This is a genomic window from Pseudomonas macauensis (genome assembly GCF_047902425.1).
In the GTDB taxonomy this organism is placed as follows: Bacteria; Pseudomonadota; Gammaproteobacteria; order Pseudomonadales; family Pseudomonadaceae; genus Pseudomonas.
Genome location: NZ_CP138377.1, coordinates 841,772 through 1,068,260 on the forward strand (window position 1 = coordinate 841,772; position 226,489 = coordinate 1,068,260).

Consider the following 226,489-nt stretch of genomic DNA (forward strand, 5'->3'; position numbering starts at 1 on the left):
GAATCAGGTCGATCGGGTTGAAATCCATGAGAAGCCTGTTTTGACAGCGGGGTGAACAGCCGGGGTGCGCATTATAGGGACGGTTGCGCGCCGGGAACGCGGTTCATCGCGTCCTGCGACGAACGTCAACTCAGGATATTACAGGTGGAAGGTGAAAATTCGGTTGGGGTGATGGCTGAAATGCCCTGTGACAAATGGGGCGGTCCGCCTCGTTTGGCGATAGGCCAGCGTCAGAGCAGGCTCGCCTGCCAGCTCAGCAGCTCAGGCCTGGGGGCGCCGCCGAAGTGCTGCGCAGGCGCGGTGGCGGGCCTCGGCAACTGTTTGGCGATGGGATGGTCCGCCACTTCCCGGGAGCGCAGGGCGGTTTCCAGGTGCGCCTCGGCGATCAGTTGCTGCAGGCGCCCGCTGCGGCGCAGGGTGCGCAGGCTGCGGTCGAGGCTGGCCGCCAGCTCCTCGCCATCGGCGCGCTTTCTGGGGACCAGGACGTAGAGCGGCTTGATGTCCAGCGGCGGCTCCACGAAGACCAGTTGGTCGCGCAGGGCCGGGGCGTTCTGGGCGAGCAGCTGATAGCCGGTATAGCGGTCCACCACCGCCAGGTCGATGCGTCCGCGCAGGAGTTTTTCCAGGTTCTGCCAGTCGTTGCTGACCACTTCCTTGCTGAGGAAGTCGGCGGCGTCGAAGGCGCTCTGGTTGACGTAGCCGCGCACCACGCCGATGCGATAGGGGCGCAGGCTGTCGAGATCGCCGGGAACGATCGGCAACGCATGGTCGCGGCGGCGGAAGAAGCCGAGCTGGGAGTCCAGCAGTGGCATCGAGGTGTAGAAATCCCGGCTGCGGTCGGCGGAGAGGTAGGCCGGCATCAGCGCGTCGAAACGCCCTTCGCGGGTTTCGTTGAGTGCCCGCTGCCAGGGCAGGAAGATCAGTTCGGCCTGGTCGCCATTGAGCGCCAGGGCCTCGTCGAGGATGCGGGCGGCCAGGCCGTGGCCGGGCAGGTCGGGGCCGACATAGGGGGCCCAGTCCAGCGTGGCGATGCGCAGGGTCTGCGCCTGGCCGGCGGAGCACAGGAGCGCGAGGAGGAGGCTGGCGAGCAGGGGACGACGCATGGCTTCCCTTTGCTGGTGAGGATGGCGAGGCGATGGCCGGTCATCACTCTAGTGCGCCCGGCCCGCCGACGCCAGCGGGCCTCGGGGCCGCCGTCAGGTCAGGTCGTCGCTGATCGGCAGGATGTAGTTCTTGAACTCGGTGTCCTCGTGGAAGCCGATGGACTCGTAGACCTTCTGCGCCACTTCGTTGTTGACGCTGGTGGAGACGCGCATGCGCACTGCCTGGGTCTCGCGGGCCATCTGTCGTGCGGTCTGCAGCAGGTGGTCGGCTACCAGCTGGCGGCGCGCTTCTTCGGCGACGTAGATGTCGTTGAGGATCCATACGCGCTTGAGGGACAGGGAGGAATAGCTCGGGTAGAGCTGGCAGAAGCCCAGCAGCTTGCCGTCATCGTCGTCCGGCAGAGCCAGGTAGATCACCGATTCCTTGCGGCGCAGGCGCTTTTCCAGGAATTTCCGCGAGGATTCGGGGTAGGGCAGCTTGCCGTAGAACTCACGGTATTTGACGAACAGCGGCGCGAGCAGATCGAGGTGGTCGAGCGTGGCTTGCACGATACGCATGGGCGGGCCTCGGCGTGGTGTGAATGGGCTGGTATGGCAATGCAGGGGCTATGCCAGCGGATAGCCAACGTGTCCGATGCTGCACCAGAAATTGTTGAAAGCGCAATCCAAGCAAGCGTTTGATCTAGTCTGGTTGGCAGACCGTTCCCAGCCGTGTGCAGGCGCAAGCTTGCTCACGAAGGTTTGCGGGGTGGTGACAGGGCGTCGATGTGCTGGTGGTGGGCAAGGGCTGTAGGAGCGGGCTTGCTCGCGAACCGCAAGGCACCGAGTTCCCCGGCTGGAGGGTTCGCGAGCAAGCTCGCTCCTACGAAGAGCCGTTCATGTCGGCTGTCGCAGGGCTTCAGGTCAGCAGGAAGTTTGCCCCCGGCCCGGAGCCTTCCAGCGTTGGCAGTTCTGCCTCGTCCTTCAGGTTTACCCCCGACAGTTGCCGGCGGCACGCCTCGCGCATCAGGTAGAGCAGGCGGTGGGCGGCCAGGCCGTAGCTCAAGCCTTCGAGCCGCACGTTGGAGATGCAGTTGCGGTAGGCGTCGTTCAGGCCGACCTTCGGCGCCCAGGTGAAGTACAGGCCGAGGCTGTCGGGTGACGACAGGCCCGGACGCTCGCCGATCAGGATGACCACCATCTTCGCCCGCAGCAGTTCGGCCACTTCGTCGGCCACGGCAACGCGGCCTTGTTGCACCAGTGCCACCGGCGAGAGGCTCCAGCCTTCGTTGCGTGCCTGTTCTTCCAGGCGCTCGAGGAAGGGCAGGCTGTGACGTTGCACCGCCAGCGAGGACAGGCCGTCGGCGATCACCACTGCCAGGTCGTAACCCTGGGGATGGCGGTCGGCATGGCGGCGCAGGATTTCCGCCGACTCTTCGTTCAGCCTGCGGCCCAGGTCGGGGCGTTGCAGGTAGATGTCGCGGTCGGCGGCGGCGCTGTGCAGCTGCAGACACTCGCGGCCGCGTTCGGCCAACTGCCGGGCCAGGCCTTCACGGTCGAAGGGCAGGTGCACGGCATCGCGGGCCTGGGCGTGGGCGAACTGGAAGTCCAGCTGTGCGAGGGTTGGCAGGCTGGTGCCGGCGCGGCCCAGGGCGATCCGCGCGGAGGTCAGGCGGCGCAGTTCCTGCCAGGGGTTGGGGATGTAGCTGTCGCTCATCGAGGCCTCCTCAGGACAACTGCGCCAGCGCGTGGCGGAAGGCGGTGGGCAATTGGCCGGCCATGTGTACCCGGCCGTCGCGCTGGTGGAGGATTTCCATGCGTTCCAGCCAGGCTTCGAACTCCGGCGCGGGCTTCAGGCCCAGCACCTGGCGCGCGTAGAGCGCGTCGTGGAAGGAGGTGGTCTGGTAGTTGAGCATCACGTCGTCGGAACCGGGGATGCCCATGATGAAGTTGATGCCGGCTACGCCCAGCAGGGTCAGGAGCATGTCCATGTCGTCCTGGTCGGCCTCGGCGTGGTTGGTGTAGCAGATGTCGCAACCCATGGGCACACCGAGCAGCTTGGCGCAGAAGTGGTCTTCCAGGCCCGCGCGGATGATCTGCTTGCCGTTGTACAGGTACTCCGGGCCGATGAAGCCGACCACGGTGTTCACCAGGAACGGCTTGAAGTGCCGCGCCACCGCGTAGGCGCGGGTTTCGCAGGTCTGCTGGTCGACGCCGTGGTGGGCGTTGGCCGACAGCGCGCTGCCCTGGCCGGTCTCGAAGTACATGAGGTTGTCGCCCAGGGTGCCGCGCTTCTGCGACAGCCCCGCCTCATAACCTTCCTTGAGGATCGACAGGCTCACGCCGAAGCTGGCGTTGGCCGCCTCGGTGCCGGCGATGGACTGGAACACCAGGTCCAGCGGTGCGCCGCGGTTGATCGCTTCGATGGAACTGGTGACGTGGGTGAGCACGCAGGACTGGGTGGGAATCTCGTAGCGCTGGATGATCGCGTCGAGCATTTCCAGCAGGGTGCAGATCGATTGCAGGCTGTCGGTGGCCGGGTTGATGCCGAGCATGGCGTCGCCGTTGCCGTAGAGCAGGCCGTCGAGCACGCTGGCGGCGATGCCGGCCGGGTCGTCCGTGGGGTGGTTGGGTTGCAGCCGTGTGGACATCCGCCCGCGCAGCCCCATGGTGTTGCGGAAGCGCGTGACCACGCGGATTTTCTGCGCCACCAGCACCAGGTCCTGCACGCGCATGATCTTCGACACGGCCGCCGCCATCTCCGGCGTCAGCCCTGGCGCCAGGGCGCGCAGGCTGGTTTCGTCGGCCTGCTCGCCCAGCAGCCAGTCGCGCAGGCCTCCCACGGTGAGGTGGCTGACCGGCGCGAAGGCCTGACGGTCGTGGGTGTCGATGATCAGCCGGGTGACTTCGTCGCTCTCGTAGGGGATCAGCGCCTCGTCGAGGAAGCGCTTGAGCGGGATGTCGGCCAGCGCCATCTGTGCGGCGACACGCTCGGCGTCGCTGCCGGCGGCGACCCCGGCGAGGCGGTCGCCGGAGCGCGCCGGGCTGGCCTTGGCCATCACCTCGCGCAGGCTGTCGAAGCGCCAGGTCTGGCCTCCGACGCTGTGGACGAATCCGGACATGCAGACCTCTCTCAGCCCTGGCTGGCGAAGGATGCGTCGGTGCCGCGATTGAGGCTGACCACGATGCTGCAGCAGGAGATGCCACCGATCATCAGCACCAGGAACACCGAGGCGATGACGCTGTTGAACCAGAGCATAGCGGCCAGGCACAGCAGCGCCAGAGCGAGGGCGATGCCGGGCACGACCGGGTAGCCGGGGGCGCGGAAGCTGCGCTCCAGGTTCGGCTCGCTGCGGCGCAGCTTGAACAGGCTGAACATGCTCATGATGTACATGACGATGGCGCCGAATACGCTCATGGTGATCATCGCAGCGGTCAGGGTCATGCCCTGCAGGCTGATCAGGCCGTCGCTGAAGATCGCCGCGATGCCCACCGCGCCGCCGGCGAGGATCGCCCGATGCGGGGTCTGGAAGCGCGAGAGTTTCGCCAGGCCGCGGGGCAGGAAGCCGGCGCGGGCGAGGGCGAAGAACTGCCGGGAGTAGCCCAGGATGATGCCGTGGAAGCTGGCCACCAGGCCGAACAGGCCGATCCACACCAGCATGTGCATCCAGGTGGAGTTGTTGCCGACCACGGCCTTCATCGCCTGCGGCAGCGGGTCGTTGATGTTCGACAGGGTGCGCCAGTCGCCCACGCCGCCGGCGAAGATCATCACGCCGATGGCCAGCGCGACCAGGGTGAGGATACCGGCGATGTAGGCGCGCGGGATGGTGCGTTTCGGGTCCTTGGCTTCCTCGGCGGCCATGGCCGCGCCTTCGATGGCGAGGAAGAACCAGATGGCGAAGGGGATCGCGGCGAAGATGCCGGCCATCGCCGGGGCGCCGAACACGTCGGAGCCGGCCCAACCGTTGAGTACGAAGTTGCTGAAGCTGAAGCCCGGTGCAACCACGCCCATGAACACCAGCAGCTCGGCCACCGCCAGCACGGTCACCACCAGCTCGAAGGTGGCGGCGATGCTCACGCCGAGGATGTTAAGGGTCATGAAGATCACGTAGGCGCCGGTGGCCGCCCACTTCGGATCGAGTCCGGGGAACTGCACGTTGAGGTAGGCGCCGATGGCCATGGCGATGGCCGGCGGGGCGAAGACGAATTCGATCAGGGTAGCGACGCCGGCGATCATCCCGCCGGTCTTGCCGAAGGCGCGCAGGCTGTAGGCGAAGGGACCGCCGGCGTGGGGGATGGCGGTAGTCAGCTCGGTGTAGCTGAAGATGAAGCAGGTGTACATCACCGCCACCAGCAGGGTAGTGACGAGGAAGCCCAGGGTACCGGCGGCGGCCCAGCCGTAGCTCCAGCCGAAGTACTCGCCGGAGATCACCAGGCCCACGGCGAGCCCCCAGAGATGCAAGGTTCCAAGCGTCGGTTTTAGTTGTGATGCGCTCATCGTGATTCCTCTTTCCCCCAGGGGGCGTGGACGGATACCTGAGCCTCGATGGTAGTGGCGCAAAGCCTCGCGAGACTTGACCGCTGGAACCGGCTTTCGCCGCGCAGGGTCAACTGGCTGTTACCCATCGCCCCACACAGGGCGTAGCGCCCGATCATGGTGCTGAAATCGTGCCAGGTGCCCCAAGCTGTGGCAGCTGCAGGCCAGGCGTGGCGCTGTGTCCGGCGCTTTGGCCAATGCGCGAGAGGCACGGGATTTGCTTTGTATAAAGGTCCCCGTTTTCAGGGGGGTCGAGTGCCTTGTGTGTTTCATAACAAGATCGGTAACCGTCATGAGCCAGCCCCTGTTCTCCCATCCCGGCCTGAGCGTGCCTCTGGCCAACAACATCGGCGTGCTGTCCGCTGCGGCCAGCGGCCTGGGGCGCTTCATCGGCGACCAGGGTGGCGACATCGATCGGGTCTTCGGTCGCGCGGGCATCGATCCGGAACGCCTGCTGCATCCCACCCTGAGCCTGGCGCTGACCAACTATTGCCAGGTGCTTGAGGAAGCGGCGCGACAGTCCGGTTGCGACAACTTCGGGCTCCGTTACGGCGAGCAGTTCCGGCCCCGAGAACTGGGCCTGCTGGGCTATGTCGGGCTCTGCTCGGAGACGCTGGAGGGCGCGCTGAAGAACTTCGCCGCCGCCTTCCCCTATCACCAGCACGACACCCTGATCCGCCTGGTGGACTGCGGCGAGTGCTATCGCTTTGATTACCAGGTGCGCCATGGCGCCATTCTCGACCGCCGCCAGGATGCCGAGCTGACCCTGGGCATGGTGCTGAACCTGATGCGCCATGTGCTCGGCCCCGAGTGGGCGCCGCGCGCGGTGAGCTTCGAGCATGCGCGCCCCGAAGGCTGGCAGGAGCATGGACGGGTGTTCGACGCGCCGGTGCTGTTCCAGCGCGGCTGCAATTCCATGCTGATTCCCAAACGCGACCTCTACGGCCGGCAGATGCCGGAGCGCGACGCCAACCTGTTGTTCCTGGTGCAGGACGTGATCCGTCGCCTGGGCGAGCAGGGCGGCGCGCCGAACCTGGTGGAGGATGCCGGCACGCAGATTCGCCTGGCGTTGAGTGAGGGCGAGCCGTCGCTGGAGATCATTGCCGAGCAGCTCGAACTGACTACGGCCGGCCTGCAGCGCCGCCTGCGGGAGGCCGGGCTGAGTTTCAGCCAACTGGTGGAAAACACCCGCCGCGAGCTGGCGCTGCATTACCTGCGTCAGCCGCAACGGCCGATTTCCGAACTGGCGCCGCTACTGGGCTATTCCGAGACCAGCGCTTTTTCTCGTGCGTTTCGCCGGTGGTTCGGCGTGAGTCCGCGGCAGTGGCGTAGCGACGCGAGCTGATCGGCCGCGATCCGGTCCTGCGAACCGATCCCTCTCTGTAGGATATTCAAACCAGGTACAGGATCGGACTTCGTTCGCGATGGTCCGAGCCGCCGTAGAACATCGCGGACGAAGTCCGCTACTACGAAAGACATCCCGTCGAACCCTTTTCCCGGGCATAAAAAAGCGCGGCCCGCAGGCCGCGCAAAGATCGATTGGAGAGAATGCCCGGCTCGCGCCGGGCGGGTGGATCAGAAGAAGCCCAGCGGGTTGATGTCGTAGCTCACCAGCAGGTTCTTGGTCTGCTGGTAGTGGTCGAGCATCATCTTGTGAGTCTCGCGGCCCACGCCGGATTTCTTGTAGCCACCGAACGCGGCATGCGCCGGGTACAGGTGGTAGCAGTTGGTCCACACACGGCCGGCCTTGATGCCACGGCCCATGCGATAGGCACGGTTGATGTCGCGGGTCCAGAGGCCGGCGCCCAGGCCGTACTCGGTGTCGTTGGCAATCGCCAGCGCCTCGGCCTCATCCTTGAAGGTGGTGACACCGACGACGGGGCCGAAGATTTCCTCCTGGAACACGCGCATCTTGTTGTTGCCCTTGAGCAGGGTCGGCTGGATGTAATAGCCGCTGGCGAGGTCGCCGCTCAGGCGCTCGACCTGGCCGCCGGTGAGAACCTGCGCGCCTTCCTGCTGGGCGATGTCGAGGTAGGAGAGGATCTTCTCGTACTGCTGCTGCGAAGCCTGGGCGCCGACCATGGTGTCGGTGTCCAGCGGGTCGCCGCGCTTGATCGCCTTGACCTTCTTCATCACCACTTCCATGAACTGCGGGTAGATGGACTCCTGCACCAGCGCGCGGGACGGGCAGGTGCACACCTCGCCCTGGTTGAAGAAGGCCAGCACCAGGCCCTCGGCGGCCTTCTCGATGAAGGTCGGCTCGGCCTGCATGATGTCTTCGAAGTAGATGTTCGGGCTCTTGCCGCCCAGCTCCACGGTGGACGGAATGATGTTCTCGGCGGCGCATTTGAGGATGTGCGAGCCCACCGGGGTCGAGCCGGTGAAGGCGATCTTGGCGATGCGCTTGCTGGTGGCCAGCGCCTCGCCGGCTTCGCGGCCAAAGCCCTGGACGACGTTGAGCACGCCCGGCGGCAGCAGGTCGCCGATCACTTCCATCAGCACGCAGATGCCCAGCGGGGTCTGTTCGGCCGGCTTGAGCACCACGCAGTTGCCGGCGGCCAGGGCCGGGGCGAGTTTCCAGGCGGCCATCAGCAGCGGGAAGTTCCACGGGATGATCTGACCCACCACGCCCAGCGGCTCGTGGATGTGGTAGGCGACGGTGCTGTCGTTGATCTCGGCGGCAGAGCCTTCCTGGGCGCGGATGCAACCGGCGAAGTAGCGGAAGTGGTCGGCGGCCAGCGGGATGTCGGCGTTCAGCGTTTCGCGGATCGGCTTGCCATTGTCCCAGGTCTCGGTGATGGCCAGCAGTTCCAGGTTCTGCTCGATGCGGTCGGCGATCTTCAGCAGGATGTTGGAGCGGTCCTGTACCGAGGTGCGGCCCCAGGCGTCAGCGGCGGCGTGGGCGGCGTCCAGTGCCTTGTCGATGTCGGAGGCGTCAGAGCGGGGGAATTCGGCGATAGCCTGGCCGTTCACCGGCGAGGTGTTGGTGAAGTACTGACCCTTTACCGGCGGGACGAATTCGCCGCCGATGTAGTTGCCGTAGCGCGCCTTGAAGGAAACGATGGCGCCTTCGGTACCGGGGTGGGCATAACGCATGGTCGAATCTCCTGGGTCTTGTGCTTGTTGGGGAGGACGTTGAACAAGCGTAGAGCAAGGGCCGGGCCATGCCAGCGCAAGCCGCGCCGCACAAGGCCTCGGGACTTTCGCCGTGGGTTGCTGAAACGCCCGCTGTGGCAGGCCTGGGACAGTGCGTCGTGACACTTTGTCCCATATTCGTGACAGTCGTGACCTGACGGTCGGACAGGCGTTGCATTGCCCGGGCACGTGGAGGATGCTGTCCGAGGTTCGTGGCCGATTCATGACGGCGACGGACCTTCGGGGCTGCCTCCCCGTCCCCATTGCGGAGAACAACAAGAATGCGTGCCAACGATATGAGCCGCCACGCCCGCCAGGTCATGACCGTCGCCGAGGGCCGTGCTCGTGCCGGCGCTCCCGGCGCCGACCCGTCGATCGCCCGTTCCTGGATGCGCTGCCTGGAGCAGTACCACCTGGACCCGGCGCAGACCATGGCGCCCACCGTGCTGGAACATGCCCGCATGCTGGAGCGCCGCGAGCGCCTGCAGCAGGTGCTGGAGATTGCCAGCGGCGAGATGAACAGCCTGCACCAGCAACTCTCCGGCGCCGGCCATGCCGTGCTCCTCACCGACTCCCGTGGCGTCATCCTCAACTGTGTCAGCGAGGCGGCCGAACGACGCACCTTCGAGCAGGCCGGCCTTTGGCTGGGTGCCGACTGGAGCGAGGCGCGCGAAGGCACCAACGGCATCGGCACCTGCCTGGTCGAGCGCCAGGCGCTGACTATCCACCAGGACGAACATTTCCGCAGCCGCCACACCGGCCTGACCTGCTCGGCGAGCCCGGTCTTCGACCCCCAGGGCGAACTGCTGGCGGTGCTCGATGTGTCCTCCGCCCGTCGCGATGCCTCGCGGCAAAGCCAGTTCCACACCATGGCGCTGGTCAACCTGTCGGCCAAGGCCATCGAGGGCTGTTACTTCCTGCGCCATTTCGAGGACCAATGGCTGCTGCGCTTCCACTTGCAGCCGGATGGCCTGGGCTTGTTCAGCGAAGGCATGCTCGCCTTCGATGGCAACGGCCGCATCCAGGCGGCCAACCAGAGCGCCATCAACCTGCTCGGCAGCCATCGCGAGAGCCTGCTGGGACGCTCGCTGGAACAGTTCTTCGACTGCCGGCTGGACGACCTCTTCAACCGCGCCGATCCGCAGCCCAATGCCAGCTGGCCGCTGCGTACCCATTCCGGCCGCACGCTGTACGCTCTGCTGCGTGGGCAGCGTCCCGTGCCCGCAGCGCCCGTGCTGCCGCGTGCACCGCTGGCCAAAGGGTTGTGCATCGATGATCCGCAACTGGCCCACGATTTCCGCCGGGCGCTGAAGGTCTACGCCCACGACGTGCCGCTGTTGCTGCAGGGCGAGACCGGCACCGGCAAGGAAGCCTTCGCCCGCGCCGTGCATCAGGGCGGCGAGCGCGCCGGCAAGAGCTTCGTCGCGCTGAACTGCGCGGCAATCCCCGAATCCCTGATCGAGAGCGAACTGTTCGGTTATCGCGGCGGCAGCTTCACCGGCGCACGCAAGGAAGGCATGCGCGGCAAGCTGCAACAGGCTGACGGCGGCACCCTGTTCCTCGACGAAATCGGCGACATGCCGCTGGCCCTTCAGACACGCCTGCTGCGCGTGCTGGAGGAGCGCCAGGTGGTGCCCATCGGCGGCGAGCCGCAGGACGTGGATATCCGCCTGATCAGCGCCAGCCACCGCGACCTGGAGGCACTGGTGGCTAGCGGGCAGTTCCGCGAAGACCTCTACTACCGGCTCAACGGCCTGGTAGTGGCTTTGCCGCCGCTGCGCGAGCGGGCAGACCGGGATGCGTTGCTCGACCATCTGCTGGCCGAGGAGAGCAAGGGCCGTGCGGTGCGCCTGGAGGCAGATGTCCGCCGCCACCTGCTCGACTATCCGTGGCCGGGCAACGTGCGTCAGTTGCGCAATGTGCTGCGGACGCTGTGCGCGCTGTGCGAGGGCGGGCGCATCCAGATGGCCGACCTGCCGCCGGACCTGCGCCGCGCGCCGGCCCCCGCTGCCGTCGCTACGCCCGTCGTGGCAAGCGAGGAGGGTGGCGATGCACTGGGCAATGCCGAGCGCCTGGCCCTGCTGGAAGTGCTGGAGGCGCATCACTGGCACGTCAGCCGGGTGGCGCAGCAACTGGGCATCAGCCGCAACACGCTGTACCGCAAGCTCAACCGCCACGGACTGAGTCGCCGAACCTGAACAGGACGGTCCCCGTAGGAGCGGACTCTGTCCGCGATTGGCCCGGTGCCATGCGGTTCGCGAGCAAGCTCGCTCCTACGAAGAGCACGCGCGCGAACCTGTAGGAGCGAGCTTGCTCGCGAACAGATGCCAGGCTTGAGATGGATTCCCCCGGCTGACTTCGCCCCTTCACCGAAGGAGCGTAGGGCGTATAACGTTCGACGTTATACGCCGTTTGACCTTGATCGCAGGGCGCTCCGGGCTCAACCAGGCGCTGGCGGCAAACAACGGTGTAGCGGCGTACAACCGCGAACGGCTGTACGCCCTACGGTTCGCTCCCGTGACGACATTCTCCGCCCACTGGGAACCGCTTTCCCACCTCGTCGTCTGATGCCCCGGCGGCGGGCCGCGCGGGGGCGCGCTGTGCTACTCTGCCGCCCATTCGAAGCGCCTGGAAAGGCTTGATTGCAGGAGTCTGCATGCATATCCACATCCTCGGCATCTGCGGCACCTTCATGGGGTCGCTGGCCGTCCTGGCCAAGGAGCTTGGCCATCGCGTGACCGGTTCCGACGCCAACGTCTACCCGCCGATGAGCACCCAGCTCGAAGCCCAGGGCATCGAGCTCATGCAGGGCTATGACCCGGCGCACCTCGATCCGGCGCCGGACCTGGTGGTGGTCGGCAACGCCCTGTCGCGCGGCAACCCTGCTGTGGAATACGTCCTGAACAAGGGCCTGCCCTACGTTTCCGGCCCGCAGTGGCTGGCCGACCACGTGCTGCAAGGCCGCTGGGTCCTGGCCGCCGCCGGTACCCACGGCAAGACCACCACCAGCAGCATGCTGGCCTGGGTACTGGAACATGCCGGCATGAGCCCGGGCTTCCTGATCGGCGGCGTGCCGCAGAACTTCGGTGTCTCCGCGCGCCTGGGCGGCACGCCGTTCTTCGTGGTCGAGGCCGACGAGTACGACAGCGCCTTCTTCGACAAACGCTCCAAGTTCGTCCACTACCACCCGCGCACGGCGATCCTGAACAACCTGGAATTCGACCACGCGGACATCTTCCCCGACCTCGCCGCCATCGAGCGGCAGTTCCACCACCTGGTGCGGACCATCCCCGGCGAAGGCCTGATTATCCATCCCACCTCTGAAACCGCACTCAAGCGCGTGATCGACATGGGCTGCTGGACCCCGGTGCAGACCACCGGCGAAGGCGGCCAGTGGCAGGCGCGCCTGCTCAGCGAAGACGGCTCGCACTTCGAGGTGCTGTTCGACGGCCAGGTGCAGGGCACCGTGGACTGGGAACTGACCGGCCAGCACAACGTCGCCAACGCCCTGGCGTGCCTCGCGGCGGCCCGCCATGTCGGCGTGGTGCCGGAGCTGGGCTGCGCCGCGCTGTCGGCCTTCAAGAGCGTCAAGCGGCGCATGGAGAAGGTTGCCGAAGTCAACGGCGTGACCATCTATGACGACTTTGCCCACCATCCGACCGCCATCGCCACCACCCTCGACGGTCTGCGCAAGCGCGTCGGCGATGCGCCGGTGATCGCCGTGGTCGAGCCGCGCTCCAACTCCATGAAGCTCGGCGCCCACCGCGACGGCCTGCCGGAGTCCGTGGTGCAGGCCGACAGCGTGTTCTGGTACGCCCCGCCGAACCTCGGCTGGGACCTGGCCGCCACCGTCGCCAGCTCCACCGTGCCGACCCAGGTGTGCGACTCGCTGGACGCCATCATCGCGGGCGTGAAAGCCATCGCCACGCCAGGCACCCAGGTGGTGATCATGAGCAACGGCGGTTTCGGCGGCCTGCATGGCAAGCTCGCCCAGGCGCTGGAGGGCTGATCCATGGCCGGAGCCGAACGCGTCACCCTCGCCATGACCGGCGCCTCGGGCGCCCAGTACGGCCTGCGCCTGCTCGACTGCCTGGTGCAGGAGGACCGCGAGGTGCACTTCCTGATCTCCAAGGCCGCACAACTGGTGGTGGCCACCGAGACCGACGTGACCCTGCCGAGCAAGCCGCAGGCGATGCAGGCTTTCCTGAGCGAATACACCGGCGCCGCTCCCGGGCAGATCCGCGTGTACGGCAAGGAAGACTGGATGGCCCCGGTGGCCTCCGGCTCCGGCGCGCCGAGCGCGATGGTGGTGGTGCCCTGCTCGACGGGGACGCTCTCGGCCATCGCCACAGGTGCCTGCAACAACCTGATCGAACGCGCCGCCGACGTGGCGCTGAAGGAGCGCCGCCAACTGATCCTGGTGCCGCGCGAGGCGCCGTTCTCCAGCATTCACCTGGAGAACATGCTCAAGCTTTCGAACATGGGCGCGGTGATCCTGCCCGCGGCACCGGGCTTCTACCATCAGCCGCAGACGGTGGACGACCTGATCGACTTCGTCGTCGCGCGCATCCTCAATCAACTGGGCATCCCCCAGGACATGTTGCCGCGCTGGGGCGAACACCATCTTGTCAGTGACGAATAAGCTCCTCGCCGCCCTGTTGCTGCTGCAACTGGGCGGTTGCGCCACCGTGAAGACCCTCAACGCCGCCAAGCCCGACGCGCCGCTGATCTATGCCGGCACCCGGCTGGACTGGTATTCGCTCAATGGCGGCTGCTGCCCGATGGACCGCTTCGGCGTCGAGGCTCCGGCCTATCCTGCGCTGGACCTGCCGGGCAGTGCGCTGCTGGATACGCTGTTGCTGCCGTTCTCCATCGCCGCGGAACTGGGTGTCGGCCTGCAGGTGCGCGGCGGGAACTGACGGCCGCAGGGAGGTAGGGCGTATAACGTTCGACGTTATACGCCGTTTGACCTTGATTTCAGGGCACTCCGAGTGTCACCCCGGCGTCGATGATCAGTAACGGCTTATCGGCGTACAACCGCGAACGGTTGTACGCCCTACGTTGGAGCGGATAGGCGATGGCGGGAGTTACTTGCCCAGCCTGCGCAGTTCGTCCGATTCGACGACGCGGGTGCCCTTGCCGGTTTCCAGCGCCAGGCGCCAGAGCGCACGGGCCAGGGCGCAGGCTTCGATGCCGTGCAGCTTGCCTGGCAGGATGCGGGCGAAGGGGGCGGCGAGTAGTTCGGCCAGGCGTACCTCTTCGCGCTGGCCCAGCAGCAGGGAGGGGCGGGCGATGGTCAGCTGCGGCCAGCCTTGCTGGCGCAGGGCGTCTTCCAGCTCGCCCTTGACCCGGCTGTAGAAGATCGACGACTTGCTGTCGGCGCCCAGCGCGCTGATTACCACATAGTGCCGCGCGCCCAGCTCGAGGCCACGGGCGCCCAGCGCCAGGGGCAGGTCGAAATCGATGTTGCGGAAGGCCTCTTCGGAGCCGGCCTCCTTGATCGTGGTGCCCAGGCAGCAGAACACGGTGTCCACCGGCCGGGTCAGGTCCGGGATCAGCTCGGCCAGCGGGCCGATGGGGTTTTCCAGGCGCGGGTGTTCGGCCAGCTTCCGTCGGGTGGGGGCCAGCACGCGCTTCACGGTGGGTTCGTTGAGCATCCGGTCGAGCAGGTGTTCACCCGTGAGGCCGGTTGCTCCGGCAAGCAGGATATTCGTCGGTGTTGAGTACATCTGTGTTTCTCCCTGACACACTGACAAGCTTAGTTGCCGGCCTACTGTTTTGCTTGTACGGCGACGCTCTTCGCATCGAGTGGCATATGGCGCTGCTGGGCACGCAGGGCCTTCCAATGGTTTAGAACCGCCGCTGGCGCCCAAAGTTGCGGCTCGGATGGTTCGAACTGTTCCTCCTTCTCGCGCCGGGCGACCGTGTCGCTGGCCTGCGCGAAGGCTTCCTTGAGGTCGTCCGTCTGTTGGAAGGCCTTGGCGAACAGCGCGTCACCGAAGTAGGTGAAGTCGGCCTCTTCGGAGCAGCCGAAGGATACCCGGTCGCTGCGGGCGGCGGTCATGATCAGGGTCTTGTCGTCCTTGAGCGCGGGGATGAAGCCGCCGCTGTAGCAGGCCGATATCACCAGCACCTTGTAGCGGTCCTTCAACGGCGCAAGCAGGGTGGCCAGTTCGCTGGCCGGCAGGTCGTCGAGCTTCAGGCCCGGCATGTCGAGCACCAGTTGGTGGTCCTGGGAGCCGTGGCTGGTCAGGTAGAGGAAGATCATGTCTTCGGGCCCGCTACGTTCGGCCAGCGTACGCAGGGTGCGGGCCAGGCTTTCGCGGGTGGCCATCGGCCGGTCGGTGAGATGGTCGCGGTGGTTCACCAGCGTCACCACACCCTGGGCGCCGAAGCGCTTGCCCAGCAGGTTGGCGACATAGTCGGCCTCGCGCAGGAAGACGCTCTGCTTGCCGTCGCCGCCCAGACTCAGGCCATAGAGCTCGATGGCTGGCGTGGACGGCGGGATGGCCGCCAGCGCCTTCTGCAGCAGCGGGCCCTGTTCCAGCAGGCCGATTTCCAGCGCGTTGGGCAGTAGTGCGCCGTGCTCGTCGCGTGTGCGCTGGCCGCGGCTCCAGCTGCCGCGCTGAACGCTGCCGTCGCTGCGGGTGAGGGTGCCGTCGCCGGAGTATTCGCCACGGGCGAAGCCGCCGCGGTAGACCTGTCCGTCAGCCTGGCTGAGGGTGCCCTTGCCGTCGAAGCGCCACTGGCGGAACTCGCCCTGGTAGCGGCTGCCGTCGCTGCCGATGAACTCGCCCGTGCCGTCCAGCGAACCTTCCTTGAAGTTGCCGAGCCAGACGTCGCCGGCGAGGTTCTGGAAGCGTCCCTTGCCGTCGAACTGATCGTTGCGGAACTCGCCGCTGTAGTGGTCGCCGGCATCGTCGCGGAAGGTGCCCTTGCCGTTGAGCGTGCCGTTCTTGAATTGTCCGGTGTACTGGTTGCCGAGGCTGTCCACGCGCGCGCCTTCGCCATTGGCTTCGCCGCCTGCGAACCAGCCCTGGTGACGGGTGCCGTCGGGCAGTTCGAGGGTGCCCGCGCCTTCGTAGCGGCCCTTGCGGAAGCCGCCGCTGTAGCGGGTCTGGCCCTGGGTCAGACGACCTTCGCCGTCGAACTCGCCTTGCTTGAACTGGCCGTCATAGGTGCTGCCGTCGGCGAACTGCAGATGCCCCCGACCCTCGAACAGCCCCTCGCGAAAGGCGCCGACGTAGGTCGAGCCGTCACCGCCGTGCCACTTGCCCTGACCGTTCTGCAGGCCCTTGTCGAATTCGCCGTCGTACCAGGCGCCGTTGGGGTAATCCAGGCGGCCTTTTCCCTGTAACTGGCCGTGCACCAGTTCGCCACGGTAGCGCGCACCATCGGGCAGGCGGCCGTCGGGCGGTGTCAGGGGCTCGCCTTCGCCGCAGGCAGCAAGGAGCAGGGCGAGGCCGAGGGGCAGGAGGTGGCGAGGCATGGGAATCTCGAATCGGAGGAGGGACGCGCCTTCAGTGTGGACGCAAAAAAGCCCGCGGGCGCGGGCTATTTTCAGCGAGTCCCGATCAGGTCCACTGGGTGAGCTTGTTGCCCTCTTTGTCCTTGAAGGCGCCGACGATGATCATGATGAAGTCGACCAGCGTCCAGATACCCAGGCCGCCCAGGGTGAGGATCTGCAGGATACCGGTGCCGATCTTGCCCACATAGAAGCGATGGGCGCCGAAGGTGCCGAGGAAGAAGCACAGCAGGAAGGCGGGGAGAATGCGTTTTTCGGTCATGGGACTGTCCTTGTGAATGGCCGGGGCCGCCCTGACTGGCGACCGCCGACATTCTAGTCCATTACCGTCAGGAAATATTTCAGACGAAGCACAGGCTCAGGGATTCGGCGATGTAGGCGGGTTTGGCCTGGCCGTCGATTTCCAGGGTACAGCGGGCCTTGATCAGCCACTGGCCGGGGTTCTTCTCGGTGATGTCGCTGATGGTCACTTGCAGGCGCACGCGGGAATTGACCGGCACGGGCTGGATGAATCGAACGCTGTCCAGGCCGTAGTTGACCACCATCTTGGGGTTCTCCGGCAGCACCAGCAGGCCTTCGCAGAGCTTGGGGATCAGCGACAGCGAGAGGAAGCCGTGGGCGATGGTGCCGCCGAACGGGGTCTTCTTCGCCTTTTCCGGGTCGACGTGGATGAACTGGTGGTCCTCGGTGCACTCAGCGAACTGGTTGATACGCTCCTGATCGATGGTGATCCATTGCGAGTGGCCCAGGTCCTTGCCGATGTAGTCCTTCAGTGCGCTTACGGGTACGAATGCCATGTTTCCTCCGGGGAGTGCGTTTTTTTCTTCTAGTGCGTCCAGCAGAGCGTAAAGCAGCCCGTAGATCAGCATGGGTACCGGGTGCGGTCAAGCCGGCCCGGCATTCATGCTTTGGGCGAATGCCGTGCCATAGCGGCGCCCGGCTGGGCATAATGGCGCCTCCTTGCGCTGGAGATGTCCCCATGCTGTTACGTGGCCTGACCTGGCTGGTGCTGTTCCAACTGCTCGGCACGGGTCTGAATGCTCTCATCCTGCACATGATTCCCGGCCCCATCATTGGGCTGGTGCTGCTCTTCCTGTACCTGGTGTGGAGCGGGGAAGTGAGTGCGCCGGTGAACGAGGCGGCCGGCTCGCTGCTGCGCTATCTGCCGCTGCTCCTGGTGCCGGCGGCGGTCGGGGTGATGGCTTACGCCAAGCAGATCGCCGCGGACTTCTGGGCCATCGTCGGGGCGCTTGCGCTGTCGCTGCTGGTGTCCTTCGTGTTCGCCGGCTGGCTGATGCAGAAGCTCATCGATCGCCAGCGCAAGCAGAAGGAGAACGCCTGATGTTCGACTGGCAAGGTGCGGTGAGCGCCGTCATTCACCATCCGCTGTTCTGCGTCGGCGTCACCCTGGGTGCCTACCAGCTGGCACTGGCCGCCTACGAGCGTACGCGCTGGGTGTTCCTGCAGCCGGTGCTGGTGTCGATGCTGATCGTCATCGGCGTGCTGCTGGCCTGCGGTATCGACTACGCCGAATACAGCACCAGCGCCAAGGTGCTCACCATTCTTCTCGGTCCCGCCACCGTGGCTCTGGCGGTGCCGCTGTTCCTCAACCTCAAGCGCATCCGCCAGCTGTTCTGGCCGACCCTGATCACCCTGGTGGTGGCCGGGCTGTTCGCCACCGGACTGGGCATCGGCCTGGGCTGGTTGTTCGGCGTCGACCACGAACTGCTGATGAGCCTGGCGCCCAAGTCGGTGACCTCGCCCATCGCCATGCTGGTGGCCAGCCAGATCGGCGGCGTGGCGGCGCTGGCGGCGGTGTTCGTGCTGATCACCGGCGTGCTCGGCGCCATCCTCGGCCCGGAACTGCTGCGCCGCGTCGGTGTGCATCACCCGGCCGCGCAGGGCATGGCGCTGGGCATGACCGCCCACGCCGTGGGCACCTCCCGCGCGCTGCAGGAGGGCGAGGAATGCGGCGCCTTCGCCGCCCTGGCGATGAGCCTGATGGGCGTGGCCACTGCAGTGCTGCTACCGTTGGCGGTAGCGCTGATTGCCTGAATTGCCCAATGGAGTACCCATGAGTTTTCCGCTCTTCCCACTCAATACCGTGCTGTTCCCCGGTTGCCGCCTCGACCTGCAGATATTCGAGGCGCGCTACCTGGACATGATCGGCCGCTGCATGAAGCAGGACGCCGGTTTCGGGGTGGTGGCCATCGTCGAGGGCGAGGAGGTCGGTGATGCGCCGGAGCGCTATAGCCTGGTTGGTTGCGAAGCGCGTATCCGCGACTGGCAACAGCGACCCAATGGGCTGCTGGGCATTCGCGTCGAAGGTGGCCGGCGTTTCCGCGTGCTTTCCGCCAATGTGCAGCCGGATCAACTGACCGTGGCCGAGGTGGAGTGGCTGGACGAACAGCCCGACCAGCCGCTGACCAAGGAACACGACGACCTGGCGGCTCTGCTGGAGGCGCTTTCCATGCACCCGATGGTTTCCGCATTGGAAATGGGCGGTGAGGTCAACGGCCAGCAGGCGCTGGCTTGCCAGCTCGCCTACCTGTTGCCCTTCGAGCGCGACCAGAAGCAGGTGCTGCTGGAGATGGACGACCCGACCGTGCGCCTGGCGCGGATTCAGGTTTTGCTGGAGCAGTTGCAGGGCGATTTTGTTGCCTGATGGGGCTCCTACAGGGATACATCGGCGCGCTGGTTGGCCCTCACCCCGGCCCTCTCCCAAGGGGAGAGGGAGTCCGCGCTTGATAGATCGGGTCTCCAGGGAACGACGCATTTTTCGCCTGCTCCGAACGGCCCCCTCTCCCTCTGGGAGAGGGTTGGGGTGAGGGAAAGCCCGGGCACCATCCTCACCGGAAACGACAAGGCCCGCGAATGCGGGCCTTGTGCTTTCAACGGTAGAGCCTGCGATCAGAACGAATCCCCCGGCACCCGCACCCAGCCTTCCATGAGGATGCGCGAGCTGCGGCTCATGATGGCCTTGGTCACGGTCCACTCGCCGTCCACCTGCCTGGCCTCGGCGCCTACGCGCAGGGTGCCGGAGGGGTGGCCGAAGCGCACCGCAGTACGTTCGCCACCACCGGCGGCGAGGTTCACCAGGGTGCCGGGAATGGCGGCGGCGGTGCCGATGGCGACGGCGGCGGTGCCCATCATGGCGTGGTGCAGCTTGCCCATGGACAGCGCGCGCACCAGCAGGTCGACGTCGCCGGCCTTCACCGGCTTGCCGCTGGAGGACAGGTAGTCCTTGGGCGGGGAGACGAAGGCGATCTTCGGCGTGTGCTGGCGGGTCGCGGCCTCTTCCGGGGTCTTGATCAGGCCCATGCGCAGTGCGCCGGCGATACGGATCTTCTCGAAGCGCGCCAGCTGCTCGGGGTCGCCATTGATCGCTTCGCGCAGCTCGGTGCCCTGGTAGCCGATCTCCTCGGCGTTGACGAAGATGGTCGGGATGCCAGCGGTGATCATGGTCGCCTTGAAGGTGCCGATGCCGGGGACTTCCAGGTCGTCCACCAGGTTGCCGGTGGGGAACATGGCGCCGCCGTCTTCACCGTCGTCGGACGGGTCGAGGAATTCCAGCACGATCTCGGCGGCGGGGAAGGTCACGCCGTCCAGTTCGAAGTCGCCGGTTTCCTGCACCTGGCCATTGGTCACGGGCACGTGGGCGATGATGGTCTTCTGGATGTTGGCCTGCCAGATGCGCACCACGCAGGTGCCGTTGTCCGGAATGCGCGACGGGTCGACCAGGCCGGCGTGGATGGCGAAGGAACCGGCGGCGGTGGAGAGGTTGCCGCAGTTGCCGCTCCAGTCGACGAAGGCCTTGTCGATGGAAATCTGGCCGTAGAGGTAGTCGACGTCGTGATCCGGCTGGCTGCTCCTGGACAGGATCACGCACTTGCTGGTGCTGGAGGTCGCGCCGCCCATGCCGTCGATGTGCGCGCTGTACGGATCGGGGCTGCCGATCACGCGCATGAACAGCTTGTCGCGCGCCGCGCCGGGCACCTGGCAGCGCTCGGGCAGGTCCTGCAGGCGGAAGAACACGCCCTTGCTGGTGCCGCCGCGGATGTAGGTGGCGGGGATCTTCACTTGGGGTACGTGGGGCATTCTCAGGTCCTGTGCGTTACTTGTAGGAGCGAGCTTGCTCGCGAACCCGTCCCCGCTGCGGGGCCGTTCGCGAGCAAGCTCGCTCCTACAGGATTGGGGCCGACCCGCCGTGCAGGCGGGCCGGCTGTTACATCACGCTACCGCGCCTTCCAGGAAGTCCTTGGCGAAGCGCTGCAGTACGCCACCGGCCTTGTACACCTTCACTTCGGCGGCGGTGTCGAGGCGACAGGTGACCGGAACTTCGACGACTTCACCATTCTTGCGATGGATGACCAGGGTCAGGTCGCAACGCGGCGAGACGTCGCCCTTGATGTCGTAGGTCTCGGTGCCGTCCAGGCCCAGGGTCAGGCGGGTGGTGCCCGGCTTGAACTCCACCGGCAGCACGCCCATGCCCACCAGGTTGGTGCGGTGGATGCGCTCGAAGCCTTCGGCCACGATCACTTCCACGCCCGCCAGGCGAACGCCCTTGGCCGCCCAGTCGCGGGACGAGCCCTGGCCGTAGTCGGCGCCGGCCACGATGATCAGGTTCTGCTTGCGGTTCATGTAGGTTTCGATGGCTTCCCACATGCGCATGACCTTGCCTTCCGGCTCGACTCGGGCCAGCGAACCCTTCTTCACCTCACCGTTCACCACGGCCATTTCGTTGACCAGCTGCGGGTTGGCGAAGGTGGCGCGCTGGGCGGTCAGGTGGTCGCCGCGGTGGGTGGCGTAGGAGTTGAAGTCCTCCTCCGGCAGGCCCATTTTCGCCAGGTACTCACCGGCGGCCGAGTCCGCCAGGATGGCGTTGGACGGCGACAGGTGATCGGTGGTGATGTTGTCCGGGAGGATCGCCAGCGGACGCATGCCCTTGAGCGTGCGCTCGCCCGCGAGTGCGCCTTCCCAGTACGGCGGACGGCGGATGTAGGTGGACATCGGGCGCCAGTCGTACAACGGGCTTTCCGCTTCCTGCACGCTGCCCAGGTCGAACATCGGGATGTAGATCTGCTTGAACTGCTCGGGCTTCACGCTGGAGGCGACGATGGCGTCGATCTCTTCGTCGGACGGCCAGAGGTCCTTCAGGGTGACCGGGTTGCCGTTCTTGTCGGTGCCCAGCGGGTCCTGCTCGATGTCGAAGCGCACGGTGCCGGCGATGGCGTAGGCGACCACCAGCGGCGGCGAGGCGAGGAAGGCCTGCTTGGCGTAGGGGTGGATGCGGCCGTCGAAGTTGCGGTTGCCTGAAAGCACGGCGGTGGCGTACAGGTCGCGGTCGATGATCTCTTTCTGGATCGCCGGATCCAGCGCGCCGGACATGCCGTTACAGGTGGTGCAGGCATAGGCGACGATGCCGAAGCCGAGCTTCTCCAGCTCCGGCAGCAGGCCGGCTTCTTCCAGGTACAGCTTGGCGACCTTCGAACCCGGCGCGAAGGAAGTCTTCACCCACGGCTTGCGGATCAGGCCCAGCGCGTTGGCCTTCTTCGCCACCAGGCCGGCGGCGATGACGTTGCGCGGGTTGGAAGTGTTGGTGCAGCTGGTGATGGCGGCGATGATCACCGCGCCGTCGGGCATCAGGCCCTGGGCTTCTTCACTCTTGCCGGCTGCCAGCTTGGCTTCGTCGGCGATGCCGCGCTCGGCCAGTGCCGAGGTCGGCAGGCGGCGGTGCGGGTTGGACGGGCCGGCCATGTTGCGCACGACGCTGCCCAGGTCGAACTCCAGCACGCGCTCGTACTCGGCGGTTTCCAGCGCGGTGCTCCACAGGCCGAGGGTCTTGGCGTAGTTCTCCACCAGCGCTACCTGCTCGGGCTCGCGGCCGGTGAGCTTGAGGTAGTCGATGGTCTGGCCGTCGATGTAGAACATCGAGGCGGTGGCGCCGTATTCCGGACACATGTTGGAGATGGTCGCGCGGTCGCCGATGGTCAGGCTGTCCGCTCCCTCGCCGAAGAACTCGACGTAGGCGCCGACCACGCGTTCCTTGCGCAGGAACTCGGTCAGGGCCAGGACGATGTCGGTGGCGGTGATGCCCGGCTTGCGCTTGCCGGTCAGCTTGACGCCGACGATGTCGGGCAGGCGCATCATCGACGGATGACCCAGCATCACGGTCTCGGCTTCGAGGCCGCCGACGCCGATGGCGATCACGCCCAGGGCGTCCACGTGCGGGGTGTGCGAGTCGGTGCCGACGCAGGTGTCGGGGAAGGCCACGCCGCCACGCGCCTGGATCACCGGGCTCATTTTCTCCAGGTTGATCTGGTGCATGATGCCGTTGCCGGCCGGGATCACGTCGACGTTCTTGAACGCGGTCTTGGTCCAGTCGATGAAGTGGAAGCGATCCTCGTTGCGGCGGTCCTCGATGGCGCGGTTCTTCTCGAACGCATCCGGGTCGAAGCCCGCGGCTTCCACGGCCAGCGAGTGGTCGACGATCAGCTGGGTCGGCACCACCGGGTTGACCTTGGACGGGTCGCCACCCTGTTCGGCGATGGCGTCACGCAGGCCGGCGAGGTCGACCAGCGCGGTCTGGCCGAGGATGTCGTGGCAGACCACGCGCGCCGGGTACCAGGGGAAGTCCAGGTCGCGCTTGCGGTAGACCAGCTGCTCCAGCGACGCGGTCAGGTCGGCGGGCTCGCAGCGGCGCACCAGCTGCTCGGCCAGCACGCGGGAGGTGTAGGGCAGTTTGTCCCAGGCGCCGGCCTGGATCGCATCGACCGCCTCGCGGGCGTCGAAGTAATCCAGCGCGGTGCCGGGCAGGCGTTTGCGGAATTGAGTGTTCATCATTTGCGGTCCTTGAGCGGCACGAACTGCAGATCTTCCGGGCCAACGTAGTTGGCGCTCGGGCGGATGATCTTGCCGTCGATGCGCTGCTCGATGACGTGGGCGGACCAGCCGGCGGTACGGGCGATCACGAACAGCGGGGTGAACATGGCGGTGGGCACGCCCATCATGTGGTAGCTGACGGCGCTGAACCAGTCGAGGTTGGGGAACATCTTCTTGATTTCCCACATCACGCTTTCCAGGCGCTCGGCGATGTCATACATCTTGGTGTTGGACTGCTCGACGGACAGCTGGTGAGCGACTTCCTTGATCACCTTGTTGCGCGGGTCGGACACGGTATAGACCGGGTGGCCGAAGCCGATCACCACTTCCTTGCGCTCGACGCGGGCACGGATGTCGGCCTCGGCTTCGTTCGGGTTGTCGTAGCGCTTCTGGATCTCGAAGGCCACTTCGTTGGCGCCGCCGTGTTTCGGGCCGCGCAGCGCGCCGATGGCGCCGGCGATGCAGGAGTACATGTCCGAGCCAGTGCCGGCGATCACGCGGGAGGTGAAGGTGGAGGCGTTGAACTCGTGCTCGGCGTACAGGTTCAGCGACGTGTGCATGGCGCGCACCCAGGACTCGCGCGGCTTCTGCCCGTGCAGCAGGTGCAGGAAGTGGCCGCCGATGGAGTCGTCGTCGGTCTCGACGTCGATGCGCTTGCCGTTGTGGCTGAAGTGGTACCAGTAGAGCAGGGCGGAACCCAGGGAGGCCATCAGCTTGTCGGCGATGTCGCGGGCGCCCGGATGGTTGTGGTCGTCCTTCTCCGGCGACAGGCAGCCGAGCACGGACACGGCGGTACGCATCACGTCCATCGGGTGGGCGGACGGCGGCAGGGTTTCCAGGGCAGCCTTGACGCCGGCCGGCAGGCCGCGCAGGGCTTTCAGCTTGGCCTTGTAGCCGGCCAGTTCGGCGGCGTTGGGCAGCTTGCCGTGGACCAGCAGGTGGGCGATTTCCTCGAATTCGCAGCGGTTGGCGAAGTCCAGGACGTCATAGCCACGGTAGTGCAGGTCGTTGCCGGTGCGGCCGACGGTGCACAGGGCAGTGTTGCCAGCGGCGGTGCCACTCAGGGCCACGGACTTCTTGGGTTTGAAGGCGGTGGTGGTTTCTGCGGTAGCGCTCATCGCGTGTCTCCTCATCAAATCCGGTTGCTTGTTCTTGTTCCGCCGGCACAGGCCGTGCGGTCGGTTCGAATCTGGTTGGCGAAAGCCGCTCGGGCTTCGCCGTGGCGTAGGGCGAATAACGCGAAGCGCTATCCGCCGTTACAGCCGATGGTGGATAACGCCTGGGGCGTTATGCACCCTACGATTCGTCCAGGCCTGGCCTGGCCTGAACGAACGGAAATCACTTCTTGCCAGCAGCGAACAGCGCGTCGAGCTTCTGCTCGAAGGCGTGGTAGCCGATGCGGTCGTACAGCTCGGCACGGGTCTGCATCAGTTCGATCACGTTCTGCTGGTGGCCTTCCTGGCGGATCGCGGTGTACACGGCTTCGGCGGCCTTGTTGGCGGCGCGGAAGGCCGACAGCGGGTAGAGCTGGATGGCCACGCCGACCGAGGCCAGCTCGTCGCGGGTGAACAGTGGGGTGGCGCCGAACTCGGTGATGTTGGCCAGGATCGGCACGTTCAGCGCATCGACGAAGCGCTTGTAGGTCGGCAGGTCGTAGGCGGCCTCGGCGAAGATGGCATCGGCGCCGGCTTCGACATAACGCTGGCAGCGTTCGATGGCGGCGTCCACCCCTTCGGCCTGGATGGCGTCGGTACGGGCGATCAGGAAGAAGTTCGGGTCGGTCTTGGCATCGGCGGCGGCTTTCACGCGGTCAGCCATTTCCTCGACGGAGACGATTTCCTTGCCCGGACGGTGGCCGCAACGCTTGGCGCCGACCTGGTCTTCGATGTGGGCGGCGGCGGCACCGGCCTTGATCAGGCTCTTCACGGTGCGCTCGATGTTGAAGGCGCTGGGGCCGAAGCCGGTGTCGATGTCCACCAGCAGCGGCAGGTCGCAGACGTCGGTGATGCGACGCACGTCGGTGAGCACGTCATCCAGGGTGTTGATGCCCAGGTCCGGCAGGCCGAGGGAACCCGCCGCCACACCGCCACCGGAGAGGTAGATGGCCTTGAAGCCGGCGCGCTTGGCCAGCAGCGCGTGGTTGGCGTTGATCGCGCCGATCACCTGCAGCGGCTTTTCTTCGGCAAGGGCGTCACGGAAACGTTGGCCGGCGGTCTTGTAGCTCATTGTTCACCTCGTACGTTGGCTGTCTTGGCTTGGGCGTCCAGGTAGTGACGCTCCACATTGCGTTTCGAGGCGCCGATGTGACGGCGCATCAGCAACTCGGCCAGTTCGCCGTCACGATCGGCGATGGCATCGAGAATCCGGTGGTGCTCGGCGAAAGCCTGGCGCGGCCGGTTGGGCGTCGCCGAGAACTGCAGGCGGTACATGCGCACCAGCTGGTACAGCTCGCCGCAGAGCATGCGGGTGAGGGTGCGGTTGCCGCTGCCCTGGATGATCCGGTAGTGGAAGTCGTAGTCGCCTTCCTGCTGGTAGTAGCCGCGCCCGGCCTGGAAGGCCTCGTCACGCTCGTGGGTGTCGAGCACCCGGCGCAGTTCGTCGATCTCTTCCTGGCTCATGCGCTCGGCGGCCAGGCGGCAGGCCATGCCTTCGAGGGATTCGCGGATCTCGTAGAGTTCCAGCAGCTCCTCGTGGCTCAGCGACACCACCCGCGCGCCGACGTGCGGTACGCGCACCAGCAGCTTCTGGCCTTCCAGGCGGTGGATTGCCTCGCGCAGCGGGCCCCGGCTGATGCCGTAGGTGCGCGCCAGCTCCGGCTCGGAAATCTTGCTGCCGGGGGCGATCTCGCCTTTGACGATGGCGGACTGGATCTTGCGGAACACGTGTTCCGAGAGGGTCTCGCTGTCGTCCGAAACCAGGCTTGGCAGAGTCAGGCTATCGTTCATGGTGTCGACAATCTTCTTGATGTGCGGCGAAAGCTACCTCTCCAATGCGCCTTGGTCAATGAAGATTTGATGAAGTGTCGACAATCGTCTAACAGCCCCCTGGGTTTATACCCGTGTGGACAGGTCCGGCGGCGATGCTGTCCGCGAAAATGGCGGATATCCCCTCGTCAGCCGCTGTGCCGGCGCCGCTCAGGCCCGCTAGGATCGGGGGAAAAACGGAGATCGCGTGCATGCAACTCTACGACCGCTATGTGCTGCCCCGGCTGATCGATTTCGCCTGCGGCCTGGGCGATGTGATGAAGCAGCGCTCGCTGCTGGTGCCCCGCGCCCATGGCCGGGTACTGGAGATCGGCATGGGCACCGGGCTGAACCTGTCGTTTTACGATCCGGCGAAAGTGTCGACAATCGTCGGGGTCGACCCCGCGGCGCAGATGCAGAAGCTCGCCCGCGAGCGCGTCGGGCGCATTGGCATTCCGGTGGAGATGGTGGCGCTGGAGCTGGGCGAGATCCGTGCCGACGCCGCGAGCTTCGACAGCATCGTCTGCACCTTTACCTTGTGCAGCATTCCCGATGCCGTGGCGGCGCTGAAGGAAATGCGCCGGGTGCTCAAGCCGGGTGGCGAGTTCCTCTTCTGTGAGCACGGCCTGGCCCCGGACGCCAGCGTGCGCGCCTGGCAGCACCGGCTGACACCGGTGTGGAAGCCACTGGCCGGTGGCTGTCACCTCGACCGCGACATGCCGGCGTTGATCCAGGCCGGCGGCTTCACGCTGCGCGAGCTGGTCCAGGACTACCTGCCGGGCCCCCGGCCGATGACCTACGTCTACCGCGGCATGGCCGACTGAGCGAACTCAGGCGGCGCGGTGCAGCGGAGTGACGCTGAGGATGTGCGAACTGGCGAGGAACAGGTCCTGTACGGCGCCGCTGGGCGCCTCGCGGCTCTGGCAGTCGTCCAGGCGTACCATGGCGGGCGCATGGCCCTGGTACAGGGCGAGGAAGTCTTCCCGGCTGATGCGGCCACGAAGAATGCGTTGCGGGCGGTAGGGAGACCAGGTCTCCACTTCGACCCAGAGGCTTTCGGGATCGTCATGCATGGCGGATGGTCCGGTGGGAAAAGTAGCGTGCCTACCCTGAGACACCGGACCTGCGCCAAATTCCTCAGGGGGCCCCGATAAATTTGTAGAAAATTATTTTCTCCAGGCCGTGCGCCCTACAGCGACGCGGCATAAGCCGCTGCCCAGTCCCTGGCGAAGGCCTCGAACGGAGTCGCCGTGGTGTTGGCCGGCGAACGTTGCTCCCGTGCCCGTACCCGCCCGTTGTTGATCGCTTCGGCCAGCTCCGCGTAGCAGCCTGCCACGCTGGCGGAGAAGCCGGCCTGTTGCAGGACCCCGGCCAGTTCCTCTGGCGATACCTGGATATAAGGCAGCTGCGGTTTGCCGATGGCGGCGCCGAGCAGGCGGGTGGCCTCGGCGTAGCTGATGTCCCGCTGGCCGAGCACTTCGCGGGTCACCACGCCTTGCCAGTCGCCTTCGAGCAGGGCGTGGCTGGCGGCGTCGGCCACGTCGGCGGTGGCGACCATCGGCACGGGCACGTCCGGCGCCACCGCGTCGCTGTAGCAGTCGTAGGCGCGGACCACTTCCAGCGCGCCATAGAGGTTCTCGAACAGTGCGCCGGAACGCAGCATCAGTACGCTCACCTCTGGCGGCAGCGTGTGCAGGCGCTGCTCCTGGTCATGCATGCTGATGATCGGCCCGCTGCCGGACGGTACGTCCGCCCCGACGCTGCTGAGAAACACCACGCGGCGCACGCCGCTGCGGCGGATGGCCTGCAGGATGGCCTCGCCCTGGGCGGCCTGTTGCTGGCGGTAGTCTTCGGTGTCCGGGCCATAGGCCAGGAGGGTGTAGACCGCCTCGGCGCCCTGGAAGGCCTGGCCGAGGAAGTCGGCATCGTCCGGCTCGCCAACCGCAATCTGCGCGCCGGCGGCGGCCAGCGGGGCGAGGCGTTCGGCGCTGCGGCCGAGGGCGCGGACCGGCACGCCGGCGTTGAGCAGGGTCTGGCAGATTCTCGAACCGGTGCGACCGGTGGCGCCCATTACGGTGATCATGGCGATGTCCTCGTGGAGGGCCGGTCCCGCGGCGCCCGCCGTGGGTTCGTTGGCCTGGGTTCAGTCTCTCGCTGGACGGCTGGACGGTTAATGCCTGGAAGTCGCCGCTTCATGCTCATTCGTCCAGATGTGCTGGACTATCCACGGGACGAGGGCCAGCCTCGAATCCATGAGCCAGCCAGAACCCCTTCCTGACGCCACCGACCCCTGGGCTTCCGTCGATCCCCTGGGCGAGGCCCTGCACTTCCTGCGCATGAGCGGCACCTTCTACTGTCGCTCGGAATTCACCGCGCCCTGGGGGCTGGACCTGCCGGCCATGCCGCAGTGCCTGATGTTCCATGTGCTGACGGTGGGCGAGTGCTGGCTGGAGGCCGACGGCGCCGAGCCGCGCCGTCTGGTGCCCGGCGACCTGGTGCTGGTGCCCCATGGCGAGGGGCATCGATTGGTCAGCGCACCGGGTGAAGCGGCGGCGGGGCTGTTCGACCTGCCGCGCGCCTATGCCAGTGATCGCTACGAGGTGCTGCGCCAAGGCGGGGGCGGCGAGCCGACGGCGATGATCTGTGGCGCGGTGCGTTTCGACCATCCCGCCGCGCTGCAACTGGTGCGTTTGCTGCCGCCTGTGCTGGAGGCGCGGATCAGCGATCCCGGACAGCGTGACTGGCTGCTGAGCACTTTGCGGCTGATGGAGAACGAGGCACGGGCGATGCGTCCGGGCGGGGAAACGGTGATCACCCGCCTGGCCGACATCCTGGTGATCCAGGCCATCCGCGCCTGGATCGAGCAGGACCCGGCGGCGCAGACCGGTTGGCTCGGTGCCCTGCAGGACCGCCAGCTGGGCCGCGCACTCAGTCTGATCCACCGCGAGCCGGCGCGGGCCTGGAGCCTGGCGGCGTTGGCCGGGGCGGCGGCGATGTCGCGCTCGGCGTTCGCCGCGCGCTTCGCCGAGAAGGTCGGCATGCCGGCCATGCACTACGTCACCCGCTGGCGCATGCACGTGGCGCTGGGCTGGCTGCAGGAGCGGGAGATTGCCGTGGCGGAGCTGGCCGAGCGCCTCGGTTACCAGTCCGAGGCGGCGTTCAGCCGGGCGTTCAAGCGTTGTATCGGGGTATCGCCGGGGAGCGTGCGGCGCAGTGCATAAGAGCCTGCCGCTCGCGTCGGCGTTGATTCGTAGGAGCGGACCTCGTCCGCGAAATCCATCGCGGCGGAATTCGTTCTGGCGGGGACGCGCGTTGGCGTTGCGCGAGACTGCTCTACGGCATTCAGCCTTCCGTGAGAGAGCGGCGGCGGGACTTCGCGGACAAGGTCCGCTCCTACGACATACATCTGCACTCCGGACGGCCCTCACCCTAACCCTCTCCCAACGGGAGAGGGAACCGTTCGGTGCAGGATGAAACCTTCGTGTCAGTCGGCTCGGACTGCCCCCTCTCCCTGAGGGAGAGGGCTGGGGTGAGGGGGATGCATCGGCACGGACTCCCCGGAAGAAGACAGTTGCTCCTACAACGGCGCCGGCGTCAGAGCTGAATATCGTCGCGGATCAGCACGCAGGTGCAGCCGTCGTTGTCTTCGCTCCAGTCGTGCAGGAAGTACATCTGGATCTTGCCGGCGTCCATTACCGCCAGGAAGTCGCCGACTTCCGGAACGAAGAAGCCCGGCGTGCCCGGCTCGGCTTCGGATTCGAGGCGTGCGTTGAAGAACAGCGCCGGGTCGGCGTCGTCGTAGAAGTCTTCGCGTTCGGCGGCGTCCCACTCGGCGGGGGCTTCGAAGGGGCCGAGGAAGAGCACCTTGGCAGTGCCCATGTCCAGCTCTTCGGCGTCCGGATCGTTGTCGTCCGGGCGGTAGACGTCGGCATCCAGCGCGTCGGCGCTGGCGAGGATGGCGCGGCGTGCAGCCATGCGCTGCTGCGGGTCGACGCCGGCATCGGCGCAGAGCTGGTTCCAGAGGATTTCGGCTTGGGTGGACATGGGGGCTCCCGCTCGTGCGGCCGGTGGAAAGGGCGATAGTGTCGGGGACAGTTCCCGGCAGATCAATGGGGCGCGCCGCCGCGTGGCATTACCTTTGTAGGAGCGAGCTTGCTCGCGAACGCTTTCAGGTGGATACCACGGCTTCAGGCAGGTTCGCGAGCAAGCTCGCTCCTACCAAAAGAATTTGCGTTCACTCGCCCTTCAGGCCGTACTTCTTCACCTTGTCGAACAGCGTGGTCTTGGCCATGCCCAGGGCGTGCGCGGCCTGGCTGAGGTTGCCGGCGTGGCGCTCCAGGGCGGTGGACAGCAGGCTCTTCTCGAAGGCCTCCACGGCTTCGGCGAAGCGCGGCTCGCCGGCGTCCGGGCCGAGGTTGCCGCCGGCCAGCACCGGCAGGCCGAGGGCGAAGCGTTCGGCGACGTTGCGCAGTTCGCGTACGTTGCCGGGCCAGTCGTGGGCCATCAGGGTGGCGGCGGTGGCGTTGTCGATGACCGGCGCCGGGCGGTCGAAGCGCAGCGAGGACTGCTGCAGGAAGTGCTCGAAGAGCATCAGGATGTCTTCGCGGCGCTCGCGCAGCGGCGGCAGGTTGAGGGTAACCACGTTGAGGCGGTAGTAGAGGTCGCTGCGGAAGCTGCCGTCGCGGCCCATGGCAGCGAGGTCGGACTTGGTGGCGGCGATCACCCGGCAATCCACCCGGATCAGCTCGTTGGAGCCCAGGCGTTCCAGCTGCTGCTCCTGCAGCACGCGCAGCAGCTTGATCTGCAGGTTCAGCGGCATGCTCTCGATTTCGTCGAGGAACAGGCTGCCGCCGTCGGCGTGCTCGATCTTGCCGATGCGGCGCTTGCCGGCGCCGGTGAAGGCGTGGGCTTCGTGGCCGAAGATTTCGCTGTCGATCAGGCTTTCCGGCAGGCCGCCGCAGTTGAGCGCGACGAAGGGCTTGGCCTGGCGCCGGCTGTAGTCGTGCAGGCAGCGGGCGACCAGTTCCTTGCCGGTGCCGGTCTCGCCTTCGATGAGCACATTGGCCGAGGTGTCGGCGACGTTGGTGATCAGCTCGCGCAGCGCCTGCATGGCCGGCGAGCGGCCGATCAGCCGGCTTTCCAGGGCCTGGCGGCCGGCCAACTGGCGGCGCAGCTGGCTGACCTCGCGGGTCAGCGCGCGCTGGGCCAGCGCCCGGCGCGCGGTGTCGACCAGACGTTCGGGGGAGAAGGGTTTCTCCATGAAGTCATAGGCGCCGTCACGCATGGCCTTCACCGCCATGGCGATGTCGCCGTGGCCGGTGATCAGCACCACCGGCAGACTGGGGTCCAGCGCCTTGAGCCTCTCCAACAGTTGCAGCCCGCCCATGCCGGGCATGCGGATGTCGCTGACGACGATGCCGGGGAAGTCGGCGCCGATCTTCTTCAGCGCTTCCTCGGCGCTGCCCACGCCGTCGCTGTCGATGTCTTCCAGGGCCAGCGCCTGCTGGCAGCCGAGCAGTACGTGCGGGTCGTCCTCGACGATCAGTACGCGCAGGGATTCTTCGCTCATACGGGGGTCTCCAGGGCAGGCAGCAGCGGCAGGTAGAGCTCGAAGGCGGTGCCGCCGGCCTCCGGGTAGGCCACGCCCAGGCTGCCGCCGGCGGCGGTGGCGAGGCTGGCCGAAAGGGTCAGGCCCAGGCCCAGGCCGAGTTCGCCGGGCTTGGTGGTGAAGAAGGGTTCGAACAGATGCGCGCGGGCGTCCTGGGGGATGCCGGGGCCGTTGTCGCGCACGATCAGGCGATAGCGGTCGTCACCCTCGATGCGGCCTTCCAGCCAGAGCTGGCGGTCGTCCTGCGGGCTCATGGCGTCCAGGGCGTTGGCGATCAGGTTGACCAGTATCTGCTCCAGGCGGGTCTGGTCGATGGCCAGGCGGGCGTCGGGGAAGTCGCGGTGCAGGCTTACCGGCACCTCCTTGAGGCGCACCTGCAGGACCATCATCGCGGCGTCCACCGCCTTGCCCAGGCTGGCCTGGCCGTGGTCGTCGGCGCGCCGGGCGAAGGCGCGCAGGCTGGCCGTGATGCGACCCATGCGGTCGACCATTTCGTTGATGGCGACCAGGTTGCTGCTGGCGATATCCAGCTTGCCGCGCGCCAGGAAGCGCACGGTGTTGCCCGAGAGGGTGCGCAACGCCGCCAGCGGCTGGTTGAGTTCGTGGGCGATGCTGGTGGACATCTGCCCGATCACCGCCAGCTTGCCGGCCTGCACCAGGCGGTCCTGGGCCTTGCGCAGGGTGTCCTCGGCCTGGCGGCGTTCGCGGATCTGCTCGCGCAGGTGCTGGTTGCTGGCGCGCAGGTCGCTGGTGCGTTCGGCGATGCGTCGCTCCAGGGCGTTGTTGGCCTGCTCCAGTGCCTCGCGGGCGGCGAGGCGGGTGGCGATGACCTTGCGCCGCTCGTTCGAGGCGATCAGCAGGAAGGCCAGCAGGGCAAAGCCCAGCGCGGCGAGCATGCCGTGGATCATGGCTTCGCGGCGCACGTCGTGCAGTGGGCTGAGCAGGGTGAAGTTCCACGAGGTGTCGTTGAGGCGGCGGGTCTGCATCAGGTAGCTGACGGGGTTGTGGCCGTCGGCTTCCGGCGACTGTGGCGGGAAGCTGATTTCCTCCACGCCGTCGCCAAGCGAACGGCGTGTAAGCGGCTGCCATTCGTTGAGCGCCCACCAGTAGTACTGCAGGCTGCGCGCCATGCGTTCCTTGTCGTCGGCGCTGAGCGGGCGCACGGCTTTCAGGCGCAGGGCGGGATCGCTGGAGAGGATGATGATGCCGTTCTCGTCGCTGACGAAGGCTTGCAGGCGGGCTTTCTGCCAGCGCTCTTCGAGCGCATCCATCTTCACCTTGACCACCGCCACGCCGATGATCTGGTCGCCGCTGACCAGACCATGGGCCAGGTAGTAGCCGGGCTCGCCGGTGGTGCTGTCCATGCCGTAGAAGCGCCCCGGGCGGCCGGCCATGGCGTCCTGGAAGTAGGCGCGGAAGGACTGGTCCTCGCCCTGGTAGCTGTCCACGTTCTGCCAGTTGCTGGTGGCCAGCACCCGCCCGGAGGTATCCAGCAGGTAGATGGCGCGGCTGCCGGCGCGGCGGTTCAGGCCTTCGAGGTAGGCGTTGACCAGGTTGCGGTTGTAGGGGGTGGGGTCGAGCAGCAGGCGCGTGACGTTCTTTTCCAGCTCCAGCACGCTGGGCAGGTAGGAGTAGCGGCTCATCTCGCTTTCCACGCCGCGGGCGTGCAGCTCCAGCTGGCGTTCGCCGCTGCCGATCAGGGCGCGGGTGCCGGCGCCATCACTGATCAGGTAGCCGCCGTAGCCGAAGCCCAGGGTGAGCAGGAGCAGCAGGATAGGCAAGAGGAGGTTGCGCAGCAGGCGTGGTTTCACGGTGAGCGGCGGTGGCAATGGGCTGGGAGGGCATTGCATCACAGTCGTCCGGGCCGAACCAGCCCAGTGCCGGGGTGCGGCAATGGACTGGTTCGGATACCACATGGTGCGCGTTCCGGGGATCAGGGTTTGACCACCAGCCCGACGCCGCGGCCACGCGGATCGGAGGCGGTTTCCAGCGACTTGCCGTCGACGCGGATGGCCTGGATGTCACCCATGTTCCAGCCCTGGTCTTCCAGGGTGTAGCCCATGGCCTTCAGCTCGTCGGCGACCTTGCCGGTGAGCGGTGCGTAGGCGTCGAAGTAGAGGGTGTCCTTGGGCAGCAGCTGGTGATGCACGCGCTGCGCGGCCACGGCCTTCTCCAGGGGCAGGTGGTAGTCGTAGACGTTGTTCAGCACCTGGAAGATCGAGGTGAAGATCCGCGAGCCGCCGGGAGTACCCAGCACCAGGCTGACCTTGCCGTCGCGGGTGACGATGCTCGGGCTCATGGAGGAGAGCATGCGCTTGCCCGGCTCGATGGCGTTGGCGTCGCTGCCCACTACGCCGAAGGCGTTGGCCACGCCCGGCTTGGCGCTGAAGTCATCCATCTCGTCGTTGAGCAGGAAGCCGGCGCCCTTGACCACCACGCCGCTGCCGAAGTCCCAGTTCAGGGTGTAGGTGTTGCTGACGGCGTTGCCGTCCTTGTCGACGATGGAGAAGTGCGTGGTCTGGTGCGGCTCCAGGCCCGGACGGACTTTCTCGGTGGGCGAGATGGCGTTCGGGTTGACCTCGGTGGCGCGCTTGGCGATGTACGCCGGGTCGGTCAGCTGGGCCACCGGCACCTTGGAGAAGTCCGGGTCGCCCAGGTAGTCGGCGCGGTCGGCGAACACGCGCTTCTCGATCTCGGCCAGCAGATGGATGTACTTGGCGGAGTTCAGTTCCACACCCTTGAAGTCAGCGGCGCGCTGCTCCTTGATACCGATCAGCTGGGCCAGGGCGATACCGCCGGAGCTGGGCAGCGGCGCGGTGTACAGGCTGTTGCCCTGCCAGTCGATGCGCATCGGTTCGCGCCACTTGGCCTCGTAGCCGGAGAGGTCTTCCTGGGTGATCAGGCCGCCGTCGTGCTTCATCTGCGCGACCAGCAGCTTGGCGGTCTCGCCCTTGTAGAAGTCGTCCGGGCCCTTGTCGGCGATGCGCTCCAGTGTCTTGGCCAGCTCAGGCTGCTTGAAGGTCTGCCCCGGCTTCATGGTGCCAAAGTAGTCGCCGAAGTTGGTCTTGCCGTTGAACAGCGCGATGGCGTCCTGGCGGTACTGGTACTGCTGGTCGGCGACCTTGAAGCCAGTCCTGGCGTAGCCGATGGCCGGGGTCAGCAGTTCGCTCCACTTCAGCTTGCCGAAGCGCTTGTGGGCTTCCCACAGGCCCATCACGGTGCCGGGCACGCCGGCAGCCTTGGTGCCGACCAGGCTGAGGTTCTCGATCACCTCGCCCTTGTCGTTCAGGTACATGGTCTTGGTCGCGGCCTTGGGCGCGATCTCGCGGTAGTCGAGGAAGTACGGCTTGCCGTCGACGTACAGGGTCATGAAGCCGCCGCCGCCGATGTTGCCGGCTTCGGGGTAGGTGACTGCGAGGGTGAAGGCGGTGGCGACCGCGGCGTCGACGGCGTTGCCGCCCTTCTTCAGGATCTCGGCGGCAACCTTGGCGCCGTACTGGTCAGGCGCGGCCACCGCGCCGCCGTCGAGGGTGGCGGCGAAGACCGAGGAGCTGGCGGCGAGGATCGCGACGCCCAGGGGAAGTTTCGTGAAGTGAAGCAGGCGCATGGATTTTCCTTATTTATTGTTGTGCTTGCGGTGAGGTTGAACGCCCCGGCGAACCGGGGCGTTCGGGTAGAACGAGAAGCTGGATCAGTGCGGCAGGATCTTGGCGAGGAACTGCTGGGTGCGCTCGGCGCGGTTCTGCAGGTCGCCGAAGAACTCTTCCTTCGGACAGTCTTCGACGATCTGCCCACGATCCATGAAGATCACCCGGTCGGCGACCTTGCGCGCAAAGCCCATCTCGTGGGTCACGCACATCATGGTCATGCCTTCCTGGGCGAGCTGGACCATCACGTCGAGCACCTCGTTGACCATCTCCGGGTCCAGCGCCGAGGTCGGTTCGTCGAACAGCATGACGATCGGGTCCATGGCCAGCGCGCGAGCGATCGCCACGCGCTGCTGCTGGCCGCCGGAGAGCTGGCCGGGGTGCTTGTGGGCATGGGCCTTGAGGCCGACGCGGTCGAGCAGCTTCATGCCCTTGTCCATCGCCTCTTCCTTGCTCCGGCCCAGGACCTTGCGCTGGGCGATGGTCAGGTTCTCGGTGATGGACAGGTGCGGGAACAGCTCGAAGTGCTGGAACACCATGCCGACGCGCGAGCGCAGTTTCGGCAGGTCGGTCTTGGGGTTGGCGATGGAGGTGCCGTCGACGGTGATGTCGCCCTTCTGGAAGGGTTCCAGCGCGTTGACGCACTTGATCAGGGTCGACTTGCCCGAGCCGGACGGACCGCAGACCACCACCACTTCGCCCTTGGCGACCTGGGTGTTGCAGTCGGTGAGAACCTGGAAGTCGCCGTACCACTTGCTGACGTTATCGATGGAGATCATACGGTTAACCTTTTCTGCAGGCGCTTCACGCCGAAGGACGCGGCGAAGCTGATGACGAAGTAGACGAGACCGGCAAAGATCAGGAACTCATGGGGCTGGCCGATGATGTCGCCACGGGAGCGAGCGGCGTTGAGGAAGTCCATCAGGCCCACCGAGTACACCAGCGAGGTGTCCTGGAACAGGATGATGCTTTGCTGCAGCAGCAGCGGGGTCATCTTGCGGAACGCCTGGGGCAGGATGATCAGGCGCATGGCCTGGCCATAGGTCATGCCCAGGGCGTAGGACGCGCCGATCTGGCCCTTCGGGATGGCCTGGATGCCGGCGCGGACGATCTCGCAGTAGTAGGCCGCCTCGAACATCATGAAGGCCACCAGGCACGAGGTGAACGCACCCACCGGGGTGTCCTGGCCGGTGATCCAGCGCAGGATGAAGGGCACCGCGAAGTAGAACCAGGTGATCACCAGCAGCAGCGGGATCGAGCGGAAATAGTTCACGTAGAAGCCGGCGATGTTCGACAGCAGCTTGCTGTTGGACAGGCGCATCAGCGCCAGGATGGTGCCCAGCACCACGCCGCCGAGCACGCCCAGCGCCATCAGCTGCAGGGTGGTGAGCATGCCTTCCCACAGGCCGGGGAGGGCGGGGACGATCTGACTGAAGTCCATCATTTACCTCCCACGGAAATCAGGCCCGGTACCGCGACCTTCTTCTCGACCATGCGCATGGACAGCATCAGGCTCATGTTCAGGGTGAAGTAGATCAGCGTGGCCAGGGTGAAGGCCTCGAACAGGTTGGCGCTGAACTCGGCGGTCTGCTTGGTTTGTGCCAGCAGCTCCATGAGGCCGATCAGCGACGCCACCGAGGAGTTCTTGAAGACGTTGAGGAATTCGGAGGTCAGCGGCGGAATGATGATGCGGAAGGCCTGCGGCAGCAGCACGTGGCGGTAGATCGCCGGCAGGCGGAAGCCCATGGCGCTGGCGGCGGCGAGCTGGCCCTTGGGCAGCGCCTGGATGCCGGTGCGCACCTGTTCGCAGACCCGCGCGGCGGTGAACAGGCCCAGGCACACGACGACGCTGACGAAGGCCGAGGTTTCCGGCGCCAGGCCCAGCTTGAACCAGTCCTGGATCGGCTGCGGCAGGTAGTCCGGCACCAGGAAGTACCAGATGAACAGCTGCACCAGCAGCGGCACGTTGCGGAACAGCTCCACGTAGGCGGTGGCGATGCCGGACAGCCAGCGGTTGGGCAGGGTGCGCATCACCCCCAGCAGCGAGCCGAGCGCCAGGGCGATGACCCAGGCCGCGAGCGAGACGGCGATGGTCCAGCCAAGGCCGGTGATGTACCAGTCCAGGTAGCGCTCATCGCCGATCCCGGTGGACTTGAAGAACACGCCCCAGTCCCAGTTGTAGTCCATGTCGGGTTTCCCCTCAGAGTTGCTCACGCTCCGCTGCGCGGGGCGTGAGCAGGTATTTGTTTCACGGTACGAAGCCGGACGCGGGCATGCAGCGGCCCGCCACCCGCGGGTAGCGGGTGTTCCGGCATCGTCATCAGGAGGAGTGGGCCGGGAGCGCAGGGCCTGCGCTCCCGATCCCCCGCGTGGCTGTGCCTTATGGGCGCAGCCGCGCGCGACCGTTACATCTGCTCGGCAGACTTGTCGGTCGGAGTGGCGATCAGCTTCTTGAGCTCATCGCTCATCGGGAAATTGAGGTTCAGGTTCTTCGGCGGGATCGGCTTCATGAACCACTGGTCGTAGATCGTGTTGACTTCACCCGAGGCGAAGGTGTCGGCGATGGCCTTGTCGACCACCTTCTTGAACGGTGCGTCGCCCTTGCGGACCATGCACGCGTAGATTTCGTAGGACTGCGGCTTGCCGACCACGTGCCAGTCGGCCGGGTTCTTGGCCTTGGCCATTTCGCCGTAGAGCAGCGCGTCGTCCATCATGAAGGCCACGGCGCGGCCGGATTCGAGCATCAGGAAGGACTCGCCGTGGTCCTTGGCCGAGATGATGTTCATGCCCATCTTCTTCTCGGCGTTCATCTGCTTGAGCAGGCGCTCGGAGGTGGTGCCGGCGGTGGTCACCACGTTCTTGCCGTTCAGGTCGGCGAAATCGTTGATGCCCGAGGTGGTCTTGGTCAGCAGGCGAGTGCCGACTTCGAAGATGCCGACGGAGAAGTCGACCTGCTTCTGGCGCTCCAGGTTGTTGGTGGTGGAGCCGCACTCGATGTCCACGGTGCCGTTCTGCACCAGCGGGATACGGGTCTGGGAGGTGACCAGGTTGTAGCGCACCTTCAGGTCCGGCAGGTTCAGCTCTTTCTTCAGGGCTTCGACGACCTTCAGCTGCAGGTCATGGGAGTAGCCCACTGGCTGGCGCGGATCGGTGGCGAGGTAGGAGAAGGGGATGGACGCGTCACGGTGGCCGAGGACGACGGTGCCGGAGTCCTTGATCTTCTTCAGGGTACCGGTGAGCTCTTCAGCGACGACGGGAGTGGCGAGCAGGGCTGCGACAATGGCGGCGCCCAACGCACGGGGTGCGAAACGCATGGAATCTACCTCGACTGGTTGTGTTTGTTATTCAGTCCTGCGACTGGCGAGGGGTAGCCATGCCGCATGCTCGGGATTGACAGGAGCAGGCTCTGTGCCAACTTCTGCACATGTTTTTAAGTGACTGAATATAAAGGATATTTTGATTTATAGCCGAGACTGGTGCGTGGCGCGCTGTTCGGTAATCCGGATATTCGACGAATTCACGTTCGGAAATCCGAACGATTGCTGCCGGAGCTTCGCCTGGGAACTTTGCCTGGAGGCCGCGCCAGTGTCGGAACCGCCGGAGCGAGGCGGCGGTTCCAGGGGGAGTGGCTTCAGTCCTGGTCGCTGGCCTGTGCGGCGGCGAGTCCCTCGCGGCGCAGCAGCTCGCGCTTGCGCGGCAGCCCCCAGCGGTAGCCGCCTTCACCGGTACCGCCGACCACCCGGTGGCAGGGCACCAGCAGGCCGACATTGTTGCTGGCGCAGGCGCGGGCGATGGCGCGGGGATGGCTGCCCAACTGTTCGGCCAGCTCGCCGTAGCGCCGCGTTTCGCCGCTGGGGATGCGCGTGAGGGCGCGCCAGACGCGCAGCTGGAAGGCGCTGCCGTGCAGGTCCAGCGGCAGGTGGGCGGCCTGTTCGGGCTCCGCCAGCTGCGCCAGGACCTGCTGCAGCCAGTCGCCCAGACCCGCATCGTCGCGCACGCGCTCGGCGGCGCCGAAACGCTCGGCCAGTTGTTGTTCCAGCTCGCTGGCCTCGTCGGCGAACAGCAAGGCGCAGACGCCCTTGTCGGTAGCCGCCAGCAGCATCTGTCCGAGCGGGCAGGGTGCGATGACGTAGCGCAGGCGTTCTCCTGCACCTTTTTGCCGGCGCTGCGCCGGGGTCAGCGGGGTGGCGCTTTCGTAGAGGGCGCGGGTCCCGGAGTAGCCGGCTTCCAACGCCGCATCCAGTACCGAGTGCGCTTGCGGCAGGGCGGCGGCCAGGCGCTGTTCGCGGCGTGACTCGGCCCAGGCGCGCGGGGTCAGGCCGGTGCGTGCCTTGAAGGCGCGGGCCAGGTGCGAGGCGGAGAGACCGATGCGGCCGGCCAGTTCGTCCAGGGTCAGCGGCTTCTCCGCGCGGTCGAGCAGGTCGCAGGCCGCGGCGACCAGTGCATCCAGCTGCTCGCGGGGGCTCGGGCCGTTCGGCGAGCAGCGCTTGCACGGGCGGAAACCGGCGGCCTCGGCGGCGGCCGGGCTTTCATGGAAGGCCACATTGCCACGCGAAGGCCGGCGGGCCGGGCAATTGGGGCGGCAGTAGACGCCGGTGGAGCGCACGCTGAAGACGAAGCGCCCCTCGAAGTGCGCGTCCCGCTCGCAGACGGCCTGCCAGCAACGCTCAGGGTTCAGTTCGAGGCTCATCATGGTGGGTCTCCATGGAATTCGGCGATGGGGAAATTGTCTGTCCGCCGTTGCGGGCGGGCAATCCGCATCGCGTTTTCAAACTGCGGGCTACGCTTGCCGATGTCCGCCTTCAGAGAGCGTTGCCTTGCTGCGATTCTGCTTCTGCTGCCTGCTGCTCGTCACGCTGTATGCCCCGGTGCATGCGGCGAGCCTTGCGTTGAACGAACAGGAACGGGCCTTCGTCAGTGCCCACGAGCCGATCCGCGTCGGCCTGTTCCGCGCCGGTTGGCCGCCATTCGAGGTGATCGACGAGTTCGACCAGTTCCACGGTATCAGCGCCGACTACCTGCAACTGATATCCGAGCGCCTGGGCATGAAGGTCCGGCCGGTGATCTACAACACCTGGGAGGACGTGCTGGCCGCCGTGCATGCCGGCGAGGTGGACCTGGTGCCGTCGGTGGCGATGACCGAGGAGCGCAAGCGCTTCCTCAGTTTCAGCCAGCCGTACCTGTTGACCAGCAGCCTGATCTTCGCCCGCCGCGACAGCACCATCCGCGTGCTCGACGACCTGTCCGGGCGGCGGGTGGCGGTGGAGCAGGGTTATGCCGTGCAGGAACTGCTGACGAAGGCCGTGCCGGGCGTCGTCTTCGTGGTCAGCGACGATTCCTCCAGCGCCTTGAAGGCGGTTTCCACCGGCAAGGCCGATGCTTATGTAGGCAACCTGATCACCTCCACTTACCTGATCGAGAAACTGAGCCTGAGCAACCTGGAAGTCCGGGGCGACAGCGGCCTGGGCAACAGTCAGGTGCGCTTCGCTGTGCGCAAGGAACTGGAGCCGCTGGTACCGTTGCTCGACCGCGCCCTGGGCAACATCAGTCGCAGCGAGGAGGAGGCGATCCAGGCGCGCTGGCTGCCGTCTCTGAACGTGTTCGACTGGATGCACCTGTTGCAGATCGCCTGGCCCTGGGTGGTGGGCGTGCTCGCCCTGCTGGCCTTCGTCCTGGTGTGGAACCGGCGGCTGTCGATCCAGGTCGCCGAGCGCGCCCGTGCCGAAGCCGAGGAGCGCCGCCAGCGCAGCACGCTGCTGGCGCTGATCAACGCGATCCCCGACCCGATCTGGTTCAAGGACACCCAGGGCCGCTACCTGGGGGTCAACCAGGCGTTCGCCGACTGCCTGGGGCGTCGCCCGGACGAGATCGTCGGGCGCAGCGACCGCCAGCTGTTCAGCCGCACTGCCGCCGCCGGCCGGCACGACCGCGACCACCAGGCGCTGACCGGCAGCGGGCCCTATGCCAGCGAGGGTTGGGTGATCTACCCGGATGGCCGGCAGGTGCTGTTCGATACCCTGCGCAGTGCCTTCCAGGATGACCACGGGCGCCTGCTGGGGCTGGTCGGCGTGAGCCGCGACGTCACCGCGCGCAAGTCCACCGAAGTCGCCCTGGCCCAGGCCCGCGACCTCGCTGAGGAGGCCGCGCAGCTCAAGAGCGACTTCCTGGCCAACATGAGCCACGAAATCCGCACGCCGCTGAACATCATCATCGGCCTTGCCCACCTGCTGCAGGAAACCACCCTGGACGAGCAGCAGCTGGACTACCTGGGCAAGATCCAGGGCTCGGGTCAGTACCTGCTGGAGCTGATCAGCGACATCCTCGACCTGTCGCGGGTGGAAGCCGGCAAGCTGGAGTTCGAGCACATCGATTTCGACCTCGAACGCATGCTCGGCGAGTTGTTCGACCTGCTCAGCATCCGCGCGGCGAGCAAGGGGCTCGCGGTGCGCTGCGAGATCGACCCCCGGGTGCCGGCCAAGGTGGTGGGCGACTCGCTGCGCCTGCGGCAGATCCTGATGAACTACGCCAACAACGCGCTGAAGTTCACCGAGCACGGCGAGGTGGTGCTGGTCGTCGAACTGGAGGAGGAAGACGAGGACAGCCTGCAGCTGTACTTCGGCCTGCGCGACACCGGCATCGGCATCTCCCCGGCGCAGCAGGGCCGGCTGTTCGAGTCGTTCCGCCAGGCCGACAGCTCGATCACCCGGCGCTACGGCGGCTCCGGTCTGGGGCTGGCGATCTGCAAGCGGTTGGCCGAGGCGATGGGCGGCAGCGTCGGCGTGGAAAGCGAGGCGGGGCAGGGCAGCCTGTTCTGGTGCCGCCTGCCGATGGGACGGGTGGACGATGCGGCGGAAGTGAACCTGGACAGCATCAGCCATGCCGCGCCCCCGCTCCCCGAGCCAGCGGCAAAGACGGTGGCGCCCGCGCCGACCTCCAGCGGCGACGGGGTCGAGGTTGAGCGCGTCTGCCGGCGCCTGGCGCAGTTGCTGGCGGCCGACGACCCGCGTGCCGGGCGTTTGCTGGGCGAGCGTGCAAGCCTGCTGCGCAGCGTCTTCAATGAGGGATACGAGGGCATCGCGACGAACGTCAGGCGCTTCGAGTTCGAACGCGCCCTGGAGCATCTGGTGAATCTCGCGAGGGAGTGCGATATCAGGATCTGAACGCCGGCGCGGATGAATGGTCCGATCCGGCGCCGCGTGGCAGTCTGAACAATTAGAGGGGAATGCGATGGATAGCATGCTGGACCGGCCCGAACAGGAGCTGATCCTGGTGGTGGATGACCAGCCGGACAACCTGATGCTCATGAGCGAGCTGCTCATGGATCGCTATCAGGTGCGCGTCGCCTCCAGCGGCGCCAAGGCGCTGCGCCTGGTGCAGAGCGATCCGCGCCCGGACCTGGTGCTGCTCGACATCATGATGCCGGAGATGGACGGCTACGAGGTCTGCCGCCAACTCAAGGGCGACCCGGCTACCCGTGACATCCCGGTGATCTTCCTCACCGGCATGGTCAACGCCGCCGATGAGCAGAAGGGCCTGGACCTGGGAGCAGTGGACTACATCACCAAGCCGATCAGCCCGCCGGTGACTCTGGCGCGCATCCGCGCGCACCTCAACCTCAAGGCCAACGCCGACTTCCTGCGCGACAAGAGCGAGTACCTGGAGCTGGAAGTGCGCCGCCGCGCCCGCGAACTGCAAGCCATCCAGGACGCCACGCTGGAGGCCATGGCGACCCTCTGCGACCTGCGCGACAACGCCCACAGCCAGCACCTGGTACGCATCGAGCATTACATGCGCCTGCTGGGCAGCACCCTGGCGCTGCGCAACGAGTTCTCCAACGAGCTCTCGGTGGAAAACATCGAACTGCTGGCGCGCTCGGCGCAGTTGCACGATATCGGCAAGGTCGCGGTGCCCGACCGCATCCTGCACCACCCCGGCCAGCTCGACGAGGCTGACCAGGCGATCATGCAAAGCCACACCACGGTTGGGCACGACGCCCTGGCGGCGGCCGAGCGCAAGCTGGGCTATCCGGCCGACTTCCTGCGCTATGCCAAGGAGATCGCCCACAGTCACCATGAGCGCTGGGACGGCACGGGGTATCCGGAAGGCCTCTCCGGCGAACGTATTCCGATGGCCGCGCGAATGCTGACGCTGATCGACTGCTACGACGAGATGACCAGTCGCCACGCCTACCGCACCTCGCTGGGCCCGGACGAAGCGGCGGCGAAGATCAAGGCCGGTGCCGGCAGCCAGTTCGACCCGCGCATGGTGGAGGCCTTCAGCGAGGCCGCCGAAGGCTTCGCCAGCATCGCCCTGCGCTACGCCGACAGCGACGAGGCCCTGGGGCTGGAATTGCTGCGCCTGGAGGACGCTGTGATCGAAAACATCGAACTGACGCCGCCCGCCCCCTGATGGCGCTGGGCGACTGCCGGGGATTGCCGTATAAGGTGCGCAGCGCCCGTAGAGAGGTATGCCAGGAAGCCCGATGAAGACCCCGAAACGCATTGAGCCGCTGATCGAAGACGGACTGATCGACGAAGTGTTGCGACCGCTGATGAGTGGCAAGGAAGCAGCGGTCTATGTGGTGCGCTGCGGCGATGAGCTGCGCTGCGCCAAGGTCTACAAGGAAGCCAACAAGCGCAGCTTCCGCCAGGCCGCCGAGTACCAGGAAGGGCGCAAGGTGCGCAACAGCCGCCAGGCGCGCGCCATGGCCAAGGGCAGCAAGTACGGCCGCAAGGAACAGGAGGAGGCCTGGCAGAACGCCGAGGTCGCCGCGCTGTTCCGCCTGGCCAATGCCGGCGTGCGGGTGCCCAAGCCCTACGACTTCCTCGACGGCGTGCTGTTGATGGAAATGATCGCCGACGAGGACGGCGATGCCGCACCACGCTTGAACGACGTGGTGATGGAGCCGGAGTTGGCGCGCGAATTCCACGCCTTCCTGATCCGCCAGATCGTGATGATGCTCTGCGCCGGCCTGGTGCACGGCGACCTGTCAGAGTTCAACGTGTTGGTAGGGCCGGATGGCCCGGTGATCATCGACCTGCCCCAGGCGGTGGACGCCGCCGGCAACAACCACGCTTTCCGCATGCTGGAGCGTGACGTGGGCAACATGGCCGCCTACTTCGGCCGCTTTGCCCCGGAATTGAAGTACACCCACTACGCCAAGGAAATGTGGGCGCTTTACGAGGAAGGGAAACTGCTGCCGGATACCCCGCTGACCGGCCATTTCGACGATCCCGAGGACGAAGCGGACGTCGACTCCGTACTGCGCGAAATCGCCGACGCCCTGCGCGAACAGGCCCGCCGCGAGGCCGGTCGCGCCGCCCAGGATACGCCGCAGACCCGCGACGAACCGCCGCCTCCGCCGTGGGAGCAGGCTTGATCGGGTTGAACGACCCTTCTGACATCCTGACGCTGATCGCCGCCCAGCCCGAGCGCATGCGCCTGCTGCGCGGCGTGCGCGATCACGGCCCGGCCGACGCCTGGATCGGCGCCGGCTTCGTGCGCAATGCCGTGTGGGATGCGTTGCACGGCTATATCGACCCGACGCCGCTGGCCGATGTGGATGTGCTGTATTTCGCCGAAGACTGCCTGGACGCCGAAGCGGACGACACCTGGGAGCGCCGCTTGCGGGAGGCTTGCCCGGGCGCGCTCTGGTCGGTGCGCAACCAGGCGCGCATGTATTTGCGCAATGGCGATAGAGCTTACCGGGATTGCGCCGACGCACTGCGGCACTGGGCGGAAGTCTGCACGGCGGTGGCGGTGCGTTTGCGTGGCGACGCGCTGGAATTGCTGGCACCGTTGGGCGTCGACGATCTGCTGAACCTGCGTGTTCGGCCAACCGAACGCTTCCGCACGAAGCCCGAAATATACCGCGAGCGCCTCGCCGCCAAGAACTGGCTGACCCACTGGCCCAACCTGCAGATCGAGCTCCTGTAATTGTCCTTATCCGGGAAGTCTGTGCCTGGGCTTTCCCCCACACCCTACGAGAGCAAAAGCCCTGACGCTCTGTTTGCCCCCGGCTTCAGGGCCTTCCGAGTCCAGCCCGGTCGCGGCGACGTAACGAGGCAAACTGTACGGCACCAACTGTATCCATACAGCGGCCGGCCAGACTGGTAGCGTTACCCCATCCCACCCCGAGCTACCCGCCATGCCCCTGCGCCATATCCTGCTCGCCCTGCTGGTCACCCTGATCTGGGGCGTCAACTTCGTCGTGATCAAGGTCGGCCTGCACGACTTCCCGCCGCTGCTGTTCTGCGCCCTGCGCTTCGCCCTGGCCGCATTGCCGCTGATCTTCCTGCGCGGCCCGCTGCCCGCGCCGTTCTGGCGCATCGTGCAGATCGGCCTGCTGCTGGGTGTGGTGAAGTTCGGCCTGCTGTTCGTCGGCATGCACCTGGGCATGCCCGCCGGGCTGTCCTCTCTGGTGCTGCAGAGCCAGGTCTTCTTCACCGTGCTGATTGCCGCCGCACTGCTGGGTGAACGCCCCACCCCGCGCGCCTTGCTGGGCCTGGCGCTGGCCGCCGGCGGCCTGCTGCTGATCGGTCTGGAGCGCCCGCTGGGCGACAGCCTGCTGGCCTTCCTGCTGGTGATTGCCGCGGCCCTGGCCTGGGCTTTCTCCAACATCGCCACCAAACGCTCCGGCGCCAGCGACATGTTGCGCCTGATCAGTTGGGTCAGCCTGATCCCGCCGCTGCCCTTGCTGGTGCTGTCGTGGATATTCGAAGGTCCCGACGCGATCGAGGATGCCGTGCTGAATATCAGCTGGACCGGCGCCGGCGCGCTGCTTTACATCGCCTTCCTCGCCACCACCGTCGGCTTCGGCCTGTGGAGCTTCCTGCTGCGCCGTTACCCGGCCAGCCAGGTCACGCCGTTCGCGCTGGCGGTGCCGGTTTCCGGCCTGCTGTCGGGGTGGCTGTTCCTTGGCGAAGCGCTGACCACCCAGGACTGGATGGCCTGTGTACTGGTCTTCGTCGGCCTCGCCGTGACCGTGCTGCCGGCGTCGCTGTGGCGCCGCCGTACGACAGTGAGCGCCCAAGGCTGACCCGTACCTACAAAAGCGTCAGATTGCTGTGCCGCGGTGATCCATCACCAGTTGTCTTGGGGCATCAGTGAGAGACTGGCCGCTGCGGTTCGCGGCCGAGTTTCTCGCAGCTAGCCAGGTAGTCGTCCACGGCCTCTTCGAACGCCCCACGCAACTCGCTCACCGACTCGCCGTGAAAACCCATCACGTCGCGGATACCGGCGATGTGGCCGATGAACAGCCCGTCGTCATCGCTGTATTCGATGCGGGTGGCGTAGCCTTGATATCTCATGAAGGAATTGTCCCGCTCTGTTGGGCAGTCGTTCTGCCCTCGGGCTTTGGTATCTATCATTAACCGCGATGACCACAAATCGGACGGGGCGCTCAGCCCCGTCCGAAAGCTCCTCAATGACAGCAATTCCCCGACTCGAGGTCCTTCAGGATCGGGCAGTCCGGGCGGTGATCGCCCTGGCAGTGGTCGCTCAGTTCCTGCAGGGTGTCGCGCAGGCTGCTGAGTTCGGCGATCTTGCGGTTGAGTTCGTCGATGTGCCGGGCGGCCAGGGCCTTCACGTCGGCGCTGGCGCGCTGGCGGTCCTGCCAGAGGGCGAGGAGGTGGCCGACTTCCTCCAGGGCGAAACCGAAGTCCCGTGAGCGGCGGATGAAGGCCAGGGTGTGCAGGTCCTGCTCGCTGTAGTGGCGGTAACCGCTGGCGCTGCGGCCGGCGGGGGCGAGCAGGCCGATGGATTCGTAGTAGCGGATCATCTTTGCGGTCAGGCCGCTCTTCTTCGCCGCTTCGCCGATGTTCATGCCGATTCCTCTTTATCGAACGCCCCGCTTGCGCGGGGCGTGGGTGTCACTGGTGATCCTGCGGTTTCCAACGCTTGAGCAGCAGGGCGTTGCTCACCACGCTGACGCTGGAGGCGGCCATCGCCGCGCCGGCGACCATGGGGTTGAGCAGGCCGAAGGCGGCCAGCGGGATGCCCACCAGGTTATAGATGAAGGCCCAGAACAGGTTCTGGCGGATTTTCGCGTAGGTGCGCCGGGAGATGTCCAGCGCCGCCGGCACCAGCCTCGGGTCGCCGCGCATCAGGGTGATGCCGGCAGCGTGCATGGCCACGTCGGTGCCACCGCCCATGGCGATGCCCACGTCCGCCGCAGCCAGCGCCGGGGCGTCGTTGATGCCGTCGCCGACCATGGCCACCACCTTGCCGTTCTTGCGCAGGGCACCGACTACCTCGGCCTTGTCGCCGGGCAATACTTCGGCGTGCACGTCGTCCAGGCCCAGCGCATCGGCCACGACCTTGGCGCTGCCGCGGTTGTCGCCGGTGATCAGGTGACTGGCGATGCCGCGCTGGCGCAGGGCGTCGATGGCGGGCCTGGCGCCGTCCTTGAGGCTGTCGCCGAAGGCGAACAGGGCCACCACGCGGGCCTGCGGCTCGCGCTCGATCAGCCAGGACAGGGTGCGTCCCTGGGTTTCCCATTTCTGCGCGGATTCCGCCAGGTCGCCGGGCGGCAGTTGCAGTTCGTCCAGCAGGCGGCGGTTACCCAGTGCGAACAGGCGACCGTCGACCTGGCCCTGGATGCCGCGCCCGGCCAGCGCCTGGATGGCATCGGCGGCGGTCGGGGCCAGCCCGCGCTCGGCGCAGGCATCGAGCACGGCCTTGGCCAGCGGGTGCTCGCTGCCGCGCTGCAGGGCGCCGGCCAGGGCGAGGGCCTGGGCTTCGTCAGAGGCGGCGAGGTTGGTGATGCGCGGTTGGCCGGAGGTGAGGGTGCCGGTCTTGTCGAAGGCCACGGCGTCGACCGCATGGGCGACTTCCAGGGCCTCGGCGTCCTTGATCAGGATGCCGTGTTTCGCCGCCACGCCGGTGCCGGCCATGATCGCAGTGGGGGTGGCCAGGCCCAGGGCGCACGGGCAGGCGATCACCAGCACCGCCACGGCGTTGATCAGCGCATGTTCCCAGCCGGCGCCGGCGAGCAGCCAGCCGACCAGGGTAACCAGCGCGATGCCGATCACCACCGGGACGAACACGTTGCTGACCTTGTCCACCAACTTCTGGATCGGCGCTTTTGCGGCCTGGGCGTCTTCCACCAGGCGGATGATCCGCGCCAGCACGGTCTCGCCGCCCAGGGCAGTAGTCTTCACCCGCAGCACGCCTTCGCCGTTGATAGCGCCGCCGGTGACGGCGTCGCCGACGCCCTTGGCCACCGGTACGCTCTCGCCGGTGATCAGTGCCTCGTCGGCATGGCTCTGGCCGTCGAGCACCTCGCCGTCCACCGGGAAGCGCTCGCCGGGGCGCACCAGCACTTCGTCACCCAGGCGCAGCTCGGCAATGGCGACATCTTCCTCGATGCCATCGCGGACGCGGGTGGCGCGTTCCGGGCGCAGGGCTTCGAGGGCTCGGATGGCGGCGGCGGTCTGGCGCTTGGCGCGGCTTTCCAGGTACTTGCCGAGCAGGATCAGGGTGATGACCACGGCACTGGCTTCGAAGTACAGGTGCGGCATCTGCCCTGGCGCTGCCGCGTACCAGAGGTACAGGCTCAGGCCGTAGCCGGCGCTGGTGCCGAGGGCGACCAGCAGGTCCATGTTGCCGCTGCCGGCGCGCACGGCTTTCCAGGCGGAGACGTAGAAGCGCGCGCCGATGAGGAATTGCACGGGCGTGGCGAGCAGGAACTGCACCCAGGCCGGGAGCATCCAGTGCAGGCCGAACCAGTCGCCGATCATCGGCAGCACCAGTGGCAGCGACAGGACGATGGAGGCGGCCAGCCACCAGCGTTCGCGGGCCAGGCGGGCTACCTGCGGGTCGACGCTGCGCTGGTCGGACTCAATGGGGCGGGCCTTGTAGCCGGCCTTGTCGACAGCGGCGATCAGCTCGGCGATATCTACCGCGCCGAGCAGGTCCAGGTGGGCGCGCTCGCTGGCGAGGTTCACGCTGACCTCGCGTACGCCGGGGACCTTGCGTAGGGCGCGCTCGACGCGGCCAACGCAGCTGGCGCAGGTCATGCCGTCGATGGCCAGCTCCAGGCTGTGCGCCGGCACTGCGTAGCCGGCCTGTTCGACAGCTGCCACCAGGGCGGGCAGGGTGTCGCCGTTGGAGGGGCCGGCCAACTGGATGCGTGCCTGCTCGCTGGCGAGGTTGACGCTGGCTTCCTGTACGCCGGGTACCTTGCGCAGGGCGCGTTCCACGCGGCCGGCGCAGCTGGCGCAGGTCATCCCGGAGACCGGGAGGTCGAGTTCGATGGAGGTTGCGCTGTTCATGGGGCTCTCCCTGAAGTTCCCCAGCAGGATCAACCTTGACACAAGGGTAAGGTCAACCCCTTCCCTGCGGTCCCTTGCCGCAGGTCATTGCTCCCCGTTCAACCGCCGCTGGAAACCGGCGTCAGGTACAGGCCGCTCTCGCTGTTGGCAATGCGGAACTTGCGCACCTCGCCGGCGCGCAGCATCACCGACTGTGCGCGCAGCGGCTCGATGCCGCCGTGGCAGAGGCCGGAGTTGGCGGTCTGCAGGCGCAGGGAGGTTTCGCCCGGCGGCAGGTTGAGGGCGACCTCGCCTTCGGGCTGCAGGCGCGAGACCTTCTGGTCCTGCACGTAGAGGTCGATGTCGCAGGCGGTGCCGGTGTCCAGGCGTTCGCGGCTGACGATCAGCACGGCGTAGGCCACTGGTTGGGCATCGGGGACCGGCCAGGGACTGGGCGTGGCGGGCGCCAGCTGGGCAGGAGGCGGCGGGGCCGGTGGCGTATCGGACGAGCCGTCGGCCTGCGCCAGTGCGCAGACCAGCAGGCCGAGGGTGAAAAGGAGGGAACGGCGCATGGGCGTTCTCCGGGAGGGGATCATCCGGGCAGCTTGGCTGAGAGCCTGACGCAGGACAAGCGTGTGGAAACAAATCACCAGGGGGCTTGACCTTGCCACGAGGGGAAGGTCGAGACTGCGTCCAGCGAATCATCACACGACAGGAGCTTTCCCATGCATACCTTCCAAGTCAAAGGCATGAGCTGTGGTCACTGCGTCCGCGCCATCACCCAGGCTGTCCAGGCTCTGGATGCGGCCGCGGAAGTCCAGGTCGACCTGGGCCAGGGCGAAGTGCGCGTCGCCAGCCGCCTGGACGAGGCGGCCATTCTCGCAGCGATCCGCGAAGAGGGTTACGAGGCCAAGGCGGCCTGAGTCTTCTTTCCTTCTTTCGTTCCTTCCGGGCCGGTTCCACGCCGGCCCATCAGGCCGGGGGCGCGTTCCAGTCGCGCACCAGCCCTCTGAACAGCACATCGAACAGGAAACGGGTCTCCCGCTCCGCGTCGAACAGTTCCGGGTCGCGCAGCCAGTCGCTGAGCAGGCCGAAAATCATCGCATGCACCGCGCGCGAAGCGATCTGCGGCGTCACGCCCGGCATCAGCCGACTACGGCAGCTCTCGCGGGTGAACAACTGCTCGCACAGTTCGATGAATTGACGGATGAAGTGGTTGTGGCGTTCCTCCGCATCGCGCAGTTCGTCGGTGAACTCGCAGCGTTGCAGCAGGATGGTGAGGATGCGCCGGCGTTGCGGGTGGCGCGCCAGGTTCTCGATGACTTCCACGCTCAATTCGAACAATGACTGTATCGGGTCGTGCCCGTCGCAGCCGGAGAGACGTTGTGCCAGTTGCTCGGGCGGCAGGCGTACCTGGTTGAGCAGATCGTTGAACAGATGAGCCTTGTTCTGGAAGTGCCAATACACCGCACCACGGGTCACGCCGGCACTTCTGGCGATCTCCTCCAGGCTCGTGTTGGAGACGCCCTTGGCCAGAAACAGTTGCTCGGCCGAGTCGAGAATCGTTTGGCGCGTCTTTTCCGAATCTTCTTTAGTTCTTCGCATGGCACTTACTGGTATACAGGCTAGGATCACTACTCAGTTGGCAGTTTACTGATTTTAAAGTACGAACAGTCCCTTGCAGGCACTGGCGCAAGTGAACTCCTCTCAGTCAATATTCCTACCGCTTCGTTATTTTTGTCATTCCATGGAGAGGTTACATGCAGTTCGTCCGCCGTTTGCCCGTTGCAATTGCTGTATTCGGCATACCTGCCTTGTTCGCCACGGCGCTACAGGCTGAGGACAAACCTGCTGCTGCCGCACCGCCTCCGCCGCCGGTGACCGTGGAAGTCGCCAAGAGCTCCGTCGTCCCCGTGACGCTGGAATACGCCGCCCGCACCGCCGGTTACCGCGAAGTCGAGGTGCGTGCCCAGGTCAGCGGCATCCTGCAACGCCGCACCTATGAAGAAGGCCGTCCGGTCAAGGAAGGCCAGGTGCTGTTCCGCATTGATCCGCGTCCTTACCAGGCCGCGCTGGGCCAGGCCCAGGGAGCGCTGGCGCAGGCCCAGGCGCGCTACCGCCAGACCGACCGCGACTTGCGCCGTATCCGCGAACTGCAGAAGAAAGGCTTCGCCAGCGAGAGCGAGCTGGACCGCTACATCTCCAACTTCGAACAGGCCAAGGCCGACGTCGAAGCTGCCCGCGCCAACGTGCAGGCCAAGCAGATCGACCTGAACTACACCACGGTGACCGCGCCGATTTCCGGCATGGCGAGCAAGGAAGTCCGCTCCGAAGGCAGCCTGGTGGCCGCGGCTGATCCAGGCTCCAGCCTGCTGACCAAGCTCACCCAGCTCGACCCGGTGTACGTCAACTTCGCCTACCCCGACACCGAGGCGGCGCGCCTGCGCGACGGCGTGCAGAGTGGCCGGCTGAGCCTGCCCGCGGACGGCAAGCTGAGCGCCGAGCTGCACTTCGGCGACGGTAGCCAGTACCCCATCGAGGGCGTGGTCGATTTCACCGACAGCTTCGTCAACACCGGCACCGGCACTGTGAATGCCCGCGCCGTGGTGCCCAACCCGAAAAACCAGCTGATTCCCGGCCAGTTCGTACGTGTGCTGGTCAAGGGCATCACCCGCAAGAACGCGGTCACGCTGCCCGAGCGGGCGCTGGCCCAGGGCCCGCGCGGCACCTTCGTCTACGTCGTGGACAAGGACGGCTTCGCCCGCGTGCGGCAGGTCACCACCTCGCAGACCGTGGATGGCCGCTGGATCATCGACGCCGGCGTGGATGCCGGTGACCGGGTCATCGTCGATGGCCTGATCAAGGTCCGTCCCGATCAGCCGGTGAAGCCGGTCGAAGGTGGTGCGCAGCCCTCTGCGGCCAATACTGCCCAGACCCAGTCCTAAGGAGCGCCCATCGTGATTTCGCGCTTCTTCATCGATCGTCCGATCTTTGCCATGGTGATCTCCATCGTCATCCTGCTCGGCGGGATGGCGGCCATGCATGCCCTGCCGATTGCCCAGTACCCGGAGATCCTGCCGCCGCAGGTGTCGGTGACCACCAACTATCCGGGCGCCAGTTCGCAGGTGATCGCGGAGACCGTCGCTGCGCCGCTGGAGCAGGAAATCAACGGCGTGGAAGGCATGATCTACCAGCTGTCCACCTCGGACAGCAGCGGTGCCATGACCCTCACCGTGTACTTCCAGGTCGGTACCGATCCCGACCAGGCCACCATCAACGTCAACAACAAGGTGCAGGCCGCGCTGGCCAAGCTGCCGCAGGAAGTGCGCCGGCAGGGCGTGAAGGTGCAGAAGAAGTCCTCGGACATTCTGCAGCTGGTCATCCTGTACTCGCCGGACAACTCGGTCGATCCGGTGCAGATCAGTAACTACGCGCTGATCAACGTGATCGATGAACTCAAGCGTCTGCCCGGCGTGGGCGACGTCACCCAGTTCGGCGCCAAGGACTACTCCATGCGCATCTGGCTGCGCCCGGACAAGCTGGCGCAGTACAACCTGACGCCGACCGACGTGGTCAACGCCGTTCAAGAACAGAACTCGCAGTTCGCCGCCGGCAACTTCGGCAAGGAGCCCCTGCACACTCCGCAGGACTTCACCTACACGGTGAGCACCCAGGGCCGCTTCTCCGATCCTAAACAGTTCGAGAACATCATCCTGCGTACCGACAGCACCGGCGCCAGCCTGTTGCTCAAGGACGTCGCCCGGGTCGAACTGGGGGCCCAGGACTACTCGATGAAAACCACGCTGAACGGCCAGCAGAACGCGGCCTTCGGTGTGTACCTGCAACCCGGCGCCAACGCCCTGGATACCGCCGAGGCCGTGCGCAGCACCATGGACCGGCTGTCCAAGCGCTTCCCGCAGGGCATCGTCTACACCATCCCCTACGACACCACGGTGTTCGTGAAGGTGTCCATCGAGGAGGTGGTGCACACCTTCTTCGAGGCCCTGGTGCTGGTGATGCTGGTGGTCTACCTGTTCCTGCAGAACGTGCGCGCCACCCTGATTCCGGTGCTGGCGATCCCGGTGTCGCTGGTCGGTACCTTCGCCGGCATGTACCTGCTGGGCTTCTCCATCAACCTTCTGACCCTGTTCGGCCTGGTGCTGGCGATCGGCATCGTGGTCGACGACGCCATCGTGGTGCTGGAGAACGTCGAACGGGTGATGCGAACGGAGAAGCTCGGCCCACGGGAGGCGGCGATCAAGGCGATGGAAGAGGTGACCGGGCCGATCGTCGCCATCGTCCTGGTGCTCTGTGCGGTGTTCATCCCGGTTGGCTTCCTTGGCGGTCTCGCCGGGCAGATGTACCAGCAGTTCGCGATCACCATCGCGGTGTCGGTGGTGATTTCCGGCATCGTCGCGCTCACCCTGTCACCGGCGCTCTGCGCACTGATCCTCAAACCCGAGCACAAGGAGCCGGCAGCACCGTTCCGCTGGTTCAACCGCATGTTCGACAAGGCCACCGAAGGCTATGGCGCCGGTGTGCAGTTCTTCCTCAAGCGCGCCTCCATCGGCCTGCTGCTGGTCGGCGGGATGATCGCGCTGCTGGTGGTGCTGTTCGGCCGGGTGCCCGGCTCGCTGGTGCCTGACGAAGACCAGGGTTACGTGCTCAACGCCTACCTCCTGCCGCCGGCTTCCTCGCTCAAGCGTACCGAGGATCTGACCGGGGCGGTCTCCGATCAGTTGCGCAAGCACCCGGCGGTCAAGGACGTGGTGACCTTCTCCGGCCTGAACATCCTGACCAACACCAACGTCACCAGTGCTGGTGTGTCTTTCGTGACCCTCAAGGACTGGAAGGAACGTGAGGAACCGTCGCTGGACGCGCGCAACCTGACGCGCACCTTCATGGGCATGGGCATGCGTGAGCAGGACGGCGTGACCCTGAGCTTCAACCCGCCGCCGATCACCGGCATGTCCACCACCGGCGGCTTCGAGGCCTATATCCAGGACCGCAGCGGCGGCACCCCCGAACAGTTGCAGGCGATGGTGCAGAAGTTCATGGCCGCGGCGGCCAAGCACCCCGAACTGGCTGGAGTGACCACCACCTTCAACGCTGACGTGCCGCAGTACTACATCGACCTGGACCGCACCAAGGCGCGCGCCTTCGGTGTCGCGATCGACGATGTGTTCACCGCCATGCAGGCGACCTTCGGCGCATACTACGTCAACGACTTCAGCCTTTACGGCCGTACCTGGAAGGTGAACCTGCAGTCCGAGTCGGACTTCCGCCGCAAGCCGGAGGACCTCAAGCAGGTCTACGTGCGCTCCGCCACCGGCGACCTGGTGCCGCTCTCGACGCTGGTGGAGGTACGCCGCATCCTCGGTCCGGATACCTTCTCGCGCTTCAACGTGTTCCCGGCGGCCAAGCTGCTCGGCGGTCCGGCGCCGGGCTACAGCTCCGGCCAGGCGTTGGCGGCGATGCAGCAGGTGGCCGACGAGACCCTCGGCGAGGACTACATGCTGACCTGGATCGGTTCGGCCTACCAGGAGCTGGAAGCACAGGGCTCGGGTAGCCAGGCTTTCCTCTTCGGCCTGATCCTGGTGTTCCTCATCCTTGCGGCCCAGTACGAACGCTGGTCGCTGCCGCTGGCGGTGGTCACCGCGGTGCCCTTCGCGGTATTCGGCGCCATCCTCGCGATTTGGCTGCGCGGCCTCGATAACGACGTGTACTTCCAGGTGGGCCTGGTGACGCTGATCGGTCTGGCGGCGAAGAACGCCATCCTGATCATCGAGTTCGCCGTGCTCTGCCGCGAAGAACAGGGCATGGGCCCGATGCAGGCGGCGCTGGAAGCGGCCAAGCTGCGCTTCCGCCCGATCGTCATGACCTCGCTGGCCTTCATCCTGGGTTGCGTGCCGTTGGCGATCAGCACTGGCGCGGGCTCGGCCAGCCGTCACTCGATCGGCACCGGGGTGATCGGCGGCATGCTCGCCGCGACCCTGCTGGCGACCTTCCTCATCCCGATGTTCTACATGCTGGTGGAGTCGCTGTCCGACAAGCTTGCCGCCCGCAAGAAGAAGCCTGCGGAGGCCGAGGGTCACAAGGCCTGAAGCCAGGGCGGACCGGCAGTGCGCCGGTCCGCCTACCATCTTTTCGGGAATTGATTAGTGAGCTTGCTAATTTCCCGGCCATTGTCACAATGCAAGGCTTCGTCGCGCAGCGCGCTCGCGGCAGAACCTTACACCCCGTCCGCCCTGGCGCCTGAGCCGCCACCGCCGGTGTGTGCCCAGGTGACTTCATGAATCTCCGTATCCTGCTGATCCTTGGCGCCTTGAGTGCCTTCGGGCCAATGGCCATCGATTTCTATCTGCCCAGCTTCCCGGCGCTGGCGCACGCCTTCGACACCGACGTCGAGCACATTCAGCTGAGCCTGTCGGCGTACTTCGCCGGCCTTGCCATTGGCCAACTGCTCTACGGTCCGTTGGCCGATCGCATTGGCCGGCGCATTCCGCTGTTGCTGGGGGTGAGCATCTTCACCCTGGCCTCGCTGGCCTGCGCCTTCGTGCCGAACCTTGAGTGGCTGATCGCTGCGCGATTCGTCCAGGCGCTGGGGGGCTGCGCGGGCATGGTGATCTCGCGGGCGGTGGTGCGTGATCTGTGCGACCCGATTGCCGCCGCCAAGGCCTTTTCGCAACTGATGCTGGTGATGGGGCTGGCGCCGATACTCGCGCCGTTGTGCGGCGGCCTGCTGCTGGACCTGGCCGGCTGGCAGTCGATCTTCTATTGCCTGACGCTGTTCAGTGCGCTGGCCGGCGCGGCCATCGCCCTGTGGTTGCCGGAAACCATCCCGGCGGGCCCACGCGCCCCCTTGCGTGGGGCAGGGCGGCAGTATCTGTCGCTGTTTTCCGATCGCTCCTTCCTCACCTACGCGCTGACCGGCGGCGTCGCCGTCGCGGGGATGTTCTCCTACATCGCCGGCTCGCCCTTCGTGTTCATCCAGCTCTACGGCGTACCGGCCGAGCACTACGGCTGGATCTTCGGCAGCAACGCGGCGGGGTTCATCCTGATGGCGCAGGTGAACGCACGGCTGCTGCGCTATCGCGGGCCGAGTTTCTGGTTGCGCAGGGCGGTGTGGGTGTACTTCGCCTGCGGCGTGACGCTGCTGGCGATCACCCTGGCGAGGCCGGCTGAACTGTGGCCGCTGCTGATCCCGCTGTTCGGCGCCATCGCCTGCCTGGGCTTCCTGCTGCCCAATGCTTCGGCCTGCGCGATGGCCAGCCAGGGGCGGCACGCCGGAAGCGCGTCGGCCCTGATGGGGAGTCTGCAGTTCACCGTGGCGGCGGGCGCCTCGGCCCTGGTCGGCGCGCTGCATGATGGCTCGGCGCTGCCGATGGCCCTGGTGATCACCGGTTGTGGACTGGCTGCCGCGCTGCTCGGCTGGTCCAGCGGACAGATCAGCGAACGCGCCGCCTGAACTGAATCAGCCCGCGGCGCGCTGGCGCAGCTCGGGCAAGTGGTGCGGTGCCCGCAACCGGGCTTCCAGGGTATCGACGAAGGTGCGAGCTTCCCGCTCGCTGCGGAAGCCGACGGCCTGTTGATCCAGGCAGACTTCCCACGGCTGGTTCTTGTTGGCGGAGGACGGGCGAACGAGGATGTGCATGATGGGCACCCCTGGACGGTCTCTTGAAGGGAATCTCAGTGTAGACCCGTCACCGAACGGTAAAGGATGCGACACGGGGTCGCCGACGGCCGGCCGGTCCGCCTTTCATGCGCCGCCGCGGCCCTGGCTCAGGCGCCTGCGGTAGGCGCTGGGCGAGAGCCCCATCACCTTGCTGAAAAGTCTTGAAAAGTAATAGCTGTCGTCATACCCCACGGCCTGGCTGACCTGTGCGATGCCGCAGGCGCTGCTGTCCAGCAGTTGGCAGGCGTATTCGATTTTCAGGTGCAGGAAGTGCTGGATCGGCGTGCGCCCGGTGAGCGCCCGGTAGCGGTTGACGAAGTGGAACTTGGAGAGGTTGCAGAAGGCCGCCAGCTGCGGCAGTTCCAGACGTTGGTGCAGGTTGTCGCGCATGTAGGCGTGCAGGCCGTCCAGGTCGAGCCCGGCATCGCGAACCGGGCGCAGCAGCGGCAGTTGGCAGAGCAGGGCGCGCAGTCGGCTGGCGGCGAGCAGGAACGGCTGGAAGCGGTAGCCGCTCAGGCGCGCCTCCAGCAATTGGGCGAAGCCGCTGACCAGGATGTGCTGCAGGCCCCAGTGGCGGACCGGCGAATCTTCGTAGCCGGCGGCATGGCGCAGCCAGTCGGCGCCGTCGCCGCGCAGGTGCACCCAGTGGATCGTCCAGGGATTGGCGGGATCGGCATGGTAGGCGTGGGCCATGCCCGGTGGCAGCCAGATCAGGTCGCCACAGCCCACCGCCTGGGTCCGTTCCTGGGCAACGAGCTCGCCCTGTCCCTCGCTGCAATAGATCAGCAGGTGATCGTCATGCTGTTCGCGGCTCATCTGGTGGTCGCGGGCACGCCGGTAGTGGCCCAGGGAACTGGGATAAAGGTCGCGGCTGAGCGGGTGGGTGGAGAGCTTCTGCAGCAGTGTCGGCGGTAGCACCAGACGCAGGCTGTCGGCGGGAAGGGGCCAGTCCGAGGTTCTCGACATATGAGTAGTCCGCTCAGCAATTTAATCCAGCAAGAGCACAATTTAGTCGATCTCCGGCGCTGTGTGCCGGTGATAGCTTTGCCTTTGCGCGAAGTGTTCTGCCGTCCCTTGCGCAATAAAAGCCGGCTGTCGTCTGAGAGCGGTCGGCGTACGACCAAAGGTTGATGGTGGGGTGGTAAACCCCGGCCATACTCGTTGTTCGACCTCGATAACAACAAATAAGAGGCTCAGATGATGAACTACCGGCAGTGCTACGACCGCTCCATTGCGGAGCCGTCCTCCTTCTGGGCCGAGCAGGCCCGCCGCGTGGCCTGGTACCGCGCCCCGCAGGACACCCTGCAGTCCCTGCCCGACGGCAGCCACCGCTGGTTCGCCGATGGCCGCCTGAACTCCAGCTACCTCGCGCTCGACCGCCAGATCGAACTCGGTCGCGGCGAGCAGACCGCGCTGATCTACGACTCTCCCGTCACCCATACCCAGCAACGTTTCACCTACCTCGAGCTGCGCGACGAAGTCGCCCGCCTGGCCGGCGCCCTGCGCGCGCTGGGGGTGGAGCGGGGCGATGGGGTGATCATCTACATGCCGATGGTGCCGCAGGCCGCGATGGCGATGCTCGCCTGCGCGCGCATCGGCGCGGTGCACTCGGTGGTATTCGGCGGCTTCGCGCCCTACGAACTGGCGCTGCGCATCGACGACGCCAAGCCCAAGCTGGTCCTCACCGCCTCCTGTGGGCTGGAGTTCGACCGGGTCATCGAATACAAGCCGCTGGTGGACAAGGCCCTGGAGCTGGCGCTGCACCAGCCCGCCCATGTGCTGGTGCTACAGCGCCCGCAGGCGATGGCAGAACTGTTCGCCGGGCGCGATCTCGACTGGCGCGAAACCCTGGCCCGCGCCCAGCCGGCGGAGCCGGTGGAACTGGCCAGCGGCGACCCGCTGTACATCATGTACACCTCCGGCACCACTGGGAAACCCAAGGGCATCGTGCGTGACAACGGCGGCCATGCGGTGGCGCTGCACTATGCGCTGCCGACCATCTTCGGCCTGCAGCCGGGTGATGTCTGGTGGGGTGTTTCGGATGTCGGCTGGGTGGTTGGCCACTCGCTGATCGTCTATGGCCCGTTGATGAACGGCTGCACCACGGTGTTCTACGAGGGCAAGCCGGTGCGCACACCGGATGCCGGCAGCTACTGGCGGGTGATCGAGGAGCACAAGGTCAACAGCCTGTTCTGCGCGCCCACGGCGATCCGCGCGATCCGCAAGGAAGACCCCCACGGCGATCTGCTCAAGCACTACGACCTGAGCTCGCTGCGCCACCTGTTCCTCGCCGGCGAGAAGCTCGACAGCAGCACCCAGCACTGGCTGGAGGAACTCACCGGCAAGCCGGTGCACGACCACTGGTGGCAGACCGAGACCGGCTGGCCGGTGACCGCGCCTTGTACCGGCCTGGACGGCCACGACCTGCGCGCCGGCTCCACCAACCGTGCGGTGCCCGGCTACCACGTGCAGGTGGTGGACGACGAAGGCCACGTGCTGGGCCCGAACGAGCAGGGTTCCATCGTCATCGCGCTGCCGTTGCCGCCCGGCTGCGCGCAGACCCTGTGGAATGATCATCCGCGCTACCTGCAGGCCTACCTGAAGACCTATCCCGGCTATTACCACACCGGCGATGGCGGCTATGTGGACGAGGAGGGCTTCGTCTACATCATGGGCCGGACCGATGATGTAATTAACGTCTCCGGCCACCGCCTCTCCACTGGCGAGATGGAGGAGCTGCTGGCGCTGCATGATGCGGTGGCCGAGTGTGCGGTGCTGGCCGTGGCGGACAATCTCAAGGGCCATGTGCCGCTGGGCCTGGTGGTGCTCAAGGACGACGCCAGGATTGCCGAGGACGTGTTGCAGCGCGAGCTGGTGGCGCTGGTGCGCGAACGCATCGGTGCACTGGCCTGTTTCCAGCGCGCGGTGGTGGTCAAGCGCCTGCCCAAGACCCGCTCCGGCAAGATACTCCGCGCGGTGTTGCGCAAGATCGCCGATGGCGAGGAATACGCGCCGCCTTCCACCATCGACGATCCCAGCATTCTCGGCGAGATCGCCGAGCGCCTGGGCGCGGCTGGGCTGGCCAAGGCGAGCTGATCCCACGCGCCGGCCTTGCCGGCGTCTTTCCAGGGCCGCCTTCGGGCGGCCCTTTTTTATCCGCCGTCCCTGGTCAGGGTGGGTGGTGGCTAGGTGCTTCTATACTGTTCGATGAGCCTCTACGAGTGGTAGTGCGGCTATGGTCACGGTCACCCAGGACATTCTCGACGAGGAAGAACGGGCGGCGCTGCGGGAAGTCACCGCGTCGACCCCGCGCAAGCCCGTGGTACTGCTGGTCGATGATGACCCCGCGGTACTGGCTGAGATGCGCGAGCTGATCGAGACCGCCAACATCCATTGCCTGGTTGCACACAGCGCCGCCAGCGCGTTGCGCCGCATCCGCCGGGACGAGTCGGACATCGACCTGCTGATCACCGACCTGCAGATGGAGCGCAAGGGGGCGGGGCTGGAGTTGATCCGCGAACTCAACGCCATCGGCACCTTCCTGCCGATCATCGTGCTGTCGGGCCAGGCCGATACCCGCGATGTGATCGAGGCGATGCGGCTGAACGTGATGGATTTCATGCTCAAGCCGGTGGACCCGGCGTACTTCCTGAGCACGCTCAATCGTTGTTTGTAGGAGCGGACTCTGTCCGCTCGGTGCAGGATGAAAACGCGGTGTCAGTCTGCACGGTCTGCCCCCTCTCCCTGAGGGAGAGGGCCGGGGTGAGGGGGAAAGCGCAGGCACAGATTGTCCGGAGATAGACAGTTGCCCCTACGGATGGCGGCGAGCGTGTAGGGCGTACAACCGCGAACGGGGGATTACAGCGCCTGCGCCTTGAACGTATCGCACTTGCTCGGCGAGCCGCTCTGGAAGCCCAGCTTGAACCAGCGCACGCGCTGCGCCGACGAGCCGTGGGTGAAGGAGTCGGGCATCACGGTACCGCGCGCCTGGCGCTGCAGGTGGTCGTCACCGATGGCGTTGGCGGCATTCAGCGCTTCTTCCACGTCGCCTGGCTCCAGCCAGTTCAGGCGCTGCTGGGCGTGGTTGGCCCAGACCCCGGCGAAGCAGTCGGCCTGCAGTTCCTGGCGCACCGACAGGCCGTCGGCGCCCTCCATGCGCGCGCCGCGCTGGCGGGCTGCCTGGATCTTGGCGGAAATGCCCAGCAGGTTCTGCACGTGGTGGCCGACCTCGTGGGCGATCACGTAGGCCTGGGCGAAGTCGCCGGCGGCGGAGAACTTCTGCTCCATCTCGCGGAAGAAGCCGAGGTCGAGGTAGACGCGATGATCGCCCGGGCAATAGAAGGGCCCGACCGCCGAGGAGGCGAAACCGCACGCGGAGTTCACCCCGCCGTTGAACAGGATCAGCTTGGGTTGTTCGTACTGTGCGTTGCTGCGGGCGAAGATTTCGCCCCAGGTGTCCTCGGTGTCGCCGAGGATGGAACGGACGAATTCCACCTGCGGGTCGTTCGGGTTGGCCGGCTTGCCCTGCACCGGGCGGCTCGGCGCCTGTTGCGAGACATCCATCTGCCCGAGCAGCGAGCCGAGGATCTGCATGGGGTCCTGGCCCATCAGCAGGCCGACCACCACGACGATGGCCACGCCGCCCAGGCTGAGGCCGCGTCCGCCGATGCGCGGGCCGCCGCCACCGCCCATGCCGCCTGCCCCGCCATCAGAGCCATCCCGTGCGTCCACCACGTTGTCGCTACGTCGTCCTTTGCGCCAGAGCATGGCGGCGTCTCCTTGAGGAAGTTGATTCAGTGTTGTCGCGAGGGGCGTGCGCCGCCAGCCCGATCGTCAGGCCAGGCGGTGCAGCAGTTCGGCGCGGGCGAGCAGTTGTACATCGCCGCCAACGCGGACCTCGTCGTCGTGCCCGACCAGTACGTCGAGGCGGCTCGGGCGGCCGACGAAGCGGCCCTGGGAGAGGTGGAACGGCTCGCCATGGCGGGCCTTGCCCAGCTCCACCAGGTAGGCGGCGACGGGGCCCGCGGCGCTGCCGGTGGCGACGTCCTCGATGATGCCGGCGCCATCCCAGGTACGGCCCTCGCGGTTATCCACATCCAGCACGAAGACAAAGGCGGCGTGGAGCTTCGCCAGCTCGGCGCTCAGGTCCGCGCGCTGGCGTACCCGTCCCAGCGCTTCGCCTTTCACGGGCAGCAGCACGTAGGGCAGGCCGGTGCTGACCACGGCGGCGGGGTAGTCGGCGAGGTCGGCGGCGGACAGCGAGAAGGCCTCGGCAAACCCTCTTCGCGTCTCGTCATCCAGCACATCGCCGAAATCCGCCGCACCCTGGTTCATCTCGGCGTGGAAGCCGGCACCACGCTTGCGGGTGGCGACCTTCACGTCCTTGGCGGGCAGTTGCAGGGTCCAGAGTTCTTCCTCGCCGCGCTGGTGCAGGTGGTGCAGCAGCGCTGCGGCACCCAGCACCGGGTGGCCGGCGAAGGGCAGCTCCTCGTCGACGGTGAAGATGCGCGCCGAATAGGTATCCAGCGAGGCGGAGGGGAACAGGAAGATGGACTCGAACTGACGCAGCTCCTGCGTCAGCGCCAGAAGCGTCGAGTCTGGCAGGCCGCGCGCGTCGGGAAACACCGCCAGGCCGTTGCCGCTCAGCGGCTGTTGCGCGAAGACGTCGAGCTGCCAGTACTGAAGGGGGGACATGGGACTCCAGGGGCCGCATTTGAGCGGCCGATAAGAAAAACTCGACAGCCAGCCTAGCGAGCTATATGTTCGCCGACAAGAAAGCGCAGGTCACAGCGCCGCGCTTTCCAGGCCACCGCAGTGGCCGGCGTCGCTCGGACGGTTCCGGGCGCCTACGTTCATCAGAGGACACCATGACTGAACCCCGTTCAGCTCGTCGCTTTGCGCGCATTGATCGCCTGCCCCCCTACGTTTTCAACATCACCGCCGAACTGAAGATGGCTGCCCGCCGCCGTGGCGAGGACATCATCGACCTGTCCATGGGCAACCCGGACGGGGCCACGCCGCCGCACATCGTCGAGAAGCTCTGCCAGGTCGCCCAGCGCGAGGACACCCACGGCTATTCCACCTCCCGTGGCATTCCGCGCCTGCGCCGCGCCATCTCGCACTGGTACCGCGATCGCTACGACGTGCAGATCGACCCCGAGTCCGAGGCCATCGTCACCATCGGCTCCAAGGAAGGCCTGGCGCACCTGATGCTCGCCACCCTGGACCACGGCGATACCATCCTCGTGCCCAACCCCAGCTACCCGATCCACATCTACGGCGCGGTGATCGCCGGTGCCCAGGTGCGCTCGGTGCCGCTGGTGCCGGGGATCGACTTCTTCAACGAGCTGGAGCGGGCGATCCGCGAATCGATTCCCAAGCCGAAGATGATGATCCTCGGCTTCCCGTCCAACCCCACCGCGCAGTGCGTGGAGCTGGACTTCTTCGAGCGCGTGGTCGATCTCGCCAAGCGCTACGACGTGCTGGTGGTGCACGACCTGGCCTATGCGGACATTACCTTCGACGGCTGGAAGGCCCCGTCGATCATGCAGGTGCCCGGCGCCAAGGACATCGCGGTGGAGTTCTTCACCCTGTCCAAGAGCTACAACATGGCCGGCTGGCGGATCGGCTTCATGGTCGGCAACCCGGAGCTGGTCTCGGCCCTGGCGCGGATCAAGAGCTACCACGACTACGGCACCTTCACCCCGCTGCAGGTGGCGGCCATCGCCGCGCTGGAGGGTGACCAGCAGTGCGTGCGTGACATCGCCGACCAATACCAGAAGCGTCGCGACGTGCTGGTGAAAGGCCTGCACGAAGCCGGCTGGATGGTGCAGAACCCCAAGGCATCGATGTACATCTGGGCGAAGATCCCCGAGCCGTATGCACACCTGGGCTCGCTGGAGTTCGCCAAGAAGCTGCTCAAGGACGCCAAGGTCTCGGTGTCGCCGGGCATCGGCTTTGGCGACTACGGCGATGACCATGTGCGCTTCGCCCTGATCGAGAACCGCGACCGCCTGCGCCAGGCGGTGCGGGGGATCAAGGCGATGTTCCGCGCCGACGGCCTGTTGCCGGCGAAGGCGGAATAAAAAAGGGGCGGCCAACTGGCCGCCCCTTTCATTTGCAGCATTTCCCGGTAGCAGCGAGCCGAGTCAGTGCGCGGGGTAGTCCGCCAGCACTTCACGCTTACCGGTCCTGGTCAGGCCAACCACCTGGTAGGCGTCGTGGCGGTCGCCCATTTCCATGCCCGGCGAGCCCACCGGCATGCCGGGTACGGCGGCGCCGGCCAGGTCCGCGCGCTCGCGTAGCTTGAGTACGTCGGCTGCCGGCACATGGCCCTCGACGAACTTGCCGTCGATCACCCCGGTATGGCACGAGCCCATGCTGTAAGGCACGCCGAGTCTGGTCTTCACTGCACTCATGTCCGCCTCGACATGGTCGTTGACGGTGAAACCGTTGCTTTCCAGGTGCTTGATCCAGTCCTTGCAGCAGCTGCAGTTGGCATCGCGGTGAACGTCGATGGTCAGCGGCTCGGCGGCCTGGGCGGCGCCGGCGACAAGGGCGGTGAGCAGAAGCAGGGTACGCATGGTGGAAACCTCGAGGACCGGAAGCGCTCGAGGATACTCCCGGTGGCTGGACCGCCCCATCCATCAGCTGTATCTATATATGACGGAGGCCCGAACTTGCCGCGTCTTCCGGGGTCTCTAGCTGATCGGTGATGCGTCCGCGGCACTGGGTCGCAGGTGTGGACGTGTTGGAAATGGCTGTTCGGCCAAGGAGAAAGAGCATGCTCTTCGCCCGTCTCGTCCTGTTGGTCCAGGCTCTGGTGTGGGGTGGCCTGGGGCTGCTGTATTGGATACGCCCCTACGAAATGGCCAACCTCAGCGGCATGCTGCTGATGGAACCTTCCTCCGTGAGCGATGCCCGGGTGTTCTATGGTGGGCACCAGTTCGCCCTCGCCCTGTTCCTGGTATTCGCCCTGCGCCGCCGCCTGCTGGTGCGCCCGGCGCTGATCCTGGTGATCCTGGTGCAGCTCACCCTGACCCTGTCGCGCCTGCTGATCGCCTGGACCGAAGGCGGGATGGCGGTGGATGCGCAACTGGCCGGCGTCATCTATCGCGGGGTGATTTCCGCACTGGCGATCTTCGCGCTGTATTGGCTGGAGCGGCAGTCGCGCAACCGCTCGACCCCGCCCTCGACCAGGAAGCCTGATGACCATGACGAGCCGGACGAGCATCGCGCGGACTTCGAAGGCCTGTGAGCCGCGGGAGGCAACGGTTGTCTCCGGATGAGCGGCGCGGCTCAACGCACCCGGAATGCCGGGTTACCCCGCGTGTCGTGCTATCGTATTGATTTTGCGGAAGAACCGGTGCGGGGCCAAAGATGAAGTTCGTACATCAACGTGAACACCTGAACGAAGGCGATCTGGTGGTCATCGAGTGCTCCATGACCTGCAACATCCGCCTGATGACCGACGCCAACTTCCGCAGCTTCAAGAACGGCGGCCGCCACGCCTACCACGGCGGCGCGTTCGACCGTTTCCCCGCGAAGATCAAGGTGCCCAGCACCGGCTACTGGAACGTCACCATCGACACCGTGACCCGCCGCGCCATCAGCGTCACGCGCAAGGCCGACTTCAAGTACAGCATCAAGTTCGTCCGCAAGTCACCGTCCAACTACAGCTGATATCCAGAGTCTCTCTCAGCGTCCGGCGTGCGCGGGGAATTCCTGCAGCAGCCGGGCGATGGCGTCGTCGAACGCCTGCTGGGGCAGGGACGGATCGTGCAGCTGGCGCGCCACCTGGGCCTGGAGCAGCACCTCACCTGAGGCTTCGTCGAGAATCCGCAGGGCCAGCCGGGCCTGTTCGGAGTCGGCGATCTGCGTCTGGGTGATCACGCCCGCCTGGGTTGCCACTGGCCGCTGGACCACCCCGGTCTGAGTATCCAGCCCGAGCATGTAGATCACCCGCATGTCCCCCGCGCTTTCCTGGTAGCGATAACCCTTGGCCTCCAGCGCCCGGCGGACGCCGAGGTCGAAGCGGTCTTCGAGGTCGTCGCGGTGGCCCGGCGCGCGCACGGCCTGGATGAAGAAGGTGCTCTGGTGACCGTCGGCGCTCGGCGAGACGCTGACGGTGGCGGGGTCGCTGGCGCAGCCGGCCAGCAGGAGGAAGAGCAGGGGCAGGATCAGGCGGGACATGGACGGTACTCTGATTATTGTCCCCCTAGCCTAGCCCCTGGCGCGGAGGGTGCCGCCCAACCCTTGGTTGGGCGGCCCGCTGTTGGGCGAAGAGTGCTCAGCGGCGGGTCAGCAGCACGCCGGCTTCCATGTGATGGGTGTAGGGGAACTGGTCGAACAGGGCGCAGCGGCTGACCCGGTGGGTGTCGTGCAGCTGGGCGATGTTCTGCGCCAGGGTCTCCGGGTTGCAGGAGATGTACAGGATGCTGTCGAAGCGGCGGGTCAGCTCGCAGGTGTCCGGGTCCATGCCGGCGCGCGGCGGGTCGACGAATACGCTGCCGAAGTCATAGGACTTCAGGTCCACGTCGGCCAGGCGGCGGAACGGGCGCACGTCGTTGAGCGCCTGGGTCAGCTCCTCGGCGGACAGGCGCACCAGGGTCACGTTGTCCACGGCGTTGTCGGCCAGGTTCGCCAGGGCGGCGTTCACCGAGGTCTTGCTGATCTCGGTGGCCAGCACCTTGCGCACACGGGTGGCCAGCGGCAGGGTGAAGTTGCCGTTGCCGCAGTACAGCTCCAGCAGGTCGTCGTCGCGCTGGCCCAGGGCTTCGTACGCCCAGTTGAGCATCTTCTGGCAGACCTCGCCGTTGGGCTGGGTGAACGCGCCCTCCGGCTGGCGGTAACGGAAGCTGCGGCCGGCGACGGTCAGTTCTTCATTCACGTAATCACGGCCGACGACCAGGCGCTTGCCACGCGAACGGCCGACGATGCTGACGCCCAGCTCCGCAGCCAGCTTCTCGGCGGCGGCCTGCCAGGCAGCGTCCACCGGGCGGTGGTAGCAGAGGGTGATCAGCGCGTCGCCCGCCAGGGTGGTGAGGAACTCCACCTGGAACAGCTTGTGGCCCAGCGTCGGCTCGGCCCAGGCGGCTTTCAGGCGCGGCATCAGTTCGTTGATGCGCTGGCTGGCGATGGGGAACTGCTCGATCAGGATCGGCGTGTGCTTGTCGCCCTGCTCGAACATCGCGTAATGGCGTGCCTCGCCCTCGCGCCACAGGCGGAACTCGGCGCGCAGGCGGTAATGCTCGCGGGGCGAATCGAACACCTCCGGCTCCGGCGCGGCGAAGGGCGCCAGCAGCTCGCGCAGGCGGGCGGCCTTGTCGGCCAGTTGGCTGTCGTATTGGGAGGGATCGAAACGCGGACTGCTCATGGGGCGGGTAACTCGTGTGGAGGCGGCGGCATTTGATGGGTATCGCTTCGCTCCACGCCATCCTACATCAGTGCCGCTTGTAGGATGGGTGGGGCGCAGCGATACCCATGCCGCGAAAGAAAAATCAGGCGTTGAACCAGCCCAGCTTGATCACGAAGAGCACGGACAGGATGACCAGCGCCGGGTTCAGCTCGCGGAAGCGGCCGGACAGGATCTTGCAGGCCGTCCAGGTGATGAAGCCGAAGGCGATGCCGTTGGCGATGGAGAAGGTCAGCGGCATGGCCAGCGCGGTCACCACCACCGGGGCGGCGACGGTCAAGTCGTCCCAGTCGATCTCGGCCAGGCCCGAGGCCATCAGCACGGCGACGAAGAACAGCGCCGGCGCGGTGGCGAAGGCCGGGACGTTGCCCGCCAGCGGGGCGAAGAACAGTGCCAGCAGGAACAGCACGGCGACCACAATGGCGGTCAGACCGGTGCGGCCGCCGGCGGAAACGCCCGCCGCCGACTCGATGTAGCTGGTGGTGGTGGAGGTGCCCAGCAGCGAGCCGAACATGGCGGCGGTGCTGTCGGCGATCAGGGCGCGGCCCATCTTCGGCATGTGCCCGTCCTTGCCCATAAGGCCGGCGCGCTTGGCCACGCCGATCAGGGTGCCGGAGTTGTCGAACAGGTCGACGAAGAGGAAGGCGAAGATCACGCTGGTCAGGCCGATGTCCAGGGCGCCCTTGATGTCCAGCTGCAGGAAGGTCGGCGCCAGAGACGGCGGCATCGACACCACGCCGCCGAACTTGGAAACGCCCAGGGCGATGGCGATGAAGGTCACCACCAGGATGCCGATCATCACCGCACCGGTCACGCGGCGGGCTTCCAGGGCGACGATCAGAATGAAGCCGAGGATCGCTAGCAGCGGCTCGGGCTTGGCCAGGTCACCCATGCCCACCAGAGTGGCAGCGTTGGCGACGACGATGCCCGATTCCTTCAGCGCGATCAGCGCGAGGAACAGGCCGATGCCCGCGGCAATGGCCGAGCGCAGCGCCAGTGGGATGCTGTTGATGATCCATTCGCGGATGCGGAAGATCGAAATGATGAAGAACATGCACGCGGAGAGGAACACCGCACCGAGCGCCACCTGCCAGGTGTGACCCATGTGCAGGACCACGGTGTAGGTGAAGAAGGCGTTCAGGCCCATGCCGGGAGCCAGGGCGATCGGGTAGTTGGCGATCAGGCCCATCACTGCCGAACCGATGGCGGCGGCAAGGCAGGTAGCGACGAAGATCGCGCCCTTGTCCATGCCCGTCTCGCCGAGGATGCTCGGGTTGACGAAAAGGATGTAGGCCATGGTCAGGAAGGTGGTGATACCCGCCAGGATCTCGGTGCGCACATTGGTGTTGTGCGCCTTGAGTTGGAACAGCTTTTCCAGCATGTTTGGCTCCCCGTGACGCTCTCGCGCCGTTATCGTTCTGGCCGGGAAAAGCAAAGTGCATGCCCAGATGGGCCCTGCGCCTTTTCTTGTGACCGGCAAAAGGCGCGCATGATACCAGCTCGTCCTGCGCCGGAGAATTTCTGACCGGACCGCCAGCATCCGTTCGTCATCCAGCATAGTCGCGGGTGCCGACCAAGGGAGTGCAACTTGTGCCACGAAGGTGGTCTGACTCTCTATGACCCTGGCCTGACTGGCCGTTCTGCCTGACTCGCATCCGATGAAACGCTCGATACCGTTCCTATTCGCCACGCTGCTGGCCGCCTGCGCCGGTGCTCCGCCAACCGCCCCGCAGCACAGCTTCGACGTCCACGCCCTGGCCGAGCGCCCCTCGGCCAGCACCCGCACCCTGGCCGACCCGCAGGGTAAGGCGGTGCTGGTGACGACCCAGCCGACCCTGACCCAGCGCGACGTACAGCAGGCCGAACTGGCCAGCGTCGCCGACGGCAAGCCGGCTGTGCAGGTGCAGTTCACCCCCGACGCCAGCCAGCGCCTGGCACGCCTGACCCGCGAGGAGCAGGGCAAGGCCCTGGCGGTGGTGATCGATGGGCAACTGCGCCTGTTGCCCAGGGTCGAGCGTCCGGTGACCGATGGCCGGGTCACGCTGCAGGGCTTCGCCAGCCAGGCCGAGGCAGAAACGCTGGTGCGGCAGCTCAATGAGCTACGACAGGTTCCGGTGCAGCCGGAGCAGAAGTCGGGTGGGCAGCCGTAGCTTCTTTATAGAGATGCCTGAGGGAAGTGGCTTTTCGTAGGGCGAATAACCTGGAACAGGTTATCCGCCGATAGCCCGGTGGCGGATAACGCTGGCGCGTTATGCGCCCTACGACGCTGACTCCCACCTCAAATGAAAAAGCCCGGCAGATGCCGGGCTTCTTCGTATCGCGGTTCGCGGGTTCGGCTTAGGCGCCGTATACCGGGAACTTGGCGCAGATGGCCTTGACCTTCTCACGCACGCTGTCCACCACGGACTCGTCGCCCATGTTGGTCAGGATGTCGCAGATCCAGCCAGCCAGCTCGCGGCACTCGGCTTCCTTGAAGCCGCGAGTGGTGACGGCCGGGGTGCCGATGCGCAGGCCGGAGGTGACGAACGGGGAACGCGGGTCGTTCGGCACGCTGTTCTTGTTCACGGTGATGAAGGCGCGACCCAGGGCAGCGTCGGCGTCCTTACCGGTGATGTCCTGCTTGATCAGGGACAGCAGGAACAGGTGGTTCTGGGTACCGCCGGAAACCACGTCGAAGCCGCGCTCGATGAACACGCTGGCCATGGTCTGGGCGTTCTTCAGGACCTGCTGCTGGTAGGCCTTGAACTCGGGCTGCAGGGCTTCCTTGAAGCACACGGCCTTGGCGGCGATCACGTGCTCCAGCGGGCCACCCTGGGCGCCCGGGAAGACGGCGGAGTTCAGCTTCTTCTCGATCTCTTCGTTCTTGCGAGCGAGGATCAGGCCGCCGCGCGGGCCGCGCAGGGTCTTGTGGGTGGTGGTGGTGACCACGTCGGCGAACGGCACCGGGTTCGGGTAGACGCCTGCGGCGACCAGACCGGCCACATGGGCCATGTCGACGAACAGGTAGGCACCGACCTTGTCGGCGATGGCGCGGAAGCGGGCGAAGTCCAGCACCTGGGAGTAGGCGGAGAAGCCGGCGACGATCATCTTCGGCTTGTGCTCGACAGCCAGACGCTCGACTTCGTCGTAGTCGATCAGGCCGTTGGCGTCGATGCCGTACTGGATGGCGTTGTACAGCTTGCCGGAGGAGGAAACGCTGGCGCCGTGGGTCAGGTGGCCGCCGTGGGCCAGGCTCATGCCCAGGATGGTGTCACCGGCGTTGAGCAGGGCCAGGTAGACGGCGGAGTTGGCCTGGGAGCCGGCGTGCGGCTGGACGTTGGCGTAGTCGGCGCCGAACAGCTCTTTGGCGCGGTCGATGGCCAGTTGCTCGACGATGTCGACGTACTCGCAACCACCGTAGTAGCGCTTGCCCGGGTAGCCTTCGGCGTACTTGTTGGTCAGCACCGAACCCTGGGCTTCCATCACCGCCGGGCTGGTGTAGTTCTCGGAGGCGATGAGCTCGATGTGCTCTTCCTGGCGCTGGGCTTCCTGCTCCATCGCGGCGAAGAGTTCGGCATCGTAGCGGGCGAGGGTCAAATCACGGCTGAACATGGCGGTCCTCTTAAGGATCGGGTGCTGGGGAAAGGCGCGCATTCTAACCCAAGGCGGCTGTGCTGGCACATGAAAGGCGGTCATGTGGCTGACAAGCGGGGTTCAAGGCCAGTAGGTGCGCGGAATTGGGAGCGGTTCAACACCGATGGCGGGCCGGATGTAGGAGCAGGCCGTACCTCTGCGGGGAGACCGCAGGGCCTCAGCCCAGCAGGAAGATGGCATTGCTGGCGAACAGCGCAGCGAACTGGTCCGCCGGCACCGGCCGGCCGAAGAGGAAGCCCTGCACCTCGTCGCAACCGTGCTGGCGCAGGAACTCCAGCTGATCGTGGCTCTCCACGCCCTCGGCGATCACCATCAGGTTCAGGCTGTGGGCCATGGCGATGATGGCGCGGGCGATCTGCGCGTCCTGTTCGCCGTGGGGCAGGCCGTCGACGAAGCTGCGGTCGATCTTCAGCACGTCGATGGGGAACTGCTTGAGGTAGTTGAGCGAGGAGTAGCCGGTGCCGAAGTCGTCCACCGCGATCGCCAGGCCCAGGCGCTTCAGCCCGCGGAGAATCTGCATGGCCTGGGACACGTCGCTCATCAGGATGCTTTCGGTCAGCTCCAGCTCCAGGCACGCCGGCGGAATGCCGGTGTCGCGGAGGATGCCGGCGATGCGCTCGCCCAGCTGGCCGTCGGCGAATTGCCGGGCGGAGAGGTTCACCGAGATCTTCGGCACCCGCACCTTGTCGCGGTGCCAGGCCTTGAGCTGCAGGCAGGCCTGCTCCAGCAGCCAGTCGCCGACCTGGGCCACCAGGCCCAGCTCTTCCAGCACCGGGACGAACTCCGTCGGCGGGATCAGCCCGCGCTTGGGATGCTGCCAGCGCAGCAGCGCCTCGGCGCCGGTCAGGCGGCGGCCGTCACCGGTGAACTGCGGCTGGTAATGCAGGATGAATTCCTCCTGCTCGATGGCGCGGCGCAGGTCGCTTTCCAGTTCCAGGCGCTCCAGCGCGCGGGCGTTCATCTCAGCCTGGTAGAACTGGAAGTTGTTCTTGCCCATCTCCTTGGCGTGGTACATCGCCGTGTCGGCGTTCTTCATCAACTGGCTGAGCTCGGCGCCGTCCTGCGGCGACAGCGCCACGCCGATGCTGGCGGTGACGAAGAATTCGCGGCCTTCGAGGGTGAAGGGACGGGCGAGGCTGGCGAGGATCTGCTCGGCCACCTGGATCGCCTGGCGGAGCGCCCGCTCCCGGTCGCCCTGGCCGGGCAGCAGCAGGGTGAACTCGTCGCCACCCATGCGCGCCACGGTGTCGTCGTCACTGACGCAGTGGCTCAGGCGCTCGGCCACTTCCTTGAGCATGCGGTCGCCCGCGGCGTGGCCCAGGGAGTCGTTGATCGGCTTGAAGCGGTCGAGGTCGAGGAACATCAGCACCACCCACTGCTGGTGTCGCTCGGCCTGCAACAGCGCGGTGTGCAGGCGGTCCTGGAACAGCGTGCGGTTGGGCAGGTGGGTCAGGGCGTCGTAGTAGGCCAGGCGGTGAATGCGCCGCTCGCTGGCCTTGCGCTCGCTGATGTCGCTGAAGAAGCAGACGAAGCTCACCAGGTCGCCTTCCTCGTCGTGCACGGCGGTGATGCCGACCCAGGACGGATACAGCTCGCCGTTCTTGCGCTTCTGCAGGATCTCGCCTTCCCAGCTACCGCTTTTGCGCAGGCTGTCCAGCACGTGCTTGAGCTGGTTGGCCTCCTGGCGGTCGGCGGTGAGCAGGCGCGGCAGCTGGTCCAGCACTTCCTCGGCCTGGTAGCCGGTGAGGCGGGTGAAGGAGTCGTTGATCTGCACGATGTAGCCGACCGGGTCGGTGACCATGATCGCCGCCGTGGAGTGCTCGAATACCGTCGCGGCCATGCGCATTTCGCGTTCCGCGCGGCGCTGCTGGCTGATGTCGCGGGCGACACCGAGCAGGCCCTCGAAGCAACCGTGGTCGTCCCACATCAGGGCGATGCGCAGCTCCACCGGAATCTTGTGCCCATCGGCATGTATGCAGTCGAGGGTGAACAGCTGCGGCTCGGTGTTCTCGCGCAGTTCGGCGAGGCGCGTGGGCTCGCCGATGGCGTCGTGCAGTCGCTCCAGCAGTGCGCTCAGGCGTTCCAGTTGCGCCGGGTTGGCGGCCACCTGCTGGAAGCCGTTGTGCAGCACCCAGTCGGCGCTGTAGCCGAACACCTGCTGGATCGACGGGCTGACATAGTTGAGCTTGACCTGGGCGTCGGTGGAGACGATCACGTCGCTGATGCTCTCGGCCAGCATGCGGTAGCGGCGGCTGCTCTCGCGCAGGGAGTTGTGCGCCTCGACGGTGTCGGTGATGTCCTTGGCCACGCCGATCAGCCGGGCCACGCGGCCGGCGGCATCGCGGGTGAAGGCCTGCTCGCGGACGTCGAACCAGTGCCAGCTGCCGTCGCGGTGGCGCCAGCGCAGCTGGCTGTCGAGCAGCAGGCCGTCGCCCACCACCTGCTGCAGGTTGCGCACGCGCCAGTAGTATTCGACGTCGTCCGGGTGCAGGACCTTTTCCCAGAAGCGCTCGCCCATCGCCCGCAGTTCGTCGGCGCTGTAGCCGAGCTGGTAGCCGAGGTTGTGATTGCTGAAGATCACCCGGCGCGCGGCGATGTCGTGGATGTACAGGGTGTCGGGCACCGCGCGCACCGCGTCGGACCAGAACTTCTCGCGCTCCACCAGCGACAGTTCGACCTGCTTGCGCGAGGTGATGTCGGAAAGGCTGAGGGTGACCGCGTGGAAGTCCTGGATCATCTCCGGCACGCGCAGTTGTAGCCAGAGGTGGCGCTGCTCGCCCTGGCGCGTCTGGATGCAGGCTTCCAGCTCGATCATGCCGTGGCCGGCCAGCACCGCGTCGAGCATCTTGCTGCGCACCCCGTCCGGGCGCATGCCGGCGCTGCCGAACAGCACCTGCCAGGCCTGCTCGGTGGTACTGACGCCCATCAGGCGCTTGGCGACGTTGTTGATTTCGGTGATGCGCACCTGGCGCAGCAGCCCGGGCAGGCGCTCGGGTTGCGCGGCAATCCAGTCCTGCAGATCGTTCTGCCGGCGCAGGTTGAGGTCCACCAGGTTCTGCCGCAATGCCGACAGGTCGAGCACACAGAGGGCGACGCCGACGCCGTCGAAGATGTCCTGGTAGCGTCGCCGCGTCTCTTCGAGGATGTGCAGCGCCTGCTGCTCCTCGGTGACGTCGCGCAGCACCCAGACCTGGCCGCCATGCGCGAAGTTGTCGCGCAGCAGCCATGGCAGCTCGGCGGCGAGGGGATTGTCGTCCAGCGGGCGGCGGCTGACCGCGAACAGGCGCGCCTGCCCGGTGTGGGTGACCCGGACCAGTTCTGTGCTGCCGTTGTCCAGCAGGCTGGCCTCGCCGCCCTGCTGGGCGCCCAGCCCCGGCAGGAGTTCCAGCAGATGATGGTTGGCGGCCTGGTCGGCCGGGATGCCGAACAGTTGCTCCGCCTGCGGGTTGAGGTAGGCAAGGCGGCCGTCGGCGCGGGTCACCAGCACCCGTTCGTCGATGGCGCCCAGCGCCTGCGCGGCCTGGCGCAGGCGTTGCTGGGAGTCGACGGTCAGCGCGCGCAGGTTCTGTTGTTCACGCTGCAGGCGCAGCAGGGCGCCGCCGGTGACGCCGGCGAGCAACAGCAGCAGCGCCAGTTCCCCGACCAGCCGCGGCAGCAGCGCGGTGCGCACGCGCTGGGCGTCGAACAGCGGGCGCAATTGCCAGTCGGTGTTCGGGATCGGCAGTGCGGCGAGGCTCTGCGCCTGTTCCAGCGGCGAGGCGGCGGTAAGCGGGCCGGGACGCGAACCGCTGGAACGGCCGAGGACCTTGTGCCGTACCTGGTCTTCGAGAATCCACGGCGGCGCATTCGGGCGCAGTTGCGCGCTCCAGCCACGGCGGGCGAGCCGCTCGTCGAGGCGGATGATGCTGTCCCCTTCGCCGGGCTCGGTGGCGCGCAGCCAGATGTAGAACACGCCGCCGTTCTCTTCGCTGAAGGCGTAGTGATAGTCCTGGTGGCCGCCGCGCTCGCGCAGGGCGACCAGGAAGGCTGCGTCCTTGAAGCCGATGGCGGAGTCACGCCTCGGTACGCCGTTGCTGCCCAGGCGCACCAGGCTGTGGAAGGCCGGATAGATGCGGCGCAGCCCGCTGAGCAGGGCGGGCTCGCCGTCGATGTCGCCGCGGTCGTCGCGTTGCTTGAGCAGGGCCTGCGCAGCCATGGCCTTGAGCTCCAGGGTCAGCGAGATACGCTGGGCCAGTTGCTCGCTGTGCAGCGTCACTCGCTCGCGTTCGAAGCGCTCCTGGTTACGGAACTCCTGGTGCAGCTGCCAGGCCAGCAGGCCGAGCATCAGCAGCACCAGCAGCAACAGGGCGGTCCGGGTCGCCACGCGGCCAGGTCGGGTCAGGGTGTCCGGGGATGGGCGGGGTGTTGTAGACAAGGACCTGTTACCTGGGGGGCGATACGGCGGAATTCGGCACGGTTAGGATGCCCGGAAGTACGGCGATGTGCCAGTACGGCCGACGAGCGTCGTTTGCCCTTCCTGGCCCATTCCGGTAGCTTTGCCGCACGCGCGCGGGTAAACATGACCGCGCCATGATTCGCGCGAAGGCCCTGAACCGGCCTTCTGCGCCCGCCGGTGGGGCGCTCCACCGTATCCGGCCAGCAGCGCCGGCACTGCCGCAGTCCATTCCGGCTCATTCCGATCACTTTTCATCTCAGAAGTCAGGTATCCATGGCTCAATACGTCTACACCATGCATCGGGTCGGCAAAGTCGTACCGCCCAAGCGTGAAATCCTCAAGGACATCTCCCTGTCGTTCTTCCCCGGCGCCAAGATCGGCGTGCTCGGCCTGAACGGCGCGGGTAAATCCACCCTGTTGCGCATCATGGCTGGCGTCGACACCGAGATCGAAGGTGAAGCCCGCCCGATGCCGGGCATCAACGTCGGCTACCTGCCGCAGGAGCCCAAGCTCGACCCGCAGGCCACCGTGCGTGAAATCGTCGAAGAGGCTGTCGGCCAGATCAAGGCCGCCCAGGCCCGCCTGGATGAAGTCTATGCCGCCTACGCCGATCCGGATGCCGACTTCGACGCCCTGGCCGCCGAGCAGGCCAAGCTGGAAGCCATCATCCACGCCTCCGACGGCCACAACCTGGAGCGTCAGTTGGAAGTCGCCGCCGACGCCCTGCGTCTGCCGCCGTGGGACGCCAAGATCGAACACCTCTCCGGTGGCGAGAAGCGCCGTGTAGCACTGTGCCGCCTGCTGCTGTCCGCCCCGGACATGCTGCTGCTGGACGAACCGACCAACCACCTGGATGCCGACTCCGTCGCCTGGCTGGAGCACTTCCTCCACGACTTCCCGGGCACCGTGGTGGCGATCACCCACGACCGTTACTTCCTCGACAACGTCGCTGGCTGGATCCTGGAGCTGGACCGTGGCCACGGCATCCCGTTCGAAGGCAACTACTCCGGCTGGCTGGAATCCAAGGCCAACCGTCTGGCCCAGGAAGCCAAGCAGGAAGCCTCCCACGCCAAGGCCATGAAGGCCGAACTGGAATGGGTGCGCCAGGGCGCCAAGGGCCGTCAGGCCAAGTCCAAGGCCCGTCTGCAGCGCTTCGAGGAAATGCAGTCGCAGGAATTCCAGAAGCGCAGCGAGACCAACGAGATCTACATCCCGGCCGGTCCGCGCCTGGGCGACAAGGTCATCGAGCTGCACAACGTCTGCAAGGGCTACGGCGATCGCGTACTGATCGACGACCTGTCCCTGAGCATTCCCAAGGGCGCCATCGTCGGCGTGATCGGCGGTAACGGCGCGGGTAAATCCACCCTGTTCCGCATGCTGACCGGCAAGGAGCAACCGGACTCGGGCACCATCGAGATCGGCGATACCGTGCAGATCGCCAGCGTCGACCAGAGCCGCGACAGCCTGGAAGGCACCAAGACCGTATGGGAGCAGGTCTCCGACGGTTTCGAGCAGATCAAGATCGGCAACTACGAAGTCCCGTCGCGCAGCTATGTCGGCCGCTTCAACTTCAAGGGCGCCGACCAGCAGAAGTTCGTCAAGGACCTCTCCGGTGGTGAGCGTGGCCGTCTGCACCTGGCCCTGACCCTGAAGCAGGGCGGCAACGTGCTGCTGCTCGACGAACCGTCCAACGACCTCGACGTGGAAACCCTGCGTGCGTTGGAAGAAGCACTGCTGGACTTCCCCGGCGCCGCCATCGTGATTTCCCACGATCGCTGGTTCCTGGACCGTATCGCCACCCACATCCTCTCCTACGAGGACGACGGCAAGGTGACCTTCTTCGAAGGCAACTACACCGAGTTCGAAGCCGACCGCAAGAAGCGTCTGGGCGACGCGGCTTCCCAGCCGCACCGCGTGCGCTACAAGAAGCTGGCGTAAGCCGCTGCTGCATGAAAACGGGGCCTTCGGGCCCCGTTTTCGTTTCCGCGTTTTTCTTCCCGGCTCTTCAGCGGCTGCGCTTGAGATCGTCCAGCGCGCGTTGCTGCTCTTCCAGTCGGCGCTCCAGCTTGTCGATCAGCCGTGCCTGGTCCGCCAGGGTACGCTGCTGTTCTTCGAGTTGCCGGGCCATGCGCTTGAGGTCGTCGGTACTGAAGTCCGACTTGTGAAGCGTCTCGCTGTCGAAGGTATCCGCCACCAGCAGTGTCCCGGACTGGGTGAAGTTGCCCAGCTTCATGGCCGCCTGGGCGGGAAGGCTGGCACTGGCGAGTGCTGTGCTCAGCAGGAGAACGGCGAGTCGGGTGGTCATGGCGCTCCTCATTCGGCTACTTGTTTGCATGCGATTTCTATTGATTTTGTATACAAAAATCTGGTTTTCTGCACGTGCCGGCGAGCCTTGGTTTATATATTTGCACCAAAAAGATTCATAAAAGCGTCACCTTGCACTATCTGTGTGCGTTTCAGCTTGTTAGAGTCTGCCGGCAAAAAAGCATCACATAACCAGAAAAGTACCGGTGTAGACATGACGCAATCCGTTGACTCGTTCCTTGAGCGCCTCAAGCGGCGCGACCCCGATCAGCCCGAGTTCCACCAGGCGGTGGAAGAGGTGCTGCGCTCCCTCTGGCCGTTCCTCGAAGCCAATCCGCACTACCTGGAAGCCGGCATCGTCGAGCGTATCGTCGAACCCGAACGCGCGATCCTGTTCCGCGTACCGTGGGTGGATGACGCCGGTCGTGTGCGAGTCAACCGTGGTTTCCGCGTGCAGATGAGCAGCGCCATCGGCCCGTACAAGGGCGGCCTGCGTTTCCATCCCTCGGTGAATCTGGGCGTGCTCAAGTTCCTGGCCTTCGAGCAGGTGTTCAAGAACTCGCTGACCTCCCTGCCCATGGGCGGCGGCAAGGGCGGTTCGGACTTCGACCCCAAGGGCAAGAGCGACGCCGAAGTCATGCGCTTCTGCCAGTCGTTCATGAGCGAGCTGTTCCGCCATGTCGGCGCGGACCTCGACGTGCCGGCCGGTGACATCGGTGTGGGCGCCCGCGAGATCGGCTACCTGTTCGGCCAGTACAAGCGCCTGTCCAACGAATTCACCTCGGTGCTGACCGGCAAGGGCCTGGCCTACGGCGGCAGCCTGATCCGCCCGGAGGCCACCGGCTACGGCTGCGTGTACTTCGCCCAGGAAATGCTCAAGGCGCGCAACAGCGGCTTCGACGGCCAGCGCGTGGCGATTTCCGGCTCCGGCAACGTTGCCCAGTACGCGGCACAGAAAGTGATGGAACTGGGCGGCAAGGTGATCTCGCTGTCCGATTCCGAAGGCACCCTGTTCGCCGAGGCGGGCCTGACCCTGGAGCAGTGGGAAGAAGTCATGGAGCTGAAGAACGTCCGTCGTGGCCGTCTCAGCGAAATGTCCGGCCCCGGCCTGCGCTTCCTCGCCGGCCAGCGTCCGTGGGCGCTCGCCTGCGACATCGCGCTGCCCTGCGCCACCCAGAACGAACTGGATGCCAACGACGCGCGCACCCTGCTGGCCAACGGCTGTGTCTGCGTGGCCGAGGGCGCCAACATGCCGTCGACCCTGGAGGCTGTGGATATCTTCCTCGAGGCCGGCACCCTCTATGCACCGGGCAAGGCTTCCAACGCCGGCGGCGTGGCCACCAGCGGCCTGGAAATGAGCCAGAACGCCATGCGCCTGCTGTGGACCGCCGGTGAAGTGGACCAGCGCCTGCACAGCATCATGCAGAACATCCACCATGCCTGCGTCGCCTACGGCGAAGAGAATGGCCGGATCAACTACGTGAAAGGCGCCAACATCGCCGGCTTCGTCAAGGTCGCCGACGCCATGCTGGCGCAGGGCGTGGTCTGATCATTCCGGCAGCATGAAGAGCGGGCCCATCGGGCCCGTTTTTCATTCCAGTCGAGGAGCATGCCGTAGGAGCGGACTTTGTCCGCGATCGCCCGAGCGAACGAGCATCGCGGACGGAGTCCGCTCCTACGGGTTTGCGATATCGACGTTTCATTCGCCACGCAGGGCGCGCCCTAGTGCGCGGTCCTTCTCCTGTTTCCACTCGCGGTCACGATCGCTCTGGCGCTGCGACTCATAGCGCTGGCGCTCCTGGCTGACGTACTGCCCCTGGCATTGCTGGAAACCGTCGCTCCAGCCCAGCGCATACTGCTTGTCCGCCAGGTAGCGCGGCACGTTCTTGCGGAACTCACCGGTGATGGCACCCGCCGCCTGGCCACCACTGCCGCAACCGTCGTCGAAGCCGTCGGCGTAGGCGGGCGGATAGCCCTGGGCGATGAGCGTCTGGTGGGTGGTCTCGCAGCCGGCCAGCGGTGCGAGCAGAAGCAGAATGAGGATGGCGCGGGGCGCCATGGGAACTCCCGTGTGCCAATGGGCGGGCGCACGCGCCGGATGGAGAGGCACGTCCCGGCAGGGGACGTGTCAGCAATCTATCCGGCGAGCTGTGAGGAACGCGTCAAACCGGTGTGATGCGGATGTGCTGGCCACCTGCCGAATGGGCCTGGCAGTCGATTCGTACGGGCAGGAAAGCTTCGATTACCGCGCGGTTGCTCCGCAAGTGATCGCTCAGCAGCGGAGTGGTGAAGCTGCCGCCGCCTGCCAGGGCGATCGGCAGCAGCAACTGATCCGCCAGGTGTTCGTCGACGGCGGTACCGCTGGTGCGCCACGCATCCGCCTGCTGCAGCGCCTGGCCGGCAACCCGCTCGGCGCTGACGCCCGGCTGGCCGAGGGCGCAGAACACCAGCGTCAGGTGCTCGCACTCGATATCCAGCAGCAGGGCGTTGCCCGGCCCCTGGTCCTCGGGCAGGCGCACTACCTTGGTGTTGGCGGCGCTCCATCCACGGTGGCGGCGGACCCGTTCCAGTTCGCGTTCGGCAACGTGGCCGGGTACGCCCGTCAGCAGGGCGCGGGCCGAGCGGGAGCGCTCGGCGCCAGCGACCATCAGGTGCAACGGCTGTAGCTCGCTGGGCAGCACCCTCACCACCAGCTCGCCGCCTCCCGCCGGCATGAAGCCGTGGCGCAGCAGCTCGAAATCCACCCTCGCACCCATGCGCCGCAGCAGTGGCAGCCAGGTGCGCTCGATGAAGTCGGCCGGTGGCGCCAGCGGGTTGTGGGTGCCACCGCTGATCGCCAGGCTGCTCGGTGCGTCGGCGAACAGCAGCGCCGGCAGCAGGGTCTGTAGCACCAGCACGGCGCTGCCCGCACTACCGATGGCGAAGCGGTAGTCGCCGCCGAGGATCGCACCAGGACGGAAGGTCAGGCTGCGCGAACCCAGCTCCGCGCCTTCCACCGTCGCGCCGCAGATTTCCGCCGCCGCCCGCACCGCCGTGAGGTGCTGGCGTAACAGTCCTGGCCGCGAACGCCGGCCACGGATGTTGATAATGCGCAGCGGCTGTCCGCTGATCATCGACAGGCTCAGCGCGCTGCGCAGGATCTGGCCGCCGCCTTCGGCGCCATCGAGTTCGATCCTGTCCTTGTTCATCACGTACTCCTTGCGTACGTCCATACCTGCTCGCGCAGGTACTCATCCAGCCGCGACATGTCGTTGCTCCCTTCGCGCGGCGCGCTCAGTGTTTCCGCCCGCTGCAATTCCGCTTCGATCAACCGATGCAGGGCCGGGCGTGCCGGCCCGTATTCGGCCTCCACGGCCCGCCGCTTGAGCGTCAGCAGCTCGTCCACCTCGGCCCGTTGCGCTGCATCGTGCAGGGTGGCTTTGAGCAGGCTTTCGAACACCATGGGCGGCATGCCAAGCCCCAGGTCGATCCAGCGTACGGCGAGCAACGGGCGCAGCACGTAGAGGTACTTCTTGTAGCGAACTTCCGCCCCTTGCAGGTAGCCACGGAAGTTCTTCCGCGCCATCGACAGGTAGTGCGCCCGCGCCGCAGCGGGCGAGTAGAACGCCTGCGCCAGTTGGCGCAACCCGTCAGTCGCTGTGGCCTCGCAGCGATACACCAGCGGCGAGTCCAGCCATTCCAGCAGCGTCGGGTTGGATTTGCGCAGCAGACGCAGTGTCTTGCGCAGCTCCCAGCCGCTGAGGTCCAGCTCGTCGGTCAGCGGACGCTCCAGCACGTCGCGCGGCTCGCTCACGCGCAGGTACCACTCCGGTTGATGCACATAGACGAAGCGCACGTCGTAATCGCTGTCCGGTGAGGCGAAGCCCCAGGCACGGCTGCCGGATTCGCACGCGTAGAGCACGGTGACTTCGCGCTCCTGTTCCAGTCTTTCCAGTTCTTCCAGCACCCGTTCGCGCATGGCGGCGGGGAGTGGATGTCGTTCTTCCTTGCTCATCTTCCGATTCCTTGTCTTGCAGTCGAGGCGGACCTCGGTCGGCCCGCCTCGCGCTATCCCTTCACGCACACCACCTGACGCAGGGTATGCAGCACTTCCACCAGCTCGCGCTGGGCCATCATCACGGCGTCGATGTCCTTGTAGGCCATGGGGATCTCGTCGATCACGTCCTTGTCCTTCCGGCATTCGACGTGGGCGGTGGCGCGCACCTGGTCTTCCACGGTGAACAGCTTCTTCGCCTTGGTGCGGCTCATGGTCCGGCCGGCGCCGTGGCTGCAGGAGCAGAAGGCTTCCTCGTTACCCAGGCCGCGGACGATGAAGCTCCTGGCACCCATCGATCCCGGAATGATGCCGAGCTGGCCTTTCTGCGCGGACACCGCGCCCTTGCGGGTCACCAGCACCTCTTCGCCGAAGTGGCGTTCCTTCTGCACATAGTTGTGGTGGCAGTTCACCGCTTCCAGGCTGGCCTCGAACGGCTTGCGGATCACTTGCCGCGCGGCGGCGATCACCGCGCGCATCATCAGCTCGCGGTTCTGCCGGGCGAAGTCCTGGGCCCAGCCCACGGCTTCCACGTAGTCGTCGAAGTGCCGGCTGCCTTCCTCGAAGTACGCCAGGTCGCGGTCCGGCAGGTTGGCGATGTGCTGGCGCATGTCGGCCTGGGCCAGTTCGATGAACAGGTTGCCGATGGCGTTGCCCACCCCGCGCGATCCGCTGTGCAGCATGAACCACACGCGGTCGGCCTCGTCGAGGCAGACCTCGATGAAGTGGTTGCCGGTCCCGAGGGTTCCCAGGTGGTGGCGGTTGTTGGTCTTCTCCAGCTTCGGGTACTTGGCGGTGATCGCCTTGAAGCGACCGGCCAGCGCCTTCCACGCGTCATCGGCGTGATCCGGCACGTTTTCCCAGGCGCCCTGGTCGCGGCGGCCGAAGGTCTTGCCGTGGGGCACGGCCTTCTCGATGGCGCTGCGCAGGCCGTGCAGGTTGTCCGGCAGGTCGGCCGCCATCAGCGAGGTGCGCGCGGCGATCATCCCGCAGCCGATATCCACGCCAACTGCTGCCGGGATGATGGCGCCCCGGGTGGGGATCACGCTGCCGATGGTCGAACCCTTGCCCAGGTGCACGTCCGGCATCACAGCCAGGTGCTTGAAGATGAACGGCATTTTTGCGGTGTTCATCAGTTGCTGGCGGGCGTCGTCTTCGACCGGCACGCCCTGGGTCCAGAGCTTGATCGGCTTGCCGTTGGTGACTTCCAGCAGCTGGAAGGTCTTGTTGCTCATGCTTTGACTCTCTTCTGTTCGGTGGCGAGCCGGCCGGATGCGGGTTGCGCCCGGCCGTCGCGAATTCGTTTGTTCAATCGGCACGCCCGGCAGCGAATCGCGGTGGAGTAGACCTGCCCTTTGCAGTCCTCGTACCACCATTTCTGCTGTGCGGCGGTCCAGGTTTCCCGGGCTCCACAGTCCTGGCAGCTAAAGGTTTTATCCTCATACCAGCCGCGCTGGACGAAAAGCGGATCGCCATAGCTGTTGTAGGGCGCCAGCTCGGAGCGGGTGACCGGGAAGGTGCCGACAGGAGCGACCGGGGCCATGGGCTGTTCGGCGGGCCGAGCCCTCTTTGCCTTGCGCCGCTCCCGCGCCAGACGAATTTCCTGGCGGCGTTGCTTGTTGCTTTTCATGGCGCCTTCCTCTTTGCCGGACAGGCCTTGTTCAGGCCTGCTTCAGCGTTACCAGTCCATTCAATACCTGATCCAGGCCGCCGAATACCGAGATGCGGTCGATCCGTTCGGCCACCCGTTCCAGAGTTTCCAGTTCCTTCAGGCGCAGGGCGGTGGGGTTTTCTTCCATCACCTTCGCCGTGTTCAGCAGCGAGCGGGTCGCCGAGGTTTCCTCGCGGCGGCGGATCACGTTGGCCTGCGCGGCCTTTTCCGCTTCCACCACCTGGGCCAGCAGCGCCTTCATCTCGCCCGGCAGGATGATGTCGCGCACGCCCAGGCCGCTCACCTCGATGCCGGTGCCCGCCAACCGCTCGGTGAGATGGGCGCCGACCGACTCGTCGATGACCTGCTTGTTCTCCAGCAGCTCATCCAGCGAGCGCGTACCCACCGCCGCTCGCAGGCCGAACTGCAGCTCGCGGTACAGGTGCTCCAGCGGCTTGGACAGGCGCGAGTACGCCGTCAGCACGTCGCTGTAGCGCCAGTTGGCGGCCAGGTTCAGGCGCAGGCTCACCTTGTCGCGGGTGAGGATTTCCTGGCCGCTGACTTCCAGCGCCTGGATGCGGGTATCGATCAGCTCCACGCTCACCTGGCGGTTGTAGCGCCAGAAGCCGTACTGGCCCGCCGGCAGCAGTTCGATGACCGCGCCGTCGACCTTCAGCACGCCGACCTGGTAGGCCGGCACCTGTGCCATCAGCACCGCATCCAGGCCGGCGAGGCTTCGGCCGCGCAGGTTCGGCTGGCTCAGTTGGGCCAGCAGCGGGGCGGCCAGTCGGTAGTCCTGGCTCAGGTCGATGCGCTCCAGGCGCTGTTCGGTCTGGCCCTTCCAGTACAGCCGGCGGCTGCCCGGCGGCAGGATTTCCGCCAGCACACCGTCCTCGTAACGCAGGCCGGCTTCGTTCTCGGCGAGGTCCATACGGGTGAAGTAACGTTCGACGAGCACCGGTTCGGACTGGCGCAGATAACCGGCCAGGCGGTGCTCGAACAACGGGGTGTTCAGGCTGAAGGTTTCCACGCTCAGGCGGTTGTACAGGTCCAGATGGCGGTGGATGCCCGGCTCGAGGATCGCCAGGAAATCGCCCTCGGCGTACAGCAGGCCGCGTTCGTTCTTCTTCACGGTAAAGCGCTTCAGCAGTTTCATTTCTCTCTTCCTTCTTTTCTCTTTGTCCTGGTGCCGGCGCTCGCCGGCCCGCCGGGTGGCGTGGATGGAGCCTGCGAGAGGCGGGCACTGCGGACGTCCTGTCCAGGCGACCGATTCCTTCGGCCAGCACCTGCCTTGTCGCAAGCCCGATTCGCGTACCGGGCGGGCCGGCGGTGGCTCCGGGTCCCTTGCGTTGTTCAGCCATCCTGGCTGCTGGCGCATGTCCCGTTGCCGCACCGGCGGGGTGTTGCATTCATGAGTAGCTGCCTTAACAGGGCAGTGTTCGAGCGGGAGTCGAACCCGCGACAGGCCATTCCTTCGATGGCTGCTCTACCGGACTGAGCTATCGAACGGCGCGGGCAGGATTCGAACCTGCGACGGTTCCCTCCAAGGGGAGTGCTCTACCAGGCTGAGCTACCGCGCCATCGACCGTGACTGCTGCAGCGGCATGCGCGAAGCCAACACCAGGGGTGGGCTCGGGCACCGGCGGGAGTTGGAGTCCCTGCCCGTGGGCTGCATCAGCGATGCGGTCGAGAGGGATATAGCGAGGGACGTGCCAGGTTTGTCCTGGTCTGCCTGAGTGTTTATTCAAGTTGTTGATAAATAACGATTTAATTATTTTTACTGGTTTTCAGTATGCCGCTACGACTTGGTGGTTTTCCTGATTTATGGATATCCTTGGATCGGTATTTATCTTTTTGGATAAAAGATGCAGACGAAGAAAACCGTCGCCATTGGCTTCCTTGGCTCGACCCTGGATCGCGTCGGCAAGGGCGCGGCACGCTGGCAGAAGTGGCGGCCCACCGTTGGCTTGTGCCAGCAGCAGGACCTGCTGATCGACCGCCTGGAACTGATCCACGGACTGGATGCACGGGACGTGAGCCTGGCCGAGCGCATCGCCGACGATGTCCGGCACATCTCGCCGGAGACTGAGGTGCGCCTGCAGCCCATGGCGCTGCGCAACCCGTGGGACTTCGAGGAGGTCTACGGCGCGCTCCACGACTTCGTCGGTGGCTACGCCTTCGACACCGAGCACGAGGATTACCTGGTGCACATCACCACCGGGACCCACGTGGCGCAGATCTGCTGGTTCCTCCTGACCGAGGCGCGCTACCTGCCGGCGCGGCTGGTGCAGGCCTCGCCGTCGCGGCGCAAGGATGAGGCGCGGCACCCGGAAGGGACGGTGGCCGTGATCGACCTCGACCTGTCGCGCTACGACCGCATTGCCACGCGCTTCCGCCGCGAGCAGGAGGAGAGCCTGGCCTTCCTCAAGTCCGGTATCGCTACGCGCAATGCCGCATTCAACCGTTCCATCGAGCAGATCGAACGGGTCGCCGGGCGCTCCCGCGCGCCGATGCTGCTGATTGGCCCGACGGGCGCCGGCAAGTCCTTCCTCGCTCGCCGCGTCTACGAACTCAAGCGCGCCCGGCACCAGTTCCAGGGCCGTTTCGTCGAGGTGAACTGCGCGACCCTGCGCGGCGATGGCGCCATGTCCGCGCTGTTCGGGCACATCAAGGGGGCGTTCACCGGCGCGCAGAATGCCCGCGAAGGCCTGCTGCGCTCGGCCGACGGCGGCATGCTGTTCCTCGACGAGATCGGCGAGCTGGGGCTGGACGAGCAGGCCATGCTGCTCAAGGCCATCGAAGAGAAGCGCTTCTTTCCGCTGGGCTCGGACCGCGAGGTGGGCAGCGACTTCCAGCTGATCGCCGGCACCCACCGCGACCTGCGCGAGCGCGTCGCCCAAGGACTGTTCCGCGAGGATCTGTTCGCCCGCATCAACCTCTGGACCTTCGATCTGCCGGGCCTGGCCGGGCGCCGCGAAGACATCGAGCCGAACATCGACTTCGAGCTGGAGCGCCACGCCCGCGAGCAGGGCCGCCTGGTGCGCTTCAACCGCGAGGCGCGCACGCGCTACCTGGCTTTCGCCAACTCGGCGCAGGCGTTGTGGAGCGGCAACTTCCGCGAGTTGTCGGCATCCATCACACGCATGGCGACCCTGGCTGACAGCGGGCGCATCGATGAGACGCTGGTGGAGGAGGAGATCGGCCGGTTGCGGCTTTCCTGGGGCGCCGCGCAGTCGGAGGGCAGTGTGGAGGCGCTACTGGGCGCAGGCGCCGAGGCGCTGGACCTGTTCGACCGCCTGCAACTGGAGGCGGTCATCGCGGTATGCCGGCAGGCGCGTAGCCTGTCCGACGCCGGGCGTCAGCTGTTCGCCATTTCGCGCCAGGAGAAGCAGAACCCCAATGACGCCGACCGCCTGCGCAAGTACCTCGCGCGGTTCGGCCTGGATTGGGCGGCGCTGAAGGACTGAGGCGCGTGGCGCCTCAGTAGTGGTACCAGCGCAGCTCCAGCATCACCTCGTTGACCGGGGTGGCCAACTGGCTGAACTCGCGCTGGGCCGACAGGCGCAGGCCGAGGTTGCGGCCCAGCTCCACCTGCTGGCCGAAGCTCAGGCTGCGGCGCACTTCGCCGTTGTGGAAGTAGTCGCCCTTGGCTTCCAGGGTCAGGTTGCCCAGCGGGTTGCTCCACAGCAGGCCGGTGTCGAAGCCCAGCGCCGGGGCGATGGTTGCGGCGAAATCCTGGTTGTTCTCGATCCGTGCGGTGCCCAGCGCATAGGCCTGCAGCTCGTCGCTGAGCTTCCAACTACCGCCGGCGCCGCCGTTGAGGTGGCCGACCAGGGTTTCGTGGTCGTCGTCGCTGTGCTTGCCGAGCACCCGTTCCCAGCCGCCGGAAACCTGCCAGGAGAGCGGCTTGAGCAGTTCGTTGCGCGGCGTCATCGAGCGGATGGTGACCAGGTCCAGTTGCTGCAATTGCCAGCGATTGCCCTCGTACTGGCGCAGCTTCATCTGGCCGATTTCGATCTGCGCGCCGAGGGGGAAGCCGTACTGGTTGTCGGCGAGGTCGTGGTAGGCCATGCGCAGGCCGTACTGGGCAAAGGCTTCGCCGTCGCGGCTGCCGGCGCCGAGCTGCCAGGTGCGCGATTCATGGCCGTCTTCCGGCTGGCCGGGGCGCTCCACGGTCAGGCCTGGCGGCGGGTTCTGGTTGATCGCCTTGAGCAGGTTGTAGCTGCGCGAGGCGGTAGAGGCGTCGCGCTCCTGGCCGGTGGCGCGGTAGCGCACCAGGCGGAAGGCGGTGTCCTGCACCAGCGCCTGGCGGTCGGCGGGCAGGGCCTTGAATTCGGGGCTGTCGAGCAGCCGGTCATCGTCCGCCAGTTGGCGTGCCAGGACCTTCTCGTCGTGGCTCAGCGGCGCACCGCGGGCAAGCAGTTCGCGCTCGCGGGAGGGGCGGTAGTCGATGCGGTCGATCATCCCGGCGTTCTTCACCGCGCGCACGGTGTCGGTGGGGATGGCGGTGAGCGGGAACTGGTCGGTGAGTTCGGTGCCGGGGCGGGCGATTTCCAGCAGCTCCAGCAGGCGGAACGAGCAGTTCTCGTCGAAGAAGTAGTACTTGAAGCGGACCTGCTTGAGCTCCCAGACGTGCTCGACCATCCGCCCGGTTTCTTCAGGGTTCAGGTTGAGCCGGTATTCCCAGAGGTCGCGGTTCTCCAGCCGGCTGTACTCGGAGAGCTTCTCGCGGTACGGCACCAGGGCGAACAGGCCGGGGTAGCCGCCCATCAGGCCCTTCCAGGCGTAGAGGATGCTGTTGTCCATGCCCTCGATGTAGGCACCGAAGTTCAGCGCGTAGCTCAGCAGGGCGGTGTTGTCGGAGTCGACGTCGGCCTGGTCGATGCGCAGCAGGGTGTGGCCGAACATTGAGGACGGGCTGTTCAGGTAGGCCGCCGGGAACACCAGCACCGCGCTGTGCGGATTGATGTCGGTGTACCAGGTCTTGTACTCCTGGCAGGCCACGGACGGCAGGTCGTCGAGTTGCAGTTGCTGGCGCAGCCAGCGGGTGCGCGCCGGGTAGACGCACTGGGCGTGCTTGTCGCCGAGTTCGGCGGGGGCGTAGAGCGCCTTCACGGTAGCGGCCAGTTCGGCATCGGGGTGCTGCTCGCCGTCGGCGGCGAGGAAGAACTTCGGGTCGTCGACGAAGCTGCGCCAGCCGCCCAGCCTGGCGTGTTCGTAGTGACCCAGGGCGAGCCAGTAGGGTTCGCTGGCCAGTGCCTGCAGGCGTTCTGGGGCGATCTGTGGTGCGGCGAACAGTGGGGTGCAGGCGCACAGCGCCATCCAGGGCAACAGGCGTTTGGGCATGGAGGGGGCTACTGGAAGGGGAGGAGAGAGCCCACCGTGGCGGTGGGCTCGCGCGTGGCCGTCAGGCCTGTTCGGCGTACTTGGCCAGCTGGGCGTCCTGCTTCAGGACAGCCTGGGTGTTGGCGTACACGTCTTCCGCGGTGACGTCGGACTTGTTGAAGATCTGGGCGAAGTGCTGGTGGGTCACTTCGGCGAAGTGCGCACGATCCTGCGGCTGCACGCCCAGGACTACGGCGTAGGTGGTCAGGGCTTCGCCGTTACCCTTGGCCATGTCTTCGGACAGCTCGTCCATCATGCTGCTGAGCACGATCATCGGCTTGCCGCCGTAGGTCAGTGCGCCGTTGGTGTGGCAACCGTTGGTGCCGGTGGTCATGCCGAAGGTGTTGTTGCCGCTGGTGCCGTTGGTGGTGGCCGCCAGGACGTGAGTAGCGGTGCCGCGCTGGCCCTTGAAGAGCATGTTGCCCCAGCCGCAGCCGTCGCTACCGGGAGCGTCGGCCATAGCACTCAGGGAGGCGGTGGCGAGGAGGGTACCGATCAGAATCCTTTTCATCGTTTTTCTCTCTTTTCTTGAATACGGGCAGGTGTCGCTGACAGCAAACAGCGCCGCCTGAAGCTTTTAGGAATGAACTCGGGGTGTCAAGGAAGCCGGTGCTCTCCTGTACGGCATATTCACGCTTTCTGCCGCCGCCGGCAGGTTATTGATCGGCATCAGCGGCGGTTGTCTTGGAACGGGCCACACTGGAAGGAGTTCCCCTTGCAAGGAGGTCGCCATGGCCGATTTCGATCCGCGTCCGCGCCTGGATCAACTGGCGATAGAGTATTCCCGGCGTGCCGAGGCGATCCGTCGCGATCTCGGCCGGACCCATTCGCCGGACTTCGCCGAGCAGGCCCAGCAGCGGCAGAACGACGACGTCCTGCGCGCGCTGCTGGCGGAAGCGGAGGCGGGCATGCGGCTGGTCGGCCTGGCGCGCCTGCGCCTGGCTGACGGCACCTACGGCTTCTGCGCGCGCTGCGGAGAGCCCATCGAGGCGCGTCGGCTGCAGGCGTTGCCGGCGGCGGAGCACTGCCTGCGCTGCGCCGATGAAGTGGACTGAAACTGTCACCAATACCGCCTTGCCAGTGGCGCGCGGGCGGCGCGAGAATGCGGGCAACTCTCCGCGGCTTCGTGCCGCCCGAAGCAAGGATTTCCGATGCCCGATTCCGTTGCTGCAGGCCTGCGCCTGGCGCCCGATGAACTGACCCGTCCCTTCTTCCCCGAACAATTCCCCTTCACCACCACCGACGAACTGGAGCCCTTCCTCGGCGTACTCGGCCAGGAGCGCGCGGTGGAGGCATTGCAGTTCGGCGTGGCGATGCCGCGTCCGGGGTACAACGTGTTCGTCATGGGCGAGCCGGGCACCGGTCGCTTCTCGTTCGTGCAGCGCTACCTGAAGGCCGAAGGCAAGCGTCTGCCGACCCCGGCGGACTGGGTCTACGTCAACAATTTCGATGAATCCCGCGAGCCGCGCGCCATCGAGCTGCCGCCGGGCAGCGCGGCGGACTTCGGCGCCGACTTCGATCACCTGATCGACAACCTGCTCGCCACCTTCCCCTCGGTGTTCGAGAACCCGGCCTACCAGCAGAAGAAGAGCGCCATCGACCGCGCCTTCAACCAGCGCTACGACAAGGCCCTGGACACCGTCGAGCGCCTGGCGCTGGAGAAGGACGTCGCGCTGTACCGCGACAGCGCCAACATCGCCTTCACCCCGATGAGCGACGGCAAGGCGCTGGATGAAGCCGAATTCGCCCAACTGCCCGAGGCCGAGCGCGAGCGCTTCCACGCCGACATCGCTGAACTGGAAGAGCACCTGAACGAAGAACTGGCCAGCCTGCCGCAGTGGAAGCGCGAGTCCAGCAACCAGCTGCGCCAGCTCAACGAAGAAACCATCACCCTCGCCCTGCAGCCGCTGCTGGCGCCGCTGGTGGAGAAGTACAACAACAACTCCGGTGTCAGCGCCTACCTGCAGGCGATGCAGCTGAACCTGCTGAAGACCGTGGTCGACCAACTGGTGGACTCCGACCGCACCGATCCGCAGCGCAAGCTGGGCCTGCAGGAGCAGTACGCGCCCAACCAGGTGATCGGCCACCATGCCACCAGCGGTGCGCCGGTGATCTTCGAGTCGCACCCGACCTACGACAACCTGTTCGGCCGCATCGAGTACGCCTCCGACCAGGGCGCGCTGTACACCAGCTACCGGCAGCTGCGTCCGGGCGCGCTGCACCGCGCCAATGGTGGCTTCCTGGTGCTGGAAGCGGAGAAGCTGCTCAGCGAGCCGTTCGTCTGGGATGCGCTCAAGCGTGCGCTCCATTCGCGCCAGCTGAAGATGGAGTCGCCGCTGGCCGAACTGGGCCGCCTGGCGGCCATGAGTCTGACGCCGCAGGTGATCCCGCTGAACATCAAGGTGATCATCATCGGTTCGCGGCAGATCTACTACACGCTGCAGGATCTCGATCCGGACTTCCAGGAGATGTTCCGCGTCCTGGTGGACTTCGACGAAGACATCCCGCTGGGCGAGGACAGCCTCGAACAGTTCGCCCAACTGCTGAAAACCCGCACCTCGGAAGAGGGACTGGCGCCGCTGACCAGCGCCGCCGTCGCCCGCCTGGCGACCTATAGCGCGCGCCTGGCCGAGCACCAGGGGCGCCTGTCGGCGCGCATCAGCGACCTGTTCCAGCTGGTCAGCGAGGCGGATTTCATCCGCCAGCTGGCGAATGAGACGGTGACCGACCTCGGCCACATCGAGCGCGCCCTGAAGGCCAAGGAGACCCGCACCGGACGGGTGTCCGGACGCATCCTCGACGATATGCTGGCCGGCATCATCCTGATCGATACCGAAGGCGCCGCGGTCGGCAAGTGCAACGGCCTGACTGTGCTGGAAGTCGGTGACTCGGCTTTCGGCGTGCCGGCGCGGATTTCCGCCACCGTCTACCCCGGCGGCAGCGGCATCGTCGACATCGAGCGCGAGGTGAGCCTCGGCCAGCCGATCCACTCCAAGGGCGTGATGATCCTGACGGGCTACCTGGGCAGCCGCTATGCGCAGGAATTCCCGCTGGAGATTTCCGCGAGCATCGCCCTGGAGCAGTCCTATGGCTACGTGGACGGTGACAGTGCCTCGCTGGGCGAGGTCTGCACGCTGATCTCCGCGCTGTCGCGCACGCCGCTGCGCCAGTGCTTTGCCATCACCGGTTCGATCAACCAGTTCGGTGAGGTGCAGGCGGTCGGCGGGGTCAACGAGAAGATCGAGGGCTTCTTCCGTCTTTGCGAGGCCCGTGGCCTGACCGGTGAGCAGGGGGTGATCATCCCGCGCTCCAACGTCAGTACCCTGATGCTCGATGAGCGTGTGCTGCAGGCGGTTCGCAACGGCCAGTTCCATATCTACGCTGTTCGCCAGGCCGACGAGGCGCTGAGCCTGCTGGTCGGCCAACCGGCCGGTGCGCCGGATGCCAAGGGCAATTTCCCCAAGGGCAGCGTGAATGCCCGTGTCGTCGAGCGCCTGAAGGAGATTTCCGAGCTGGGCATGGAGGAGGACGAGAAGGAAAAGCCGGTCAAGGAAGCCGTGGCGAAGGCCAAGGCGGCGAAGGCGCCGGTGGAGAAGGAGCGGGCGCGCAAGAAGAAGGACGCCGACTGAGCAGAACCTGATCAGGCGGCTCCGCACCGCGCGGGGCGGCGCTCCGGCGCTACTGCCCCCGTGCAGTTCACATGCTTATCCACAGCCTGCGTGGATAAAACGGCGCTTTCGCGTGTCGGAACCTGGGTGTAGTCTCGAACTCAGGACCGCCGCGAGGGTGCCGCCATGCCGCGTAACCTCTGCCTTATCCGCCCCTGTCTGGGGCTGACCACGCGAATCGAATGCGCGATCAGGCCGTTGGCCGGAGAGAATGGACTCTGGACCTTGTTGTGCGCGGCCGGCATGGCCGGTGCACAACCCACCGCCATCAAGGCGCAAGGCCCGTTCTTCGGGCCCTTCGTCGCCGAAGGCGTGCTTGAAGCGATTTCCGACTGTCTGGCCCAGCAGGGCTATATCAAGGCTTGCGATCCACCGATCTGGCAGTTGCACCTGCAAGCCGAGCTGCGCCGTCTGAATGGTGAGCGCAGCCGCAATCTCGGGAACTATCAGTTCCGTCCCGAATCCTGATGCGGGACGCCGCCTGAGCAACGGACGCTCGTGCTGCCTGGCTTTCGCCTGCCGACCCCGGGCAGTCGACATATTTGTCCACAGAAATACGGGTCAGCTCCGAAATCGCCTTCAGCTATACTTCGCACCTTCCGAACAGCCCCTCGAGAGCCATGGAACGCTTCGTCGAAAACTCCCTGTACGCCGCCCGCTGGCTGCTGGCGCCGATCTACATCGGCCTGTCGCTGGCGCTACTGGCCCTGACCATCAAGTTCTTCCAGGAAATCCTCCACATCCTGCCAAGCATCTTCAGCATCGCCGAGGCGGACCTGGTGCTGGTGCTGCTGTCGCTGATCGACATGGCGCTGGTTGGCGGCCTGCTGGTGATGGTGATGTTCTCCGGTTACGAGAACTTCGTTTCCCAGCTGGATATCGACGAGAGCAAGGAGAAGCTCAGCTGGTTGGGCAAGATGGACGCCAGTTCGCTGAAGAACAAGGTGGCCGCCTCCATCGTGGCAATCTCCTCGATCCACCTGTTGCGCATCTTCATGGACGCCAAGAACGTCCCGGACAACAAGCTGATGTGGTACGTGATCATCCACCTCACCTTCGTCCTCTCCGCGTTTGCCATGGGTTACCTGGACAAGGCCACGCGCCACGACCACTGATCCCGAAAGGCTCCCTCCAGCCGCCCGGCCGTTGTGAAACGGACGGGCGGCTGCGTTTCCGCCTTGCGGTGACGGGTAGCTGTACAAGACTTTTTGCATGACGCCACGTGCAGGAGGTACCCCATGAACCTCGAGGAACTGACCAATCGCTCTCTGGCCGGGGATATCGACGAAATCAACCTGGTGTCGCTGGAAGGCGATATCTATGTGCTGGAGGCCCGAATGGGCGGCCGTTTCTATCCGGTCCAGGACGTGATGGGGCACGTGCTCAGCGTGCGCTCCGTCGAGCATGCCCGCGAGGTGCTGCATGCCGTGCCGACGGTACCGTTCCGGTTGGTGCACGCGGTGGTGCATGACGAAATGGTCGGCATGCAGGAGGAACTCGATATCGGCGATGGCGTGCTCATCCCGCTGCACTAGGCCGGCGGCGGTGGGGGCGGCGAATCATCTGTGCTAGGCTGGCGGCCCTTTTTTGAACCCCCAGCGGAGCGCCGCCATGAGCGAACTCAACCTTTCCACCGATGAAGCCCGCGTCAGCTACGGCATCGGCCGTCAGCTCGGCGACCAGCTGCGCGAGAACCCGGTTCCGGGCATGTCCCTCGACGCTATCCTGGCCGGCCTGTCCGACGCCTATGCCAGCGTGGAAAGCCGCGTGCCGGGCGAAGCCCTGTCCGCCAGCTTCCAGGTGATTCGCGAGCGCATGCAGGCCGAAGCCCAGGCGAAAGCCGAAGCCGCCGCCGCCGTTGGCCGTGAGTACCTGGTGGACAACGCCAAGCGTGAAGGCGTGACCGTCCTGCCGTCCGGTCTGCAGTACGAAGTGCTGGTCGCAGGCGAAGGCGCCAAGCCGTCCCGCGAAGACACCGTGCGTACCCACTACCACGGCACCCTGGTCGACGGCACCGTGTTCGACAGCTCCTACGAGCGTGGCCAGCCGGCTGAATTCCCGGTGGGCGGCGTGATCGCCGGTTGGGTCGAGGCCCTGCAGCTGATGAATGCTGGCAGCAAGTGGCGTCTGCACGTGCCGAGCGAGCTGGCCTATGGCGGCCAGGCTGTCGGCAGCATCCCGCCGCACAGCGTGCTGGTGTTCGACGTCGAGCTGCTGGATATCCTCTGATATCGGGCGGTTCACTGCGGACTGTCGTCCCTGGCAACTCCGCAGGAAAAAGGGGCGCTCCGGCGCCCCTTTGTGCATCCGCCTCCCGGGCGGCGGAGCACTGACGACGCATCCGGCGCCGCCGTAATCCCCCAAGCGCCTCAGCGCAGCGCGCGGGCGTAACAGAACAGGAACAGGTTGCGCACCAGTTCCTTGAGCACGCCGGGCTCGCTGGTGGAGAGTTCCGAGAGCTCCAGTCCGCCCTGTTCGCGTAGCTCGTCCAGCGCCTCTTCCTCCAGCACCGCGCAGACTTCCCCGGTATCCCGATGCAGGATGCGCAGGTAGGGATGCGGGCGATCCAGCCAGGCGTCGATCATGTAGGTCATGGCAGTTCCTCCGTGCGAATCGTTTATTGAGAATAATTCTTATTATCGTAATAGCAAGTCCCAATCGAAGATTTTTCTGCGCGGACGATGATCCCTTGCTCCGGGTCAACAGAAGGGCAACAAAAAGCCCGCCGCGGCGAACCGGGGCGGGCTTTTGCGAAACGGCGGATCAGTGTGTGCGGGCGACAGCGAACTCGGCCAGCTCGATCAGTGCGGCGCGGTATTCGTTGTCCGGCAGCACCTTCAGGCAGTCGATGGCGCGGGCGGCGTACTCGCGGGCCAGGTTGGCGGTGTAGTCCAGCGCGCCGGCGGCTTCCACGGCGGCGCGGATGCCTTCCAGGTCCTGGCTGCCGCCTTGCTGGATAGCCTTGCGTACCAGTGCAGCCTGTTCCGGGGTGCCGTCGCGCATGGTGGCGATCAGCGGCAGGGTGGGTTTGCCTTCGGCCAGGTCGTCGCCGACGTTCTTGCCCAGGGTGGTGGCGTCGCCGCGGTAGTCGAGCAGGTCGTCGACGAGCTGGAAGGCGATGCCCAGGGCATCACCGAACAGGCGCAGCGCTTCGGACTGCTCGGCCGGAGCGTTGGCCAGCGCGGCAGCGCTGTGGGTCGAGGCTTCGAAGAGCATCGCGGTCTTGCCGCGGATGACTTCCATGTAGGTTTCTTCGGTGGTGCTGGCGTCGCGCACCTTGGTCAGTTGCAGCACTTCGCCTTCGGCGATCACGCGGGTGGCCTGGGAAATGATGCGCATCACCGGCATGGAGCCCAGCTCGACCATCATTTCGAAGGAGCGGGCATAGAGGAAGTCGCCCACCAGCACGCTCGGCGCGTTGCCCCACTGGGCGTTGGCGGTAGCGCGGCCGCGGCGCAGGCCGGAGGCATCGACCACGTCGTCGTGCAGCAGGGTGGAGGTGTGCAGGAACTCGATGGTAGCAGCCAGCAGCTTCAGATCATCGCCCGAGTAGCCCAAGGCCTTGCCCGAGAGCAGCACCAGCAGGGGGCGCAGACGCTTGCCGCCGGCGGAGATGATATAGTCGCCGATCTTTTCCACCAGGGGAACGCGGGAAGTGAGCTGGCGGCGGATAATGCCGTCGACGGCGGTGAAGTCGTCCGCCACCACGCGATAGAAAGCCTGGGGTTGCATGAAAGACAGCGCTCCTCGTAGATTGCGCGGCATGCTAGGTGCCGGGGGTAGGGCTGTCAAGGCAAGGCCCCGGGAGGCTTGATCCGGGCAATCGCTTTGCGTACAATCGCGGCCCCGAACTTCCATGGCATACCCTGCCTTACGCAATTGCACGGGCGTCCTTTCCGGCCCCATGCAGCCATGCCGACCGATTCCTCTTTCTATAAAGCGTCGGGTGAGCAGGTCTAACGGAGACATCCAGATGTACGCAGTAATTGTTACTGGTGGCAAGCAATACAAAGTCACCGAAGGCGAATTCCTCAAGGTCGAGAAACTCGACGTCGCCACCGGCGAAGCGATCAACCTGGATCGCGTTCTGCTGGTCGCCAATGGCGATGACGTCAAGATCGGCCTGCCGGTGGTAGAAGGCGCGAAAGTGACCGCTGAAGTGGTTTCCCACGGTCGTCACGACAAAGTGCGCATCATCAAGTTCCGCCGCCGCAAGCACCACATGAAGCGTCAGGGCCACCGCCAGTGGTTCACTGAAATCAAGATCACCGGCATCCAGGCCTAATTCCTTTTCAGGAGATTGACTCATGGCACACAAAAAAGCTGGCGGTAGTACCCGCAACGGCCGCGATTCCGAAAGTAAACGCCTTGGCGTGAAGCTGTTCGGTAGCCAGGCTGTGAAAGCAGGCAACATCATCGTGCGTCAGCGCGGCACCCAGTTCCACGCTGGCTACGGCGTTGGCATGGGCAAGGATCACACCCTGTTCGCGAAAATCGACGGCGTGATCAAGTTCGAAGTGAAAGGCGCCTTTGGCCGTCGCTATGTAAGCGTCGTCGCTGCCTAAGCGAGCCCTCACTGAAAAAGCCCTGTCTCACGACGGGGCTTTTTTGTTTCTGGCGTTTCCAGGCGAGGTGCTGTCGGTTCGGGCGTTTGTGCGGACTTGGCTGTATCCTATGCTCCTTTTCTTATTTTCAACCCGCCGGCTCGGCGGGAGGCGTTCGCAATGAAATTCGTCGACGAAGTATCCATCCACGTGAAAGCCGGTGACGGCGGCAACGGCCTCATGAGCTTCCGCCGCGAGAAGTTCATCGAGAAAGGCGGTCCCAACGGCGGTGACGGTGGCGACGGCGGCTCGGTGTTCCTCGAGGCCGACGAGAACCTGAATACCCTGGTGGACTACCGCTACACCCGCCGTTTCGACGCCCAGCGCGGCGAGAACGGTGGCAGCAAGGACTGTACTGGCGCCAAAGGTGACGATCTCGTCCTGCCCGTGCCGGTCGGCACCACCATCATCGATGCCAACACCCAGGAAATCATCGGCGACCTGACCACTGCCGGTCAGCGCATCATGGTGGCCCAGGGCGGCTGGCACGGTCTGGGTAACACCCGCTTCAAATCCAGCACCAACCGTGCGCCGCGCCAGACCACTCCGGGCAAGCCCGGCGAGGCTCGCGACCTCAAGCTGGAGCTGAAAGTGCTGGCGGACGTCGGTCTGCTGGGTCTGCCGAACGCCGGCAAGAGCACCTTCATTCGCGCGGTGTCCGCCGCCAAGCCGAAGGTCGCCGACTATCCCTTCACCACCCTGGTGCCGAACCTGGGCGTGGTCAGCGTTGGTCGCTTCAAGAGCTTCGTGGTCGCCGACATTCCCGGCCTGATCGAAGGTGCGGCCGAAGGCGCCGGTCTGGGTATCCGCTTCCTCAAGCACCTGGCGCGTACCCGTCTGCTGCTGCATATCGTCGACATGGCGCCGCTGGACGAGAGTGACCCGGCCGATGCCGCGGAAACCATCGTCAATGAGCTGGAGAAGTTCAGCCCGGCGCTGACCGAGCGTGACCGTTGGCTGGTGCTGAACAAGATGGACCAGATCCTCGAGCCCGAGGAGCAGGAGCGTCGCAAGCAGGACGTGGTTGCGCGTCTGGGCTGGGAAGGTCCGGTCTACGTGATCTCCGCCCTGGAGCGTGAAGGCACCGAGGCCCTGAGCCAGGACATCATGAAGTACCTCGACGAGCGCACCCTGCGCATCGAGGAAGAGCCGGCCTACGGCGAAGCCCTGGCGGCGCTGGATCAGCGCATCGAGGACGAGGCCCGTGCCCGTCTGCAGGCGCTGGACGATGCCCGTGCCTTGCGTCGTGCCGGCCTGAAGAATGCCGATGATCTGGATGACGATGATTTCGAGGATGACGAAGACGACGGCGATGGGCCGGAAATCTTCTACGTGCCTTGATCGGAGCGGCGCCCGCCGCCGGTCCGGATGAAACGTGTGAAGCCTGACTTCTAAGGTTGAGGGTATGCGTGAGAAGGTCACCGGCGCCAAGCGCTGGGTAGTCAAGATTGGCAGTGCGTTGCTGACCGCCGACGGTCGCGGTCTGGACCGCGACGCCATGGCGGTTTGGGTCGAGCAGATGGTCGCGCTGCATTGCGCGGGCGTCGAGCTGGTGCTGGTGTCTTCCGGTGCCGTGGCGGCGGGCATGAGTCGCCTGGGTTGGGTTTCCCGACCTAGCGACATGCACGAGCTGCAGGCTGCCGCCGCGGTGGGGCAGATGGGCCTGGTGCAGGCCTGGGAATCCAGCTTTGGCGTGCATAATCTGCAGACCGCCCAGGTGCTGCTGACCCACGACGACCTCTCGGACCGCAAGCGTTACCTGAACGCGCGCAATACCCTGCGTACGCTGGTCGATCTCGGCGTGATCCCGGTGATCAACGAGAACGACACCGTGGTCACCGACGAAATCCGCTTCGGCGACAACGATACCCTGGCGGCGCTGGTGGCCAATCTGGTCGAGGCTGACCTGCTGGTGATCCTGACCGACCGCGACGGCATGTTCGACGCCGACCCGCGCAACAATCCCGATGCGGAGCTGATCTTCGAAGCCCGTGCCGATGATCCTGCCCTGGATGCAGTAGCTGGCGGAACGGGCGGCGCGCTGGGTCGCGGCGGCATGCAGACTAAGCTGCGTGCAGCGCGTCTGGCGGCGCGCTCCGGTGCGCATACGGTGATCATCGGTGGGCGCATCGAGCGCGTGCTGGATCGCCTGCGTGTCGGTGAGCGATTGGGCACCCTGCTGACGCCCGAGCAGAGCCGCAAGGCTGCGCGCAAGCAGTGGCTGGCGGGGCATCTGCAGATGCGCGGCACGCTGGTGCTGGATGATGGTGCAGTCAAGGCTATTGCCCATGATCACAAGAGCCTGCTGCCGGTTGGTGTGAAAACCGTGCAGGGTAGCTTCCGTCGTGGCGAGATGGTGGTCTGTGTGGATCAGCAAGGGCGTGAGATTGCCCGTGGCCTGGCCAACTACAGCGCCCTTGAGGCGCAGAAGATCATCGGCCAGCCGACCGATGCCATCGAGAGCCTGCTCGGTTATGTGGATGGTCCGGAGCTGGTCCATCGCGACAACCTGGTGCTCGTCTGAGGGGAAATCCATGCGCAAGGGATTGATGGCGGCGCTGATGCTGCTGCCGATGCTGGCGAATGCCGAAGAGATCGGTGAAGTGTCCACGGTCTTCAAGTGGGTTGGTCCCAACGACAAGATCCTGGTGGAGGCTTTTGATGACCCCAAGGTCGAGGGTGTCAGCTGCTACCTGTCCCGCGCCAAGACTGGCGGCGTGAAGGGCGGGCTGGGGTTGGCGGAGGATCGCGCCGAGGCGTCGATCTCCTGTCGTCAGGTCGGCCCGATCCGTTTCGTCGGTGAGCTCAAGGATGGCGAGGAGGTGTTCAAGCAGCGCACCTCGCTGGTGTTCAAGAGCATGCAGGTGGTGCGTTTCTTCGACAAGAAGCGCAACGCGCTGGTTTATCTGGTCTACAGCGACCGGGTGATCGAGGGCAGCCCGCAGAATGCGGTGACGGCGATTCCGATCATGCCGTGGCCGACCAAGTAAGCGAGAAGGGCGGGTGACCGCCCTTTCTTTTTGCCTGCAAGAAGGCTTTGCCTGTGGATAACTTGTTTGAGAGGTGAATCGCAGGCAATAAAAAACCGGCCCTGAGGCCGGTTTTTCAAGAACGGAACGCTTACGCGGTGGCCAGGGCCTTCACGTGGGCGTTCAGACGGCTCTTGTGGCGAGCGGCCTTGTTCTTGTGGATGATGCCTTTGTCAGCCATACGGTCGATGACCGGTACAGCAGCAACCAGAGCGGCCTGGGCCTTCGGCAGGTCCTTGGCGTCGACTGCTTTGACTACGTTCTTGATGTAGGTACGAACCATGGAACGCAGGCTGGCGTTGTGGCTGCGACGCTTCTCAGCCTGTTTGGCGCGTTTTTTGGCGGAAGGTGTGTTGGCCACCGTCGAGCTCCTCGAGAAAAACTTGGGATGTTGCGAATAAATTAAGGCCGCGAATGATGCCGTTGCATCGGGGGGTTGTCAAGGACATTGACAGTCCCCGACGAGCGGCGCGACTGGCGCACGCTGTCCGGCAGATGGGGTGATTTATTCGCCCCGCGGCCCTACACTGCTGCGCTTCGCCTGGCGGATGAGCAGTCGCTCGGAGCCAGTGCCGCACCCGGCAGGGGCGGCCATTCTACCAGTTCTGGACGCTATGAACCTACTCAAGTCGCTGGCCGCGGTCAGCTCGATGACCATGATCTCGCGGGTGCTCGGCTTCGTGCGCGACACGATAGTTGCCCGCATGTTCGGCGCCGGCATGGCCACCGACGCCTTCTTCGTCGCCTTCAAGCTGCCCAATCTGCTGCGCCGCATCTTTGCCGAGGGCGCCTTCTCCCAGGCTTTCGTGCCGATCCTGGCGGAGTACAAGACCCAGCAGGGCGAAGAGGCGACGCGTACCTTCATTGCCTACGTGTCCGGCCTGCTGACGCTGATCCTGGCGCTGGTCACCGCACTGGGCATCCTCGCCGCGCCCTGGGTGATCTGGGTGACGGCCCCCGGCTTCGTCGACTCGCCGGAGAAGTTCGAGCTCACCAGCGCCCTGCTGCGGGTGACCTTTCCTTATATCCTGCTGATCTCGCTGGCGTCCCTGGCGGGGGCGATCCTCAATACCTGGAACCGCTTCTCGGTGCCGGCCTTCGTGCCGACCTTGCTGAACGTCAGCATGATCCTGTTCTCGCTGTTCCTCACGCCGTACTTCGACCCGCCGATCATGGCGCTGGGCTGGGCCGTGCTGGCCGGTGGCCTGGCACAACTGCTCTACCAACTGCCCCATCTGAAGAAGATTGGCATGCTGGTGCTGCCACGCATCAACCTGCGCGACTCCGGCGTGTGGCGCGTAATGAAGCAGATGGGCCCGGCGATCCTTGGCGTCTCGGTCAGCCAGATTTCGCTGATCATCAACACCATCTTCGCCTCCTTCCTGGTGGCCGGCTCGGTGTCCTGGATGTATTACGCCGATCGCCTGATGGAGCTGCCGTCCGGCGTGCTCGGCGTGGCGCTGGGCACCATCCTGCTGCCGTCGCTGGCCAAGACCTACGCCAGCGACGATCGTCACGAGTATTCGCGGTTGATGGACTGGGGCCTGCGCCTGTGCTTCCTGCTGGTGCTGCCGTGCTCCCTGGCCCTGGCGGTGATCGCCGAGCCGCTGACCGTTGCGCTGTTCCAGTACGGCAAGTTCAGCGCCCATGACGCCCTGATGACCCAGCGCGCGCTGATCGCCTACGCCGTCGGCCTGCTCGGGATCATCCTGGTGAAGGTGCTCGCGCCGGGCTTCTATGCGCGGCAGAACATCAAGACGCCGGTGAAGATCGCGCTGTTCACCCTGGTTTCCACCCAGTTGATGAACCTGGTGTTCATCGGTCCGCTCAAGCACGCGGGCCTGGCCCTGGCGATCAGCCTGGCGGCGTGCCTGAACGCCGGTCTGCTGTTCTGGCAGTTGCGCAAGCACCAGTTGTTCGATCCGCAGCCGGGCTGGGGCAAGTTCATCGCCAAATTGGTGGTATCTGTACTGGTGATGTGTGCCGTGCTGGTCGGCATGATGTACGTCATGCCGGCCTGGGACGAGGGCGGGATGCCGATTCGCCTGGTGCGCCTGGGTGCGTTGGTGGTGGCCGGGGTGATCGCCTATTTCGGTATGCTCGCGCTCCTGGGCTTCCGCCTGCGGGACTTCTCTCGCCGCGCAGTGCTGTAACCTTCGCCGGGCAAAGCATTGCATCCGTTTGCGGCGACGGCATTTTGCCTGTCGCGCGGCGACGGGTGTGGGTATAATCGACCACTTTCTGAGCAATACGCGCGCTATGCAGCTGCTTCGAGGCCTTCACAATCTGCGGCCCCTGTCCGGGGGCTGTGTCGCCACCATCGGTAACTTCGACGGCGTCCACCTTGGCCACCAGGCGATCCTGGGGCGTCTGCGCGAGCGTTCGCTGGAGCTGGGCGTGCCCAGTTGCGTGGTGATTTTCGAACCGCAGCCACGTGAATACTTCGCCCCGGATGCGGCGCCTGTGCGCCTGACCCGCCTGCGCGAGAAGCTCGAACTGTTGCGCCAGTACGGCGTCGATTTCGTCCTCTGCCTGGCTTTCAATCGCCGTCTGCGCGAGTTGTCGGCGGCCGAGTTCGTCCGCCAGGTGCTGGTGGAGGGCCTGCGGGTCCGCCATCTGGAAGTGGGCGATGATTTCCGCTTCGGCTGCGACCGTTCCGGCGACTTCGCCTTCCTGGTCAACGCCAGTGCGGAGCAGGGCTTTACCGTCGAAGCTGCGACCACCGTGGAAGTCGACGGCATGCGCGTGAGCAGCTCGCGCATCCGCAAGGACCTCGCCGACGGCGACCTGCACATGGCCGAGCGCCTGCTGGGTCGTCCATATCGCCTGAGCGGCCGTGTGCTGCATGGGCAGAAGCTGGGCCGCACACTGGGTTCGCCCACCGCGAACATCCAGCTCAAGCGCCGCAAGGCGCCGCTCAATGGGGTTTACCTGGTCAGCACGATGGTGGCTGGCCAGCGCTGCAACGGGGTTGCCAACATCGGCACCCGACCGTCTGTGAATGGCGACGGCCGGCCCCACCTGGAAGTGCATCTGCTGGATTTCGCTGGCGATCTTTACGGCCAGCATCTGGACATCACTTTCCACCAGAAGCTGCGTGATGAGCAGCGTTTTGCCTCGCTGGAGGCACTCAAGGCGGCCATCCTCGCCGACATCGCCGCCGCCCGGGCCTATTGGCTGGGCCAACCGCTTGATTGAAGATCCTGAACAGGCCCTGAGATGACCGATTACAAAGCCACTCTGAACCTTCCCGAAACCGACTTCCCGATGAAAGCCGGCCTGCCGCAGCGCGAGCCGCAGACCCTGAAACTCTGGAACGACATTGGCCTGTACCAGAAGCTGCGGAAGATTGGCGAAGGTCGCCCGAAATTCGTCCTGCACGATGGCCCGCCCTACGCCAACGGCAGCATCCATATCGGTCACGCAGTCAACAAGATCCTCAAGGACATCATCGTCCGCTCCAAGACCCTGGCCGGCTACGACGCCCCCTACGTGCCGGGCTGGGACTGCCACGGCCTGCCGATCGAGCACAAGGTCGAGACCACCCACGGCAAGAACCTGCCGGCGGACAAGACCCGCGAGCTGTGCCGTGAATACGCCGCCGAGCAGATCGAAGGGCAGAAGGCCGACTTCATTCGCCTGGGCGTGCTGGGCGAGTGGGACAACCCCTACAAGACCATGGCGTTCGCCAACGAAGCCGGCGAAATCCGTGCCCTGGCCGAGATGGTCAAGCAGGGCTTCGTGTTCAAGGGCCTGAAGCCGGTGAACTGGTGCTTCGACTGCGGTTCGGCCCTGGCCGAGGCGGAAGTGGAATACGCCGACAAGAAGTCCGACGCCATCGACGTCGCCTTCCCTGTGGAAGACGAAGGCAAACTGGCCGCCGCGTTCGGCCTGGACAGCCTGCCCAAGCCCACCGCCATCGTCATCTGGACCACCACCCCCTGGACCATCCCGGCCAACCAGGCACTGAACGTCCACCCCGAATTCACCTACGCGCTGGTCGATACCGGTGAGCGCCTGCTGGTGCTGGCCGAGGAACTGGTCGAGTCCTGCCTGCAACGCTACGGCCTGGAAGGCCAGGTCATCGCCACCGCACAAGGCGAAGCGCTGGACCTGATCCGCTTCCGTCATCCGTTCTACGAGCGTTTCTCGCCCGTCTACCTGGCCGAGTACGTCGAACTGGGCGCCGGCACCGGCGTGGTTCACTCCTCTCCGGCCTACGGCGAGGACGACTTCCGTACCTGCAAGCAGTACGGCATGGTCAACGACGACATCCTGAGCCCCGTGCAGAGCAACGGCGTGTACGTGGCCGACCTGCCGTTCTTCGGCGGCCAGTTCATCTGGAAGGCCAACCCGGCCATCGTCGCCAAGCTCGATGAAGTCGGTGCGCTGCTCAAGCACACCAGCATCAGCCACAGCTACATGCACTGCTGGCGCCACAAGACCCCGCTGATCTACCGTGCCACCGCGCAGTGGTTCGTCGGCATGGACAAGCAGCCGGAAGCCGGCGCCACCCTGCGTGAGCGCGCGCTGCAGGCCATCACCGAAACCGACTTCGTGCCCAACTGGGGCCAGGCGCGCCTGCACGGCATGATCGCCGGCCGTCCGGACTGGTGCATCTCGCGTCAGCGCAACTGGGGCGTGCCGATCCCGTTCTTCCTGCACAAGGCCACCGGCGAGCTGCACCCGCGCACCGTCGAGCTGATGGAAGCGGTCGCCCAGTGCGTCGAACAGTCAGGCATCGAGGCCTGGTTCAAGCTCGACGCCGCCGAACTGCTGGGCGATGAAGCCGCGCAGTACGACAAGATCAACGACACCCTGGACGTCTGGTTCGACTCCGGCACCACCCATTGGCACGTGCTGCGCGGCTCCCACGCCGAGCTGGGCCACGCCAGCGGTCCGGCCGCCGACCTCTACCTGGAAGGCTCCGACCAGCACCGCGGCTGGTTCCACTCCTCGCTGCTGACCGGCTGCGCCATCGACGGCCACGCGCCGTACCGCCAGCTGCTGACCCACGGCTTCACCGTGGACGAGTCCGGCCGCAAGATGTCCAAGTCCCTGGGCAACGTGATCGCCCCGCAGCAGGTCACCGACACCCTGGGTGCCGACATTCTGCGCCTGTGGGTTTCCGCCACCGACTACTCGGGCGAGATGGCGGTTTCCCAGACCATCCTGCAGCGCAGCGCCGATGCCTATCGCCGCATCCGCAACACCGCGCGCTTCCTGCTGTCCAACCTGTCCGGCTTCGACCCGGCCAAGGACCTGCTGCCCAACGACCAACTGCTGGCCCTGGACCGCTGGGCCATCGACCGGGCCCTGCTGCTGCAGCGCGAACTGGAAGAGGCCTACCGCGACTACCGCTTCTGGAACGTCTACTCCAAGGTGCACAACTTCTGCGTGCAGGAGCTGGGCGGCTTCTACCTGGACATCATCAAGGACCGCCAGTACACCACCCAGGAAAACAGCGTCGCCCGTCGTTCCTGCCAGACCGCGCTGTTCCACATCGCCGAAGCCCTGGTGCGCTGGATCGCCCCGATCCTGGCCTTCACCGCCGAGGAAATCTGGAGCTTCCTGCCGGGCGAGCGCGCCGAGTCGGTGATGCTGACCACCTGGTACGACGGCCTCTCCGAACTGCCGGCCGACGCCGAGCTGGACCGTGCCTACTGGGACGAAGTCATGGCCGCCAAGGCTGCCGTGAACAAGGAATTGGAGAACCAGCGCAGCGCCAAGACCATCGGCGGCAACCTGCAGGCCGAGATCACCCTCTACGCCGAGGACTCCCTGGCCAAGCGCCTGGAGAAGCTGGGCAACGAGCTGCGCTTCGTGCTGATCACCTCCGCCGCCACCGTCGCGCCGCTGGCCGATGCGCCGGCCGACGCGGTTGAAAGCGAACTGCCGGGCCTGAAGCTGAAGGTGATCAAGTCCGCCCATGCCAAGTGCGGCCGTTGCTGGCACTTCCGCGCTGACGTGGGCAGCCACACCGCGCACCCGGAGCTGTGCGGCCGTTGCGTCGAGAACATCGATGGCGCCGGCGAGGTTCGTCACTATGCCTGATCGTTTCGGCCGTCTGCCCTGGCTGTGGATCACCGTGCTGGTGTTCGTGCTGGACCAGGTCAGCAAGGCTTTCTTTCAGGCCGAGCTGACCATGTACCAGCAGATCGTGGTCATCCCCGACCTGTTCAGCTGGACCCTGGCCTATAACACCGGCGCGGCCTTCAGCTTCCTGGCCGATGGCTCGGGCTGGCAGCGCTGGCTGTTTGCCCTGATCGCCATCGTGGTGAGCGCCGTGCTGGTGGTCTGGCTTAAGCGCCTGAAGCGCGGCGAGACCTGGCTGGCCATCGCCCTGGCCCTGGTGCTGGGCGGTGCGCTGGGCAACCTGTACGACCGCATCGTGCTCGGTCACGTGGTCGATTTCATCCTGGTGCACTGGCAGAACCGCTGGTATTTCCCGGCGTTCAACCTGGCCGACAGCGCCATCACCGTCGGCGCCATCATGCTGGCGCTGGATATGTTCAAATCGAAGAAGTCCGGAGAAACCGCCCATGGCTGAGTCTTCTGAAACCATTCAGCGTATCGGTGCGGATACCCAGGTCACCCTGCATTTCGCCCTCAAGCTGGAAGACGGCAACGTCGTCGACAGCACTTTCGACAAGCAGCCGGCCACCTTCAAGGTCGGCGACGGCAACCTGCTGCCGGGCTTCGAGCAGGCACTGTTCGGTCTCAAGGCCGGCGACAAGCGCACCCTGACCATCGAGCCGGAGCTGGGCTTCGGCCAGCCGAACCCGGCGAACGTCCAGGTGATGCCGCGCGACCAGTTCCAGGACATGGAGCTGGCCGAGGGCCTGCTGGTGATCTTCAACGACGCTGCCAAGGCCGAACTGCCGGGCATCGTCAAAGCCTTCGATGACCAGCACGTCACCATCGACTTCAACCATCCGCTGGCCGGCAAAACGCTGGCCTTTGAAGTCGATATCATTGACGTGAAATCCGCCTGAAGGAGCAGGCGGTCCGTGTAAACGGGCCGCTGTGCACCCGGCGAAGAACTCCTGCCGGCCCCTAGTGGGCCGGCTTGCTTAGCACCCGAGGCCACCATGCAAATCAAACTCGCCAATCCCCGCGGCTTCTGCGCCGGCGTCGACCGGGCGATCGAGATCGTCAACCGCGCCCTCGACGTGTTCGGCCCGCCGATCTACGTGCGCCATGAAGTGGTGCACAACAAGTTCGTGGTGGAAAACCTGCGCAACCGCGGCGCCGTGTTCGTCGAGGAACTCGACCAGGTGCCGGACGACACCATCGTCATCTTCAGCGCCCACGGTGTCTCCCAGGCTGTGCGCAAGGAAGCCGAGAACCGTGGTCTGAAGGTCTTCGATGCGACCTGCCCGTTGGTGACCAAGGTGCATATGGAAGTCGTGCGCTACAGCCGCGACGGCCACGAATGCATCCTGATCGGCCACGAAGGCCATCCGGAAGTGGAGGGCACCATGGGGCAGTACGATGACTCCAACGGCGGCGCCATCTACCTGGTGGAAGACGAGAAGGATGTGGCCGCACTGGAGGTTCGCAACCCCGAGGCGCTGCACTTCGTGACCCAGACCACCCTGTCCATGGACGACACCTCCAAGGTGATCGACGCCCTGAGGGCGAAATTCCCGCACATCCAGGGCCCGCGCAAGAACGACATCTGCTACGCCACCCAGAACCGCCAGGACGCGGTGAAGGAATTGGCCGACCAATGCGACCTGGTGCTGGTGGTGGGCAGCCCGAACAGCTCCAACTCCAACCGCCTGCGCGAGCTGGCCGAGCGCATGGGCACCCCGGGCTACCTGATCGATGGCGCCGAGGACCTGAAGAAGGAATGGTTCGATGGCGTGCAGCGCATCGGCATCACCGCCGGCGCTTCGGCCCCGGAAGTCCTCGTGCGCGGTGTGATCCAGCAGTTGCGTGACTGGGGCGGGGAGCCCGAGGTTGAGCTGGATGGCCGGGAGGAGAACATTACTTTCTCGATGCCCAAGGAATTGCGGGTGAAGGCTGTGTGACATGAAAAGCCCGCCATACGGCGGGCTTTTTCTTTGGCTCAGCGCCAGCAATCCTCGGTGGTCTTGCCGCTGCCGGTTCTTCCTTTCTCACCCTGGGCGTTCAGGGTCAGATTGCCGCACTTGGTATCACCGAACTGTTGAACGGCGGTCAGCGTGTAGCCTCCGCCGCCTCCCGCCACTTGCAGCCGGTACTTGCCGGTCTCGGAGATTGTGTTGCTGCCGTCGGTGCGCATGCCCAGCTTGCTGATGTCGGCGGTGCTGGTCACGTAGCTGTTGTTCTGGGCGAAGTAGCGCTCCTGGCGCGCCGCGGCATCGTTCAATGCGGCCTGGCCTTCCGCCCGGTTTCCCCGTTTGACGTACTCCTCGTAGCTCGGATAGGCGATGGCGGCGAGGATGCCGATGACGACCACCACGATCATGACTTCAAGCAGGGTGAAGCCGGTCTGAACACGTTTCATCAAATACTCCGTTGAAGCTGGGTTGCGGCTCATTCCTGGTCCTCGACTCTGCGCCAGCTCTGTCGACCGAGGCTGGTCGGGTCCGGGTGGATGTTCACGCACTCCTGTCCGGTGCAGTACTGGTACGAGCTGTCCGAGTTCTGGGAGATGGTCCCGCCGCCTTCACCGTCCTGGCGGATCGCCGAGATGTTGCTGGTGCCGACGTCGCCTGTGGGCTGGTAATCGAAGGCGTGCTGGGGTGTTCTGCCTCCGGTGAAAGGGTTGAGCGCGTAAGTCCAGTTGGCGGCGCCGTCACCGCAGGGGTCGTCATTGGGCACCAGCGACTGGAAGAACAGGGTCCGCCCCAGTTGCGCCATGTTTTCCACAACCATTTCACCGTCAGTCCGGGTCAGGTTCAGGTACCAGCCGTTCTGCGCGGACTGACTGCCCGAGGCCTGCCAGCGCACGTTGTTGTCGCTGATCACACGCCCTTGCCGGGTTGTTCCATCGGCGGCAACAGTGGTTTGCGTAACAATGCTCTGCGCTTGCAAACTGCCGCGGGTGATGGCGGGGTTGCTGGCTTCCTCGCCCAGGGTCTGTTTGTCCCAGATGCCGTAGACGCTCTGGGCCATGCTCTTGTCGCCTTCCTTGTCGTCGGTGTCGAAGAACTTTCCCGTGCCGAAGATCACCAGGTAGCCCGTACCGGTCGGGTGGCGTACCAGGCTGGGGGCGGAGGTGATGGGCTGCCGGCTGCCGGTATCCGCCACGGCCTTGAACAGCGGTTTGCCTCCATAGGCCACTTCGAAGGCCGCGATGGCGTTCTCGCCGTCGTCCTCGGTGGTAAATGGGGTGGTGGTGCTCCGGCCGTTGCGTAGCAGGTCGAAGCGCCAGACGTTGCCTTGCAGGTCGCCCGCGTAGGCGTAGTCGGCCACGCCGTCGGCGTTGTAGTCGCCGAGCTTGGGGGTGGACAGGCCGTTGGCGACCCCGTCGGTACCTTCGACTTCCAGGCTCTTGAGCAAGGTGCCTTGCATCGCATCGACGATGAACAGGGCGGCCTTGCCGTTGGTGTTGCCGTCGCTTTCGTAGCCGTTGCCGAAGACCACGGCCCATTTACCGGTATGCAGGCGAGCGATGGTCGGTTGCGAGAAGCTGTAGCCCATCTTCACCGCCGCATCATTGGGAAGGCGGCTGTCGTCGAACTCCCACAGCAGTTTCTCCTGCCCGGGCGTGGTGATGTCCAGGGCGAAGATGGCCTTGCCACCGCCCTTCAGGGTGCCGACCAGGACCGTGCGCCATTCGCTGCCGTCGTACACATCGGCGACGACGGGAGTGCCTTCCACATAGAACTCGTGGCTGTAGTTGGCGCTGGTCAGCTTGTTCAGCTTGGCGAACACGGCGCTTGGGATGAACGCGAACTCCTCGGCACCGGTAAGGGCATTGAATCCATGCAGCATGCCGTCGTTGCCGCCCACGTAGACACGGGGCGAGCGGTCGGCAATGGCGGTCGCAAAGGTGGAGTAGGCGGTGTTTCCCTCCAGACGGTTGCTGAAGCTGACCAGGTAACGGGGGCCATTCACGACGGCGGGGCTGGAGGAGTAGAAGTCACCCAGGACACCGCTGCGCTGACGGAAGGTGGTGCCTTCGCCACTACGGTTGCCACGCAGGTATTCCAGGCGCTGCTGTCCCTGGGTGTCGGCGGCATTGGCGTTTGCCGGGTCCCGGCTAAGCAGGTTGGCCAGGCTGCCGGTGGTGCTGCTGGTGCCTGCATTTTCCCAGGCGAAGTCGACCAGCCCGCTGTTGGAATTTCCCGCTATCTTGATCGCCCGGCTCTGCCAACTGGGCACGCCCGCCTTGGCGCTCCAGATCTGGGTGGTTTCAAAAGCGTTGCTCTGGGCGTTCCAGGTTTTCTCGAAGCGCTTCACGTCCCCGGACCAGTGGTCGTCGCTGGCGTAGGAGGTTTGGTAGGAAACGGTCTTGACCGTGCCGTTGTCGTTCTCGTCCGTGCTGACCTGGCCGGAGTTGATGGCCGGGCGTGCGGCGGTGGACTTGCGGTCGGCGATGCGCGAAAGAATGTCGGAGAAGGCCTGTACCATGGCCTCCGGGCTGTCCACGCTGAAGAACTCGCCGCGCGAGTTGATCGCGGCGTGCCACAGGTCGTAGACGTTGTTGGCGGCGTTGTCGCCCGAGGCGGCAGCCGGTGGCCAGGTTGCCGTACCGGCGGCCAGGGCGGCATAGCCGGCCCCCTTGTGGGTGGCGCCATCCCAGGGAATGTTCGTGCGATTTAGCGCTTCGGACAGTCCCAGGCCCATGATGAAGTTGGACATGTGTTGCCAGGTCGCCGGGTCATTGCGGGCATCCCAGTAATCGGTCGTGGTGTTGTTGCTCTTGAAGGGCGTGTAGGCCGGCACCTTGTTGGCCAGGTTGGTATTGAGGTCCGTGGACCAGTAGTGCATGGCGAGGTCAGCCAGGGTGTTGGACGTGGCGTCGTAGTAAGGGGCGCCCTGACTGTATGCCCGGCCGTCCGGCAGGTTGAAGGTGCCGGCGTCGTGGCGGAAGTCGCTTGGCGCGCTGGCCGATTCGTTCCACAGACCGTCCGTCATCATGATCTGGTAGCTGGCACGGCAGGCATAGGTATTTTGCGAGGTGTTGCCGGTGCCGCCGGGCGTCTTCTGCCAGGGTGTGGCCGTCTTGAGGAATTCGCCCGCGCGCTTCATTGCCGCTGGCAGGTATGTGCTCTGGTCGAAGTTGATGTTCTGCAGCCAGGCATACAGTTGCCCCTTGTGCGCTGGCGTATAGGCCTGGAAGGTGTTGTCCCGGCAGTTGCTGTCGGTTCCGTCGAAGCTGACGCAGCGACCCAGGCCTTGCCAGCTCAGGCGCACCGCAGGAGACAGGTCGTAGAAGGCCAGCGCCGCGGCCGAGATCGTCGCCAGAGCGCGGTTTCGGTAGAACGAATACCAGTTCGCGAAGTTCTGCTGCTCGGCAGACGTTACGAACCTCAGGCTGTAGCAGTCGTCGTTAGCGGTGGTGCAACCGGCATTAGTGGAGTTGTAGGTGTAGTAGTAGGCCGGAACTCCTTTTTGAGCGAGGCTGGCCGACAGCGTATTGCCGTTCACGCTGCAATCCGTGGCAATGGCGCTGGTGGAGCCTGGTACGGTGGCGGAAGCGGTGCAACTGACTGTCGTGGTGCATCTTCTCCCGCAAGTCTGGGTAGAGGTGCGCTTGAAGGTGAAATCGATGCCGCCTGGTGTGGTCACAGTCGTGGTGCCATCGACGGTCGCGGTGACGGATGCCTGGAAGTCAGCTGCCGGGTTTTCCGCCAGTCGGTTACTGGTGCTGCTGTAGCCGTAGCTCGTGGCTTGCCCACTTTCGAGCACGTAAGTCCAGGTGACCTTGTAGTCGTTGGACATATTGATGGTGCCGCGTGCGCTGTTGTAGCCGTTGACCTTCGCCGAGGTAAAGCTGGTGCTCAGCGGGACTTCATTGCCCGAGGTGTCGAACACGATCGGGGCGCGATAAGTCACAGCGGGGTTATAGGCGAGCGGGTTGAAGGCGCTGGACTTGGCGCGCCGGGTGGCGCTGTAGCTGTTCTTGTTGTCCGGGGCGAAGGCCCAGCGCATGCTGCCGGAGTCGTCGAGTGTCAGCAGCATGTTGGGGGCGACACCCACGGTCAGGCTCAGAGGGCTCTGGGAGACGGCGGCAAAGGAGTTGGCGGCGCAGAGCAGGGTGACGCCGAACACTGCGCAGGAGAGCGTCTTGATGCAGGGGTGAAGACGAGAACGGTGCATGATGTCAGCCATTAATTATTAAGGCCAAGATAGATATTGGCGTGTGTCGACTGGAGATAGAGGGCGTCCCCTGCCTTGCCATTGTTGAGGTAGAAGTAGGTGCCCTGGCCTTCCGCGGCCATGCCGTATTCCGCGTTGACCGCCGTGTTTCCGGTTTCGACCGCCAGGATGCTGTTCCAGGAGGCCGGGTACTGGGTATTGGCTTGGGTCGTGGTCCCTGGGTCGGTGCCGCGATAGGGCATCCAGAGCAGGCCGCCCTGGGATTCGGACTTGAGGAAGTCGTCGGTAGCTTCCTGGGGCTGATCGACGAAGGTGAGCAGGTGGGCGTCGTTGATCGCCAGCAGGCACGGCTTGTTCAGGCCATTGGCTTTCAAAGTGTTCGACTTGCTGCAGTTGTCGGCGCTGGCTTCCAGCTTCTCGACGAGGTAGCCCGGACCATAGAAGCGGAACTCGGCCTCGCGCAGGGCCGCATCGGCAACATTCTGCAGTTTCGTGTCATGGGCACGATGGGCAGTGAGGCGTGTTTCCATGGTCACGCCGCGCATGCTTCCGATGGCCAGCAAGGTGAGCAGCAGCATCATGACGAGCGCGACGAGCAGTACCGCACCGCGCTGGGAGTTGCGGGTAGGGGCTGTCATGGCATGAAGTTCCTGATGGTCTGGGTGCTGCTGGCAACCTGATAGAGGCTTTTATTGTCCGCTTTCTGGATGCGGCTCTTGGTAGCGTCCGCTGCGGTAGCCAGCCAGTCGCTGAGCACTTTCGAATCGTCGCTGTCGCGCTGCCTATCGCGGCTCGCGAGCAGCAAGGCGTAGCGCACGCTTCGAATGGCGCCGCTGTCCGGCGACCAGTCGGCTTGCGGGATATAGGACGACACCTTCTTCTCCATGACGTCGTTGCTGCCGACTCCGAAGTCCAGGCGCAGATCGGCGATACCGGTGAGCAGTTCACCATACTGGGGAGTGGCGGTGTTCAGGCTCTTGCACAGTAGGCGGCCTTGCTGAAGTGCGCCCTCGCTCGGTTCGTACTTGAATGCCAGAAGGGTCAGGTCGCCTTCGGAAGCGGGCGCCGACGGAAAGGCCTTGTCGTATTCGACGCCACTAGCCTCGCCCTGGCAGTCCAGCTCCTCGCTGGCTTGCGGTTGGTAGCGAATACAGAAACCGGTGCCTTCGCTGGCGGCGAGCCCGGTGATGGCGTGCCCGGCTTTGAAAGCCTGGCATCCACCCCCGGCGGCGCGGGCGGGAAAAACTGTTTCGAGCAGCGTGGAAGGATTGCGGCGGTAGCCTGCCTTGCCCAGGTAATGATTGATCGTCAGCGTGGCGAAACGACCGTTTTCCAGGTTGCCCGCCTGGTTCTGCTGGAAGGCGTAGCTGCGCCGGTTGTCGAGATAGATCTGGGTGATGCCGAGGATCAGGAAGCTGCTGATTGCGAGCGCGATCATCAGCTCGACTATCGACAGGCCGAGTTGGCGCTTGGTGCTGGTCATGGCTCTACTCGAACGGTGTAGGTGCAAACGGTGGCGTCGGTTTCTGCGGCGTCCAGGCAGGTGCCCTCCCGTACCTGCCAGGCGAGGCGGATTTCGATCATCGAGCCGGCATTCGCGTTGCACTGTCCGGGGGAGGGACTGCGGCAGATGTACATGTCGCTGGCGAAGAGGTCCGCGCCGCCGGGCAGTGCTGTCTTGACCTTGTCGGCCCAGCAATCGCGCTGCTCCTGCGCCGTTTTCGCGATACGGGTCGGGCTGGACACGCAGTTCTGGCGGCCGGAGAAGTCTTTCCCCTCAGCCTTGTAGAACAGAGAGGCGGTCTTCATTGCACTGTTCATGGGAGTCTTCGGTGGCGTGTTGCTGAAAAGCTCCTGGGGGTTGGCGCGAATGATCTCGATCAGGTCGTTGGTCAGTTCGACGGCGGCGTTACGCTGTACGGAATCCTGGGTGTACTGGATGCTGCGCCCTTGCAGCGCCACCATGCCGAGTACGCCGACGGTGGTCAGGAGCAGCGCCACGAGCACCTCGATCAGGCTGAAGCCTTTGCTGGTCGTCATGGCGTTCCTCACAGGGTGCAACTGTCCAGGGGCGTCTCGCTGGCATCCTTCGTCCCCTGACGGAACAGCTTGATGGCGCCGCTTGCCTGGACCTCCAGATAAAGCCCCGTGGCGGTGTCGTCGTTGTGGCAGACCGTGAAGGTGGTTGCCGTTGCCGTACCGTTGCTCCTGAACTTGATCTCGTCGGCGCTGGCCCGGACCTGGGCGAGCTCGGGATTGCTCTTGAGCTGGCGCAGCGCATCGCCGTCGCCGCGCTTGACGCTCCAGACGTCATCGCTGCCGGAGGCGGTGATGGTGGTCTTCTGGCTCACGGCTTCGCCTCGGGCATAGAGCAGGAGGGACTTCAACTCATCTGCCTGGGTTTGCAGACGATTGCGTTCGATGGTCGAGGTGAAGCTGGGGACGGCCAGCGTGGCGAAAATCGCCAGCAGGGTCACCACGATCATCAGTTCGACCAGCGTAAATCCGGCCGATCCCTTGGGGCGCGACATGGCGCATTCCTCGCGTTTTAAGTCGCGGCAATGCTGCCGTCTGTCGTAGGAAAAGTCCTATCTAGACGGATGACCGTTCGCGATAGCGCGATGTTCGGTCATGCGATTTGCTCATATGTGACAGGTGTCGCGATGCGAGTGTGACGCATGTCAGTGGGGGCAAAGTGGGTCCGCCTCGCTGGATTCCCGACGAATTCTTCCGGCCCTGTTGATCACGATCCGGGCTGCAGATTGTGTACTGGCGCAGAGCACGAAGTGCCCGGAATGGAATGCCCCGTTGGGCTGGGCGCTGTAGCCGCCAGGTGTGTAGTGGACGTAGCGGCGGGAGGTGCTGTCGGGGATAACGGTGATGGGCGAAATGGCCGTGTGAGTCGCCAGCAGTTGCTCGGAGGGTTCACGAATACCGTTGTTGTTGCGGTCGACGAACAGCGTCCAGCCTTGTTCCCAGTTTCCATCCAAGGCCGCGATGCTAACCGGTTGCCCGCTCAGCACGGCCGTCGTGCGTGCCTGATTCAGTGCGCTCTGCAGCTCCTGCGTGGCGACCTGCAGCCGATGCTCCTCCAGGAGTCGGCCGAATCCTGGCGCCGCGAGGGAGAGGGCAATGGCCAGGACTGCCAGGGTCACCAGCAGTTCGATGAGGCTGAAACCGTTGCGTTTGAACATGTCCCGTCCCTGGTTCGTGGGTCTGTCAGGGAGTATTGGGGCTGCCTGTTTTGTGGCGTCTGAAACCGTTGTAGGGCGCTTCCGGGGTGGTTGTAGTTGTCGCCCGTCACCCGGTCGCTCCCGTTGCCCGGTATAGTGCTCGACTGCCGATTTCCCTTTGGTTTTCCGTAAGTGATGTGGGGGCGTTGTATGCCGGATGTGATCGTGGTGGGCGGCGGGGTCGTCGGGCTGTTGTCGGCCTGGACCCTGGGGCAGGCCGGGGCCGAGGTATTGCTGCTGGAACGCGGCGAGACCGGGCGTGAGGCTTCCTGGGCCGGCGGCGGGATCGTTTCGCCGCTCTATCCTTGGCGCTACAGCCGGGCCGTGGCCAATCTGGCGCACTGGTCGCAGGACTTCTATCCAGGCCTCGGCCAGCGGCTGCTGGCGGACACCGGGGTGGACCCGGAAGTGCACGTGACCGGCCTGTACTGGCTCGATCTGGACGACCAGGATGAAGCGCTGGCCTGGGCCCGTGCCCAGGGGCGTCCGCTGTCGGAGGTGAGCATTTCCGCCGTGCACGATGCCGTACCCGTGCTGGGGACGGGGTTCAGCCGGGCTGTGTACATGTCCGGCGTTGCCAATGTGCGCAACCCACGCCTGGCCAGGTCGCTGCGCGAAGCGCTGGTGCGCATGCCGAACGTTTCCGTGCGCGAGCAGGTCGAGGTGACCGGCTTCCTTCAAGCCGGAGAGCGGGTACAGGGTGTGCGTACCGCACAGGGCGATTTCACTGCGGATTCGGTCGTGCTGGCAGCGGGCGCCTGGAGCGGTCAGTTACTGGCGAAGCTGGGGCTGGAGCTGCCGGTGGAGCCAGTGAAAGGGCAGATGATCCTGTACCGCTGCGCGCCCGACTTCCTCTCCAGCATGGTGCTGGCCAAAGGGCGTTATGCGATTCCCCGGCGCGACGGCCACATCCTGGTGGGCAGCACCTTGGAGCACGCGGGTTTCGACAAGACGCCGTCCGCTGAAGCGCTGGCCAGTCTGCGTGCATCGGCGGAAGAGTTGATCCCCGCGTTGGCGGAGCAGGAGCCGGTCAAGCACTGGGCGGGCTTGCGTCCGGGGTCGCCGCAGGGCGTTCCGTTCATTGGCGAGGTGTCGGGCCATCGCGGCCTGTGGCTGAACACCGGGCATTACCGCAACGGTCTGGTGCTGGCGCCGGCGTCCTGCCAGTTGCTGGCGGACCTGATGCAGCAGCGCCCGCCGATCATCGAGGCGGCGCCCTACGCGCCGGAAGGGCGCCTGGTAGCGACGCCCATCGTCTGAGTCCAGTGGGGATCAGTCGATCCCCAGCTTCTTCAACCGATAACGCATCGAGCGGAAGGTGAGCCCGAGTCGCTGTGCTGCCGCGGTGCGGTTCCAGCGGGTCTCTTCGAGGGCCTGCATGATCAGCTTGCGCTCGATCTCCTCCAGGTAGTCCTCGAGGTTGTCGATCTGCGCGAGACTGGCCTGCCCGCCATTGTCGCCACCGGTGCTGGTTTCGGCCAGGCGCAGGTCCTGCGGCTGGATCACATCGTTCTCGCACAGGGTGTAGGCGCGCTCGAGCATGTTCTCCAGCTCGCGCACGTTGCCGGGGAAGCGGTAGCTCTTGAGCTTCTCCAAGGCGTCCGGGCTGACTGTCGCCACGGGCAGCCCGGCATCGCCGGCCAGGCGCTGGAGTACGCGTTCGGTGAGCAGCGGAATGTCCTCGCGGCGCTCGCGCAACGGCGGGACGCGCAGTTCGATGACGTTCAGGCGGTAGTAGAGGTCCTGGCGGAAACGGCCGGCGGCGACTTCCGCCGCGAGGTCCTTGTGGGTTGCACAGAGGACGCGCACGTCCACTGAGTTTTCCTGTTGGCCGCCGACGGCGCGCACGGCCTTCTCCTGGATCGCCCGCAGCAGTTTGACCTGCATGGGCAGGGGCAGGTCGGCAACCTCGTCGAGGAACAGGGTGCCGCCGTTGGCGGCCTGGAACAGCCCCTGCTTGTCCTCCACGGCGCCGGTGAAGCTACCTTTCTTGTGGCCGAAGAATTCGCTTTCCATCAGCTCCGAAGGAATCGCGCCGCAGTTCACCGGGACGAAGGCGATATTGGCGCGCGGGCCCTGTTCATGGATCAGTCGGGCGACCAGTTCCTTGCCGCTGCCGGATTCGCCGCTGATGTAGACCGGTGCCTGGCTGCGCGCCAGCTTGGCGATCTGGTTGCGCATCTGCCGCATAGGGGGCGAGTCGCCCAGCAGTCGGTTGTCCACCGGTGCCTCTTCGGCATCGGGGAAGCGCAGGCGCAGCGCCGTGCTGACCAGCTCGCGCAGGCGTCCCAGGTCGACCGGCTTGGTGAGGAAGTCAAAGGCGCCGGCCTTGAGTGCCTGCACGGCGGTGTCCAGGCTGCCGAAGGCGGTGATCATCGCCACCGGGGTTTGCGGATGGCGCTGCTGGATGTACTGCACCAGATCCAGCCCGGTGCCGTCGGGCAGGCGCATGTCGGTGAGGCAGAAGTCGAACGGCTCGCGGGCCAGGAATTCGCGCGCTTCCTTGACGTTACGGGCGCTGCGGGTATCCAGCTTCATGCGGCCGAGGGTGATCTCCAGCAGCTCGCGGATATCGGGTTCGTCATCGACGATCAGGGCTTTTTGACGACTCATGCTCATTGCGTGTTCTTAGCTTTGTTTGCGTGGATGGGCGAAGGTGAGGCGGAAGCAACTGCCACCCTCGTCACGCGTTTTATAGTCCAGGCGCGCCTGGTTGCTTTCACAGAGCTCCCGGGAGATGTACAGCCCAAGACCTGTGCCCTTGCTTTCGGTGGTGAAGAACGGCTCGAACAGCCTCCCCCGCTGCTCCGCAGCAATGCCCTGGCCATCGTCGAGGACTTCCAGGATCGGCAGGTCGGTTTCGCTGTCGCGGAACAGGCGCAACCACACCTGGCCAGTGCCGTTTTTCTTGGCGCTGTACCGTAACCCATTCTGGACCAGATTGGTCAGCACCTGCGTCAGCTGATGCGGGTCCATGCGCGTCTGCACAGCGCCGGGCCCGGTTTCGACATGCAGCTGCTGGTTTTCGCGCAGCCCCTCACGCTGTTCGTCGACGAAACGTTGCAGCCAGTATTTCAGGTCGAGCGCTTGGGGTTCCGCCTGGCGTCGGCGGGAAAGCTGTAGCACGTTCTCGATCACCAGGTTCATCCGCCGCGACTGGTCCTGGATGATCTGTGTCAGTCGTCGATCCGGCGGATCGAGCTCTTCGGACTCCAGCAGCAATTGCGCGGCGTGGCTGATGGCGCCCAGGGGGTTGCGGATCTCATGGGCGATGCCGGCGGTCAGGCGGCCGAGCGAGGCGAGCTTGAGCTGCTGAGCCTGCTGGGCGATCTGCGAGATGTCCTCGAGGAACATCAGGGTGTGCTGTTCATTGCCGCGGTGCAGGGGGATGAAGGCAGGCTGCACGCTGGGCGCGGTGTCGTGTGGTTGCAGGCTGGGGGGCCGCAGGGCGGGGTTCTGCTGCCACAGCCGCAGGCTGTTGAGCAGCGCCGGGCTGTGCTCGGCCAGCGGCTGCCCTGTCAGTTCCTGTCCGCCGAGCAGTGTGGTGGCGCTCTGGTTGGCCAGCAGCACGCGCTGCTGATCGTCCAGCACAAGGATGCCGGTACGCATGCGCTGGAGGATCAGGGCGTTGAGTTCTTCGAGGTTGGCTACCGTGGCGGCCCGTTGTTCCGCGAGGTTTTCGATGACCTGTTGGCGGCGCGCCAGCGCCTGGATCAGCAGCGCCGAGGCGAAGCACAGGGCGCCCAGCCCGCCGGCCTGTACATAGTGGTTGAAGGCGATCTCCTGGGTAAGGCTGATGTAGAAGGTCAGGTAGATCAGCCCGATGGACGCCAATGCGGCGATCAAAAGGCCTATCCGGCCGCGCAGCAGGATGTTGGCGATGGCGACGGCGATCACCATCAGCGTGCCGATACCGCTGGGGACGCCGCCGGCGGTGTAGAACAGCCCGCTGAGCATCAGCACGTCGAGTGCCGCCAGGATGAACAGCGGCATCAGATGCCGGGGCGCCGGCATCAGGACGGCGATCAGGATGTTCACCACCAGGTAGGTCCAGCAGCCGATGTGGAACAGTTCGGTGTGGGCGAGCTTGAGGACTTCGCCGTCAAGGTTGCTGGAAATCAGCAGTACCAGGACCAGACCGATGGTCAGGCGGTACAGGTGATACAGGCGCAGGACGCGCCGTCCCTGCCCGGTGAGCGAAATGCCTTCAGTGGCCACGGTCTGCACGGTCCTGCTCGAGATGAGCGCGGCTGCAGTACCAGTTGCTCTCGTCCTGCAGGGCATTGCTGCGTGGGACGTGCACTCCGCACTGTGCGCAGCGCACCATGGGCACCGTTTGCTCCTCGCGGGGCTCCGGTGTGCTGGGGCGGGCGGGGCGGGTGGCCTTACGCCACAGCCACCAGCCGAGCGCGAACAGTAGGATCCAGAACAGCAGGCGGGTCATGGCGTTCCCTTATTCCATAGAGAGCCGCAGTGTATCCAAGGCGTGGGTTCGCGCACAGAGACGTGGTCCGCGCCGGCGGACGATCGCCCACGAAAAAGGGAGGCCGAAGCCTCCCTTGATCAGCGCATCTTCGCTATTCAGTCGAAGATGCCGAAGGTCATGTAGCTGAACCAGGAGCGGTCGTTGCTGCCGCTGTTGCCTTCGGATTCGTGCTCTTCTTCCTGCACGTCCGACTGGTTCTCCGGCTTGAGCTCCGCCGGGATCTGCTGCTCGGCGTCTTCGTACTGCTTGATCACGTCCTTGCTCGCCTGGGTTTCCATGTGCGGCGGGGCGTCGTTGGTCTCGATCAGGCCCAGGGTCGCCTTGGCCAGCCAGGAACGGTTGTCGGCCTCGTCCTCGCGCGGGACGAACTGGCCGTCCTTCAGGCTCGGGTTGTCCGGGTAGTTCAGCTTCAGGGTCTGCAGGCTGGAATCGGCCAGGTCGTTCATGCCCAGGCGCTGGTAGGCTTCGACCATGATCGCCAGGCCATCGCCGACGGCCGGGGTTTCCTGGAAGTTTTCCACCACGTAGCGGCCACGGTTGGCGGCGGCGACATAGGCCTGGCGCTTGAGGTAGTAGTGGCCGACGTGCACTTCATAGGCGGCCAGCAGGTTGCGCAGGTAGATCATGCGCGCCTTGGCGTCCGGGGCGTAGCGGCTGTTCGGGAAGCGGCTGACCAGTTGCGCGAAGTCGTTGAAGGAATCACGGGCGGCACCCGGATCGCGCTTGGTCATGTCCAGCGGCAGGAAGCGCGCCAGCAGGCCACGGTCCTGATCGAAGGAGGCCAGGCCCTTGAGGTAATAGGCGTAGTCGACGTTGGGGTGTTGCGGGTGTAGGCGGATGAAGCGCTCGGCGGCGGAACGCGCGGCCTCGGGCTCCATGTTCTTGTAGTTGGCGTAGATCAGCTCCAACTGAGCCTGTTCCGCATAGCGACCGAACGGGTAGCGGGACTCCAGCGCCTTCAGCTTGGCCACGGCGTTGGTGTAGCTCTTGTTGTTCAGATCGTCCTGGGCCTGCTGGTACAGCTGGCTTTCGCTCAGGTTCTCATCCACCTTCTCGCCCTTGGAGGAGCAGGCGGTGACGAAGGCGAGGATGGCGATCAGCAGCAGGTGTTTCACTTGCATGGCGGCTTGCGTCCCTGGACGGTCGGCTGTCGCGGCCGCAACCGTCTGTTATGATTGGCGCCCCAGGGGGATACCCCTGGGACAAAGGCCCCGTATTTAACCACAGCGCGCAGCCGAACCAAAAGGCCGCGCGCCCTTCGTGTCCCGCCATGTCCGATATCATCCAACTCGCGGCAGAAGTGCCGTTCGACCTCGGTGGTCAGCGTCTCGACCAGGTCGCCGCCCAGCTCTTCTCCGATCACTCCCGCTCGCGCCTGGCCAGCTGGATCAAGGACGGCCGCCTAAAGGTGGATGGCGCCGTGCTGCGTCCGCGTGACACCGTTCACGCCGGCTCGCGCCTGGAACTGCAGGTGGAGCTGGAAGCCCAGGGCGAGTGGAAAGCCCAGGACATCGAGCTGGACATCGTCTATGAAGACGACCACATCCTGGTCATCGACAAGCCGACCGGCCTGGTGGTTCACCCCGCCGCCGGCCATCAGGACGGCACTCTGCTCAACGCGCTGCTGCACCACGTGCCGCACCTGGCCAACGTGCCGCGCGCCGGCATCGTGCATCGCCTGGACAAGGACACCACCGGTCTGATGGTGGTGGCCAAGACCCTCGAAGCCCACACCAACCTGGTCGCGCAGTTGCAGGCCCGTACCGTCAGTCGGATCTACGAAGCCATCGTCACCGGCGTGATCGTCTCCGGCGGCACCGTCGATGCGCCGATCGGCCGCCATGGCGTGCAGCGACAGAAGATGGCCGTGGTGGACGCCGGCAAGGTCGCCGTCAGCCATTACCGCGTGCTGGACCGCTTCCGCGCCCATACCCACGTGCGAGTGAAGCTGGAAACCGGCCGTACCCACCAGATCCGCGTCCATATGACGCATATCGGCCACCCGCTAGTAGGCGACCCCACCTACGGCGGGCGTTTCCGCATTCCGCCGGGAGCGAGCCCGACCCTGATCGAATCCCTGCGCGACTTCCCGCGCCAGGCCCTGCATGCGCGCTTCCTGGAGCTGGACCACCCGGCGACTAACGTGCGGATGAAGTGGGAGTCGCCGCTGCCGGATGACTTCACCTGGCTGCTGAGCCTGCTGCGGCAGGATAACGAGTCCTTCGTATGAACCCCTGGCTGACGCCCGACTGGCGGGCCCCGGTGAATGTTCGCGCCTGCGTGACCACCCGGGCCGGCGGCGTCAGCGCGGAGCCCTTCGACAGCTTCAACCTGGGGGACCATGTCGGCGACGAGCCGGCGGCCGTTGCGGAAAACCGTCGGCGCCTGACTGCTGAGCTGGGTTGCCAGCCGGCGTGGTTGAGCCAGGTGCATGGCATCGATGTGGTCGAAGCCGATCCGTCCGTTGTTGCCACCGCGGACGCCAGCTGGAGCGAGACCCCCGGTGTGGCCTGCACCATCATGACCGCCGATTGCCTGCCAGCGCTGTTCTGCGACCGCGCCGGCACCCGCGTTGCCGCTGCCCATGCCGGCTGGCGCGGGCTGGCCGGCGGCGTTCTGGAAGCTACGGTCGACGCCCTGGGCGTTGCGCCGGGCGAACTGCTGGTCTGGCTCGGCCCGTCCATCGGTCCACAGGCTTTTGAGGTCGGCGCGGAAGTGCGCGACGCCTTCCTCAAGGATCACGCTGAAGCCGAACGCGCCTTCCTGCCCAGCGCCAATGCCGGCAAGTACATGGCCGACATCTACGAGCTGGCGCGCATCCGTCTCGCCGCCAAGGGCGTGACGGCGGTCTACGGCGGCGGTCTGTGCACCTTCACCGATACCGAGCGCTTCTATTCCTACCGCCGCAGTTCCCGTACCGGTCGCCTGGCCAGCCTGATCTGGCTCGCCTGACTGGCTTGTTGTAGGAGCGAGCTTGCTCGCGAAGCGCTTGATGCCGTGGTGTCAGGCGAAGTTCGTGAGCAAGTTCGCTGCTACAGGTTCCGCCCCGCAAGTGGCTCGCAGGTCCGCTCATACGGTTCTTTCGAAAGCACGAACTGACGGGTGTCATGGCCAAATGGCTTGAACCGACCAAAATCGTCCTTATCTATCTGGCATCCCGGCGGGCTTTGTCGTGACCAGGAGCACTCATCGCTCCGGCCCGCTATAGAAAGGAAGGACGACCCTCATGCGAATAGACCGTTTGACCAGCAAGCTGCAGCTTGCACTCTCCGATGCCCAGTCCCTGGCCGTTGGACATGACCACCCGGCCATCGAGCCGGTGCACCTGATTTCCGCCTTGCTGGAACAGCAGGGCGGTTCGATCAAGCCCCTGCTGATGCAGGTCGGCTTCGATATCCCAGCCCTGCGCAGCGCCCTCAATAAGGAAATGGACTCGCTGCCGAAGATCCAGAGTCCCACCGGCGATGTGAACCTGTCGCAGGACCTGGCGCGCCTGCTCAACCAGGCTGACCGCCTGGCCCAGCAGAAGGGCGACCAGTTCATCTCCAGCGAACTGGTGCTGCTTGCCGCTATGGACGACAGCACCAAGCTCGGCAAGCTGCTGGGTAGCCAGGGCGTGTCCAAGAAAGCCCTGGAAAACGCCGTGGCCAACCTGCGCGGCGGCGAGGCGGTCAACGACCCGAACGCCGAGGAGTCGCGCCAGGCGCTGGACAAGTACACCGTCGACATGACCAAGCGCGCCGAGGACGGCAAGCTCGACCCGGTGATCGGCCGTGACGACGAAATCCGCCGGACCATCCAGGTCCTGCAGCGCCGCACCAAGAACAACCCCGTTCTGATCGGCGAGCCCGGCGTGGGCAAGACCGCCATCGTCGAGGGTCTGGCCCAGCGCATCGTCAACGGCGAAGTGCCCGATGGCCTGAAGGACAAGCGCCTGCTGGCGCTGGACATGGGCGCGCTGATTGCCGGCGCCAAGTTCCGCGGCGAGTTCGAGGAGCGCCTGAAGGCGGTTCTGAACGAACTGTCCAAGCAGGAAGGCCGGATCATCCTGTTCATCGACGAACTGCACACCATGGTCGGCGCCGGCAAGGCCGAGGGCGCCATGGACGCTGGCAACATGCTCAAGCCAGCCCTGGCCCGTGGTGAGCTGCACTGCGTGGGCGCCACCACTCTGGACGAATACCGCCAGTACATCGAGAAGGACGCCGCCCTGGAGCGCCGCTTCCAGAAGGTGCTGGTGGACGAGCCGAGCGAGGAAGACACCATCGCCATCCTGCGTGGCCTGAAAGAGCGCTACGAGGTACACCATGGCGTGACCATCACCGACGGCGCGATCATCGCCGCGGCCAAGCTCAGCCATCGCTATATCACCGACCGCCAGCTGCCGGACAAGGCCATCGACCTGATCGACGAGGCCGCCAGCCGCATCCGCATGGAGATCGACTCCAAGCCGGAGGAGCTCGATCGTCTGGATCGCCGGCTGATCCAGCTGAAGATCGAGCGCGAGGCGCTGAAGAAGGAAGACGACGAGGCCACCAAGAAGCGCCTCGCCAAGCTGGAAGAAGACATCGCCAAGCTCGAGCGCGAGTACGCCGACCTCGAGGAAATCTGGAAGTCGGAGAAAGCCGAGGTCCAGGGTTCCGCGCAGATCCAGCAGAAGATCGAGCAGGCCAAGCAGGAAATGGAAGCGGCCCGGCGCAAGGGCGACCTGGAAACCATGGCGCGCATCCAGTACCAGACCATTCCGGACCTGGAGCGCAGCCTGCAGATGGTCGACCAGCACGGCAAGACCGAGAACCAGCTGCTGCGCAACAAGGTGACCGACGAGGAAATCGCCGAGGTCGTGTCCAAGTGGACCGGCATCCCGGTGTCCAAGATGCTCGAAGGCGAGCGCGAGAAGCTGCTGCGCATGGAAGACGAGCTGCACAAGCGCGTCATTGGCCAGAACGAGGCCGTGGTGGCCGTGGCCAACGCGGTGCGTCGTTCCCGTGCCGGTCTCGCCGACCCGAATCGTCCGAGTGGCTCCTTCCTCTTCCTCGGCCCGACCGGGGTGGGCAAGACCGAGCTGTGCAAGGCCCTGGCCGAATTCCTCTTCGACACCGAGGAGGCGCTGGTGCGCATCGACATGTCCGAGTTCATGGAGAAGCACTCCGTGGCCCGTCTGATCGGAGCGCCTCCGGGCTATGTCGGCTATGAAGAGGGTGGCTACCTGACCGAGGCGGTGCGCCGCAAGCCGTACTCCGTGGTGCTGATGGACGAGGTGGAGAAGGCTCACCCGGATGTCTTCAACGTGCTCCTGCAGGTCCTGGAAGACGGCCGTCTGACCGACAGCCATGGCCGTACCGTGGACTTCCGCAACACCGTGATCGTGATGACCTCCAACCTCGGTTCGGCGCAGATCCAGGAACTGGTCGGCGACCGCGAAGCCCAGCGTGCGGCGGTGATGGATGCGGTGAATGCGCACTTCCGTCCGGAGTTCATCAACCGGATCGACGAGGTGGTGGTCTTCGAACCCTTGGCCCGCGAGCAGATCGCCGGCATCGCCCAGATCCAGATGGGTCGCCTGCGCAAGCGCCTGGCCGAGCGCGAACTGAGCCTGGAGCTGAGCAGCGAGGCGATGGACAAGCTGATCGCCGTCGGTTTCGATCCGGTCTACGGCGCACGCCCGCTCAAGCGTGCGATCCAGCGCTGGATCGAGAACCCGCTGGCGCAACTGATCCTGGCCGGCAAGTTCCTGCCGGGCGCGAAGATCCACGCCAAGGTGGAGAACGACGAGATCGTCTTCTCCTGATCCACTGCACAAGAAAAAGCCCCGCACTGCGGGGCTTTTTCTTGTCAGGACCTGCACGGGCGAACTTGCTCGCGAACCTTTCAGCGCCGGCTCAGCGGTCCTCGCGCGACTCCGCCAGCAGGCTGAGCAGGCGCTCCAATATCAGGGCCTGATCCTCGGCGAGGTCGATGATATGGAAGCCCGCCCAGCCCAACTGGCCGTCGGAGCCCCCGCGGCTCCACAGGCAGTCGGCGCCCAGCTGGATCTCCCCGATGCCATCCAGCGGCGGCCGTGGGATCAGGCGGCAGTCCCAGACCGAGTCGACGTTCGGCACGTCCACGCCGCAGAGCATGAAGCCCTCGCTGGAGAGGTCGGCGAGGCGTCCGAGGCTGCGCCCGGAGTGGCGGTCGAAGACCTCTACGGTCAGCCCGGTCTGGTGCCGATGGTGCTGGCGACGTTCACTCATCGAGTGTTCCTCGGTTCTGTCCCGGGGAGCGCCCGGTGATACGTTGCAGGACCCGATAGGCCATATTCAGCGCGCGATCCATCAGGGGAGTGACATGGTCCGTGGGGGCCAGGCGAACTTTGCCTGCGTCCATGTCCCGTGCCAGCTGTACCAAGGGTTTGACTGCGACGCGTTGGCCGGTGTGATCGACGAACATGTAGTTGCGGGTAGTCGGGCTGAACCACGACAGCTTGAGTCGACGAGCCGGTGTGACATCGTTGAATTCGAACCAGGTACCGAACTCCACCTGCGCCAATTCCTTGAGCAGTCCACGTGCACGCTCTGACAGGGGCTCGCCGGTATTGCGGTCGAGGCTCTGGCCTTCCGCGCCGAGCATGACCCCCAGCGGGCTTTCGGGCAGTTCCTGCCTGAACTGGGCCGCGACCTGCGGCTGCTGCGCCTGGATCGCGTGCTGGCAGGCGACCAGATCCTGCAGCAGGCGGCGGATGCCATCCTCATGGTAGCCGCCGAGCAGCTCCAAACCCTTTTGCAGCTCGTCCAGCAGGCCCAGCCGCAGCGCCTGCAGGTGCTCGCGTCCCGCCTCGTCCAGCGGGGTGACGCTCCAGGCCAGTTGCTCGCCCACTTCGCAGGCGCGCTTCCACTCGTCGCTGTGTTCGCCGGCACGCAGTGAAATGAAGGTCAGCGCATCGCACCAGCTCTGTTCCAGGAAGTTGCGTACCAGCGGCGGCAGGTCGCGGCCGCCGGTGATTGCGGCAATGGCTTCCAGCGCCTGCTCGCGGGCGGCCAGCAGGCGATCGCGGCCGCGTGCCGCTTCCATGGCGCGGCGTTCGCGCAGCTCCACCTTCTGTCGCAGGTTGGCGACAAACTCATTGAACTCGCCGAGCAGCGCATCGAACAGGTCGAGGTCGCCGACGAAGTCCTGGATCACCCGCTCCACCACCCAGTGCATCTTAGCCAGCAGGCTGCGCTCCTCATCCTCGCCGCCATAGATCACGCCGGCCTGGGCCATGGCATTGAGCAGCTTGCGCGCCGGGTGGTGGTGCTGGGTGAACAGTTGCTTGTCCTGCAGGGCGACCTTCAGATACGGCGTGTGCAGGTGGGAGAGGGTGGTCTTGCAGCTGTCGGGCAGGTTTTCGTCGTCGAGGATGAAGTCGAAGACCATCCCCACCAGATCGATGACGTCGGCTTCCTGATCGGTCAGGCGGGTATTGCCGGGTTGTTCTGCACCGGCCTCCAGCTCGCGCTGCAGATCGGCCTTCAGGGCGTCCACCGGCTGTGGCTGGCGCAGGCGCTGAGCCATTTCCTGGGCCGACTCGCGCTGCAGGCGGTTCAGCGCTTCGAGCAACTCGCTGGCGCTGTAGGTGGTGGTGGCTGCTTCGGCGGAGGGGCCGAAGCTGACGATGCTGTGGCTGTTGCCGAACAGCGTGGCCTTGGCGCCGCGCCGGCGGAACTCGGCCAGCAGGACCGCCAATCCACCGAACAGCGCGTTACGATCGGCTGGCGGGAGGTCCGGCAGGTCAGCGACGTCGTAATGGTGGGGCTGCAAGGGCGGTGCCGGTGCAGTGTCGGGCGCAGCGCTGCTCGGCTCGGGCGGGGCAGGGCGCGGCGCCGGGGGTGGGGGCTTATCGGGCACCCGGTACCTGAGGTTCGGCAGGATGCCGGCGTCGATCAGGCGCTGGTTCAACTGATCGTAGAGCGGCGCCAGGTGCTGCATCACCTGCTGATCGAACAGTACATAAAGGATGGTTTTGACGCGCAGGGGAAAGGCGGCCTGTGCCAGCGTTTCGCCATAGGCCCGGGCGATGGCCTGGGGGCCGAAGGGATTGCGGTCCTCGCCGATCCTGCTGCCGTTGTTCAGCAATGCCAGGCGCTGGCCGAGCGTGAACAGCGACTGGACGCACTGCGCCTTCACCTGATTCACCATATTGATGATGAGCAGGGTCTCTTCGTATTCGTCGTGTTCGATCAGCGTCAGCCGATCCGCATCCAACTGGTCATAAGGGTCGTCGGCAGGCAGCGTGCCTTCGAGGAAGTCGTTCAGGCCCTGGGCGATGCGTTGGTGATAGAAGCGCTCCAGGGCCGGCCGCTCCTTGCGAACCTGGCGCATGGCGTCGAAGAACAGCGCCTGTACCTGATTGTTCTCGGCCTTCTCGGCGCATTCGAACAGTGTGTCGTCGATTTGGGAAAAGACATTACCGAGCAGCTCGGCCAGGCGGTTCATCGCCATTTGCCGACAGGCTTGCATCAGCTCGCCGAACCGCGGCTGGATGACGCGACTGGCGATCGATGAGGGCGGAGGGGTGTCCTTGGTGCTCATGCTCTTCCTGTCCGTGATCGGCCCGTTACACCCGTGGAGATCACATCGGTTATTCATGCAGATATAGCAATCCGCCTGCTCCCATGCAAAGAAGAGAAAAACTTTTTGGATCAGAGTGTTGACAGCCGTTTCGATATACGTAAAATGGCGCGCCTCTGATACGGGAATCCGGTGAAGCCGGAAGAAAGTAGAAGAGATTGGAAGGCTCGTCGTTCCGCGATAGCTCAGTCGGTAGAGCAAATGACTGTTAATCATTGGGTCCCTGGTTCGAGTCCAGGTCGCGGAGCCAACTTCCAAGCGGGGTATAGCGCAGTCCGGTAGCGCGCCTGCTTTGGGAGCAGGATGTCGGGAGTTCGAATCTCTCTACCCCGACCAAATATGGGTCGTTAGCTCAGTCGGTAGAGCAGTTGGCTTTTAACCAATTGGTCGTAGGTTCGAATCCTACACGACCCACCATATTCAAGGCGCCTGTATCGTCAGGCGCTGGAAGCGGAATCAACAGCCGCTTCACCAAGAAAGCCCACCTCATAGGTGGGCTTTCTTGTTTGCGCTGTCCAGCGATCCTCTTTCGCCATCCTGCCAGTGCCTGTGTGGACACTCGGCTGTCCAAGGCCTCTGTCCGACATCATCGCGAGCCCGCCGTCCCATCTCGTATGGTGTGATTTCGCAAGCACCTGATAACGATAATCAGAAAATCAGCCCGCCTTGTCGGAGTGTTCCGATCTTCTCGCTGGTGGCGGAAACTTAAGCTTTTCACCTCGAAATGTGTCCCTCCCGAGGTGGGTTTAAATGGCAGTGGAAACTATCGGTCTTGTCGCCGTCTCTGAGAATGCAGCCAGGAAGGTTGCAGTCAAGGCCGGTGGAAAGATCAAGGCACATGAAGGTACCAAGTACCTTCTCCAGGTAGAAAACAACGATATCGCTCCCGAGAACGTCACCGTCAAGCGCGAAGGTGATGACCTGCAGATCACCTTCGAGGGCAGCGAAAAACCTGATCTGACCATCCAGAACTTCTTCGCTGACGGCATGGATGGCCAGCTCTACGGGGTTGCCGAAGATCGTCAGTTGTATGCGTATGTGCGTACCGATGGCGAAGGCTTCGACGGTCACCTGCTGGTGGCCGATGGTGAGTCCGCCCCCATTAGCCTGGGCGGCGACTCCCTGGCGGACGGCAGCCCTTACCTGGCGTCCACCTTCGAGGAGGCGGCGGGCTTCGTCATGTGGCCCTGGCTGCTTGGCCTGGCTGGCGTAGGCGCCGCTGCCGCAGCCATCATCCATCACAACAACGATGACGGTCATCACCACACCGCGACCAGTCCTGCGCCGAGCAATTCCGTCGCTACCGACGGTGTCGGCCCGATCCAGGGCCAGCTGTCCAACGGCGATGTCACTGACGATGCGCATCCGGCCCTCTCCGGCAATGGCGTACCGGGGGCAATCATCCACATCATCGACAATGGCCAGGAAATCGCTTCCACCACCGTGTCGCCGGATGGCGTCTGGTCCTATACCGCAGAACTGGCCGACGGCCTGCACAACATCGATGTCACCCAGGAGCTCCCCGGCGAGAAGCCCAGCGCCCCGCTCAAGGTGATCGATCTCGTCGTTGACACTGTCGCTCCTGCCGCTCCAGAGGCCTGGCTTGCTCCTGCCTCGGGCAGCGATGTCAAGGGCGACGACGTCACCAGCAACCAGACACCGACGATCGATGGCAAGGCCGAGCCGGGTGTCGACGTGGCCGTTACCTTCTCGACGGGTGAGGTGATCCATGCCAAGGCCGACGAGAATGGCGACTGGTCATTGGCCCCGACCCAGGTGCTGCCCGCGGGCAACAACGAAATCTCCCTCATTGCCACCGATCCGGCGGGCAACCAGAGCGAGACGACCCTTCTTCCCATCACTATCGAAACCCCGGCCTCGACCACGCCGAAGGGCGGTGATGTGACCAGCGACGTCGCCCCCAACGACAGCGCCCCGGTGATCGCCGTTAGCGACGCCGCGCCGGGCGACATCATCCACCAGATCGGTGGCGGGACCGGGCAGGACAGCACCCCGGTCGCCAGTGCAGTAGCAGAGGGCTACGGCAGCAACGCCAGCCTGCTGGATACAGGCTCGATGAGCACCCCGGTCGGGGCCTACGTCATCCAGTCGTTCTCCTATGAGTCGACCGGCAACACTGCCGGCCGTATCGAGGTCACTGGTGATCAGGTCTCCTCGTACGTCACCAGCAATCCTGCCTCGGTCACGCCGGCGGCGGGTGGCGATGCCCTCTCGATGCCCACAGAGCCCCCTGCATACGCTGCCCACGACTCGACTCACATCTTCGCTGGTTCTGGCCTCGATACGCTGGAACTGGCTGGCGCCAACCAGGGCCCGGATCTGCGGGGGCTATCCGCAGACAACGGTCAGGTCAGGATCGAGAAGCCCGACTTTGCCGGCGACAAAGCACTCACCGTCTCCCTCAACGACGTGCTGAGTCAGGGGGAGAGCGACCTGTTCCAGAAGGGTAGCGAGTCCAAGGTAACGGTGGACGGCGATGCCCTGAATGGCCACCCCGACCACGGCTCGGCTACCTGGCAGGACACAGGCACCACCACGCTCGGCAGTTCGATCTTCCAAGGCCACAGCCAGCTGGACGCCGAGGCCCTGATCAAGCAGGCCGTCGCCAGCAGCATCGTCTAACGCCCCTGTCCCGAATCCCTGCGCTTCGTCCCTGTCGGCGGAGCCAGCCAGAGAGTTTTGAACATGAAATCGACTATGACCGGAATTGGTGTGCCGAAGCACAGACGCCAACTGTCCGCGACCCTGGCGACCCTGGCGGTGATCGCTGGTTTCCACTCCCCCCTGAGCCTGGCGTTCGAGCCCAACCCGAAGATCTACGGCGAGATTTACCAGAAAGTGGGCTCCGTCGTACCCCAGCAGGCCCAGATCGTGATGTTCCGTGGCAAGGATGGCGGCAAGGACGCAGCCCACGTCTACATCGACGGCCAATTGCATAGCGCCTTGATGCCGGGCGGCTACACCGTGTTCTGCACCCCGGCGGGTGAGCACTCGCTGGAGTCCTACATCGGCGATGCGCCGGGGTATACCGGCAAGCGCAACCCGCAGAGTTACGCCAGGCTCGACGGTGGGCAGACCTATGTCCTCGAAGCGCCTGTCGGTCCTAACCAGAGCACCCCCATCGTGCATACCGGCAAGGATGCCGAGCAGAGCCTCGAAGGCCTGCACCGCCAGATCCAGTTGGTCAGCCGCGCCAGTTCCGTGGTGCCCTGCAAGACCGAGACGCAGAGCAAACTGAGCCTGCGCAGCGACATGCTGTTCCAATTCGCCAAGGGCGGCTACGACGACCTGACCCCGGAAGGCCATGACGTCCTGCGTGAGGTGGTAGAGCAGATTCAGCAACTGCGCGATAGCATCAAAGGTATCGATGTGGTGGGGCACGCCGACCCGATCGGCAGCTCGCAGACCAACGTGAAACTGTCGCGTCAGCGCGCCGAAACCATCCGCCGCGTGCTGCTGGAGCAGGGCCTTGCCAGCAATCTGGTTGAGGTTTCCGCCCGTGGCAGCGACGAACCGGTGGTGCAGTGCGATAGCGGTTCGCGCAAGGAACTCATCGCCTGTAACGCGCCGAACCGCCGCGTGGAGCTGGTCATCCAGGGGGTTGCCGGCAAGTAGCAGCCTCTAGCTGTCCTGCTCTGCTTCCCATCGGGGCGCGTATCGCTGCGCGGCCCTGATGGGGTGTTTCTTTCAGCTCTCTGTTTCTCTGCGGGCCGTGCAATACGACTAAGCAGGTGAGGGAAAGGTACGTCAGCCCAATCAGGGTTTTCCGATGCCGCCGGAAACGGCGCATTTCTACCATGCGCACAGCTTTTCCCTTTACTCGTGAAGGTGTGCCCATGAGTCCTTCCCTGACGCCCGACGCAGCAGTCGATCTGGGCGTTGCCTCCGAAAGTGACAGCCTGCTGGCCGCCGTGCGCTGGTTCTGTGCGCACTTCAAGCGGCCGACGAGTCTTGCGTCTCTGCATGCCGGTCTGCCGCGCGACCAACGCCTGAAACCGAGCCTGGTGGTGCGCATGCTCGAGCAGGCCGGCATCGGCGCCGGCTGGGTGAAGCGTCGCCCCGCAGAGCTGTCGTCCTATCTTTTTCCGCTGATGCTGCTGTTCCGCAATGGCGAGGCGCGCATCCTGGTGGCCCGCCGCGGTGAGCAGTTCGAGCTGATCGTTCCCGAAGCCGGTGGTAGCACCATCACCCTCAGTGCCGAGACGCTGCAGGAACACTACCTGGGCTATGCGCTGCTGGTACGGCCCAAGCCGGCAGCGGATGCGCGCACCGAGATTCCGCGCGGGGAGGGCAAGGGCCACTGGCTGTTTTCCACCCTCTGGAACTATCGCCGCTACTACTACAGCAGTGCGCTGGCGACGGTGCTGATCAACATCCTGGCGCTGGCCAGCACTTTCTTCATCATGAACGTCTATGACCGGGTCGTGCCCAACCAGGCGTACGTCACCCTGTGGTCTCTGGCCGCCGGTGTGGTTCTGGCGATCGGGTTCGAGTTCACCTCTCGCCAGGTGCGTGCTTACCTGATCGATACCGCCGGCAAGAAGGCCGACCTGATCCTGGGGACGAAGCTATTCCGCCAGTTGCTGGAAGCACGGCTGGAGTACAAGCCGCCGTCAGCGGGTTCCTTCGCTAACCAGTTCCGTGAGTTCGAGTCGGTGCGTGATTTCATCACGTCGGCATCGCTCGCCACCCTGGCGGACCTGCCGTTCTGCCTGCTGTTCGTCTTCGTACTGTTCGTGATCGGCGGGCCGCTGGCGCTGGTGCCGCTGGGCTCGATGATCGTCCTGCTCGGGGTGTGCGCCTACCTCCAGCTGCCGCTGTCGCGCTTCATGAAAGAGAACCTGCGGGAGGCCTCGCAGAAGCACGGTCTGCTGATTGAGGCGATCGAAGGTGTCGAGACCCTCAAGGCGGCCCATGCCGAAGGCAGCATGCTGCGGCGCTGGGAAGACTTCAGCGCGCAATTGGCCGCTTCGACGATCAAGTCCAAGTCCCTGTCGAACATGGCTGCCAACGCAGTCTCGCTGATCACCCAGATGACCACGGTGATCCTTGTCCTGTGGGGCGTCTACCGCATCGGCGACGGTGACATGACCCTGGGCGTGCTGGTCGGCATGGTGCTGCTCAGTGGCCGGGCGCTTGCCCCGCTGGCCAGCGCGGTGGGTCTGGCCGTGCGTTACCAGCAGGCGAAGACCGCGCTGAACTCCCTGAACCAGCTGATGGAAATCCCCACCGTACGTGACAACAACCGCCGCTACCTGGAGGCGCCGAAGAACGCGACGCTGTCGCTGCGCAAGCTGAAGTTCTCCTACCCGGCCCCGCCGATGCAGCCACGACCCACGGTGCTGAACAACATCGACCTGAGCATCCGGCACGGCGAGCGCGTCGCCATCGTCGGCAACATCGGCAGCGGCAAGTCGACCCTGCTGCGCGTCATGGCTCGCCTGTACCAGCCGGTGGAAGGCCAACTGCTGATCAACGGCATCGATGCCGAGCAGATCGACCCGGCGGACTGGAATTCCACGGTGGGGTTCGTTGGCCAGGACGCGCGGCTGTTCTTCGGTTCGCTGCGCGACAACCTGCTGATTGGCAATCCATCGGCGAGCAGCGAGGAAATCCTCCATGTGGTGCGCCTGACTGGACTGGACGCCGTGGTGGCCAGCCATCCCCTGGGCTTCGACCGCCCGGTGGGCGAGATGGGCCAGGCGCTCTCCGGCGGACAGCGGCAACTGGTCGCCCTGGCGCGCGCCCTGTTGCTGCGCCCGCAGGTGCTGCTGTTGGACGAGCCCACCAGTGGCATGGACATGCAGACCGAACGCCTGTTCCTGCAACGCCTGGAGGCGGCCACCCAGGGCTGCACCGTGGTGGTGGTGACGCACCGCTTCTCGGTGCTGGTGCAGGTCGACCGCCTGATCGTCATGAACGCCGGCCAGATCGTTGCCGACGGCCCGAAGGATGAAGTGCTGCGCGCCCTGCAGGCCAACAACAGCACTGCGCCGGACAAGGCTCCGGCCGCGACCTGGTGAGCGGATCATGACGAATAGCCAAAACAGATCGGCAGCGGTGCCGGTTGTCGCGCAGTCCGAGAAGGCCGTGGCGACGATGGACGTCACGCCTTACGCAAAGGAAGTCGCACGGCTGCGCGACAACGATATTGCTTATGTCTCGGACTTGCAGGCTGCACTGATCGAGCAGAAGACCACGGCGAGCACCGTGGTGCTGCTGCTGATCGCGTCGGTGTTCAGCGGGCTCATCCTGTGGGCGTACTTCGCCCGGGTGGAGGAGATCACCCGTGGCGAGGGCAAGGTGATCCCCTCCAGCCGCGAGCAGGTCATCCAGAGCCTGGAGGGCGGCATTCTCGAGCAGATGAATGTCCGCGAGGGCGATGTGGTGGAGGCCGGGCAGGTCCTGCTGAAGATCGACCCGACCCGGGCCAGCGCAAGCTACCGCGAGGCGCAGTCCAAGGCGCTGGCGCTCAAGGGCCAGTTGGCGCGCCTGCGCTCGGAGGCCTACGGCCAACCCCTGGTGTTCCCGCCGGATGTGATGGCCGTGCCTTCGATCGTGGAGGCGGAGACACAAGCCTACAACGCCCGCAAGCATGCGTTGGACGATGGCATTGCCGGTTTGCAGAAGAGCCTGTCTCTGGCCCAGGGCGAGTTGACTGTCTCGGAGCGGCTGTCCAGGCAGGGCCTGATCTCGGACGTGGAGATCCTGCGCATGCGCCGCCAGGCCAACGAGTTCAACCTGCAGATCAGCGAGCGTCGCAACAAGTACCGCTCCGAGGCAAACGCCGAACTGACCCGGGTTGAGAGCGAGCTCGCCCAGTCCGTGGAAAACGCGGCAGGGCGTGAGGACGTGATGAAACGCACCACGCTCACGGCGCCGCTCAAGGGCATCGTGAAGAACGTCCGCGTCACCACCATCGGCGGTGTGATCCAGCAGGGCCAGGACATCATGGAGATCGTTCCGCTGGAGGATCGCCTGCTGGTGGAGGCCAAGATCCGTCCGGCCGACGTGGCTTTCCTGCGCCCCGGCCTGCCCGCCACGGTGAAGATTTCCGCCTACGACTTCGCGATTTACGGCGGCCTCACCGGCAAGGTCGAGCTCATCAGCCCCGACACCATCAAGGACGACGAGATGGCCCGTCAGGGCCGTCCGGATACCTCCTTCTACCGGGTGCTGATCCGCACCGACGAAGCCGAGCTGAGCAAAGGCGACAAGCGCTTCCCGATCATCCCCGGCATGACCGCGACCGCGGAAATCCGGACCGGAGAAAAAACCATCCTGGATTACCTACTCAAGCCCGCGCTGAAGGCGCGTGAGGCCTTCCGCGAGAGATGATGAAAATGAAACGCCCTGAACAGACCTCGAAGAACCCTCGTACTCGATCCCGGTTCGGCCGCTCGGCGCTCGCCGCCACGCTGGCTTCACTGGCATCCATCGCGGGGGCCGATGCGGCATCGTCGGATGACTACAGCGGAGCGCTGAGCTTCTACTCCACGCCCAAGGAGCGAGCTGCGGTGGAGTCCGATGCCTCTCAGGCGATGCCCGTCGCAGCACCGGCAGCCCCGGAGTCGGCTCCGCTCGCAAAGACTGCCGCCGCCGAGCCAGCAGCCATCGCTGATACCGAGACAACACCGGCCAAGGCCCCTGAAGCACGTCCGACCGCCCCGAAGCTCGCACTGGACCTGAGCCTGCCGGTGGGCATCGGTACCGGCACCCTGTATGGCAACGGGGGAACGGCGTCGGCCTCGGATATGGGCCAGGCGGAAGCCTCGCTCGCCTATCTCCGCGAGATGGTAAATACCGCGCTGCGCATCAGCCCGGAGATGAAGCAGGCCGACGCCAACTGGCTGGCCGCCAAGGGCGATGTGGATGAGGCCAAGGGCGAGCGCTGGCCGCAGGTGCAGATCAGCGCCAGCTCGAAGACGCTGCAGTCCAGCAGGAGCGACTACGGCAACGATGGCAGCACGACGGTGCAGATGGTGACGCCGGTCTATGACTTCGGGGCGATCCGCCACACCATCGACAGCCGCAGCAATACCGCGAATGCCCAGGAAGAGGCGAAGGGCCAGGCGCAGGTGACGGTTGCCTACAACACCGCCTCGGCGGTGGTAGAGCTGGCCCATCAGCAGGATGCGCTGGAGATCAGCGATCGTTATGTGGCGCGCATGCGTGAACTGGTGGACATGCTGTCGAAGATTGCCGTCGTGGATCCCGGCCGCGGCAGCGAGGTGGTGCAGGCACGTTCACGTCTGCTGCAGGCGGAAACCGCCCGCGACATGGTGCAGTCCAAGCTGCAGGAAACCAGAATGACCTTGGCCAAGCTGGTGGGCGAGGAGGTGACCGTGCCGGCGGGTGTGAAGTGGGATTGGTCGCCAATGCCGTTGGACCAGGCGCTGGAGCTGCTGCCGGAGCAGCCCGTGTTGCGACAGGCGCGTTGGGAAAAGGAGGCGGCGCTGGCCAATGCCGAGTCGGTGAAGTCGTCGCGCATGCCCAAGCTGAACTGGGTGGTAGGGCGCAGCACCGGCAACAGCATGCTCGACAACAACGAGCCCTGGTCGACCGGCCTTGCCGTGGAGTGGCAGGCGTTCTCCGGTGGTTCGGCGTCGGCGGCGCAGCGCGCGGCCTATGCACGGGCGAGCGCGGCCGAGGAGAAGATGGAGGTGACCCGTCGCGAGTCGGAGTACCGCATCCGCAATCTGGTCGAGCAGCGTGACCTGTCGGCGGCGCGCGCTGATGACTACAAGGCGCTGCTGACGGAGTCCGACCGGGTGCGCAAGATGTTCTATGACCAGTGGTATCACCTGGGCAAGCGCACATTGCTGGATGTACTGATTGCTGAGAACGAGTACTACACGCACCAGATCGCCGCGTCCGATACCTACTACAGCGCCAAGGCTGCCGACCTGCGCATCCGCGCGGAAACCAGTGGCCTGATGGCCTGGCTGGCGCCGGGCAATGTGCCGTCTAGCCACTGATCGCGGGCGGTTCATGTAAGGACCGTCCCGCCCGGTTCACCCACTTTTTCCTGGCATGCCCGCTTCGGTGGTCGTGGAAGTTCAACTCGTTCCTGCTGTGCGGGACGGGCATGCCGAGGAGCGGATCGCCGGGTACGATCGTCACAACTTGAAGCAGTTTGTCCCTTGCAAATGTCGCTGTGCGTCGATGTGTCGCAGGGTGTGCGCAGTGCTTCGACGACTTTCGCGAAGGTTCTTGATCGCCATCATGGCAAGGTCTTTGCCAAGTGTTTCACAAGCCGGGTTCGCTTTCCTCGCAATGGCTTTGAAAGCCGCGTTTTTCATGGATCTGACACAATTTCGTGGCACCCGCGGACCGGCCTTTGGCAGGCAGGTAATACCCTTTCCCAGCTTGCGTGAATTGCTCATTTTCTGAGCGATTCAGGCCGCCACTGTTTCCCGCGTTGAGAAAATATCTTGTTAAAAATGAAAGGCCGAGGCCTTGAAAGGCATTTCTGAAATGCTTTGTAATACCCGCCGTCCATTTCCTACCCCCAAATCGCTGAGTCGCACTGACGCAGATCATGGCCAGTGTTCACCCTTCGGTGCAGCGGCATAACAACAGGGGGCTGCCATCGGTGGGCTCCTGTCATAAGACGAGTCGGGCAATCCGCTCGTGCATCCGGTGTGCGACGCGCGCGTTCTAACGAGCCGCCAGTCCAGACACCACACGCTGAATACTCACGGAACGAATCAGCTGACGAAATCGGTTTCGCATCGCGAAGACCGGGCGATCTCCCTTTGCCTGGAATCCTTGCGGCCGCGTTCGTGAATCCATGACAGCCCTGGCAGGCGGCTTGGAAAAGTCGCGGGTAACGGGTCCTCGTGCAGTGCGTGGCGAAGGCTCATGGGCGGTGAAGCGATTTTCATCCACTAAGGCCGCAAGATGAAAAAAGAGCAGTACACAGGAATTTTGAAGAGACTTGCGTGGCTGCCGATGCTGATGCTCGGTGGTTGCAACATGGCGCTGTTCGACCCGAAAGGGCAGGTCGGCGCCGACGAGAAGTCCCTGATCATCACGGCAACCCTGCTGATGCTGATCGTGGTGGTGCCGGTCATCCTGATGACCTTCGCGTTCGCCTGGAAATACCGGGCTTCGAACACCAAGGCCACCTACATGCCGGACTGGTCCCACTCGACCAAGATCGAGCTGGTGGTGTGGCTGGTTCCCTGCCTGATCATCGCCGTGCTTGGCTGGATCACCTGGGAGAGCACCCACAAGCTGGACCCCTACCGTCCGCTGGACTCCGAGGTCAAGCCGGTGACCATCCAGGCCATCTCGCTGGACTGGAAGTGGCTGTTCATCTACCCGGAACAGGGTATCGCCACCGTCAACGAAATCGCCTTCCCGAAAGACACCCCGGTGAACTTCCAGATCACCTCGGATTCGGTGATGAACTCCTTCTTCATCCCGCAGCTGGGTAGCCAGATCTACTCCATGGCCGGGATGATGACCAAGCTGCACCTGATCGCCAACGAAGAAGGCGTGTTCGACGGCATCTCCGCGAACTACAGCGGCGGCGGCTTCTCGGGTATGAAGTTCAAGGCCATCTCCACCTCCGAGCAGGGCTTCCAGGAATGGGTCGCAAAGGTCAAGTCCTCGCAGCAGACCCTGAACCTGGATCAGTACCCGGAACTGGTGAAGCCGACCGAGAACGTCCCCGCGACCTACTTCTCCACCGTCAGCCCCGAGCTGTTCTCCAGCGTGCTGAACAAGTGGGAACACGCCGGCCACGAGATGGCCAAGGCCCACAAGCTCAAAGAAGAGCAGGCCAACGGCGAGCACGGCGACGCTGCCCATGACGAGACCGCCATGGCGGGCCACGACATGAGCAACATGCCGGGCATGCAAATGAATCCGAGCCAGGAGTAAGCACAGATGTTCGGGAAACTGACACTGTCGGCCGTGCCGTATCACGAGCCGATCATCGTCATCACGCTGGCCGTCGTCGCCCTGCTGGGCCTGGGCGTGTTCGGCGCGATCACCTACTACCGCAAGTGGACCTACCTGTGGACCGAGTGGCTGACGTCCATCGACCACAAGAAGATCGGCGTGATGTACATCATCGTCGCCCTGATCATGCTGCTGCGCGGCTTCGCCGACGCCATCATGATGCGCGGCCAGCTTGCGCTGGCTGAAGGCGCCAACCACGGTTACCTGCCGCCGGAACACTACGACCAGATCTTCACCGCTCACGGCGTGATCATGATCATCTTCATGGCCATGCCCTTCATGACCGGCCTGATGAACCTGGCCGTGCCGCTGCAGATCGGCGCGCGCGACGTGGCGTTCCCGTTCCTGAACTCCCTGAGCTTCTGGCTGCTGGTCGTCAGCGCCATGCTGGTGAACGTCTCCCTGGGCCTGGGCGAATTCGCCCGTACCGGCTGGGTCGCCTACCCGCCGCTGTCCGAGCTGGCCTACAGCCCGGGCGTGGGTGTGGATTACTACATCTGGGCGCTACAGATATCGGGCATGGGTACCTTGCTCACGGGTATCAACTTCCTGGTGACCGTGTTCAAGATGCGTACCCCCGGCATGAAGCTGATGCAGATGCCGATCTTCACCTGGACCTGCACCTTCGCCAACATCCTGATCGTTGCGTCGTTCCCGATCCTGACCGCGGCCCTGGGCCTGCTGTCGCTGGACCGCTACTTCGACATGCACTTCTTCACCAACGAGCTGGGCGGCAACGCCATGATGTACATCAACCTCTTCTGGGCCTGGGGCCATCCTGAGGTGTACATCCTGATCCTGCCGGCGTTCGGTATCTTCTCCGAGGTCACCGCGACCTTCGCCGGCAAGCGCATGTTCGGCTACACCTCGATGGTGTGGGCGAGCGCCGCGATCACCTTCCTCGGCTTCACCGTGTGGCTGCACCACTTCTTCACCATGGGTTCGGGCGGCGACGTCAACGGCTTCTTCGGCGTTGCGACCATGCTGATCTCCATCCCGACCGGGGTGAAACTGTTCAACTGGCTGTTCACCATCTACCGTGGCCGCCTGCGCTTCAATACCCCGATCCTGTGGACCCTGGGCTTCATCGTCACCTTCACCATCGGTGGCATGACCGGCGTACTGCTGGCCATCCCGGGCGCTGACTACCTGCTGCACAACAGCCTGTTCCTGATCGCTCACTTCCACAACACCATCATCGGTGGCGCGGTGTTCGGCTACCTGGCCGGCTTCGTCTTCTGGTTCCCGAAAGCCTTCGGCTTCACCCTGGACGAGAAGTGGGGCAAGCGTTCCTTCTGGTGCTGGCTGGTCGGCTTCTACATGGCCTTCATGCCGCTGTACATCCTCGGCTTCATGGGCATGACCCGTCGCCTGAACCACTACGACAACCCGATGTGGAAGCCGTACCTGGTGGTGGCCTTCTTCGGCGCCGTGCTGATCTTCTTCGGTATCGCCTGCCAACTGATCCAGCTGCTGGTATCGATCAAGAACCGCAAAGCACTGGCCGACGTGACCGGCGACCCGTGGGGCGGCCGTACCCTGGAGTGGTCCACTTCCTCGCCGCCGCCGTACTACAACTTCGCCGAGCTGCCGCACGTCAACGACGTGGACGCGTTCCACGACATGAAGCAGACCGGTACCGCGTACCGCAAGCTGCCGGCCTACGCCCCGATCCACATGCCGAAGAACACCGCCGCTGGTTTCTCCATCGCGCTGTTCGCCTTCATCTTCGGCTTCGCTGCCATCTGGCACATCTGGTGGCTGGTGGGTGTCGGCTTCGTCGGCATGATCGCTTCGGTCATCGTCCGCAGCTACGTCACCGACCTGGACTACTACGTCCAGCCGGATGAGATCGAGCGCATCGAAAACGCTCATTTCCAGAAACTCGCTACTGCGCAGGTATAAGCCATGTCGACGGCAGTACTGAACAAACACCTGGTCGATACGCACGAAGCGGCGCACGACCATGACCACGCCCACGACAGCGGCGGCATGACGGTATTCGGCTTCTGGCTGTACCTGATGACCGACTGCATCCTGTTCGCGAGCGTCTTCGCTACCTACGCCGTGCTGGTCAACCACACGGCCGGCGGCCCGAGCGGCAAGGACATCTTCGAACTGCCCTACGTGGCCGTCGAAACCGCGATCCTGCTGATCTCCTCCTGCACCTACGGCCTGGCCATGCTGGCCGCGCACAAGGGTGCCAAGGGCAAGGCCATCGCCTGGCTGGGCGTGACCTTCCTCTGCGGTGCCGCGTTCATCGGCATGGAGATCAACGAGTTCCACCACCTGATCGTCGAAGGCTTCGGCCCGAGCCGCAGCGCCTTCCTGTCGTCCTTCTTCACCCTGGTCGGCATGCACGGTCTGCACGTTTCGGCCGGCCTGCTGTGGATGCTGGTGCTGATGGCGCAGATCGCCACCCGTGGTCTGACCGCGCAGAACAACACCCGCATGATGTGCCTGAGCCTGTTCTGGCACTTCCTGGACATCGTCTGGATCTGCGTCTTCACCGTCGTCTACCTGATGGGGGCCCTGTAATGACTGCTGCTGCACATCACCACGACCACCATGGTGCCGGCCACGACAGCCACGGCGCCGGTCACGGCAGCCTGAAGGCCTACGCCATCGGCTTCGTGCTCTCGGTGATCCTGACCGCGATTCCGTTCTACATGGTCATGGATGGCGGCTTCTCCCGTCACGCCACCATCCTCACCATGGTCATCCTGGGCCTGGTTCAGGTCGTGGTGCACCTCGTGTGCTTCCTGCACATGAACATGTCCTCGGAAGGCCGCTGGAACGTCATGGCGTTCATCTTCACCGTCATCATCATCCTGCTGGTGGTCGGTCTGTCGCTGTGGATCATCTACACCGCCGACGCCCTGATGATGCCGATGCCCTGAGGGCCGATGCCGTGAAATTCAAGCGTTATCTCCTGGTGGCCAAGCCGGGCATCATCTTCGGCAACCTGATCGCGGTGGCGGGGGGATACTTCCTCGCCGCCCGCGGCAGCGTTGACCCGATGCTGCTGCTGGCCACCGTGATCGGCCTGTCCCTGGTCGTTGCCAGCGGTTGCGTGTTCAACAACTGCATCGACCGCGACATCGATCGCTTCATGGAGCGTACCCGCAGCCGTGTCACCGTGACCGGGCAGATCTCGCTCACGGCCGCCCTGGCCCATGGCGTGGTGCTCGGTGTGGCGGGCTTCGGCCTGCTGGCGTGGAAGACCAACGTGCAGGCGACTCTGCTGGCCGCGTTCGGCTTCTTCGTCTACGTCGTGCTCTACAGCCTCTGGCTCAAGCGCAGCTCGGTCTACGGCACGCTGGTGGGCAGTCTCTCCGGAGCCATGCCGCCGGTGGTGGGCTACTGCGCCGCCAGCGGTCACTTCGACATGGGCGCGGCGGTACTGCTGCTGATCTTCTGCCTCTGGCAGATGCCGCACAGCTACGCCATCGCGATCTTCCGCCTCAACGACTACCGTGCCGCCGGGATTCCCGTGCTGCCGGTGGAGCGGGGCATCGAAGCGACCAAGAAGCAGATCCTCTACTACGTGCTGGCTTTCGGCCTGGCGACCCTGCTGCTGACCGTGACTGGCTTCGCCGGCTACGGTTACCTGGTGGTGGCGCTGGCCGTCAGCGCCTGGTGGCTGTTCATCGCGGTGAAAGGCTTCAGTGCCGAAGACGACCGCCGCTGGGCCCGCCAGCTGTTCGCCTTCTCCATCATCGCGATCAGCGTGCTGAGCCTGATGATGTCCATCGACTTCCAGGCCATCCCGGCCCAGTCGATGCTGGCGGCGCTGTAAGGCTGTTTCGCTGCAACGAAAAAGCCGCCCTTTGGGGCGGCTTTTTTGTGCCTGGTATTCATCGGCGATGCGGCTTTGTGTAGGAGCGAGCTTGCTCGCGAACCGCCCGGTGCCTGGAGCTGTCGGAGAGAGCGTTCGCAGGCGGGCGCGCTAGGAGCGACGGTCAGTGCGTGCCCGCGGTTTTCCCTCTCCCTAACCCTCTCCCTGAAGGGAGAGGGGACTGTTAGGTGCAGGATGAAACCATTGTATCAGCCGGCATGGTTAGCTCCCTCTCCCTTCAGGGAGAGGGCGGGGGAGAGGGTTGAGCCTTGCGCGGGATTTCCTTGTGCGGGCTCCGTCCGCGCTCACTGTTCGATCAATGCAGCTTCAACCGCGGCTCGGTACTACGCCCGATGCGATCCGCGATCATCAGCAGCGCGGTGCGGAACGGCCCGTACAGCGCCATCTGGTGCATGCGGTACAGCGACACGTAGAACATCCGCGCCAGCCAGCCTTCCAGCTTCACGCTGCCCATCAGGTTACCCATCAGGTTGCCCACCGCGCTGAAGCGCGACAGCGAGATCAACGAGCCGTAGTCGGTGTAGCGGTACTCCGGCAATGGCTTGCCTTCCAGACGTGCGATCAGCCCCTTGGCCAACAGCGAAGCCTGCTGGTGCGCCGCCTGGGCGCGCGGTGGTACGGTGCGTTCGCTGCCATCGCCCATCGGGCAGGCGGCGCAATCGCCGAAGGCGAAGATGTTGTCATCGCGGGTCGTCTGCAGCGTAGGGCGAACCACCAGCTGGTTGATGCGATTGGTCTCCAGGCCGTCGATCTCCTTGAGCAGGCTCGGCGCGCGGATGCCTGCCGCCCAGACCTTCAGGCTCGCCGGAATGAACTCGCCCACCGCAGTGCGCAGGCCTTCGGCCGTCACTTCCTGCACCGCCGAGCCGGTGAGCACGCGCACGCCGAGCTTTTCCAGCGTCTGGTGCACCGGGCGGCTGATCCGTTCGGGCAGCGCCGGCAGCACGCGCGGACCGGCCTCAATCAGGGTGATGCGCATGTTCTGCGGCTGGATGCCGGTCAGACCGTAGGCCGCCAGTTCCTGCGCGGCGTGGTGCAGCTCGGCGGACAGCTCGACCCCGGTGGCGCCGGCGCCAACGATGGCGACGCTGATCTGGTCGTCCTTGTCCTGCCCGGCGTGGGCGCGCAGGTAGTGGGTCAGCAGCAGCTTGTGGAAGCGCTCGGCCTGCTCGCGGGTATCCAGGAAGATGCAGTGATCCGCGGCGCCCGCGGTACCGAAGTCATTGGTGGTGCTGCCGATGGCCAGGACCAGGCTGTCGTACTCCAGGCTGCGCGCCGGCACCAACTCCGCGCCTTGCTCATCGAGCGTGGCGGCGAGCTGGATGCGCTTGCCGGCACGGTCCAGGCCGGTGAGACGGCCGAGCTGGAATTCGAAGTGGTTCCATTTCGCCTGGGCGACATAGTTCAGCTCATCCTCCGAGGAGTTGAGCGAGCCGGCGGCGACTTCGTGCAGCAGGGGTTTCCAGATATGGGTGAGGTTGGCGTCGACGAGCGTAATGCGCGCCTTGCCCTTTTTACCCAGGGTGCGGCCGAGACGGGTCGCGAGCTCCAGCCCGCCGGCGCCGCCGCCGACGATCACGATACGATGGGACATGTTGCATTCTCATAGCTTAGGGAATCCTGTATCGGCCCGTGGCGGCACGGCGCTCACGCAAGGTAGGCCAGGAGGCGGCTCAGCAAACCCAGGGCGATGACCACTGCAAGCAAGGCCCCCATCATCAGCCAGGGCTTGAAGGGTGCGCGCTGGACCTGGTGGACGGGGGAGCTGAGGTACTGATCGACCTTCTGCTGGTCTTCGGGGCTCAAGCGACTGGGCATGGGCGGCCTCCGTTTGTAATGCCGAGCATTCTAGTAGGGCTCGGGCGGCCCCTCAATGCACAAAGGGGCGAGCGGGTGTGCCTCAAAGGCCCACGCCCATGTCGAACAGCACGGTGCGGCCGAGGCTGCCGCGCAGAAAATCCGGTGCGTCGGTATGGGCGAACAGCACGCGGGCGAAGGTGGGGCCGACGATCGACAGCGAACGCCAGCCCTGGCGCAGGTATTCCGTGGGCGGCGGAAAAGGGGTGTTGAAGTCCGCCGTCTCACGCTTGAGGCTGACGAAGGCGAGCAGGTCCAGATCGCGCAGATCGATGCCACGTTCGCTGTAGTTGTGCGCTTTCTTACGCAGGGTCGGCGCCAGGCGGGCCTGCAGGTCCGCGCAGGGAATCCGCCGTGGGCGCTGCTCGCGGCGGATCAACTGGTTGATGCTCTGCGCCATGCGCCGGCGCAGCAGCTCCTCGCGCCATTCCTCGTTGAGCCGGCGGCCCTGGTCGAGCACGAAGAACACCTCGAAGCTGGCATCGCGAAACAGCACGTCCGGCGGCTGCTGTGTCGGCGCGATGAAGTCTTCCTGGCGATAGGGAACCTTCAGGGCTTGCAGCAGGCGCTGGCAGGCCCAGCACTCCCGCTCCCACTTGCGGCCGTTGGAGAGGAAGTCGTTGGCTTGTTCCGCCTGGCGGGTCAGCAGGCGCAGGTAGTCGGACTCATTCATGCCTTCAGCATAGTTGCTGTGTATCGCAGAGGCGTTGCTGAATCGATGGGGCGGCGGGATGGACGCCCGGTGTAGACTGTCGCGAGCCATGACACCGAGGTCGCGATGCTGCTTCGCTCCGCCGTTCCCGACGATCACGCCACCCTGCGCGCCCTGTGGGAGCGCACGCCGGGCATCCAGTTGCGCCGCGACGATGACTACGAGCCCTTTGCCGCCTACCTGCGGCGCAACCCCGGCTTGAGCCTGGTGCTGGAGGAGGGCGGCCAGGTGATCGGCAGCCTGCTGGCCGGCCACGACGGACGCCGGGGCTATCTGCAGCATCTGGTGGTGGACGAGGCCTTTCGCGGACGCGGGCTGGCGCGGGCACTGCTCGATGAGTCGCTGGCCCGTCTGGCACGCGAAGGGATCGGCAAGTCCCACGTCTTCGTGCTCAGGGATGCGCCCGAGGCCCTTGCCTTCTGGGAGGCCCAGGCGGGCTGGGGGCGGCGCGAGGATCTACAGGTTTTCTCCGTGGGAGGTTGAGTGTGAAACGACTGCTGAGTGGACTGCTGTTCCTGTTGTTGTCGGGCACCGTGCTGGCGCAGGACGCGGGACCAGCGAGCGGCTGGACCCTGCTGGACCAGTTCGACAAGCCCTACACGGCCAGCTCCGAACTGCGGGTGGTACTGATCGCCCGTGACATGACCGGCAGCAAGCTGGTCAAGTCCGCTCTCGAAGGCCGCCCCGCCGACTATCTCGAAGCCCGGCATGCGGTGTTCGTCGCCGACATCAGCCGTATGCCCGGGCCGATCTCGTCGATGTTCGCCGTACCCGCCATGCGCAACTACAGCTACCGCGTGCTGCTCGATCGCGACGCGCGCATCGCCAACCGCTTTGCCGCCCAGCCAGAAGGAGTGACCTGGTTGAGGGTGGAGCAGGGCAGGGTGGTCGGCACTCGCCGCTTCGATAATGCCGAGGCGCTGCGCCAGGCCTTGGAGCGTGGCACGCCGTGATTGCCGCACAACTGCTGTCTCAAGAAACCCTGGAGCTGGGCTGGGCTATCTACCTGCCCGTCCTGACCTGGGCCGCCTGGCGCGCGCCCTGGCTGGAGCTGATCAGCGACTTCCGCCGCCAGCACCTGGTGTTCGGCACCATGCTCGGGCTGTTCCTGCTGTGGCTGGTGCGCCGGGACTTCGCCTCCGGGGTGTCCTTCCACTTCATCGGCATGACCGCCGTGACCCTGCTGCTGGACTGGCCCCTGGCGATCATCGTCGGGCTGGTGGCGCAGATCGGCCTGTGCGTGATCGATCGGCAGGACTGGGCCGCCATCGGCATCAACGGCATCCTGCTGGTGCTGATCCCGGTGCTGATCACCGAGCTTGCAGCCATCTTCGTCGAGCGCCGGCAGCCGCGGAACCTGTTCGTCTACATCTTCTGCTCGGGGTTCTTCCCCGCCGCGCTGGCAGCCCTGTGCAGCCTGATGCTCGGCCTGGGGTTGCTGTGGATGGATGGCCTGTTCCCCATGCCGCCGTGGATCGAGGACTTCATCGGCTACCTCTGGCTGATCATGTTCCCGGAAGCCTTCATCAACGGCACCATCGTCACCGGGCTGGTGGTCTTCTATCCGGACTGGCTGGAGACCTTCAATCGCACGCGCTACCTGCAGGCGCCCTGGAAGGATGACGATGAGTCGCGCTGATGTTCGGCCATCGACGAGGGGCATCGCCGCCGTCGGTTGATCCAGGTCAGTTCGGAAACGTCCTGCGATCGGGGAAGCTTGGCCCCCATTCGCGAGGAGGTGGCCGATGAGCATTCATAGCTGGGCAGAGCAGCGACTTCAGGAACTGCTGATCGAGGCGGAGGCGGCGGGGCAGGACCCGCAACGGGTAGTGCGTGCGCTGCTCAGTGCGGTGGTGCGGGCTAACGCGCAGGTTCGAACCGAAGAGGACCTGGGGCACGAACTGCATTTCCTTGCTGACAATCTGGACGAGGAGAGGGACTACGCCTTCATGCGTCCCTGAACGAAAAAGCCCGCAGATGCGGGCTTTTTGCTTTCCTTGTAGGAGCGAGCTTGCTCGCGAACGCTTTTCCGGTGGCTTCGGCGCTCGGGCGGTTCGCGAGCAAGCTCGCTCCTACAAGATCAAAAACTGGCAATTCATATTGTGCTGGGCGCGGAAACGAAAAGGCCCGCTGATGCGGGCCTTTTCATGGGGGCTCAATGTCCGCGCGGCTTTTCCAGCTCGCCGGAGAACAGCTCGTCTTCCAGGTTGTCGCCCGGAATGGCGTGCTCCTCGGCAGCCCAGGCGCCGAGGTCGATCAGCTTGCAGCGGTGCGAGCAGAAGGGGCGGAACTCGCTCTTCGTGCTCCAATCCACGGGGGCACCGCAGGTTGGGCATTCCACGGTCATAGGTTGGCTCATGGTTGTCCTCCACGCAGGCCGAGATAGAACTGATGCAGGCGCTCGACCTGCTGGTGCAGGTGCGCGAGGTCGCCGTCGTTGAGCAGCACGTCGTGCGCGTGCTTGAGTCGGTCTTCGCGCACGGCCTGAGCCTTGAGGATCGCGCGGACCTGTTCTTCGGACACCTTGTCCCGACGCATGGTGCGTTCCAGTTGCAGGTGTTCCGGGGTGTCCACCACCAGCACGCGTTGGGTCATGCGGTGCTGCCCGGACTCCACCAAGAGCGGCGAGACCAGGATGGCGTAGGGTGATTCGGCGCGCGCCAGGTTCGCGGCGATTTCCTCGCCGATCAGCGGGTGCAGCAATTGCTCCAGCCAGCGCCGCTCTTCCTCCGACGTGAAAATACGTTCGCGCAGGGCGGCGCGATTGAGCTGGCCGTCCGGCAGCAGCACCGCATCACCGAAGCGGTCGACGATCTTGGCCAGGGCAGGGCGGCCGGGTTCGACCACCCAGCGCGCGGCATGATCGGCGTCCACCATGTGTACGCCCAGCGTGGCAAAGTGCTCGGCGGCGGCGCTCTTGCCGCTGCCGATACCGCCGGTCAGGCCCAGAATCCAGGGTTTCATGGCTCTCCTTCTTGCCGGCCCAGCGACCGTCAGAACGCGCCGAACGGACTCGGCGCGAGGGAAGGCTAGTGGAAACCGGCGAACTGCAGATAGGTCGCGGTTATTTGATCACCCCAGAGCAGCGCAATCCAGCCGGCAATGGCCAGATAGGGGCCGAAGGGGATCGGCGTACTGGTTTCGGCCTTGCGCAGGCGCAAGGTAATGATGCCCAGCACCGCGCCCACCAGAGACGACAGCAGGATGGTCAGCGGCAGCACCTGCCAGCCGCCCCAGGCGCCGAGCATCGCCAGCAGCTTGAAGTCGCCGTAGCCCATGCCTTCCTTGCCGGTGAGCAGCTTGAACAGCCAATACACCGACCACAGGCTCAGGTAGCCGAACACCGCACCCCAGAGTGCGTCGCCCAGATTGGTGAACAGCCCGAAGTAATTGACGATCAGCCCCAGCCAGAGCAGCGGCAGCACCAGCGCATCCGGCAGCAACTGATGATCGACATCAATCATGCTCATCGCCAGCAGGCCCCAGCCGAGCAGCAGCATGGCGCCGGCCTGCCAACCGAAGCCGTAGTGCCAGGCGATGAAGGCCGAGAGCGCGCCGCAAGCCAGCTCGATCAGCGGGTAACGCTTGCTGATGGGCGTCTTGCAGGACGAGCACTTGCCGCCCAGCGCCAGGAAGCTCACCACGGGAATGTTCTCCCAGGCCTTGATCTCGTGGCCGCAGTGCGGGCACTGGGAGTTCGGGAGAATCAGGTTGTAGGTGGGCTGCGGCTCGCCTTCCGGCAGGTCCAGCGCCAGGCGGGCTTCACGCTGCCAGTCATGCTCCATCATCCGTGGCAGGCGGTGAATGACCACGTTGAGGAAGCTGCCGACCAACAAGCCGAGCACGAGCACACATAAAACAAAGGCCAGCGGGGTGCTGGCCAGGAAGTTGAGGACTGGCATGTGGCTTATACGACGTTGCCCAGTTGGAAGATCGGCAGGTACATGGCGACGATCAGGCCGCCGACCAAAGTGCCGAGAACGGCCATAATCAATGGCTCCATCAGCGTGGTCAGGTTATCGACGGCGTTGTCGACCTCTTCCTCGTAATAGCTGGCGACCTTGTCGAGCATGGAGTCCAGCGAGCCGGACTCTTCGCCGATAGCGGCCATCTGGATGGCCATGCTAGGGAAAACTCCAGTGGTGCGCATGGAGAAGTTCAGTTGAGTACCGGAAGAGACGTCCTGTTTGATCCGGTTGACCGCATTACGAAATACCACGTTGCCAGTGGCGCCGGACACCGAGTCCAGCGCTTCCACCAGCGGAACGCCGGCGGCGAAAGTGGTGGAGAGCGTACGGGCATAACGGGCGACGGAGGACTTGTAGAGAATATCGCCAACGACGGGGATCTTGAGCACCGTGCGATCAACACTGTCCCGGAACTTCTCCGAGCGCCGGTGGAACTCTCTAAATGCAAAGGCGATGACGAAGAGGGCGATTAAAAAAATGAACCACCAATTCTGCAGCGCTTCCGAAATGGAAATGACAAAGCGGGTAAACGCTGGGAGTTCCGCTCCGAAGTTGGCGAATACCTGCTGGAACTGAGGCACTACCTTGATCAGCAGAATGGCCGAAACGACGATGGCGACGATGATGACCGCGATGGGGTAGGTCATGGCCTTCTTGATCTTGGCCTTGAGCGATTCGGTCTTCTCCTTGTAGGTCGCCACGCGGTCGAGCAGCGTTTCCAGTGCACCGGCCTGTTCGCCTGCGTCCACCAGGTTGCAGTAAAGGTCGTCGAAATACAGGGGCTTCTTGCGCAGGGAGTTGGCCAGGCTGTTACCGGCGGCAACCTCCTGTTTCACTTCGTCCACCAGTTTGCGCATGTTGGGGTTGTCGAAACCCTCGCCAATGATGTCGAAGGACTGCAGCAGCGGCACGCCGGAACCCATCATGGTCGCCATCTGCCGGGTGAACAGGGCGATATCGATCGGTTTGATCTTCTTGCCCTTGCCCAGCAGGGAAATGCCCTTCTTGCGCACCTTGAGGGGGTTGATGCCCTGCTTGCGCAACTGGGCCTTGACCAGCGCCATGCTGGTCCCGGAGAGCTCCCCCTTGATCTTCCCGCCCTTGCGATCAGTGCCTTCCCAGGTAAAGACACTGGTCTTCAATGTTTTTTCCGCCATGGATTAATCCTTGGTCACGCGGTTGATTTCCTCGAGGCTGGTAATACCCTGCATGGCTTTGAGCAGGCCCGAGGTGCGCAGATCGTTGAAGCCTTCTTTGCGGGCTTGTTCGGCGATCTGAATGGAATTGCCTTCTTCCATGATAATCCGCTGTAGCGCAGGCGTGATTTTAACCACTTCATAAATACCCACACGCCCCTTATAACCGTTCTTGCAGTTTTCACAGCCGACCGGTGCATAGAGCTTGAACGAGCCAACCCGATCCTCCGGGAAGCCTTCGTGGAGCAGGGTTTCGCGTGGTACGTCGTGTTCTTTCTTGCAGGACGGGCAGAGTTTGCGTGCCAGGCGCTGGGCAATGATCAGGTTAGTCGAGGTGGCGAGGTTGAACGAGGCAACCCCCATGTTCAGCAGTCGGGTCAGGGTTTCCGCAGCGCTGTTGGTGTGCAGGGTGGACATCACCATGTGCCCGGTCTGCGCGGCCTTGATGGCGATTTCCGCGGTTTCCAGGTCGCGGATCTCCCCCACCATGATCACGTCGGGATCCTGGCGCAGGAAGGCGCGCAGGGCCTGGGCGAAGTCCAGACCTGTTTTCGGGTTGACGTTGACCTGGTTGACGCCTTCCAGGTTGATCTCCACCGGGTCTTCCGCGGTGGAGATGTTGATGTCGGGGGTGTTGAGGATGTTCAGGCCGGTATAGAGGGATACCGTCTTGCCCGAACCGGTGGGGCCGGTCACCAGGATCATGCCTTGCGGTTGTTTCAGCGCATTGAGATACAGCTGCTTCTGCTCTTCCTCGTAGCCCAGGGCGTCGATGCCCATCTGCGCGCTGGCCGAGTCGAGGATACGCATCACGATCTTTTCGCCCCAGAGCGTGGGCAGGGTGTTGACGCGGAAGTCGATGGACTTGGTCTTGGACACACGCATCTTGATGCGGCCGTCCTGGGGTTTGCGGCGCTCGGAGATGTCCAGGCCGGCCATTACCTTGAGTCGCGCAGAGATACGGCTGACCAACTGGACCGGCGGCTTGGCCACTTCCTGAAGTATACCGTCGGTACGGAAGCGAACCCGGTAGACCTTTTCATAGGGCTCGAAGTGCAGATCGGACGAGCCGCCCTTGATGGCATCAAGCAACATCTTGTTGACGAAACGCACCACTGGGGCATCGTCGGCGTCGCCGCCGATGGCTTCTTCCTTGCGTTCGGCGTTGCTGTTCTCGATATCCAGGCCTTCCAGGTCGACATCGCCTAGATCATCCAGCCCGCCGGTCGGGCTCTCGAAGAACTTCTCGATGGCGTCGCCAAGCCTGTCATCTTCGACCAGGATGGCTTCGGTAGTCAGGCCAGTGCTGAACTGGATGTCGGTGATCGCCTGGTGGTTGGTTGGGTCCGACAGGCCGACGAAAAGCTTGTTGCCTCGGCGCCATAGGGGCAGGACGCGGTGCTGGCGTACAAGCTTCTCGCTGACCAGCTCCTTGGGGAGGCTCTCCTTATCCAGGCTGCCCAAGTCGCAAAAAGCGACGCCGAACTGCTCGGCGGCCAGTTCCATCAGCGGGCGGCTTTTTACCAGCTTGTTCTGTACCAGGTAGGTCACCAGCGACAGCTTGTTGCGCTGGGCCTGCTGCTGGGCCTGCTGGGCGCTTTTTTCGTCGAGAAGTTGGGATTGCACCAACTGTCGGGCAAGACCGGACAGGACGACTTGATCGTTCATGGGCTGCGTTCGGAAAGGGAGGAGGTCGTTGCCTTATAACGCAGATGCTGCAAGGTGCCAAATTCGGCAGTCGCTATTGTCAAAAAATGTCACTTCTTGCGTAAATTCGCGCGATCAAATTCGAAAATGCGCTTGAAGGGTAAGGAAACTGCTTACAAAGCCATTGGCATGCTTTCTGCTTCAGGAGGAAATAGGTCCTCCGACCTCTAATACAATTCTGGAGAGAATAATGAAAGCTCAAAAAGGCTTTACCCTGATCGAACTGATGATCGTGGTCGCCATCATCGGTATCCTGGCCGCCATCGCGCTGCCGGCCTACCAGGACTACATGGGGCGCTCGCAGATGTCCGAAGCCATGACTCTGGCTAGCGGCGGCAAGTCCTCCATTTCCGAGTTCTATTCCAACAACGGTCACTTCCCCCTGAACAACGGGTCCGCTGGTCTGGCGGCTAGTACCGACATCACCGGCAAGTACGTGGCCAGTGTTGCTGCGGCAAGCGGTGTGATCACCGCTACCATGAAGTCCACCGGTGTAGTCGCCGGCCTCGAGAGCAAGACTCTGACTCTGAGCCCGATCACCCACGCCGGTTCGATCGAGTGGAAGTGCAAGCCCGGCTCTTCTGCTGCCGATGCCAAGTTCTACCCGACCAACTGCCGCTAATCTACGGCTGGTCGCTTCAAAAACTGCCCGCATCTGCGGGCAGTTTTCTATGGTGTAACGTAGTTTCCTGATGACCAGAACAACAATCCTTCCGATCGCCTGTCTTGCCCTGCTGATGTGTCTAGCCGGCTTTGTCTATATGCCAGGCCTGCATGGGGGATTTCTGTTCGATGATTATCCCAACCTGGAAGAACTGGGTAGTTATGGTGGTGTGGTCAATTGGGAGACGCTCAGGGCTTTCGTCTTCAATGGAAGTTCCGGCCCGGCAGGGCGCCCTGTTTCACTGCTGAGTTTTCTGCTCAACGACAATACCTGGCCGAGCCAGGCGGCTTATTTCAAACCGACCAATCTGCTGATTCATATCGCCTGCGGCCTTTCACTGTTCTGGGCGACACTGCTGCTTCTGCGTTTCTACACGATCGATGAGCGCAAGGCGCTCTGGATGGCGCTGCTATCCACCGCGCTCTGGGTGCTGCATCCCTATTTCGTTTCCACAACGCTGTATATCGTGCAGCGCATGGCCCAGTTGGCGGCGTTCTTTTCGCTGCTGGGTATCATCGGTTACCTGAAGGGGCGCCTGCTGCTTAACGAGCGCCCCTTCGCCAGTTATGTCCTCATGTCGTCTTCCGTTGGTCTGGGGACGTTGCTCGCGACCTTCAGCAAGGAAAATGGCGTCCTGTTGCCGCTGTTGCTGCTGGTCATCGAGTTCTGCCGCCCAGTTAAGGGCACGAGACCGGTCTGGCAATGGTCGCTCCTCTTCATCTGGTTACCGTCGCTGGCGGTGGTGGCGGCGCTCATCTACTACATCGACTGGACAAACTCAGCCTGGGTGACCCGTCCCTTCAACCAGTCCGAGCGCCTGCTCAGTGAAGGGCGCATCCTGTGGGAGTATCTGTCCTCGCTGTACGTGCCGCAGATCGAGGGGCGCGGCCTATTTCAGGACGGCTATCCGAAGTCGACGGGGTGGCTCAGTCCAATCACCACGCTACCTGCCCTTCTTGGACTATTGGCCCTGTTGCTCGGCGCAGTCCTGGTCCGCAGGCGCTTTCCGCTGTTTTCGGTGGCCGTACTATTCTTCCTGGCGGGGCATCTGGTCGAGTCGAGCGTGATCGGCCTAGAGCTGTATTTCGAACACCGCAACTATCTGTCGGCGCTATTTCTGTTTCTGCCGCTGGCGGCGGCCCTGGTCTGGCTCTCGGATCGCATCAGCCTGAGCGTTGTGGTGCTCATCGCCGGTATCCTCATTGCGTTTCTGGCGATGCTGACCTGGCAGCGTTCGACGCTCTGGTCCGACTCGAAGCGCCTTGAGCTCTACTGGGCTCAATCCACGCCCGACTCGCCGCGCGCACAGAACAGCCTGGCGGCCTACCTGATCGAACAGGGGCGTGCCGATGAGGCAAACCACCTCATCGAGCAGGCGGCACGGCGCTTGCCCGACAGTTCACTGCTCACCATCCGATTGCTTGTGCAGAAGGTCTATGTTTCCACAGCCACAGCCGAGGATTTCCGCGTAACCGGAGACCGGTTGGCGACACAGCCATTCGATGCCCAGGCGGTGATGGGGCTACGTACGCTCAATGACTTTGTGATTGCGCTGAAGGGTAAGCCGGAGTATCGACAGTGGATGCAGGGGCTTCTGGCCAAGGCCCAGGCGAATCAGCACTACAAGAATGTCCCGCTGTTCATTCGCATCATTCCCTACCTGAACGCCCAACTGTACGTGGCGATGGGGGAGCCGGGCCATGCACTGACCGACTATCTCAAGGCCATGGACCTGTACTCGGAAACCGATGCAGCGTTGTCGATGGTGGCGGAAATGGCAGCGGCCGGCTATCCAAGGCAGGCACTGCAGCTTCTGGATCGCGCGGAAGCGATCTACCGGCTGCAGCCGGTCAGGACGCTGAGGCGCTCGGTAGTGGTGTACGATTCGGAAATCCACAGACTTAGGACTGTGCTAATGGAAAGCACGTCCCATTCGACGGCCCAACAGCCTTCGGGGGATCTTTCCCAGCCAGGCTCCGAGGCTGGAGCGATCAAGGTAGCCAAATGAAGCTCAGTGTTGTTCTTCCTGCAAAAAACGAGGCCGCTGCGGTTGGTTCCACTGTCAGCGAGATCTTCTCCCTGCATCCGGAGGCGGAGGTTATCGTGGTGAACGATGGCTCCAGCGATGATACTGCCGCCGTTGCCGAGGCTGCTGGCGCGCGGGTCGTGACTCACCCGTATTCCAAGGGCAATGGAGCCGCGATCAAATCGGGCGCCCGTGCGGCCAGGGGGGACGTCATCGTCTTCATGGACGCCGACGGCCAGCATGATCCGCAGGATATTCAGGTGCTGTTGGCCGAGCTGAATAAGGGCTACGATTTGGTGGTTGGCGCTCGCCAGAGAGGGTCGCAGGCCAGCGTCGGCAGAGGCCTTGCCAACGGCTTCTACAATCGCTTGGCGAGCTACATGACAGGGCATCCGGTAGAGGATCTCACATCGGGATTTCGTGCTGTGCGTGCCGCGAAGTTCCGGGAGTTCCTCTACCTGTTGCCCAATGGTTTCTCCTATCCCACCACCAGCACCATGGCTTTCTTCCGGGCCGGCTATTCCGTCGCGTATGTGCCCATCCACGCCGCCAAGCGCATTGGCAAGAGCCACATCAAGCCCCTGAAGGATGGCCTGCGTTTCCTGCTGATCATCTTCAAAATTGGTACGTTGTATTCGCCGTTGAAGCTCTTTGCACCGATCGCCATGCTGGCCATCGCCGCGGCGTCAGCCTGGTACAGCTACACCTATTTCAGCTTCGGCCGTTTCACCAACATGAGCGCCTTGCTCTACACGGCGGGAGTGATGGTGTTCCTGATGGGGCTTATTTCCGAGCAGATTACCGCTCTGATGTACAAGGATACGGCGGAATAGCCTGGCGGGGTTTACCCGCTAGCGCTCCAGGCGCTGCTGAAGAAACTTCGAGAGTTCCTGTGCTCGTTGCTCCCAGAAAACCGGGGGCAGTGGGGGCTCCGTAGCTTGGTCGAGCAGCCTGAGTATCTTGTCTGCCAGGCTTTTTTCGCTTTCGGCGGTGAACAGGTGCTGTGGGTGTCTGGCCAGCAAATGTGACATTTCACCGACGTCTGCAGCCAGGAGTCGCGTATTGCACGCGAGAATCTCGTTCAACTTCTGCGGGTAGCAATAGGTGCCGAAGGCCGATGGGCGATTGCAGATGAGCGAAACGTCCATCGCGTTGTAGAAGTTTGGTACTTCATGGGGGGGCAATACGCCGAGGTAGTGAACGCCGTCCTGGCTTGAGGCTTTCAGGCTGGCGTCCATCGGTCCGGCCAGAACGATCTCCAGGCTGGGCAATTGCTCGCGCAGCAAGGGGTGTGCTTTCAGGATAACCTCGGTTCCTCGGCCCCGCCCGAGTGCACCGGCAGTACCGACAAGGATGCTGTCCCTGGGCAGCCCCAGTGCAGACCTTGCCATGTCCTTGTCGAGGCGAAAGAACTGCTGGCCGTTAGTGGCGTTACCGAGGTTCAGAATCCTGTCGGCGGGGATTTCATAGCTGACTTTCAGGCGGTGGGAGAGCTGCTCGCTGATGGCAGTGATGCCCGTGGCTCGTCGGCATGCGCGCTTGAAGAGAGGCAAGGTGCCGGGAATGCGAGAAAGCAGGAAGCTCTCGTAGTTATCGTAAAGGTCGATGACGAAGGGAACCTTCAGCTCGCTACAGACACGGCTACAAGCAATGCCATGCCACATGTCCGAGCTGGCCCAAACGACGTCTGGTCGGAAACGTGCGATTTCCTGGCGAACGCGCTTCAGGTGTTCAAGCATGCCCCGGCCTAGGGGTGTCCCGTTGAAGGATTGCCAGGATACTTGCCCGTCCTGAAAGCGACCCTCGGAGCGCTTGCGGTAGCTCATGGTCAGTCCGGAAACCTCGTGCCCTAGACGCGCGAGATGCTCGGGTATCTCGTATAGGCGCCCGTAGTGATCGTCCAGCAGGTCTTGGCCCGTGTACTGCCGTTTGCTCAGTACGAGAATTCTCATCGCTTGCCTTCGCCCTGCAGAACGTTCAGATAGGCTTGTCCCGCGCGACTGACGGAGAAGTGCTCTGCGCGAGCTATCAGCTCTGCCGCGGGCACGTGAAACTCGCCATAGAGGGTTTTCATCAGGGCGAGGCTCAAGGCCGCAGGGGAGTTGGTTGGGATCAACTGACCGTAGCGGCCGTTTTCCAGGATCTCTGCCGGGCCGCTCGGGCAGTCGGTGGAGATCACCTGGATGCCGCTTGCCATGGCTTCGACCAGCACGTTACCAAAGCCCTCATAGTCCGATGCAAGCACCAGAACAGTGGATCGCTTGAGCAGAGGCAGAATGTTGTCGCAGTAGCCAAGAAAGAGCACATCATCGCTCAGCCCCAGGCGGCAGGCCTGTTGCTTGAGTGAGGGCATCAGGGAGCCGTCTCCCAACACCAGTAGTCTGGCGTCGCTCTGGCGCCTTATCTCTGCGAAGGCATCCAGCACGATGTCCAGTCGTTTGACGGGCTCGAGCCTCCCGGCGAAAACGATGATGGGCAGGTCGTTGCTGGCCCAGGGGAAATTCGCAGGCAGGGGCGCCAATACCCGCTCCTCGGTCGCGTCATCGATGATCGGGTTATGGACGACGGAGATTCTGTGCAGGGGAATTGCCGTTTGTTGCGAGAGGTCCTGTGCAACGCCGTGCGAGACTGCAACGATTGCATTGGCCCTGGCGTACAAAAAGCGCATGGCCAGCCTGACGGCGGAGAGCTTCAGGCGGCGCATGCCATGAGCCTCGGCGATTTCCGGGGAGATGGTGAGGTGCTGCGTGATAATGACTGACGTTCTGCGGAAGAACAGTAACTTGAGCGCCACGGTCAGGCAGGAAATGTCATTGGCGCAGGTGATGATGTGGGTTGGGCGGTGTTGCTTCAGGGCCCTGAAGACGGATGCAACAAACTGGAGCAGCGAACTGCCCCGGAGTTCGAAGGTTTTGATAGGGGCGGCGGCCATGCTCTGCGGAGAGCGCTCGAGGCGCCTGGCAACCAATGTCGCATCAATGCCGTGTCGGGTCAGATAGTCGATGAGGCGCGCTTGGACTTGTTCGAGGCCGCCGTTTCTGAAATTGCCCATCAGCACCCAGACTTTCATCTCAGGTTTCTGCTTGAGAGTGAATGCAGAGCACGTTCTGATAATCGCGCAGAGAGTCTTGATCGATGTGTTCCAGCACCCCGTTGGCTCCAATGCGCTGGAATCCGTACCCTATACCAGACAGGAATCTCAGTATCTCGGATTGCTCGTACCCCGCATTGGCTGCAGTTTCAGACTGGATTTCAATAATGATCATGGGTCTATATTGGTTGAGTACCGTCGTGGCGCCTTTGAGGCACGCCAGTTCGGCTCCTTCGATATCAATCTTGATGATATCCAGCCGCTCGACAGGATGTTCTTCGATATAGCGATCCAGGGTCGTGAGAGAGATCGTCTGCGAGGGGCGGGCTCCCGCTTGGATAGGGTAGAGCGTACCGAGTCCACGATTGAGTTCGTTACTTTGGCAATCGCCGGCTGACTCATAGATATGGGCTTCCCCCATCTGGTCAGAGATCCCGAGACGCACGGCGGTTGCCCAGGGGAGGGCATTCTTTACGATATTTTCTTCCAACTGGTCAGCAATGCTCTTCATAGGCTCGAATGCTATGACTCGACCGGCGGAAGTCGTTCGATTGGCCGCCACCAGTGTGATTTCTCCGATGTTGGCACCAATGTCGATAATCACCATTCCCGGCGTTATTAGACGGTTGAGCAGGGCGACGATTTCCCGATTGTAGTAACCGATCCAGAAGATCCTTCGTTGCATATGCTCGGAAAGATCCAGGCGCATGTGCAGATTGCCATCGAAGTCGTTGATGTTGGCCTGGCCCCTGGCATGTCTGAACAAACTGCGCATGAGTCGTGGCAATAGCATGGAGTTTCTTCCAACCGGAAATCGTTGGGCGAGGCTCCTGATGTGAGATAAGAAGGAGGGATTCATCAGAAAACGATCCTGTCAGAGTTTGGGGGCGGGCCAAGCAGCGCGGCGTAGCGCGAACAATGCCAGCAGGCTTGCCACTGCCAGAAACACCTCGACCGAAATGCAGGCGTAGGCGGCGCCTGCGATACCGTAACGTGGCAATAGAATGAGCATCAGAACTCCCATCAGCGGGATGGCGGTGAACTCCACCATTGCCTTGATCTTCTTTTGACGACGTCCCAGCAAGGTATTGCCAATGGCTACTCTGACTCCATAAAACGGAATGATCAGAGCCAGCACCTGGATTGTGGCAACGGCGGGCGTGTAATTTTCGCCAAGCAGTAACGGGATGACTGCAGCTGCTTCCCAGACAAGCACTCCCGCTACAACTCCATATATGGCGATAACCGTCAACAGCACGCCCAACAATCGCGGGTGCTTCGCGGGTTCGGCGCCTTGTGCGAATAGTCGCGGCATGGCAGCCGTAACCAGGGCATCGATGGGCTGCGTCGCCAGAGTTACGAAGCGGTAGGCGAGGCTGTAGATACCCGCCAATTCAGCTCCGCCGAATTTCAGTGTGAATGTCTTGTCCAGGGACGTCAGAGCGTTGCTGCCGGACCAACTGAAAGTGAAGCCAATCCCGTCAATCCACTGCCTCGGCTCTATGCTGGGCTGGATAATCTCTGGCCTCAGGCGCTTGTGGATAAGGGTCAGGGCGAAGAGGGCAGAGAGGAAAGTAGCTGCGGCATGGAACCAGACATATTGCTCGACACTGTGAGTGGGGGCGACATAAAAGAACGCGGCATTCCCTCCCAATCGAAATAATGCCGTCATTGCCGGGAGCATCGTGGCCCACCCCAATCGCTCATGGGCGGAGAAGGCAAAGGCCGATGTGGTGATCATCGGAAACAGTAGAGTTTCGGAGATACCAATTGCCAATAGTGTGGTGGTGCTGGTGATTGGTGCGAGAAGCTTGCCGATCCCCAGAAATAGCAGAGAGATGGCCAGCCCGGTGGCAAAGGCAGCCAGAAGCGTGTTAGTCCAATATTGGCTGAACGCTTCGGGCTTGTGGACTGTGCCCTGGTACATGACGAATCCCAAACCCAGTCCGGTGAAGGCTCCGAGGGTAATTGCCAGGCTGGCTAGGCCGCTGTAAGTGCCGTATCCATCTGGCCCGAGCAGGCGAGCTGTCACGATCATCCAGGCTGCCAGCAGACCGATCCTGACAACCTGCCAGAACAGCGTGATCAATGCAGAGTGTGCAAGCCGTCCGGGGTGGTAGCCGCTCTTCCTGGTCTTCACGGCGCTTGATTCACATCCGCAACGAAGGCTGTGCTTGAGCCGGGAATCAGCACATCGCGAATCTTTGTGCCAAACCTCTCCCAGGAAAACTTCTGCCCATGCTCACGGCAGCCTGTGCGCAACGCGCCAGGTTTTTCCAGCACTTGCACTATCCGACTTGCCAGTTCGGTGTAGTCATGGGGGGGCACCAGGTATCCCGATACTCCGTCAGCCACCGCGTCGACGATTCCTCCGGTGGCGAACGCGACGGTGGGTAGTGCGTTGACTGCAGCCTCAATCGCGACCATGCCGAAGCCTTCCGTATCTCCCGGAATGCTGCGTACCGGGAAGACATGGACGTCGGCCGCCTGATAGGCGGTGCAGAGTTCATCAAGGTCGGTGATCGCACCGATGAAGCGCACCGCATCACCGATGCCGGCGTGTTGCGCCGCTTCGAGGATGCTCTCGCGTGTCTGGGCATGGGCGTGAGCGTGCAAGGCGTCCTTCGGAGCGTCGCCGACGATCACCAGCACGGTGTCAGGACGTTGGGCCACCACCTTGGGTAGGCCCTGTTGTACGAATTCCAGCAGGCCCTTGCGGGATGTCAGGCGGCCAACGGAAAGCAACACAGGGCGCTCGGCCAGGCCGTGTTTGGCACGGAACGCCGCCAGAACCTCTGGCGGCCGTTGTGGGATGGGGGTTTTCGCGCCTGGGTAGACCAGCGCCAAGCGTTCCTCCTTGACGCCGGCCTCAAGCGCGAAGTTCCACGTCGAATGGCTGTTGCAGATGACTGCGTCCATGCCGCGAATGGCCGGTAACCAGAGCGCCCGGTACAGCGGGTGGCGGGTAGTGATGTCCAGTCCATGGATATAGACCACGGCGCGGGCACCGCACAGGCGGGCGGCAAGCAGGGCGATGGGAGCTGTCAGACCGCTTCCAGCCAGCACCGCATGGGGGCGCCAGCGTCGGGCGGTCTGTACGGCAGCCAGCATGGCCTGGATCAGGAAGCGCCAGGTGGGGCGCAGCGGGACAGGTTGGAATGTGACGCCGGCAGGAGCCAGGCTCGCGGCATCGTCTGGTCCAATCACCTGAACATCATTAGCGCGGCGCAGTTCGTCGATCAGGTGCCAGTTGAGACGTTCCATCCCGCCCAGCAGCGGAGGAAGGTTTCGGGTGATCAGCAGGATCCGTGACATTGGCGTTCAGATGCCCTCATGCGCTGATGACGTTGGCGCGCTTGTCCAGGCGGCCGCGGGTATCGACCAGAAGGCGAGCATGTTCGAGCAGCAGCTTGTAGTCGAAGGCGTCGTGGTCGGTCGCCAGCACGATGCAGTCGAAGCCCGACACCTGATCCGGTGTCAGGGGAATGGACTCCAGCTCGAAACTGTAGTCGCGCTTGCGCGGGAAGCGGGGCACGTGGGGGTCGGAGTACTGCACTACCGCGCCGCGCTGTTCCAGTAACGCCATGATTTCTACCGCGGGCGATTCACGGGTATCGTCGATGTTCTTCTTATAGGCCAGGCCGAGAATCAGTATGCGGCTGCCGTTCACGGCCTTGCGTTGGGCGTTGAGCGCGTCCGCGACTTTTTCGACCACCCAGTGGGGCATGTAGTGGTTGATCTCGCCCGCCAGCTCGATGAAGCGCGTATTGACACCATACTCCTTGGCCTTCCAGGTCAGGTAGAACGGGTCGATCGGGATGCAGTGGCCGCCCAGGCCGGGGCCTGGTGTATAGGGGACGAAGCCGAAGGGCTTGGTCGCCGCCGCGCGGATCACTTCGTGAATGTCGATACCCATCTTGTCCGAGACGATCTTCATCTCGTTGACCAGACCGATATTGACCGCGCGGTGGATGTTCTCCAGCAGTTTGGTCATTTCGGCGGCCCGAGGGCTGCTGACCGGCACCAGGGTATTGATCGCCCGCGCATAGATCGCCTGGCCGAGCTCCAGGCAGACGGCGGTCATGCCTCCGATCACCTTGGGGATGGTGCGTGTATCGTAATGGGCGTTGCCCGGGTCTTCGCGCTCGGGCGAGAACACCAGTGCGCAGTTCTGTCCTGGTACGAAGCCGCGTTGTGCCAGGCGTGGCGCCAGCTCCTCCTCGGTGGTGCCGGGCCAAGTGGTGCTTTCCAGGCTCAGCAACTGGCCCTCGCGGAAGTACGGCAGAATCGCTTCGGTGGTGTTGATGACGAAGCTGAGGTCGGGCTCGTGGTGGGTATTGAGCGGGGTGGGAACGCAGATGATAAGGACGTCCGCGTCAGTGCTATGGGCAAAATCGCCGGTGGCCTGGAACCCTGCTTCCAGTGCCGCGGCAATCAGATCGTCGCCCAGGCGCTCGATGTAACTCCGGCCGGAGTTGAGTGCCTGGACCTTATTGTCATCGACGTCGAAGCCGATGACCTTGATGCCCGCTTCGGCGAAGCGCAAGGCCAGGGGAAGCCCTACGTACCCAAGGCCATAGATGCCTATGACGGCTGTCCCTTCAGAGATCTTCTTGCGAAGCTGGTCCAGTGCGCTCATGGAAATGCCCAGTAAAAAGAGTCTGGCCATTCTGGCGAGTTTTCCCTGTCGTGGGAATTCTCTGAGACTCGCGTAGGACAATATGTGATTGAGCTCTCGTCCACCCAGGCATGGGAGAGGCAATTGCCTAGACGGGAGTGGGATGGTAGCTTACGCCCGCCGCCGGTGTAGCTCAGTCGGTAGAGCAGCTCATTCGTAATGAGAAGGTCGGGGGTTCGATTCCTCTTACCGGCACCAGAAAAGTAAAGGCCCGCAGTGATGCGGGCCTTTTTCATTTCTGGTGTGGACTATCGCCGGGGGGGCATGGCCAGTCCATAGGCATAGGCCGCTCTGCGTCGGGCCCGGCCGGATTCGGCGCCACACTGGCGTTCGCGAGCAAGCTCGTTCCTGCAAAGAGAAAGAACGCGCGCCGTACCTATGGAACCGAGTGGGCTGGTCCATGCTCACGAACAGGTGTTCGGTGCAGTTCCCTAGGGATAGAGCTGCCATCGTATATCCCTCGGTATTCTCGGTATGGCATCATGCCATCTCGGGGCGCTGGTCTGGGATGGCTGGGCACGATTTTCAGGGGATGGAGGGTGACTGAGAGCCCCCTAAGGAGCGATCTGGTCTTCTTCCTGCGTGCAAGCATGGCCGGGCGCGTTTTCGCCAACGATTCCGGTACCGCCCTGATCGAGCTGCGCCAGTTCGGCGAAGCCTCTCGGCCAGCCACGTCGGCATTGGGCTCGACAGTCAAGCAGACCACGCCGACCCTATAAACTCTGCCGCGAGACTCTGCTGGAGCACGGTATCACCCGCCGGCTACATACCCTGCGCATCGATGACAACAAGGCCGATCTTTCATTCTGGCCTGGTACTGCGCTGCCTGGGTAGTGGGGGCGCGACGTTAGGCGTCTTGCCCGAGCTAGCGAGCAACACCCATAACGACAACGTAATACCAACCATTGGAACCTGAAAGAAGTAGATATGGACGCCACTCTCCAAAACACCCCTGCAAAACTACTGGCCTGGCTGACAGGCGCCTTGTCCACCGTAATCGGGCTTTGCTGGGCCGTCATCACTTACGTGTTTCCCGACCCGACCGTGTTCGGTCTGGGCGTGGTCAACTGGAAGAACTTCCTGTCCTTCTTTGCCGCCTTCGTTTTCATGGGGGCCGTATTGCTCTCGATCATGACCTGGCGCCTGCCCACCTTCCTGCGTCGCATCGTCAATCTGGTGCTGGCGGCCTGCCTGTCTGCCGGCTTCTTCGTGATCGGCATGGAATATGCCAAACCTTCTTTCGAGTTTGCCCGGGAGCAGGATCGCATCATCGAGAACGACAGCCCGACTCTGCTCGGCAAGCGTATGGAGATGGTCGATAACGTGCGCATCAACCTCAGCGGCTGCAACTTCGTCGCACAAACCCCCTCGTGTGTATTCGAGTTCACCAGTACCAACAAGGATCGCGAGATCAATGTGCGGGGTGTGAGCGCGGTATTCGAGCAGGACGGCAATAACCTGCGTCTGGAAAAGACCCTGGTGGGCAATACGGAGTTGAAATATGGCTCCATCGAGCTCGTGCGCAACCTCACGACCAAGGTCACTCTGATCTTCCAGCCGACCCGTAATGACCTGAGCACCATTTCCTCGGTCAAGCTTGTGCTCAGCGGCCTTGGTAATTATGAGCAAGTCGTCAAGTTCAATGATGTAGCCACGCGCTGACCGCCGAAAGCCATTTGTAGGAACAAAGGGCGCCCAGCCCTTGCTTGTGAGCAGCTCCTTGGGATGAATTCCCAAGGAGGCTCCTACGAGGAGATCAGTCTTCGACATAGCCGTTGGGATTGTGGCTCTGCCAGTTCCAGGCGTCGCGGCACATGTCTTCTATGTCGCGGGTGGCGCGCCAGTGCAGTTCGTCGACGGCCAGGCCGGGGTCGGCGTGGTAGCTCGCCACGTCGCCCGGACGGCGATCGAGGAATTGCCGGGGTAGCGGATGGCCGCAGGCCTTTTCATAGGCGTCGATGATTTCCAGCACGCTATAGCCGCGTCCGGTACCGAGGTTGAAGGTGCGGATGCCTTGGGCGCCGTCCAGCCAGCGCAGGGCGCAGAGGTGGGCGTCGGCGAGGTCGCAGACGTGCAGGTAGTCGCGCACGCCGGTGCCGTCGGGTGTCGGGTAGTCGCTGCCGAATACCTGGATGAAGGGCCGTCTGCCGGTCGCCACTTGGGAGACGTAGGGCATCAGGTTGTTGGGGACGCCATTGGGGTGTTCGCCGATCTGTCCGCTGGCGTGGGCGCCGACCGGATTGAAGTAGCGCAGGATGGCGATTTTCCATTGCGGGTCGGCGTGGGCGATGTCGCGTAGCGCGATCTCCGCCATCAGTTTCGACTGGCCATAGGGGCTGGCCGGTGCCGTGGGGGCGTCCTCGCGGATAGGGCTTTGCGCGGTGAGCCCGTAGACCGTGGCGGAGGAGCTATAGATGAAGCGCTTTACACCGTGGCGCTGCATGACCTCGCACAGCGGCAGGGTGCCGGCGAAGTTGTTCTGGTAGTAGGTGATCGGCTTGGCGACCGATTCGGCAACGGACTTCAGGCCGGCGAGATGGATGGTCGCCTCGATCGCGTGCTGGCTGAAGAGCCCATCGAGCGTGGCTTCGCAGCGGATGTCGCCTTCGATGAAGGGAATGGGCTGCCCGGTGAGCTGCTCGATCCGCCGTAGAGGGATGGTGGAGCTGTTGCAGAGGTTGTCCAGGATCACGGGGGTGAAGCCCTGCTTGATCAGCTCCATGCAGATGTGGGAGCCGATGTAGCCACAGCCCCCAGTCAACAGAACCTTTCTCGTCATGATCTCGCCAATGCTTCCCTGTGCCGATTCGGCCGTCCTCGAATTCTCTCAGAGGCGGTCGAACCGACCCTATGCAGGGCGGCGTGATCGATTTGGCAACTTGGCGATTGGGCGGGGATCGCCGAAGGTGACGGCTCTTTCTCTGTGTAGGAGCGAGGGGGACGCCTAGTCCTTGCTCGCGGACCGCCCAAGCGCCGAGGTCACCTGGAAAGCGTTCGCGAGCAAGCTCGCTCCTACAGAAAAGCGCAAAGGCCTTTCCAGCGCAGTCGTACCGACGCGCAGCAGGGCGTGAGCAGGTTCTTACAGGCTCAAGCGCATCGACAGGTCCAGAGCCTTCACATCCTTGGTCAGGGTGCCGATGGAGATGTAGTCCACACCGGTCTCGGCGACGGTGCGCAGGGTCGCCTCGGTGATGCCGCCGGAGGCTTCCAGCTTGGCGCGACCGGCCGTGAGAGCGACGGCGGTGCGCATGTCATCCAGGCTCAGCTCGTCGAGCATGATGATGTCGGCGCCGGCGTCCAGGGCCTGGCGTAGTTCGGCGAGGTCTTCCACTTCGATCTCCACCGGCTTGCCCGGGGCGATGCGGTGGGCCTCGGTGATGGCCTGGGCGATTCCGCCGCAGGCGGCGATGTGGTTTTCCTTGATCAGGAAGGCGTCGTACAGGCCGATGCGGTGGTTGTGGCAGCCGCCGCAGGTGATCGCGTACTTCTGCGCCAGGCGCAGGCCGGGCAGGGTCTTGCGGGTGTCGAGCAGCTTCACGCCGGTGCCGTCGACCAGGTCGGCGTAGTGGCGCGCGCGGGTGGCGGTGCCGGAAAGCAGCTGGAGGAAGTTCAGGGCGCTGCGCTCGCCGGTGAGCAGGGCGCGGGCCGGGCCTTCGAGGGTGAACAGGGTCTGGTCGGCGCTGACTCGCTCGCCGTCCTTGACCTGCCACTTCACCTGGACGCGCGGGTCAACCTGGCGGAAGACCTCGTCGACCCAGGCGCTGCCGGCCACGGTGGCGTTCTCGCGGGTGATGATGCGTGCGGCGGCGTTGCGCTCGGCGGGGATCAGCTGGGCGGTGATGTCGCCGCTGCCCACGTCTTCGGCCAGGGCGGCGCGCACGTTGGCCTGGATTTCCCCGGAAAGCTCGGCGAGGGTGAGGTTCGGCATGGAGGGCTCCTGTTCGCAGTGGCGGGATTATACGGGCGGCGGGCTCTTGCGGGTATCGATTGGCGTTTGGCTCTGGCCGATCATCTGTCAGACAAACGGCAGCGGAATCGGCGTGAATTTCTTCAAGTTTGCGAGAAATGACTCTTGGTTGTTCAAGAAGCTTCCCTATAATGGACTCGAACAGCCCTGCTTTTTGACGCCACTAATTTGACGTTAAGGACAACGCTTCGATGACTGTTGGTACCGCCAGCCAGCCCCGCCAGGGCTGACGGCAGGAGACGTGTGATGCAGAAGGATGCGAACGCGAACGTAGTGCCGCTGAACAAGCCGGCAGCTTCCGAACAGTCGCCGAATTCGTTCGCCGGGCGTTTGCCGGCGGCGCTGGTCAGTGTGCGCGACAAAGTCGCCATCCAGCTGCGTCAGGCCATGCAGGCGCTGTTCGACAACGCCGACGATACCCTGTTCGAGATGGCGGATCGCGCCTCCAACAACACCGAGCAGAGCGCCTATTTCGAAGCCATGCGCGACCTGCGCCTCAAGCGCAAGAGCATCGAACGCGGCTTCCTGCAGAAAGTCTTCGAGCAATTCGCCAGTCTCGGTCAATACGAGATCGGCAGGTCGTCGCCGTTGGAGTCCGTCTCCTACGACAATCTCAGCCTGGTCCAGAACGATGAGCTGGAGGAGGCTGTGGCGCTGGATGCCATGGTCGGCAAGGTCATGAGCCGCGATGGTGTGGCGCTGGGGCACCTCACGACCCGCCTCAACAAGCTGGTCAGCAAGAAGGTCGAGGACAAGACCAACCCGCTGGGGCCGCGCCTGCTGAGCGAGGCGTTCCTCGAGGCATGTCAGGGGCTGGGCGTCGAGATCAAGGTCAAGCTGATCATCCTCAAGCTATTCGACAAGTATGTGCTGGCCGAGGCCGAGCAGCTGTATGCCGAGGCCAATCAGACGCTGATCGCCCTCGGCGTGCTGCCGGAACTCAAGAACGTGCCGCTGCGCCGTCCGCCGCAGCGGAGCGCCCCCAGCCAGGCTGCTAGCGCGGCGCCGGTGGCTGGCGCGGTGGAGCAGACCGGCACGCAGTACCTGGATAGCGAGTCCCAGGCGGCTTTCGCGGCCTTGCAGGACCTGCTCTCGCAGGTGCGCGGCAGCACCATCGCGCCGAGCCGCGCAGTGCCCGCCGACGCGGTGCCGATCACCAGCAACGACCTGATGCGCCTGCTTTCCCACCTGCAGTCGCACTTGCCGGCGCAGACCATCGATGAGATCGATGTCCGTCAGCACCTGGATCACCTGCTGACCCGCGTCAGCTCCAAGAGCGGCCGTTCCCGTGTGGTTGGCCAGGTCGACGAGGACGTCATCAACCTCGTCTCCATGCTCTTCGAATTCATTCTCGATGACCGCACCCTGCCGGACTCGCTGAAGGCCCTGATCGGCCGCATGCAGATTCCGATGCTCAAGGTCGCGGTGCTCGACAAGACCTTCTTCAGCCGTGGCAGCCACCCGGCGCGCCGCCTGCTCAACGAGATCGCTTCGGCGGCCCTGGGCTGGGCCGAGCAGACCGACGGCCAGCGCGACTACCTGTACCAGAAGATCGAGCAGGTGGTGATGCGCCTGTTGAACGACTTCGTCGACGACCCGGCGATCTTCTCCGAGCTGCTCGACGAGTTCATCGCGTTCACGGGCGACGAGCGCCGCCGCAGCGACCTGCTCGAACAGCGCACCCGCGATGCCGAGGAAGGCCGCGCCCGCGCCGAGCTGGCGCGCCAGGACGTGGAACAGGTACTCAATGAGCGTCTGCTGGGCCGCACCCTGCCGGAAGTGGTGGTGCGTCTGTTGCAGGAAGCCTGGAGCAAGGTGCTGCTGCTGACCTGCCTCAAGCACGGCACGGCCTCCACCGAGTGGGAGTCCGCGCTGGCCACCATGGACGACCTGATCTGGAGCGTGGAGCCCCACGAGGATCCGGATTCGCGCCTGCGCCTGTTGGAGATGGTCCCGCAGCTGCTCAAGTCGCTGCGTGAGGGGCTGGCTTCCGCCGCCTTCGATCCGTTCTCCACCGGGGAATTCTTCAGCCGTCTGGAAGGGCTGCACGTGCAGGCCTTCCAACGCTACAAGCAGGCCGAAGAGCGCAGGGCGGCCGCTCTGGACGACGATTTGCCGCTGCTCGACGAGCCGCTGGAAGCCACGGCGGAGGTCACCTCGGCCGCGCTGCAGCCGGCGATGGTGGCGGTGGTCGCGGAAATCGTCCTCGCTACGCCTGACGAAGTCCGGGCGGAGGAGTCCGAACAAGTGCTCGCCGATGACGACGAGTCGCTGCGCCGGGTCGACGATCTGCGGGTCGGCAGTTGGGTGGAGATCCAGGAAGACGAAGAGCACAAGCTGCGCTGCAAGCTGGCGGCGGTGATCCGTCCGAGCTGCCGCTACATCTTCGTCAACCGTACCGGCATGAAGGTGCTGGAGAAGACCCGCATGGGCCTGGCCCTGGAGTTCCATCGCAATGCCGTGCGCCTGCTGGACGACGCTCTGCTGTTCGACCGCGCCCTGGAGTCGGTGATCGGCAATCTGCGCCGCCTGAAGAACGCCTGAGAACCTGCCTACGACCTGCCGCACGGTTGCAATGCCACCCATAGGGCGGGCTGCTCTTGTAGGAGCGAGCTTGCTCGCGAGCGGTATAGCACCGTGCCTTGCAGGTTCGCGAGCAAGCTCGCTCCTACAAAAGACACTCAAGTTCGTCGCTGGGCATATCCTCCAGAGGGGTCTGAGCCTGCGGGGTTGAGCTGGCGAGTTCATTTCCCCGTGCCGCTGCTTTAGAGTGGGGTTCTGCCAAGGAGCCCCCATGCAGCTCGATCCCCTTACCGGCTGGTGCCAAGGCGCCCAGCATTGCCCCTCGCCGAACTTCAACGCCCGCCCCGACGGCGAGGTGGTGTCGTTGCTGGTGATCCACAACATCAGCCTGCCGCCGGGCCAGTTCGGCACTTGCAAGGTTCAGGAATTCTTCCAGAACCGTCTCGATGCCGACGAGCATCCCTATTTCGCCAGCATCGCCGCCATGACCGTTTCCGCGCACTTCCTCATCGAGCGCGACGGTTCGCTGTTCCAGTTCGTGTCGTGCAACGAGCGGGCCTGGCATGCCGGCGTGTCGCGCTTCGACGGGCGCGAGAACTGCAATGATTTTTCCATCGGCATCGAACTGGAAGGGACCGACTGCGATCCGTATAGCGATCGCCAGTACGAGGTCCTGGCGGAACTGACCCGGCAACTGATGGCCAGCTATCCGGCCATCACCCCGGCGCGCATCCAGGGGCATTGCGACATCGCCCCCGAGCGCAAGACCGACCCGGGCGAGGCGTTTGACTGGGCGCGCTATTTCGCCGCCATCGGTGCAAAGGAGTCGATATGAGTTTCCTGGTGTTGTTGCTGGTGCTGGCGGTCGAGAAGCTTTCCGCCTGGCGCGCGCGGTTGCAGCGCGACAGCTTGTGGCTTGGCTGGCTGGAGACAGTGGGCAGTGTCCCGTCGCTGCTGGCGAAACCTTGGCTCGGACTGCTGGTCGCCGTGTTGCCGCCCTTGCTGCTGCTCGCCCTGCTGCTGACCCTGCTGGAGCCCGTCGCCTATGGGCTGCTGGCTTTGCCGGTGCACCTGCTGGTGGTGGTCTGGAGCCTGGGGCGCGGCGACATCCTACGGGCCATCGGCCCCTTCCGCGATGCCTGGCGCCGCGAGGATGCCCAGGGCGCCTACCACGTCGCCGAGCGCGACCTCGGCGTGCAGGCCGACAACGACGACGAGCTGCTGGCGCAGGTGCAGGGCACGCTGGTGTGGCAGGCCTATCAGGCATTCTTCGCGGTGATCTTCTGGTACGCCTTGCTGGGCCCGGTGGCGGCACTGACCTACCGCCTGCTGGCCATCGCGGCGGAGCAGGGGCGGCACGCGGAGCTGCGCGAGCGCGCCGTCCAGCTACGCCATGCCTTCGACTGGCTGCCGGCGCGGGCGCTGGTGCTGAGTTTCGCCCTGGTGGGCAACTTCGTCGCCGTCAGCGGCAGCCTGCTGCATGACCTGCTGGCCTGGGACGTGCCCGCTGCCCGGCTGCTGGCGCGGGCCGGCTACGTGGCTGAGGATTTCAATGAAGGCGGGTTGGGTGCCAAGGGCGTCGCCAGCCTGGATGCGCTCTGGCAGTTGCTGGTGCGCTCGGCAGTGCTCTGGTACGCCGTGTTCGCCATCTGGACCCTGCTGCTGTAAGCCTGTCTCCGATCTGCCGCGCGTCGGCATGACTGCGTTAAAAACAGGCCTGAAGCCAATGCCAGTCAGTTAAGGCGTTGGCTGACGGGCTTCTTCTTGTGTAGGAACCACTGTCTTTTGCGGCCTTGTAGGATGGAGTAGAGCGAAGCGAAACCCATCAATTGCACGCATCGACAGCATGGGTATCGCTCCGCTCCACCCATCCTACGAGATGCTGCGCGTCGGCACGACTGTAGGAGCGAGCTTGCTCGCGAACCGCACAGCCCTTAGCTGCCCGGCAATTCCATTCGCGAGCAAGGACTGGCGTCCCCTTCGTTCCTACAGGTTCGGCTCAGCTTCGTCGGATAAGCAGAGCTGCTGTAAGTGCCTGATGCCGGCCGCGCTGCCGTTGGTCCGGTGATGGCATTTTAACCTTAAGTTACAGAACTCCCTGCCGATATCAGGTACACAGAAGCCTGTGCGCGCCGATCCGGTCTGTGATGTTCATCACGAGCCGTTCCGGCGAGCGCGCGTGCGGCGTGCATCAGCTCAGGTGCGCGCCTGCCATCCCCGACAAGCGACATAACAATAACGGGAACAGGAGACGTCTTTGTGAGGACTGTGCTCTATCCGGCCATCGCGCTGATGAACCGCCTGAGCTTCGGCATGAAGTTCAGCCTGATCAGCGTGCTGTTTTTCCTGCCGATGCTGATCACCAACTTCTACCTGGTGCGCGATTCCTATCGCCAGTTCGTCAGCACCCGCGCCGAACTTCAAAGCCTGCAGCTGATCGGCGATGGCCAGCAGATCCGCCGCAACGTCGAAGCCTATAACGACCTCCTGCAGATCAACAGCGTGCTCGGCCAGTCCAGCAAGGGCAGCGGCATCGATGGGCGCGTCAGCAAGGTGCACAAGGAATTGCTGGCGCAGATCGCCGCGCTGCAGCCGGTCACCCAGGATGCCGAGCAGGTCGCCGAGTTCAACACCCGGCGCGATGAACTGCTCAGCTCCCTCAAGAGCGTGGAGAGCGAAGGCTCGCTGCAGAGCAAGGCGGCCACGGCGGCACGCATGGTCAACCAGGCACAGGTCTTCAACAAGCTGCTGCTGTCCCATGGCGGGCTGAGCCAGGACGACGCCCGCGACGTGCGCCAGCTCGCTGAGCTGATCACCGTCGTCACCCCACACATCACCCAGACCCTCAGTGTGGGCCGCACCATCGGCTCCAGCGCGTTGGGCCAGGGCTTCCTCAATTCGGCTTCCAGCGAGCGCTTCAATGACCTGCTGCAGGACCTGGAAAAACTCCACGTCGAATACGGTCTGAAGCTGCAGGACGCCCTGGGTGGCAGCGCTGCCGCCCAGGCCGCGCTGTCCGCCGATGCCGAGGCCAGCCGCGAGACCCTGAAGAGCCAGGGCAAGCTCTTCGAGGACAAGGTGGTGATGGCCGACACCCTCGACACCCCCTGGGCCGATTTCTACGACCAGGTCAGCCGCGCGATGGACAAGACCTACCGCCTCGACGACCAGGTCCTGGCTTTCGTCGATCACGCGCTGCAGGAGCGCCTGGCCAGCAAGCAGCGGCAGATGCTGTTGCTGGTGGTGGCGCTGCTGGTGGTGTTCCTCGCCATCGGCTACCTGTACAGCGGCTTCTACGTGTCCACCCGCACCACCCTCAAGAGCCTGGGGCAGATGATGGAGCGCGTTGCCTCCGGCGACATGACGGTCACCTTCCATGCTCAGAGCCGCGACGAACTCGGCGAGCTGGGGCAGGCGTTCAACCAGACGGTGGCGAGGATTCATGACCTCATCGAGCAGGTCGGGCGCACCGTCGCCGAGGTCGAGCGGCAGACCGTACGGGTCGAGTCGGTGTCCGCCGAGAGCAACCAGGCGGTGACCGGCCAGCGTAACCAGATCGAGCAGGTTGCCACGGCGATGAACCAGATGGCAGCCACTGCGCAGGAGGTCGCACGCAGCGCCGCCGTGGCAGTGGGCAGCGCGCACAACGTCAATCAGGAGACCGCCAGCGGGCGCGCCCTGGTGGCGTCGCAGGTCGGCAGCATCCAGCGCTTGGCCGGCGAGATCGACGAGTCGGTGGCGGTGATCAACCAGCTGGCGGCCGACAGCGCCTCCATCAGCCGCGTGTTGGATGTGATCAAGGGCATCGCCGAGCAGACCAACCTGCTGGCGCTCAACGCCGCCATCGAAGCCGCGCGAGCCGGCGAGCAGGGCCGCGGCTTCGCGGTGGTGGCCGACGAGGTGCGGACGCTGGCCAAGCGCACCCAGCAGTCCACCGAGGAAATCGAGCAGATGATCGCTCGCCTGCAGAATGGCGTCGGCGCGGCGGTGAAGGCGATGGGCAGCAGCCACCACACCGCCGACGGTACCGTGAGCCAGTCGGAGCAGGTGCAGCTGGCGCTGGAGAACATCCTCCAGGCGGTGGGCGCCATCGTCGACCAGAACCAGCAGATCGCCGCCGCCGCCGAGCAGCAGACGGCGGTCGCCCATGACATCGACCAGAACATCGTGCAGATCAACCAGGCCGGCGAGCGTACCGCCGAAGGCGCCAGCGAGACCGAGCGCGCCAGCCGCGAGCTGACCGGGCAGGTGGTCGAGCTCAAGCGCCTGATCGGCGCGTTCCGGGTCTGAGAAAGGGTTTTCATCAGCAGCCCGGTATCCGCGCGAGCGCAAGGACGCTTCCCCATCTCGCGGATGCCGGGTTGTCGGTGAATTCACTCCATGCTGGGCCGTGCGTGGGGCGTGTAACGCTCCGCGTTATACGCCGATTGGCCTTGGCCGGGCGCCCCACGGTTTCCAGTGGTCGCGCGGGATCGATGGGTATCGCACTCCACTCATCCTACGGGGCCGATCTGAAGGTCTGACGGTGGGCAACGACTGTAGGAGCGAGCTTGCTCGCGAACCGCCCAGCCTCCAATTCATCCGGTAAATCCGTTGGCGAGCAAGCTCGCTCCTACAAAAGAGCCGTCGGCTCACTTCCAGCCGAACAACTCCATCGCATTGCGCGTGCTGGCGCTCGCCAGTTCTTCCGGGCTGATGCCCTTGAGCTCGGCCAAAGCAGCGCAGATTTCCGGCAGATGTTCGGGGCTGTTGCGCTGGCCGGGGTACATGGCCGGCGCCATGTCTGGAGAGTCGGTTTCCAGCACGATGGATTCCAGTGGAATCTCCGGCACCACCTTGCGCAGGCGGTTGGCCTGCGGCCATGTCGGTGCGCCGCCCAGCCCCAGGCGAAAGCCCAGTTTGAGGTATTCGCGGGCCTCCTCGCGGCTGCCGGCGAAGGCATGGATGATGCCCTGGCGCCGGGGCTTGAAGCGCTTGAGGGTGGCGATCACCGCCGCGTGGGAGCGGCGTACGTGCAGCAGTACTGGCAGTTCGAAATCGATGGCCGTGCGCAGTTGCTCCTCGAAGATTGCCTGCTGACCGTCGCGGTCGAGGTCTTCCAGGTAGTAGTCCAGGCCGATTTCACCCACGGCGCAGAGCTTCGGGTGGCCCGCCAGGCGCTCCAGCCAGTCGCGCAGCGCCGTCAGGTGCTCGGGGCGGTGGCGCGCCAGATAGATCGGATGCAGGCCGAGGGCGGCATACAGGTCGGGCTCCTGCTCGACCAGCGTCCAGACGTCTTCCCAGTTCTCGCGGAATACCCCCAGCAGTACCTGACGGATCACCCCGCGCTCCCGGCTGCGCTGAAGCACCGCCTGACGGTCGTCGGCGAAGTCCGAGCAGTCGAGATGGTTGTGGGTGTCGATCAGCTGCATGGCCTCACTCCGTGCGTAGCTTCAGAGTGCGCGCCACCGGATGGACGCCGGGGGTGTAGCTGTTCTGCTCGATGGCGCCCAGTGCCAGGTCCAGGGCGCGCTCGGCGATCAAGGCGTGCTGCTGGGAGATCGCGTTGACCTTCAGCGGGACGAAGTCCAGCAGTTGCGTATCGCCGAAGGTGGCGATGCGCAGCCCCGCCGGCCAGCCGTCGGGCAGCGCCTGGAGTACGTCGAACACGCCTTCGAGCAGCACGTAGGAAGTGGTGATCAGCGCGTCGGGCAAGTGGCCCTGGCGTGCCAGCAATTCTTCCATCAGTTGGCGGCCACAGGCTCGGCTGAAGGTTTCGCCGTGCTCGACGAGGACCTGCCCCTTGAACTCGCGCAACGCGCTGCGGAAGCCCGCCGCGCGCTCCTGGCTGATGATCAGCTCCGAACGCGCGCCGAGCAGGGCGATGCTCTGCGGTACGGGGTCGAGCAGGCTGGCCGTAAGGCGCTGGCTGGCCTCGCGGTCGTCGCTGACCACCGAGCAGAAACGCTGCGGATCGAGCTGGCGGTCCACTGCGATCACCGGCACGCCGATGCCCTGCAGGCGGGCCAGGCTGTCGTCGTTGCCGGGCAGGCAGCTGGCGACGATCAGCGCATCGCAACGCCTTGCGCGGAACAGATTGAGTACCTGGCGCTCGGTGTCCGGCTCGTCGTCGGAGCTGGCGATCAGCAGCTGGTAGCCACGGGCCCGGGCGCCCTGTTCGAGCAGCTTGGCCAGCTTGGCGTAGCTGGGGTTTTCCAGGTCCGGCAGGACGAAGCCGAGGGTGCGCGTCTGGCCGCGGCGCAGGCTGGCGGCCTGCTGGTCCGGGTGGTAGCCGTGCTCTTCGATCACCGCGCGCACGCGCTCCACCGTGGCGGCGCTGATGCGGCGCTGCACGGCCTTGCCGTTGATCACATAGCTGGCGGTGGTGACCGAAACACCGGCCAGGCGGGCGATATCACTGAGTTTCAGCACGATGGGTTGCCGACAATTGGGGGCTTCAAGGATCACGCATTATCGAGTAACGTTCCAGTCTCAATAGGTGAAACGATTCAGCATTGCCCGTGGCCATTGCCTGAAGACCGCTCCGGCGGTCGAGAAAGCCACAGGTTCTAAGCTGTTCACCATACAAGCGGATGACCGCCCCAAGCGCCGGCGCGCCAGAACGCAGGCGAGGAGAACGCGATGCTCGAACTGAACGCGCAGCAGGTTCGCATGGACCAGCGCGCCGCCGACAAGCAGGCCGCCCTGGCGCTGCTCGGCGCGGCCCTGGAGGATGACGGACTGGTCGCCGCCGGCTATCTCGCCGGCTTGCAGGCCCGCGAGGCGCAGGGCTCCACCTACCTGGGGCAGGGCATCGCGATTCCCCACGGCACACCGGATACCCGCCACCTGGTGCAGCGCACCGGCGTGCGCCTGATGCACTTCCCCGAGGGCGTCGCCTGGGGGGATGGCCAGACGGTGCACCTGGCCATCGCCATCGCCGCCAAGTCCGATGAACACCTGCACCTGCTGCAACTGCTTACCCGTGCGCTGGGCGATGGCGAAATGGGCGAGGCACTGCGTCTGGCCGAGAGCCCCGAGGCGCTACTGCATCTGCTGCGCGGTGCGCCACAGGCCTTGTTGCTGGACAGCCAGCTGGTCGGGTTGGGCGTCGCCGCCGAGGACTTCGACGAACTCACCGTGCTGGGTGCGCGCCGGCTGAAGAAGGCCGGCTGCGTCGAGCCCGGTTTCGCCGCCGAACTGCATGGCAGCGAAGCGCTGCCGCTGGGCGACGGGCTCTGGTGGCTGCATAGCGCCGAGCGCGTCTCGCGGCCGGGCCTGGCCTTCGTCACCCCGCAGCGCGAGCTGAACCATGCCGGCCTGCCGGTGCGCGGGCTGTTCTGTCTGGCCAGCCAGGGCGACTCGCACCGGGCGATGTTCGAACGTCTGTGCGACCTGCTGGTGGACGGTCGAGCCACCGAGCTGGCGCGGGCCACGACCAGTCGTCATGTACTGGAGGCCCTGGGTGGTGAACTGCCGGTGGACTGGCCGAGCGTGCGGGTGCCACTGGCCAACCCGCATGGCCTGCATGCTCGCCCGGCGCAGGTGCTGATGCTGCTGGCGCGGGACTTCGAGGGTGAGATTCGCGTGCGCATCGCCGAGGCCGACAGCGCGCCGGTGTCGATCCGCAGCCTGAGCAAGCTGCTCAGCCTGGGGGCGCGGCGTGGACAGGTGCTGGAGTTCTTCGCCGAACCCGAGATCGCCGAGCGCGCTCTGGAGGCTGTGCGCCTGGCGGTGGAGCAGGGGCTGGGCGAGGAGATCGAAGCGCTGCCCGAAACGCCGGAGCCGGCTGCCGTCATGGTCGAGGTTACCGAAGCGGAAACCGTCATGGCGCCGGAGGCGGGCAGCCGTTTGCAGGCCATCGCCGCATCTCCCGGTATCGCCAGCGGTCCTGCCTATGTGCAGGTCGAGCGGCCTTTCAAGTTCGCCGAGCGTGGCGAGTCGATCGAGGTGGAGCGCCAGCGTCTGGATGAGGCGCGCGAGGCGATTTCCGCCGAGATCGAGGCGCTGGTGAAGCGCACCCAGGTCAAGGCCATCCGTGACATCTTCGTCACCCACCAGGCGCTGCTGGAGGACCCGGAGCTGGCCGACGAGGTGCAGTCTCGGCTGGCCGAGGGGGCGAGCGCCGAGGCGGCCTGGAGCCGGGTGATCGAGCGCGTCGCCAGCGAGCAGGAAGCGCTGCGCGATGCCTTGCTGGCCGAGCGCGCGGCCGACCTGCGGGACGTTGGCCGGCGGGTGTTGGCGCGCCTGTGCGGCGCACAGAGTGCCGCCGCGCCGGAGCGTCCCTACATCCTGGTGATGGACGAGGTCGGCCCTTCCGACGTGGCGCGGCTGGACCGCGAGCGGGTGGCCGGCATTCTCACCGCGCGCGGCGGGGCCACCTCGCACAGCGCGATCATCGCCCGCGCGCTGGGCATTCCCGCCCTGGTCGGCGCCGGTGCGGCGGTGCTGGCGCTGGAACCCGAGACCCTCCTGTTGCTCGATGGCGACCAGGGTGAGCTGCGGGTGTCGCCGAGTGCGGAGTGCCTGGCGGAGGCCGAACGCCTGCGCGACCAGCGCCGGCGCCGTGCCGAGCGCGCCGAGGCGCGCCGTCATGAGCCGGCGATCACCCGAGACGGCCATGCCGTGGAAATCTGCGCCAACCTGGGCGACACCTCCGGCGCCGTGACGGCGGTCGAGCAGGGCGCGGAAGGCGTCGGCCTGCTGCGCACCGAATTCGTGTTCATGGACAACCCCCAGGCGCCCGATGAGGCGACCCAGGAGGCCGAGTACCGCCGCGTGCTCGATGCCCTCGGCGGGCGCCCCCTGGTGGTGCGTACCCTCGACGTGGGTGGCGACAAACCGCTGCCGTACTGGCCGATCCCGCGGGAGGAGAACCCTTACCTCGGTGTGCGCGGCGTGCGTCTGACCCTGCAGCGCCCGCAGATTTTCCAGACCCAGTTGCGCGCCTTGCTGCGGGCCGCCGCCGGGCGTCCGTTGCGCATCATGTTCCCGATGGTCGGGCAGGTGGAGGAATGGCGGCAGGCCCGCGATCTCACCCGGCAGCTCTGCGCGGAGCTGGGCGGCGAGCATGACCTGCAACTGGGCATCATGGTCGAAGTGCCTTCGGCGGCGCTGCTCGCGCCGGTGCTGGCCCGCGAAGTGGACTTCTTCAGCGTCGGCACCAACGACCTGACCCAGTACACCCTGGCCATCGACCGTGGCCATCCGACCCTGTCGGCGCAGGCCGACGGCCTGCACCCGGCGGTGCTGCAATTGATCGACATGACCGTGCGCGCCGCCCATGCCCACGGCAAGTGGGTAGGCGTATGCGGCGAGCTGGCGGCGGATGCGCAGGCGGTGCCGCTGCTGGTGGGGCTGGGGGTGGACGAGTTGAGCGTGTCGGCGCGCAGTATCCCGCTGGTCAAGGCACGGGTGCGCGAGCTCGATCTGCCGATGGCCCGCGAGCTGGCGCAAACCGCGCTGGCATTGGGCTCCGCCGCCGAGGTGCGCGAATGCGTCGCCCAGGCCCTGCCGGAGGTGAACTGATGGCGCGCATCCTCACCATCACCCTGAATCCCGCGCTGGACCTGACGGTGCGCCTGCCCCGGCTCGAGGTCGGCGAGGTCAATCGCAGCGAGTCGGTGCTCAGCCAGGCGGCTGGCAAGGGTCTGAACGTTGCGCAGGTGCTGGCCGATCTCGGTCATTCGCTGAGCGTGACCGGCTTCCTCGGTGCGGACAATGCGGCGCCTTTCGAGGCGCTGTTCCAGCGCCGTGGTTTCGTCGACGCCTTCGTCCGCGTGCCGGGGGAAACCCGCAGCAATATCAAGCTGGCCGAAGGCGACGGGCGCATCACCGATATCAACGGCCCCGGCCCGGAGGTGAGCGCCCGCGAGCAGGACGCCTTGCTCGATTGCCTCGGCCGGATCGCCAGCGAGCATGAGCTGGTGGTGGTCGCCGGCAGCCTGCCGCGCGGGGTCGATCCCGACTGGTTGCGTGAGCTGTTGCTACGGCTCGGGCGGCGCGGTCTGAAGGTGGCATTCGACAGCAGTGGCGCGGCCCTGCGCGCCGGGCTCGACGCGGCGCCCTGGCTGATCAAGCCCAACGATGCCGAGCTGGCCGAAGCCTGTGGACAACTCCTCGACACGCCGGCGGCGCTGGCCGAGCAGGCCGAGGCGCTGCGGGCGCGTGGCATCGAGCAGGTGGTGCTGTCCCAGGGCGCTGATGGTGTGCGCTGGTTCGGCCCGCAAGGCAACTGGCGGGCGATTCCGCCCAGGGTCGAGGTGGCGAGCACGGTGGGCGCGGGTGACTCGCTGCTCGCCGGTATGTTGCACGGCCTGCTGGTTGGCTGGCCGGCCGAGCGCGTGCTGCGCCACGCCACGGCGGTAGCGGCGCTGGCGGTCACCCAGTTCGAGTTCGGCATCGGCGATGCGCCGCGCCTGAACCAGATCGAAGACGGCGTGCAGGTTCAGGCCCAGGCCTGAGTCGCGCCGCATCCAGAACAACAAGAGGTTATGACGATGAACCTTGCCCTTATCACGGCCTGCCCGAACGGCCAGATCACCAGTGTGCTCAGCGCACGCCTGTTGCGCGCGGCGGCCGAGCGCCTGGGCTGGGCGGTGTGCGTCGAGCAGCACGACCCGCAGCATCCCGAACGCCAGCTCTCCGCGGCGCAGATCGCGGCGGCCGACTGGGTGCTGGTGGTCAGCGCGCAGCCGCTGGACCTTTCGCGCTTCGTCGGTAAGCGCCTGCTGCAGGCGCGCCCGGCCGAGGCGCTGGCCGATCCCGCCGCGTTCCTCCAGCGCGCGGCCCAGGACGCCGTCGTGTGGCAGGGCGAGGAGCGACCGAGCGTTTCCACTGAGGTGGCGCGTGCCGCGAAGTTGGTGGCGGTCACCGCCTGTCCGACCGGTGTGGCGCACACCTTCATGGCCGCCGAGGCGTTGCAGCAGGCAGCGCAGCAGATGGGCTACGAGCTGAAGGTGGAGACCCAGGGTTCGGTGGGTGCCCGCAATCCGCTGAGCGCCGAGGATATCGCCGGCGCCGATGTGGTGCTGCTGGCGGCGGATATCGAAGTGAACACCGAGCGTTTCGCCGGCAAGCGTATCTTCCGTTGCGGCACGGGCGTGGCGTTGAAGCAGCCGCAGGCGATCCTCGATCGCGCGCTGAAGGAGGCGGCGGCGGAGTCCGCCGCGACGGCCGGCAGCGGCGCGGCGCCGGGGAAAAAGGAGGCGCGCGGGGTATACAAGCACCTGCTCACCGGCGTGTCTTTCATGCTGCCGATGGTGGTGGCGGGCGGTCTGCTGATCGCGCTGTCCTTCGTCTTCGGCATCGAGGCGTTCAAGGAGCAGGGCACGCTGGCCGCCGCGCTGATGCAGATCGGCGGCGAGGCGGCGTTCAAGCTGATGGTGCCGATGCTCGCCGGCTACATCGCCTGGTCCATCGCCGACCGGCCGGGCCTGGCGCCGGGGATGATCGGTGGCCTGCTGGCGAGTACCCTGGGCGCGGGCTTCCTCGGTGGCATCGTCGCGGGCCTGCTGGCCGGGTATTCGGCGCGGGCCATTGCGCAGTGGATTCCGTTGCCGGCCAGTGTCGCGGCGCTCAAGCCGATCCTGATCATTCCGCTGCTGGCCAGCCTGTTCACCGGGCTGGTGATGATCTACGTGGTGGGCTCACCGGTAGCAGCGATGATGCATTCGCTGACCGACTTCCTCGCCGGCATGGGCACCACCAATGCGGTCCTGCTGGGGCTGCTGCTGGGCGGGATGATGTGCGTCGACCTTGGCGGACCGATCAACAAGGCGGCCTATGCCTTCTCCGTGGGCTTGCTGGCCTCGCAGAGCTATGCGCCGATGGCGGCGGTGATGGCCGGCGGCATGGTCCCGCCGATCGGCATGGGCATCGCCACCCTGCTAGCGCGGCGCAAGTTCGCCCAGAGCGAGCGCGAGGCCGGCAAGGCGGCGCTGGTGCTGGGGCTGTGCTTCATCTCCGAGGGCGCGATTCCCTTCGCCGCCAAGGACCCGCTGCGGGTGATCCCGGCGAGCATCGTCGGTGGCGCGCTGACTGGTGCGCTGTCGATGCTATTCGGCTGCAAACTGCTGGCGCCCCACGGTGGGCTGTTCGTGCTGCTGATTCCCAACGCGATGAATCATGCGCTGCTGTACCTGCTGGCGATCGCCGTGGGCAGCGTGGTGACCGGTGTGCTCTATGCCGTGCTCAAGCGCTCGGAAGCGGCGCCGATGATGGTGATGGGGGAGCCCGCTCGGTAGGGCGTATAACCGTTCGCGGTTATACGCCGATGCGCCTGGCCTTGCCGCCCGCTCCAGGATCGAGCCCGGAGTACCCTGGGGCCCAAGGTCGAACCGGTTTCAAGGCCAGGCCCGGAGTGCCCTGGGATCAAGGTCAAACGGCGTATAACGTCGAACGTTATACGCCCTACGTTCGAGCAGTGAGATTTTGCCCGTAGGAGCGGACTTCGTCTGCTCCTACGAAAGGCGCCGGCGAGCGGCGCCTCAGGCGTGGCGTTGCTGGGGTTGTTTCAGCGCAGGCACCGGAGCCGGCACCGGCAGGCGGTGCGAGTCGCCGCGGCCCATGGCGAAGTATTCGAAGCCATGGCGCGCCATGCGCTCCGGGTCGAACAGGTTGCGGCCGTCGAAGATCACCGGAGCCTTCAGGCGGCTGGCGATCAGCTCGAAGTCCGGCGCCTTGAACTGCCGCCATTCGGTGCAGATCACCAGGCCGTCGGCGCCGCCGAGGGTCGCTTCGGGCGTGCCCATCAGGGTCAGGCGCTCATCGTGACCGTACAGGCGCTGGGCTTCGGGCATGGCCTCGGGGTCGAAGGCGCGGACCTTGGCGCCGGCGGCCCAGAGCGCTTCCATCAGCGTGCGGCTCGGCGCATCGCGCATGTCGTCGGTGTTGGGCTTGAACGACAGACCCCAGAGGGCGAAGGTGCGGCCCTTGAGATTGCCGCCGTAGTAGCTGCTGATGCGTTCGAACAGCTTGCTCTTCTGCCGCTGGTTCACCGATTCCACCGCTCGCAGCAGATCGCTGGAGCAGTGCGCTTCCTCGGCGCTCTGGATCAGGGCCTGGACGTCCTTGGGGAAGCAGGAGCCGCCGTAGCCGCAGCCGGGGTAGATGAAGTGGTAGCCGATGCGCGGGTCGGCGCCCATGCCCTGGCGCACGGCCTCGATGTCGGCACCCATGTGCTCGGCCAGCTCGGCGATCTGGTTGATGAAGCTGATCTTGGTTGCCAGCATGCAGTTGGCCGCGTACTTGGTCAGCTCGGCGCTGCGCAGGTTCATGCTGATGATGCGGTCGTGGTTGCGGTTGAACGGCTCGTAGATCTCGCGCATCACGTCCAGCACTTCCGGGCTCTCGCAACCGATGACGATGCGATCGGGTTTGCGGCAGTCGGCCAGGGCGGAGCCTTCCTTGAGGAATTCCGGGTTGGAGACGATCTCGAACTCCAGCGTCCGGCCGGTCTCCGCGAGCACCTGCTGCACGTGGGCCTTGACGCGGTCGCCGGTCCCCACGGGAACGGTGGACTTCTCCACGATGATCACCGGCTGGGTGCGGTTGCGGGCAATGCCTTCGGCGACGGCCAGCACGGCGCGCAGGTCCGCCGAGCCATCGGGCAGCGGCGGCGTGCCCACGGCGATGAACTGCACCCGGCCGTGAGCGGTGGCTTCGGCGACATCGCTGGTGAAGTGCAGGCGACCGGCCTCCAGGTTGTCCCTCACCAGTTCGGCAAGGCCGGGCTCGAAGATGCTGATGTGCCCGCGCTTGAGCTTGGCGATCTTTTCTTCGTCGATGTCCATGCACAGGACATCGTGGCCGACTTCCGCCATGACGGCGGCCTGGACGAGCCCCACATAGCCGATACCGAATACGCTGATTTTCATGCTGTGCTCTCCCGCTGAGGGCTCATGACCGGTTCAGGGGTCATTCGTACTGTGTGATTTTTTGGCGAGCGTCGCCGGATTTGATGACGTTTGTTCCATTGCCGCGACGCGGTGCGTTGATGGTGATCACACCGGCGATGACCAGGCCGACACCCAGGGTGCGCGCCAGGCTCAAGGGCTCGCCCAGGCCCGGCAGCCACGAGGCGCCGAGGTAGACGAGGGCATAACTGAGGCTCAGCAGCGAATAGGCGCGGCTCAGCGGCAAATGGTTCAGGGCGATCAGCCAGCAGAGCATCGACAGCGCATAGGCCAGCACCGCGCCGGCCAGCACCAGCAGGGCGGCCAGATCGAGGCTGCCGAGCGCATCGAGCCACTGCGAGGGCGCAGGCAGGCGGGTCATGCCCCAGCGCATGCCCAGCTGCGCGCCGCTGACCAGCACTACGCTGCCCAGGGCGAGACCGATGCCGCGCCAGACGCTCATGACTGCAACCCCAGCAGGGCCACGCCGGCGACGATCAGCGCGACGCCGCCCCAGTGGCGGGCGTCGATGTGCTCGCGGAACAGCGCCCGCGCGGCAAAGGTCACCAGTACGAAATTCAGGCTCAGCATCGGGTAGGCCAGCCCCACGTCCAGGCGTTGCAGCAGCAGCAGCCAGAGCAGCAGGCCGCCGCCCAGACAGGCGACGGCCAGCAGCAGCCAGGGGCTGAGCAACTGCGTCAGCCAGCCGAGCTCGCGGCCCCGCCAGCTTTCCACCGCGAGCTTCTGCGCGATCTGCCCCAGGCAGGTCAGCAGGCACACACTGGCCAGCAGCAGGGCGATCATGGCGCCGCCTTCGGGATCAGCAGGACGACGAGATGGTTCTGCCGGAAGCTGATGGCGTCCTTCGGCATCTGCTTCAGGTCTTCCTCGTCGCTGGCGCCGTTGACCCGCAGCAGCACGCCGACGGAGCCCTTGGCGCGGGCCTGGGCGATCCAGGCCTGGGCGTCGTCCAGGGTAATGCTGCGGCCGGCGCCCTCGGGATAGTCGAGGCCGTACTTCAGCTCGCCCACGGTATTGAGCAGGTTCACGTCGCTGCGCCCGGTGCGCCAGGCCAGGGCGGTGGCGGCGCCAAGGTCGTTGCTCAGCAGGCTGTCGGCACCGCGCAGCTCATCCAGGTGTTCGCGGACGAACTGGTCGGGCATCTTGCTGTTGACCATGGTATTGGGCATGGCCGCCGGCAGCAGCGCCACCAGAATCCACAGGCCGAACGCCGAGGCGGCCCACAGCCGGGTTGGGCGCAGCAGTTGCAGCGCGCCGCAGACCAGCCAGGCGACGCAGACGATGCCGACCATCACCACGCTGGGCGTTTCGTCCTTGTACAGTGGATGGCGCAGTTGCAGGACTACCAGCGCAATCAGCGCGGCCAGGCCGATCAGCAGATTGAGCGCGCCGTTCAGGCGCAGCATCCGCTGGCGACCCTGTTGCAGTGCATCCGCGAGGCTGTCGGCCATCAACAGGGCCAGCGGGGCGAAACACGGCATGATGTAGGTCGGCAGCTTGCCCTTGGCCAGGCTGAAGAACAGGAACGGCATGGCGAACCACAGCAGCAGGAAGCCCAGCCGGGGATCGCGCAGGCGGGTGGCGCCCTTGCACAGCGCGGGAACGATCAGCACCGCCCAGGGCAGGGCGCTGGCGAACAGTAGCGGCACGAAGAACCAGATGGGACGGCCATGTTGTGCGTCCTCGCCGGCGAAGCGGCGGATGTGTTCGTGCCAGAAGAAGAAATTCCAGAAGTCCGGCTCGCGGGCGTGGATCAGCAGCGCCCAGGGCAGGCTCACCAGGACGGCCACCAGCACGGCCAGCGGACCGTAGCGCAGCAGGTCCATGAAGCGCCCATTGAGCAGCGCATAGGGCACGCCGACGATTACCGGCAGCAAGAAAGCGAGGAACCCCTTGGTCATGAGGCCCATGGCGCACGCCGCGCCGAGCAGGCTCCAGGCGGCGATGCGCGCGCGTGTCGCGGTGGCGTCAAAGGCGAACCAGAGGGCGGCGAGGCTGAGGTTCACCCAGAGGGTGAACTGCGGGTCGAGGTTGGCGTAGCCGGCCTGCCCGGCGATCAGTCCGAAGCTGGCGTAAAGCAGCCCCGCGGCCCAGGTGCGGCGCGGATCGTTCCACAGGCGCCGGGCCACCAGCAGCACCAGCAGGGTGCTGAGGGCGCTGACCAGGGCCGAGGCGAAGCGCACGCCGAACAGGTTCTCGCCGAACACCGCCTGGCTCGCGGCGATCAACCAGTAGCCGCCGGTGGGCTTCTCGAAATAGCGCAGGCCGAGCAGGTGCGGCGACACCCAGTCACCGCTTTCCCACATGGCCTGGGCGATCTGCGCGTTGCGGGTCTCGTCGGGAATCCACAGGCCGTGGAAGCCCAGCGGCAGCAGGATGCAGAGCAGGAAAGCCGCCAGCAGCGTCGGGTAGGCGAGGCGCTTCATGCCTGTTGTACCCCCAGCCAGCCTTCGCGGCCAGCCAGTTCGCCACGCACCAGGCGGGCGACGGGCAGGCTGGCGGGGTTGTCCGGCAGCAGCCGGCCCAGGGGGTGGAACTGGATGTCGTCCTGTCGGGCGCGCCTGAGCAACTGACGGAACATGTCTGCCATGAGAATCCCTTCTACCTCGGCATGGATTGTGTAGACGTTGAGCGCGTCCTTGCGGAAGCGCTGGAGGATGAAGTCGTTGAAGTCGGCGGCGGACACCTGCGGCCCCACCACTTCATCAAAGGTCGGCAGGTCCACCGGGATTTGCGGCGCACCGATGCGGCCGTCGTCGAGCCGGGGGCGGAACAGCGCGGTACCGCGGCAATCGCTGTTGTAACGGAAGCCGAAACGTTCCTTGGCCTCCACTACGCGCTCGTCGGCGCGCCAGCCGGCGGCAGCGGAACAGTCCACCGGTTTGCCGATGATGTCGGCGAGGGTGTCGACGCCCTGGCGAATCTGCTCCACCAGTTGCTCGGGGCTCCAGCGCCCGGCGTTGGCCTGCCAGCCGTGATGGTCCCAGGCATGCAGGCCGATTTCATGGCCGGCTTCACTGGCGCGTCGCATCAGGTGGCCGAGGTCGCGGCCGATGGGTTTGCCCGGCCAGGCGGTGCCGGCCAGGAGGATGTCCCAGCCGTACAGCCCGGCGGCGTTGGAGCGCAGCATTTTCCACAGGAACTGCGGCCGGATCAGGCGCCACAGGTGGCGGCCCATGTTGTCCGGGCCGACGCTGAAGAAGAAGGTCGCCTTGATGCCGGCTTCGTCGAGGATATCCAGAAGCCGGGGCACTCCTTCACGGGTGCCCCGGTAGGTATCCACGTCGATACGCAGTCCGGCCTGCATTACGCGATGCTTTTGCTTTTCAGCGGCACGGCGTGCGCTGCGCCGCCTTCGCGCTCGGCGAGGGCTTCGCGCAGGAAGAAGTCCAGCGTCTTGCCGATGGTTTCGGTCAGCTCGACGGTGGGCTCCCAGTCCAGCAGGCGGCGGGCGTTCTTGATGCTCGGCTTGCGGTGCGACACGTCCTGGTAGCCATCGCCATAGAAGCTGCGGCTTTCCACTTCGCGGAAGCCGGCAAACGGCGGGAACTGGTCGCGCAGCGGGTGGGCTTCGAACTGACGCAGCAGCTCCTCGCCCAGCTGGCGGATGCTGGCTTCGTTGTCCGGGTTGCCGATGTTGACGATCTGCCCATCGCAGCGGCCGCCTTCGTTGTCGATGATGCGGGCCAGGGCTTCGATGCCGTCGTTGACGTCGGTGAAGCAGCGCTTCTGCGCGCCGCCATCCACCAGGCGGATCGGGGTGCCTTCAACGAGGTGCAGGATCAACTGGGTGATGGCGCGGGAGCTGCCGATGCGCGCCGAGTCCAGGCGGTCCAGGCGCGGGCCCATCCAGTTGAACGGACGGAACAGGGTGAACTTCAGGCCTTTCTGGCCGTAGGCCCAGATGACCCGGTCGAGCAGTTGCTTGGAGACCGAGTAGATCCAGCGCTGCTTGTTGATGGGGCCGACCACCAGGTTCGACTTGTCTTCGTCGAAGTTGGCGTCGGTGCACATGCCGTACACCTCGGAGGTGGAGGGGAAGATCACGCGCTTGTTGTACTTCACGCAGTAGCGGACCAGCTTGAGGTTTTCCTCGAAGTCCAGCTCGAATACGCGCAGCGGGTTGCGGGTGTACTCGATGGGCGTAGCGATGGCCACCAGCGGCAGGACCACGTCGCACTTCTTGATGTGGTACTCGATCCACTCGGTGTGGATGCTGATGTCGCCTTCGACGAAGTGGAAGTCCGGGTTGCTGCGCAGGCGCTCGATGGCGTCGGAGCCGATGTCCAGGCCGTAGACTTCGTAGTTGCCGTCGCGCAGCAGGCGCTCGGACAGGTGGTTGCCGATGAAGCCGTTGACCCCGAGGATCAGTACGCGGGTCTTGCGCTTGGCCTTGCGCGCCGCGCCGTACAGGCGCGAGCCTTCCACCAGGCCCATCTCGCGGGCCAGTTGCGGGCCGGCGAGGAACAGGCCGGCGTCGCCCTGCTGGCCGGAGAGGATTTCCAGCGAGTCTTCGCCACAGGCGATGCGCAGCGGATCGACGCTGAGCACCGAGCCCGGCGCCTGGCCGCCGTTGCCGCTGGCGACGCGGGAGCTCCAGACGATCAGCTTGCGATCGCCCACGGGCGCGAAGGCGCCGGGGTAGGGCTGGGTGACCGCGCGGACCAGGTTGTGCAGCTCGCGGGCCGGACGTTGCCAGTCTATGGCGCCGTCAGCCGGGGTACGGCGGCCGAAGTAGCTGGCGCGGGACTCGTCCTGCGCTACTTCGCTCAGCTCGCCCTTGGCAAGCTTGGGCAGCGCTTCGTCCAGCAGTTCGCGGGAAGCCTGGCGCAGCTTGCCGTGGAGGATCAGTGCGGTGTCGTCCGCGCCGATCGCCACGCGCTGCTGGGCGAGGATGGCGCCGGCGTCGGCGCGCTTGACCATGCGGTGCAGGGTGACGCCGGTCTCGGTCTCGCCATTGACCAGCACCCAGTTGGCCGGCGCGCGTCCACGGTAGCGCGGCAGCAGCGAGCCGTGCAGGTTGAAGGCGCCTTCGGAGGCGCAGGCCAGCAGTTCTTCTCCGAGCAGGTTGCGGTAATAGAAGGAGAAGATATAGCGCGGCTGCAGTTCGCGGATGCGCGAGATCCACAGCGGGTGATTGACGTCTTCCGGAGCGTGCACGGGGATGCCGTGGCGCGCGCAGAGCTGCGCGACGGAGCCGTAGAAACGGTTTTCCTGCGGGTCGTCGGCGTGGGTGAAGACAGCGTCGATCTGGTAGCCGGCGGCGAGCAGCGCTTCGATGCCGGTGCAGCCGATGTCGTGGTAGGCGAAGACGATGGTCTGCTGGGTCATGGCTGGAGGGACTCGAGAGAAGAGGAAGGGGTGGTCGAACGGGTTTCGAGCGTGGTCCGCTGGCGGACGATGCGCTCGATGAAGAAGCGCGGGCGGGCGCGCACGTCGTTGTACATGCGGCCCAGGTACTCGCCGAGCAGGCCCATGCCCACCAGTTGCACGCCGGTGAAGGTGAACAGCACGGCGAACAGGACGAAGACACCGTGGCCGGCCCAGGCGGCGCCGAAGATCACGCGCAGGATGACCAGCAGCAGGGCGAAGCCGAAGCCGGCCGCCGCCATGGCGCCCCCCACCAGCGACAGCAGGCGCAGCGGGGTGGTGGTCATGCAGGTGACCAGGTCGAACATCAGGTTGATCAGGCGCATGAAGTCGTACTTCGACTCGCCGTGTTCACGCTCGGCATGGGCGACCATGATCTCGGTGGTGTGACGGGCGAAGCTGTTGGCCAGGATCGGGATGAAGGTGCTGCGCTCGCGGCAGGCCAGCATCGCCTTGACGATGCTCGCGCGGTAGGCGCGCAGCATGCAGCCGTAGTCGCTCATGGCCACGCCCGTGGAGCGTTGCACGGCGAGGTTGATCAGCTTCGACGGCCAGCGGCGCAGGGCCGAGTCCTGGCGCTTCTGGCGCACGCTGCCGACCACGTCGTAGCCCTTGGCGGCTTCCTCCACCAGGCGCGGAATTTCTTCCGGCGGGTTCTGCAGATCGGCGTCGAGGGTGATGATCACGTCGCCCCGGCACTCTTCGAAGCCGGCCATGATCGCCGCGTGCTGGCCGTAGTTGCGGTTGAGGATCACCGCGACGACGTGGCTGCCGGGGGCCTCGGCGGCCTCAAGGAGCAGGTCGGCGGAGCCGTCGCGGCTGCCGTCGTCGATCAGGATGATCTCGTAGTCGCGGCCCAGCTTCTCGCAGGCGGCGCTGGTGCGACGCAGCAGCTCGGGCAGGCTGGCTTCCTCGTTGTACACCGGGATGACGATGGACACGAGGTTGATCGGATAGGCTTTCACGATGGCGTTACCGGGTGATGGTTTCGATAGCTTCCACCACGCGGTCGAGGTCGCCGGTGGTCATGTCGGGGAACAGCGGAATGGAGCAAAGGCGCGCCGAGTTCCATTCGGTGTTGGGCAGGCTGACCCCGGGGAAGCGCTGGCGGTAGTAGCTGTGCAGGTGGCTGCCGATGAAGTGGATGCCGCTGCCGATGCCGCGTTGCTGCAAGGCCTGCATGAAGCCGTCGCGGTCGATGCCGCAGCGCTCGGCATCGATGCGCAGGATGTACAGGTGCCAGGCGTGCTGGTGCGGGTAGTCGGGCACGCTCAGCGGCTCGACCGGCAGGCCGGCCAGGCGCTCCTGGTAGGCCGCCGCCAGTTCGGCGCGGCGTGCGTTGATCGCCTCCAGGCGGTCGAGCTGGACCAGGGCGATGGCCGCGTTGATGTCGGTGAGGTTGTACTTGAAGCCGGGCTCGATCACCTGGGCCTGCGGCTTGCGGCCGTGGGTCAGGCGGTCGTAGGCGTCCACGCCCAGGCCATGGAACTTGAGCATGCGCACGCGATCGGCGAAGGCGTCGTCGTCGGTGACGAACATGCCGCCCTCGGCGCAGGTCATGTTCTTGATCGCATGGAAGGAGAAGATCGCGGTGCCGGTCTGGCCAACGGTGCGGCCGCGGTAGCGGGTGCCGGCGGCGTGGGCGGCGTCTTCGATCACGGCGATGCCGTGGCGCTGCGCCAGCGCGTTGATCGGGTCCATGTCGGCGGGTGCGCCGGCGTAGTGCACCGGGATGATGGCGCGGGTGCGCGGGGTGATCGCCGCTTCGATGCGGGCAGCGTCGGTCATCAGGGTGTCGCGGTCGACGTCGACGAACACCGGGGTCGCGCCCAGCAGACAGATCATGTTGGCGGTGGAGACCCAGGTCTGCGACGGGGTGATCACCTCGTCGCCCGGGCCGATGCCCAGCGCCAGCAGGGCCAGGTGCATGCCGCCGGTGGCCGAGGCGATGGCCACGGCGTGCTTGCAGCCGATGGATTGGGCGAAGCGCTGTTCCAGCTCCTGGTTCTGCGGGCCGGTGGTGATCCAGCCGGAGCGCAGCACCTGATTGACCGCCCGAATCTCCTCGTCACCGATGCTGGGGCGGGAGAAGGGGAGGAAGTTCATGTCCATGTTATGGGTCCTGCTGGGCCGGAGCCGCGCTATTTGAGTGTAGGAAAGTTATCGAGGCATACGTTAAGAACCCGTTAAGTGCTTGTGGTGAAACTGTAATCCTGCTCGCCGAAGGGGCTTCATCGGCAATCCGAGCCGGGATGGGGGAATTCCGGGGCATCCTGAAAACGACATTGGAGTGTCGGTAATCGCTGTTGAACACTCGTTCATTCCTGCGTATGTTGGCCTCACGCTCTGACGGACAACAACTCCAATACCCGTCGGACATTCCGTCATTCGGATGAGGTTCTCGCATGCGTTATTCGTCGCTTGTGGACAGGATGGTCGGACCCGGCGTCGCCGCCTGGGACATTCACTACGCGGCCATCGCCGCCCAGCGTGAAGGCCGGGATGTGATCGTCCTGAGCGTCGGTGATCCGGATTTCGCCACACCGGACTTCATCACCGAGGCCGCCGTCACCTCCCTGCGTGCCGGCGATACCCACTACAGCGACGTGGCCGGGCGTCCGGAGCTGCGCCAGGCCATCGCCGCGTTGCATGAACGACGCTGCGGACAGGCGACGGCGGCCGAGAACGTCATCGTCGTTGCCGGCGCGCAGAACGGCCTGTTTGCCGCCGCCATGTGCCTGCTGGAACCGGGGGATGAGGTCATCGTCTTCGACCCGGTCTACGTCACCTACGAAGCCACCCTGAAGTCCACCGGCGCCGTGCTGGTGCCGGTGCCGACCCGCGCCGGCAACGGCTTCCGCCCCGAAGCCGCCGACCTGGCCGCCGCCATTACCCCGCGCACCAAGGCGATCTTCTTCGCCAACCCGAACAACCCCACTGGCGTCGTGCTCAACCGCGAGGAACTGCTGGCCATCGCCGAGCTGGCCCGCGTCCACGATCTCTGGGTGGTGGTCGACGAGGTCTACGAGGGCCTGACCTTCGAGCGCGAGCACCAGAGTTTCGCCGCCCTGCCGGGCATGGCCGAACGCACCCTGAGTATCGGCAGCCTGTCGAAATCCCATGCCATGACGGGCTGGCGCACCGGCTGGGTGGTCGCCAACCCGACGCTGGTCGCTCACCTGGAAAACCTTGCGCTGAACATGTTCTACGGCCTGCCAGGGTTCGTTCAGGAGGCCGCGCGGGTGGCCGTCGAGCGGCACGACGAGGTGGTGTCGTCGATGCGCGAGATCTATCGCCGTCGCCGTGACCTGGTGGTTGCCGCGTTGAGCGATTGCCCGCGGGTGAAAGTGCTCCGGCCCGAAGCCGGCATGTTCGTCATGGTGGACGTGCGCGACACGGGGCTGAGTTCGCTGGACTTCTCCTGGCAGCTGTTCCATGCCACCGGCGTTTCGGTGCTGGATGCGGCGGCCTTCGGCCCGCAGGCGGAAGGTTTCGTTCGGCTGTCGTTCGGTTTGAGCGACGAGAGCATGGCCGAGGCCTGTGCGCGGATCATTCGATTCGTTGAGACCCTACCGGCGAAAGCTTCGCCCGTAGGAGCGGACCTTGCCCGCGAATCGAACCCAGGTGCGGCGGCGGATCGCGGACAAGGTCCGCTCCTACAGGAGCCGGCGAAGCCCGCGAGCAAGTCGGTGATCGAGGTCCGCGATCTGCACAAGCGCTTCGGCGACTTCGAGGTACTCAAGGGGGTGTCGCTGTCGGCCCGCGAGGGCGGGGTGATCTCGCTGATCGGCGCCAGCGGCTCGGGCAAGAGCACCCTGCTGCGCTGCATCAACATGCTGGAGATTCCCAACCAGGGCACGGTCACCGTCAACGGCGAGACCATCGGCCTGACCCAGAACCGCCACGGCGAGCCGATGGTGGCCGACCAGAAGCAGCTGACGCGTATCCGCTCGCAGCTGGGCATGGTGTTCCAGAACTTCAACCTGTGGCCGCACCGCACGGTGCTGGAAAACCTGATCGAGGCGCCGACCTTCGTCCTCCACGAGAGCAAGGCCGAAGCCCGCGAGCGTGCCGAGGCGTTGCTGGAGCGTGTCGGCCTGGCGGAGAAACGCCACACCTACCCGGCCTTCCTGTCCGGCGGCCAGCAGCAGCGCGTGGCCATCGCCCGCGCGCTGGCGGTGCGGCCAAAGGTCATGCTGTTCGACGAGCCGACTTCGGCGCTGGACCCGGAACTGGTGGGTGAGGTGCTGCGGGTGATCCGCTCGCTGGCCGAGGAAGGGCGGACCATGATCCTGGTTACCCACGAGATGGCCTTCGCTCGCGACGTTTCGAGCCACGTGGCGTTTCTCCACAAGGGCCTGATCGAAGAGGAAGGCACGCCCGAGGAAGTCTTCTCGCGGCCGCGCAGCGAGCGCTGCCGGCAGTTCGTCAACGCGCACCAGAATCGCTGACCGATGCCGCGCAGTCGGCGCATCGATGAGCGTGACCCATAACAATCGAAAACAAGGCAGGGGATCACGATGAACAAGAAAGGTCTGTGCAACTGGGTGGTGGGTGCAACGATGCTCATGGCCGGCGCGGTAAGCGCGCAGGCCGAGACGATCCGTTTCGCCCTGGCCGCCGAACCCTATCCGCCCTTCTCGCAGAAGCAGCCCGACGGCAGCTGGGCCGGCTTCGAGCCGGACCTGATCCGCAAGGTCTGCACCGAGATGAAGGCGACCTGTGAGATCGACGAAGTGGCCTGGGACGGCATCATCCCAGCCCTGCTGGCGAAGAAGATCGACGTGATCTTCAACTCCCTGTCCATCACCGAGGAGCGCGAGAAGCAGATCGCCTTCAGCCGCCCCTACTACGACACCCCGGTGGGTGTAGCCGCGCCTCAGGCCATGGACCTGCAGATCAGCCCCGAGGGCCTGAAGGGCAAGACCATCGGCGTGCAGATTTCCACCGTCAGTTCCAACTACCTGAAGAAGTACTACGAGAAGATCGCCGACGTGCGCTACTACGACACCCAGGACTCGGTGAACGCCGACCTGGTGGCCGGACGCATCGACCTGATGATGGCCGACGCCATCGCCGTGGCGACCTTCCTCAAGTCGCCGGACGCCCAGGCGGCCGGGATCGTCAGCAAGGGCGAGGTGAAGCACGACCCGCTCTTCGGCCGTGGCGTCGGCGCCGGCCTGCGCAAGGAGGATACCGCGCTCAAGGCCCGGGTCGACGAAGCCATCGGCAAGCTGCTGGCCAGCGATGACTACAAGGCGCTGTCGGACAAGTACTTCGGCATGAGCGTCGCGCCCAAGCAATAACCCCCGGACGTGAGCTGATGGACCCGCGTCCGCTCAGGGCGCGGGTACGGCACTGAGCCTCCAATTACGGTGAATGCCATGCAAAGCATCTTCGACCTGATCGGCTTCGGCGCCACGGGCTGGGGCCCGGCGCTGCTCAAGGGGCTGCTGGTTACCCTGCAGATTTCCGTCGGCGCCTTCCTGGTCGGCCTGTTGATCGGCCTCGGCGCGGCCAGCGCCAAGATCGGCGGACCCCGGCCATTGGCGATGCTCGCGCGCGGCTACACCACGCTGTGCCGGGCGGTGCCGGAACTGCTGCTGATCCTGCTGCTGTTCTATGTCGGCTCCATGGGCCTGAACGAGCTCTTCGCCTGGCTCGGCTTCGGCGAGGTGAAGCTCAACGGCATGATGGTGGCCATCGTCGTACTCGGCCTGGTGCAGGGCGCTTACGCTTCGGAAATCTTCCGTGGCGCGATCCAGGCGATCCCCTACGGGCAGATCGAGGCCGCGCGGGCCTACGGCATGCACGGCTTCGGCCTGTTCCGCCGGGTGACCCTGCCGATCATGGCGCCCAACGCGCTGGCCGGCATGGCCAACCTCTGGGTCAACCTGATCAAGGACAGCGCGCTGATCAGCGTGGTGGGCACCAACGAGCTGCTCTACACCGCCAAGCAGGCCGCCGGCTCCACCCGGCACTACCTGACCTTCTACCTCACCGCGGCGGCGCTGTACTACGTGCTCACCGTGCTTTCCAACCTGTTCGCAGGCTACCTGGAGCGGCGCTTCCGCCGCTGGATTCCGGCGGTTTGAACGAGGCGCGGCAATGAACGAACACTGGCTATTCGTCTACGGCACCCTGCTGCTCAAGGGGCTGGGCACCACCCTGGTGATCCTGCTGATCTCCGCCATCCTGGGCTTCGCGCTGGCACTGGGCGTGGCGCTGGCGCGGATGTCGCGCAACTTCCTGGTCTCGCGCCTGGCGCTGGCTTACACCAGTGTGATCCGCGGCACGCCGCTGCTGGTGCAGATCTACATCTTCTACTACGGCCTGGGCAGTCTGTTCGCGCAGTTCCCGCTGATCCGCGGCAGCTTTCTCTGGCCCTACCTGCGCGATGGCTTCTGGTACATCGTCATCGCGCTGATCCTCTCGGTCGGCGCCTATGTCGGCGAGGTGGTGCGTGGCGGGCTGCGGGCAGTGCCGCGCGGTGAGCTGGAGGCCGCCTCGGCGTTCGGCATGAATCGCACGCTGGTGCTCTACCGCGTCTGGCTGCCCCGGGCGATCCGCCTGCTGCTGCCGACCCTGGCGGGGGAGAGCGTGATGCTGCTCAAGTCCACCGCGCTGGCGTCCACCATCGCCGTGGTCGACCTACTCGGCGCGGCCAACGTGGTGCGCGCGCAGACCTTCCATGTCTACGAACCGTTGCTGCTGGTGGCGGCGATCTACATCTGCCTGACCTTCATCATCGAAGCCGGCTTCTCCGTGCTGGAGCGCACCACGCCGATTCGCCGCGAGGCGCAGAGCACGACGTCGCGTTCCTGGCTGGGCAAGCGGCGGCCGCGTACGGCTGTTTGATAGTGGATTCATGCTCGCATCACGATCTCGCGAGCTGGAGCTGGAGCTGGAGCTGGAGCTGGAGCTGGAGCTGGAGCTGGAGCTGGGTTAGGCGGGGGCGGCTCGAGGAGCGGAGTTTACGCCAGTAAATGAGCATCTGAGAGCGCCGCCCAAGGACATCCAGCCGACGCGCAGCAGATCGTCAGGCATAGGCGCCGCGACGTAGCCCTTCAACCCAGCAACGGCTGAGTTCCAGGCCGTCCGCGGCGCTGAAGGTGGCGGGGTTCAGGCACCACTCCAGCCACAGCCCGTCGAGCATGGCGGAGAGGCCGATGGCGGCCAGGCGCGGTCGTGCCACGGTGAAGCCTTCGGCCGCAGCGAGGTCGCTGATGAGTGTTTCCAGGATGGCGAGGTAGCTCTGATAGCCGCGTTCGTGAGCGTCGTTCACCGGCGGCGAGTGACGGATCAGGCTCCAGAACACCACCCAGGGGCTGAGCAGGTCGGGGTCCAGGACCTGGGGCGAGAAGGAGCCGGTGAGGAAGGCCTCCATGCGCGCCGCGGGGTCGTTGCCGGCGGCGTCGACCTGTTCGTAGAGCGCCTGGGTGACTTCGCTGGCGAGGGTCTCGTAGGCCTGGGCGACCAGCGCGTCGATGCTACCGAAGTGGTGGTTCACCAGGCCGACGGCGACGCCGGCTTCCTTGGCGATGCGGCGCACCGAGATGCCCGCGTGGCCATCGGCGACCAGGCACTTGAGGCAGGCGCGCACCAGGTGGTCGCGACGTTCCTCGGAGGTGGCGCGCTGGGCTTTCTGGCGAGGCATGTCCAAGGGGTGTCCTTGCGGGCTGGTAATGACTGGCTCCGATACTAGGAGGCGCCGAAGAAGATTTCCATGGGCGATTCGGACAGAGGCCCGACAAAAGGAGAGTGCATATGATCGAGGACGTTTCCTTCAGCGTACCCGGGGATTCCGGGGCCAAGTTGTGCGTACGCGCCTGGCGTGTCGATGGCGGCAGACCAGGGCCGAAGGTGCACCTGCAGGCAGGGGTGCATGCCGATGAAATCGCCGGGATGCTGGTGCTTCACGAATTGCTGCCGCGCCTGCGCGAGGCAGCGCAAAATGGCGCGTTGAACGGCAGCGTGACGGTGGTGCCGCAGGCCAATCCGATCGGCATCGGGCAGTTCCGCCAGGGGCGCATACTCGGCCGTCATCATGATGCGAGCGCGCGCAATTTCAACCGTGGCTTCCCCGCGTCGGCGTCGGCTCGCGGCACCTTGGACAATCTCTCGCTGTGGCAGAAGCGCCTGGCCGAACTGGCCGCTCCGGCGGACATCGTGCTCGACCTGCATACCGACGACGAGGCGCTGCCATACGTCTACCTGCACGAGTGCTTCTGGCCGGCCGGCCAGGACCTCGCCGCGGCGCTGCGCGCGGAACTGGCGATCATCTGGGAGGGCGACAGCGACGGGGCGTTCGAGGAGGTGGTGATCGCACCCTGGCTGGCCGAGCAGCGTTTCGCCGGACGTCTGGTGGCCACGGTCGAGCTGCGTGGGCAGGGCGATGTCAGCGACGCGCTGGCACAGCAGGATGCCGATGGCCTGTACCGCTTCCTCGGCGCCCGTGGTGTGGTAACCGATGCCGGGCCATTGCCTGAATGGAAAGGCGTCGCCACGCCCATCGGCTTCATGGAAACCGTGTTTGCACCGGCTGCTGGAGTGCTGGTGTTCGAGCGTGAGTTGGGCGAGTACATCGAGGCGGGCGAGCGCTTTGCGCGCATCGTTTCGCGCCCTGGCGACTCAAGTAGTGAGCACATCCTGCGGGCACCGCAGAGTGGATTGTTCGCCACCCGTTACCGTGACCGGCTGATTCCCCAGGGTGCTATCGCGGGCAAGTTTACCGGCACAGGGCCTTCGAGCACGTGGATTGCCGGGGCACTCGATCCTTGATGGGGGCTCCTACGCTCAATTCCGTGCATCAGCCTGCCCTCACCCTGACTCTCTCATGGAGGGTGAGAGGACCGTTCGATGCGGGATGAAACCCTAGCCTCAGCCGGTACGGATAGCTCCCTCTCCCTTCAGGGAGAGGGCTGGGGAGAGGGCTGGGGAGAGGGTATACAGGCTGACGTCGAAGTCGAGCTTGGCTCTGTTCCCCCTCCCTAACCCTCCCCCTGAGGGGAGAGGGGACCGTACGGAGCGAGGTGGTGCATCGAGCCAGACGGAAACGAAATTGCAAAGTAGCCGATCAGCGCCAGCAAAAACGCCCGCGCAAGGCGGGCGTTTCAAAGGGCGGCGAACTCAGTGGTGTTCGCGGGTGGCGCGGAAGGTGATGTCCGGCCAGCGCTCTTCCATCAGGCTCAGGTTGACGCGGGTCGGGGCCAGGTAGGTGAGGTGGCCGCCGCCGTCCACGGAGAGGTTCTCCATGGCCTTGTCCTTGAACTCCTTGAGCTTCTTCTCGTCCTTGCACTCGATCCAGCGCGCCGACCAGACGTTGATCGCCTCGTAGGCGCACTCGACCTTGTATTCCTCCTTCAGGCGGCTGGCGACGACGTCGAACTGCAGCACACCGACGGCGCCGAGGATGATGTCGTTGTTGCGCTCGGGGAAGAAGACTTGCGTCGCGCCTTCCTCGGCCAGTTCCTGCAGGCCCTGGCGCAGCTGCTTGGACTTCAGCGGGTCCTTCAGGCGCACGCGGCGGAACAGTTCCGGGGCGAAGTGCGGGATGCCGGTGAAGCCCAGCGCCTCCCCTTCGGTGAAGGTGTCGCCGATCTGGATGGTGCCGTGGTTGTGCAGGCCGATGATGTCGCCGGCGTAGGCCTCTTCCAGCTGCTCACGCTCGCTGGAGAAGAAGGTCAGCGCGTCGGCGATCTTCACGTCCTTGCCGATGCGCACGTGGCGCATCTTCATGCCCTTCTCGTACTTGCCCGAGCAGATGCGCATGAAGGCGATGCGGTCGCGGTGCTTGGGGTCCATGTTCGCCTGGATCTTGAACACGAAGCCGGAGAACTTCTCCTCGGTCGGCGCCACGGTGCGCTCGTGGGTGCCGCGCTCCAGCGGTTGCGGGGCCCAGTCGACGATGCAGTCGAGCACCTGGTCGACACCGAAGTTGCCCAGTGCGGTACCGAAGAACACCGGGGTCATCTCGCCGTTGAGGAAGGCCTGCTTGTCGAACTCGTGGCAGGCGCCCTGCACCAGTTCCAGCTCTTCGAGGAAGTTCTCGTAGAGGTCGCCCAGATGCGCGCGGGCTTCGTCGGAATCGAGCTTGTCGATGATCTTCGTCTCGATGCGCTCGTGGCCGTGGCCGGGCACGTAGACGATGATCTTGTCCTGGGCGAGGTGGTACACGCCCTTGAAGTCCTTGTAGCAACCGATCGGCCAGGTGATGGGCGCGGCCTTGATCTTCAGGACGGCTTCGATCTCGTCGAGCAGTTCGATGGGGTCACGGATGTCGCGGTCGAGCTTGTTGATGAAGCTGACGATGGGCGTGTCGCGCAGGCGGCAGACTTCCATCAGGGCGATGGTGCGCGGCTCTACACCCTTACCGCCGTCGAGGACCATCAGCGCGGAGTCCACCGCGGTCAGGGTGCGGTAGGTGTCTTCGGAGAAGTCTTCGTGGCCGGGGGTGTCGAGCAGGTTGATCATGTGCTCGCGGTAGGGGAACTGCATCACCGAGGTGGTGATGGAGATGCCGCGCTGCTTTTCCATCTCCATCCAGTCGGAGGTGGCGTGGCGGTCGGATTTACGCGACTTCACGGTACCGGCGACGGCGATCGCCTTGCCCATCAGCAGGAGCTTTTCGGTAATGGTGGTCTTACCGGCGTCGGGGTGGGAAATGATCGCGAACGTGCGGCGTTTGGCGACTTCGGCGGCCTGGATGGTCATGGATGCGTGCCTGGCTGGAATCGATGATGGGCCCGGATCGGCCCAAAAGCGCGGGATTATAACGGGAAATGACCGGTCGATCAGCGCCACCGGGCACCCGGTGGCCGACGCGTGTTCCCGGCGGTCCCTCCGGAGGGGGAATCGGCAATCGAATCCGGGGCCATCGACTCACCGGTCATGACCTATTCATCCGGGCGGGAAAAGGTCGGTCGGACAGCCCCTGTCACTCTCTTGAAACCCGCGTCTGTGCAGCATTTCATGACGTTTTGTTAAGGATTTGAAACGAAACGCAGGATCGCGACAAAGGGTTATTAAAAAGCGGCAATTTTTGATTGATCTGTGGTGCCTGTGGTCCTAAAGTTCGCGCCCGAACGCTCATGCTGGAAACGATCCATCCGGCTCAAGTACTGACGACGAGAGGTTGCCGACCCGGCGACTCCGCGCCCCGAGAGGGGCAGGGAGCCCAGGAGAAGTCGGAACCGGTAATGCTCGGCGACATGCCTTGGGAAGTAGGCGAACCAAAGTGGGGAAACTGATCAGGCGTTCGTGGCTCGAAAGTAAAAGAGCCGTCCCTCTTTTCAATTGCGTGTTTTGCCATTTGGAGTCCCAACCATGTCCATCAAGGTCGAGGATTACTTCGCCCCGGAAACCTTCCAGCGCATGAAGGCGTTTGCCGACAAGCAGGAAACCCCCTTCGTCGTCATCGACAAGCAGACCATCGCCAGCGCGTACGATCAGCTGACCGACTGCTTCCCCTTCGCCAAGATCTACTACGCGGTGAAGGCCAACCCGGCCACCGAGATCACCGAGCTGCTGCGCGACAAGGGTTCTAACTTCGACATCGCCTCGATCTACGAGCTGGACAAGGTGATGAAGACCGGCGTGGGCCCGGAGCGCATCAGCTACGGCAACACCATCAAGAAAGCCCGCGACATCCGCTACTTCTACGAGAAGGGCGTGCGCCTGTTCGCCACCGACTCCGAGGCCGACCTGCGCAACATCGCCAAGGCCGCGCCGGGCTCCAAGGTCTACGTGCGCATCCTCACCGAGGGTTCCACCTCCGCCGACTGGCCGCTGTCGCGCAAGTTCGGCTGCCAGACCGACATGGCCATGGACCTGCTGGTACTGGCCCGCGACCTGGGTCTGGTGCCCTATGGCGTATCCTTCCACGTTGGCTCGCAGCAGCGCGACATCGGCGTATGGGACGCGGCCATCGCCAAGGTGAAGGTCATCTTCGAGCGCCTGAAGGAAGAAGACGGCATCGAACTGAAGATGATCAATATGGGCGGCGGCTTCCCGGCCAACTACATCGCCAAGACCAACAGCCTGGAAACCTACGCCGAAGAGATCATCCGCTTCCTCAAGGAAGACTTCGGCGACGAGCTGCCGGAAATCATCCTGGAGCCGGGCCGTTCGCTGATCGCCAATGCCGGCATCCTGGTCAGCGAAGTGGTGCTGGTGGCGCGCAAGTCGCGTACCGCCGTGGAGCGCTGGGTGTTCACCGACGTGGGCAAGTTCTCCGGCCTGATCGAAACCATGGACGAGTCCATCAAGTTCCCGATCCACGTGGAGAAGCAGGGCGAGCTGGAAGAAGTGGTGATCGCCGGCCCGACCTGCGACAGCGCCGATATCATGTACGAGCACTACAAGTACGGCCTGCCGCTGAACCTGGCTGCCGGCGACCGCCTGTACTGGCTGTCCACCGGCGCCTACACCACCAGCTACAGCGCGGTGGAATTCAACGGCTTCCCGCCGCTGAAGGCGTTCTACCTGTAAGCTTCAGGCTCGAATGAAAAGGCCCCGCGATGCGGGGCTTTTTCGTTTCTGGAATGACGCGTAGGGCGTACAACCGTTCGCGGTTGTACGCCGATGCACCGTGCCTTGCCGCCGGTGCCGGAGCTGGATTCGGAGTGCCCTGATATCGCGGTCAAACGGCGTATAACGTCGAACGTTATACGCCCTACGGTGACCAGCGGACTTCGTCCGTGATGGAACACGGCGCGAGGGCGGATCGCGGACGGAGTCCGCTCCTACGAGATGCATCTGCGCTCGGGTTGGCCCTCACCCTAACCCTCTCCCAGGGGGAGAGGGGACCGTCCGGTGCAGGATGAAACTACTCTGTCAGCCGGCACGATCTGGCTCCCTCTCCCTGAGGGAGAGGGCTGGGGTGAGGGGGAAAGCCCTGGCACAGATTCAGCCGGGACAAGACAGTTGCTCCTACGAAAAATCGTCGCATCGGGAAATGAAAACGCCCCGCGTTGCGGGGCGTTTTCACGATCTGGATCGACTCAACCCTTGTTGGGTTGCGCTTCCGGAGCCTGGGCGGTATCCGGCGACTTGGATTCCTTGACGATCTCCTGCTGCGGCGCGGCCTGGGTCGGCGGCAGCTTGTCGAACTCGCGCAGGCCATCCTTCTTGTACGGGTCGCCGATCCAGCGCGGGGCCACGGCGAACTGGTCGCTGACCAGGCTCTTGACCGGCTCGAAGCGGTCGTAGCTCAGGCCCGCCAGATCCGACAGGGTGTGGATCAGGTGCGAGCTGCTGTACGGACGGTTGGCGGCCGCCTGCAGGTCGCGCGGGTGCGCTGCCTGCCAGCTGGGCGAGGTCCAGACCATGAACGGAATGGTGTACATCGGCCGGGTCGGGGCGCCTTCGTTGCGGCCCAGGCGGTCGTGGTTGCCTGAGCTGTAGACATCCTCGCCGTGGTCGGAGAGGTACAGCAGGAAACCGTTCGGGTCGGTCGCGGCGTAGCGCTTGATCAGGCTGGAGACCACGAAGTCGTTGTACAGCACGGCGTTGTCATAGAAGTTGTAGGTTTCCACCTGGTCGTCCGATAGCGCCGAGGGCACGCCCTGGCGGTCCTTGAACTGGGCGTACTGCTCCGGATAGCGGTAGCGGTAGTCCATGTGCGTGCCGAGCAGGTGGATGACGATGAACTTCTTCTGCGCCGGGTCCTGCAGGGCCTTCTCGAAGGGTTCGAGCACCACGCCGTCGTACTGGCTGGCGTTCTGGTTGCGCTGGTTGTTCAGGTAGAACTGCGCATCCGTCTGCTGCGAGAAGGTGGTGAGCATGGTGTTGCGCTTGGTCATCGTCTGCTGGTTGGTGATCCAGAAGGTCTTGTAGCCTGCCTGTTTCATCAGGTTGATCAGCGACGGATCGGTGAGGAACTTGTCGGGGTTCTGCTCGTCACCGAAGGTGAGGATCTGCTGCATCACCTCGATGGTGTAGGGACGCGGCGAGACCACGTTCTGGAACACCGTCAGGTTGTGGCCCTCGGCCGCCGCCAGGGCGTCGAGGTTCGGGGTGGTTTCGCGCGGGTAGCCGTACAGGTGCATGTGCTCGCGGGTGGTGGATTCACCCAGCACCAGTACCAGAGTGCGCGGCGCTTCGCCGCTGCTGTCCTTGAGGTTCTGCAGCGGGGGCAGGGAGGCGTTCTGCTCCAGCAGCTTCTGCATGTTGTCCAGCTGCTGGCGGTACTGGGCGTAGCCCACGACCAGTTGCCAGGGCACGGCCGGCTCCATGCGCTGCTGCACCTTCTCCAGCGCCTCGGCGAAGCTGCGCTCCTGGGTGACCATCTGCTTGTAGAAGGGGTAGACCAGGTTCATCACCACCAGCAGCACGGCCACCGGCACGCGGGTGTAGAGCGGCAGGGTGACCGGGCGGATGCGCCGCCACAGCAGTACCGCGACCACGCTGTAGACCAGCAGCGCCAGGCACAGCCAGAGGCTGAAGTACTGGCTGAAATACTCGCCGGCTTCGGCGGTGTTCGATTCGAACATGACGAAGATGACGCTCTGCGAGAACTCCTGGCGGTAGATGCCGAAGTAGCTCAGGCCCACCAGCGAGGCGCCCCACAGCACCAGGCCGATGACCGCCGAAATCCCGCGGGTGAAGCGCGGTAGCAGCAGCACCGGAGCGAGCCACAGGCTGCTGAGGAAGAAGGCGTCACGGAAGCCGGCAAAGCCGGTGGTGCCGGTCGCCAGGATCAGCAGTTGGGTAACGCCGGAGAAGTACCAGAAGAACAGGAGTAGCCAGCCCAGGCCGGCCCAGTCGACGCCTTTACGGGCAGAAGGGGAATTAGTGGTAGACACACACGCCTCGTCGATTCGGGACAGAAGGCTGCAATCCCGCAGCCGAAAAAGCCGGAGAGGTTAACAGGAGTGAGGTGAAAAATGCGTCAAGTTGCGGCGATCCTAGGCTGGACGTAGCGAATCCAGACGTATTCCGTCGGATTCATCGCCCAGTTCGGCGGCACGCTGGCCATAGGCGTGAGCCAGCTGACGCAAGGCTTCCTGTGGGGACCGGGCCAGTTGATCGCGGGCGACCCGCAGGAAGTTCAGGTTGCCACCCTGCAGCGCGCGCTGCAGCCAGGGCAAGGCGCCTTCCAGGTCGCCGGCCTCGGCCAGCACCGTGGCGTGGCTGAACTGCCCACGGAAGTCACCGGCCTCGGCGGAGCGCCGGTACCAGCGATGGGCGGCCTCGGCATCGCGGGGGACCACCAGGCCTTCCTCGTAGAAGCGGCCGACCAGATTCATCGACTTGGCGTGCCCCAGTTCCGCCGCCCGGCGGTATAGCGCCAGGGCGTGCGCCTCGTCGCGTGCCACGCCGCGTCCGGTGGCCAGCAGGTTGGCCAGGTTGTACATCGCCCAGTCCAGGCCGGCTTCGGCGGCGAGCGCGTAGTGGCCGGCGGCTGAGGTGGGGTCGGCGGCGCAACCCCAGCCGTGTTCCAGGCAGCGGCCGAGCATGTTGCGCGCCATGCTGTGGCCGCGTTCGGCGGCGATGCCGAACCAGGTCATGGCCAGCGATGGGTCGCGCTCGATGCCGCGGCCGTCGAGGAGGATCTGGCCGAGCAGCGCCTGGGCTTCCAATTCGCCGTCGCGAGCGGCGGCGAGGATCAGCCGGGCAGCCTGGCGTGGGTTGTCGGCGAGCTGGCCATTGAGGTCTTCAACGGCGACTTCTTCGGTGCGGCGCAGGACGAAGCTCATGGGCGGTCAGACATCCACCCAGCGGCGCAGCAGGTTGTGGTAGGTGCCGGTCAGTTCGACCAGCGCCGGATGCTCGGGCACGTCGCGGGTCAGCGCCTGGATCGACTGGTCCATCTGGAACAGCAGGGCGCGCTGGCTGTCCTCGCGCACCAGGCTCTGGGTCCAGAAGAAGGAGGCGATTCGCGCGCCACGGGTCACCGGGTTGACCTTGTGCAGGCTGGTGGCGGGGTAGAGCACTAGGTCGCCGGCCGGCAGCTTGACCTGCTGGGTGCCGTAGGTGTCCTGGATCACCAGTTCGCCGCCGTCGTAATCCTCGGGGTCGCTGAAGAACAGGGTCGAGGAGACGTCGGTGCGTACGCGCTCGCGGCCGCCCTGGACATCGCGCACGGCGTTGTCGATGTGGAAGTCGAAGGAGCCGCCGCCGGTATAGCAGTTGAACAGTGGAGGAAAGACCTTGTGCGGCAACGCGGCGGACTGGAACAGTGGGTTGCTCCACAGGCGCTGCAGCATGGCCTCGCCGATCTCGCGGGCCAGCGGGTGGTCCTGCGGCAACTGCAGGTTGTGCTTGGCACGGGCCGACTGGTAGCCGGCGGTAGCCTTGCCGTCGCCCCATTCGGCCTGTTCCAGGGCGGCGCGAATACGCACCACTTCCTCGCGGGTGAAGATGCCGGGAATGTGCAACAGCATGGGGCGGTTCCGTCGGTGCCTGAGAAGTTGGCAATGATAATGATTTGCAATAGACAACTACAACCGCCATGCCCTGTCATTGGTCAGTCATGAAATGTAAATCTTGTAAATCATACGCGTATGAGAATAAGTAGTAATTGATATGAATTCTTAATTGCACTAGATTGCGCGGCCTTCATGAGCCCCTGGGGAGGGATTTGCAATGTCGCGCCAATCGTCCGATCTCGCCGGCAACACGCCGCGCCTCTTGGCATCCGCCGTCGGTGTCGCCATCACCGCCATGTCCGGCAGCCACCTGGCCCATGCCGCCGAATCCTCGGAGAAGAAGCCGAGCCAGGACGTATTGTCCCTGGACGCCGATACTGTCGTCGGCACCCAGCAGGACCCGACCACCTACAACGTCGAGAAGTCCGCGTCGAAGAAATATACCGCCCCGCTGCTGGATACGCCGCGCTCGGTGACCGTGGTGCCGCAGCAGGTGATCAAGGACACCGGCGCGCTGACCCTGCAGGACGCCCTGCGCACCGTGCCGGGCATCACCTTCGGCGCCGGCGAGGGCGGCAACCCGACCGGCGACCGCCCCTTCATCCGTGGCTTCGACGCGCAGAGCGACACCTATGTCGACGGCGTACGCGACACCGGCGCGCAATCCCGTGAAGTGTTCAACCTGGAACAGATCGAAGTCAGCAAGGGCCCGAACTCGGCCTTCGGCGGCCGTGGCGCGGCCGGTGGCAGCCTGAACCTGATCAGCAAGCAGGCCAAGGCCGGCAACTTCACCGACGGCAGCTTCACTTACGGCTCCGACCAGACCCGACGCTACGCCCTGGACACCAACCAGGAGTTCCTCGATGGCAATGCCGCCTTCCGCCTGAACCTGATGACCCACGACCAGAACGTCGCCGGCCGCCAGGCGGTGGACGCCAGCCGCTGGGGCATCGCGCCTTCGCTGACCTTCGGCCTCAACGGTCCGACCCGCGTCACCGTCAGCCACTACCATCTGGAAAGCGACGACACGCCCGACTCGGGCATCCCGTACGCCAAGAGCGCCGATCGCAGCAAGCACAATCCCGACAAGCCGGTGAACGTCGACCGTGACAACTTCTATGGCCTGGAGGACCGCGACTTCTCCAAGAGCCGGGTGGACACCAGCACCATCACCTTCGAGCACGACTTCAACGACAACCTGAGCCTGCGCAACACCACCCGGTACGGCACCAGCCACCAGGACTACATCATGACGCAGCCCGACGACAGCCAGGGCAACGTCAACAATGGCACCGTGTGGCGGCGCAACAACAACCGCATCAGCACCACCACCACGGCGACCAACCAGACCGACCTGTTCGGCGAGTTCTACCTGGCCGGGTTCAAGAACAGCTTCACCACCGGTCTTGAGTTCAGCCGCGAAGACAGCAAGCGCGATGGCTACACGGTCGACACCAACACCGGCCTGAACACCAACAAGTGCCGTCCGGGAATCGTCGGTGCGCCCAGCGGCTACAACTGCACCAGCCTGGAAAACCCCAACCCGCACGATCCGTGGAACGGCAGCATCACCCGCAACTACAAGCCGCTGAACACCGTCGGCACCACCAAGGCGATCTACGGCTTCGACACCATCGACCTGAACGAGCAGTGGCAGATCAACGCCGGCGTGCGCTTCGACAGCTTCGAAACCACCGCGAAGAACCACGGCGCATCGCCCGCCACCAAGTTCGAAGACAGCTCCAACTTCTGGAACTGGCAGGCCGGCGTGGTCTACAAGCCGGCGCCCAACGGCAGCATCTACGCGTCCTACGCCACCTCGGCGACGCCGCCGGGCGCCATGCTGGACAACGGCAACACTTCCAACGCGGTGGACGCCTTCTCGGTGAAGAACAACCTGGAACCGGAAGAAACCACCAACTACGAGATCGGTACCAAGTGGAGCTTCCTGGATGAGCGCCTGGAGTTGACCGGCGCGATCTTCCGCACCGACAAGGACAATGCGCGCATCCTGGTGGCGTCGCAGACCTACGACAATGCCGGCCAGTCCCGCGTCGATGGCCTGGAGCTGACCGCCAGCGGCAAGCTGACCGACAAGTGGAAGGTCTTCGCCGGCTACAGCTACCTCGACAGCGAGCTGGTGAAAGCCGGCAAGACCGGCCGCAACGGCAACATCACCGCCAACGTGCCGTCCAACGATGGCAACGAAATGCCCAACACGCCGAAGAACAGCTTCAGCCTGTGGACCACCTACGACGTCCTGCCCAACGCCACCATTGGCGGCGGCACCTTCTACGTCGACAAGGTGTATGGCGACGTGGCCAACACCATGTACGTCCCGGACTACTGGCGCTACGACGCGATGGCCGCCTACAAGCTGAGCAAGAACGTCGACTTCCAACTCAATGTGCAGAACGTCTTCGACAAGAAGTACTTCGACAAGGCCTATGCCTCGCACTACGCGACCCAGGCGGCCGGCCGCACCGTGCTGTTGTCCACCAACTTCCACTTCTAAGGTTCGCCTGCTGGCGAGCCACCCCGGCCGACGCTCCTCGGCCGGGGTTTTTGTGTGAGTAAGCCCTGGGTAAAGGTTGAAAAAGACGGCTGTATTTGCGAGCCGTTCTCAATAAAATCCCGCTCCATGTAAAAGTGCGGCACGACGTGAGGCCACGGTGTTGAAGAAAGTCTGGTTCCAGTTGCATTGGCTGTTCGGTATCAGCGCAGGTTTGGTCCTGGCGCTGATGGGCCTGACCGGGGCGATGCTGTCGTTCCAGGATGAAATCCTGCGCGCCGTGAACCCTGCCAGCCTCACCGTGGAAAAGCGTGCCGAGGGCACGCTGCCGATGGACGAACTGATCCGCCGGGTGGAAAGCGCCGAGCCGGGCAAGAAGGTCGCCTTCGTCTGGGTGAACATCGACGGCGACCAGGCCGGCCGCCTCTTCTACACGCCCAAGCCCGGCCAGCGCCGCGGCGAGTCGCGCTACGTCGACCCGTACACTGCGGGCTTCCTGCCGGCGCCCAAGGGCGAAGGCTTCTTCAACTTCGTCATGCAGCTGCACCGCTTCCTCGCCGCGGGCGAGGCGGGCAAGCAGGTCACCGCCGCCTGCACGCTGATCCTGCTCTACCTGTGCCTGTCCGGCCTGTACCTGCGCTGGCCGCGCAAGGCCTTGAACTGGCGCGCCTGGCTGACCCTGGACTGGGCCAAGAAGGGCCGCGCGTTCAACTGGGACCTGCACGCCGTGGCCGGTACCTGGTGCCTGGCGTTCTACCTCCTGGCGACGCTGACCGGCCTGTACTGGTCCTACGACTGGTACCGCGACGGCCTGTTCAAGCTGCTCGACGACTCGCCGGCCGGCCAAGCCAAGGGCGGCCAGCGCGGCGGCAAGCGCGGACCGGCGCCGGAGGGCCCGCCGCCGGTGGTCGATGCCAGCGCCGTCTGGGCCACCATCCAGCAGGCCGGCGGTCCCGCGATGGTTACCTACAACTTGCGCCTGCCGCCAGTGCAAGGCCGGCCCGCCACCGTCTTCTATCTTTTAGACGACGCAGCCCACGAGCGCGCCTTCAACGAGATGACCATCGACCCGGCCAGCGGCAAGCTGCTGGCCCACAAGCGCTACAACGACAGTTCCTTTGGCAAGCAACTGCTGACCAGCGTCTACGCCCTGCACGTGGGCAGCTATTTCGGCCTGCCGGGGCGCATCCTGATGATGCTGGCGAGCCTGTCGATGCCGCTGTTCTTCATCACCGGCTGGCTGCTCTACCTCGACCGCCGCCGCAAGAAGCGCGCGGCCCAGGCGGCGCGTGGGGAACTGAACCATGACACCCGCGCCGATGCCTGGCTGGTGGGCTATGCCAGCCAGAGCGGCTTCGCCGAGCAACTGGCCTGGCAGAGCGCCGGTCAATTGCAGGCCGCCGGTCTGCCGGTGCGAGTCGAACCGCTGGCGAAGCTGGACCGTGCGCAGCTGGAGCAGACCCGCAACGCCCTGTTCGTGGTCAGCACCTTCGGCGACGGCGAGGCCCCGGACAGCGCCCGCGGCTTCGAGCGCCACCTGCTGGGCCAGCGCCTCGGGCTGGCCGACCTGCGCTTCGCCGTGCTCGCCCTGGGCGATCGCCAGTACGACCACTTCTGCGGCTTCGCCCGCCGCCTGCAGGGCTGGCTGCAAGGGCAGGGCGCGCACACGCTGTTCGATGGCGTCGAAGTGGACAACGGCGATGCCGCCGCACTGCACCACTGGCAGCAGCGCCTCGCTGAGCTTTCCGGCGCCGCGCCGCAGGCGGCGTTCAGTGCGCCGGCCTTCGAGGTCTGGACGCTGGCTGGACGTGAGCACCTCAACCCGGGCAGCCAGGGCGAGTCCACCTGGCTGCTGCGCCTGGCCGCGCCGAGCGATTCGCAGATCGACTGGAATGCCGGCGACCTGGTGGAAATCGTCCCGCGCCAGCCACAGTTCCTGGTCAACGCCTGGCTGGGACGCCTGGGTCTGGACGGCGAGTCGCGCATCCAGGCCGATGGCCTGGCCGCCTCGCTGAGGGACGCCCTGGCCGGCTGCCTGCTGCCGGCCAATCTCGAACACTTGGTCGGCCTGCACGGCCAGGCGGTGTACGACGCGCTGATCAAGCTGTCGGTGCGCCAGTACTCCATCGCCTCACTGCGCAGCGATGGCGCGCTGGAACTGATCGTGCGCCAGGAACAGCACGCCGATGGTTCGCTGGGCATCTGCTCCGGCTGGCTGACCGAGTACCTGCCGGAGGGTGGCAGCCTGCTACTGCGCTTGCGCCGCAACCGCAGCTTCCACCTCAGTGAGGACGACCGTCCGCTGATCCTGATCGGCAACGGCACCGGTATCGCCGGCCTGCGCAGCCTGCTGCGCGCCAGTATCGCCGAAGGCCGCCGACGCAACTGGCTGCTGTTTGGTGAGCGCAATATCGCCCATGACTTCTACTGCCGCGAAGAGCTGGAAGGGGCATTGGCGCGGGGCGAGCTGCAACGCCTGGACGTCGCCTTCTCTCGCGATCAGGCCGAGAAGGTCTACGTGCAGGATCGCCTGCGTGCCAACGGCGACGTGCTGACCCAGTGGCTGGACGAGGGCGCGGTGATCCACGTCTGCGGCAGCCTGCAGGGCATGGCCGAAGGAGTCGACCGTGCGCTGCGCGAGATGCTCGGTGATGCCGAGGTCGAGGCGCTGCTGGAGAGCGGGCGTTATCGGCGCGATGTGTACTGAAAAAGGCTAGGTTCCCTCGTAGGGCGTACAACCGTTCGCGGTTGTACGCCGTTTCACCTAGGCTTGCCGCTGGCGCCAGGGCCAGTTCGGAGCGCCTTGAGATCAGGGTCAAACGGCGTATAACGTCGAACGTTATACGCCCTACGGGTAGGAGCGGATTCCGTCCGCGATGCTTTTCGACCTGCGCCCAAACAAAAAGGCCCCCGCAACTGCGGAGGCCTTGATGGCAGGGGCCGTGCTCAAACCCAGATGATCACCGCCAGCAGCGCTGCCAGGAAGCCCCACTTCTCCAGGTAATACAGCTTGCGGTTGCGCTTCTTCAGCGCCTTGCCGTGCAGGCGGATCTTGTACAGCGAGGCGAAGGCACGGTTGATGCCGCCGGTCTTGTCGCTCGCGTCGTTCGGCGAGGCCGCGGCGGCCATCACGCTGCGGCTGAACCAGCGATTGAACGCCGTAGCCCAGCGGGATTTCAGCGGACGTTCGATGTCGCAGAACAGGATCACCCGGTCATGCTCCGTGGTGTTCTCGGCGTAATGGATGTAGGTCTCGTCGAACACCACCGCCTCGCCGTCGCGCCAGTGGTAGCGCTCGCCGTCCACTTCGATGAAGCAGCCGGGATCGTTTGGCGTCATCAGCCCCAGGTGGTAGCGCAGCGAACCGGCATAGGGGTCGCGGTGGCGAACCAGGCGCGAGCCCGGCGGCAGCTCGGCGAACATTGCCGCCTTGACCGAGGGAATCCGCCGCAACAGCTCGGTGGTCTTCGGGCACAGCGCGTCGGCGGAGGGATGGCTGTCGTCGTACCACTTCAGGTAGAAACGCTTCCAGCCGGTCTTGAAGAAGGAGTTGAAACCCACGTCGTTGAGCTGCTCGGAGCGCTTGATGCTGCCGGCGTCGCGCAGGTGCAGGGCTTCGCTGCGGATGGTTTCCCAGTTCTCCGTCAGCAGGCGCATTTCGGGGAATTCGTCGGTCGCCAGGTACGGGCGGCTCGGCACCCGGGAGAACAGGTACATGATGCAGTTGATCGGCGCGAGGAAGCTGGAGTGGTCGGTCAACTGGCGCGAGAATTTGTGGCGCACCCGCCCACGCAGGTGGACATAAAGGATGCTCAGGCCGAACGCGGCCAGAAGGGCGGCTTTGATCATGCGAAAGACGATTTCCACTGGTCTAGACAGGGAATGGTACTCCTCCGAATCGTGACTGAGTATTCTCCGAAGGCCAAAGGCCAGCGTCTGCTTTAACCTGTAGGAACTTTCGAAAGATGGTGACCCCGATGACCGAACGCACCTCGCGGATTCTGCTCAACTGCGACATGGGCGAAAGCTTCGGTGCCTGGCGCATGGGGGACGACGCCCATGCCATGCCGCTGATCGACCAGGCGAACCTCGCCTGCGGCTACCACGCAGGCGATCCGCTGACCATGCAGCGCACCGTGCGCCTGGCGGTGGAGCATGGCGTGAGCATCGGCGCCCATCCCGCCTACCCGGACCTCGCCGGGTTCGGCCGTCGCCACCTGAGCTGCTCGCCCGAGGAAGTGCAGGCGCTGGTGCTCTACCAGCTCGGCGCGCTGGACGCCTTCTGCCGCGCCGCCGGCATCCGCGTCGACTACGTGAAGCCCCATGGCGCGCTGTACAACGACCTGGTGCGCGACGATGCGCTGCTCTCGTCCGTGCTCGATGCCTGCGCCGCCTACCGCAAGGGCTTGCCGCTGATGGTCCTGGCGCTGGCCGACAACAGCCGCGAGCTGCAACTGGCCGATGCCTCCGACGTGCCGCTGATGTTCGAGGCCTTCGCCGACCGCGCCTACCTGCCCGACGGCCAGCTCGCCCCGCGCCGCCTGCCCAATGCCGTGCACCATGAGCCGCAGCGGATTCTCGACCAGGCCCTGGCCATCGCCCGTGGCGAGCCCTTCCCGGATATCGACGGCAACCCGCTGCGCCTGCGCGCCGACAGCCTCTGCGTGCATGGCGACAACCCCGAATCCCTGGCGGTGCTGCGGCGCCTGCGTGGCCTGCTGGACCAGGCATGATCCGCGTCGAGCCCTTTGGCGCCCAGGCGCTGCTGATCACCCTGGCCGAACAGCCCGATGACGCCTTGCCTCTGCGCATCGCACGCCTCGCCGAGCGTCTTCGTTCCGAATTGGGGCCGGCGCTGACCGACTGCGTGCCGGGCTGGACCACCCTCCTGTTGCACTACGACCTGCTGCGCATCGACCTGCCGCAACTACAGCGCCGCGTGCAGGCTGCGCTGTCGGACTGGCCGGGTGACGCCACCGTGGAAGCGGCGGGGCGCCTGCATGAGATCGCCGTGTGGTACGCCGGCGAGGACCTCGACGACGTTGCGCGCCTGTGCGGACTCAAGCCCGCGCAGGTGATCGAGCTGCACGCCAGCTGCGATTACCGTGTTGGCGCCATCGGTTTTGCGCCCGGTTTCGCCTACCTGGGCGAGCTGGACGAATGCCTCGCCCTGCCGCGCCGCGCCACCCCGCGCACCCGGGTGCCGGCCGGCAGCCTGGCCATCGCCGAGCGGCAAACGGCGGTTTATCCACAAGCCTCCCCCGGCGGCTGGCACCTGCTGGGGCGTACCGCGCAGCGCCTGTTCGACCCGCGCCGGGAGCCACCTTGCCCATTGGCAGTGGGCGACCGCGTGCGTTTCGTACCCATCGACGAAGCGGCCTATCGCGCCGCTGGCGGTGAACCATGAGCCTGAAGGTGCTCGCATGCGGCCCGCTGTGCCTGCTGCAGGACGGCGGACGCCACGGTTGGCAGGGATTGGGCGTATCGCCTGGCGGCCCTGTGGATAAACACGCGGCGGCCTGGGCCAATCGCCTGCTGGGTAACGCCCCAGACGCAGCGCTGCTGGAGATCGCCCTGGGCGGCGCGGAGCTGGAGGCGCAGGTGGATACCTGGCTGGCGCTGTCGGGGGCCGAGTTGCCATTGAGCCTCGATGGCGAACCGTTGCCGGCCTGGTCGCGCTTTCGGGTACGGGCGGGGCAGCGCCTGAAGCTGGGCTTCGCCCGCGCCGGACAGCGCGCCTACCTCGCCGTCGCGGGCGGCTTCCGCGCGGAACCCGTGCTGGGCAGCGTCTCGACCCAGACCCGCGAGCGGCTGGGCGGCCTTGCCGGTGACGGCCAACCCTTGGCGGTGGGCGATGTGCTGGCGTGCGTCGCGGATGACGCGCGTTTCATGCGCGGCGCCAGCGTGCCCTGGCCGTACCAGCCGGATTACCGCGAAGCGCCCATACTGCGCGTGCTGCCCGGCCCGGACGCCTTCAGCGACGAACAAAGCAGGGCGCTCTTCGACCAGCCCTGGCGGATCAGCCCGCAGTCCGACCGCATGGGCGTGCGCCTGCGCGGCGAGGCACTGGGCGCGCCGTGCCGGCAGTGGTCATTGGGCGTGGTGGAAGGGGCCATCCAGGTACCGCCCGACGGCCAGCCGATCATCCTGCTGGCCGATCGGCAGACCATGGGCGGCTATCCCTTGCTTGGCGTTCTGCACCCGTTGGACATCGGCCGCCTGGCGCAATGCCCGGCGCACAGCGAAGTGCGCTTCACCGAAGCGAGCGTGGAGCAGGCCCAGGCGGACCTGCGCGCGTTCCTGCGCTTCTTCGCTACCTAGGCAGGTGCCGCAACGGCAGCGGCGCGGATTCCTTCACGGTCTGGATCGCGAAGTTGCTGCGGATGTCGCTGACGCCCGGCAGCTTGAGCAGGGTGCCGGTGAGAAATTGTTCGTAGGCGCGCAGGTCCGGTAGCACCACTTGCAGGAGGAAGTCCGACTCGCCGCTGACCAGGTGCACCGAAATCACTTCCGGCAGGTCTATCACTGCCTGGCGGAACGCGGCGGCGCTGGTGTCGCTGTGGCGCTCGACCTTCACCCCGACGAACACCGTCAGGCCCAGCCCGACTTCGTCGCGGCCCAGTTCGGCGTGGTAGCCACGGATCATCCCGGCTTCTTCCAGCAGGCGCACCCGGCGCAGGCAGGGGGAGGGCGAGAGGCCGATTTCCTCGGCCAGTTGCACATTGGTCAGGCGGCCATCGCGCTGCAGGGCGGCGAGGATGCGGTGGTCGTAGGCATCCAGCTTGATGTTTGGCATAAGTGAAGAGTTTTGTGTGTATGGATTGGCAGGGTATGCCAATCAGTCTGCCAATCATGGTCGAATACGCAAGCACCTGCCTTGGCCTTCGGGCATAGAATCCTTATCCGCGATCACCTTTGCGGAGTTGCTTCTATGGATATCGGTGTGTTCCTGCTGGCCCTGGCGATGGTCTATCTGCTGCCGGGGCCCGACATGATTCTCCTGTTGCACACCGGCGCCCGCGAAGGTTGCCGGGCCGCGCTGGCGACCGCCGTCGGGCTGGCGTTGGCACGCGGCTGCCACGTGGCGCTGGCGGCGACCGGCCTGGCGCTGCTGTTCCGCACGGCGCCCTGGACCTTCGATGCGGTGCGTATCGTCGGCGGTGTGTACCTGGCGTGGATCGGCCTGCAGTTGCTGCGTGCGCCGGTGGGCCTCACTGTGGAAAGCGCCGAATGCGCGAAGACCCCGACGAGCCATCGGCGGGCCTTCCGCCGTGGGGTGCTGACCAATCTGCTGAACCCCAAGGCACTGCTGTTCTGCTCCGTGCTGCTGCCGCAGTTCATCCAGCCGCAGAACGGCCCGCTGGCCGTGCAGTTCGCGCTGCTGGGTGGCGTGCTGGTGGTGGTCGGGTTGGGTTTCGACAGCTTCTACGCGCTCAGCGGCGAGCGTATGGGGCGCTGGCTGGCGCGGCATCGGCTGATGCAGCGGGTGCAGCAGTGGGGCTTTGGCGGGGTGTTGCTGGGCTTTGGTGTGCGGCTGGCGCTGATCCGTGATCTGTAGGGCGTATAACGCTCCGCGTTATACGCCGATTGGCCTTGGTCGCGCTTCGCTCGGGGGGAGCCGGGGCGTTGGCCAAGCTCGACCACCGTGTCGGCGATGGCATCGGCGTATCGGCGTACAACCGCGAACGGTTGTACGCCCTACAGGTCTTCCGGCTGGATTTTCCACAGGCGGGCTACCGTGGGCTTCTGCGGATTGCGCGCGACGACCAGCAACCCGAGGTCGCCGCCGCGCAGTTCCTTCAGGAGTTGCTCGCCCATGCGTTGTTTCATGCTTTCGGCCAGATGGCCCAGGGCGATGGCCGCCGCCGCCGGATGGGTGGCGACGGGCACGTAGCCGCCGTCATCCATGTCCAGCACGACGTGCTTCTCGCCGGGCTCCGGGGTGGGGATGTACAGGCTGGTCTTGAGCAATTGGGCCATGGCTGCGTCGCGCTGCGCGGCGGAGAGCTGCCCCGGCGGCAAGGCGCGCTCCAGCGGGTAGAACTCGTCCTTTGGCGCCGCTGGCGGCTTCGCCTCGGGAGGCTCTGCGGGTGCCTTCGCGGGGGCGGGTTTGGGCGGCGGTGGCGGCGCCGGCGCGGCGAAGTCCAGCTCCTCCTGGTCGAGACTCTCCCAGTCGATCTGGTCGAGGTCGAGGTCTTCCTTGATCTTCTTTTTCGGCGTCGCCTTCTTCCGCGAGCCCACGGCTGCGCGCAGGTCGAGTCGCCGCTGGCGTTTCCACCGGTGGATCTGGACGTTGGCGATGATCGCGGTAACGAGGATGAGCAGGAGGAAGAACAACAGCATGACTGGCGTGGCCCTGTGGATAACGGCCACTGCAGTGCAGGACAGTGGCGGGACGCCACCCTAGCGGGACAGGCCGGATCAGGCGGTAGGCCTGTTCCTGATGCGCGGTAGGACGCAGCTGAAGCCGAAAGGGTGGGCCGGCCTAAGACCGGCCCACCGCCTTTCAGTTCAGGAATTGCTCCGCGTGGTGGCACGCCACCTGGCGCTCATCCAGCATCCGCAGCTCCGGCACCTCGCTCTTGCAGCGTTCCGTCGCATACGGGCAGCGTTTGTGGAAGGCGCAGCCGCTGGGCGGGTTGAGCGGGTTGGGGAGTTCGCCCTGGATCTTGATCTTCGGCTTGTCCGGATCGGGGTGGATGGCCGGGGTCGCCGACAGCAGGGCCTGGGTGTAAGGGTGCAGCGGGCGTTCGTAGAGCTTGTCCGCCGGGCCCATTTCCGCGGGGCGGCCGAGGTACATCACCAGCACGTCGTCGGCCACGTGGCGGACCACGGCGAGGTTGTGGGAGATGAACACGTAGGCGGTACCGAACTCCTGCTGCAGGTCCATGAACAGGTTGAGCACCTGGGCCTGGATCGACACGTCCAGCGCCGAGGTCGGTTCGTCCGCCACCAGCACCTTGGGCCGCAGCATCATGGCGCGGGCCAGGGCGATGCGCTGGCGCTGGCCGCCGGAGAACATGTGCGGGTAGCGCTGGTAGTGCTCGGGGCGCAGGCCGACCTGCTTCATCATGGCCTGCACGCGCTCGCGGCGTTCGGCCCGCGACAGGCTGGTGTTGATCAGCAGTGGCTCGGCCAGCTGGTCACCGATCTTCTGCCGTGGGTTGAGCGAGGCGTAGGGGTTCTGGAAAACCATCTGCACGTCGCGGCGCAGTTGCTTGCGCGTCTCGTGGTTGGCGCCTTTCACCTCGTGGCCGGCGATCTGCAGGGAGCCGGAAGTGGGCTCCTCGATCAGGGTCAGGGCGCGCGCCAGGGTGGACTTGCCGCAGCCGGATTCGCCGACCACGGCGAGGGTCTTGCCGGCCTGCAGGTCGAAGGACACGCCATTGAGCGCGCGGACCAGGGCGTGCGGCTTGAATACACCCTGGGAGATTTCGTAGTGACGGGTGAGGTCGCGGGCGGTCAGGACGGCGTTCATCGGGCCACCTCGGTGTTCAGGTTGAGCGGGTAGAAGCAGCGCACGGCGCCGCGTGCATGGGGTTCCAGGGCCGGACGCACGGCACGGCAGTTGTCCTGCGCGTAGGGGCAGCGCGGTGACAGCAGGCAGCCCTGCGGGCGGTCGTACTTGCCGGGGACGATGCCGGGCAGGGTAGCCAGGCGTTCCTCTCCGGCGCTGTGCTCGGGAATGGCCTTGAGCAGCGCTTCCGTATAGGGATGGGTCGGCGCGTCGAACAGCGCCGGCACCTGGCCGATCTCCACCGCTTGCCCTGCGTACATCACGCAGACGCGCTGGGCGGTCTCGGCGACCACGGCGAGGTCGTGGGTGATCAGGATCAGCGCCATGCCCTGGTCGCGCTGCAGGTTGAGCAGCAGTTCCATGATCTGCGCCTGGATGGTCACGTCCAACGCGGTGGTGGGTTCGTCGGCGATCAGTAGCTTGGGCTCGCCGGCAATCGCCATGGCGATTGCCACGCGCTGGCTCATGCCGCCGGAGAGCTGGTGCGGGTAGGCGTCCAGGCGCTGGGCGGCGCCGGGGATTTCCACCCGTTCGAGCAGTTCCAGGGCGCGTTGGCGCAAGGCCTTGCCGCGCAGGCCGAGGTGAAGCTTGAGCACTTCCTCGATCTGGTAGCCGACGGTGAAGCTGGGGTTGAGCGCGGTCATCGGGTCCTGGAAGACCATGGCGATGTCCTTGCCGACGATGCGCCGACGCTCGCGGCCCTTCAGGCGCAGCATGTCGGTACCGTCGAACTGCATGGCGTCGGCGGTGATGATGCCGGGGGCGTCGATCAGGCCCATCAGGGCCATCATGGTCACGGATTTGCCGGAACCGGATTCGCCGACGATGGCCAGGACTTCGCCCTTGTCCACCGAGAGGTCAAGGCCATCCACCACCGGGACGGCATTGCGGTCGCCAAAGCGTACCGAGAGATTGCGCAGGTCGAGGAGGCTCATACGGCGGTCTCCATCAGGTTCTTGTTCTTGTAGGAGCGAGGGGGACGCCTTAGTCCTTGCTCGCGAACGGGGAACGCAGGGGGCTGCAGGTTCGCGAGCAAGCTCGCTCCTACGAAGAGCACGAGAGTTTTCATCCGGGAGCTCCTCACGCCGCGTTCTTCAGCTTCGGGTCCAGCGCGTCGCGCAGGCCGTCGCCCATCAGGTTGATCGCCAGTACGCTGAGCAGGATGGTCAGGCCGGGCAGCGAGACGACCCACCAGGCGCGCTCGATGTAGTCGCGCGCGGAGGCCAGCATGGTGCCCCACTCGGGGGTCGGCGGCTGCACGCCCAGGCCGAGGAAGCCCAGGGCGGCGGCATCGAGGATGGCCGAGGAGAAGCTCAGGGTGGCCTGCACGATCAGCGGCGCCATGCAGTTGGGCAGCACGGTGACGAACATCAGGCGCAGGGTGCCGGCGCCGGCCAGGCGCGAGGCGGTAACGTAGTCGCGGTTCAGCTCGCCCATCACGGCGGCGCGGGTCAGGCGCACGTAGGCCGGCAGCGAGACGATGGCGATGGCGATCACGGTGTTGATCAGGCCTGGGCCGAGGATGGCGACGATGGCTACCGCCAGCAGCAGCGAGGGCAGGGCCAGCATGATGTCCATCAGGCGCATGATCACCGGGCCCAGGCGGTTGGGCGAGAAACCGGCGAACAGGCCGAGGATGATGCCGGGGATCATCGAGATCACCACCGAGGCCAGGCCGATCTTCAACGACAGTCGCGCGCCGTGCATCAGGCGCGAAAGCAGGTCGCGGCCCAGTTCGTCGGTGCCCAGTAGGAAGCGCATCTGCCCGCCTTCCTGCCAGGCCGGCGGGGTGAGCAGGTACTCGCGGAACTGCCAGCTCGGGTCATGGGGCGCCACCCAGGGGGCAAACAGCGCACAGAACACGATGACCAGCATGAACAGCAGGCCGCCGACCGCGCCCTTGTTGCGCGAGAAGGCTTGCCAGAATTCTTTCAGTGGGGAGGGGTAGACCAGGCTCGGGTCGCTGGCGGGAGCTTTGGCGTTGGCATTCATGGCGTGGGCTCCTCAGCGTTGGTGGCGGATGCGTGGGTTGGCCAGACCGTAGAGGATGTCCACGGTGAAGTTGACCAGGATCACCAGGGTCGCCACCAGGAGGATGCCGTTCTGCACCACCGGATAATCGCGGCGGCTGATCGCGTCGATCAGCCATTTGCCGATGCCCGGCCAGGAGAAGATGGTCTCGGTGAGCACTGCGCCGGCGAGCAGCGTGCCGACCTGCAGGCCGAACACGGTGAGCACTGGGATCATGGCGTTGCGCAGGGCGTGGATGAACACCACGCGGGCCGGCGACAGGCCCTTGGCGCGGGCGGTGCGCACGTAGTCCTCGCGCAGCACTTCGAGCATCGCCGAGCGGGTCATGCGGGCGATCACCGCCAGTGGGATGGTGCCCAGCACGATGGCCGGCAGGATCAGGTGGCGCACGGCATCCACGAACGCGCCTTCCTCGCCGGAGAGCAGAGTGTCGATGAGCATGAAGCCGGTTTTCGGCTCGATGTCGTAGAGCAGGTCCAGGCGCCCGGACACCGGGGTCCAGCCCAGGCTCACGGAGAACAGCATGATCAGGATCAGGCCCCACCAGAAGATCGGCATCGAATAGCCGGCCAGGGAGATCGTCATCACCCCGTGATCGAACAGTGAGCCCCGTTTGAGCGCCGCGATCACCCCGGCCAGCAGGCCGAAGGTGCCGGCGAACAGCAGGGCCGCCAGCGACAGTTCGAGGGTGGCGGGGAAGAGGGTGAGGAATTCGTTCCACACGCTGTCGCGGGTGGTCAGCGATTCACCCAGGTTGCCCTGGGCAAGGTTGCCGATGTAGTCGAGGTACTGCTGGTAGAGAGGCTTGTCGAGACCCAGGCGGTGCATGGCCTCGGCGTGCATCTGCGGGTCGACGCGGCGTTCACCCATCATCACTTCCACAGGGTCGCCCGGAATCAGGCGGATCAGTGCGAAGGTCAGGAGGGTGACGCCGAAGAAGGTCGGGATCAGCAGACCGAATCGGCGTGCGATGAAACTCAGCATGGTGGTTGAGGACTCCTCATCGAGCGGCTACTCATCGGGGGTGCTGATGGCGCCGGTTTCTTATTGCTTCACCTGGATGTCGGCGAAGTTGTTGGTGGTCAGCGGGCTGATGGTGTAGCCCTCGATATTGCTGCGTCGCACATTGAACAGCTTAGGATGCGCCAGGGGAATCCATGGCGATTGTTCGTGGAATAGGGATGTCGCCTTTCTATACAGATCTGCCCGTTTGGCCGTGTCATTCGTCTGACGGGCTTCCTGAATCAGCGTTTCGAAGGCCTGATCGCACCAGAACGCGTGGTTTTCCCCGGATTTCGCCGCGGCACAGGAAAGGTTGGGCGAGAGGAAGTTGTCCGGGTCGCCGTTGTCGCCGGCCCAGCCGCCGTACAGCGACAGGTCGTGCTCGCCAGCCTTGATGCGCTTGATCAGTTCGCCGAACTCCAGGGTGCGGATCTGCAGGTCGATGCCGACCTTGGCCAGATCGGATTGCAGCATCTGTGCCATCTGCGCAGCGTTGGGGATGGTCGAGGAGCTGCCGTTGCGGGTCAGCAGGGTCAGCTTGAGGTTTGCAACGCCCGCTTCCCTGAGCAGCGCCCTGGCGCGCTCCGGGTCGTGCGGCCAGTCCTGGATGTCGCTGTTGTAGCCCAGCATGCTCGACGGGTAGGGGGTGATCGCCGGTGTGACCGCATCGGCGCCGTACACGGCGTCGAGCATGGCCTTCTTGTCGACGGCGAGGTTGATCGCCTGGCGCACGCGCACGTCATCCAGCGGCTTGTGTTTCGTGTTCAGGGCGACGTAGGTGGTCAGCAGGGCGTCGATGCTGTCCACCGCCAGGTTCTTGTCCTGCTGGAGTACCGGCACGTCGGCCGGCTTGGGGTAGAGCGCGATCTGGCACTCGCCGCGGCGAATCTTCTGCAGGCGGACGTTGGAGTCCGGGGTGATGGCGAACACCAGGTTGTCGATGGCGGGTTTGCCGCGGAAGTAGTCCGGGTTGGCGCGATAGCGCACCTGGGCGTCCTTGGCGTAGCGGCTGAAGACGAACGGGCCGGTGCCGATGGGCAGGTTGTTGATCTGGCCCTGCTTGCCGGCGGCGAGCAGCTGGTCGCCGTATTCGGCGGAATAGATCGAGGCGAAACCCATGGCCATGTCGGCGAGGAAGGGCGCTTCGGGATGGTTGAGGGTGAAGCGCACGGTGTGGTCGTCGAGCTTGTCCACCGACTTGATCAGGTCGCGCATGCCCATGGCATCGAAGTAGGCGTAGCCGCGCACGGCGGAGGCGTGCCAGGGGTGCTTGGGATCGAGGGCGCGCTGGAAGGTCCAGAGCACGTCGTCGGCGTTCAGTTCGCGGGTCGGCGTGAAGTACTCGGTGCTGTGGAACTTCACACCCGTGCGCAGGTGGAAGGTGTAGGTCAGCCCGTCGGGGCTGACCTCCCAGCGTTCGGCCAGGGACGGTACCAGTTCGGTGGTGCCCGGGCGGAAGTCCACCAGGCGGTTGAAGATTGCTTCGCCGGCGGCGTCGTTGGTCACCGCACCGGTGTACTGGACGATGTCGAAGCCTTCCGGGCTCGCTTCGGTGCAGACCACCAGGTTCTGCGCCAGGGCGGTGCCGCTGCCCAGGAGGAGTAGCAGGGGAAGAGCGCGCGAGAGGGACATGGCGAATCTCCTTACAACGATGGGCTAGTCGGCAGGCGGAGGCGAAGGCGGGTACGCCGCCCGGTCTCGGCCGGGCTGGCGTTCAGGCGGTGGTCAGGGATGGTTGGCCACGCCGTAGAAGGAATTGCGTCCGAAGGGGCTGATCAGGAAGCCCTGCACCGACTTGCGCATGGGCTGGTAGACGGTGGAGTGGGCGATGGGGCTGATGGGCAGCTGCTGCGCCAGCAGTTGCTGGGCCTTCTGGTAGAGGGCGACGCGCTGGTCGTGGTCGGTGGTGGCCTTAGCCTGGCGCACCAGCTTGTCGTAGTCCGCGTCGCACCACTTGGAAACGTTGTTGCCGCTCACAGAATCGCAGCCGTAGAGCGTGCCCAGCCAGTTGTCCGGGTCGCCGTTGTCGCCGGTCCAGCCGAACAGCATGGCGTCGTGTTCACCGGCGTGGGCGCGCTTGATGTACTCGCCCCACTCGTAGGTGACGATCTTGGCCTTGATGCCGACCTTGGCCCAGTCCGCCTGGATCATTTCGGCCATCAGCTTGGCATTGGGGTTGTACGGGCGCTGTACCGGCATGGCCCACAGGGTGATCTCGGTGCCTTCGGGCACGCCGGCCTTCTTCAGCAACGCTTTGGCCTGTTCCGGATCGTAGGCCTGGCCCTTGATCGCGCTGTCATAGGACCACTGGGTCGGCGGCATGGCGTTCACCGCCAACTGACCGGCGCCCTGGTAGATGGCGTCGATGATCGCCTGCTTGTTCAGCGCCATGTCCAGCGCGCGGCGCACGTCGGTCTTGTCCAGCGGGGCATGGGTGACGTTGTAGGCCAGGTAGCCGAGGTTGAAGCCCGGCTGCGAGGGCATGTTCAGGTTCGGGTCCTGCTTCAGCGCTTCCAGGTCGGCCGGGCGCGGGTTCAGGGTGATCTGGCACTCCCCGGCCTTGAGCTTCTGCACGCGCACCGAGGCGTCGGTGTTGATGGCGAAGATCAGGTTGTCGACCTTCACGTCCTCCGGCTTCCAGTAGTCCTTGTTGGCCTTGAAACGGATCAGCGCGTCCTTCTGGTAGCGGCTGAACACGAAGGGACCGGTGCCGATTGGCTTCTGGTTGATCTCGGCGGGCTTGCCCTGCTTGAGCAACTGGTCGGCGTACTCCGCGGACTGGATCACCGCGAAGTTCATCGCCAGGTTCTGGATGAATGCGGCGTCGACGTCGTTGAGGGTGAACTTGACGGTCTTGTCGTCGAGCTTTTCCACCTTGGCGATGTTGCGGTCCAGGCCCATGTCGGTGAAGTAGGGGAATTCGGTGGGGTACGCCTTGCGGAACGGCTGGTCCTTGTCGAGCATGCGGTTGAAGGTGAACAGCACGTCGTCGGCGTTGAATTCGCGGGTCGGCTTGAAGTAGTCGGTGGTGTGGAATTTCACGCCCGGGCGCAGGTGGAAGGTCCAGGACTTGCCGTCGGCGGAGGTCTCCCAGCTTTCAGCCAGGGCTGGCTGGGCTTCGGTGCCGCCGCGCTGGAACTGCACGAGTCGGTTGAACAGGGTTTCGGAGGTGGCGTCGTAATCGGTGCCGGTGGTGTATTGGCCGGGGTCGAAGCCCGCCGGGCTGCCTTCGGAGCAGTACACCAGGCTGGAGGCGGCATGGGCCGCGGAGCCGGCGAGCAACAGCCCGCCCAGGGCGATTGCGTGCAGGGGATTACGTCGCATCTTGCGCATTGCCTGACCTCATTCTTGTTCTTTTTCAGGGCCGGCGAACCGATAAGGTCCGGGACCGACTCGGGCGGACGACCCGGATAGGGGCGTCCGTAAACGGCCGGAGAGCGTCTGCCCAGGCCGTCGCAGAAGTTAAGTCAGGCTGAAATTAAGTTCAACTTAAAATTCAGTGCGGCTGAAAGTTTTCCAGCCCATGGGGTCAGGTCGCGAGATGTTCGCCGAACAGTGGCAGGGTGGTGACCGAGAGCATTTCGGCGACGCTGTCACCGGCATTGCGCAGGCAGTGACGCTTGCCGGAATCAAAGTGCACGGAATCGCCCGGACCCAGCGGGTAGGTGTGGCCGTCGATCTCATAGGTGATGCGCCCGCTGAGGACGTAGGCGAATTCCGAGCCGTCGTGGGTGATCAGTTCCGATTCGTAGCCCACCGGGACCGTGACTTTCACCGCATTCAACTGATTGCCGGGAAAGCTGCTGGACAGTCGCTCGTAGCTCAGCGGCTGGCCTTCGATGGTGTAGCGCACGCGCTCGCCCTGGTGCGAGTCCGGCGGAATCTGCTGCGGCGAGTCGAACAGCGCGTTGAGCGGCACGTCGAGAGCCTTGGCGATGCTCGCCAATGACGACAGCGAGACGCCGGTGAGATTGCGCTCGGCCTGGGACAGGAAGCTGGCGGTAAGGCCCGATTCGGCGGCCACCTGGTTCAGGGTTTTCTTCGCCGCGCGCCGATAACGGCGCAGGCGTTCTCCGATACGATCTGCGGACATTGGCAAGGCTCTTGTGGGACGCGGGCAGCATACCAGCGTCGTCGCTGGCTGAAAGCATCGCGCCATGATGGGGTGGAAAATCGGGCGAAATATACCCTCGGCTGAAAAGTCTTTGACCCAAAATTTCAGTGCTGCTTAAATTTCTGCCATTTCCGTTCCCGCAGGGAGAGTCTCATGACACTGGGTGTAGGGGGCGCAAGCCCTGAACAAGCGCTGGCCAGGTTGCAGGTGATGACCGATGGCGCCGAGCCAATCGCGCTGGCGGAATATCGCCTGCGCATCGAGCGCCTGCAGCAACTCATGCAGGCCCAGGGAATGGCAGCGGTGTTCATCGATGCCGGCAGCTCGCTGTTCTATTTCACCGGGTTGAAGTGGAGCCCCAGCGAGCGGATGGTCGGCGCACTGGTGCCGGCCCGTGGCGACGTGCATTACATCGCTCCCGCTTTCGAGGAGGGCACGGTACGTGACCTGCAGGTGCTGCCCGGCAGCATCAGCGTCTGGGCGGAACACGAAAGCCCGTTCACCCTGCTGGTCGAAATGCTGGCGGAGATCGAAGTGCGCGACGGCGCGCGAGTCGGGCTTTCCCACAGCCTGCCGTTCGGCATGTACGAGCGCCTGCGCCAGGCGGCTGGCGGGCTGCAGCTGGTGGATGGCGGCGCGCTGGTCGAGCAGTGCCGCCGCTGCAAGTCGCCGGCCGAGCTGGCGCTGATGCAGCGTGCCAAGGACATGACCCTGGAGGTGCATAAGGCCGCTGCCAGCATCCTGCGTGAAGGCATTACCACCACCGAAGTGACGCGCTTCATCGAGGCCGCGCACAGGAAGGTGGGGGCGCCGGGCTCGACTTTCTGCATCGTGCTGTTCGGCGAGGACAGCGCCTTCCCCCATGGCGTACGCCAGCCGCGTCCGTTGCGCGATGGCGACATGGTGCTGATCGACGCCGGTTGCCAGCTGTACGGCTACAACTCGGATATCACCCGCAGCTACGTATTCGGCACGCCCAGTGCGCGTCAGCGCGAGTTGTGGAACCTGGAGAAGGCCGCGCAGCAGGCGGCCTTCGACGCCGCGTCGCTCGGCTCGCCCTGCGAACAGGTGGATGCCGCCGCGCGGCGTTGCCTGGAGGCCGGCGGCCTGGGACCGGACTACGCCTTGCCCGGCCTGCCGCATCGCACCGGTCATGGCATCGGCCTGGATATCCACGAAGGGCCGTATCTGGTGCGTGGCGACAGCACGCCACTGGACGTTGGCATGTGCTTCAGCAACGAGCCGATGATCTGCGTGCCGGGCGAGTTCGGCATTCGTCTGGAGGATCACTTCTACATGACGGCGGACGGTCCGCGCTGGTTCACCCGGCCGAGCCATTCGGTGGATGATCCCTTCGGCCTGGAAGGCTGAGCGCTTTCGTAGGAGCAACAGTCTTCTATGGTAAGT

At 65.1% G+C, this 226,489-nt stretch carries 195 protein-coding genes, 5 tRNA genes and 1 pseudogene (1 of these 201 only partly in view); 92 read left to right on the plus strand and 109 right to left on the minus strand.

Going from position 1 to position 226,489, the window contains the following annotated elements; translation table 11 throughout:
• From SD196_RS04000 to eat, 6 genes are all read right to left on the minus strand, one after another.
• Positions 1 to 28, minus strand: the beginning of a protein-coding gene (locus SD196_RS04000) for a DedA family protein (RefSeq protein WP_275610159.1). 632 nt of this gene lie to the left of the window's left edge; the window shows 28 of its 660 coding nt (coding positions 1-28); the start codon lies at positions 26 to 28; the stop codon falls past the left edge of the window.
• Positions 29 to 230: 202 nt separating this feature from the next.
• A complete protein-coding gene (locus SD196_RS04005) occupies positions 231 to 1,103 on the minus strand; it encodes a substrate-binding periplasmic protein (RefSeq protein ID WP_416311084.1) in 873 nt (290 codons plus the stop codon).
• Positions 1,104 to 1,196: 93 nt separating this feature from the next.
• Positions 1,197 to 1,661 carry a GNAT family N-acetyltransferase gene (locus SD196_RS04010; RefSeq protein WP_275610161.1) on the minus strand — a complete coding sequence of 155 codons (465 nt, stop codon included), beginning with the start codon at positions 1,659 to 1,661 and terminating at the stop codon, positions 1,197 to 1,199.
• Positions 1,662 to 2,001: 340 nt separating this feature from the next.
• On the minus strand, positions 2,002 to 2,799 hold the full coding sequence (gene eutC, locus SD196_RS04015) for an ethanolamine ammonia-lyase subunit EutC (RefSeq protein ID WP_416311085.1): 798 nt from the start codon (positions 2,797 to 2,799) through the stop codon (positions 2,002 to 2,004).
• Positions 2,800 to 2,809: 10 nt separating this feature from the next.
• Positions 2,810 to 4,204, minus strand: coding sequence for an ethanolamine ammonia-lyase subunit EutB (locus tag SD196_RS04020; protein ID WP_275610163.1), 1,395 nt, complete (start codon positions 4,202 to 4,204; stop codon positions 2,810 to 2,812).
• An 11-nt stretch (positions 4,205 to 4,215) separates the two neighbouring features.
• Positions 4,216 to 5,580 carry an ethanolamine permease gene (gene eat, locus SD196_RS04025; RefSeq protein ID WP_275610164.1) on the minus strand — a complete coding sequence of 455 codons (1,365 nt, stop codon included), beginning with the start codon at positions 5,578 to 5,580 and terminating at the stop codon, positions 4,216 to 4,218.
• A gap of 331 nt (positions 5,581 to 5,911) precedes the next feature.
• Here eat and SD196_RS04030 point away from each other — a divergent pair, with 331 nt between their 5' ends.
• Entirely contained in the window at positions 5,912 to 6,964 is a 1,053-nt protein-coding gene (locus SD196_RS04030; RefSeq protein WP_275610165.1) for an AraC family transcriptional regulator, read from the plus strand.
• A 230-nt stretch (positions 6,965 to 7,194) separates the two neighbouring features.
• Here the strand turns inward: SD196_RS04030 and SD196_RS04035 are convergent, their stop codons facing one another.
• Complete coding sequence (locus tag SD196_RS04035) at positions 7,195 to 8,715, minus strand: aldehyde dehydrogenase family protein (RefSeq protein WP_275610166.1); 1,521 nt, start codon at positions 8,713 to 8,715, stop codon at positions 7,195 to 7,197.
• 320 nt (positions 8,716 to 9,035) lie between these two features.
• Between SD196_RS04035 and SD196_RS04040 the strand changes: the two genes are divergently transcribed.
• The 4 genes from SD196_RS04040 (at position 9,036) to SD196_RS04055 (ending at position 13,673) form a co-directional block, all read left to right on the plus strand.
• The gene (locus SD196_RS04040) at positions 9,036 to 10,952 is read left to right on the plus strand and encodes a sigma-54-dependent Fis family transcriptional regulator (RefSeq protein WP_331318352.1); all 1,917 of its coding nucleotides are present in this window, start codon (positions 9,036 to 9,038) and stop codon (positions 10,950 to 10,952) included.
• Between the two features lie 458 nt (positions 10,953 to 11,410).
• On the plus strand, positions 11,411 to 12,763 hold the full coding sequence (gene mpl, locus SD196_RS04045) for a UDP-N-acetylmuramate:L-alanyl-gamma-D-glutamyl-meso-diaminopimelate ligase (RefSeq protein ID WP_331318350.1): 1,353 nt from the start codon (positions 11,411 to 11,413) through the stop codon (positions 12,761 to 12,763).
• A 3-nt stretch (positions 12,764 to 12,766) separates the two neighbouring features.
• The gene (ubiX, locus tag SD196_RS04050; RefSeq protein ID WP_017521701.1) at positions 12,767 to 13,396 is read left to right on the plus strand and encodes a flavin prenyltransferase UbiX; all 630 of its coding nucleotides are present in this window, start codon (positions 12,767 to 12,769) and stop codon (positions 13,394 to 13,396) included.
• Positions 13,386 to 13,673, plus strand: coding sequence for a YceK/YidQ family lipoprotein (locus SD196_RS04055; RefSeq protein ID WP_275611881.1), 288 nt, complete (start codon positions 13,386 to 13,388; stop codon positions 13,671 to 13,673). The genes ubiX and SD196_RS04055 overlap by 11 nt, the downstream gene beginning before the upstream one ends.
• 168 nt (positions 13,674 to 13,841) lie before the next feature.
• Here the strand turns inward: SD196_RS04055 and SD196_RS04060 are convergent, their stop codons facing one another.
• From SD196_RS04060 to SD196_RS04075, 4 genes are all read right to left on the minus strand, one after another.
• The gene (locus tag SD196_RS04060) at positions 13,842 to 14,483 is read right to left on the minus strand and encodes an oxidoreductase (RefSeq protein ID WP_275610169.1); all 642 of its coding nucleotides are present in this window, start codon (positions 14,481 to 14,483) and stop codon (positions 13,842 to 13,844) included.
• 41 nt (positions 14,484 to 14,524) lie between these two features.
• The gene (locus tag SD196_RS04065; protein ID WP_331318348.1) at positions 14,525 to 16,243 is read right to left on the minus strand and encodes a C13 family peptidase; all 1,719 of its coding nucleotides are present in this window, start codon (positions 16,241 to 16,243) and stop codon (positions 14,525 to 14,527) included.
• Positions 16,244 to 16,328: 85 nt separating this feature from the next.
• The gene (locus SD196_RS04070) at positions 16,329 to 16,541 is read right to left on the minus strand and encodes a TM2 domain-containing protein (protein WP_152220258.1); all 213 of its coding nucleotides are present in this window, start codon (positions 16,539 to 16,541) and stop codon (positions 16,329 to 16,331) included.
• A 79-nt stretch (positions 16,542 to 16,620) separates the two neighbouring features.
• Positions 16,621 to 17,076 (minus strand): MaoC family dehydratase, encoded by a 456-nt coding sequence (locus SD196_RS04075; RefSeq protein ID WP_243805255.1) that lies wholly within the window; start codon positions 17,074 to 17,076, stop codon positions 16,621 to 16,623.
• Positions 17,077 to 17,258: 182 nt separating this feature from the next.
• Here SD196_RS04075 and SD196_RS04080 point away from each other — a divergent pair, with 182 nt between their 5' ends.
• The 3 genes from SD196_RS04080 to SD196_RS04090 are packed head-to-tail and all read left to right on the plus strand — an operon-like array spanning position 17,259 to position 18,944.
• On the plus strand, positions 17,259 to 17,621 hold the full coding sequence (locus SD196_RS04080; protein ID WP_275610171.1) for a CidA/LrgA family protein: 363 nt from the start codon (positions 17,259 to 17,261) through the stop codon (positions 17,619 to 17,621).
• Complete coding sequence (locus tag SD196_RS04085; protein WP_416311086.1) at positions 17,621 to 18,334, plus strand: LrgB family protein; 714 nt, start codon at positions 17,621 to 17,623, stop codon at positions 18,332 to 18,334. The genes SD196_RS04080 and SD196_RS04085 overlap by 1 nt, the downstream gene beginning before the upstream one ends.
• Before the next feature lie 19 nt (positions 18,335 to 18,353).
• Entirely contained in the window at positions 18,354 to 18,944 is a 591-nt protein-coding gene (locus SD196_RS04090) for an LON peptidase substrate-binding domain-containing protein (RefSeq protein WP_331318334.1), read from the plus strand.
• 245 nt (positions 18,945 to 19,189) lie between these two features.
• On the opposite strand, the gene prpF is transcribed toward SD196_RS04090, so the two are convergent.
• From prpF to SD196_RS04115, 5 genes are all read right to left on the minus strand, one after another.
• Positions 19,190 to 20,377: a 2-methylaconitate cis-trans isomerase PrpF gene (gene prpF / locus SD196_RS04095; RefSeq protein WP_416311087.1), complete on the minus strand. Its 1,188-nt coding sequence runs from the start codon at positions 20,375 to 20,377 to the stop codon at positions 19,190 to 19,192.
• Positions 20,378 to 20,509: 132 nt separating this feature from the next.
• Complete coding sequence (gene acnD / locus SD196_RS04100) at positions 20,510 to 23,119, minus strand: Fe/S-dependent 2-methylisocitrate dehydratase AcnD (protein ID WP_416311713.1); 2,610 nt, start codon at positions 23,117 to 23,119, stop codon at positions 20,510 to 20,512.
• Positions 23,119 to 24,279 carry a 2-methylcitrate synthase gene (prpC, locus tag SD196_RS04105; RefSeq protein WP_275610176.1) on the minus strand — a complete coding sequence of 387 codons (1,161 nt, stop codon included), beginning with the start codon at positions 24,277 to 24,279 and terminating at the stop codon, positions 23,119 to 23,121. Before prpC ends, acnD begins: the two co-directional genes overlap by 1 nt.
• Before the next feature lie 220 nt (positions 24,280 to 24,499).
• Positions 24,500 to 25,387 carry a methylisocitrate lyase gene (gene prpB, locus SD196_RS04110; protein ID WP_275610177.1) on the minus strand — a complete coding sequence of 296 codons (888 nt, stop codon included), beginning with the start codon at positions 25,385 to 25,387 and terminating at the stop codon, positions 24,500 to 24,502.
• Positions 25,384 to 26,106: a GntR family transcriptional regulator gene (locus SD196_RS04115; RefSeq protein WP_275610178.1), complete on the minus strand. Its 723-nt coding sequence runs from the start codon at positions 26,104 to 26,106 to the stop codon at positions 25,384 to 25,386. Before SD196_RS04115 ends, prpB begins: the two co-directional genes overlap by 4 nt.
• Before the next feature lie 230 nt (positions 26,107 to 26,336).
• On the opposite strand from SD196_RS04115, the gene SD196_RS04120 reads away from it, so the two are divergent.
• The gene (locus SD196_RS04120) at positions 26,337 to 26,948 is read left to right on the plus strand and encodes a class I SAM-dependent methyltransferase (RefSeq protein WP_416311088.1); all 612 of its coding nucleotides are present in this window, start codon (positions 26,337 to 26,339) and stop codon (positions 26,946 to 26,948) included.
• A 6-nt stretch (positions 26,949 to 26,954) separates the two neighbouring features.
• Here the strand turns inward: SD196_RS04120 and SD196_RS04125 are convergent, their stop codons facing one another.
• Positions 26,955 to 27,197 carry a hypothetical protein gene (locus SD196_RS04125; RefSeq protein ID WP_275610179.1) on the minus strand — a complete coding sequence of 81 codons (243 nt, stop codon included), beginning with the start codon at positions 27,195 to 27,197 and terminating at the stop codon, positions 26,955 to 26,957.
• A 116-nt stretch (positions 27,198 to 27,313) separates the two neighbouring features.
• Complete coding sequence (locus tag SD196_RS04130; protein ID WP_343575164.1) at positions 27,314 to 28,207, minus strand: NAD(P)H-binding protein; 894 nt, start codon at positions 28,205 to 28,207, stop codon at positions 27,314 to 27,316.
• A 169-nt stretch (positions 28,208 to 28,376) separates the two neighbouring features.
• On the opposite strand from SD196_RS04130, the gene SD196_RS04135 reads away from it, so the two are divergent.
• The gene (locus SD196_RS04135; protein ID WP_343575161.1) at positions 28,377 to 29,345 is read left to right on the plus strand and encodes an AraC family transcriptional regulator; all 969 of its coding nucleotides are present in this window, start codon (positions 28,377 to 28,379) and stop codon (positions 29,343 to 29,345) included.
• Between the two features lie 373 nt (positions 29,346 to 29,718).
• Here SD196_RS04135 and SD196_RS04140 read toward each other — a convergent pair whose 3' ends face one another.
• The 9 genes from SD196_RS04140 to ada form a co-directional block, all read right to left on the minus strand.
• Positions 29,719 to 30,168 carry a hypothetical protein gene (locus SD196_RS04140; RefSeq protein WP_275610182.1) on the minus strand — a complete coding sequence of 150 codons (450 nt, stop codon included), beginning with the start codon at positions 30,166 to 30,168 and terminating at the stop codon, positions 29,719 to 29,721.
• 190 nt (positions 30,169 to 30,358) lie between these two features.
• Positions 30,359 to 31,642 carry a sigma-54-dependent transcriptional regulator gene (locus SD196_RS04145; RefSeq protein WP_416311714.1) on the minus strand — a complete coding sequence of 428 codons (1,284 nt, stop codon included), beginning with the start codon at positions 31,640 to 31,642 and terminating at the stop codon, positions 30,359 to 30,361.
• A gap of 47 nt (positions 31,643 to 31,689) precedes the next feature.
• Positions 31,690 to 33,582: a sensor histidine kinase gene (locus tag SD196_RS04150; protein ID WP_343575156.1), complete on the minus strand. Its 1,893-nt coding sequence runs from the start codon at positions 33,580 to 33,582 to the stop codon at positions 31,690 to 31,692.
• Between the two features lie 83 nt (positions 33,583 to 33,665).
• Positions 33,666 to 35,339 carry a gamma-glutamyltransferase gene (ggt, locus tag SD196_RS04155; RefSeq protein WP_275610184.1) on the minus strand — a complete coding sequence of 558 codons (1,674 nt, stop codon included), beginning with the start codon at positions 35,337 to 35,339 and terminating at the stop codon, positions 33,666 to 33,668.
• 84 nt (positions 35,340 to 35,423) lie between these two features.
• Positions 35,424 to 36,158, minus strand: coding sequence for an amino acid ABC transporter ATP-binding protein (locus tag SD196_RS04160; protein ID WP_275610185.1), 735 nt, complete (start codon positions 36,156 to 36,158; stop codon positions 35,424 to 35,426).
• Positions 36,155 to 36,823, minus strand: a complete 669-nt coding sequence (locus SD196_RS04165) for an amino acid ABC transporter permease (protein WP_275610186.1) — start codon at positions 36,821 to 36,823, stop codon at positions 36,155 to 36,157. The genes SD196_RS04160 and SD196_RS04165 overlap by 4 nt, the downstream gene beginning before the upstream one ends.
• The gene (locus SD196_RS04170) at positions 36,820 to 37,566 is read right to left on the minus strand and encodes an amino acid ABC transporter permease (protein WP_275610187.1); all 747 of its coding nucleotides are present in this window, start codon (positions 37,564 to 37,566) and stop codon (positions 36,820 to 36,822) included. The genes SD196_RS04165 and SD196_RS04170 overlap by 4 nt, the downstream gene beginning before the upstream one ends.
• 218 nt (positions 37,567 to 37,784) lie before the next feature.
• A complete protein-coding gene (locus SD196_RS04175) occupies positions 37,785 to 38,693 on the minus strand; it encodes a glutamate/aspartate ABC transporter substrate-binding protein (protein WP_343575149.1) in 909 nt (302 codons plus the stop codon).
• Between the two features lie 317 nt (positions 38,694 to 39,010).
• On the minus strand, positions 39,011 to 40,072 hold the full coding sequence (gene ada / locus SD196_RS04180; RefSeq protein ID WP_343575146.1) for a bifunctional DNA-binding transcriptional regulator/O6-methylguanine-DNA methyltransferase Ada: 1,062 nt from the start codon (positions 40,070 to 40,072) through the stop codon (positions 39,011 to 39,013).
• A 124-nt stretch (positions 40,073 to 40,196) separates the two neighbouring features.
• Here ada and SD196_RS04185 point away from each other — a divergent pair, with 124 nt between their 5' ends.
• The 5 genes from SD196_RS04185 (at position 40,197) to SD196_RS04205 (ending at position 46,417) form a co-directional block, all read left to right on the plus strand.
• Positions 40,197 to 42,539, plus strand: coding sequence for an ATP-binding protein (locus tag SD196_RS04185; RefSeq protein WP_331318308.1), 2,343 nt, complete (start codon positions 40,197 to 40,199; stop codon positions 42,537 to 42,539).
• A 67-nt stretch (positions 42,540 to 42,606) separates the two neighbouring features.
• A complete protein-coding gene (locus SD196_RS04190) occupies positions 42,607 to 43,788 on the plus strand; it encodes a two-component system response regulator (RefSeq protein WP_331318305.1) in 1,182 nt (393 codons plus the stop codon).
• Between the two features lie 73 nt (positions 43,789 to 43,861).
• Positions 43,862 to 44,758 (plus strand): PA4780 family RIO1-like protein kinase, encoded by an 897-nt coding sequence (locus SD196_RS04195; protein ID WP_275610192.1) that lies wholly within the window; start codon positions 43,862 to 43,864, stop codon positions 44,756 to 44,758.
• A 5-nt stretch (positions 44,759 to 44,763) separates the two neighbouring features.
• Positions 44,764 to 45,315, plus strand: a complete 552-nt coding sequence (locus SD196_RS04200) for a nucleotidyltransferase family protein (RefSeq protein ID WP_416311089.1) — start codon at positions 44,764 to 44,766, stop codon at positions 45,313 to 45,315.
• A gap of 211 nt (positions 45,316 to 45,526) precedes the next feature.
• A complete protein-coding gene (locus SD196_RS04205) occupies positions 45,527 to 46,417 on the plus strand; it encodes an EamA family transporter (RefSeq protein ID WP_343575138.1) in 891 nt (296 codons plus the stop codon).
• A gap of 70 nt (positions 46,418 to 46,487) precedes the next feature.
• Here the strand turns inward: SD196_RS04205 and SD196_RS04210 are convergent.
• From SD196_RS04210 to SD196_RS04225, 4 genes and pseudogenes are all read right to left on the minus strand, one after another.
• A pseudogene (locus tag SD196_RS04210) lies at positions 46,488 to 46,688 on the minus strand (type II toxin-antitoxin system HicB family antitoxin); the annotation flags it as partial.
• Positions 46,689 to 46,801: 113 nt separating this feature from the next.
• Positions 46,802 to 47,203 (minus strand): Cu(I)-responsive transcriptional regulator, encoded by a 402-nt coding sequence (gene cueR, locus SD196_RS04215; RefSeq protein WP_331318301.1) that lies wholly within the window; start codon positions 47,201 to 47,203, stop codon positions 46,802 to 46,804.
• Between the two features lie 46 nt (positions 47,204 to 47,249).
• Positions 47,250 to 49,652, minus strand: a complete 2,403-nt coding sequence (locus tag SD196_RS04220) for a heavy metal translocating P-type ATPase (protein ID WP_343575133.1) — start codon at positions 49,650 to 49,652, stop codon at positions 47,250 to 47,252.
• 98 nt (positions 49,653 to 49,750) lie between these two features.
• Positions 49,751 to 50,203: a hypothetical protein gene (locus SD196_RS04225; protein WP_343575130.1), complete on the minus strand. Its 453-nt coding sequence runs from the start codon at positions 50,201 to 50,203 to the stop codon at positions 49,751 to 49,753.
• Between the two features lie 153 nt (positions 50,204 to 50,356).
• Between SD196_RS04225 and SD196_RS04230 the strand changes: the two genes are divergently transcribed.
• A complete protein-coding gene (locus tag SD196_RS04230) occupies positions 50,357 to 50,554 on the plus strand; it encodes a heavy-metal-associated domain-containing protein (RefSeq protein WP_275610197.1) in 198 nt (65 codons plus the stop codon).
• 49 nt (positions 50,555 to 50,603) lie between these two features.
• Here SD196_RS04230 and SD196_RS04235 read toward each other — a convergent pair whose 3' ends face one another.
• The gene (locus SD196_RS04235; protein WP_275610198.1) at positions 50,604 to 51,236 is read right to left on the minus strand and encodes a TetR family transcriptional regulator; all 633 of its coding nucleotides are present in this window, start codon (positions 51,234 to 51,236) and stop codon (positions 50,604 to 50,606) included.
• Between the two features lie 155 nt (positions 51,237 to 51,391).
• Here SD196_RS04235 and SD196_RS04240 point away from each other — a divergent pair, with 155 nt between their 5' ends.
• From SD196_RS04240 to SD196_RS04250, 3 genes are all read left to right on the plus strand, one after another.
• A complete protein-coding gene (locus SD196_RS04240) occupies positions 51,392 to 52,576 on the plus strand; it encodes an efflux RND transporter periplasmic adaptor subunit (RefSeq protein WP_275610199.1) in 1,185 nt (394 codons plus the stop codon).
• Positions 52,577 to 52,588: 12 nt separating this feature from the next.
• Positions 52,589 to 55,735, plus strand: coding sequence for an efflux RND transporter permease subunit (locus tag SD196_RS04245; RefSeq protein ID WP_275610200.1), 3,147 nt, complete (start codon positions 52,589 to 52,591; stop codon positions 55,733 to 55,735).
• Positions 55,736 to 55,923: 188 nt separating this feature from the next.
• On the plus strand, positions 55,924 to 57,099 hold the full coding sequence (locus tag SD196_RS04250) for a Bcr/CflA family multidrug efflux MFS transporter (protein WP_416311090.1): 1,176 nt from the start codon (positions 55,924 to 55,926) through the stop codon (positions 57,097 to 57,099).
• A gap of 6 nt (positions 57,100 to 57,105) precedes the next feature.
• Here SD196_RS04250 and SD196_RS04255 read toward each other — a convergent pair whose 3' ends face one another.
• Positions 57,106 to 57,285, minus strand: a complete 180-nt coding sequence (locus tag SD196_RS04255) for a hypothetical protein (RefSeq protein ID WP_275610202.1) — start codon at positions 57,283 to 57,285, stop codon at positions 57,106 to 57,108.
• Between the two features lie 105 nt (positions 57,286 to 57,390).
• Positions 57,391 to 58,272, minus strand: coding sequence for an AraC family transcriptional regulator (locus SD196_RS04260; RefSeq protein ID WP_370600709.1), 882 nt, complete (start codon positions 58,270 to 58,272; stop codon positions 57,391 to 57,393).
• A gap of 234 nt (positions 58,273 to 58,506) precedes the next feature.
• Here SD196_RS04260 and SD196_RS04265 point away from each other — a divergent pair, with 234 nt between their 5' ends.
• Positions 58,507 to 60,402, plus strand: coding sequence for a propionyl-CoA synthetase (locus SD196_RS04265; protein ID WP_416311715.1), 1,896 nt, complete (start codon positions 58,507 to 58,509; stop codon positions 60,400 to 60,402).
• A gap of 139 nt (positions 60,403 to 60,541) precedes the next feature.
• Positions 60,542 to 60,982 carry a response regulator gene (locus SD196_RS04270; protein ID WP_275610204.1) on the plus strand — a complete coding sequence of 147 codons (441 nt, stop codon included), beginning with the start codon at positions 60,542 to 60,544 and terminating at the stop codon, positions 60,980 to 60,982.
• Between the two features lie 182 nt (positions 60,983 to 61,164).
• Here the strand turns inward: SD196_RS04270 and SD196_RS04275 are convergent, their stop codons facing one another.
• Positions 61,165 to 62,073 carry a neutral zinc metallopeptidase gene (locus SD196_RS04275; protein ID WP_275610205.1) on the minus strand — a complete coding sequence of 303 codons (909 nt, stop codon included), beginning with the start codon at positions 62,071 to 62,073 and terminating at the stop codon, positions 61,165 to 61,167.
• Between the two features lie 66 nt (positions 62,074 to 62,139).
• Positions 62,140 to 63,000 carry a PhzF family phenazine biosynthesis protein gene (locus SD196_RS04280; RefSeq protein WP_275610206.1) on the minus strand — a complete coding sequence of 287 codons (861 nt, stop codon included), beginning with the start codon at positions 62,998 to 63,000 and terminating at the stop codon, positions 62,140 to 62,142.
• A 173-nt stretch (positions 63,001 to 63,173) separates the two neighbouring features.
• On the opposite strand from SD196_RS04280, the gene alaC reads away from it, so the two are divergent.
• Complete coding sequence (gene alaC, locus SD196_RS04285; RefSeq protein ID WP_275610207.1) at positions 63,174 to 64,391, plus strand: alanine transaminase; 1,218 nt, start codon at positions 63,174 to 63,176, stop codon at positions 64,389 to 64,391.
• A 63-nt stretch (positions 64,392 to 64,454) separates the two neighbouring features.
• On the opposite strand, the gene SD196_RS04290 is transcribed toward alaC, so the two are convergent.
• A complete protein-coding gene (locus SD196_RS04290) occupies positions 64,455 to 64,889 on the minus strand; it encodes a DUF411 domain-containing protein (protein WP_275610208.1) in 435 nt (144 codons plus the stop codon).
• Between the two features lie 200 nt (positions 64,890 to 65,089).
• On the opposite strand from SD196_RS04290, the gene SD196_RS04295 reads away from it, so the two are divergent.
• Both SD196_RS04295 and SD196_RS04300 read left to right on the plus strand, forming a co-directional pair.
• Complete coding sequence (locus SD196_RS04295) at positions 65,090 to 65,563, plus strand: DUF4345 family protein (RefSeq protein ID WP_275610209.1); 474 nt, start codon at positions 65,090 to 65,092, stop codon at positions 65,561 to 65,563.
• Positions 65,564 to 65,685: 122 nt separating this feature from the next.
• On the plus strand, positions 65,686 to 65,988 hold the full coding sequence (locus SD196_RS04300; protein ID WP_152220377.1) for a DUF1883 domain-containing protein: 303 nt from the start codon (positions 65,686 to 65,688) through the stop codon (positions 65,986 to 65,988).
• 15 nt (positions 65,989 to 66,003) lie between these two features.
• Here the strand turns inward: SD196_RS04300 and SD196_RS04305 are convergent, their stop codons facing one another.
• From SD196_RS04305 to SD196_RS04315, 3 genes are all read right to left on the minus strand, one after another.
• Positions 66,004 to 66,498, minus strand: a complete 495-nt coding sequence (locus tag SD196_RS04305) for a DUF4136 domain-containing protein (protein ID WP_416311091.1) — start codon at positions 66,496 to 66,498, stop codon at positions 66,004 to 66,006.
• A gap of 97 nt (positions 66,499 to 66,595) precedes the next feature.
• Positions 66,596 to 67,681 (minus strand): tRNA (uridine(54)-C5)-methyltransferase TrmA, encoded by a 1,086-nt coding sequence (gene trmA / locus SD196_RS04310; protein WP_416311092.1) that lies wholly within the window; start codon positions 67,679 to 67,681, stop codon positions 66,596 to 66,598.
• A 124-nt stretch (positions 67,682 to 67,805) separates the two neighbouring features.
• A complete protein-coding gene (locus tag SD196_RS04315) occupies positions 67,806 to 69,101 on the minus strand; it encodes an NCS2 family permease (protein ID WP_275610212.1) in 1,296 nt (431 codons plus the stop codon).
• A gap of 277 nt (positions 69,102 to 69,378) precedes the next feature.
• Between SD196_RS04315 and SD196_RS04320 the strand changes: the two genes are divergently transcribed.
• The gene (locus tag SD196_RS04320) at positions 69,379 to 69,870 is read left to right on the plus strand and encodes a SecDF P1 head subdomain-containing protein (RefSeq protein ID WP_331318271.1); all 492 of its coding nucleotides are present in this window, start codon (positions 69,379 to 69,381) and stop codon (positions 69,868 to 69,870) included.
• Between the two features lie 187 nt (positions 69,871 to 70,057).
• On the opposite strand, the gene glyA is transcribed toward SD196_RS04320, so the two are convergent.
• Together glyA and SD196_RS04330 are read right to left on the minus strand one after the other, a co-directional pair.
• A complete protein-coding gene (glyA, locus tag SD196_RS04325; protein ID WP_416311093.1) occupies positions 70,058 to 71,311 on the minus strand; it encodes a serine hydroxymethyltransferase in 1,254 nt (417 codons plus the stop codon).
• Positions 71,312 to 71,510: 199 nt separating this feature from the next.
• Positions 71,511 to 75,677, minus strand: coding sequence for an EAL domain-containing protein (locus SD196_RS04330; protein WP_275611886.1), 4,167 nt, complete (start codon positions 75,675 to 75,677; stop codon positions 71,511 to 71,513).
• Between the two features lie 384 nt (positions 75,678 to 76,061).
• Between SD196_RS04330 and ettA the strand changes: the two genes are divergently transcribed.
• On the plus strand, positions 76,062 to 77,726 hold the full coding sequence (gene ettA, locus SD196_RS04335) for an energy-dependent translational throttle protein EttA (protein WP_343575099.1): 1,665 nt from the start codon (positions 76,062 to 76,064) through the stop codon (positions 77,724 to 77,726).
• Positions 77,727 to 77,793: 67 nt separating this feature from the next.
• Here the strand turns inward: ettA and SD196_RS04340 are convergent, their stop codons facing one another.
• Positions 77,794 to 78,093 (minus strand): hypothetical protein, encoded by a 300-nt coding sequence (locus SD196_RS04340; protein WP_275610216.1) that lies wholly within the window; start codon positions 78,091 to 78,093, stop codon positions 77,794 to 77,796.
• 213 nt (positions 78,094 to 78,306) lie between these two features.
• Here SD196_RS04340 and gdhA point away from each other — a divergent pair, with 213 nt between their 5' ends.
• Positions 78,307 to 79,641 carry an NADP-specific glutamate dehydrogenase gene (gene gdhA / locus SD196_RS04345; protein WP_331318268.1) on the plus strand — a complete coding sequence of 445 codons (1,335 nt, stop codon included), beginning with the start codon at positions 78,307 to 78,309 and terminating at the stop codon, positions 79,639 to 79,641.
• 150 nt (positions 79,642 to 79,791) lie between these two features.
• Here the strand turns inward: gdhA and SD196_RS04350 are convergent, their stop codons facing one another.
• From SD196_RS04350 to SD196_RS04380, 7 genes are all read right to left on the minus strand, one after another.
• Entirely contained in the window at positions 79,792 to 80,151 is a 360-nt protein-coding gene (locus tag SD196_RS04350; RefSeq protein WP_343575094.1) for a hypothetical protein, read from the minus strand.
• A 103-nt stretch (positions 80,152 to 80,254) separates the two neighbouring features.
• On the minus strand, positions 80,255 to 81,280 hold the full coding sequence (gene rtcA, locus SD196_RS04355; protein WP_331318264.1) for an RNA 3'-terminal phosphate cyclase: 1,026 nt from the start codon (positions 81,278 to 81,280) through the stop codon (positions 80,255 to 80,257).
• Entirely contained in the window at positions 81,280 to 82,086 is an 807-nt protein-coding gene (locus SD196_RS04360; RefSeq protein ID WP_343575091.1) for a nucleotidyltransferase domain-containing protein, read from the minus strand. Before SD196_RS04360 ends, rtcA begins: the two co-directional genes overlap by 1 nt.
• Before the next feature lie 53 nt (positions 82,087 to 82,139).
• Positions 82,140 to 83,360, minus strand: coding sequence for an RtcB family protein (locus SD196_RS04365; protein ID WP_343575088.1), 1,221 nt, complete (start codon positions 83,358 to 83,360; stop codon positions 82,140 to 82,142).
• A complete protein-coding gene (locus SD196_RS04370; RefSeq protein WP_275610222.1) occupies positions 83,357 to 83,755 on the minus strand; it encodes a zinc-ribbon domain-containing protein in 399 nt (132 codons plus the stop codon). Before SD196_RS04370 ends, SD196_RS04365 begins: the two co-directional genes overlap by 4 nt.
• A gap of 31 nt (positions 83,756 to 83,786) precedes the next feature.
• A complete protein-coding gene (locus SD196_RS04375; protein WP_343575085.1) occupies positions 83,787 to 84,932 on the minus strand; it encodes a slipin family protein in 1,146 nt (381 codons plus the stop codon).
• Between the two features lie 351 nt (positions 84,933 to 85,283).
• Positions 85,284 to 85,356, minus strand: a tRNA-OTHER gene (locus tag SD196_RS04380).
• Positions 85,357 to 85,641: 285 nt separating this feature from the next.
• Here SD196_RS04380 and rtcR point away from each other — a divergent pair.
• Positions 85,642 to 87,243 carry an RNA repair transcriptional activator RtcR gene (gene rtcR / locus SD196_RS04385; protein ID WP_343575083.1) on the plus strand — a complete coding sequence of 534 codons (1,602 nt, stop codon included), beginning with the start codon at positions 85,642 to 85,644 and terminating at the stop codon, positions 87,241 to 87,243.
• Positions 87,244 to 87,256: 13 nt separating this feature from the next.
• Here rtcR and SD196_RS04390 read toward each other — a convergent pair whose 3' ends face one another.
• Positions 87,257 to 89,122, minus strand: coding sequence for a DUF4105 domain-containing protein (locus SD196_RS04390; RefSeq protein WP_343575081.1), 1,866 nt, complete (start codon positions 89,120 to 89,122; stop codon positions 87,257 to 87,259).
• 61 nt (positions 89,123 to 89,183) lie between these two features.
• Positions 89,184 to 89,672, minus strand: coding sequence for a DUF3015 domain-containing protein (locus SD196_RS04395; protein ID WP_275610226.1), 489 nt, complete (start codon positions 89,670 to 89,672; stop codon positions 89,184 to 89,186).
• A 220-nt stretch (positions 89,673 to 89,892) separates the two neighbouring features.
• Here SD196_RS04395 and SD196_RS04400 point away from each other — a divergent pair, with 220 nt between their 5' ends.
• From SD196_RS04400 to SD196_RS04425, 6 genes are all read left to right on the plus strand, one after another.
• The gene (locus SD196_RS04400; protein WP_275610227.1) at positions 89,893 to 90,216 is read left to right on the plus strand and encodes a TraR/DksA family transcriptional regulator; all 324 of its coding nucleotides are present in this window, start codon (positions 89,893 to 89,895) and stop codon (positions 90,214 to 90,216) included.
• 96 nt (positions 90,217 to 90,312) lie between these two features.
• The gene (locus tag SD196_RS04405; RefSeq protein WP_275610228.1) at positions 90,313 to 92,790 is read left to right on the plus strand and encodes a Lon protease family protein; all 2,478 of its coding nucleotides are present in this window, start codon (positions 90,313 to 90,315) and stop codon (positions 92,788 to 92,790) included.
• A 165-nt stretch (positions 92,791 to 92,955) separates the two neighbouring features.
• Entirely contained in the window at positions 92,956 to 93,297 is a 342-nt protein-coding gene (locus tag SD196_RS04410; protein WP_275610229.1) for a hypothetical protein, read from the plus strand.
• A gap of 152 nt (positions 93,298 to 93,449) precedes the next feature.
• Entirely contained in the window at positions 93,450 to 93,944 is a 495-nt protein-coding gene (locus SD196_RS04415; protein WP_275610230.1) for a TIGR00645 family protein, read from the plus strand.
• Positions 93,945 to 94,067: 123 nt separating this feature from the next.
• A complete protein-coding gene (locus SD196_RS04420; RefSeq protein ID WP_275610231.1) occupies positions 94,068 to 94,364 on the plus strand; it encodes a DUF6482 family protein in 297 nt (98 codons plus the stop codon).
• Between the two features lie 76 nt (positions 94,365 to 94,440).
• On the plus strand, positions 94,441 to 95,058 hold the full coding sequence (locus SD196_RS04425) for an FKBP-type peptidyl-prolyl cis-trans isomerase (protein WP_275610232.1): 618 nt from the start codon (positions 94,441 to 94,443) through the stop codon (positions 95,056 to 95,058).
• Positions 95,059 to 95,198: 140 nt separating this feature from the next.
• Here the strand turns inward: SD196_RS04425 and SD196_RS04430 are convergent, their stop codons facing one another.
• Entirely contained in the window at positions 95,199 to 95,423 is a 225-nt protein-coding gene (locus SD196_RS04430) for a hypothetical protein (protein WP_017521625.1), read from the minus strand.
• Between the two features lie 169 nt (positions 95,424 to 95,592).
• On the minus strand, positions 95,593 to 96,561 hold the full coding sequence (locus SD196_RS04435; protein WP_275610233.1) for a polyprenyl synthetase family protein: 969 nt from the start codon (positions 96,559 to 96,561) through the stop codon (positions 95,593 to 95,595).
• Between the two features lie 241 nt (positions 96,562 to 96,802).
• Between SD196_RS04435 and rplU the strand changes: the two genes are divergently transcribed.
• The 5 genes from rplU (at position 96,803) to SD196_RS04460 (ending at position 100,423) form a co-directional block, all read left to right on the plus strand.
• Entirely contained in the window at positions 96,803 to 97,114 is a 312-nt protein-coding gene (rplU, locus tag SD196_RS04440; protein ID WP_017521623.1) for a 50S ribosomal protein L21, read from the plus strand.
• A 22-nt stretch (positions 97,115 to 97,136) separates the two neighbouring features.
• The gene (rpmA, locus tag SD196_RS04445) at positions 97,137 to 97,394 is read left to right on the plus strand and encodes a 50S ribosomal protein L27 (protein ID WP_009617551.1); all 258 of its coding nucleotides are present in this window, start codon (positions 97,137 to 97,139) and stop codon (positions 97,392 to 97,394) included.
• Positions 97,395 to 97,553: 159 nt separating this feature from the next.
• The gene (gene cgtA / locus SD196_RS04450) at positions 97,554 to 98,774 is read left to right on the plus strand and encodes an Obg family GTPase CgtA (RefSeq protein ID WP_275610234.1); all 1,221 of its coding nucleotides are present in this window, start codon (positions 97,554 to 97,556) and stop codon (positions 98,772 to 98,774) included.
• Positions 98,775 to 98,838: 64 nt separating this feature from the next.
• Positions 98,839 to 99,957: a glutamate 5-kinase gene (gene proB / locus SD196_RS04455; protein ID WP_275610235.1), complete on the plus strand. Its 1,119-nt coding sequence runs from the start codon at positions 98,839 to 98,841 to the stop codon at positions 99,955 to 99,957.
• A gap of 10 nt (positions 99,958 to 99,967) precedes the next feature.
• Complete coding sequence (locus SD196_RS04460) at positions 99,968 to 100,423, plus strand: CreA family protein (protein WP_275610236.1); 456 nt, start codon at positions 99,968 to 99,970, stop codon at positions 100,421 to 100,423.
• Positions 100,424 to 100,553: 130 nt separating this feature from the next.
• Here the strand turns inward: SD196_RS04460 and rpsT are convergent, their stop codons facing one another.
• On the minus strand, positions 100,554 to 100,823 hold the full coding sequence (gene rpsT, locus SD196_RS04465) for a 30S ribosomal protein S20 (protein WP_009617555.1): 270 nt from the start codon (positions 100,821 to 100,823) through the stop codon (positions 100,554 to 100,556).
• A gap of 253 nt (positions 100,824 to 101,076) precedes the next feature.
• Here rpsT and murJ point away from each other — a divergent pair, with 253 nt between their 5' ends.
• The 6 genes from murJ to ispH all read left to right on the plus strand — a co-directional run bounded on the left by murJ (position 101,077) and on the right by ispH (position 108,498).
• Positions 101,077 to 102,615 (plus strand): murein biosynthesis integral membrane protein MurJ, encoded by a 1,539-nt coding sequence (gene murJ, locus SD196_RS04470; RefSeq protein ID WP_343575015.1) that lies wholly within the window; start codon positions 101,077 to 101,079, stop codon positions 102,613 to 102,615.
• Between the two features lie 106 nt (positions 102,616 to 102,721).
• Complete coding sequence (gene ribF / locus SD196_RS04475; RefSeq protein ID WP_275610238.1) at positions 102,722 to 103,660, plus strand: bifunctional riboflavin kinase/FAD synthetase; 939 nt, start codon at positions 102,722 to 102,724, stop codon at positions 103,658 to 103,660.
• Positions 103,661 to 103,681: 21 nt separating this feature from the next.
• Positions 103,682 to 106,516, plus strand: coding sequence for an isoleucine--tRNA ligase (gene ileS, locus SD196_RS04480; RefSeq protein ID WP_343575012.1), 2,835 nt, complete (start codon positions 103,682 to 103,684; stop codon positions 106,514 to 106,516).
• Entirely contained in the window at positions 106,509 to 107,012 is a 504-nt protein-coding gene (gene lspA, locus SD196_RS04485; RefSeq protein WP_275610240.1) for a signal peptidase II, read from the plus strand. Before ileS ends, lspA begins: the two co-directional genes overlap by 8 nt.
• The gene (gene fkpB, locus SD196_RS04490) at positions 107,005 to 107,457 is read left to right on the plus strand and encodes an FKBP-type peptidyl-prolyl cis-trans isomerase (protein WP_343575009.1); all 453 of its coding nucleotides are present in this window, start codon (positions 107,005 to 107,007) and stop codon (positions 107,455 to 107,457) included. Before lspA ends, fkpB begins: the two co-directional genes overlap by 8 nt.
• Positions 107,458 to 107,553: 96 nt before the next feature.
• Positions 107,554 to 108,498: a 4-hydroxy-3-methylbut-2-enyl diphosphate reductase gene (gene ispH, locus SD196_RS04495; RefSeq protein ID WP_343575007.1), complete on the plus strand. Its 945-nt coding sequence runs from the start codon at positions 107,554 to 107,556 to the stop codon at positions 108,496 to 108,498.
• Between the two features lie 38 nt (positions 108,499 to 108,536).
• On the opposite strand, the gene SD196_RS04500 is transcribed toward ispH, so the two are convergent.
• The 7 genes from SD196_RS04500 to SD196_RS04530 all read right to left on the minus strand — a co-directional run bounded on the left by SD196_RS04500 (position 108,537) and on the right by SD196_RS04530 (position 115,914).
• Entirely contained in the window at positions 108,537 to 108,956 is a 420-nt protein-coding gene (locus SD196_RS04500; protein WP_275610243.1) for a type IV pilin protein, read from the minus strand.
• A gap of 29 nt (positions 108,957 to 108,985) precedes the next feature.
• Positions 108,986 to 112,720, minus strand: coding sequence for a pilus assembly protein (locus SD196_RS04505; protein WP_343575004.1), 3,735 nt, complete (start codon positions 112,718 to 112,720; stop codon positions 108,986 to 108,988).
• An 11-nt stretch (positions 112,721 to 112,731) separates the two neighbouring features.
• Positions 112,732 to 113,358 carry a PilX N-terminal domain-containing pilus assembly protein gene (locus tag SD196_RS04510; protein ID WP_343575001.1) on the minus strand — a complete coding sequence of 209 codons (627 nt, stop codon included), beginning with the start codon at positions 113,356 to 113,358 and terminating at the stop codon, positions 112,732 to 112,734.
• Positions 113,355 to 114,203, minus strand: coding sequence for a PilW family protein (locus SD196_RS04515; RefSeq protein ID WP_331318228.1), 849 nt, complete (start codon positions 114,201 to 114,203; stop codon positions 113,355 to 113,357). The genes SD196_RS04510 and SD196_RS04515 overlap by 4 nt, the downstream gene beginning before the upstream one ends.
• Positions 114,200 to 114,760, minus strand: a complete 561-nt coding sequence (gene pilV, locus SD196_RS04520) for a type IV pilus modification protein PilV (RefSeq protein WP_275610247.1) — start codon at positions 114,758 to 114,760, stop codon at positions 114,200 to 114,202. The genes SD196_RS04515 and pilV overlap by 4 nt, the downstream gene beginning before the upstream one ends.
• An 8-nt stretch (positions 114,761 to 114,768) precedes the next feature.
• The gene (locus SD196_RS04525; protein WP_343574996.1) at positions 114,769 to 115,251 is read right to left on the minus strand and encodes a GspH/FimT family pseudopilin; all 483 of its coding nucleotides are present in this window, start codon (positions 115,249 to 115,251) and stop codon (positions 114,769 to 114,771) included.
• Positions 115,252 to 115,401: 150 nt separating this feature from the next.
• Positions 115,402 to 115,914, minus strand: a complete 513-nt coding sequence (locus tag SD196_RS04530; protein ID WP_343574994.1) for a GspH/FimT family pseudopilin — start codon at positions 115,912 to 115,914, stop codon at positions 115,402 to 115,404.
• A gap of 189 nt (positions 115,915 to 116,103) precedes the next feature.
• Here SD196_RS04530 and thiO point away from each other — a divergent pair, with 189 nt between their 5' ends.
• Positions 116,104 to 117,213 carry a glycine oxidase ThiO gene (thiO, locus tag SD196_RS04535; RefSeq protein ID WP_275610250.1) on the plus strand — a complete coding sequence of 370 codons (1,110 nt, stop codon included), beginning with the start codon at positions 116,104 to 116,106 and terminating at the stop codon, positions 117,211 to 117,213.
• Positions 117,214 to 117,225: 12 nt separating this feature from the next.
• Here the strand turns inward: thiO and SD196_RS04540 are convergent, their stop codons facing one another.
• From SD196_RS04540 to SD196_RS04555, 4 genes are all read right to left on the minus strand, one after another.
• Positions 117,226 to 118,566, minus strand: a complete 1,341-nt coding sequence (locus tag SD196_RS04540) for a sigma-54-dependent transcriptional regulator (RefSeq protein WP_275610251.1) — start codon at positions 118,564 to 118,566, stop codon at positions 117,226 to 117,228.
• Between the two features lie 15 nt (positions 118,567 to 118,581).
• The gene (locus tag SD196_RS04545; protein WP_275610252.1) at positions 118,582 to 120,171 is read right to left on the minus strand and encodes an ATP-binding protein; all 1,590 of its coding nucleotides are present in this window, start codon (positions 120,169 to 120,171) and stop codon (positions 118,582 to 118,584) included.
• Entirely contained in the window at positions 120,161 to 120,397 is a 237-nt protein-coding gene (locus tag SD196_RS04550) for a PP0621 family protein (RefSeq protein WP_275610253.1), read from the minus strand. Before SD196_RS04550 ends, SD196_RS04545 begins: the two co-directional genes overlap by 11 nt.
• Positions 120,398 to 120,534: 137 nt before the next feature.
• Positions 120,535 to 121,560, minus strand: coding sequence for an outer membrane protein assembly factor BamD (locus tag SD196_RS04555; protein ID WP_275610254.1), 1,026 nt, complete (start codon positions 121,558 to 121,560; stop codon positions 120,535 to 120,537).
• Positions 121,561 to 121,709: 149 nt separating this feature from the next.
• On the opposite strand from SD196_RS04555, the gene rluD reads away from it, so the two are divergent.
• From rluD to clpB, 3 genes are all read left to right on the plus strand, one after another.
• Complete coding sequence (gene rluD, locus SD196_RS04560; protein WP_275610255.1) at positions 121,710 to 122,669, plus strand: 23S rRNA pseudouridine(1911/1915/1917) synthase RluD; 960 nt, start codon at positions 121,710 to 121,712, stop codon at positions 122,667 to 122,669.
• The gene (gene pgeF, locus SD196_RS04565) at positions 122,666 to 123,391 is read left to right on the plus strand and encodes a peptidoglycan editing factor PgeF (RefSeq protein WP_343574985.1); all 726 of its coding nucleotides are present in this window, start codon (positions 122,666 to 122,668) and stop codon (positions 123,389 to 123,391) included. Before rluD ends, pgeF begins: the two co-directional genes overlap by 4 nt.
• A gap of 274 nt (positions 123,392 to 123,665) precedes the next feature.
• The gene (clpB, locus tag SD196_RS04570) at positions 123,666 to 126,230 is read left to right on the plus strand and encodes an ATP-dependent chaperone ClpB (protein WP_275610257.1); all 2,565 of its coding nucleotides are present in this window, start codon (positions 123,666 to 123,668) and stop codon (positions 126,228 to 126,230) included.
• A gap of 91 nt (positions 126,231 to 126,321) precedes the next feature.
• Here the strand turns inward: clpB and SD196_RS04575 are convergent, their stop codons facing one another.
• Positions 126,322 to 126,675 carry a PilZ domain-containing protein gene (locus SD196_RS04575; RefSeq protein WP_275610258.1) on the minus strand — a complete coding sequence of 118 codons (354 nt, stop codon included), beginning with the start codon at positions 126,673 to 126,675 and terminating at the stop codon, positions 126,322 to 126,324.
• On the minus strand, positions 126,668 to 128,992 hold the full coding sequence (locus SD196_RS04580) for a DUF1631 domain-containing protein (RefSeq protein WP_416311094.1): 2,325 nt from the start codon (positions 128,990 to 128,992) through the stop codon (positions 126,668 to 126,670). Before SD196_RS04580 ends, SD196_RS04575 begins: the two co-directional genes overlap by 8 nt.
• Before the next feature lie 213 nt (positions 128,993 to 129,205).
• Between SD196_RS04580 and SD196_RS04585 the strand changes: the two genes are divergently transcribed.
• The 13 genes from SD196_RS04585 (at position 129,206) to cyoE (ending at position 143,822) form a co-directional block, all read left to right on the plus strand.
• Positions 129,206 to 129,281: transfer RNA gene (locus SD196_RS04585), tRNA-Asn, on the plus strand.
• 9 nt (positions 129,282 to 129,290) lie between these two features.
• Positions 129,291 to 129,367: transfer RNA gene (locus SD196_RS04590), tRNA-Pro, on the plus strand.
• A 5-nt stretch (positions 129,368 to 129,372) separates the two neighbouring features.
• Positions 129,373 to 129,448, plus strand: a tRNA-Lys gene (locus SD196_RS04595).
• Between the two features lie 333 nt (positions 129,449 to 129,781).
• Complete coding sequence (locus SD196_RS04600) at positions 129,782 to 131,674, plus strand: Ig-like domain-containing protein (RefSeq protein WP_416311095.1); 1,893 nt, start codon at positions 129,782 to 129,784, stop codon at positions 131,672 to 131,674.
• Between the two features lie 90 nt (positions 131,675 to 131,764).
• Positions 131,765 to 132,667 carry an OmpA family protein gene (locus SD196_RS04605; RefSeq protein WP_416311096.1) on the plus strand — a complete coding sequence of 301 codons (903 nt, stop codon included), beginning with the start codon at positions 131,765 to 131,767 and terminating at the stop codon, positions 132,665 to 132,667.
• A 221-nt stretch (positions 132,668 to 132,888) separates the two neighbouring features.
• Complete coding sequence (locus SD196_RS04610) at positions 132,889 to 135,075, plus strand: type I secretion system permease/ATPase (RefSeq protein ID WP_331318203.1); 2,187 nt, start codon at positions 132,889 to 132,891, stop codon at positions 135,073 to 135,075.
• 7 nt (positions 135,076 to 135,082) lie between these two features.
• On the plus strand, positions 135,083 to 136,390 hold the full coding sequence (locus SD196_RS04615) for an HlyD family type I secretion periplasmic adaptor subunit (RefSeq protein ID WP_331318201.1): 1,308 nt from the start codon (positions 135,083 to 135,085) through the stop codon (positions 136,388 to 136,390).
• 5 nt (positions 136,391 to 136,395) lie between these two features.
• Positions 136,396 to 138,030 carry a TolC family protein gene (locus tag SD196_RS04620; RefSeq protein ID WP_416311097.1) on the plus strand — a complete coding sequence of 545 codons (1,635 nt, stop codon included), beginning with the start codon at positions 136,396 to 136,398 and terminating at the stop codon, positions 138,028 to 138,030.
• 925 nt (positions 138,031 to 138,955) lie between these two features.
• The gene (cyoA, locus tag SD196_RS04625) at positions 138,956 to 139,942 is read left to right on the plus strand and encodes a ubiquinol oxidase subunit II (protein WP_275610264.1); all 987 of its coding nucleotides are present in this window, start codon (positions 138,956 to 138,958) and stop codon (positions 139,940 to 139,942) included.
• 6 nt (positions 139,943 to 139,948) lie between these two features.
• Positions 139,949 to 141,928, plus strand: a complete 1,980-nt coding sequence (gene cyoB / locus SD196_RS04630) for a cytochrome o ubiquinol oxidase subunit I (RefSeq protein ID WP_275610265.1) — start codon at positions 139,949 to 139,951, stop codon at positions 141,926 to 141,928.
• Between the two features lie 3 nt (positions 141,929 to 141,931).
• Positions 141,932 to 142,561 (plus strand): cytochrome o ubiquinol oxidase subunit III, encoded by a 630-nt coding sequence (gene cyoC / locus SD196_RS04635; protein WP_343574964.1) that lies wholly within the window; start codon positions 141,932 to 141,934, stop codon positions 142,559 to 142,561.
• On the plus strand, positions 142,561 to 142,923 hold the full coding sequence (gene cyoD, locus SD196_RS04640; RefSeq protein WP_343574961.1) for a cytochrome o ubiquinol oxidase subunit IV: 363 nt from the start codon (positions 142,561 to 142,563) through the stop codon (positions 142,921 to 142,923). Before cyoC ends, cyoD begins: the two co-directional genes overlap by 1 nt.
• A gap of 11 nt (positions 142,924 to 142,934) precedes the next feature.
• Complete coding sequence (gene cyoE / locus SD196_RS04645) at positions 142,935 to 143,822, plus strand: heme o synthase (protein ID WP_343574959.1); 888 nt, start codon at positions 142,935 to 142,937, stop codon at positions 143,820 to 143,822.
• A 355-nt stretch (positions 143,823 to 144,177) separates the two neighbouring features.
• Here cyoE and SD196_RS04650 read toward each other — a convergent pair whose 3' ends face one another.
• The 3 genes from SD196_RS04650 to SD196_RS04660 all read right to left on the minus strand — a co-directional run bounded on the left by SD196_RS04650 (position 144,178) and on the right by SD196_RS04660 (position 146,412).
• On the minus strand, positions 144,178 to 145,476 hold the full coding sequence (locus tag SD196_RS04650) for an NAD(P)/FAD-dependent oxidoreductase (RefSeq protein WP_343574957.1): 1,299 nt from the start codon (positions 145,474 to 145,476) through the stop codon (positions 144,178 to 144,180).
• Between the two features lie 53 nt (positions 145,477 to 145,529).
• On the minus strand, positions 145,530 to 145,700 hold the full coding sequence (locus SD196_RS04655) for a DUF3094 domain-containing protein (protein ID WP_017516731.1): 171 nt from the start codon (positions 145,698 to 145,700) through the stop codon (positions 145,530 to 145,532).
• Positions 145,701 to 145,782: 82 nt separating this feature from the next.
• On the minus strand, positions 145,783 to 146,412 hold the full coding sequence (locus tag SD196_RS04660; RefSeq protein WP_343574954.1) for a DUF1780 domain-containing protein: 630 nt from the start codon (positions 146,410 to 146,412) through the stop codon (positions 145,783 to 145,785).
• 105 nt (positions 146,413 to 146,517) lie between these two features.
• Here SD196_RS04660 and SD196_RS04665 point away from each other — a divergent pair, with 105 nt between their 5' ends.
• From SD196_RS04665 to SD196_RS04680, 4 genes are all read left to right on the plus strand, one after another.
• The gene (locus SD196_RS04665; RefSeq protein ID WP_343574953.1) at positions 146,518 to 146,934 is read left to right on the plus strand and encodes a GNAT family N-acetyltransferase; all 417 of its coding nucleotides are present in this window, start codon (positions 146,518 to 146,520) and stop codon (positions 146,932 to 146,934) included.
• Between the two features lie 2 nt (positions 146,935 to 146,936).
• Complete coding sequence (locus SD196_RS04670) at positions 146,937 to 147,404, plus strand: FAD/FMN-containing dehydrogenase (RefSeq protein ID WP_343574950.1); 468 nt, start codon at positions 146,937 to 146,939, stop codon at positions 147,402 to 147,404.
• Positions 147,401 to 148,090: an energy-coupling factor ABC transporter permease gene (locus SD196_RS04675; protein WP_416311098.1), complete on the plus strand. Its 690-nt coding sequence runs from the start codon at positions 147,401 to 147,403 to the stop codon at positions 148,088 to 148,090. The genes SD196_RS04670 and SD196_RS04675 overlap by 4 nt, the downstream gene beginning before the upstream one ends.
• 106 nt (positions 148,091 to 148,196) lie before the next feature.
• Entirely contained in the window at positions 148,197 to 148,412 is a 216-nt protein-coding gene (locus SD196_RS04680; RefSeq protein WP_343574945.1) for a hypothetical protein, read from the plus strand.
• A 194-nt stretch (positions 148,413 to 148,606) separates the two neighbouring features.
• On the opposite strand, the gene yacG is transcribed toward SD196_RS04680, so the two are convergent.
• The 5 genes from yacG to pilB form a co-directional block, all read right to left on the minus strand.
• On the minus strand, positions 148,607 to 148,810 hold the full coding sequence (gene yacG, locus SD196_RS04685; protein ID WP_343574942.1) for a DNA gyrase inhibitor YacG: 204 nt from the start codon (positions 148,808 to 148,810) through the stop codon (positions 148,607 to 148,609).
• Entirely contained in the window at positions 148,807 to 149,415 is a 609-nt protein-coding gene (gene coaE / locus SD196_RS04690; protein WP_343574939.1) for a dephospho-CoA kinase, read from the minus strand. Before coaE ends, yacG begins: the two co-directional genes overlap by 4 nt.
• 65 nt (positions 149,416 to 149,480) lie before the next feature.
• The gene (locus SD196_RS04695; RefSeq protein WP_343574936.1) at positions 149,481 to 150,353 is read right to left on the minus strand and encodes an A24 family peptidase; all 873 of its coding nucleotides are present in this window, start codon (positions 150,351 to 150,353) and stop codon (positions 149,481 to 149,483) included.
• Between the two features lie 5 nt (positions 150,354 to 150,358).
• Entirely contained in the window at positions 150,359 to 151,576 is a 1,218-nt protein-coding gene (locus tag SD196_RS04700) for a type II secretion system F family protein (RefSeq protein ID WP_343574933.1), read from the minus strand.
• Positions 151,577 to 151,579: 3 nt separating this feature from the next.
• Entirely contained in the window at positions 151,580 to 153,283 is a 1,704-nt protein-coding gene (gene pilB, locus SD196_RS04705) for a type IV-A pilus assembly ATPase PilB (protein ID WP_343574931.1), read from the minus strand.
• A 229-nt stretch (positions 153,284 to 153,512) separates the two neighbouring features.
• Between pilB and SD196_RS04710 the strand changes: the two genes are divergently transcribed.
• The 3 genes from SD196_RS04710 to SD196_RS04720 all read left to right on the plus strand — a co-directional run bounded on the left by SD196_RS04710 (position 153,513) and on the right by SD196_RS04720 (position 156,845).
• Positions 153,513 to 153,944, plus strand: a complete 432-nt coding sequence (locus SD196_RS04710; protein WP_343574929.1) for a pilin — start codon at positions 153,513 to 153,515, stop codon at positions 153,942 to 153,944.
• Between the two features lie 70 nt (positions 153,945 to 154,014).
• Complete coding sequence (locus SD196_RS04715) at positions 154,015 to 155,994, plus strand: tetratricopeptide repeat protein (RefSeq protein ID WP_343574926.1); 1,980 nt, start codon at positions 154,015 to 154,017, stop codon at positions 155,992 to 155,994.
• The gene (locus tag SD196_RS04720; protein WP_343574924.1) at positions 155,991 to 156,845 is read left to right on the plus strand and encodes a glycosyltransferase family 2 protein; all 855 of its coding nucleotides are present in this window, start codon (positions 155,991 to 155,993) and stop codon (positions 156,843 to 156,845) included. The genes SD196_RS04715 and SD196_RS04720 overlap by 4 nt, the downstream gene beginning before the upstream one ends.
• Before the next feature lie 18 nt (positions 156,846 to 156,863).
• Here the strand turns inward: SD196_RS04720 and SD196_RS04725 are convergent, their stop codons facing one another.
• The 6 genes from SD196_RS04725 to SD196_RS04750 form a co-directional block, all read right to left on the minus strand.
• A complete protein-coding gene (locus SD196_RS04725) occupies positions 156,864 to 157,838 on the minus strand; it encodes a glycosyltransferase family 4 protein (protein WP_416311099.1) in 975 nt (324 codons plus the stop codon).
• A gap of 122 nt (positions 157,839 to 157,960) precedes the next feature.
• A complete protein-coding gene (locus SD196_RS04730; protein ID WP_343574920.1) occupies positions 157,961 to 159,082 on the minus strand; it encodes a glycosyltransferase in 1,122 nt (373 codons plus the stop codon).
• A gap of 1 nt (position 159,083) precedes the next feature.
• Positions 159,084 to 159,962, minus strand: coding sequence for an FkbM family methyltransferase (locus tag SD196_RS04735; protein ID WP_416311100.1), 879 nt, complete (start codon positions 159,960 to 159,962; stop codon positions 159,084 to 159,086).
• A 15-nt stretch (positions 159,963 to 159,977) separates the two neighbouring features.
• Positions 159,978 to 161,243, minus strand: a complete 1,266-nt coding sequence (locus SD196_RS04740; RefSeq protein WP_343574916.1) for an oligosaccharide flippase family protein — start codon at positions 161,241 to 161,243, stop codon at positions 159,978 to 159,980.
• Positions 161,240 to 162,418, minus strand: a complete 1,179-nt coding sequence (locus SD196_RS04745; protein ID WP_343574914.1) for a glycosyltransferase family 4 protein — start codon at positions 162,416 to 162,418, stop codon at positions 161,240 to 161,242. The genes SD196_RS04740 and SD196_RS04745 overlap by 4 nt, the downstream gene beginning before the upstream one ends.
• 16 nt (positions 162,419 to 162,434) lie before the next feature.
• A complete protein-coding gene (locus tag SD196_RS04750) occupies positions 162,435 to 163,742 on the minus strand; it encodes a nucleotide sugar dehydrogenase (protein ID WP_343574912.1) in 1,308 nt (435 codons plus the stop codon).
• A 161-nt stretch (positions 163,743 to 163,903) separates the two neighbouring features.
• Here SD196_RS04750 and SD196_RS04755 point away from each other — a divergent pair.
• The 3 genes from SD196_RS04755 to SD196_RS04765 all read left to right on the plus strand — a co-directional run bounded on the left by SD196_RS04755 (position 163,904) and on the right by SD196_RS04765 (position 165,443).
• Positions 163,904 to 163,979, plus strand: a tRNA-Thr gene (locus tag SD196_RS04755).
• A 341-nt stretch (positions 163,980 to 164,320) separates the two neighbouring features.
• Positions 164,321 to 164,500 (plus strand): hypothetical protein, encoded by a 180-nt coding sequence (locus SD196_RS04760; protein ID WP_416311101.1) that lies wholly within the window; start codon positions 164,321 to 164,323, stop codon positions 164,498 to 164,500.
• Between the two features lie 208 nt (positions 164,501 to 164,708).
• Positions 164,709 to 165,443, plus strand: a complete 735-nt coding sequence (locus SD196_RS04765) for a hypothetical protein (protein ID WP_343574910.1) — start codon at positions 164,709 to 164,711, stop codon at positions 165,441 to 165,443.
• Positions 165,444 to 165,537: 94 nt separating this feature from the next.
• Here SD196_RS04765 and galE read toward each other — a convergent pair whose 3' ends face one another.
• Positions 165,538 to 166,560, minus strand: coding sequence for a UDP-glucose 4-epimerase GalE (gene galE / locus SD196_RS04770; protein WP_416311102.1), 1,023 nt, complete (start codon positions 166,558 to 166,560; stop codon positions 165,538 to 165,540).
• Between the two features lie 300 nt (positions 166,561 to 166,860).
• Complete coding sequence (nadC, locus tag SD196_RS04775; protein ID WP_275610280.1) at positions 166,861 to 167,709, minus strand: carboxylating nicotinate-nucleotide diphosphorylase; 849 nt, start codon at positions 167,707 to 167,709, stop codon at positions 166,861 to 166,863.
• 285 nt (positions 167,710 to 167,994) lie between these two features.
• On the opposite strand from nadC, the gene SD196_RS04780 reads away from it, so the two are divergent.
• The 4 genes from SD196_RS04780 to SD196_RS04795 all read left to right on the plus strand — a co-directional run bounded on the left by SD196_RS04780 (position 167,995) and on the right by SD196_RS04795 (position 174,561).
• Positions 167,995 to 170,292, plus strand: a complete 2,298-nt coding sequence (locus SD196_RS04780; protein WP_416311103.1) for a DUF1631 domain-containing protein — start codon at positions 167,995 to 167,997, stop codon at positions 170,290 to 170,292.
• Positions 170,293 to 170,542: 250 nt separating this feature from the next.
• The gene (ampD, locus tag SD196_RS04785) at positions 170,543 to 171,106 is read left to right on the plus strand and encodes a 1,6-anhydro-N-acetylmuramyl-L-alanine amidase AmpD (protein WP_343574898.1); all 564 of its coding nucleotides are present in this window, start codon (positions 170,543 to 170,545) and stop codon (positions 171,104 to 171,106) included.
• Entirely contained in the window at positions 171,103 to 171,939 is an 837-nt protein-coding gene (gene ampE, locus SD196_RS04790) for a regulatory signaling modulator protein AmpE (protein ID WP_275610283.1), read from the plus strand. Before ampD ends, ampE begins: the two co-directional genes overlap by 4 nt.
• Before the next feature lie 1,917 nt (positions 171,940 to 173,856).
• On the plus strand, positions 173,857 to 174,561 hold the full coding sequence (locus SD196_RS04795) for a methyl-accepting chemotaxis protein (protein WP_370601641.1): 705 nt from the start codon (positions 173,857 to 173,859) through the stop codon (positions 174,559 to 174,561).
• Between the two features lie 341 nt (positions 174,562 to 174,902).
• On the opposite strand, the gene SD196_RS04800 is transcribed toward SD196_RS04795, so the two are convergent.
• Both SD196_RS04800 and cra read right to left on the minus strand, forming a co-directional pair.
• Positions 174,903 to 175,682: a TatD family hydrolase gene (locus SD196_RS04800; protein WP_343574893.1), complete on the minus strand. Its 780-nt coding sequence runs from the start codon at positions 175,680 to 175,682 to the stop codon at positions 174,903 to 174,905.
• Positions 175,683 to 175,686: 4 nt separating this feature from the next.
• A complete protein-coding gene (cra, locus tag SD196_RS04805) occupies positions 175,687 to 176,679 on the minus strand; it encodes a catabolite repressor/activator (protein ID WP_343575600.1) in 993 nt (330 codons plus the stop codon).
• Positions 176,680 to 176,892: 213 nt separating this feature from the next.
• On the opposite strand from cra, the gene ptsP reads away from it, so the two are divergent.
• From ptsP to SD196_RS04820, 3 genes are read left to right on the plus strand one after another with little or no spacing between them, the layout of a single operon-like run.
• The gene (gene ptsP / locus SD196_RS04810) at positions 176,893 to 179,778 is read left to right on the plus strand and encodes a phosphoenolpyruvate--protein phosphotransferase (protein WP_343574891.1); all 2,886 of its coding nucleotides are present in this window, start codon (positions 176,893 to 176,895) and stop codon (positions 179,776 to 179,778) included.
• Positions 179,778 to 180,713 carry a 1-phosphofructokinase gene (gene pfkB, locus SD196_RS04815; RefSeq protein ID WP_275610287.1) on the plus strand — a complete coding sequence of 312 codons (936 nt, stop codon included), beginning with the start codon at positions 179,778 to 179,780 and terminating at the stop codon, positions 180,711 to 180,713. Before ptsP ends, pfkB begins: the two co-directional genes overlap by 1 nt.
• A 36-nt stretch (positions 180,714 to 180,749) precedes the next feature.
• On the plus strand, positions 180,750 to 182,495 hold the full coding sequence (locus SD196_RS04820) for a PTS fructose-like transporter subunit IIB (protein ID WP_343574887.1): 1,746 nt from the start codon (positions 180,750 to 180,752) through the stop codon (positions 182,493 to 182,495).
• A gap of 243 nt (positions 182,496 to 182,738) precedes the next feature.
• Here SD196_RS04820 and SD196_RS04825 read toward each other — a convergent pair whose 3' ends face one another.
• The 8 genes from SD196_RS04825 to arnB are packed head-to-tail and all read right to left on the minus strand — an operon-like array spanning position 182,739 to position 191,648.
• Positions 182,739 to 184,127 (minus strand): UDP-glucose/GDP-mannose dehydrogenase family protein, encoded by a 1,389-nt coding sequence (locus tag SD196_RS04825; RefSeq protein ID WP_343574884.1) that lies wholly within the window; start codon positions 184,125 to 184,127, stop codon positions 182,739 to 182,741.
• Between the two features lie 40 nt (positions 184,128 to 184,167).
• Complete coding sequence (gene arnF, locus SD196_RS04830; RefSeq protein ID WP_275610290.1) at positions 184,168 to 184,608, minus strand: 4-amino-4-deoxy-L-arabinose-phosphoundecaprenol flippase subunit ArnF; 441 nt, start codon at positions 184,606 to 184,608, stop codon at positions 184,168 to 184,170.
• Positions 184,605 to 184,949, minus strand: coding sequence for a 4-amino-4-deoxy-L-arabinose-phosphoundecaprenol flippase subunit ArnE (gene arnE / locus SD196_RS04835; RefSeq protein ID WP_343574880.1), 345 nt, complete (start codon positions 184,947 to 184,949; stop codon positions 184,605 to 184,607). Before arnE ends, arnF begins: the two co-directional genes overlap by 4 nt.
• On the minus strand, positions 184,946 to 186,592 hold the full coding sequence (gene arnT, locus SD196_RS04840; protein WP_343574877.1) for a lipid IV(A) 4-amino-4-deoxy-L-arabinosyltransferase: 1,647 nt from the start codon (positions 186,590 to 186,592) through the stop codon (positions 184,946 to 184,948). The genes arnE and arnT overlap by 4 nt, the downstream gene beginning before the upstream one ends.
• Positions 186,589 to 187,473, minus strand: a complete 885-nt coding sequence (gene arnD, locus SD196_RS04845) for a 4-deoxy-4-formamido-L-arabinose-phosphoundecaprenol deformylase (RefSeq protein ID WP_343574874.1) — start codon at positions 187,471 to 187,473, stop codon at positions 186,589 to 186,591. Before arnD ends, arnT begins: the two co-directional genes overlap by 4 nt.
• Complete coding sequence (gene arnA / locus SD196_RS04850; protein ID WP_343574871.1) at positions 187,473 to 189,497, minus strand: bifunctional UDP-4-amino-4-deoxy-L-arabinose formyltransferase/UDP-glucuronic acid oxidase ArnA; 2,025 nt, start codon at positions 189,495 to 189,497, stop codon at positions 187,473 to 187,475. The genes arnD and arnA overlap by 1 nt, the downstream gene beginning before the upstream one ends.
• The gene (gene arnC, locus SD196_RS04855; RefSeq protein WP_343574868.1) at positions 189,494 to 190,501 is read right to left on the minus strand and encodes an undecaprenyl-phosphate 4-deoxy-4-formamido-L-arabinose transferase; all 1,008 of its coding nucleotides are present in this window, start codon (positions 190,499 to 190,501) and stop codon (positions 189,494 to 189,496) included. The genes arnA and arnC overlap by 4 nt, the downstream gene beginning before the upstream one ends.
• 7 nt (positions 190,502 to 190,508) lie before the next feature.
• Complete coding sequence (gene arnB / locus SD196_RS04860; RefSeq protein WP_343574866.1) at positions 190,509 to 191,648, minus strand: UDP-4-amino-4-deoxy-L-arabinose aminotransferase; 1,140 nt, start codon at positions 191,646 to 191,648, stop codon at positions 190,509 to 190,511.
• Between the two features lie 293 nt (positions 191,649 to 191,941).
• Between arnB and SD196_RS04865 the strand changes: the two genes are divergently transcribed.
• The 4 genes from SD196_RS04865 (at position 191,942) to SD196_RS04880 (ending at position 196,394) form a co-directional block, all read left to right on the plus strand.
• Positions 191,942 to 193,987, plus strand: a complete 2,046-nt coding sequence (locus tag SD196_RS04865) for an aminotransferase class I/II-fold pyridoxal phosphate-dependent enzyme (protein WP_343574864.1) — start codon at positions 191,942 to 191,944, stop codon at positions 193,985 to 193,987.
• Between the two features lie 69 nt (positions 193,988 to 194,056).
• Positions 194,057 to 194,842: a transporter substrate-binding domain-containing protein gene (locus SD196_RS04870; protein WP_275610298.1), complete on the plus strand. Its 786-nt coding sequence runs from the start codon at positions 194,057 to 194,059 to the stop codon at positions 194,840 to 194,842.
• A 78-nt stretch (positions 194,843 to 194,920) separates the two neighbouring features.
• A complete protein-coding gene (locus tag SD196_RS04875) occupies positions 194,921 to 195,631 on the plus strand; it encodes an ABC transporter permease (protein ID WP_275610299.1) in 711 nt (236 codons plus the stop codon).
• Between the two features lie 13 nt (positions 195,632 to 195,644).
• Complete coding sequence (locus tag SD196_RS04880; RefSeq protein WP_275610300.1) at positions 195,645 to 196,394, plus strand: ABC transporter permease; 750 nt, start codon at positions 195,645 to 195,647, stop codon at positions 196,392 to 196,394.
• Positions 196,395 to 196,575: 181 nt separating this feature from the next.
• Here SD196_RS04880 and SD196_RS04885 read toward each other — a convergent pair whose 3' ends face one another.
• Positions 196,576 to 197,199, minus strand: a complete 624-nt coding sequence (locus SD196_RS04885; protein WP_416311104.1) for a TetR/AcrR family transcriptional regulator — start codon at positions 197,197 to 197,199, stop codon at positions 196,576 to 196,578.
• 104 nt (positions 197,200 to 197,303) lie between these two features.
• On the opposite strand from SD196_RS04885, the gene SD196_RS04890 reads away from it, so the two are divergent.
• Entirely contained in the window at positions 197,304 to 198,317 is a 1,014-nt protein-coding gene (locus SD196_RS04890; RefSeq protein ID WP_343574857.1) for a succinylglutamate desuccinylase/aspartoacylase domain-containing protein, read from the plus strand.
• Positions 198,318 to 198,665: 348 nt separating this feature from the next.
• Here SD196_RS04890 and SD196_RS04895 read toward each other — a convergent pair whose 3' ends face one another.
• Complete coding sequence (locus SD196_RS04895) at positions 198,666 to 200,249, minus strand: peptide chain release factor 3 (protein WP_343574854.1); 1,584 nt, start codon at positions 200,247 to 200,249, stop codon at positions 198,666 to 198,668.
• Between the two features lie 612 nt (positions 200,250 to 200,861).
• On the opposite strand from SD196_RS04895, the gene SD196_RS04900 reads away from it, so the two are divergent.
• On the plus strand, positions 200,862 to 202,025 hold the full coding sequence (locus tag SD196_RS04900) for a type III PLP-dependent enzyme (RefSeq protein ID WP_343574852.1): 1,164 nt from the start codon (positions 200,862 to 200,864) through the stop codon (positions 202,023 to 202,025).
• A gap of 512 nt (positions 202,026 to 202,537) precedes the next feature.
• Here SD196_RS04900 and SD196_RS04905 read toward each other — a convergent pair.
• From SD196_RS04905 to SD196_RS04915, 3 genes are all read right to left on the minus strand, one after another.
• Entirely contained in the window at positions 202,538 to 204,340 is a 1,803-nt protein-coding gene (locus SD196_RS04905) for a phosphoethanolamine transferase CptA (protein WP_343574849.1), read from the minus strand.
• Positions 204,341 to 204,442: 102 nt separating this feature from the next.
• Positions 204,443 to 205,234 (minus strand): tetratricopeptide repeat protein, encoded by a 792-nt coding sequence (locus SD196_RS04910; protein ID WP_343574847.1) that lies wholly within the window; start codon positions 205,232 to 205,234, stop codon positions 204,443 to 204,445.
• Positions 205,235 to 205,240: 6 nt separating this feature from the next.
• The gene (locus tag SD196_RS04915) at positions 205,241 to 205,921 is read right to left on the minus strand and encodes a Fe2+-dependent dioxygenase (RefSeq protein ID WP_275610307.1); all 681 of its coding nucleotides are present in this window, start codon (positions 205,919 to 205,921) and stop codon (positions 205,241 to 205,243) included.
• Between the two features lie 202 nt (positions 205,922 to 206,123).
• On the opposite strand from SD196_RS04915, the gene SD196_RS04920 reads away from it, so the two are divergent.
• Both SD196_RS04920 and SD196_RS04925 read left to right on the plus strand, forming a co-directional pair.
• Positions 206,124 to 208,421 carry a TonB-dependent siderophore receptor gene (locus SD196_RS04920; protein ID WP_343574843.1) on the plus strand — a complete coding sequence of 766 codons (2,298 nt, stop codon included), beginning with the start codon at positions 206,124 to 206,126 and terminating at the stop codon, positions 208,419 to 208,421.
• A 160-nt stretch (positions 208,422 to 208,581) separates the two neighbouring features.
• Positions 208,582 to 211,125, plus strand: coding sequence for a sulfite reductase flavoprotein subunit alpha (locus tag SD196_RS04925; protein WP_343575597.1), 2,544 nt, complete (start codon positions 208,582 to 208,584; stop codon positions 211,123 to 211,125).
• 239 nt (positions 211,126 to 211,364) lie between these two features.
• Here the strand turns inward: SD196_RS04925 and lpxO are convergent, their stop codons facing one another.
• Positions 211,365 to 212,264: a lipid A hydroxylase LpxO gene (gene lpxO, locus SD196_RS04930; RefSeq protein WP_331318513.1), complete on the minus strand. Its 900-nt coding sequence runs from the start codon at positions 212,262 to 212,264 to the stop codon at positions 211,365 to 211,367.
• A gap of 131 nt (positions 212,265 to 212,395) precedes the next feature.
• Here lpxO and SD196_RS04935 point away from each other — a divergent pair, with 131 nt between their 5' ends.
• From SD196_RS04935 to SD196_RS04945, 3 genes are read left to right on the plus strand one after another with little or no spacing between them, the layout of a single operon-like run.
• Positions 212,396 to 213,151 (plus strand): 5-oxoprolinase subunit PxpA, encoded by a 756-nt coding sequence (locus SD196_RS04935; protein ID WP_343574840.1) that lies wholly within the window; start codon positions 212,396 to 212,398, stop codon positions 213,149 to 213,151.
• A complete protein-coding gene (gene pxpB / locus SD196_RS04940) occupies positions 213,148 to 213,825 on the plus strand; it encodes a 5-oxoprolinase subunit PxpB (RefSeq protein WP_416311105.1) in 678 nt (225 codons plus the stop codon). Before SD196_RS04935 ends, pxpB begins: the two co-directional genes overlap by 4 nt.
• Positions 213,822 to 214,739: a biotin-dependent carboxyltransferase family protein gene (locus SD196_RS04945; protein WP_416311106.1), complete on the plus strand. Its 918-nt coding sequence runs from the start codon at positions 213,822 to 213,824 to the stop codon at positions 214,737 to 214,739. The genes pxpB and SD196_RS04945 overlap by 4 nt, the downstream gene beginning before the upstream one ends.
• Here the strand turns inward: SD196_RS04945 and SD196_RS04950 are convergent.
• Positions 214,732 to 215,205 carry an Lrp/AsnC family transcriptional regulator gene (locus SD196_RS04950; protein ID WP_275611892.1) on the minus strand — a complete coding sequence of 158 codons (474 nt, stop codon included), beginning with the start codon at positions 215,203 to 215,205 and terminating at the stop codon, positions 214,732 to 214,734. The two genes, SD196_RS04945 and SD196_RS04950, sit on opposite strands and share 8 nt — an antisense overlap.
• A 144-nt stretch (positions 215,206 to 215,349) precedes the next feature.
• Between SD196_RS04950 and SD196_RS04955 the strand changes: the two genes are divergently transcribed.
• On the plus strand, positions 215,350 to 215,976 hold the full coding sequence (locus tag SD196_RS04955; RefSeq protein ID WP_416311107.1) for a LysE family translocator: 627 nt from the start codon (positions 215,350 to 215,352) through the stop codon (positions 215,974 to 215,976).
• A 140-nt stretch (positions 215,977 to 216,116) separates the two neighbouring features.
• Here the strand turns inward: SD196_RS04955 and SD196_RS04960 are convergent, their stop codons facing one another.
• From SD196_RS04960 to SD196_RS04995, 8 genes are all read right to left on the minus strand, one after another.
• Positions 216,117 to 216,761, minus strand: coding sequence for a hypothetical protein (locus SD196_RS04960; protein ID WP_416311108.1), 645 nt, complete (start codon positions 216,759 to 216,761; stop codon positions 216,117 to 216,119).
• A 163-nt stretch (positions 216,762 to 216,924) separates the two neighbouring features.
• A complete protein-coding gene (locus SD196_RS04965) occupies positions 216,925 to 217,896 on the minus strand; it encodes a peptide ABC transporter ATP-binding protein (RefSeq protein WP_416311109.1) in 972 nt (323 codons plus the stop codon).
• Positions 217,893 to 218,870, minus strand: a complete 978-nt coding sequence (locus tag SD196_RS04970) for an ABC transporter ATP-binding protein (RefSeq protein ID WP_275610315.1) — start codon at positions 218,868 to 218,870, stop codon at positions 217,893 to 217,895. The genes SD196_RS04965 and SD196_RS04970 overlap by 4 nt, the downstream gene beginning before the upstream one ends.
• 145 nt (positions 218,871 to 219,015) lie before the next feature.
• On the minus strand, positions 219,016 to 219,927 hold the full coding sequence (locus SD196_RS04975) for an ABC transporter permease subunit (protein ID WP_015475786.1): 912 nt from the start codon (positions 219,925 to 219,927) through the stop codon (positions 219,016 to 219,018).
• Between the two features lie 12 nt (positions 219,928 to 219,939).
• On the minus strand, positions 219,940 to 220,950 hold the full coding sequence (locus SD196_RS04980) for an ABC transporter permease subunit (RefSeq protein ID WP_275610316.1): 1,011 nt from the start codon (positions 220,948 to 220,950) through the stop codon (positions 219,940 to 219,942).
• Positions 220,951 to 221,010: 60 nt separating this feature from the next.
• Entirely contained in the window at positions 221,011 to 222,600 is a 1,590-nt protein-coding gene (locus SD196_RS04985) for an ABC transporter substrate-binding protein (protein ID WP_275610317.1), read from the minus strand.
• A 93-nt stretch (positions 222,601 to 222,693) separates the two neighbouring features.
• Positions 222,694 to 224,301 (minus strand): ABC transporter substrate-binding protein, encoded by a 1,608-nt coding sequence (locus SD196_RS04990; protein WP_275610318.1) that lies wholly within the window; start codon positions 224,299 to 224,301, stop codon positions 222,694 to 222,696.
• Between the two features lie 196 nt (positions 224,302 to 224,497).
• Positions 224,498 to 225,061, minus strand: a complete 564-nt coding sequence (locus SD196_RS04995) for a helix-turn-helix domain-containing protein (RefSeq protein WP_275610319.1) — start codon at positions 225,059 to 225,061, stop codon at positions 224,498 to 224,500.
• Between the two features lie 174 nt (positions 225,062 to 225,235).
• Between SD196_RS04995 and SD196_RS05000 the strand changes: the two genes are divergently transcribed.
• On the plus strand, positions 225,236 to 226,453 hold the full coding sequence (locus tag SD196_RS05000) for a Xaa-Pro peptidase family protein (RefSeq protein WP_343574816.1): 1,218 nt from the start codon (positions 225,236 to 225,238) through the stop codon (positions 226,451 to 226,453).
• Positions 226,454 to 226,489: the final 36 nt, after the last annotated feature.

What these genes read in the sequence shown, in the direction of transcription:
- SD196_RS04030 (WP_275610165.1), top strand. Translation starts at nt 5,912, where the DNA reads ATGAGCCAGCCCCTGTTCTCCCATCCCGGCCTGAGCGTGCCTCTGGCC.
- SD196_RS04985 (WP_275610317.1), bottom strand. Translation starts at nt 222,600, where the DNA reads ATGTCCCTCTCGCGCGCTCTTCCCCTGCTACTCCTCCTGGGCAGCGGC.
- SD196_RS04820 (WP_343574887.1), top strand. Translation starts at nt 180,750, where the DNA reads ATGAACCTTGCCCTTATCACGGCCTGCCCGAACGGCCAGATCACCAGT.
- SD196_RS04035 (WP_275610166.1), bottom strand. Translation starts at nt 8,715, where the DNA reads ATGCGTTATGCCCACCCCGGTACCGAAGGCGCCATCGTTTCCTTCAAG.
- SD196_RS04735 (WP_416311100.1), bottom strand. Translation starts at nt 159,962, where the DNA reads ATGAATCCCTCCTTCTTATCTCACATCAGGAGCCTCGCCCAACGATTT.
- SD196_RS04615 (WP_331318201.1), top strand. Translation starts at nt 135,083, where the DNA reads ATGACGAATAGCCAAAACAGATCGGCAGCGGTGCCGGTTGTCGCGCAG.
- SD196_RS04660 (WP_343574954.1), bottom strand. Translation starts at nt 146,412, where the DNA reads ATGAATGAGTCCGACTACCTGCGCCTGCTGACCCGCCAGGCGGAACAA.
- ubiX (WP_017521701.1), top strand. Translation starts at nt 12,767, where the DNA reads ATGGCCGGAGCCGAACGCGTCACCCTCGCCATGACCGGCGCCTCGGGC.
- SD196_RS04425 (WP_275610232.1), top strand. Translation starts at nt 94,441, where the DNA reads ATGAGCGAACTCAACCTTTCCACCGATGAAGCCCGCGTCAGCTACGGC.
- gdhA (WP_331318268.1), top strand. Translation starts at nt 78,307, where the DNA reads ATGACGCAATCCGTTGACTCGTTCCTTGAGCGCCTCAAGCGGCGCGAC.
- pilV (WP_275610247.1), bottom strand. Translation starts at nt 114,760, where the DNA reads ATGACGACCAGCAAAGGCTTCAGCCTGATCGAGGTGCTCGTGGCGCTG.
- SD196_RS04350 (WP_343575094.1), bottom strand. Translation starts at nt 80,151, where the DNA reads ATGGCGCCCCGCGCCATCCTCATTCTGCTTCTGCTCGCACCGCTGGCC.
- SD196_RS04135 (WP_343575161.1), top strand. Translation starts at nt 28,377, where the DNA reads ATGAGCCAGCCAGAACCCCTTCCTGACGCCACCGACCCCTGGGCTTCC.
- SD196_RS04910 (WP_343574847.1), bottom strand. Translation starts at nt 205,234, where the DNA reads ATGAGCTTCGTCCTGCGCCGCACCGAAGAAGTCGCCGTTGAAGACCTC.
- SD196_RS04340 (WP_275610216.1), bottom strand. Translation starts at nt 78,093, where the DNA reads ATGACCACCCGACTCGCCGTTCTCCTGCTGAGCACAGCACTCGCCAGT.
- SD196_RS04400 (WP_275610227.1), top strand. Translation starts at nt 89,893, where the DNA reads ATGGCCGATTTCGATCCGCGTCCGCGCCTGGATCAACTGGCGATAGAG.
- rluD (WP_275610255.1), top strand. Translation starts at nt 121,710, where the DNA reads ATGTCCGATATCATCCAACTCGCGGCAGAAGTGCCGTTCGACCTCGGT.
- SD196_RS04370 (WP_275610222.1), bottom strand. Translation starts at nt 83,755, where the DNA reads ATGAAAAGCAACAAGCAACGCCGCCAGGAAATTCGTCTGGCGCGGGAG.
- SD196_RS04330 (WP_275611886.1), bottom strand. Translation starts at nt 75,677, where the DNA reads ATGCTCGGCCTGCTGGCCTGGCAGCTGCACCAGGAGTTCCGTAACCAG.
- SD196_RS04460 (WP_275610236.1), top strand. Translation starts at nt 99,968, where the DNA reads ATGCGCAAGGGATTGATGGCGGCGCTGATGCTGCTGCCGATGCTGGCG.
- SD196_RS04190 (WP_331318305.1), top strand. Translation starts at nt 42,607, where the DNA reads ATGGATAGCATGCTGGACCGGCCCGAACAGGAGCTGATCCTGGTGGTG.
- SD196_RS04970 (WP_275610315.1), bottom strand. Translation starts at nt 218,870, where the DNA reads ATGAGCCTCCTCGACCTGCGCAATCTCTCGGTACGCTTTGGCGACCGC.
- SD196_RS04120 (WP_416311088.1), top strand. Translation starts at nt 26,337, where the DNA reads ATGCAACTCTACGACCGCTATGTGCTGCCCCGGCTGATCGATTTCGCC.
- lspA (WP_275610240.1), top strand. Translation starts at nt 106,509, where the DNA reads ATGCCTGATCGTTTCGGCCGTCTGCCCTGGCTGTGGATCACCGTGCTG.
- SD196_RS04295 (WP_275610209.1), top strand. Translation starts at nt 65,090, where the DNA reads ATGCTCTTCGCCCGTCTCGTCCTGTTGGTCCAGGCTCTGGTGTGGGGT.
- arnB (WP_343574866.1), bottom strand. Translation starts at nt 191,648, where the DNA reads ATGGACATGAACTTCCTCCCCTTCTCCCGCCCCAGCATCGGTGACGAG.
- SD196_RS04580 (WP_416311094.1), bottom strand. Translation starts at nt 128,992, where the DNA reads ATGAGCACCAAGGACACCCCTCCGCCCTCATCGATCGCCAGTCGCGTC.
- nadC (WP_275610280.1), bottom strand. Translation starts at nt 167,709, where the DNA reads ATGCCGAACCTCACCCTCGCCGAGCTTTCCGGGGAAATCCAGGCCAAC.
- SD196_RS04745 (WP_343574914.1), bottom strand. Translation starts at nt 162,418, where the DNA reads ATGTCACGGATCCTGCTGATCACCCGAAACCTTCCTCCGCTGCTGGGC.
- prpF (WP_416311087.1), bottom strand. Translation starts at nt 20,377, where the DNA reads ATGCCCCACGTACCCCAAGTGAAGATCCCCGCCACCTACATCCGCGGC.
- SD196_RS04920 (WP_343574843.1), top strand. Translation starts at nt 206,124, where the DNA reads ATGTCGCGCCAATCGTCCGATCTCGCCGGCAACACGCCGCGCCTCTTG.
- ettA (WP_343575099.1), top strand. Translation starts at nt 76,062, where the DNA reads ATGGCTCAATACGTCTACACCATGCATCGGGTCGGCAAAGTCGTACCG.
- SD196_RS04610 (WP_331318203.1), top strand. Translation starts at nt 132,889, where the DNA reads ATGAGTCCTTCCCTGACGCCCGACGCAGCAGTCGATCTGGGCGTTGCC.
- pilB (WP_343574931.1), bottom strand. Translation starts at nt 153,283, where the DNA reads ATGAACGATCAAGTCGTCCTGTCCGGTCTTGCCCGACAGTTGGTGCAA.
- thiO (WP_275610250.1), top strand. Translation starts at nt 116,104, where the DNA reads ATGCCGGATGTGATCGTGGTGGGCGGCGGGGTCGTCGGGCTGTTGTCG.
- SD196_RS04240 (WP_275610199.1), top strand. Translation starts at nt 51,392, where the DNA reads ATGCAGTTCGTCCGCCGTTTGCCCGTTGCAATTGCTGTATTCGGCATA.
- ribF (WP_275610238.1), top strand. Translation starts at nt 102,722, where the DNA reads ATGCAGCTGCTTCGAGGCCTTCACAATCTGCGGCCCCTGTCCGGGGGC.
- SD196_RS04205 (WP_343575138.1), top strand. Translation starts at nt 45,527, where the DNA reads ATGCCCCTGCGCCATATCCTGCTCGCCCTGCTGGTCACCCTGATCTGG.
- ada (WP_343575146.1), bottom strand. Translation starts at nt 40,072, where the DNA reads ATGATGAGCCTCGAACTGAACCCTGAGCGTTGCTGGCAGGCCGTCTGC.
- SD196_RS04975 (WP_015475786.1), bottom strand. Translation starts at nt 219,927, where the DNA reads ATGAATGCCAACGCCAAAGCTCCCGCCAGCGACCCGAGCCTGGTCTAC.
- rtcA (WP_331318264.1), bottom strand. Translation starts at nt 81,280, where the DNA reads ATGAACAAGGACAGGATCGAACTCGATGGCGCCGAAGGCGGCGGCCAG.
- SD196_RS05000 (WP_343574816.1), top strand. Translation starts at nt 225,236, where the DNA reads ATGACACTGGGTGTAGGGGGCGCAAGCCCTGAACAAGCGCTGGCCAGG.
- SD196_RS04865 (WP_343574864.1), top strand. Translation starts at nt 191,942, where the DNA reads ATGCGTTATTCGTCGCTTGTGGACAGGATGGTCGGACCCGGCGTCGCC.
- SD196_RS04655 (WP_017516731.1), bottom strand. Translation starts at nt 145,700, where the DNA reads ATGCCCAGTCGCTTGAGCCCCGAAGACCAGCAGAAGGTCGATCAGTAC.
- SD196_RS04795 (WP_370601641.1), top strand. Translation starts at nt 173,857, where the DNA reads ATGGCAGCCACTGCGCAGGAGGTCGCACGCAGCGCCGCCGTGGCAGTG.
- SD196_RS04195 (WP_275610192.1), top strand. Translation starts at nt 43,862, where the DNA reads ATGAAGACCCCGAAACGCATTGAGCCGCTGATCGAAGACGGACTGATC.
- SD196_RS04720 (WP_343574924.1), top strand. Translation starts at nt 155,991, where the DNA reads ATGAAGCTCAGTGTTGTTCTTCCTGCAAAAAACGAGGCCGCTGCGGTT.
- SD196_RS04225 (WP_343575130.1), bottom strand. Translation starts at nt 50,203, where the DNA reads ATGCGCCGTTCCCTCCTTTTCACCCTCGGCCTGCTGGTCTGCGCACTG.
- SD196_RS04695 (WP_343574936.1), bottom strand. Translation starts at nt 150,353, where the DNA reads ATGCCAGTCCTCAACTTCCTGGCCAGCACCCCGCTGGCCTTTGTTTTA.
- SD196_RS04220 (WP_343575133.1), bottom strand. Translation starts at nt 49,652, where the DNA reads ATGAACAGCGCAACCTCCATCGAACTCGACCTCCCGGTCTCCGGGATG.
- SD196_RS04010 (WP_275610161.1), bottom strand. Translation starts at nt 1,661, where the DNA reads ATGCGTATCGTGCAAGCCACGCTCGACCACCTCGATCTGCTCGCGCCG.
- ggt (WP_275610184.1), bottom strand. Translation starts at nt 35,339, where the DNA reads ATGCGCCTGCTTCACTTCACGAAACTTCCCCTGGGCGTCGCGATCCTC.
- SD196_RS04020 (WP_275610163.1), bottom strand. Translation starts at nt 4,204, where the DNA reads ATGTCCGGATTCGTCCACAGCGTCGGAGGCCAGACCTGGCGCTTCGAC.
- cyoD (WP_343574961.1), top strand. Translation starts at nt 142,561, where the DNA reads ATGACTGCTGCTGCACATCACCACGACCACCATGGTGCCGGCCACGAC.
- arnE (WP_343574880.1), bottom strand. Translation starts at nt 184,949, where the DNA reads ATGATCGCCCTGCTGCTGGCCAGTGTGTGCCTGCTGACCTGCCTGGGG.
- ampE (WP_275610283.1), top strand. Translation starts at nt 171,103, where the DNA reads ATGAGTTTCCTGGTGTTGTTGCTGGTGCTGGCGGTCGAGAAGCTTTCC.
- SD196_RS04085 (WP_416311086.1), top strand. Translation starts at nt 17,621, where the DNA reads ATGTTCGACTGGCAAGGTGCGGTGAGCGCCGTCATTCACCATCCGCTG.
- SD196_RS04510 (WP_343575001.1), bottom strand. Translation starts at nt 113,358, where the DNA reads ATGACAGCCCCTACCCGCAACTCCCAGCGCGGTGCGGTACTGCTCGTC.
- pxpB (WP_416311105.1), top strand. Translation starts at nt 213,148, where the DNA reads ATGATCCGCGTCGAGCCCTTTGGCGCCCAGGCGCTGCTGATCACCCTG.
- SD196_RS04360 (WP_343575091.1), bottom strand. Translation starts at nt 82,086, where the DNA reads ATGAGCAAGGAAGAACGACATCCACTCCCCGCCGCCATGCGCGAACGG.
- SD196_RS04410 (WP_275610229.1), top strand. Translation starts at nt 92,956, where the DNA reads ATGCCGCGTAACCTCTGCCTTATCCGCCCCTGTCTGGGGCTGACCACG.
- SD196_RS04235 (WP_275610198.1), bottom strand. Translation starts at nt 51,236, where the DNA reads ATGCGAAGAACTAAAGAAGATTCGGAAAAGACGCGCCAAACGATTCTC.
- alaC (WP_275610207.1), top strand. Translation starts at nt 63,174, where the DNA reads ATGACTGAACCCCGTTCAGCTCGTCGCTTTGCGCGCATTGATCGCCTG.
- rpmA (WP_009617551.1), top strand. Translation starts at nt 97,137, where the DNA reads ATGGCACACAAAAAAGCTGGCGGTAGTACCCGCAACGGCCGCGATTCC.
- SD196_RS04040 (WP_331318352.1), top strand. Translation starts at nt 9,036, where the DNA reads ATGCGTGCCAACGATATGAGCCGCCACGCCCGCCAGGTCATGACCGTC.
- arnF (WP_275610290.1), bottom strand. Translation starts at nt 184,608, where the DNA reads ATGAGCGTCTGGCGCGGCATCGGTCTCGCCCTGGGCAGCGTAGTGCTG.
- SD196_RS04525 (WP_343574996.1), bottom strand. Translation starts at nt 115,251, where the DNA reads ATGTCGCGCCCCAAGGGATCGGCCGGATTTACGCTGGTCGAACTGATG.
- SD196_RS04140 (WP_275610182.1), bottom strand. Translation starts at nt 30,168, where the DNA reads ATGTCCACCCAAGCCGAAATCCTCTGGAACCAGCTCTGCGCCGATGCC.
- SD196_RS04980 (WP_275610316.1), bottom strand. Translation starts at nt 220,950, where the DNA reads ATGCTGAGTTTCATCGCACGCCGATTCGGTCTGCTGATCCCGACCTTC.
- prpB (WP_275610177.1), bottom strand. Translation starts at nt 25,387, where the DNA reads ATGAGCTACAAGACCGCCGGCCAACGTTTCCGTGACGCCCTTGCCGAA.
- SD196_RS04075 (WP_243805255.1), bottom strand. Translation starts at nt 17,076, where the DNA reads ATGGCATTCGTACCCGTAAGCGCACTGAAGGACTACATCGGCAAGGAC.
- cyoC (WP_343574964.1), top strand. Translation starts at nt 141,932, where the DNA reads ATGTCGACGGCAGTACTGAACAAACACCTGGTCGATACGCACGAAGCG.
- SD196_RS04280 (WP_275610206.1), bottom strand. Translation starts at nt 63,000, where the DNA reads ATGTCCCCCCTTCAGTACTGGCAGCTCGACGTCTTCGCGCAACAGCCG.
- SD196_RS04080 (WP_275610171.1), top strand. Translation starts at nt 17,259, where the DNA reads ATGCTGTTACGTGGCCTGACCTGGCTGGTGCTGTTCCAACTGCTCGGC.
- SD196_RS04800 (WP_343574893.1), bottom strand. Translation starts at nt 175,682, where the DNA reads ATGCAGCTGATCGACACCCACAACCATCTCGACTGCTCGGACTTCGCC.
- SD196_RS04160 (WP_275610185.1), bottom strand. Translation starts at nt 36,158, where the DNA reads ATGATCTCCATCGATAACGTCAGCAAGTGGTACGGCGACTTCCAGGTT.
- arnD (WP_343574874.1), bottom strand. Translation starts at nt 187,473, where the DNA reads ATGCAGGCCGGACTGCGTATCGACGTGGATACCTACCGGGGCACCCGT.
- eutC (WP_416311085.1), bottom strand. Translation starts at nt 2,799, where the DNA reads ATGAGCGACAGCTACATCCCCAACCCCTGGCAGGAACTGCGCCGCCTG.
- cgtA (WP_275610234.1), top strand. Translation starts at nt 97,554, where the DNA reads ATGAAATTCGTCGACGAAGTATCCATCCACGTGAAAGCCGGTGACGGC.
- SD196_RS04150 (WP_343575156.1), bottom strand. Translation starts at nt 33,582, where the DNA reads ATGCAATGCCCTCCCAGCCCATTGCCACCGCCGCTCACCGTGAAACCA.
- SD196_RS04750 (WP_343574912.1), bottom strand. Translation starts at nt 163,742, where the DNA reads ATGAGCGCACTGGACCAGCTTCGCAAGAAGATCTCTGAAGGGACAGCC.
- SD196_RS04780 (WP_416311103.1), top strand. Translation starts at nt 167,995, where the DNA reads ATGCAGAAGGATGCGAACGCGAACGTAGTGCCGCTGAACAAGCCGGCA.
- SD196_RS04945 (WP_416311106.1), top strand. Translation starts at nt 213,822, where the DNA reads ATGAGCCTGAAGGTGCTCGCATGCGGCCCGCTGTGCCTGCTGCAGGAC.
- SD196_RS04955 (WP_416311107.1), top strand. Translation starts at nt 215,350, where the DNA reads ATGGATATCGGTGTGTTCCTGCTGGCCCTGGCGATGGTCTATCTGCTG.
- SD196_RS04725 (WP_416311099.1), bottom strand. Translation starts at nt 157,838, where the DNA reads ATGAGCTACCGCAAGCGCTCCGAGGGTCGCTTTCAGGACGGGCAAGTA.
- clpB (WP_275610257.1), top strand. Translation starts at nt 123,666, where the DNA reads ATGCGAATAGACCGTTTGACCAGCAAGCTGCAGCTTGCACTCTCCGAT.
- SD196_RS04915 (WP_275610307.1), bottom strand. Translation starts at nt 205,921, where the DNA reads ATGCTGTTGCACATTCCCGGCATCTTCACCCGCGAGGAAGTGGTGCGT.
- SD196_RS04995 (WP_275610319.1), bottom strand. Translation starts at nt 225,061, where the DNA reads ATGTCCGCAGATCGTATCGGAGAACGCCTGCGCCGTTATCGGCGCGCG.
- SD196_RS04125 (WP_275610179.1), bottom strand. Translation starts at nt 27,197, where the DNA reads ATGCATGACGATCCCGAAAGCCTCTGGGTCGAAGTGGAGACCTGGTCT.
- cueR (WP_331318301.1), bottom strand. Translation starts at nt 47,203, where the DNA reads ATGAACATCGGCGAAGCGGCGAAGAAGAGCGGCCTGACCGCAAAGATG.
- ptsP (WP_343574891.1), top strand. Translation starts at nt 176,893, where the DNA reads ATGCTCGAACTGAACGCGCAGCAGGTTCGCATGGACCAGCGCGCCGCC.
- SD196_RS04765 (WP_343574910.1), top strand. Translation starts at nt 164,709, where the DNA reads ATGGACGCCACTCTCCAAAACACCCCTGCAAAACTACTGGCCTGGCTG.
- SD196_RS04875 (WP_275610299.1), top strand. Translation starts at nt 194,921, where the DNA reads ATGCAAAGCATCTTCGACCTGATCGGCTTCGGCGCCACGGGCTGGGGC.
- SD196_RS04960 (WP_416311108.1), bottom strand. Translation starts at nt 216,761, where the DNA reads ATGCTGTTGTTCTTCCTCCTGCTCATCCTCGTTACCGCGATCATCGCC.
- galE (WP_416311102.1), bottom strand. Translation starts at nt 166,560, where the DNA reads ATGACGAGAAAGGTTCTGTTGACTGGGGGCTGTGGCTACATCGGCTCC.
- SD196_RS04575 (WP_275610258.1), bottom strand. Translation starts at nt 126,675, where the DNA reads ATGAGTGAACGTCGCCAGCACCATCGGCACCAGACCGGGCTGACCGTA.
- SD196_RS04005 (WP_416311084.1), bottom strand. Translation starts at nt 1,103, where the DNA reads ATGCGTCGTCCCCTGCTCGCCAGCCTCCTCCTCGCGCTCCTGTGCTCC.
- yacG (WP_343574942.1), bottom strand. Translation starts at nt 148,810, where the DNA reads ATGAGCCAACCTATGACCGTGGAATGCCCAACCTGCGGTGCCCCCGTG.
- SD196_RS04870 (WP_275610298.1), top strand. Translation starts at nt 194,057, where the DNA reads ATGAACAAGAAAGGTCTGTGCAACTGGGTGGTGGGTGCAACGATGCTC.
- SD196_RS04540 (WP_275610251.1), bottom strand. Translation starts at nt 118,566, where the DNA reads ATGAGTCGTCAAAAAGCCCTGATCGTCGATGACGAACCCGATATCCGC.
- SD196_RS04935 (WP_343574840.1), top strand. Translation starts at nt 212,396, where the DNA reads ATGACCGAACGCACCTCGCGGATTCTGCTCAACTGCGACATGGGCGAA.
- SD196_RS04965 (WP_416311109.1), bottom strand. Translation starts at nt 217,896, where the DNA reads ATGAACGCCGTCCTGACCGCCCGCGACCTCACCCGTCACTACGAAATC.
- SD196_RS04500 (WP_275610243.1), bottom strand. Translation starts at nt 108,956, where the DNA reads ATGAAACGTGTTCAGACCGGCTTCACCCTGCTTGAAGTCATGATCGTG.
- SD196_RS04530 (WP_343574994.1), bottom strand. Translation starts at nt 115,914, where the DNA reads ATGTTCAAACGCAACGGTTTCAGCCTCATCGAACTGCTGGTGACCCTG.
- SD196_RS04730 (WP_343574920.1), bottom strand. Translation starts at nt 159,082, where the DNA reads ATGAAAGTCTGGGTGCTGATGGGCAATTTCAGAAACGGCGGCCTCGAA.
- SD196_RS04275 (WP_275610205.1), bottom strand. Translation starts at nt 62,073, where the DNA reads ATGCTCTGGCGCAAAGGACGACGTAGCGACAACGTGGTGGACGCACGG.
- SD196_RS04430 (WP_017521625.1), bottom strand. Translation starts at nt 95,423, where the DNA reads ATGACCTACATGATCGACGCCTGGCTGGATCGCCCGCATCCCTACCTG.
- SD196_RS04170 (WP_275610187.1), bottom strand. Translation starts at nt 37,566, where the DNA reads ATGGACTACAACTGGGACTGGGGCGTGTTCTTCAAGTCCACCGGGATC.
- SD196_RS04365 (WP_343575088.1), bottom strand. Translation starts at nt 83,360, where the DNA reads ATGAGCAACAAGACCTTCCAGCTGCTGGAAGTCACCAACGGCAAGCCG.
- SD196_RS04515 (WP_331318228.1), bottom strand. Translation starts at nt 114,203, where the DNA reads ATGACCAGCACCAAGCGCCAACTCGGCCTGTCGATAGTCGAGCTGATG.
- SD196_RS04825 (WP_343574884.1), bottom strand. Translation starts at nt 184,127, where the DNA reads ATGAAAATCAGCGTATTCGGTATCGGCTATGTGGGGCTCGTCCAGGCC.
- SD196_RS04395 (WP_275610226.1), bottom strand. Translation starts at nt 89,672, where the DNA reads ATGAAAAGGATTCTGATCGGTACCCTCCTCGCCACCGCCTCCCTGAGT.
- SD196_RS04320 (WP_331318271.1), top strand. Translation starts at nt 69,379, where the DNA reads ATGAAACGCTCGATACCGTTCCTATTCGCCACGCTGCTGGCCGCCTGC.
- SD196_RS04090 (WP_331318334.1), top strand. Translation starts at nt 18,354, where the DNA reads ATGAGTTTTCCGCTCTTCCCACTCAATACCGTGCTGTTCCCCGGTTGC.
- SD196_RS04270 (WP_275610204.1), top strand. Translation starts at nt 60,542, where the DNA reads ATGGTCACGGTCACCCAGGACATTCTCGACGAGGAAGAACGGGCGGCG.
- prpC (WP_275610176.1), bottom strand. Translation starts at nt 24,279, where the DNA reads ATGAGCGCTACCGCAGAAACCACCACCGCCTTCAAACCCAAGAAGTCC.
- SD196_RS04165 (WP_275610186.1), bottom strand. Translation starts at nt 36,823, where the DNA reads ATGATGGACTTCAGTCAGATCGTCCCCGCCCTCCCCGGCCTGTGGGAA.
- SD196_RS04065 (WP_331318348.1), bottom strand. Translation starts at nt 16,243, where the DNA reads ATGCCTCGCCACCTCCTGCCCCTCGGCCTCGCCCTGCTCCTTGCTGCC.
- ispH (WP_343575007.1), top strand. Translation starts at nt 107,554, where the DNA reads ATGCAAATCAAACTCGCCAATCCCCGCGGCTTCTGCGCCGGCGTCGAC.
- SD196_RS04665 (WP_343574953.1), top strand. Translation starts at nt 146,518, where the DNA reads ATGCTGCTTCGCTCCGCCGTTCCCGACGATCACGCCACCCTGCGCGCC.
- murJ (WP_343575015.1), top strand. Translation starts at nt 101,077, where the DNA reads ATGAACCTACTCAAGTCGCTGGCCGCGGTCAGCTCGATGACCATGATC.
- SD196_RS04650 (WP_343574957.1), bottom strand. Translation starts at nt 145,476, where the DNA reads ATGTCCCATCGTATCGTGATCGTCGGCGGCGGCGCCGGCGGGCTGGAG.
- coaE (WP_343574939.1), bottom strand. Translation starts at nt 149,415, where the DNA reads ATGAAACCCTGGATTCTGGGCCTGACCGGCGGTATCGGCAGCGGCAAG.
- SD196_RS04130 (WP_343575164.1), bottom strand. Translation starts at nt 28,207, where the DNA reads ATGATCACCGTAATGGGCGCCACCGGTCGCACCGGTTCGAGAATCTGC.
- cyoA (WP_275610264.1), top strand. Translation starts at nt 138,956, where the DNA reads ATGAAAAAAGAGCAGTACACAGGAATTTTGAAGAGACTTGCGTGGCTG.
- pfkB (WP_275610287.1), top strand. Translation starts at nt 179,778, where the DNA reads ATGGCGCGCATCCTCACCATCACCCTGAATCCCGCGCTGGACCTGACG.
- arnA (WP_343574871.1), bottom strand. Translation starts at nt 189,497, where the DNA reads ATGACCCAGCAGACCATCGTCTTCGCCTACCACGACATCGGCTGCACC.
- SD196_RS04305 (WP_416311091.1), bottom strand. Translation starts at nt 66,498, where the DNA reads ATGTCCCGCCTGATCCTGCCCCTGCTCTTCCTCCTGCTGGCCGGCTGC.
- fkpB (WP_343575009.1), top strand. Translation starts at nt 107,005, where the DNA reads ATGGCTGAGTCTTCTGAAACCATTCAGCGTATCGGTGCGGATACCCAG.
- SD196_RS04375 (WP_343575085.1), bottom strand. Translation starts at nt 84,932, where the DNA reads ATGAAACTGCTGAAGCGCTTTACCGTGAAGAAGAACGAACGCGGCCTG.
- SD196_RS04700 (WP_343574933.1), bottom strand. Translation starts at nt 151,576, where the DNA reads ATGGCGGAAAAAACATTGAAGACCAGTGTCTTTACCTGGGAAGGCACT.
- SD196_RS04390 (WP_343575081.1), bottom strand. Translation starts at nt 89,122, where the DNA reads ATGCCCAAACGCCTGTTGCCCTGGATGGCGCTGTGCGCCTGCACCCCA.
- SD196_RS04550 (WP_275610253.1), bottom strand. Translation starts at nt 120,397, where the DNA reads ATGACCCGCCTGCTGTTCTGGATCCTACTGTTCGCGCTCGGCTGGTGG.
- SD196_RS04420 (WP_275610231.1), top strand. Translation starts at nt 94,068, where the DNA reads ATGAACCTCGAGGAACTGACCAATCGCTCTCTGGCCGGGGATATCGAC.
- pgeF (WP_343574985.1), top strand. Translation starts at nt 122,666, where the DNA reads ATGAACCCCTGGCTGACGCCCGACTGGCGGGCCCCGGTGAATGTTCGC.
- SD196_RS04555 (WP_275610254.1), bottom strand. Translation starts at nt 121,560, where the DNA reads ATGCAAGTGAAACACCTGCTGCTGATCGCCATCCTCGCCTTCGTCACC.
- glyA (WP_416311093.1), bottom strand. Translation starts at nt 71,311, where the DNA reads ATGTTCAGCCGTGATTTGACCCTCGCCCGCTACGATGCCGAACTCTTC.
- SD196_RS04990 (WP_275610318.1), bottom strand. Translation starts at nt 224,301, where the DNA reads ATGCGCAAGATGCGACGTAATCCCCTGCACGCAATCGCCCTGGGCGGG.
- SD196_RS04115 (WP_275610178.1), bottom strand. Translation starts at nt 26,106, where the DNA reads ATGAACGATAGCCTGACTCTGCCAAGCCTGGTTTCGGACGACAGCGAG.
- SD196_RS04265 (WP_416311715.1), top strand. Translation starts at nt 58,507, where the DNA reads ATGAACTACCGGCAGTGCTACGACCGCTCCATTGCGGAGCCGTCCTCC.
- SD196_RS04060 (WP_275610169.1), bottom strand. Translation starts at nt 14,483, where the DNA reads ATGTACTCAACACCGACGAATATCCTGCTTGCCGGAGCAACCGGCCTC.
- SD196_RS04250 (WP_416311090.1), top strand. Translation starts at nt 55,924, where the DNA reads ATGAATCTCCGTATCCTGCTGATCCTTGGCGCCTTGAGTGCCTTCGGG.
- SD196_RS04895 (WP_343574854.1), bottom strand. Translation starts at nt 200,249, where the DNA reads ATGACCATCCAGGCCGCCGAAGTCGCCAAACGCCGCACGTTCGCGATC.
- SD196_RS04415 (WP_275610230.1), top strand. Translation starts at nt 93,450, where the DNA reads ATGGAACGCTTCGTCGAAAACTCCCTGTACGCCGCCCGCTGGCTGCTG.
- SD196_RS04255 (WP_275610202.1), bottom strand. Translation starts at nt 57,285, where the DNA reads ATGCACATCCTCGTTCGCCCGTCCTCCGCCAACAAGAACCAGCCGTGG.
- SD196_RS04300 (WP_152220377.1), top strand. Translation starts at nt 65,686, where the DNA reads ATGAAGTTCGTACATCAACGTGAACACCTGAACGAAGGCGATCTGGTG.
- SD196_RS04710 (WP_343574929.1), top strand. Translation starts at nt 153,513, where the DNA reads ATGAAAGCTCAAAAAGGCTTTACCCTGATCGAACTGATGATCGTGGTC.
- arnT (WP_343574877.1), bottom strand. Translation starts at nt 186,592, where the DNA reads ATGAAGCGCCTCGCCTACCCGACGCTGCTGGCGGCTTTCCTGCTCTGC.
- SD196_RS04175 (WP_343575149.1), bottom strand. Translation starts at nt 38,693, where the DNA reads ATGCGTTTCGCACCCCGTGCGTTGGGCGCCGCCATTGTCGCAGCCCTG.
- ampD (WP_343574898.1), top strand. Translation starts at nt 170,543, where the DNA reads ATGCAGCTCGATCCCCTTACCGGCTGGTGCCAAGGCGCCCAGCATTGC.
- acnD (WP_416311713.1), bottom strand. Translation starts at nt 23,119, where the DNA reads ATGAACACTCAATTCCGCAAACGCCTGCCCGGCACCGCGCTGGATTAC.
- SD196_RS04900 (WP_343574852.1), top strand. Translation starts at nt 200,862, where the DNA reads ATGTCCATCAAGGTCGAGGATTACTTCGCCCCGGAAACCTTCCAGCGC.
- ileS (WP_343575012.1), top strand. Translation starts at nt 103,682, where the DNA reads ATGACCGATTACAAAGCCACTCTGAACCTTCCCGAAACCGACTTCCCG.
- SD196_RS04260 (WP_370600709.1), bottom strand. Translation starts at nt 58,272, where the DNA reads ATGTCGAGAACCTCGGACTGGCCCCTTCCCGCCGACAGCCTGCGTCTG.
- SD196_RS04680 (WP_343574945.1), top strand. Translation starts at nt 148,197, where the DNA reads ATGAGCATTCATAGCTGGGCAGAGCAGCGACTTCAGGAACTGCTGATC.
- trmA (WP_416311092.1), bottom strand. Translation starts at nt 67,681, where the DNA reads ATGAGCAGTCCGCGTTTCGATCCCTCCCAATACGACAGCCAACTGGCC.
- proB (WP_275610235.1), top strand. Translation starts at nt 98,839, where the DNA reads ATGCGTGAGAAGGTCACCGGCGCCAAGCGCTGGGTAGTCAAGATTGGC.
- mpl (WP_331318350.1), top strand. Translation starts at nt 11,411, where the DNA reads ATGCATATCCACATCCTCGGCATCTGCGGCACCTTCATGGGGTCGCTG.
- eat (WP_275610164.1), bottom strand. Translation starts at nt 5,580, where the DNA reads ATGAGCGCATCACAACTAAAACCGACGCTTGGAACCTTGCATCTCTGG.
- SD196_RS04715 (WP_343574926.1), top strand. Translation starts at nt 154,015, where the DNA reads ATGACCAGAACAACAATCCTTCCGATCGCCTGTCTTGCCCTGCTGATG.
- SD196_RS04290 (WP_275610208.1), bottom strand. Translation starts at nt 64,889, where the DNA reads ATGCGTACCCTGCTTCTGCTCACCGCCCTTGTCGCCGGCGCCGCCCAG.
- SD196_RS04315 (WP_275610212.1), bottom strand. Translation starts at nt 69,101, where the DNA reads ATGCTGGAAAAGCTGTTCCAACTCAAGGCGCACAACACCAATGTGCGC.
- SD196_RS04890 (WP_343574857.1), top strand. Translation starts at nt 197,304, where the DNA reads ATGATCGAGGACGTTTCCTTCAGCGTACCCGGGGATTCCGGGGCCAAG.
- SD196_RS04880 (WP_275610300.1), top strand. Translation starts at nt 195,645, where the DNA reads ATGAACGAACACTGGCTATTCGTCTACGGCACCCTGCTGCTCAAGGGG.
- rtcR (WP_343575083.1), top strand. Translation starts at nt 85,642, where the DNA reads ATGCAGACGAAGAAAACCGTCGCCATTGGCTTCCTTGGCTCGACCCTG.
- SD196_RS04600 (WP_416311095.1), top strand. Translation starts at nt 129,782, where the DNA reads ATGGCAGTGGAAACTATCGGTCTTGTCGCCGTCTCTGAGAATGCAGCC.
- rplU (WP_017521623.1), top strand. Translation starts at nt 96,803, where the DNA reads ATGTACGCAGTAATTGTTACTGGTGGCAAGCAATACAAAGTCACCGAA.
- SD196_RS04435 (WP_275610233.1), bottom strand. Translation starts at nt 96,561, where the DNA reads ATGCAACCCCAGGCTTTCTATCGCGTGGTGGCGGACGACTTCACCGCC.
- SD196_RS04505 (WP_343575004.1), bottom strand. Translation starts at nt 112,720, where the DNA reads ATGCACCGTTCTCGTCTTCACCCCTGCATCAAGACGCTCTCCTGCGCA.
- SD196_RS04070 (WP_152220258.1), bottom strand. Translation starts at nt 16,541, where the DNA reads ATGACCGAAAAACGCATTCTCCCCGCCTTCCTGCTGTGCTTCTTCCTC.
- SD196_RS04230 (WP_275610197.1), top strand. Translation starts at nt 50,357, where the DNA reads ATGCATACCTTCCAAGTCAAAGGCATGAGCTGTGGTCACTGCGTCCGC.
- SD196_RS04620 (WP_416311097.1), top strand. Translation starts at nt 136,396, where the DNA reads ATGAAACGCCCTGAACAGACCTCGAAGAACCCTCGTACTCGATCCCGG.
- SD196_RS04405 (WP_275610228.1), top strand. Translation starts at nt 90,313, where the DNA reads ATGCCCGATTCCGTTGCTGCAGGCCTGCGCCTGGCGCCCGATGAACTG.
- cyoB (WP_275610265.1), top strand. Translation starts at nt 139,949, where the DNA reads ATGTTCGGGAAACTGACACTGTCGGCCGTGCCGTATCACGAGCCGATC.